Annotated in this window: 207 protein-coding genes and 3 pseudogenes (1 of these 210 cut by a window edge); 85 read left to right on the top strand and 125 right to left on the bottom strand. The window is 72.6% G+C overall.

The window, feature by feature from the left end; genetic code table 11:
• Both ACSP97_RS29220 and ACSP97_RS29215 read left to right on the top strand, forming a co-directional pair.
• On the top strand, positions 1-15 hold the final stretch of the coding sequence (locus ACSP97_RS29220; protein WP_382077003.1) for a bifunctional phosphatase PAP2/diacylglycerol kinase family protein. It extends 1,464 nt beyond the left edge of the window; 15 of the gene's 1,479 nt are visible here — the last part of the coding sequence; the start codon falls outside the window, past its left edge; it ends in the stop codon at positions 13-15.
• 90 nt (positions 16-105) lie between these two features.
• Positions 106-951, top strand: coding sequence for a class I SAM-dependent methyltransferase (locus tag ACSP97_RS29215; RefSeq protein WP_388315814.1), 846 nt, complete (start codon positions 106-108; stop codon positions 949-951).
• Positions 952-957: 6 nt separating this feature from the next.
• Here the strand turns inward: ACSP97_RS29215 and ACSP97_RS29210 are convergent, their stop codons facing one another.
• The 12 genes from ACSP97_RS29210 to ACSP97_RS29155 all read right to left on the bottom strand — a co-directional run bounded on the left by ACSP97_RS29210 (position 958) and on the right by ACSP97_RS29155 (position 8,935).
• Positions 958-1,239, bottom strand: coding sequence for a gas vesicle protein K (locus ACSP97_RS29210; RefSeq protein WP_146466255.1), 282 nt, complete (start codon positions 1,237-1,239; stop codon positions 958-960).
• Positions 1,236-1,436, bottom strand: coding sequence for a gas vesicle protein (locus ACSP97_RS29205; protein ID WP_355152536.1), 201 nt, complete (start codon positions 1,434-1,436; stop codon positions 1,236-1,238). Before ACSP97_RS29205 ends, ACSP97_RS29210 begins: the two co-directional genes overlap by 4 nt.
• Positions 1,433-2,248 (bottom strand): GvpL/GvpF family gas vesicle protein, encoded by an 816-nt coding sequence (locus ACSP97_RS29200; RefSeq protein ID WP_355152534.1) that lies wholly within the window; start codon positions 2,246-2,248, stop codon positions 1,433-1,435. The genes ACSP97_RS29205 and ACSP97_RS29200 overlap by 4 nt, the downstream gene beginning before the upstream one ends.
• Positions 2,245-2,592: a gas vesicle protein gene (locus tag ACSP97_RS29195; RefSeq protein WP_355533061.1), complete on the bottom strand. Its 348-nt coding sequence runs from the start codon at positions 2,590-2,592 to the stop codon at positions 2,245-2,247. The genes ACSP97_RS29200 and ACSP97_RS29195 overlap by 4 nt, the downstream gene beginning before the upstream one ends.
• Complete coding sequence (locus ACSP97_RS29190) at positions 2,589-3,764, bottom strand: SRPBCC family protein (RefSeq protein WP_355533059.1); 1,176 nt, start codon at positions 3,762-3,764, stop codon at positions 2,589-2,591. Before ACSP97_RS29190 ends, ACSP97_RS29195 begins: the two co-directional genes overlap by 4 nt.
• Complete coding sequence (locus ACSP97_RS29185; protein WP_355322700.1) at positions 3,761-4,387, bottom strand: DNA primase; 627 nt, start codon at positions 4,385-4,387, stop codon at positions 3,761-3,763. The genes ACSP97_RS29190 and ACSP97_RS29185 overlap by 4 nt, the downstream gene beginning before the upstream one ends.
• The gene (locus tag ACSP97_RS29180; protein WP_355152526.1) at positions 4,384-4,647 is read right to left on the bottom strand and encodes a gas vesicle protein GvpG; all 264 of its coding nucleotides are present in this window, start codon (positions 4,645-4,647) and stop codon (positions 4,384-4,386) included. Before ACSP97_RS29180 ends, ACSP97_RS29185 begins: the two co-directional genes overlap by 4 nt.
• A gap of 35 nt (positions 4,648-4,682) precedes the next feature.
• Positions 4,683-5,441 carry a GvpL/GvpF family gas vesicle protein gene (locus ACSP97_RS29175; protein WP_355152524.1) on the bottom strand — a complete coding sequence of 253 codons (759 nt, stop codon included), beginning with the start codon at positions 5,439-5,441 and terminating at the stop codon, positions 4,683-4,685.
• The gene (locus ACSP97_RS29170; RefSeq protein WP_070023517.1) at positions 5,438-5,848 is read right to left on the bottom strand and encodes a gas vesicle structural protein GvpA; all 411 of its coding nucleotides are present in this window, start codon (positions 5,846-5,848) and stop codon (positions 5,438-5,440) included. Before ACSP97_RS29170 ends, ACSP97_RS29175 begins: the two co-directional genes overlap by 4 nt.
• A 69-nt stretch (positions 5,849-5,917) precedes the next feature.
• Positions 5,918-6,307: a gas vesicle protein gene (locus tag ACSP97_RS29165; protein WP_358675109.1), complete on the bottom strand. Its 390-nt coding sequence runs from the start codon at positions 6,305-6,307 to the stop codon at positions 5,918-5,920.
• 169 nt (positions 6,308-6,476) lie between these two features.
• A complete protein-coding gene (locus tag ACSP97_RS29160; protein ID WP_355533055.1) occupies positions 6,477-8,324 on the bottom strand; it encodes a transketolase in 1,848 nt (615 codons plus the stop codon).
• A 50-nt stretch (positions 8,325-8,374) separates the two neighbouring features.
• The gene (locus ACSP97_RS29155) at positions 8,375-8,935 is read right to left on the bottom strand and encodes a hypothetical protein (protein ID WP_440555018.1); all 561 of its coding nucleotides are present in this window, start codon (positions 8,933-8,935) and stop codon (positions 8,375-8,377) included.
• A 184-nt stretch (positions 8,936-9,119) separates the two neighbouring features.
• On the opposite strand from ACSP97_RS29155, the gene ACSP97_RS29150 reads away from it, so the two are divergent.
• Entirely contained in the window at positions 9,120-10,079 is a 960-nt protein-coding gene (locus tag ACSP97_RS29150) for an LLM class F420-dependent oxidoreductase (protein WP_355152519.1), read from the top strand.
• A gap of 12 nt (positions 10,080-10,091) precedes the next feature.
• Here the strand turns inward: ACSP97_RS29150 and ACSP97_RS29145 are convergent, their stop codons facing one another.
• Entirely contained in the window at positions 10,092-10,544 is a 453-nt protein-coding gene (locus ACSP97_RS29145; RefSeq protein WP_355322694.1) for a phage holin family protein, read from the bottom strand.
• 81 nt (positions 10,545-10,625) lie between these two features.
• On the opposite strand from ACSP97_RS29145, the gene ACSP97_RS29140 reads away from it, so the two are divergent.
• On the top strand, positions 10,626-10,973 hold the full coding sequence (locus ACSP97_RS29140; protein ID WP_355152516.1) for a VOC family protein: 348 nt from the start codon (positions 10,626-10,628) through the stop codon (positions 10,971-10,973).
• A 2-nt stretch (positions 10,974-10,975) separates the two neighbouring features.
• Here ACSP97_RS29140 and ACSP97_RS29135 read toward each other — a convergent pair whose 3' ends face one another.
• The 10 genes from ACSP97_RS29135 to ACSP97_RS29090 form a co-directional block, all read right to left on the bottom strand.
• A complete protein-coding gene (locus tag ACSP97_RS29135) occupies positions 10,976-12,967 on the bottom strand; it encodes a DUF5107 domain-containing protein (RefSeq protein ID WP_440555014.1) in 1,992 nt (663 codons plus the stop codon).
• A gap of 40 nt (positions 12,968-13,007) precedes the next feature.
• The gene (locus ACSP97_RS29130; protein WP_355152512.1) at positions 13,008-13,592 is read right to left on the bottom strand and encodes a GNAT family N-acetyltransferase; all 585 of its coding nucleotides are present in this window, start codon (positions 13,590-13,592) and stop codon (positions 13,008-13,010) included.
• A gap of 60 nt (positions 13,593-13,652) precedes the next feature.
• Positions 13,653-14,576, bottom strand: a complete 924-nt coding sequence (locus ACSP97_RS29125) for a S66 peptidase family protein (RefSeq protein WP_355152511.1) — start codon at positions 14,574-14,576, stop codon at positions 13,653-13,655.
• On the bottom strand, positions 14,573-16,537 hold the full coding sequence (locus ACSP97_RS29120; protein ID WP_440555011.1) for an LpqB family beta-propeller domain-containing protein: 1,965 nt from the start codon (positions 16,535-16,537) through the stop codon (positions 14,573-14,575). Before ACSP97_RS29120 ends, ACSP97_RS29125 begins: the two co-directional genes overlap by 4 nt.
• A gap of 4 nt (positions 16,538-16,541) precedes the next feature.
• Positions 16,542-17,846 carry a M20/M25/M40 family metallo-hydrolase gene (locus ACSP97_RS29115; protein WP_358269560.1) on the bottom strand — a complete coding sequence of 435 codons (1,305 nt, stop codon included), beginning with the start codon at positions 17,844-17,846 and terminating at the stop codon, positions 16,542-16,544.
• Positions 17,839-18,672, bottom strand: coding sequence for a M55 family metallopeptidase (locus ACSP97_RS29110; protein WP_355322687.1), 834 nt, complete (start codon positions 18,670-18,672; stop codon positions 17,839-17,841). Before ACSP97_RS29110 ends, ACSP97_RS29115 begins: the two co-directional genes overlap by 8 nt.
• Positions 18,673-18,793: 121 nt before the next feature.
• Positions 18,794-19,390: a 3-isopropylmalate dehydratase small subunit gene (gene leuD, locus ACSP97_RS29105; protein WP_355152506.1), complete on the bottom strand. Its 597-nt coding sequence runs from the start codon at positions 19,388-19,390 to the stop codon at positions 18,794-18,796.
• An 11-nt stretch (positions 19,391-19,401) separates the two neighbouring features.
• On the bottom strand, positions 19,402-20,793 hold the full coding sequence (gene leuC / locus ACSP97_RS29100; RefSeq protein ID WP_382014925.1) for a 3-isopropylmalate dehydratase large subunit: 1,392 nt from the start codon (positions 20,791-20,793) through the stop codon (positions 19,402-19,404).
• Positions 20,794-20,826: 33 nt separating this feature from the next.
• Entirely contained in the window at positions 20,827-22,302 is a 1,476-nt protein-coding gene (locus tag ACSP97_RS29095) for a class I adenylate-forming enzyme family protein (protein WP_355152502.1), read from the bottom strand.
• Entirely contained in the window at positions 22,302-22,988 is a 687-nt protein-coding gene (locus ACSP97_RS29090; protein ID WP_355152501.1) for a class I SAM-dependent methyltransferase, read from the bottom strand. The genes ACSP97_RS29095 and ACSP97_RS29090 overlap by 1 nt, the downstream gene beginning before the upstream one ends.
• A gap of 196 nt (positions 22,989-23,184) precedes the next feature.
• On the opposite strand from ACSP97_RS29090, the gene ACSP97_RS29085 reads away from it, so the two are divergent.
• The 5 genes from ACSP97_RS29085 (at position 23,185) to ACSP97_RS29065 (ending at position 29,878) form a co-directional block, all read left to right on the top strand.
• A complete protein-coding gene (locus ACSP97_RS29085; RefSeq protein ID WP_440555009.1) occupies positions 23,185-24,864 on the top strand; it encodes a 2-isopropylmalate synthase in 1,680 nt (559 codons plus the stop codon).
• Between the two features lie 265 nt (positions 24,865-25,129).
• Complete coding sequence (locus ACSP97_RS29080) at positions 25,130-26,182, top strand: iron-containing redox enzyme family protein (RefSeq protein ID WP_355152497.1); 1,053 nt, start codon at positions 25,130-25,132, stop codon at positions 26,180-26,182.
• Positions 26,183-26,217: 35 nt separating this feature from the next.
• Positions 26,218-26,907 (top strand): 2OG-Fe dioxygenase family protein, encoded by a 690-nt coding sequence (locus ACSP97_RS29075; protein ID WP_355152496.1) that lies wholly within the window; start codon positions 26,218-26,220, stop codon positions 26,905-26,907.
• Entirely contained in the window at positions 26,904-27,794 is an 891-nt protein-coding gene (dapF, locus tag ACSP97_RS29070) for a diaminopimelate epimerase (protein WP_440555007.1), read from the top strand. The genes ACSP97_RS29075 and dapF overlap by 4 nt, the downstream gene beginning before the upstream one ends.
• Entirely contained in the window at positions 27,791-29,878 is a 2,088-nt protein-coding gene (locus ACSP97_RS29065) for a molybdopterin-containing oxidoreductase family protein (protein WP_358294850.1), read from the top strand. Before dapF ends, ACSP97_RS29065 begins: the two co-directional genes overlap by 4 nt.
• Positions 29,879-29,959: 81 nt before the next feature.
• On the opposite strand, the gene ACSP97_RS29060 is transcribed toward ACSP97_RS29065, so the two are convergent.
• From ACSP97_RS29060 to ACSP97_RS29050, 3 genes are all read right to left on the bottom strand, one after another.
• Positions 29,960-30,868, bottom strand: coding sequence for a LysR family transcriptional regulator (locus ACSP97_RS29060; RefSeq protein ID WP_355152490.1), 909 nt, complete (start codon positions 30,866-30,868; stop codon positions 29,960-29,962).
• A gap of 66 nt (positions 30,869-30,934) precedes the next feature.
• Positions 30,935-31,234, bottom strand: coding sequence for a helix-turn-helix transcriptional regulator (locus ACSP97_RS29055; RefSeq protein WP_355152489.1), 300 nt, complete (start codon positions 31,232-31,234; stop codon positions 30,935-30,937).
• 286 nt (positions 31,235-31,520) lie between these two features.
• Positions 31,521-32,507, bottom strand: a complete 987-nt coding sequence (locus tag ACSP97_RS29050; RefSeq protein ID WP_440555003.1) for a helix-turn-helix transcriptional regulator — start codon at positions 32,505-32,507, stop codon at positions 31,521-31,523.
• A gap of 735 nt (positions 32,508-33,242) precedes the next feature.
• Here ACSP97_RS29050 and ACSP97_RS29045 point away from each other — a divergent pair.
• The 3 genes from ACSP97_RS29045 to ACSP97_RS29035 all read left to right on the top strand — a co-directional run bounded on the left by ACSP97_RS29045 (position 33,243) and on the right by ACSP97_RS29035 (position 35,652).
• Positions 33,243-34,052 carry an alpha/beta fold hydrolase gene (locus ACSP97_RS29045; protein ID WP_440555001.1) on the top strand — a complete coding sequence of 270 codons (810 nt, stop codon included), beginning with the start codon at positions 33,243-33,245 and terminating at the stop codon, positions 34,050-34,052.
• On the top strand, positions 34,049-35,455 hold the full coding sequence (locus ACSP97_RS29040) for an MFS transporter (protein ID WP_440554999.1): 1,407 nt from the start codon (positions 34,049-34,051) through the stop codon (positions 35,453-35,455). Before ACSP97_RS29045 ends, ACSP97_RS29040 begins: the two co-directional genes overlap by 4 nt.
• A 65-nt stretch (positions 35,456-35,520) precedes the next feature.
• Positions 35,521-35,652 (top strand): hypothetical protein, encoded by a 132-nt coding sequence (locus ACSP97_RS29035; protein ID WP_358674957.1) that lies wholly within the window; start codon positions 35,521-35,523, stop codon positions 35,650-35,652.
• Here the strand turns inward: ACSP97_RS29035 and ACSP97_RS29030 are convergent.
• Entirely contained in the window at positions 35,649-36,917 is a 1,269-nt protein-coding gene (locus ACSP97_RS29030) for an ATP-grasp domain-containing protein (protein ID WP_358269550.1), read from the bottom strand. The two genes, ACSP97_RS29035 and ACSP97_RS29030, sit on opposite strands and share 4 nt — an antisense overlap.
• A gap of 184 nt (positions 36,918-37,101) precedes the next feature.
• On the opposite strand from ACSP97_RS29030, the gene ACSP97_RS29025 reads away from it, so the two are divergent.
• Positions 37,102-38,271, top strand: coding sequence for an AMP-binding protein (locus ACSP97_RS29025; protein ID WP_440554996.1), 1,170 nt, complete (start codon positions 37,102-37,104; stop codon positions 38,269-38,271).
• A gap of 65 nt (positions 38,272-38,336) precedes the next feature.
• Here the strand turns inward: ACSP97_RS29025 and ACSP97_RS29020 are convergent, their stop codons facing one another.
• The 4 genes from ACSP97_RS29020 to ACSP97_RS29005 form a co-directional block, all read right to left on the bottom strand.
• Positions 38,337-39,056, bottom strand: coding sequence for a class I SAM-dependent methyltransferase (locus ACSP97_RS29020; RefSeq protein WP_355152180.1), 720 nt, complete (start codon positions 39,054-39,056; stop codon positions 38,337-38,339).
• Positions 39,057-39,150: 94 nt separating this feature from the next.
• Positions 39,151-41,682 (bottom strand): ATP-binding SpoIIE family protein phosphatase, encoded by a 2,532-nt coding sequence (locus ACSP97_RS29015; RefSeq protein WP_388294230.1) that lies wholly within the window; start codon positions 41,680-41,682, stop codon positions 39,151-39,153.
• Between the two features lie 141 nt (positions 41,683-41,823).
• Positions 41,824-44,256 (bottom strand): MFS transporter, encoded by a 2,433-nt coding sequence (locus ACSP97_RS29010; protein ID WP_355152178.1) that lies wholly within the window; start codon positions 44,254-44,256, stop codon positions 41,824-41,826.
• A gap of 184 nt (positions 44,257-44,440) precedes the next feature.
• On the bottom strand, positions 44,441-44,884 hold the full coding sequence (locus tag ACSP97_RS29005; RefSeq protein ID WP_355322667.1) for an SRPBCC family protein: 444 nt from the start codon (positions 44,882-44,884) through the stop codon (positions 44,441-44,443).
• A gap of 185 nt (positions 44,885-45,069) precedes the next feature.
• On the opposite strand from ACSP97_RS29005, the gene ACSP97_RS29000 reads away from it, so the two are divergent.
• The 5 genes from ACSP97_RS29000 (at position 45,070) to ACSP97_RS28980 (ending at position 49,935) form a co-directional block, all read left to right on the top strand.
• Positions 45,070-46,098, top strand: coding sequence for an Rv2578c family radical SAM protein (locus ACSP97_RS29000; protein ID WP_440554992.1), 1,029 nt, complete (start codon positions 45,070-45,072; stop codon positions 46,096-46,098).
• A gap of 148 nt (positions 46,099-46,246) precedes the next feature.
• Entirely contained in the window at positions 46,247-47,800 is a 1,554-nt protein-coding gene (locus ACSP97_RS28995) for an alpha/beta hydrolase (protein WP_440554990.1), read from the top strand.
• 68 nt (positions 47,801-47,868) lie between these two features.
• Positions 47,869-48,273, top strand: coding sequence for a RidA family protein (locus tag ACSP97_RS28990; RefSeq protein WP_355152174.1), 405 nt, complete (start codon positions 47,869-47,871; stop codon positions 48,271-48,273).
• Positions 48,274-48,328: 55 nt separating this feature from the next.
• Positions 48,329-49,315: a YihY/virulence factor BrkB family protein gene (locus tag ACSP97_RS28985; protein WP_440554987.1), complete on the top strand. Its 987-nt coding sequence runs from the start codon at positions 48,329-48,331 to the stop codon at positions 49,313-49,315.
• 143 nt (positions 49,316-49,458) lie between these two features.
• On the top strand, positions 49,459-49,935 hold the full coding sequence (locus ACSP97_RS28980; protein ID WP_355152172.1) for a hypothetical protein: 477 nt from the start codon (positions 49,459-49,461) through the stop codon (positions 49,933-49,935).
• Between the two features lie 9 nt (positions 49,936-49,944).
• Here the strand turns inward: ACSP97_RS28980 and ACSP97_RS28975 are convergent, their stop codons facing one another.
• Complete coding sequence (locus ACSP97_RS28975) at positions 49,945-50,529, bottom strand: adenylosuccinate lyase (protein WP_440554985.1); 585 nt, start codon at positions 50,527-50,529, stop codon at positions 49,945-49,947.
• A gap of 395 nt (positions 50,530-50,924) precedes the next feature.
• On the opposite strand from ACSP97_RS28975, the pseudogene ACSP97_RS28970 reads away from it, so the two are divergent.
• The 9 genes and pseudogenes from ACSP97_RS28970 to pssA all read left to right on the top strand — a co-directional run bounded on the left by ACSP97_RS28970 (position 50,925) and on the right by pssA (position 61,884).
• A pseudogene (locus ACSP97_RS28970) lies at positions 50,925-52,731 on the top strand (3-hydroxyacyl-CoA dehydrogenase family protein).
• 145 nt (positions 52,732-52,876) lie between these two features.
• A complete protein-coding gene (locus ACSP97_RS28965; protein ID WP_440554983.1) occupies positions 52,877-53,695 on the top strand; it encodes a TetR family transcriptional regulator in 819 nt (272 codons plus the stop codon).
• Positions 53,696-54,115: 420 nt separating this feature from the next.
• A complete protein-coding gene (gene ccrA, locus ACSP97_RS28960) occupies positions 54,116-55,453 on the top strand; it encodes a crotonyl-CoA carboxylase/reductase (RefSeq protein WP_355152192.1) in 1,338 nt (445 codons plus the stop codon).
• 9 nt (positions 55,454-55,462) lie between these two features.
• Positions 55,463-57,517 (top strand): protein meaA, encoded by a 2,055-nt coding sequence (locus ACSP97_RS28955; RefSeq protein WP_358269547.1) that lies wholly within the window; start codon positions 55,463-55,465, stop codon positions 57,515-57,517.
• The gene (locus ACSP97_RS28950) at positions 57,514-58,479 is read left to right on the top strand and encodes an HpcH/HpaI aldolase/citrate lyase family protein (protein WP_355152167.1); all 966 of its coding nucleotides are present in this window, start codon (positions 57,514-57,516) and stop codon (positions 58,477-58,479) included. The genes ACSP97_RS28955 and ACSP97_RS28950 overlap by 4 nt, the downstream gene beginning before the upstream one ends.
• 5 nt (positions 58,480-58,484) lie before the next feature.
• On the top strand, positions 58,485-58,997 hold the full coding sequence (locus ACSP97_RS28945) for a MaoC family dehydratase (protein ID WP_355152166.1): 513 nt from the start codon (positions 58,485-58,487) through the stop codon (positions 58,995-58,997).
• Positions 58,998-58,999: 2 nt separating this feature from the next.
• Positions 59,000-60,205, top strand: a complete 1,206-nt coding sequence (locus tag ACSP97_RS28940; RefSeq protein WP_146466209.1) for an acyl-CoA dehydrogenase family protein — start codon at positions 59,000-59,002, stop codon at positions 60,203-60,205.
• Positions 60,206-60,386: 181 nt separating this feature from the next.
• Positions 60,387-61,043, top strand: coding sequence for a phosphatidylserine decarboxylase (locus ACSP97_RS28935; protein ID WP_440554980.1), 657 nt, complete (start codon positions 60,387-60,389; stop codon positions 61,041-61,043).
• Between the two features lie 22 nt (positions 61,044-61,065).
• Positions 61,066-61,884: a CDP-diacylglycerol--serine O-phosphatidyltransferase gene (pssA, locus tag ACSP97_RS28930; protein ID WP_355152191.1), complete on the top strand. Its 819-nt coding sequence runs from the start codon at positions 61,066-61,068 to the stop codon at positions 61,882-61,884.
• A gap of 92 nt (positions 61,885-61,976) precedes the next feature.
• On the opposite strand, the gene ACSP97_RS28925 is transcribed toward pssA, so the two are convergent.
• Positions 61,977-63,113 (bottom strand): glycerate kinase, encoded by a 1,137-nt coding sequence (locus ACSP97_RS28925; RefSeq protein ID WP_440558493.1) that lies wholly within the window; start codon positions 63,111-63,113, stop codon positions 61,977-61,979.
• 153 nt (positions 63,114-63,266) lie between these two features.
• Between ACSP97_RS28925 and ACSP97_RS28920 the strand changes: the two genes are divergently transcribed.
• The 3 genes from ACSP97_RS28920 to ACSP97_RS28910 all read left to right on the top strand — a co-directional run bounded on the left by ACSP97_RS28920 (position 63,267) and on the right by ACSP97_RS28910 (position 65,678).
• Entirely contained in the window at positions 63,267-64,370 is a 1,104-nt protein-coding gene (locus tag ACSP97_RS28920) for an ADP-ribosylglycohydrolase family protein (RefSeq protein WP_388294218.1), read from the top strand.
• Entirely contained in the window at positions 64,367-64,864 is a 498-nt protein-coding gene (locus ACSP97_RS28915) for an NUDIX hydrolase (protein ID WP_355152163.1), read from the top strand. Before ACSP97_RS28920 ends, ACSP97_RS28915 begins: the two co-directional genes overlap by 4 nt.
• A gap of 82 nt (positions 64,865-64,946) precedes the next feature.
• Positions 64,947-65,678 carry an SIR2 family NAD-dependent protein deacylase gene (locus ACSP97_RS28910; RefSeq protein ID WP_355152162.1) on the top strand — a complete coding sequence of 244 codons (732 nt, stop codon included), beginning with the start codon at positions 64,947-64,949 and terminating at the stop codon, positions 65,676-65,678.
• Positions 65,679-65,693: 15 nt separating this feature from the next.
• Here ACSP97_RS28910 and ACSP97_RS28905 read toward each other — a convergent pair whose 3' ends face one another.
• The 11 genes from ACSP97_RS28905 to ACSP97_RS28855 all read right to left on the bottom strand — a co-directional run bounded on the left by ACSP97_RS28905 (position 65,694) and on the right by ACSP97_RS28855 (position 76,191).
• Entirely contained in the window at positions 65,694-66,188 is a 495-nt protein-coding gene (locus tag ACSP97_RS28905) for a methylated-DNA--[protein]-cysteine S-methyltransferase (protein WP_355322651.1), read from the bottom strand.
• A gap of 12 nt (positions 66,189-66,200) precedes the next feature.
• A complete protein-coding gene (locus tag ACSP97_RS28900) occupies positions 66,201-67,688 on the bottom strand; it encodes an AlkA N-terminal domain-containing protein (RefSeq protein ID WP_355322649.1) in 1,488 nt (495 codons plus the stop codon).
• Positions 67,689-67,762: 74 nt separating this feature from the next.
• A complete protein-coding gene (locus tag ACSP97_RS28895; RefSeq protein ID WP_358674935.1) occupies positions 67,763-68,632 on the bottom strand; it encodes a methylenetetrahydrofolate reductase in 870 nt (289 codons plus the stop codon).
• A 182-nt stretch (positions 68,633-68,814) separates the two neighbouring features.
• Entirely contained in the window at positions 68,815-69,651 is an 837-nt protein-coding gene (locus ACSP97_RS28890; RefSeq protein ID WP_435642757.1) for an enoyl-CoA hydratase/isomerase family protein, read from the bottom strand.
• 5 nt (positions 69,652-69,656) lie between these two features.
• Positions 69,657-70,904, bottom strand: coding sequence for a cytochrome P450 (locus ACSP97_RS28885; protein WP_355152157.1), 1,248 nt, complete (start codon positions 70,902-70,904; stop codon positions 69,657-69,659).
• 95 nt (positions 70,905-70,999) lie between these two features.
• Entirely contained in the window at positions 71,000-72,355 is a 1,356-nt protein-coding gene (locus ACSP97_RS28880; protein WP_355152156.1) for a cytochrome P450, read from the bottom strand.
• Positions 72,356-72,368: 13 nt separating this feature from the next.
• Positions 72,369-72,929, bottom strand: coding sequence for a GTP-binding protein (locus ACSP97_RS28875; protein ID WP_355152155.1), 561 nt, complete (start codon positions 72,927-72,929; stop codon positions 72,369-72,371).
• 3 nt (positions 72,930-72,932) lie between these two features.
• A complete protein-coding gene (locus ACSP97_RS28870; RefSeq protein WP_285552516.1) occupies positions 72,933-73,316 on the bottom strand; it encodes a DUF742 domain-containing protein in 384 nt (127 codons plus the stop codon).
• A complete protein-coding gene (locus tag ACSP97_RS28865) occupies positions 73,313-74,155 on the bottom strand; it encodes a roadblock/LC7 domain-containing protein (RefSeq protein WP_440554974.1) in 843 nt (280 codons plus the stop codon). Before ACSP97_RS28865 ends, ACSP97_RS28870 begins: the two co-directional genes overlap by 4 nt.
• The gene (locus tag ACSP97_RS28860; RefSeq protein ID WP_355152153.1) at positions 74,152-75,342 is read right to left on the bottom strand and encodes an ATP-binding protein; all 1,191 of its coding nucleotides are present in this window, start codon (positions 75,340-75,342) and stop codon (positions 74,152-74,154) included. Before ACSP97_RS28860 ends, ACSP97_RS28865 begins: the two co-directional genes overlap by 4 nt.
• Before the next feature lie 396 nt (positions 75,343-75,738).
• On the bottom strand, positions 75,739-76,191 hold the full coding sequence (locus tag ACSP97_RS28855; RefSeq protein ID WP_355152152.1) for a MarR family winged helix-turn-helix transcriptional regulator: 453 nt from the start codon (positions 76,189-76,191) through the stop codon (positions 75,739-75,741).
• A 124-nt stretch (positions 76,192-76,315) separates the two neighbouring features.
• Here ACSP97_RS28855 and ACSP97_RS28850 point away from each other — a divergent pair, with 124 nt between their 5' ends.
• Positions 76,316-77,773 (top strand): MFS transporter, encoded by a 1,458-nt coding sequence (locus ACSP97_RS28850; RefSeq protein ID WP_388294211.1) that lies wholly within the window; start codon positions 76,316-76,318, stop codon positions 77,771-77,773.
• 24 nt (positions 77,774-77,797) lie between these two features.
• On the opposite strand, the gene ACSP97_RS28845 is transcribed toward ACSP97_RS28850, so the two are convergent.
• The 4 genes from ACSP97_RS28845 to ACSP97_RS28830 form a co-directional block, all read right to left on the bottom strand.
• Positions 77,798-78,322 carry an O-acetyl-ADP-ribose deacetylase gene (locus ACSP97_RS28845; RefSeq protein ID WP_440554971.1) on the bottom strand — a complete coding sequence of 175 codons (525 nt, stop codon included), beginning with the start codon at positions 78,320-78,322 and terminating at the stop codon, positions 77,798-77,800.
• The gene (locus tag ACSP97_RS28840; protein WP_355152149.1) at positions 78,319-79,737 is read right to left on the bottom strand and encodes a phytoene desaturase family protein; all 1,419 of its coding nucleotides are present in this window, start codon (positions 79,735-79,737) and stop codon (positions 78,319-78,321) included. Before ACSP97_RS28840 ends, ACSP97_RS28845 begins: the two co-directional genes overlap by 4 nt.
• A 139-nt stretch (positions 79,738-79,876) precedes the next feature.
• On the bottom strand, positions 79,877-80,725 hold the full coding sequence (locus ACSP97_RS28835; RefSeq protein ID WP_440554969.1) for an inositol monophosphatase family protein: 849 nt from the start codon (positions 80,723-80,725) through the stop codon (positions 79,877-79,879).
• Positions 80,726-80,807: 82 nt separating this feature from the next.
• Positions 80,808-82,691, bottom strand: coding sequence for a gamma-glutamyltransferase family protein (locus ACSP97_RS28830; RefSeq protein WP_440554967.1), 1,884 nt, complete (start codon positions 82,689-82,691; stop codon positions 80,808-80,810).
• A gap of 210 nt (positions 82,692-82,901) precedes the next feature.
• Between ACSP97_RS28830 and ACSP97_RS28825 the strand changes: the two genes are divergently transcribed.
• From ACSP97_RS28825 to ACSP97_RS28800, 6 genes are all read left to right on the top strand, one after another.
• A complete protein-coding gene (locus ACSP97_RS28825; RefSeq protein ID WP_388314584.1) occupies positions 82,902-83,966 on the top strand; it encodes a lipoate--protein ligase family protein in 1,065 nt (354 codons plus the stop codon).
• Between the two features lie 160 nt (positions 83,967-84,126).
• Entirely contained in the window at positions 84,127-84,669 is a 543-nt protein-coding gene (locus ACSP97_RS28820; RefSeq protein WP_355322637.1) for an SAV_915 family protein, read from the top strand.
• Positions 84,666-84,968: a DUF6317 family protein gene (locus ACSP97_RS28815; RefSeq protein ID WP_364733557.1), complete on the top strand. Its 303-nt coding sequence runs from the start codon at positions 84,666-84,668 to the stop codon at positions 84,966-84,968. Before ACSP97_RS28820 ends, ACSP97_RS28815 begins: the two co-directional genes overlap by 4 nt.
• Entirely contained in the window at positions 84,968-86,266 is a 1,299-nt protein-coding gene (locus ACSP97_RS28810; RefSeq protein ID WP_440554964.1) for a WXG100 family type VII secretion target, read from the top strand. Before ACSP97_RS28815 ends, ACSP97_RS28810 begins: the two co-directional genes overlap by 1 nt.
• Entirely contained in the window at positions 86,244-86,783 is a 540-nt protein-coding gene (locus ACSP97_RS28805) for a hypothetical protein (protein WP_440554962.1), read from the top strand. Before ACSP97_RS28810 ends, ACSP97_RS28805 begins: the two co-directional genes overlap by 23 nt.
• A 154-nt stretch (positions 86,784-86,937) precedes the next feature.
• Positions 86,938-87,612 carry a hypothetical protein gene (locus ACSP97_RS28800; protein WP_440554961.1) on the top strand — a complete coding sequence of 225 codons (675 nt, stop codon included), beginning with the start codon at positions 86,938-86,940 and terminating at the stop codon, positions 87,610-87,612.
• Positions 87,613-87,643: 31 nt separating this feature from the next.
• Here the strand turns inward: ACSP97_RS28800 and ACSP97_RS28795 are convergent, their stop codons facing one another.
• The 8 genes from ACSP97_RS28795 to ACSP97_RS28760 form a co-directional block, all read right to left on the bottom strand.
• Complete coding sequence (locus tag ACSP97_RS28795; protein ID WP_355531551.1) at positions 87,644-89,173, bottom strand: NCS1 family nucleobase:cation symporter-1; 1,530 nt, start codon at positions 89,171-89,173, stop codon at positions 87,644-87,646.
• Positions 89,174-89,325: 152 nt separating this feature from the next.
• On the bottom strand, positions 89,326-90,348 hold the full coding sequence (locus tag ACSP97_RS28790; RefSeq protein WP_355152139.1) for a TIGR03842 family LLM class F420-dependent oxidoreductase: 1,023 nt from the start codon (positions 90,346-90,348) through the stop codon (positions 89,326-89,328).
• 11 nt (positions 90,349-90,359) lie between these two features.
• Positions 90,360-91,763: a dihydropyrimidinase gene (gene hydA / locus ACSP97_RS28785; protein ID WP_440554958.1), complete on the bottom strand. Its 1,404-nt coding sequence runs from the start codon at positions 91,761-91,763 to the stop codon at positions 90,360-90,362.
• Between the two features lie 27 nt (positions 91,764-91,790).
• Positions 91,791-92,633, bottom strand: coding sequence for a nitrilase-related carbon-nitrogen hydrolase (locus ACSP97_RS28780; protein WP_355152137.1), 843 nt, complete (start codon positions 92,631-92,633; stop codon positions 91,791-91,793).
• Positions 92,634-92,788: 155 nt separating this feature from the next.
• Positions 92,789-94,366: a PucR family transcriptional regulator gene (locus ACSP97_RS28775; protein WP_358674904.1), complete on the bottom strand. Its 1,578-nt coding sequence runs from the start codon at positions 94,364-94,366 to the stop codon at positions 92,789-92,791.
• A gap of 47 nt (positions 94,367-94,413) precedes the next feature.
• Complete coding sequence (locus ACSP97_RS28770) at positions 94,414-95,697, bottom strand: aspartate aminotransferase family protein (RefSeq protein ID WP_355152135.1); 1,284 nt, start codon at positions 95,695-95,697, stop codon at positions 94,414-94,416.
• A complete protein-coding gene (locus ACSP97_RS28765) occupies positions 95,694-96,536 on the bottom strand; it encodes a nitrilase-related carbon-nitrogen hydrolase (protein ID WP_070022821.1) in 843 nt (280 codons plus the stop codon). Before ACSP97_RS28765 ends, ACSP97_RS28770 begins: the two co-directional genes overlap by 4 nt.
• A 159-nt stretch (positions 96,537-96,695) precedes the next feature.
• The gene (locus ACSP97_RS28760; RefSeq protein ID WP_146466170.1) at positions 96,696-96,947 is read right to left on the bottom strand and encodes a helix-turn-helix domain-containing protein; all 252 of its coding nucleotides are present in this window, start codon (positions 96,945-96,947) and stop codon (positions 96,696-96,698) included.
• A 407-nt stretch (positions 96,948-97,354) separates the two neighbouring features.
• Between ACSP97_RS28760 and ACSP97_RS28755 the strand changes: the two genes are divergently transcribed.
• Entirely contained in the window at positions 97,355-99,928 is a 2,574-nt protein-coding gene (locus ACSP97_RS28755) for an ATP-dependent Clp protease ATP-binding subunit (protein ID WP_440554955.1), read from the top strand.
• A gap of 49 nt (positions 99,929-99,977) precedes the next feature.
• On the opposite strand, the gene ggt is transcribed toward ACSP97_RS28755, so the two are convergent.
• Positions 99,978-101,780, bottom strand: coding sequence for a gamma-glutamyltransferase (gene ggt / locus ACSP97_RS28750; RefSeq protein WP_358294909.1), 1,803 nt, complete (start codon positions 101,778-101,780; stop codon positions 99,978-99,980).
• A gap of 142 nt (positions 101,781-101,922) precedes the next feature.
• Here ggt and ACSP97_RS28745 point away from each other — a divergent pair, with 142 nt between their 5' ends.
• A complete protein-coding gene (locus tag ACSP97_RS28745; protein ID WP_355322627.1) occupies positions 101,923-102,663 on the top strand; it encodes a hypothetical protein in 741 nt (246 codons plus the stop codon).
• A 616-nt stretch (positions 102,664-103,279) separates the two neighbouring features.
• On the opposite strand, the gene ACSP97_RS28740 is transcribed toward ACSP97_RS28745, so the two are convergent.
• The 9 genes and pseudogenes from ACSP97_RS28740 to ACSP97_RS28700 form a co-directional block, all read right to left on the bottom strand.
• Positions 103,280-103,699 (bottom strand): DUF6278 family protein, encoded by a 420-nt coding sequence (locus ACSP97_RS28740; protein WP_355531557.1) that lies wholly within the window; start codon positions 103,697-103,699, stop codon positions 103,280-103,282.
• 15 nt (positions 103,700-103,714) lie between these two features.
• A complete protein-coding gene (locus ACSP97_RS28735; RefSeq protein WP_355152129.1) occupies positions 103,715-104,494 on the bottom strand; it encodes an exodeoxyribonuclease III in 780 nt (259 codons plus the stop codon).
• 41 nt (positions 104,495-104,535) lie between these two features.
• Positions 104,536-105,171: an MBL fold metallo-hydrolase gene (locus ACSP97_RS28730; protein ID WP_422127262.1), complete on the bottom strand. Its 636-nt coding sequence runs from the start codon at positions 105,169-105,171 to the stop codon at positions 104,536-104,538.
• A gap of 69 nt (positions 105,172-105,240) precedes the next feature.
• Positions 105,241-106,536 carry a bifunctional 3-oxoadipate enol-lactonase/4-carboxymuconolactone decarboxylase PcaDC gene (pcaDC, locus tag ACSP97_RS28725; protein WP_355531559.1) on the bottom strand — a complete coding sequence of 432 codons (1,296 nt, stop codon included), beginning with the start codon at positions 106,534-106,536 and terminating at the stop codon, positions 105,241-105,243.
• Between the two features lie 29 nt (positions 106,537-106,565).
• Complete coding sequence (locus ACSP97_RS28720) at positions 106,566-106,844, bottom strand: tyrosine-type recombinase/integrase (protein WP_355531561.1); 279 nt, start codon at positions 106,842-106,844, stop codon at positions 106,566-106,568.
• A 229-nt stretch (positions 106,845-107,073) separates the two neighbouring features.
• Positions 107,074-107,880 (bottom strand): SCO6745 family protein, encoded by an 807-nt coding sequence (locus ACSP97_RS28715; RefSeq protein ID WP_355531563.1) that lies wholly within the window; start codon positions 107,878-107,880, stop codon positions 107,074-107,076.
• 237 nt (positions 107,881-108,117) lie between these two features.
• Positions 108,118-108,819, bottom strand: a complete 702-nt coding sequence (locus ACSP97_RS28710; protein WP_358674887.1) for a type 1 glutamine amidotransferase domain-containing protein — start codon at positions 108,817-108,819, stop codon at positions 108,118-108,120.
• Positions 108,820-109,145: 326 nt separating this feature from the next.
• Positions 109,146-109,692 (bottom strand): annotated as a pseudogene (locus tag ACSP97_RS28705) (ISL3 family transposase); the annotation flags it as partial.
• A 259-nt stretch (positions 109,693-109,951) separates the two neighbouring features.
• Positions 109,952-110,668, bottom strand: coding sequence for an SDR family oxidoreductase (locus ACSP97_RS28700; RefSeq protein ID WP_355531567.1), 717 nt, complete (start codon positions 110,666-110,668; stop codon positions 109,952-109,954).
• Positions 110,669-110,739: 71 nt separating this feature from the next.
• Between ACSP97_RS28700 and ACSP97_RS28695 the strand changes: the two genes are divergently transcribed.
• Entirely contained in the window at positions 110,740-111,555 is an 816-nt protein-coding gene (locus tag ACSP97_RS28695) for a helix-turn-helix transcriptional regulator (protein ID WP_355531569.1), read from the top strand.
• A 357-nt stretch (positions 111,556-111,912) separates the two neighbouring features.
• Here ACSP97_RS28695 and ACSP97_RS28690 read toward each other — a convergent pair whose 3' ends face one another.
• Entirely contained in the window at positions 111,913-112,422 is a 510-nt protein-coding gene (locus ACSP97_RS28690; protein ID WP_440554949.1) for a TetR/AcrR family transcriptional regulator C-terminal domain-containing protein, read from the bottom strand.
• On the opposite strand from ACSP97_RS28690, the gene ACSP97_RS28685 reads away from it, so the two are divergent.
• Positions 112,377-113,423 carry a GDSL-type esterase/lipase family protein gene (locus tag ACSP97_RS28685; RefSeq protein WP_440554947.1) on the top strand — a complete coding sequence of 349 codons (1,047 nt, stop codon included), beginning with the start codon at positions 112,377-112,379 and terminating at the stop codon, positions 113,421-113,423. The genes ACSP97_RS28690 and ACSP97_RS28685 overlap by 46 nt on opposite strands.
• A gap of 228 nt (positions 113,424-113,651) precedes the next feature.
• Here ACSP97_RS28685 and ACSP97_RS28680 read toward each other — a convergent pair whose 3' ends face one another.
• The gene (locus ACSP97_RS28680; protein ID WP_355531577.1) at positions 113,652-114,128 is read right to left on the bottom strand and encodes a MarR family winged helix-turn-helix transcriptional regulator; all 477 of its coding nucleotides are present in this window, start codon (positions 114,126-114,128) and stop codon (positions 113,652-113,654) included.
• Positions 114,129-114,320: 192 nt separating this feature from the next.
• On the opposite strand from ACSP97_RS28680, the gene ACSP97_RS28675 reads away from it, so the two are divergent.
• The 4 genes from ACSP97_RS28675 (at position 114,321) to ACSP97_RS28660 (ending at position 116,601) form a co-directional block, all read left to right on the top strand.
• The gene (locus ACSP97_RS28675) at positions 114,321-115,073 is read left to right on the top strand and encodes an SDR family oxidoreductase (RefSeq protein ID WP_440554945.1); all 753 of its coding nucleotides are present in this window, start codon (positions 114,321-114,323) and stop codon (positions 115,071-115,073) included.
• Positions 115,074-115,182: 109 nt separating this feature from the next.
• Positions 115,183-115,929, top strand: coding sequence for an MBL fold metallo-hydrolase (locus ACSP97_RS28670; RefSeq protein WP_440558492.1), 747 nt, complete (start codon positions 115,183-115,185; stop codon positions 115,927-115,929).
• A gap of 71 nt (positions 115,930-116,000) precedes the next feature.
• A complete protein-coding gene (locus ACSP97_RS28665) occupies positions 116,001-116,213 on the top strand; it encodes a hypothetical protein (protein WP_355531582.1) in 213 nt (70 codons plus the stop codon).
• 184 nt (positions 116,214-116,397) lie between these two features.
• Positions 116,398-116,601 (top strand): cold-shock protein, encoded by a 204-nt coding sequence (locus ACSP97_RS28660; protein ID WP_189891972.1) that lies wholly within the window; start codon positions 116,398-116,400, stop codon positions 116,599-116,601.
• Positions 116,602-117,280: 679 nt separating this feature from the next.
• Here the strand turns inward: ACSP97_RS28660 and ACSP97_RS28655 are convergent.
• Positions 117,281-118,144 carry an oxidoreductase gene (locus tag ACSP97_RS28655; protein ID WP_440554942.1) on the bottom strand — a complete coding sequence of 288 codons (864 nt, stop codon included), beginning with the start codon at positions 118,142-118,144 and terminating at the stop codon, positions 117,281-117,283.
• Between the two features lie 100 nt (positions 118,145-118,244).
• Between ACSP97_RS28655 and ACSP97_RS28650 the strand changes: the two genes are divergently transcribed.
• The gene (locus tag ACSP97_RS28650) at positions 118,245-118,904 is read left to right on the top strand and encodes a TetR family transcriptional regulator (RefSeq protein ID WP_440554940.1); all 660 of its coding nucleotides are present in this window, start codon (positions 118,245-118,247) and stop codon (positions 118,902-118,904) included.
• Positions 118,905-119,132: 228 nt separating this feature from the next.
• Here ACSP97_RS28650 and ACSP97_RS28645 read toward each other — a convergent pair whose 3' ends face one another.
• Entirely contained in the window at positions 119,133-119,630 is a 498-nt protein-coding gene (locus ACSP97_RS28645) for a DUF302 domain-containing protein (protein ID WP_440554938.1), read from the bottom strand.
• Positions 119,631-119,757: 127 nt separating this feature from the next.
• Entirely contained in the window at positions 119,758-120,624 is an 867-nt protein-coding gene (locus tag ACSP97_RS28640) for an alpha/beta fold hydrolase (RefSeq protein WP_440554936.1), read from the bottom strand.
• A gap of 105 nt (positions 120,625-120,729) precedes the next feature.
• Here ACSP97_RS28640 and ACSP97_RS28635 point away from each other — a divergent pair, with 105 nt between their 5' ends.
• Complete coding sequence (locus ACSP97_RS28635) at positions 120,730-121,209, top strand: CGNR zinc finger domain-containing protein (RefSeq protein ID WP_440554934.1); 480 nt, start codon at positions 120,730-120,732, stop codon at positions 121,207-121,209.
• A gap of 307 nt (positions 121,210-121,516) precedes the next feature.
• Here ACSP97_RS28635 and ACSP97_RS28630 read toward each other — a convergent pair whose 3' ends face one another.
• Positions 121,517-122,296: an SDR family oxidoreductase gene (locus tag ACSP97_RS28630; protein WP_440554932.1), complete on the bottom strand. Its 780-nt coding sequence runs from the start codon at positions 122,294-122,296 to the stop codon at positions 121,517-121,519.
• An 80-nt stretch (positions 122,297-122,376) separates the two neighbouring features.
• On the opposite strand from ACSP97_RS28630, the gene ACSP97_RS28625 reads away from it, so the two are divergent.
• Positions 122,377-123,198: a helix-turn-helix transcriptional regulator gene (locus ACSP97_RS28625; RefSeq protein ID WP_440554930.1), complete on the top strand. Its 822-nt coding sequence runs from the start codon at positions 122,377-122,379 to the stop codon at positions 123,196-123,198.
• Between the two features lie 51 nt (positions 123,199-123,249).
• On the opposite strand, the gene ACSP97_RS28620 is transcribed toward ACSP97_RS28625, so the two are convergent.
• The 3 genes from ACSP97_RS28620 to ACSP97_RS28610 all read right to left on the bottom strand — a co-directional run bounded on the left by ACSP97_RS28620 (position 123,250) and on the right by ACSP97_RS28610 (position 126,425).
• Positions 123,250-124,155 (bottom strand): alpha/beta hydrolase, encoded by a 906-nt coding sequence (locus ACSP97_RS28620; RefSeq protein WP_382010627.1) that lies wholly within the window; start codon positions 124,153-124,155, stop codon positions 123,250-123,252.
• Between the two features lie 511 nt (positions 124,156-124,666).
• Positions 124,667-125,245 carry a Dps family protein gene (locus ACSP97_RS28615; protein WP_070023456.1) on the bottom strand — a complete coding sequence of 193 codons (579 nt, stop codon included), beginning with the start codon at positions 125,243-125,245 and terminating at the stop codon, positions 124,667-124,669.
• A gap of 211 nt (positions 125,246-125,456) precedes the next feature.
• Entirely contained in the window at positions 125,457-126,425 is a 969-nt protein-coding gene (locus ACSP97_RS28610) for an alpha/beta hydrolase (protein ID WP_355531597.1), read from the bottom strand.
• A gap of 345 nt (positions 126,426-126,770) precedes the next feature.
• On the opposite strand from ACSP97_RS28610, the gene ACSP97_RS28605 reads away from it, so the two are divergent.
• The 5 genes from ACSP97_RS28605 to ACSP97_RS28585 all read left to right on the top strand — a co-directional run bounded on the left by ACSP97_RS28605 (position 126,771) and on the right by ACSP97_RS28585 (position 132,401).
• Positions 126,771-128,660 carry an amidohydrolase gene (locus ACSP97_RS28605; protein ID WP_440554927.1) on the top strand — a complete coding sequence of 630 codons (1,890 nt, stop codon included), beginning with the start codon at positions 126,771-126,773 and terminating at the stop codon, positions 128,658-128,660.
• Between the two features lie 113 nt (positions 128,661-128,773).
• Positions 128,774-129,436, top strand: a complete 663-nt coding sequence (locus ACSP97_RS28600; protein ID WP_355155699.1) for a hydrolase — start codon at positions 128,774-128,776, stop codon at positions 129,434-129,436.
• A 49-nt stretch (positions 129,437-129,485) separates the two neighbouring features.
• Entirely contained in the window at positions 129,486-129,998 is a 513-nt protein-coding gene (locus ACSP97_RS28595) for a DoxX family protein (protein ID WP_355155684.1), read from the top strand.
• A 4-nt stretch (positions 129,999-130,002) separates the two neighbouring features.
• Positions 130,003-130,740 (top strand): YoaK family protein, encoded by a 738-nt coding sequence (locus ACSP97_RS28590; RefSeq protein WP_358294955.1) that lies wholly within the window; start codon positions 130,003-130,005, stop codon positions 130,738-130,740.
• On the top strand, positions 130,737-132,401 hold the full coding sequence (locus ACSP97_RS28585) for an MFS transporter (RefSeq protein ID WP_440554924.1): 1,665 nt from the start codon (positions 130,737-130,739) through the stop codon (positions 132,399-132,401). The genes ACSP97_RS28590 and ACSP97_RS28585 overlap by 4 nt, the downstream gene beginning before the upstream one ends.
• A gap of 103 nt (positions 132,402-132,504) precedes the next feature.
• Here ACSP97_RS28585 and ACSP97_RS28580 read toward each other — a convergent pair whose 3' ends face one another.
• From ACSP97_RS28580 to ACSP97_RS28570, 3 genes are read right to left on the bottom strand one after another with little or no spacing between them, the layout of a single operon-like run.
• On the bottom strand, positions 132,505-132,777 hold the full coding sequence (locus ACSP97_RS28580; protein WP_355155688.1) for a WhiB family transcriptional regulator: 273 nt from the start codon (positions 132,775-132,777) through the stop codon (positions 132,505-132,507).
• A 28-nt stretch (positions 132,778-132,805) separates the two neighbouring features.
• Entirely contained in the window at positions 132,806-133,459 is a 654-nt protein-coding gene (locus ACSP97_RS28575; RefSeq protein WP_440554921.1) for an FMN reductase, read from the bottom strand.
• Complete coding sequence (locus ACSP97_RS28570) at positions 133,456-134,631, bottom strand: LLM class flavin-dependent oxidoreductase (RefSeq protein WP_440554919.1); 1,176 nt, start codon at positions 134,629-134,631, stop codon at positions 133,456-133,458. The genes ACSP97_RS28575 and ACSP97_RS28570 overlap by 4 nt, the downstream gene beginning before the upstream one ends.
• Before the next feature lie 348 nt (positions 134,632-134,979).
• On the opposite strand from ACSP97_RS28570, the gene ACSP97_RS28565 reads away from it, so the two are divergent.
• From ACSP97_RS28565 to ACSP97_RS28540, 6 genes are all read left to right on the top strand, one after another.
• Positions 134,980-135,414 (top strand): universal stress protein, encoded by a 435-nt coding sequence (locus ACSP97_RS28565; protein ID WP_355155694.1) that lies wholly within the window; start codon positions 134,980-134,982, stop codon positions 135,412-135,414.
• Between the two features lie 220 nt (positions 135,415-135,634).
• A complete protein-coding gene (locus tag ACSP97_RS28560; protein ID WP_355155696.1) occupies positions 135,635-137,377 on the top strand; it encodes a pyruvate dehydrogenase in 1,743 nt (580 codons plus the stop codon).
• Positions 137,378-137,573: 196 nt separating this feature from the next.
• On the top strand, positions 137,574-138,299 hold the full coding sequence (locus ACSP97_RS28555; RefSeq protein WP_355153923.1) for an alpha/beta fold hydrolase: 726 nt from the start codon (positions 137,574-137,576) through the stop codon (positions 138,297-138,299).
• A gap of 72 nt (positions 138,300-138,371) precedes the next feature.
• On the top strand, positions 138,372-139,226 hold the full coding sequence (locus ACSP97_RS28550) for an alpha/beta fold hydrolase (protein WP_358275377.1): 855 nt from the start codon (positions 138,372-138,374) through the stop codon (positions 139,224-139,226).
• Between the two features lie 112 nt (positions 139,227-139,338).
• Positions 139,339-139,995, top strand: coding sequence for a DUF4232 domain-containing protein (locus ACSP97_RS28545; protein WP_358674845.1), 657 nt, complete (start codon positions 139,339-139,341; stop codon positions 139,993-139,995).
• Between the two features lie 56 nt (positions 139,996-140,051).
• Positions 140,052-140,507 (top strand): DUF5709 domain-containing protein, encoded by a 456-nt coding sequence (locus tag ACSP97_RS28540; protein ID WP_355322580.1) that lies wholly within the window; start codon positions 140,052-140,054, stop codon positions 140,505-140,507.
• Positions 140,508-140,559: 52 nt separating this feature from the next.
• On the opposite strand, the gene ACSP97_RS28535 is transcribed toward ACSP97_RS28540, so the two are convergent.
• The 4 genes from ACSP97_RS28535 to ACSP97_RS28520 form a co-directional block, all read right to left on the bottom strand.
• Complete coding sequence (locus tag ACSP97_RS28535; protein WP_440554915.1) at positions 140,560-141,408, bottom strand: polysaccharide deacetylase family protein; 849 nt, start codon at positions 141,406-141,408, stop codon at positions 140,560-140,562.
• A gap of 275 nt (positions 141,409-141,683) precedes the next feature.
• On the bottom strand, positions 141,684-142,259 hold the full coding sequence (locus ACSP97_RS28530; RefSeq protein WP_355532850.1) for a rhodanese-like domain-containing protein: 576 nt from the start codon (positions 142,257-142,259) through the stop codon (positions 141,684-141,686).
• 94 nt (positions 142,260-142,353) lie between these two features.
• Complete coding sequence (locus ACSP97_RS28525) at positions 142,354-143,097, bottom strand: sulfite exporter TauE/SafE family protein (protein WP_355532848.1); 744 nt, start codon at positions 143,095-143,097, stop codon at positions 142,354-142,356.
• Positions 143,094-143,459 (bottom strand): rhodanese-like domain-containing protein, encoded by a 366-nt coding sequence (locus ACSP97_RS28520; protein ID WP_355153935.1) that lies wholly within the window; start codon positions 143,457-143,459, stop codon positions 143,094-143,096. Before ACSP97_RS28520 ends, ACSP97_RS28525 begins: the two co-directional genes overlap by 4 nt.
• A gap of 640 nt (positions 143,460-144,099) precedes the next feature.
• Between ACSP97_RS28520 and ACSP97_RS28515 the strand changes: the two genes are divergently transcribed.
• Both ACSP97_RS28515 and ACSP97_RS28510 read left to right on the top strand, forming a co-directional pair.
• On the top strand, positions 144,100-144,495 hold the full coding sequence (locus tag ACSP97_RS28515) for a DUF6234 family protein (protein WP_355532846.1): 396 nt from the start codon (positions 144,100-144,102) through the stop codon (positions 144,493-144,495).
• A 398-nt stretch (positions 144,496-144,893) separates the two neighbouring features.
• On the top strand, positions 144,894-145,400 hold the full coding sequence (locus tag ACSP97_RS28510) for a transglycosylase SLT domain-containing protein (protein WP_355153939.1): 507 nt from the start codon (positions 144,894-144,896) through the stop codon (positions 145,398-145,400).
• Between the two features lie 92 nt (positions 145,401-145,492).
• Here the strand turns inward: ACSP97_RS28510 and ACSP97_RS28505 are convergent, their stop codons facing one another.
• The 8 genes from ACSP97_RS28505 to ACSP97_RS28470 form a co-directional block, all read right to left on the bottom strand.
• Positions 145,493-147,673 carry an SWIM zinc finger family protein gene (locus ACSP97_RS28505; RefSeq protein ID WP_440554912.1) on the bottom strand — a complete coding sequence of 727 codons (2,181 nt, stop codon included), beginning with the start codon at positions 147,671-147,673 and terminating at the stop codon, positions 145,493-145,495.
• A complete protein-coding gene (locus ACSP97_RS28500) occupies positions 147,670-150,504 on the bottom strand; it encodes a DEAD/DEAH box helicase (RefSeq protein WP_355153942.1) in 2,835 nt (944 codons plus the stop codon). The genes ACSP97_RS28505 and ACSP97_RS28500 overlap by 4 nt, the downstream gene beginning before the upstream one ends.
• 82 nt (positions 150,505-150,586) lie before the next feature.
• Positions 150,587-151,168: a sugar kinase gene (locus ACSP97_RS28495; RefSeq protein WP_355153944.1), complete on the bottom strand. Its 582-nt coding sequence runs from the start codon at positions 151,166-151,168 to the stop codon at positions 150,587-150,589.
• Entirely contained in the window at positions 151,165-152,310 is a 1,146-nt protein-coding gene (locus ACSP97_RS28490; protein ID WP_355322566.1) for an ROK family glucokinase, read from the bottom strand. Before ACSP97_RS28490 ends, ACSP97_RS28495 begins: the two co-directional genes overlap by 4 nt.
• A 107-nt stretch (positions 152,311-152,417) precedes the next feature.
• Entirely contained in the window at positions 152,418-153,209 is a 792-nt protein-coding gene (locus tag ACSP97_RS28485) for an ATP-binding cassette domain-containing protein (protein ID WP_355153948.1), read from the bottom strand.
• Positions 153,206-154,261, bottom strand: a complete 1,056-nt coding sequence (locus ACSP97_RS28480) for an ABC transporter permease (protein WP_355153950.1) — start codon at positions 154,259-154,261, stop codon at positions 153,206-153,208. The genes ACSP97_RS28485 and ACSP97_RS28480 overlap by 4 nt, the downstream gene beginning before the upstream one ends.
• A complete protein-coding gene (locus ACSP97_RS28475; protein ID WP_355532839.1) occupies positions 154,258-155,262 on the bottom strand; it encodes a sugar ABC transporter substrate-binding protein in 1,005 nt (334 codons plus the stop codon). Before ACSP97_RS28475 ends, ACSP97_RS28480 begins: the two co-directional genes overlap by 4 nt.
• 213 nt (positions 155,263-155,475) lie before the next feature.
• Positions 155,476-156,225: a GntR family transcriptional regulator gene (locus ACSP97_RS28470; protein WP_355323094.1), complete on the bottom strand. Its 750-nt coding sequence runs from the start codon at positions 156,223-156,225 to the stop codon at positions 155,476-155,478.
• 118 nt (positions 156,226-156,343) lie between these two features.
• On the opposite strand from ACSP97_RS28470, the gene ACSP97_RS28465 reads away from it, so the two are divergent.
• Positions 156,344-157,348, top strand: coding sequence for a Gfo/Idh/MocA family protein (locus ACSP97_RS28465; protein ID WP_440554908.1), 1,005 nt, complete (start codon positions 156,344-156,346; stop codon positions 157,346-157,348).
• 64 nt (positions 157,349-157,412) lie between these two features.
• Here ACSP97_RS28465 and ACSP97_RS28460 read toward each other — a convergent pair whose 3' ends face one another.
• The 3 genes from ACSP97_RS28460 to ACSP97_RS28450 all read right to left on the bottom strand — a co-directional run bounded on the left by ACSP97_RS28460 (position 157,413) and on the right by ACSP97_RS28450 (position 160,203).
• Positions 157,413-158,603 carry a cytochrome P450 family protein gene (locus ACSP97_RS28460; protein WP_355153954.1) on the bottom strand — a complete coding sequence of 397 codons (1,191 nt, stop codon included), beginning with the start codon at positions 158,601-158,603 and terminating at the stop codon, positions 157,413-157,415.
• Between the two features lie 175 nt (positions 158,604-158,778).
• Positions 158,779-159,213 carry a ribonuclease gene (locus ACSP97_RS28455; protein WP_355153956.1) on the bottom strand — a complete coding sequence of 145 codons (435 nt, stop codon included), beginning with the start codon at positions 159,211-159,213 and terminating at the stop codon, positions 158,779-158,781.
• A 174-nt stretch (positions 159,214-159,387) separates the two neighbouring features.
• Positions 159,388-160,203: an AIM24 family protein gene (locus ACSP97_RS28450; protein ID WP_355153958.1), complete on the bottom strand. Its 816-nt coding sequence runs from the start codon at positions 160,201-160,203 to the stop codon at positions 159,388-159,390.
• A gap of 235 nt (positions 160,204-160,438) precedes the next feature.
• Between ACSP97_RS28450 and ACSP97_RS28445 the strand changes: the two genes are divergently transcribed.
• Positions 160,439-161,638, top strand: a complete 1,200-nt coding sequence (locus tag ACSP97_RS28445; RefSeq protein WP_440554906.1) for a hypothetical protein — start codon at positions 160,439-160,441, stop codon at positions 161,636-161,638.
• Positions 161,639-161,663: 25 nt separating this feature from the next.
• Here ACSP97_RS28445 and ACSP97_RS28440 read toward each other — a convergent pair whose 3' ends face one another.
• From ACSP97_RS28440 to allB, 3 genes are all read right to left on the bottom strand, one after another.
• A complete protein-coding gene (locus ACSP97_RS28440) occupies positions 161,664-162,992 on the bottom strand; it encodes a globin domain-containing protein (RefSeq protein ID WP_440554904.1) in 1,329 nt (442 codons plus the stop codon).
• Positions 162,993-163,396: 404 nt separating this feature from the next.
• Positions 163,397-164,512, bottom strand: coding sequence for an allantoicase (gene alc, locus ACSP97_RS28435; protein WP_435642787.1), 1,116 nt, complete (start codon positions 164,510-164,512; stop codon positions 163,397-163,399).
• A 49-nt stretch (positions 164,513-164,561) separates the two neighbouring features.
• Positions 164,562-165,902, bottom strand: coding sequence for an allantoinase AllB (gene allB, locus ACSP97_RS28430; RefSeq protein ID WP_440554902.1), 1,341 nt, complete (start codon positions 165,900-165,902; stop codon positions 164,562-164,564).
• A gap of 270 nt (positions 165,903-166,172) precedes the next feature.
• On the opposite strand from allB, the gene ACSP97_RS28425 reads away from it, so the two are divergent.
• Positions 166,173-166,967: an IclR family transcriptional regulator gene (locus ACSP97_RS28425; RefSeq protein WP_355153968.1), complete on the top strand. Its 795-nt coding sequence runs from the start codon at positions 166,173-166,175 to the stop codon at positions 166,965-166,967.
• Positions 166,968-167,089: 122 nt separating this feature from the next.
• On the opposite strand, the pseudogene ACSP97_RS28420 reads toward ACSP97_RS28425, so the two are convergent.
• Positions 167,090-167,380: pseudogene (locus ACSP97_RS28420) on the bottom strand (DUF5955 family protein); the annotation flags it as partial.
• Positions 167,381-167,526: 146 nt separating this feature from the next.
• Between ACSP97_RS28420 and ACSP97_RS28415 the strand changes: the two are divergent.
• Both ACSP97_RS28415 and aceB read left to right on the top strand, forming a co-directional pair.
• Positions 167,527-168,144: a nucleotidyltransferase family protein gene (locus ACSP97_RS28415; protein ID WP_355153972.1), complete on the top strand. Its 618-nt coding sequence runs from the start codon at positions 167,527-167,529 to the stop codon at positions 168,142-168,144.
• A 184-nt stretch (positions 168,145-168,328) separates the two neighbouring features.
• Positions 168,329-169,954 carry a malate synthase A gene (gene aceB, locus ACSP97_RS28410; RefSeq protein ID WP_355153974.1) on the top strand — a complete coding sequence of 542 codons (1,626 nt, stop codon included), beginning with the start codon at positions 168,329-168,331 and terminating at the stop codon, positions 169,952-169,954.
• A gap of 120 nt (positions 169,955-170,074) precedes the next feature.
• On the opposite strand, the gene ACSP97_RS28405 is transcribed toward aceB, so the two are convergent.
• On the bottom strand, positions 170,075-170,989 hold the full coding sequence (locus ACSP97_RS28405) for a HipA family kinase (protein ID WP_440554899.1): 915 nt from the start codon (positions 170,987-170,989) through the stop codon (positions 170,075-170,077).
• Between the two features lie 505 nt (positions 170,990-171,494).
• Here ACSP97_RS28405 and ACSP97_RS28400 point away from each other — a divergent pair.
• The gene (locus ACSP97_RS28400) at positions 171,495-172,346 is read left to right on the top strand and encodes a CAP domain-containing protein (RefSeq protein ID WP_440554897.1); all 852 of its coding nucleotides are present in this window, start codon (positions 171,495-171,497) and stop codon (positions 172,344-172,346) included.
• Between the two features lie 33 nt (positions 172,347-172,379).
• Here the strand turns inward: ACSP97_RS28400 and ACSP97_RS28395 are convergent, their stop codons facing one another.
• Positions 172,380-173,888: an IucA/IucC family protein gene (locus tag ACSP97_RS28395; protein ID WP_440554895.1), complete on the bottom strand. Its 1,509-nt coding sequence runs from the start codon at positions 173,886-173,888 to the stop codon at positions 172,380-172,382.
• A 143-nt stretch (positions 173,889-174,031) separates the two neighbouring features.
• Between ACSP97_RS28395 and ACSP97_RS28390 the strand changes: the two genes are divergently transcribed.
• The 3 genes from ACSP97_RS28390 to ACSP97_RS28380 are packed head-to-tail and all read left to right on the top strand — an operon-like array spanning position 174,032 to position 177,690.
• The gene (locus ACSP97_RS28390; RefSeq protein ID WP_440558491.1) at positions 174,032-175,624 is read left to right on the top strand and encodes an IucA/IucC family protein; all 1,593 of its coding nucleotides are present in this window, start codon (positions 174,032-174,034) and stop codon (positions 175,622-175,624) included.
• Positions 175,625-175,633: 9 nt separating this feature from the next.
• Positions 175,634-176,896 (top strand): VWA domain-containing protein, encoded by a 1,263-nt coding sequence (locus ACSP97_RS28385; RefSeq protein ID WP_382012816.1) that lies wholly within the window; start codon positions 175,634-175,636, stop codon positions 176,894-176,896.
• Positions 176,896-177,690 (top strand): hypothetical protein, encoded by a 795-nt coding sequence (locus tag ACSP97_RS28380; protein ID WP_358674810.1) that lies wholly within the window; start codon positions 176,896-176,898, stop codon positions 177,688-177,690. The genes ACSP97_RS28385 and ACSP97_RS28380 overlap by 1 nt, the downstream gene beginning before the upstream one ends.
• A gap of 137 nt (positions 177,691-177,827) precedes the next feature.
• Here the strand turns inward: ACSP97_RS28380 and ACSP97_RS28375 are convergent, their stop codons facing one another.
• Positions 177,828-178,463 (bottom strand): winged helix-turn-helix transcriptional regulator, encoded by a 636-nt coding sequence (locus tag ACSP97_RS28375; RefSeq protein ID WP_358275414.1) that lies wholly within the window; start codon positions 178,461-178,463, stop codon positions 177,828-177,830.
• A gap of 81 nt (positions 178,464-178,544) precedes the next feature.
• On the opposite strand from ACSP97_RS28375, the gene ACSP97_RS28370 reads away from it, so the two are divergent.
• Positions 178,545-179,753, top strand: coding sequence for a pyridoxal phosphate-dependent aminotransferase (locus tag ACSP97_RS28370; protein WP_382013475.1), 1,209 nt, complete (start codon positions 178,545-178,547; stop codon positions 179,751-179,753).
• Here the strand turns inward: ACSP97_RS28370 and ACSP97_RS28365 are convergent.
• Positions 179,741-180,238 carry a GNAT family N-acetyltransferase gene (locus tag ACSP97_RS28365; protein WP_440554891.1) on the bottom strand — a complete coding sequence of 166 codons (498 nt, stop codon included), beginning with the start codon at positions 180,236-180,238 and terminating at the stop codon, positions 179,741-179,743. The two genes, ACSP97_RS28370 and ACSP97_RS28365, sit on opposite strands and share 13 nt — an antisense overlap.
• A gap of 205 nt (positions 180,239-180,443) precedes the next feature.
• On the opposite strand from ACSP97_RS28365, the gene ACSP97_RS28360 reads away from it, so the two are divergent.
• The 3 genes from ACSP97_RS28360 to ACSP97_RS28350 all read left to right on the top strand — a co-directional run bounded on the left by ACSP97_RS28360 (position 180,444) and on the right by ACSP97_RS28350 (position 182,256).
• Positions 180,444-181,040: a histidine phosphatase family protein gene (locus tag ACSP97_RS28360; protein WP_440554889.1), complete on the top strand. Its 597-nt coding sequence runs from the start codon at positions 180,444-180,446 to the stop codon at positions 181,038-181,040.
• An 86-nt stretch (positions 181,041-181,126) separates the two neighbouring features.
• The gene (locus tag ACSP97_RS28355; RefSeq protein ID WP_364728207.1) at positions 181,127-181,756 is read left to right on the top strand and encodes a hypothetical protein; all 630 of its coding nucleotides are present in this window, start codon (positions 181,127-181,129) and stop codon (positions 181,754-181,756) included.
• Between the two features lie 77 nt (positions 181,757-181,833).
• Positions 181,834-182,256 (top strand): acyl-CoA thioesterase, encoded by a 423-nt coding sequence (locus tag ACSP97_RS28350; RefSeq protein WP_355153998.1) that lies wholly within the window; start codon positions 181,834-181,836, stop codon positions 182,254-182,256.
• A 60-nt stretch (positions 182,257-182,316) separates the two neighbouring features.
• On the opposite strand, the gene ACSP97_RS28345 is transcribed toward ACSP97_RS28350, so the two are convergent.
• The 7 genes from ACSP97_RS28345 to ACSP97_RS28315 form a co-directional block, all read right to left on the bottom strand.
• Positions 182,317-183,642 (bottom strand): nucleobase:cation symporter-2 family protein, encoded by a 1,326-nt coding sequence (locus tag ACSP97_RS28345; RefSeq protein ID WP_440558490.1) that lies wholly within the window; start codon positions 183,640-183,642, stop codon positions 182,317-182,319.
• Positions 183,643-183,925: 283 nt separating this feature from the next.
• Positions 183,926-185,305 carry an 8-oxoguanine deaminase gene (locus ACSP97_RS28340; protein ID WP_440554887.1) on the bottom strand — a complete coding sequence of 460 codons (1,380 nt, stop codon included), beginning with the start codon at positions 185,303-185,305 and terminating at the stop codon, positions 183,926-183,928.
• A 125-nt stretch (positions 185,306-185,430) separates the two neighbouring features.
• Positions 185,431-186,378, bottom strand: coding sequence for a factor-independent urate hydroxylase (pucL, locus tag ACSP97_RS28335; protein ID WP_355154004.1), 948 nt, complete (start codon positions 186,376-186,378; stop codon positions 185,431-185,433).
• Positions 186,379-186,382: 4 nt separating this feature from the next.
• Positions 186,383-186,790, bottom strand: coding sequence for a hydroxyisourate hydrolase (gene uraH, locus ACSP97_RS28330; RefSeq protein WP_355154006.1), 408 nt, complete (start codon positions 186,788-186,790; stop codon positions 186,383-186,385).
• Between the two features lie 3 nt (positions 186,791-186,793).
• Positions 186,794-187,306, bottom strand: a complete 513-nt coding sequence (uraD, locus tag ACSP97_RS28325; protein WP_180328785.1) for a 2-oxo-4-hydroxy-4-carboxy-5-ureidoimidazoline decarboxylase — start codon at positions 187,304-187,306, stop codon at positions 186,794-186,796.
• Positions 187,307-187,435: 129 nt separating this feature from the next.
• A complete protein-coding gene (locus ACSP97_RS28320) occupies positions 187,436-187,798 on the bottom strand; it encodes a helix-turn-helix domain-containing protein (RefSeq protein WP_355154008.1) in 363 nt (120 codons plus the stop codon).
• On the bottom strand, positions 187,795-188,058 hold the full coding sequence (locus ACSP97_RS28315) for a hypothetical protein (RefSeq protein ID WP_388314484.1): 264 nt from the start codon (positions 188,056-188,058) through the stop codon (positions 187,795-187,797). Before ACSP97_RS28315 ends, ACSP97_RS28320 begins: the two co-directional genes overlap by 4 nt.
• Positions 188,059-188,216: 158 nt before the next feature.
• Between ACSP97_RS28315 and ACSP97_RS28310 the strand changes: the two genes are divergently transcribed.
• The 3 genes from ACSP97_RS28310 (at position 188,217) to ACSP97_RS28300 (ending at position 191,701) form a co-directional block, all read left to right on the top strand.
• Positions 188,217-189,074: a TIM barrel protein gene (locus ACSP97_RS28310; RefSeq protein ID WP_440554884.1), complete on the top strand. Its 858-nt coding sequence runs from the start codon at positions 188,217-188,219 to the stop codon at positions 189,072-189,074.
• Between the two features lie 42 nt (positions 189,075-189,116).
• A complete protein-coding gene (locus ACSP97_RS28305; RefSeq protein ID WP_358302127.1) occupies positions 189,117-190,031 on the top strand; it encodes a 2-hydroxy-3-oxopropionate reductase in 915 nt (304 codons plus the stop codon).
• Positions 190,032-190,237: 206 nt separating this feature from the next.
• Positions 190,238-191,701 (top strand): catalase, encoded by a 1,464-nt coding sequence (locus ACSP97_RS28300; protein WP_440554882.1) that lies wholly within the window; start codon positions 190,238-190,240, stop codon positions 191,699-191,701.
• Between the two features lie 309 nt (positions 191,702-192,010).
• Here ACSP97_RS28300 and ACSP97_RS28295 read toward each other — a convergent pair whose 3' ends face one another.
• The gene (locus ACSP97_RS28295; protein WP_440554880.1) at positions 192,011-193,228 is read right to left on the bottom strand and encodes a Shedu anti-phage system protein SduA domain-containing protein; all 1,218 of its coding nucleotides are present in this window, start codon (positions 193,226-193,228) and stop codon (positions 192,011-192,013) included.
• Between the two features lie 78 nt (positions 193,229-193,306).
• Here ACSP97_RS28295 and ACSP97_RS28290 point away from each other — a divergent pair, with 78 nt between their 5' ends.
• Positions 193,307-193,540: a hypothetical protein gene (locus ACSP97_RS28290; RefSeq protein ID WP_355154020.1), complete on the top strand. Its 234-nt coding sequence runs from the start codon at positions 193,307-193,309 to the stop codon at positions 193,538-193,540.
• Positions 193,541-193,603: 63 nt separating this feature from the next.
• Here ACSP97_RS28290 and gcl read toward each other — a convergent pair whose 3' ends face one another.
• Positions 193,604-195,391, bottom strand: coding sequence for a glyoxylate carboligase (gene gcl / locus ACSP97_RS28285; RefSeq protein WP_355154022.1), 1,788 nt, complete (start codon positions 195,389-195,391; stop codon positions 193,604-193,606).
• A gap of 263 nt (positions 195,392-195,654) precedes the next feature.
• On the opposite strand from gcl, the gene ACSP97_RS28280 reads away from it, so the two are divergent.
• Positions 195,655-196,383 (top strand): hypothetical protein, encoded by a 729-nt coding sequence (locus ACSP97_RS28280; protein ID WP_435642795.1) that lies wholly within the window; start codon positions 195,655-195,657, stop codon positions 196,381-196,383.
• A 31-nt stretch (positions 196,384-196,414) separates the two neighbouring features.
• Here ACSP97_RS28280 and ACSP97_RS28275 read toward each other — a convergent pair whose 3' ends face one another.
• Both ACSP97_RS28275 and ACSP97_RS28270 read right to left on the bottom strand, forming a co-directional pair.
• Positions 196,415-198,028 (bottom strand): AMP-binding protein, encoded by a 1,614-nt coding sequence (locus tag ACSP97_RS28275; RefSeq protein ID WP_364728188.1) that lies wholly within the window; start codon positions 198,026-198,028, stop codon positions 196,415-196,417.
• Positions 198,025-199,698 (bottom strand): AMP-binding protein, encoded by a 1,674-nt coding sequence (locus tag ACSP97_RS28270; RefSeq protein WP_355322522.1) that lies wholly within the window; start codon positions 199,696-199,698, stop codon positions 198,025-198,027. Before ACSP97_RS28270 ends, ACSP97_RS28275 begins: the two co-directional genes overlap by 4 nt.
• A gap of 151 nt (positions 199,699-199,849) precedes the next feature.
• Between ACSP97_RS28270 and ACSP97_RS28265 the strand changes: the two genes are divergently transcribed.
• The 3 genes from ACSP97_RS28265 to ACSP97_RS28255 all read left to right on the top strand — a co-directional run bounded on the left by ACSP97_RS28265 (position 199,850) and on the right by ACSP97_RS28255 (position 204,662).
• Positions 199,850-200,695: a response regulator transcription factor gene (locus tag ACSP97_RS28265; protein ID WP_355322520.1), complete on the top strand. Its 846-nt coding sequence runs from the start codon at positions 199,850-199,852 to the stop codon at positions 200,693-200,695.
• Positions 200,696-200,848: 153 nt separating this feature from the next.
• Complete coding sequence (locus tag ACSP97_RS28260; RefSeq protein WP_355154032.1) at positions 200,849-203,668, top strand: ATP-binding protein; 2,820 nt, start codon at positions 200,849-200,851, stop codon at positions 203,666-203,668.
• Between the two features lie 202 nt (positions 203,669-203,870).
• Complete coding sequence (locus ACSP97_RS28255) at positions 203,871-204,662, top strand: S1 family peptidase (RefSeq protein WP_355154034.1); 792 nt, start codon at positions 203,871-203,873, stop codon at positions 204,660-204,662.
• A 110-nt stretch (positions 204,663-204,772) separates the two neighbouring features.
• Here the strand turns inward: ACSP97_RS28255 and dmpI are convergent, their stop codons facing one another.
• Positions 204,773-204,955: a 4-oxalocrotonate tautomerase DmpI gene (gene dmpI / locus ACSP97_RS28250; protein WP_355532242.1), complete on the bottom strand. Its 183-nt coding sequence runs from the start codon at positions 204,953-204,955 to the stop codon at positions 204,773-204,775.
• 108 nt (positions 204,956-205,063) lie between these two features.
• Positions 205,064-205,930 (bottom strand): LysR substrate-binding domain-containing protein, encoded by an 867-nt coding sequence (locus ACSP97_RS28245; protein ID WP_440554876.1) that lies wholly within the window; start codon positions 205,928-205,930, stop codon positions 205,064-205,066.
• A 91-nt stretch (positions 205,931-206,021) separates the two neighbouring features.
• On the opposite strand from ACSP97_RS28245, the gene ACSP97_RS28240 reads away from it, so the two are divergent.
• Complete coding sequence (locus ACSP97_RS28240; RefSeq protein ID WP_440554874.1) at positions 206,022-206,852, top strand: patatin-like phospholipase family protein; 831 nt, start codon at positions 206,022-206,024, stop codon at positions 206,850-206,852.
• A gap of 61 nt (positions 206,853-206,913) precedes the next feature.
• Here ACSP97_RS28240 and ACSP97_RS28235 read toward each other — a convergent pair whose 3' ends face one another.
• From ACSP97_RS28235 to ACSP97_RS28215, 5 genes are read right to left on the bottom strand one after another with little or no spacing between them, the layout of a single operon-like run.
• Positions 206,914-208,206: an extracellular solute-binding protein gene (locus ACSP97_RS28235; protein WP_440554872.1), complete on the bottom strand. Its 1,293-nt coding sequence runs from the start codon at positions 208,204-208,206 to the stop codon at positions 206,914-206,916.
• Entirely contained in the window at positions 208,203-209,405 is a 1,203-nt protein-coding gene (locus ACSP97_RS28230) for a hypothetical protein (RefSeq protein WP_358275441.1), read from the bottom strand. Before ACSP97_RS28230 ends, ACSP97_RS28235 begins: the two co-directional genes overlap by 4 nt.
• Positions 209,402-210,895 carry a vWA domain-containing protein gene (locus ACSP97_RS28225; RefSeq protein ID WP_355322512.1) on the bottom strand — a complete coding sequence of 498 codons (1,494 nt, stop codon included), beginning with the start codon at positions 210,893-210,895 and terminating at the stop codon, positions 209,402-209,404. Before ACSP97_RS28225 ends, ACSP97_RS28230 begins: the two co-directional genes overlap by 4 nt.
• A gap of 31 nt (positions 210,896-210,926) precedes the next feature.
• A complete protein-coding gene (locus ACSP97_RS28220) occupies positions 210,927-213,182 on the bottom strand; it encodes a tetratricopeptide repeat protein (RefSeq protein ID WP_355154048.1) in 2,256 nt (751 codons plus the stop codon).
• The gene (locus ACSP97_RS28215; protein WP_440554869.1) at positions 213,179-215,389 is read right to left on the bottom strand and encodes a trypsin-like serine protease; all 2,211 of its coding nucleotides are present in this window, start codon (positions 215,387-215,389) and stop codon (positions 213,179-213,181) included. The genes ACSP97_RS28220 and ACSP97_RS28215 overlap by 4 nt, the downstream gene beginning before the upstream one ends.
• A gap of 168 nt (positions 215,390-215,557) precedes the next feature.
• On the opposite strand from ACSP97_RS28215, the gene ACSP97_RS28210 reads away from it, so the two are divergent.
• Positions 215,558-216,325 (top strand): polysaccharide deacetylase family protein, encoded by a 768-nt coding sequence (locus ACSP97_RS28210; RefSeq protein ID WP_440558489.1) that lies wholly within the window; start codon positions 215,558-215,560, stop codon positions 216,323-216,325.
• A gap of 87 nt (positions 216,326-216,412) precedes the next feature.
• Positions 216,413-216,853, top strand: a complete 441-nt coding sequence (locus ACSP97_RS28205) for an SRPBCC family protein (protein ID WP_355154052.1) — start codon at positions 216,413-216,415, stop codon at positions 216,851-216,853.
• Between the two features lie 23 nt (positions 216,854-216,876).
• Here ACSP97_RS28205 and ACSP97_RS28200 read toward each other — a convergent pair whose 3' ends face one another.
• The 6 genes from ACSP97_RS28200 to ACSP97_RS28175 all read right to left on the bottom strand — a co-directional run bounded on the left by ACSP97_RS28200 (position 216,877) and on the right by ACSP97_RS28175 (position 224,283).
• Entirely contained in the window at positions 216,877-217,521 is a 645-nt protein-coding gene (locus ACSP97_RS28200; RefSeq protein ID WP_355322508.1) for a LysE family translocator, read from the bottom strand.
• A 78-nt stretch (positions 217,522-217,599) separates the two neighbouring features.
• Positions 217,600-218,742 (bottom strand): XdhC/CoxI family protein, encoded by a 1,143-nt coding sequence (locus tag ACSP97_RS28195; RefSeq protein WP_355322506.1) that lies wholly within the window; start codon positions 218,740-218,742, stop codon positions 217,600-217,602.
• 41 nt (positions 218,743-218,783) lie between these two features.
• A complete protein-coding gene (locus ACSP97_RS28190) occupies positions 218,784-220,241 on the bottom strand; it encodes an NCS2 family permease (protein WP_355154058.1) in 1,458 nt (485 codons plus the stop codon).
• Positions 220,242-220,430: 189 nt separating this feature from the next.
• Positions 220,431-222,815: a xanthine dehydrogenase family protein molybdopterin-binding subunit gene (locus ACSP97_RS28185; protein ID WP_355322502.1), complete on the bottom strand. Its 2,385-nt coding sequence runs from the start codon at positions 222,813-222,815 to the stop codon at positions 220,431-220,433.
• 2 nt (positions 222,816-222,817) lie between these two features.
• Positions 222,818-223,390 (bottom strand): (2Fe-2S)-binding protein, encoded by a 573-nt coding sequence (locus ACSP97_RS28180; protein ID WP_440554864.1) that lies wholly within the window; start codon positions 223,388-223,390, stop codon positions 222,818-222,820.
• On the bottom strand, positions 223,390-224,283 hold the full coding sequence (locus tag ACSP97_RS28175; protein ID WP_440554862.1) for an FAD binding domain-containing protein: 894 nt from the start codon (positions 224,281-224,283) through the stop codon (positions 223,390-223,392). Before ACSP97_RS28175 ends, ACSP97_RS28180 begins: the two co-directional genes overlap by 1 nt.
• Positions 224,284-224,364 lie beyond the last annotated feature (81 nt).

The raw sequence follows: 224,364 nt of genomic DNA, 5'->3' as shown, positions 1-224,364 counted from the left end.
CCGCTCACCTTCTGACATCCCGTCAGTCCATATGTCAAAACGGGGGTCTCATCATTCGGCATGCGCGCGTACCGTGATCCGCACAGCCGAAGAAGGAGAGCAGTCATGCCGAAGGCGCAGGAGACCGCCGTCTACACGCATGGGCACCACGAGTCGGTGCTCCGTTCGCACACCTGGCGGACCGCCGCCAACTCCGCGGGTTACCTGCTCGGCTCCCTCAAGCCGCACATGCGGATCCTGGACATCGGCTGCGGCCCCGGCACCATCACCGCGGACCTGGCCGAGCTGGTCCCCGACGGCCGGGTCACCGGTGTCGACCAGGCGCCGGACGTGCTGGAGCAGGCCCGGCGGACGGCCGCCGCGCGCGGCCTGGCCAACGTCGACTTCGCGGTCGCCGACGTGCACGCCCTGGACTACCCGGACGACACCTTCTGCGTGGTCCACGCCCACCAGGTGCTCCAGCACGTCGGCGACCCGGTGCAGGCGCTGCGGGAGATGCGGCGGGTGACGCGGCCGGGCGGGTTCATCGCGGTGCGCGACGCGGACTACGCGGCGATGACCTGGTACCCGGCGGTGCCGGGCCTGGACGACTGGCTGGAGCTGTACGAGCGGGTGGCCCGCGCCAACGGCGGCGAGCCGGACGCCGGGCGCCGGCTGGTCTCCTGGGCGCGGGCCGCGGGCCTGCGGGACATCACCGCCACCTCCGGCACCTGGACCTTCGCCACCGAGGAGGAGCGGGCCTGGTGGAGCGGGCTGTGGGCGGACCGCACGCTCGCCTCCGCCTACGCCGAACGGGCGGTCGAGGGCGGCCACGCCACCCCCGACCGGCTGCGGGCGGTGTCCGAGGCCTGGCGGGAGTGGGGGCGGCAGGAGGACGGCTGGTTCGCCGTCCTGCACGGGGAGATCCTGTGCCGCAAGGAGCGCGAGGGGGACGGCGCCGGCGGGAACTGAGCAGGCTCAGTCGCGGGGCAGCAGGGGTCCGAGCGGTCCGAGGTCCAGGTTCAGGTCCTCGGGCCGCAGGCCGTAGCGGTCGCGCAGCTCGGCCATCCGGTCCTCCAGCAGCATCAGCGTCAGGCCGATCCGCTCCTCCTGCTCCTCGGTCAGGTCACCGGTGTCGAAGCGCCGTACCGCCTGCCGTTCCATCAGCTGGCGCAGCAGCTCCACCACCGTGAGCACGAGTTTCACCAGGTCGCGCTCGACCGTGTCGGGTTCGAGGTCGAGCCGCTTGCGGGAGGTCATCGCGACCCCCCGCGGGGCAGTTCGAAGGGTGAGGGTACGGTCTCGTTGACCGAGCTGATCAGCGCGTTCAGGTCGATGCGGACCAGGTCCACGTCGGCGATGCGCAGCGTGACGTCACCGGTGATGACGACACCGCCCGCCAGCAGCCGGTCCAGCAGATCGACCAGCGCGATCTCCCGGCGTTCCACGACGGTCACCGCGCCTCCCCCGCCGTCACGCCGCCGCCGTCCTCGCGTGTGTCCTCCTCGCCGAGCCCGCTGAACGAGTACGCGGCCCAGGGCCCGGTCAGCTCCACCCGCAGCCCGGACGCCTCGTCCTTCGTGCGGTCCACCAGTTCCACGAACTCCTCGGAGCGGTCCCGGGGCACCAGATAGGCCGCGTTGAGCACGTTGGCGCCCCGCGCGCCGGACAGCGCCGCGTTCTGCGGAGGGTGCAGCCGGCAGTCCTCGGCGTGCGCGCACAGCCGCTCGTGCAGGGACCGCGCGAACGCCTCGGCGGCCTGGAGGCCCTCCTCGTGGGCGCGGGTGTCCGCACGGCGGCGGCGCAGGTAGTCCCGGCCGCTCATGGGCTTGTCGGCCGGCGCGGCGGCCGCCGCGGTCTCGGCCACAGCGGGCTCGGTGAACACCTTGACGCCCCACTCCACCCGGCCCGCCAGCCGGTCCAGGGCGCGCAGGAAGTCGGCCTCGCGCGCCTCGATCATCATGCGCACCGCGCTGTCGTCCCGGAAGACGGTGGCGAGGCGCAGCGGCAGCGGAGTGGTGACCGTGGTGAGCGCGTCGATCACGCCCTGGTGGGCGCGGGCGGTCGCGGCCAGCCAGTCCAGGTCCTCCAGGTGGGCCTTGAGCGCCTCCTCGGCGAAGTCCGCCTCGGGGACCGTACTGACCACCGCGATCAGCCCGTGGTGCTGCAGCAGGGCCGGCGGGGCGCCGCCGATGCCCGTCAGCTGGGCCTGCAGGGGCGCCCCGAGGGGGCGGCAGACGGCGTAGACGTAGCGCAGCCCGGTCGTCATGGCGCCTCCTTCCGCGTGCGGCCCGGCTCCAGTTCCTCCAGCCGGGCCAGCCGCTCTCTCAGCTCGGCGTTCTCCCGTGCCAGCTCGTCCCGGCGGGCCCGGGACGAGAGGGCCGGGTCGGTCTCCCACCAGTCGATCCCCATCTCCTTGGCCTTGTCCACCGAAGCGACGATGAGCCGCAGCTTCACCGTGAGCAGTTCGATGTCGAGCAGATTGATCCGGATGTCTCCGGCGATGACGATGCCCTTGTCGAGGACGCGTTCGAGGATGTCGGCGAGATTCGCCCCCGAGCTGTGCCCGTAGGGTTCGGGGAAGCCGCCGGACCTCGGTGCGGGCGTCGTCATCGACGGCCCCCGCGCTCCGCGTACTCGGGCTCCTCTTCCTCGTAGTCGTCCTCGTACTCTTCGTCCTCGTCACCCTCGCCGGCTTCGGGCTCCTCTTCCTCGTCCTCGTAGGGGCCCTCCTCCTCGTCCTCGTACTCCTCGGACTCGTCGGCGCCCTCGGGCTCCTCGGCCTCTTCGGACTCCTCGGGCTCCTCCGGTTCCTCCTCGCGGTCCTCCGGCTCGCCGGTGTCCTCCTCGGACTCGGGCTCCTCGGACCCGGATTCCTCGGACTCCTGGGACTCCTCCTCCGCGACCGCGTCCTCGTGGCTGCGGACGACCTCGCCGTCGCGTATCTCACCGCGCCAGCCGTCCTCCGCCTCCGCCTTGAGCGTGATGAAGCGGGCGAAGTGCTTCAGGTCCAGCCTGGCCCGGCGGCCCTGGGCGCGCCACAGGTTGCCCGTCTTCTCGAAGAGGCCACTGGGGTAGTACTCCATGACCAGCAGGATCCGGGTCAGGTTGTCACCGAGGGCGTGGAAGGTGACCACACCCTTGGTGCTGCCCTTGGCGCCTTCGGAGGTCCACTGGATGCGCTGGTCGGGGATCTGCTCGGTGGTGGTGGCCTTCCAGCTGCGGCTGGACAGGAAGATCTTCGCCTGCCAGTCGGTCTTGGTGTCGTCGGCGCGGGAGACGCTCTTGACGCCCTTGGCCCAGTTGGAGAAGTCCTGGTACTGGGTCCACTGGTCGTAGGCGGTGCGCAGCGGCACGCCCACGTCGATGAACTCCAAGATCACGGTGGGTTTGTTGCCGCTGCCCCGCTTGCTGCCCTTCTTGCCGCCACCGCCGAGGCTCTTGAACGCCTCGGTCACGCTGTCCTTGGCGCGGGAGGTGCCCAGTTCCAGCGCGGTGCGCAGCGGGCCCTTGCCCTCGGCGAGCTTGCGGCCGCCGTCCAGCGCGAGCTTGGCGAAGCCCGGGCTGTTGCCCTCGGCGATGTCGTTCAGCTTGCCCGTGGTCTCGCCCAGCTTGCGGCCGAGACCGCTGAGCAGCCGCTCGGCCTGGGCGGTCAGGTACTCCTGCGCCTCCGCCTTCAGCCGGTCGGCGGCCTCGCTGTGGGCGAGGTCGGTCAGCGGGTTGCCGCCCGCGGCGTCCTTGGCGCGCCCCGCGGCCGAGCTCGCGGATCCCAGGGTCTCGGTCATCGTTCATCGCCGCCCTTCGCGGACCCGGCACTCCGGGAGCCGGCCGGCTTCTTCGCCGTCGTCTCGCGGCGCGCGCCGGTCTTCTTGCCCGCCGTCTTCTTCACCGGGCCCGTCCGCTGCTCGGAGCCCGTCTTGCGTGCCGGTGCCTTCTTGGCGGCCGGCTTCCTGGCCTGGGACTTCCCGGTGTCCTTCCGCTCCTGCTCTTCGCCGTCCCGGCCCTCGTCCCCCCTGGCCCGGCGGTCCTCGCCCTCCCCGCGGTCCGCACCGTCCTCGCCGTCGCCGCGCTCCTCCTCGGAGCCGGCCGCCGACGAGGCGGATTCGCCGCGCATCTGGGCGGTGCGGTCGTGCAGGCGGTCGGCGAGGCTGCCCAGCTGGCGTTCGACCATCGCCCCGGAGGCCGCCTTGCCCACGCCGCGCAGTTCCTGGCGCAACTGGTCGCCGATCTCCTTGAACTGCGGGTTGTCGCTCAGCTGCCGGCGGGCCAGCTCGGCGAGCGCGCCCGGGCCGAGGTTGAGCTTCTTGCCCGCGACCAGCGAGCCGACCGCGAGCGCCATCTTCAGCTTCCTGGTGCGTCCCAGGAGGTATCCGGCCCCTACGGCGAGGCCCAGTGTCGTCCGGTTCATCGTCCCGTTCCGTTGCCTGTGGTGTCGCCGGGGCCCTGTGTGGCCTCCAGCCGGTCGAGCAGTTCGTCCTCGCGCCGGTCGAACTCCTCCTCGGTGATCTCGCCCGCCGTCAACTGCTCTTCCAGGCGGGCGAGTTCGGCCCGTACGGTGGCGGGGTCGTAATAGATACGTTCCGCCTCGCGGAGCACCTGGTTGATCGCCCAACCGCCGCCGCGCACCGGCGCGAAGGGCAGCAGCAGCACTTCCTTGATCAGTCCCATGGGGTCCTCCTTCCGGCCGGGCCGTCCGCCATCCGTCAGGTAGCCGCGGCGGTGGCGTCCGCCGGCTCGGCCGGTCCCGGTTCGACGAAGCTGTACGGCGGCAACGGGCCGTTGAGCCGCAGTTCCAGGTGGGGGTTGGCGGCGCGGACCTGGTCCACGGCCTCCAGGAAGTCCGCGGCGCCGTCGCGGGCCACCAGGAACGAGAGGTTGAGCAGCCAGCCGGTGGACTGCGGTCCGGCGCTGACCGCGGCGGCGGCCGGCTCCAGCAGGCGCCGCACCTCGGCCGCGTCCTCCGCCTCGCGCGCCTTGACGGCGCCCGCGACCATCTCGCCGAGGCGGATCTTGTCGTCGTAACTTCCGCCGCCCGCCTTGCGGTTGGCCTCGGCGAGGGCGCGCAGCTCGGACTGCTCGGCCATCACCAGGTGCAGTACGGCCTCCTCGACGTGATTGGCCTTGACGTTGTACTCGACCTTGCCGTCCAGGGCCGCGAGGCGTTCGCGGTAGTGGTCGGCGCGTTCGTCGAGGACCCGGGTGACCGTGTCGTCGTCGGGGGCGACGTTGCCGAAGCGCATGGGCAGCACACAGCCGGCCGCGCCGGCCTCGGCGAGCACGTTCTGGTGGGCCAGCAGGTCCCTGCGCTTGGGACGCAGCCCGTCAGGGGCGTCGCTCACCACGGCGGCCAGGTCACCCTGGGTGAGGATCCGCACGGGCCGGGCCGGCTCGCCCACGCCGGTCATCCCCTCGGGGAGTGCCGGGTGCGAACGCGCGGTGATCCCGTAGACGTACGTGCTCACTCCTGCTCCTCCTTGCGGCGGGCCGGGGCCTTGCGACGGGGCCGGGCCTCGCCCTCGTCTCGGGCCTGCTTGAAGGCGTCGGATATGGTCTCCGCGGCACCGGAGAGCGCGCCCTTGGACTTGCCGCGCGCACCGGATTCGGTGACCTGGCCGACCACGTCGGGCAGGCCGGGGCTCTTGTTGGGGCCGGATTCGAGATCGAGGCGGTTGCACGCCTCGGCGAAGCGCAGATACGTGTCGACGCTCGCCACGACGACCCTGACGTCGATCTTCAGGATCTCGATGCCGACCAGGGAGACGCGCACGAAGGCGTCGATCACCAGGCCGCGGTCGAGCACCAGCTCCAGGACGTCGTAGAGTCCGCTGCTGCCTCCGCCGCCGGTCTGCTGTGCCGGGACTACGGTCATGCCGGCCGTTCCTCCTCCTGAATAGCTGTGAGTGGCTGTTGGACGGTTCGGGTGCCGGGGCCGGGCGGCCTAGCGGCCGCCGGACCGGGGATCGGCTCTGCCACGCTCGTAGCGGCGGACCCTGCGATAGCCGGTGAGCTGCCCTTGCGGGTCGAGTTCGACCTGGTAGCCGCCCATCAGGCTCATGGTGTCCGGCACGCGGGACAGCTCCAGCACCTCCACCTCCAGCGACCAGCCGTCCTCGGTCTGCTCGAAGGAGGAGACCGACTCGGGCACCAGCCCGGTCAGCTCGGCGAGCTGCGCGCGGGCCTGGCGCAGGACCTCCATGGGCGTGGGGCTCCGGTCGCCGCCCTTACGGGATGTCCCGGAGTCCTCCCGGGAATCCCTCTTCTTCCTCTGGCGCGTTTCCTGCTCGGTCTCCTCGGATTCCTGCTCGGTCTCCTCGGGTTCGTCTTCGATTTCTGCTTCTTCCTCTTCGGGTTCCTCTTCGGGCTCTTGCGGGATTTCCTGTGAATTTCGTGTTCGTGATGTGCGATGTGTGTTCGACATAGCCACCTCTTCCTGCGGGTGGCCGCTCAATCCCAGGCCAAACCTTCACGCCCGTGCGAGCACCGCGCCCCCGCCCGGCTCACCGCACCACGGCCTCCTCCACCAGCAGCTTCGCCGCCGCGGCGATGCCCAGGGCGTCGATGCCGGCGGCGTGCAGCTGCTCGTCCGGGGCCGCCGAGCCCGGCATCGTGCGCACCCCGAGCCGGACCAGCCGGGGTACCGGCCGGCCGTCGCCGAACGCCTCCGCGACCGCGTCCCCGAGACCGCCCTCGGGGTGGTGGTCCTCGACGGTGAGCAGACAGCCGGTGTCCTCCGCGGCCCGGCGCAGCGTCTCGGCGTCGACCGGCTTGACCGAGTACAGATCGATCACCCGGACCGCGATGCCGCTTTCGGCGAGCCGGTCGGCGGCCGCCAGCGCCTCGGGCACGGTGACCCCGGCGGCGACGATCGTCAGCCGGTCCTCCTCCGAGGAGCGCAGCGTCTTGCTGCCGCCCACCGGGAACTCCTCGTCGGGGCCGTAGAGCACCGGCGTCTTGCCGCGCGAGGTGCGCAGATAGCGGATGCCGTCGAGACCGGCCATGGCGGCGACCAGCCGGGCGGTCTGGTTGGCGTCGCACGGGTAGAGCACCGTGGAGCCGTACACGGACCGGAACATCGCGAGGTCCTCCAGGCCCATCTGGGAGGGCCCGTCCTGCCCGATGGCGACCCCGGCGTGCGAGCCGACCAGGTTGATCCCGGAGCCGCTGATGGACGCCATCCGCACGAAGTCGTGGGCGCGGGTGAGGAACGCGGCGAAGGTCGCGGCGAACGGCACCCAGCCGCGGGCCGCCATCCCGACGGCGGACGCGACCAGTTGCTGCTCGGCGATGTAGCACTCGAAGAAGCGCTCGGGGTGCGCCTTGGCGAACTCCTCGGTGCGGGTGGAGTCGCCGACCTCGCCGTCCAGGGCGACGACGTCGCCGCGGGCGGTGCCGAGCGCGGCGAGGGCGGCGCCGAAGGCGTCCCGGGTGGCCACCTCGTCCCCCTCGTCATAGCGCGGGAGCCGGATCACCTCGGTGGTGCGGTCGTGCAGCGTCGCGGCGGCCGGCGGCTCGTTGACGCGGATGCGCAGGTCCCGGCGGCCGCCGAGTTCGGCGATGGCCTCGTCGGCGTCGGGCAGCGGCTTGCCGTGCTGGCCCTCCCGGTCCTCCACGGCGGCCACGCCCTTGCCCTTGAGGGTGCGGGCGAGGATCACGGTGGGCTGCCCGTCGGTGGACAGCGCCTCCCCGTACGCGCGGTCGATCGCGTCGGGGTCGTGGCCGTCGATCTCGATGGTGTGCCAGCCGAAGGCCTGGAAGCGGCGGGCGTAGGCGTCCAGGTCGTGGCCGTGCCGGGTGGGGCCGCGCTGCCCGAGCCGGTTGACGTCCACGATCACCTTGAGGTTGTCCAGCTCCTCGAACCCGGCGTGCTCGGCGGCCTCCCACACCGAGCCCTCCGCCAGTTCGCTGTCCCCGCACAGCACCCACACCCGGTAACCGGTGCGGTCCAGGCGCTTGCCGGCGAGGGCGATGCCGACGCCGACCGGCAGGCCCTGGCCGAGGGAGCCGGTGGCGGTCTCCACCCAGGGCAGCCTGCGGGGCGTCGGATGGCCTTCGAGGCGGCTGCCGAGCTTGCGGAAGGTGACCAGCTCACCGTTCTCGATGGCGCCGGCCGCCTTGTACGCGGCGTACAGCAGCGGCGAGGCGTGGCCCTTGGACAGCACGAAGCGGTCGTTGGCGGGGTGCTCGGGGCGCTCGAAGTCGTAGCGCAGATGGTTCGCGAGCAGGACGGCCACCAGGTCGGCGGCGGACATCGAGGACGTCGGATGCCCGGAGCCGGCCGCGGCGGCGGCCCGTACGCTGTCGACGCGCAACTGCTGTCCGAGTTCTGCGAGTTCGGCGGTGTCCATGGTTCTCCTAGCAAGAAGTGACGGGTAAGTCCTGACGGGCGGGCCCGGGTTCACCGGGCCGGGGCGCCGGGCGGCTCGCGCGGCGGTTCCGGCGCGGCCGCATCCGGCGGAACGGCCCGGGACCGGACGGGCCCCGACCGCACGCCCCGGCGCGGTGGTACGGCGTCCGGCCGGTGGGCGGCCGCCCGCAGGCGGTTGCCCGGCGGGGCGAGCAGGTGGCGAGCGCCGGTGACCTCGCCGGCCGCCGTCCGGACCGGCGGGACGCCGAGGTCGACGGCGAAGCCCGGTTCGCTGTGGCGGTGAGGGCGACGGTGCCGGCCGGGGCCGAGGGGACCGATGTCGCCCTCCGGGCCGGTGTGGCCGATGGTGCGCGCCTCCAGGTCGATCCGACCCACTGGCACCGGGCGCACGCGGCGCGGGGTGCCGGGCAGCGGGACAGCCACCCAGCGGGTCTCCGGTACCCCGGCGGCGACCTGGGGTGGCAGGGGCGGGTACAGGAAGTGGTCGGTGGGGTCCGGCAGGGTGGTCCCGGGCCGGCCGCGGGCCGACGTGCGGGCGGCCCGGTACCCGGCGGAACCGGCCCCGACGATCACCACGCGCGCTCGACTCACGGTTGCGCCTCCGGTGTGCGGCTCGTCCGAGGTGTTCCGCGTATCCGGGGGCATGGCAACGAAACGCTCGCGTGGCCCACCCGTGTGCGGGGCCGCGGGTCCCGGCGGGGCGTTTCGCGGCGGTGGGTCCGGTTACCCGGGGGCGAGCCAGTCACACCAGGTTTCCGCACGCGGAGGTACGTCCATGCCCGAATACGGTTATTTCCTGGCGAGCGAGGAGCACGGGCCGGCGGCTCTCGTCGAGCAGGCCCGGATGGCCGAGCAGGCCGGGTTCCGGGCACTGTGGATCTCCGACCACTACCACCCGTGGAACGCCGCGCAGGGCCAGAGCCCCTTCGTGTGGTCGGTGATCGGGGCGCTGTCGCAGGCGGTGTCGCTGCCGATCGAGACGGCGGTGACCTGCCCGACCGTGCGGATGCACCCGGCGGTGACCGCGCACGCCGCCGCGACCAGCGCGGTGATGACCGGCGGCCGTTTCCGGCTGGGCCTGGGCACCGGCGAGGCGCTCAACGAGCACATCCTCGGCGACCGCTGGCCCCCGGTGCACGTCCGCCTGGAGATGCTGGAGGAGGCGGTGCAGGTGATGCGCCGGCTGTTCACCGGCGAGGAGGTCAACCACCACGGCCCGCACTACACCGTGGAGAACGCCCGCCTCTACACCGTCCCGGACGAGCCCGTGCCGATCGACATCTCCGGGTTCGGGCCCAAGGCGATCTCTCTCGCCTCCCGGGTGGGCGACGGCTACATCACGATGATGCCGAAGGACGAGATGGTCACCGCCTACCGCAAGGGCGGCGGCGGGGCCGGGCTCGTCAGCGGCGGCACGAAGGTCTGTTACGGCGCCGACCGCGACGAGTGCGTCCGCACCGTGCACCGGCTCTGGTACAACGAGCTGCTGCCCGGCGAGATGGGCCAGGTGCTGCCCTCCCCGCGCCACTTCGAGCAGCTGCACGAGCTGGTCACCGAGGACATGGTCCGGGAGAACGTCGTCTGCGGCGACGACCCCGACGAGCACGTCGCGGCGCTGCGGGCCTTCGCCGACGCCGGTTTCGACCGGGTGTACGTCAACCAGATCGGCCCGGACCAGCGCGGCTTCTTCGACTTCTACCGCACGAAGGTGCTGCCGAGGCTGGCCGAGGGCTGACGCCCCGCGCCGTCAGTGGCCGCGCGGGACGTCCTCCTCCGCGGCCATGTCGGCCGGGGTGCGGGGCGGGTCGTGCGGCATCGGCGGGTACGGCAGGCCGAGACCGCCCGGCGGGCTGACCGGCGAAGTGCCGCCGATCACGCGGTGCGGCGTGCGCGGACCCCGGTGGGAGTGGGCGGCGGCGCGCAGCGCGTAGGCCGCCGCGGTCAGCAGCGCCGCGGTGATCAGCGCGGCCGCCCAGCCGGGCAGGCCGCCGGCCAGGGCCAGGCCGATGGCGAGGGCCACGGCGCCGCCCGCGTACAGCGCGGTCGCGCCGGAGGCGGCGTAGAGCGTCGCGGTGCGGCGCTGCTTGCGGGTCTGCTCGCGCAGTTCCTCGCGCACCGTCACGCGCGCCACCTGAGCCAGCTCCTCGACCAGCTCCTTGTCGAGATGTTCCAGATGATCCAAAGGCTGTGAACGGTTCATGCCACGCGAGTACCCTGAGCGCACGCCGGGTAACTCCAGGGGACCTGCGCGCCGGCGGCGGTCCCAACTAGGCTCGGCGGCATGGAGATTATGGGTGCTTCGCTGCGCATCTGCGTGGCCGACATCGAGACCGCGATCCCCTTCTACGAGCGTCTGGCCGGCGGCACGGCACAGCGTTTCGAACGCGGTGGGGTCCAGGTCGCCGCGATCGGCTCCTTCCTGTTGATGAGCGGCCCCGAGGCGGAGCTGGAGATCCTGAGCAAGGTGAAGGCGACCATCGCCGTCAAGGACGTGGGCGAGGCCCACCAGCTGCTCACCGGCCTCGGCGCCCGGATCCTGGTGGAGCCGGTGCCGACGCCGGCGGGCCGCAATCTGCTGGCGATGCACCCCGACGGCTCGATCTTCGAGTACGTGGACCAGCGCGGCTGACCTCAGGCCGGGCCCGGGCGCATCCTGAAGTCGTAGTGCGCGGGCAGGGGTTCGTCGGTGAGCGTGGCCCACACCCGGCCGAGCACGTCCTCGCCCTCCCTGAGGTCCGCGATCTCGAAGTCCGTGTCGAAGACGGCCCGGGCCTCGGCCCCGCGCCCCTCGGCGAGCAGCAGTTCGGCCTCCAGCAGCCGGAAGCGGCCGCGCCGGCGGACGGCGGGCGGCAGGCGCTCCCAGACGGCGCGGGCGTCCGCCGTCCGCCGGACGACGAGCAGCGCCCGGAGGCTCTCACGGCCGAGCGCCGCCCGGACCGCGGTCCAGGTCTCGCCGTCGGCGTCCGGGACGCCCGCGCCCGGGAGTTCGCGGCGCAGGTGGTCGCACAGGTCGTCGAAGGCGGCGGCGTACCGGTCGGCGGCCCGGTCGTGGTGGCCGTCCTCCTGGTCGGCGACGGCCAGGCAGCGCAGCAGCGGCCAGCGGGCGGCGACGCCCGGCAGGGCCCGTTCCCAGCTGCGGACGGCCTGGGCGCGGTCGCCCGCGTGCCACTGGGCGACGCCGAGGTGGTACTCGGTGTGCGGGTCGGCGGGCGCGGACTCCAGCAGGTCCCGCCAGTGCGGGGCGACGAGGGTCTCGCCGGGCGGTTGTGCCCGGCGCGGCGCGGGCAGCGCGCCGGTGCGCAGCAGTTCCCGCCAGGGCTCCTGGGCCTCGCCGAGGGTGGACTCGGGGAACGGGGTGCCGGGCAGCTTCCGGTTCCCGTGCAGCACTTCGAGCGCGCCCCAGCCGGAGCCGGTGGCCAGGAGTTCGCCGGGTTCGGCGTCGGCGTGCGCCCGCCAGGCCGCGTACGCCGCCTCGACGCGGGCCCGGGGCAGGGCCGTCTCCAGCCGCCGCGCCGCGCCCCGGACGGCCTCGCCCCACTCCCCCTCGGCCGGTGCGTCCAGCGGGCCGTACGCCTCCAGCCAGGACACCTCGCCTTCGGCGTCCAGCGGGACGTGTTCCAGCTGGGTGCGGGCGAGGCCGGCCTGGATCTCGCAGTAGCCGCCGGTGCCGGGTTCGGTGAGCCACCGCTGCCAGCGGCGCCCGCCGGGCCCGCTGCCCCAGACGAACAGCTTGCGACCGCGCAGCGCGTCGGTGGAGGTCTGCACCAGCCCGTGCCCGTCCGCGCCGAGGGCGGCGATCCAGCGGCGCCGGCCGTCCGGGATCTCGTAGAAGTAGTCGGCGGCGTGGGGCCCGGCGAGGGGGCGGCTGCGGTCGACGCCCTCGTACGACGGGACGGGCACCCGGCGCAGCCGGCGCTCATGACCGAAGTGCCAGGCCTCGTCGGCGGGGACGAGGATCCGCACCTCCTCGGGCACGGCGGTGTTGGACCACCAGTAGGTGGGCACCGGGCGGTCGTGCGGGTTGCGGATCCGGACGCCCACATACAGGAAGTCGGAGCCGTCCGGCAGCCACAGGTCGACCTGGAAGGGCAGGTCGCGCAGCCGCTCCCACTCCCACAGGCGCAGCATCGGACCGCCGTCCGGGGCGGGCACGGGGGCGGCGTGCAGGGGGGCGCAGGACAGGGTGGTGTGGCCGGTGGCGCCGATGTTCCATTCGATGCCGCCGGAGAACCAGGCGCCGTTGAGGGCGAAGTTCGCGGGCTGGAACACCGGGTTGCGGTAGAGGAGTTCGCGTCCGGTGGGCAGATGGAGCAGGGAGACGACACGGCCGCCGAGGCCGGGCAGGACGGTGGCGCGCAGCCGGTCGTTCTCGATCACCAGGGCGTCCAGGCGGCGGGGTGCGCGCATCCTGTCGTAGCCGTCGCGCACGCGGACCGGGAGCAGGTCGCGCAGAGGGGCGAGGCCGAGTCGGCGCGCCATGTCCGGGGGCATCCCGCTCGGTTCGGGGCCGTCGAGGCGGTGGACCTCGTCGAGGGGGCGCAGCGGGGGCAGCGGGTTGTCGGGGCCCGGCTCGGCCGCGGGCAGGGTCAGTACCGCACGTCGGATCCTCGTCACGAGGGCCATGGAACCCGGCGTGCGGCGACTCGGCCAGGGGAGCTGCCGGTCAGGATTGCGCAAAGGGCGTGGTCGGCGCGGGGCGGCCGGTGGTGGGCATCTCGGCGGTGAGCGCCCAGCGTTCGTGGTCCCGCCAGTCCCCGTCGACGTAGATCATCTTCGGGGAGAAGCCCTCCAGGCGGAACCCGGCGCCCCGGGCGAGCGCGAGGGAGGCGGTGTTCCCCGGCTGGGCGTTGATCTCCAGCCGGTGCAGCCCGAGCGGACCGAACGCGTGGCCGATCACCAGGGTCAGGCCCTCGCGCATCAGGCCGCGCCCGGCGGCGTGCGCGAACGCGCCGTAGCCGAGGGCGCCGCACTGGAAGCCGCCCCGGACGATGTTGTTGATGTTGATGAACCCGGCGATGCCGCCGCCGTCCTTCTCGCACACCAGGAACCCTGCCTTCGACGGGTCCTCGATCAGCCGGCCGGCGTACTGCGCGTACGCCTCCTCGCCGTCCGGCGGGAACAGCCACGGACGGTGCAGGTCCTTGCTCTCCCGGGCGCGGGCGGTGAACTCGGGGCCGTCTTCGAGGGTGAAGTGACGGATGCCCACGCGGGGGCCTTCGGCGAGGTGGCGGGACGTGGTGTGCGGCATCCGGTCAGCCTACGACGCGCCCGCGCCTCCTCGCGCGCACGGCCCCGCGCGGGTGTCCGGTCAGCTCAGCGCGGGTTCCTCCAGGGTCAGGGTCGCGGTGTCCGCGTCCAGTTCGGCGGGGACGCCGAGGGGCACCGTGAGCGCGCCCTCGCAGTGCCCGAACCCCATCTCCTCGACGACCGGCACCCCGAGCCCGCCGAGCCGGTCGGCGAGGACCGCGCGCACCTCCTCGTACGGGCCGCAGCCTTCCCAGGACCCGAGCCCGATCCCGGCGACGCCGTCGAGCCAGCCGGAGCGCAGCAACTGGGTGGCCAACCGGTCGATGCGGTACGGCGCCTCGGTCACGTCCTCGATCATGAGCAGTGCGCCGCGCGCGCCGCGGTGGGCGAACGGGGTGCCGAGGTCGGCGGCGAGCCCGCCGAGATAGCCGCCGAGGGTCACCCCGCGGGCCCGGCCGGGCACCAGCGCCGTGCCTGCCGTGGCGATCGTCCGCACCGTCTCCGGCGCGAACAGGGTGGCCTTCAGGTGTTCCTGCGTCCGGGCGTTCTTGATGAAGTCGATGCCGGCGGCGACCGGCCCGTACAGGGTGACCAGGCCGAGCCGGGTGGCGAACGCCTGGTGCAGGTGGGTGACGTCGCTGAACCCGACGAACACCTTCGGTCCGGCCGCGGCCATCGCGTCCCAGTCGACCAGGTCGGCCATGCGCTGGGCGCCGTAGCCGCCGCGGGCGCACAGCACCGCGGCGACGGACGGGTCGCACCAGGCGCGTTGCAGGTCCGCGGCCCGGTCGGCGTCGCTGCCCGCGAGATAGCCGAGCGTTTCGTGGCGGTCCAGCACGTGGGGCATGACGACGGGGTCGAGGTCCCAGCCGCGCAGCACGTCCAGGCCCGCCTGGAGGCGTTCCTCGGGCACCGGCCCGCTGGACGCGACGACGGCCACCCTGGCGCCGGGAGCAAGTCGCGGTGGCCGTACGAGCGCTCTCACGTGCGCAGCTCCAGTCGGGGTACGTCGGGTACGTCCAGCTTGAACACCTGGGCGTACAGGGACAGTTCGGCTTCCAGAGCGCGGGTCATGGTGTCGGCCCGGCGGAATCCGTGGCCCTCCCCCTCGAAGGTGAGGTAGGCGTGCGGGACGCCCAGGCCCTGGACGCGGGCGAGGAGTTCCTCGCACTGGGCGGGCGGGCAGATCACGTCGTCCAGCCCCTGGAGCAGCAGGAAGGGCGCGGTGAGCCGGTCGGCGTGGGTGACCGGGGAGCGCTCGGTGTAGCGGGTGGGCACCTCGGTGAACGAGCCGATCAGGTACTCCAGGTAGCGCGACTCGAAGTCGTGGGTGCCCCCGGAGGCCCAGGCGGTCAGGTCCAGGATCGGGTAGATGATGGTGCCGCAGGCGTAGACGTCGGTGGTGGCCAGCGAGGCCGCGGTGGTCCAGCCGCCGGCGCTGCCGCCGCGGATCGCGAGCCGGGCGGGGTCGGCGGTGCCCTCCTCGGCGAGGGCGCGGGCGACGGCCGCGCAGTCCTCGACGTCGACCACGCCCCACTGCTCGCGCAGCCGCTCGCGGTAGGCGCGCCCGTAGCCGGTGGAACCGCCGTAGTTGACCTCGGCGACACCGATGCCGCGGGAGGTGAAGTAGGCGATCTCCAGGTCGAGGACGAGCGGCACCCTGCTGGTGGGTCCGCCGTGCGCCCAGATGACGTAGGGCGGCAGCTCGCCGTCGGGCGCGGCGTGCCCGGGGTGGTGCGGCGGGTAGACCTGGGCGTGCACCTCGCGGCCGTCGGGGCCGGTGAAGACGCGGATCTGCGGCTCGGGGTAGTAGGCGGGGTCCACGGGGTCGCGGTGCCGCGCGCCGAGGGCGCGGGCCCGGCCGGTGGTGGTGTCCAGCTCGACCACCTCGTACGCGGTGCGCGGGCTGGCGCCGACGGCGACGATCCGGCTGCCGTGCGCGGCGAGGCTGCCGGCGAACTCGGTCCAGGGGCCGGCGGCGTCGACGATCTCGCCGGATTCGGGATCCAGGATCCCGAGTACGGTCGACCCCTTGCCGTGGACGACCGCGATCAGCCCGTTGTCGAGCGGCGCGAACCAGCGCAGGCCCAGTTGCCACAGCGGGCCGCCGAACTCCTCCTCGCGGGGGCACAGGGGGGTGCCGTCGCGGTAGAGGTTCCACCAGCCGCTGCGGTCGCTCGTGTACAGGATCCTGCCGTCCGTGGACCATTCCACCTGCGCGATGGCCTCGTCCGGGCCGCCCGCGACGGTACGCGCATCGTGCAGGGCGCCGTCCTCGCCGACCTCCGCCACCAGCAGCTCGGTGCCCTCCCACGGCATCCGCGGGTGGTCCCAGGCGAGCCAGGCGGCGCGCCGCCCGTCCGGTGACAGCCGGGGCCCGGTGACGAACCGGTGGGCGTCACCGGTGAGTTCGCGCACCGCGGCGCGGTCGTCGGCGGCCGAGCCGTCCAGCGGTACGGCGGCCAGCACGCGCCGGACGTCGCCGGGTTCCTCGCCGGTGAACTCCTCCAGCACGCACCACACTTCGCCGCGTGCGAGGTCGATGTGCGGCTCGGCCCAGCGCAGTCCCCCGCCGACCGGCGAGAGGGGGGTGAGCGGGCGGGGGGTGCCGCCGGGCTCGTACCGGTACAGCCGCTGGTCGGCGAAGTGGGCGAACACCACCAGGGGCGCGCCCTCCTCGGCGACGGCGGTCCAGGGCCGGCCGCCGTACTCGATGACGCGGGTGCGCACGTTCCACGGCGGCGGCAGCAGCGACTCCTCGAAGCCGTCCGCGCGGCGCCGTATCAGGGCGCGCCGGCCGCCCTCGCCGGGGCGTGGCTCGGTCCACCAGGTCTCCTCGCCGACGATCCCCACCCAGTCGGGCCGGCCGTCGTGGGCGGCGGCGAGCGCGGCGTCGATGGGCGACGGCCAGGTGCCGTACGGCGTCTTCATCATGTCCTCCCCCATTTCGTCAGGCCGTGCGCAGGAAGCGGTCCAGGACACGGACGCCGAAGTGCAGCGCCTCGACGGGCACGCGTTCGTCCACGCCGTGGAACAGCGCCTGGTAGTCGAGGCCTTCGGGCAGTTTCAGCGGCGCGAAGCCGTAACCGGTGATGCCGAGCCGGGAGAACTGCTTGGCGTCGGTGCCGCCGGACATGCAGTACGGCACGACATGCCCCTCGGGCGCGAACTCCCGTACCGCGTCCCGCATCAGCCCGAACAGCCGCGCGTCCACCGGGGCTTCGAGGGCGACCTCGTGGTGGGCGAACTCCCAGGCGACGTCCGGGCCGGTGAGCCGGTCGAGGGTGGCGGTGAACTCCTCCTCGCCGCCCGGCAGATAGCGCCCGTCCACATGGGCGACGGCTTCGCCGGGGATGACGTTCACCTTGTAACCGGCGTCCAGCATCGTCGGGTTGGCGCTGTTGCGGACGGTCGCCTCGACCAGCTTGGCCGCCGGGCCCAGCTTCTCCAGCAGCCGGTCGACGTCGCGGAAGTCGGGCTCGATGCCGTAGAGGGCGGCCAGTTCGGTGAGGGCCGCGCGCACGGTCGGGGTGAGCCGCAGCGGCCACTCGTGCTCGCCGATGCGGGTGACGGCGGCGGCCAGCCGGGTCACCGCGTTCTCCTTGTTGACCTTGGAGCCGTGCCCGGCGCGCCCGCGGGCGGTCAGCTTGAGCCAGCCGGTGCCGCGCTCCCCCGCCGCGATCGGGTAGATCTGCCGCCCGGCGCCGTCGTGGAAGGTGAAGGCACCGGACTCGCTGATGCCCTCGGTACAGCCCTCGAACAGCTCCGGGTGGTCGTCGGCGAGGAACCCGGAGCCGTCCTCGGCGCTGGCCTCCTCGTCGGCGGTGAACGCGATGACGAGGTCCCGGCGGGGCCGTACGCCCTGGCGGGCCCAGGAGCGGACGACGGCGAGGATCATCGCGTCCATGTTCTTCATGTCGACGGCGCCCCGCCCCCACACGACGCCGTCCCGGACCTCCCCGGAGAACGGGTGCACGCTCCAGTCCGCGGCCTCTGCGGGCACCACGTCGAGGTGACCGTGGACCAGCAGGGCGTCGGCGGACGGGTCGGTGCCCGGGATCCGGGCGACCACGTTGGTGCGGCCCGGAGTGCGTTCCAGCAGCCGCGGTTCCAGGCCGGCGCCGGCCAGCCGCTCGGCCGCGTACTCGGCGGCGGGCCGCTCCCGGCAGTCCCCGCCGCCCCGGTTGGTGGTGTCGATCCGGATCAGCCCGGAAGTGAACTCCACGACCTCGTCGAGGGCCTGCGGGTCAGCCATACTGCTCCTCCACGGCGGCGGAGGCGATCGTGGTGACCGCCTTGAACGTGCGGATGCCCTCGTACATGGTGGCGCTGGTGTAGACCACCTTGCGTTCGCCGGCGCGCGCGACGCCCGGGACGACGGTCGCGGCCATCGCCAGGTGCTCGGCGTCGAACTCCACGGCGATGGTGAACGGCCCGGCCTCGACGGGCTCGTGGCGCACGGCGAGCCGCGCGGCCTCCTTGGCGGCGGCGCGGATGTCGGCGGCGGTGCGGGCCGGGGTGCGGCAGACGGCCGCGTACCGGGACACATGGTCCTTGACGGCGACCTTCAGTGCCTCGGGCGCGTAGCCGAGCGCGTCCTCGCAGGCCACGTCGTCGCCGGTGACCAGCACCACGGGGACGCCGTACTCGGCGACGACATGCGCGTTGAGCAGGCCCTCGCTGGCGCGCACGTCGTTGATCCAGACGCCGGTGATCTGGTTGGCGAGAAAGGTGTGGGCGAGGACGCCCTCCATGCCGGCGCCGGCGTGGTAGCCGACGAAGGCGATGCCGTCGACATCGCCGTGCTGGACGCCCTCCACCATGGACAGCGCCTTGTGCCGTCCGGTGAGCATCTCGACCCGCTCGTCGAGCCGCTCGAGCAGCAGGTTGCGCATGGTCCAGTGGGCCTCGTTGACGAGCACCTGCTCGGCGCCGCCGTCGAAGAAGCCCTCGACGGCGGCGTTCACGTCCGAGGTGAACATCGTCCGGCACCGCTCCCACTGCGGCGTCCCCGGCAGCACATCGGCCGGCCAGGTCACGCCCGTGGCCCCCTCCATGTCGGCACTGATGAGGATCTTCATGCTGCGCCACGTTACGCGCCGGAGGGGAAACTTCCTACGAGGCGGGAAGAGGTCGGGGTCGATCGCCTCCCGCGCGCCGGGGGCGGGGCACCGTGCGCCCCGCCCCGCGACGGCCGCCGCCTCACACGGAGACGTCCAGCCAGGGGGCGCGGGCCCGCTCGTACGCCGCGATCCGGTCGGCGGCGCGCAGTGTCACCTCCAGCTGGGTCAGCCCGGCGACGAGCCGGTCGCGGGCGTCGTCGTCGAGCCGGAACGGCGCCGCCCGGACCCCCGCGGCCTCGCAGCCGACCGTGCGCTCGGCCACGTCGACGTCGATCTCGGCGGCCGGGTCGGCGGTGGTGGCGGCCATCAGGGCGGCGGCCACCGCCGGCTCACACCACACGGGGACCAGCCCGGCGTTCGGCATGTTGCCCCGGAAGATGTCCGCGAACCCCGGCGCGATCACCGCCCGGAAACCCCACTCGTGCAGCGCCCACGGCGCGTGCTCACGGGAGGATCCGCAGCCGAAGTTCGGACCGCTGACCAGGATCTTCGCCCCGGCGCGCTCGGGCCGGTCGAGGACGAACTCCGGGTCCTGCCGCCACTGTTCGAACAGGCCGTCGGCGTATCCGGTGCGGGTGGTGTTCTTCAGCCACGCGGCCGGGATGATCTGGTCCGTGTCGACGTTGGGCCGGTCCAGGGGCACCCCGCGGCCGGTGACGCGGATGAGCGGTTCCATACGGCTTCTCCCTACAGGTCGGCCGGCGTGGCGAAGCGCCCGGCAACGGCGGTGGCGGCGGCCGTGGCCGGGGACACCAGATGCGTCCGGGCCCCGGTGCCCTGCCGGCCTTCGAAGTTGCGGTTGGAGGTCGACGCGCAGCGCCGGCCGGGCGCGACGGTGTCGCCGTTGATGCCCACGCACATCGAGCAGCCCGGCATGCGCCATTCGAAGCCGGCCGAGGTGAAGACCCGGTCCAGTCCCTCCTGTTCCGCCTGCCGGCGCACGAGCATCGAGCCGGGGACGACCAGGCCGCGCACGCCGTCGGCCACCCGCCGCCCGCGCAGCACGTCGGCCGCGGCGCGCAGGTCCTCGATCCGGCTGTTGGTGCAGGAGCCGATGAAGACCACGTCGACGCCGATGTCCCGCATCCTGGTGCCGGGGCGCAGGTCCATGTAGGCGAGGGCGCGCTCGGCGGCGGCCCGGTCGCCGGGCTCGGCGAGGGCGGCGGGGTCGGGCACCACGCCGTCGACCGGCACGCTCTGCCCGGGGTTGGTGCCCCAGGTCACCCGTGGCGCCAACGACCCGGCGTCGAAGACCAGTTCACGGTCGAAGACCGCATCCGGATCGCTGCGCAGCGTCCGCCAATGCGCGACGGCCTGGTCCCACAGCGCACCGCGCGGGGCGCGCGGGCGGTCCTTCAGATAGGCGAAGGTGGTCTCGTCGGGAGCGACCAGGCCGCTGCGCGCGCCCATCTCGACGGCCATGTTGCACAGCGTCATCCGCCCTTCCATGGACAGCGCGCGGACGGCGGGCCCCCGGAACTCGATGAGCGTCCCGGTGCCGGCGTCGGTGCCGCCCGCGGCGAGGATGCCGAGCGCGAGGTCCTTGGCGGTGGCGCCGGGCGGGAGTTCGCCGGTGACCGTGACGGCCATGGACTGCGGCCGCCGGGCCCGCAGGGTCTGCGTGGCCAGCACGTGCTCGATCTCGCTGGTGCCGATGCCGAACGCGACGGCGCCGAACGCCCCGTGGGTGGCGGTGTGGCTGTCTCCGCAGACGATGGTCGTGCCGGGCCGGGTGAGCCCCATCTGCGGGCCGATCACGTGCACGATGCCCTGCCCCGGGCTGCCCACCGGGTGCAGCTCGATGTCGTGGTCGCGGCAGTTCTCGGCGAGCACCCGCAGCTGCTTGGCGGCGCCCGCGTCCGACGGCAGCTCGCGCCCGTCGGTCGGCACGTCGTGGTCGGAGGTGGCGACCGCGAGGGCGGGCCGGCGCACCGCGCGGCCGGCCTCGCGCAGCCCGGCGAACGCCTGGGGCGAGCTGACCTCGTGCAGCAGATGCAGGTCGATGTAGATGAGGTCGGACGCCCCGGGTTCCACGACGTGCAGGTCCCAGATCTTGTCCACCAGGGTTTTGCTGGTCATGACTCGCCCTTTCGGAACAGGTCGCCGGGTGCGTCAGGAGGAGGTCGGGGCCGGCAGGTGGCGGCGGCGCAGCAGCGCCCGGTCGGCCTTGCCGACGACGGTGCGCGGGATCCGGTCGAACGCCAGGACGGCACCGGTCAGCCCGTGCGCGTCGAGGAGTTTGTCGACGGCGCCGACGGCGTCGTCGTCGGAGGTCCCCGGCGCCGCGCGCAGCACCACGAGCACCCGGTTGCCCAGGGTGTCCGTGTCGGCGGCGAGACTGACGGACTCGGCGACCGGGCAGTGCCGGGCGATGAGTTCGTCGAGATGCGGCGCGGCCAGGGGGCCGTCCGTGGTCAGCACCAGGTCGGTGACGCGCCCGAGCAGACGGAGGCTGCCGTCGGCCAGGCGCCGGGCGACGTCGCCGGTCCGGAAGTCGGGGCCGCGGAAGGTGGCCGCGTTGGCCTCGTCGTCGTCCAGGTAGCCGTCGCTGGTGCAGTCGGAGGTGAGCACCAGGTGGCCGAGGTCGTCGCGGTCGTACCCGGCGAGCGGTTCCAGCCGGGCGCGGACGCCCGCGACCTCGTGCATACCGCCGACGGTCTGCACCTCGTCCGCCATGTTGCCCAGGGCGAGGCCGAACTCGGTCGAGCCGTAGATGTGGCGGATGTGGATGCCGAGCACATCGGCGGCGGTGGCGATGAGGGCCGGGCTCGCGTAGGCGCCGCCGCACATCGGGCGGCGCAGCCGGGAGAGGTCGGTGCCGGGCCGCTGCCGGGCGGCCGCGATCAGGTCCTCGTAGTGGTTGGGCAGCATGCTGGTGTAGGTGGCACCGGTCGCGGCGAGTTGCGCCAGCAGCGTCGCGGGCTCCGCGGCCGGGTCGGCGAGGACCAGCCGGGCGCCGGCCAGCAGCGCCGCGAAGGCGTGCAGGTCGGTCGCGTGCGCCACGTCCAGGGTGTGCCGGCAGAAGAACGCGTCACGCTCGGTGGCCTCGATGTGCGCGATCCAGCGGCGGCGCTCGCGCACGAAGGGCTCCTGGCGCCAGGTGACGAGCTTGGGCGCCTTCGTCGAGCCGGAGGTCCACAGCATCCGGAAGGTCCCCGGCGCGAGGGCCCGGCCCGCCGCCGCCGGAGCGGCCGCGGTGCCCGGGTTCTCCAGGTCGGCGAGGTCCACGCGGGGCAGGGTGACGCCCGCGCGGTGGTGGTTGTCGGGGCCGACCCACAGCACGGGTCCCGTCATCCGCAGGGCGCGGTCCACGGCGGCCGCGTCGAAGTCGGCGAGCAGCGGGACGTAGGCGGCGCCGTTCGCGCAGAGTCCGAGCAGGAAGGCGAGGTAGGAGGCGTCGTTGGCCAGGCCCGAGCAGACGACCACGCGGCCCTCGGTGACGCCGCGGGCGCGCAGGCCGGCCGCCATCCGGTCGGCCCGCGCGAGCAGTTCGGCGTACGTGGTGCGCTCGCCGGCCGTGGTCTCGACCGCGATCGCGTCCGGCCGGCGTCGCGCGATCTCGTGCACCGCCGTGTGGAGTGCGGTCATCAAGAGACCCAGCCCGCGTAGGTGGCGAAGCGGAAGTCCTTGGCGAGGCAGTCGACGCTGCGGAACCCGGCGTCGCGCAGCCACTGCAATTGGGTTTCCAGGTCGATGCAGACGTCGAATTTCATCCGCTCACGGCCCGCCGCCCATTCGTCCGCCGGCGCCTGCTCCCGGATCACGTGCAGTTCGTGCTGGCTGTCGTAGAGGGACTCCAGGTGCGGCAGCGGTCCCTGGACCTGCTCCACGTTGACGAAGACGCCGCCGGGGCGCAGCGCCTCGCGGATGCGCCGGAACAGGTCGCGCTTGCCGGTGTGGCTGAGGTGGTGGATCGCGAGGCCGGAGACGACCGCGTCGAACTGCCCCTCGGGCAGCGGGTCGGTCAGGTCGCCGGTCTGCACCGTGACCCCGTCCTGGCTGGCGAAGCGACTGCGGGCCTGGGTCAGCATCAGGTCCGAGCGGTCCACGAGGACCACCTGGGCCTCGGGCAGTTCACGCAGGATCGCCGCGCTCAGCAGACCGGTGCCGGCGCCGAGGTCGAGGACCCGCGGGGCGGCCGGCACCGTCGCCGCGACGGTACGCACCGCGGCCTCGTAAATCAGGTCGAACGACGGGATCAGCTGACGACGCAGCGCGTCGAACGTCGTCGGGTCCCACAGGTCGTTTCCCTTGATCTCAAACGTTTGCGCCACTTCTTCTCTCCGTTCGTCACTGTGCCGCCGATGCGGAACGGTGGTGAGTATTGCGACGCGAAAGAATGGGTGTCAACGCTGTTGCGGTAATGCGCAATGGCACTTCCTTTTCCCCGACTTCGCTTCTGCGCAGTTTCCTGGATGGCCGCTGTTTTGCTGGCTAGCATGCGTTGCAATTTATGCGCGAGGAGTGTCCATGACGAACGAATTCGCGGCCCGCCCGGTGTGGAATGAGCAGCGCCCGAGCCCCATGCCGGCTCACCGCTACCGCTCGTACGCCGAGGAGGTCGAACCGGTTCCGCTGGCGGACCGGACCTGGCCGGACCGGACGATCACCCGTGCCCCGCTGTGGTGCTCGGTCGACCTGCGCGACGGCAACCAGGCCCTCGCCGTGCCGATGGACCCGGCCCGTAAGCACCGCTTCTTCCAGCTGCTCGTACGGATGGGCTACAAGGAGATCGAGGTCGGCTTCCCGGCGGCCAGCGCGGCGGATCTCTCGTTCATCCGGGAGATCATCGAGGACGACGCCGTCCCGGACGACGTCCGCATCCAGGTCCTCTCGCCGTGCCGGCCCGAGCTCATCGACCGCACGGTCGAGGCCGTCGCCGGGGCGCGCAAGGTCACCCTGCACATCTACAACCCGACCTCCGAGTTGCAGCGCCGGGTGGTCTTCCGGCAGGAGCGGGCGCAGATCCGCGAGCTGGCCGTCGCGTCGGCAAGCCGGCTCGCGGCCGCCGCCGAGTCGCTGACCGGCACCGACGTACGCCTCCAGTACTCGCCGGAGTCCTTCACCGGCACCGAGCCGGGCTTCGCGGCCGAGGTCTGCAACGCGGTCCTCGACGTCTGGCGGCCCACCCCGCAGCGCCCGGCCACCATCTGCCTGCCCGCCACGGTGGAGATGACCACCCCGAACACCTACGCCGACTCGATCGAGTGGATGAGCCGCAATCTGGAGCGGCGCGACTCGGTGATCCTCTCGCTGCACCCGCACAACGACCGCGGCACCGCCGTCGCCGCCGCCGAACTCGGCCTCGCCGCGGGTGCGGACCGCATCGAGGGCTGCCTGTTCGGCAACGGCGAGCGCACCGGCAACGTCTGCCTCGTCACGCTGGGGATGAACCTCTTCAGCCGCGGTGTCGACCCCGAGATCGACTTCTCCGACCTGGGCGAGGTCCGCCGGGTCGTGGAGGAATGCACGGCGCTGCCGGTGCACGAACGCCACCCGTGGGGCGGCGAGCTGGTCTTCACCGCCTTCTCCGGCGGCCACCAGGACGCCATCAGCAAGGGCATCTCGGCGCTCGCCGACGACGCGCAGGCGACCGGCGCGGAGCACTGGCAGGTGCCCTATCTGCCGATCGACCCCGGCGACGTCGGCCGCGAGTACGAGCCGGTGGTGCGGGTCAACTCGCAGTCCGGCAAGGGCGGCGTGGCGTTCGTGCTCAGCGACTCCTACGGTCTGCGCCTGCCGCAGCAGCTGCGCACGGACTTCGCCGTCCGGGTCCAGCGGGTCACGGACCGCGAGGGCGGCGAACTGAGCCCCGAGCGGCTGCGCGAGCTCTTCGACAGCGCGTACACGCCCGCGCCCGGCCGGCTGCGGCTCCTCGACCACAGCCCGACCTCCGTGACGGTCAGCCTCGACGGCATCGACAAGGAGATACCGCTGACCGGGGCCGCGACGCTGCCCGCGTTCGCCGACGCGCTCTCCCAGCTCGGCCTGGACCTCACGCTCACCGCGGCCGCGGCGCACGAACTGCCCGACGGCCGGGCGATCGCGTATCTGAACAGCGACGAAATCTGGGCCATCGGCACCGGCGAGGACACGGCCGCGGCGGAACTCGCCGCGGCCGTCGGCGTCATCAACCGGACGCACCACTGACAAGAGCGGGCGCAGGCGCCGGCCGGCCGTACAACGGCTTGCCGGCGCCTGCGCATTCCTTTTTCCAAACACCCGCGGCCGAGCTGCCCCACGGTGAAAAAATCTGTTGATGACCGCGATAAACAACTGGACTTGGACCGCGCCCGCCACCCCTGGGTAAGCTGACGCCAATCGAAGCTGAAAACATATTCGGCGTTCCACCGGAGAGGAAATGCCGAATCCCTGTCGGCGGACCGAGGAAATGACGACCGAGAGGAATCTCGACATGCCTGATCCGCAGCGGAACGACTTCCCGCTCCTGGCCGATTTCACGGCGGCACTCACCTCGGTGGCCTTCGGGAAGTGGCAGGAACTCGTCGACGACTACGCCCACCGCGCCGAGCTGGCCGGGGAGTGCCGGCGCCTCGCGGACCTGGCCTTCCGCGACCGCGACGCCGCGGCGCGCGAGCACCTGCACGACATCCTCACGGTCGTCTACGCCTACGAGTTCAGCCAGTCCGCGGCGCGCAACCCCGACCAGGACCCCCAGCCGATCCTGCGGGACGTCACCAGCGTCCTCGAGAACGCCATGCTGGACAACGAGTTCCGGCAGGTGCCGGAGGAACTGCTCACCGGCTACCCCACCGGCGAGAAGGACTACGTGCGCTGGCTCAAGGCCCTCATCCAGGACCACCCGGCGAGCGCGCACCCGATGTACGCCGAGCACCTGACGAACGCGGCGACCGTCGAGGACATACGCTTCCTGCTGGCCCAGGAGACCTCCCTGGACCCGCGCTTCGACGACATCCTCGCCGTCATGCAGTTCGGCGCGACCGGCGCCGAGAAGATGGAGATCGCGGCCAACTACTGGGACGAGATGGGCAACGGCGAGTTCGCCGACGTCCACACGACGCTCTTCTCCCAGTGCCTCACCTCGATCGGCGTCGACCGGGGCTACATCGAGTCGAACCTGCTGCTCGCCGCCAAGGAGTGCGGCAACATCTCGGCCGGCCTCGCGCTCAGCCGCCGGCACTACCTGCGCGCCATCGGCTACTACGGGGTCACCGAGTTCCTGGCCCCCCGGCGGTTCCGCCAGCTGGTCACCGCCTGGGACCGGCTCGGGCTGCCGCCGGAGGGCAAGGTCTACCACGACATCCACATCAACGTGGACGCCCACCACGCGGCCGGCTGGTACAAGAACGTGATCGGTCCGGTCGTCGAGCGCGATCCCGCCGCCGGCCGCGAGATCGCGCTCGGCACGTTCGTGCGGCTCAACACCTCGGCGTACTACCTCGACCGCGTCCTCGAGGTGTGCCTGAAGCAGCCCCTGCCCGCCTGAACACCGTTGCCCCGCCTCCCCGAAAGGGCTCGACCGTGACTCTCAACGCGCAGCACTACCAGATCTTCGACCTCCCGGAGACGGGCGACGACATCCTGAAGAGCTTCGACGATCTCGCTTTCGACGAGTACATCGGCAACGGCAACCGCTGGCGCCGCTTCTCCCAGTACCGGCTCCAGCACAAGGACGGCGCCTGGGACTTCGAGCGGCTCCCGCACCGCCCGTACGTCACCTACTCCAAGTTCAACCCGATCGCGGGCGGCATCCGGCGGCACTACCAGCCGATCGAGATCGACCTGACCGACCACATCCGGGAGGCCTGCGCGCAGATCCCGTTGCCCGAGGACGACATCTGGCAGATCAACGTCCACCAGTACCGGGTCGTCGCCAACAAGGAGTTGCAGGGCGTCGTCGTCCCGGAGGGCGTGCACCAGGACGGCCACGAGTTCGTGGTGATCTCCGTGTACAACCGCGTCGGCATCACCGGCGCCGAGCTGACCCTGCGCGCCGCGGAGGACAAGGAGACACCGATCTTCACCGCGACCCTGCCGGCGGGGCAGGCCATCGCGTTCGACGACCGCGCGCTGTGGCACTACGTGACCGACATCGTGCCGGTCGAGGAGGAGGGCCACCGCGACATCACGGTGGTGTCGTTCTCGCGCTGGAGCGAGCGCTGGTACGGCGACGACTTCGAGGAGGACGCCATCGGTGAGGGCCGCGGATGACCACCCTGGTGAAGTACCACGCGCTCGGCAACGACTACCTCGTCGCCGACCCGGAGCTGGGCGCGCCCGCGCCGGGCGCGACCGCCACCCGGGCGCTGTGCGACCGGCGCACCGGCGTCGGCGCGGACGGGGTGCTCTACGGTCCCCTGCCGGGGCCGGGGACCGACCCGCAGGGCATGTTCCAGGTACGGGTGTTCAACGCCGACGGCACCGAGTGCGCGCGCAACGCCAACGGCCTGCGCATCTTCGCCCGGTACCTGCGCGAGCACGGCCGCACCCACCAGGACGAGCTCACCCTGCGGACCCCCGGCGGTGACGTGCGGGTGCGGCTCGGCGGGTCGGCCACCGCCGCCTGCACCATCGACCTGGGCTCGTGGACCCACCGCATCGCCACCGTGGCCGACGGCGGGCAGGTGGCCGGCGACGCCGAGATGGTCGGCGTGCCCCTCGAGATCGAGCCGGGCACCACGGTGCACGCGACGGCGGTCCACAACGGCGTGCCGCACCTGGTCGCGCTGGTCGACGACGCGACCACGGAACTCGCCGCCCGGATCGGCCCGCGGATCGTCGGGTACGCCGGCTTCGCCGAGCGGCCCAACGCCGAACTGCTCACCGTCGAGGACCGGCGCACCCTGCGGGTCCGGATCTGGGAGCGGGGCGTCGGCCACACCCCGGCCTCCGGCAGCGGTGCCTGCGCCGCCGCCTGCGCCGCCCACCGGCTGGGGCTCACCGACCCGGCGGTGAACGTGGTCATGCCCGGCGGCACCGTGGGCGTGGAGATCACCGAGGACGAGCGGGTGCTGCTCTCGGGGCCCACCTCACTGGTCGGCCGGGTGACGTTGGCCGACGAGTTCGTGCCGTTGCTGCGCGCGCGGACGCCGCGGTGAACCGGGACGGCCGGGCCCCGGCAGGACGTGCCCTGAAGATCCTCCCCGGCGGCTGCCCGCTGGACTGCCCGGACGCGTGTTCCTGGCAGGTGGAGGTGGCGGACGGGGTCGCGGTGGGGCTGCGCGGCACGCCGGAGCACCCCTACACCCGCGGAACCCTGTGCGTGAAGGTGAACCAGTACCTGGAGCACACCCGGGCCCCCGACCGGCTGCTCCACCCGCTGCGCCGGACCGGGCGCAAGGGCGAGGGGCGCTTCGAACGCATCGGCTGGGACGAGGCGCTCGACGAGATCGCCGGCCGCCTCACCGAGGTGATCGACCGGTACGGCGGGCAGGCCGTCTGGCCCTACCAGGGGACCGGCAACCTCGGCTATCTCCAGGGACTTCAGGGACGCGCGGGCAGCCGGCTGTGGAACACCCTGGGCGCGTCGCGCCACGACATGACGATCTGCTCGATCGCGGGCCTGGTGGGCACCGGCTACACGCTGGGCACCAGCCGCGGCATCGACCCGGAGGACCTGCGCCACTCCCGGCTGATCCTGCTGTGGGGCTGCAACACGCTCACCACGAGCCACCACCTGTGGAAGGTTCTGTCGCAGGCGCAGCGGTCCGGGGCGTACGTCGTGGCCATCGATCCGGTCCTGACCAGGACGGCCCGGCTCGCCGACGAGCATGTGCCGCTCAACCCCGGCACGGATGCCGCGCTCGCCCTCGGGCTGCTCAACGTGGTGCTGTCGCTCGGTGCCGAGGACCGCACGTACCTGGCGGAGCGGACGGTGGGCTGGCCGGAGTTCCGCGCGCGCATCGAGCAGTTCACACCGCGGCGCACGGCGGAGATCTGCGGGCTGCCGGTGGAGACGGTGGAGCGGCTCGGGCGGCGCCTGGCCGTCACCCGGCCCACCGGGATGAAGGCGGCGCAGGGCATCCAGCGGCACGCCGGGGGCGGGATGGCGCTGCGCACGCTGGCGGCGCTGCCCGGGGTGACGGGTGACTGGAAGCTGCCGGGCGGTGGCCTCGCCTATTCGACGGACGGCTACTTCGGCGGCGACCGCGAGGCCCTCTTCCGTGACGACCTGCTGCCCGGACCGGTGCGCAGCCTGTCGATGACCCGCATCGGCGAGGCGCTCACCACGGTCGACGACCCGCCGGTCAAGGCGTTGTTCGTCTACGGGGCCAACCCCGCGACGGCGGTGGGCGGGCAGAGCCAGGTGCGCGCGGGCCTGCTGCGCGAGGACCTGTTCACCGTGGTGATGGAGCACTTCCGCACCGACACGGTGGACTACGCCGACATCGTGCTGCCCGCCACCATGCAGACCGAGCACACCGATCTGCTCGACGGCTACGGGCACATGTACATCACGTGGAACGAGCCCGCCGTCGCCCCGCCCGGCGAGTGCCTGTCGACCACGGAGACGTTCCGCCGGCTCGCGGCGCGGCTCGGGCTGACCGATCCCGCGCTCTTCGACTCCGACGAGGACCTCGCCCGGGCGCTGCTGTCCGGCGGCCACCCGTCGCTGGACGGCATCGACCTGGACCGGCTGCGCCGGGAGGGCTACGCCCGGCTCAACTACCCCAGCCCCTTCGTGCCGTTCGCGGACGGCTTCCCCACACCGTCGGGGAAACTGGAGTTCGTGTCGGCGACGGCGGCCGCCGACGGGTACGACCCGCTCACCGGTTACACGCCTCCCCAGGAGGCCGCGGACCCGGAGCTGGCCCGCCGGCTGCCGCTGGTGCTCATCTCCTCGGCTCCGCACTTCTTCCTCAACACGACGTTCGCGAACAGGCAGTCGCTGGTGCGCCGGGCCGGCACCCCCTTCGTGGAGCTGCATCCCGACGACGCGGCGGCCCGGGGCCTGGCCGAGGGAGCACTGGTGCGGATCTTCAACGACCGGGGCGACTTCACCGCGCGGCTCCAGGTGAGCGACGCGGTGCGGCGAGGGGTGGCGCGCACCACCAAGGGGTGGTGGTCGAAGCTCACCGGGAACCGAGCCGGGGTCAACGCCACCGTGGACGAACGGGACGCGGACATGGGCGGCGGCGCCGTCTTCCACGACAACCGCGTCGAGGTGTCCGCGGCCGAGTAGCCGACGGGCCCGTACCGGCCGCCGCGACGTCCGTGGCGGCCGGTGGCGCGGGGGTCACGGCGCACCGGCCGGGCCGCGCCCTCAGGGAACCGGTTCCGGCTCCTCGACCAGCGGGAACTGGTGGAGTGCCGTCCGGGCGACGGAGAACGCGGCCTCGACCACGTCGGCCGAGGTGCCCGGCGCGTGGACGAAGGAGACCGGTACGGCCCCTGGGTGGAGCGGCAGCGTACCGTCGGGGACGGGGGTCAGGTTCCACTTCTCGCCGCCGTTGGCGAGCAGCCCGATGACGCCGAGCCCGGCCCGGGTGGCGGCGCGCAGCCCGGCCAGGTCGGGGCCCTCGTAGGCGACGTGCCACGGCACGCCCTGGCCGTCGAGGGTGCCGACGATGTGCGTGCGGGTGTTGCACGGCTCGGCGGGCAGCACCATCGGCAGGGAGGGGCCGGCGGCCAGGCGCGCTGCGTCGTGCGCGTACCAGGCCAGCCGCAGCAGGCCGAGCGAACGGCCGCGTTCGCCCCGGGGGCGGCCGATGACGACGGCGACGTCGGTCTCCTGCTCGGCCGTCCGCGCGGCGATGTGCTCGCTCGGCCCGATCCGCGCGCTCAGCGTGATCCGGGGCAGTGCGCGGGTGAGGCCGGCGAGCAGGTCCTGGAGGACGTCCTCCAGCTGCTCCGAGACGCCGATGGTGAGCCGGAGGCCGTTTCTCGGGGCGGTCAGCCGGGCCATCGCCTCGTCGTTGACGGTGAGGATTTTCCGTGCGTAGAAAAGCAGTTCCTCACCGGCATCGCTGAGTTCCAGCCGACCCCTGGTTCTGACGAATACCGGGCCGTGCAGGACCGCTTCCAGCCTGCGAATGTGATAGCTTACAGCGGGCTGGGTGAGGGCGAGCACATCCGCCGCCCGTCGAAAACTCCCTGTTTCCACGATCGTGCTCAGTGTGCGCAGCTGGTTCACGTCGAGATTTCGCGACGTGATGGTTCGTTCTGAACTCATAGGTCTTCACTTTCGCATTGGGCAAGCCGCCTCGAAGATCCCCCGGAATAACGCGAACAGAATTGCTCAGTAGCGCCCGTGGTCGTGTGCGCCGTCCGTACCGGCGGACCAGTCCGGCTCCGGACACTCCTCACAGGTACGGCTGCGGGCGCCGACGGCGATGCCCAGCTGGAAGCGGTTGTTGATGCCCAACTCGTCCATCATGGAACGGAGCATGTAGGTCACGGTGCGACGGCTGACACCGAGCTGCCGGGCCGCGCTGGCGTCGGTGTGACCGGTGGCCAGCAGGGCGATCAGCCTCTGGTGGCGGTTCTCGATCGTGCCGCTCGGACGGTACGGGGACGTGGTGACGGCGCGTGGATGCACTTGCTCACAGTTGTCGCGCATTACTCGAACCAATCTGAGATTGTCATACTGGCCGAATGATGAAGAACGCCCGGCCATGCCCCTGGGGACGGACGGCGGGACGATCGCGCATGCTTGTTCTCAGCGAAGGAGAGAACCGGGGGTGCTGGTCTCGCCCGCCTCGATGGCGGCCACTTTTTGCGTCGACCCGAAACCGGACAACGATGTCGAGTGGGACGTTCGCATGCGACGGAAAGCGAACCAGGGTGCCGTGGGCGATCTTTTCCGAGTGAGCCGGCCGGCCCTGTCAGGGTTTATCGTGCCATCCTTCCGATTCTGCGACACCAACTGCCGTGGCTGGACAACGGGTCCAGGTGCCAGGCGAAACGCTACGGTCGATCGGCGGACTCAGCCACGCACTATCGATACGTGGCTGCTTCTCGCCCCGCACGTTTAGAAGCCTCGTCAGCCGCTGTTGGGTGGGAGTGCCGGAGACCGGGTGCAGCGAGAACAGGCGCTGCCGGGAGCGCGAACTGGTCATCATCGCGTAGTCGAAGTCCAGGCGGCCGCCGCGGCCGTCGAGCACGCTCAGGGCCCCGGAGGACGCCCTGGAGACCTGGTGCTCGTCCCACATGCGCGCGAATTCCGAGCTGCCCGCGCGCAGATCGGCCACCAGCGCCGCCGCTTCCGCGTCGTAGCCGCGCTCGGCCACCATGACGCGCAGACAGGCGACGCAGTCGCGGCTGACGGCCTCCTGGTGCTCCGCCGAATTCAGCACCGCGCGCCGCCGGCGACCGGAGCAGAACCAGCGCCAGAACATGTTGCCCTCCCGGCCGGGCAGGCCCGCGACGCGCCCGAACACGGCGGTGAACAAGTCGTTCTGTGCCACGACGGTGGCGAGGTCGTCCACGACGAACGCCGGGGACGTCGACGCCATCGCCCGCATGACGGACAGCAGTTCGGCGTCGACGGCGCCGCCCGGGTGCGCCGCCGGGGGTTCGATGCGCCCGGCCAGCAGATAGAGGTAGGCGCGCTCGTCGGGGCCCAGCCGCAGCGCGGCGGCCAGCCCGGAGAGGATGGCGGCGGACGGCTGCGGGCCACGGCCCTGTTCCAGCCGTTCGTAGTAGGTCGTCGACATGTTCGCCAGGCGTGCCACCTCGTCCCGGCGCAGTCCCGGCGTCCGGCGCCGCTGGCCGGTCCGGAGCCCGACCGCCTCGGGCGACAGCGCTTCCCGCCGTCGGCGCAGGAAATCGGCCAGCGCCTCCCGCGTGATCGACTCGGTGTTCTCCCGCATCGGCTACACCGCCCCGCCCTGGCCGCAGCACGCCCGGCCGGGTAACGCGTCGTCGCTCACCACCTCGAGGGCGGGACCCGGTTTTCGGCAAAGTGCTATGCCAACGGCGTGGGGGGTGACGGCCACATTCACTCCTTTGCGCGAGGGGAGACCGAGCCTCGGGCCTGTGCGGGCGAGGCTTTCCCGTGATCTTGGGCGTTCGGTCCCCATGCTGCAAGGGTGCGCTGATGTCGCTGTCCGGTCTCGGTTGGTGGGCCGCACTCCCGGGCGCGGCGTCGCCGCCGACTCGTGCCGCGGTGCGGCCACGGACCCGGCCGAGTTGTCAACTCGTTTGTGCCACAACGGAGTTCGGTGCCTCCGGGCCACCGCGCAATGGTCGCCCCGGGCGGGGGCGGACAGGGCGAAGCCGCCACGGCGACCACGGCGGTCGATGGCTGGAATGCGCCCCTTCGCGACGGCCCCGTCACTGGCCCGGTTCCGGGCCGGCCGCCCGCCGTTCGCCCCCCGGCCGCGCCGCCGGCGGCCCCGGACCCGCCCCGTACATCCGGTTCCGGCCACCCTGTCCCCCGTGGACGGCGCTCGCGGCGGAACTTATCCGCTTTTCGCGGACCGGGTCAAGATCACCTCGTTTATAAAATATATTTATCGGCACTTCAGAATGCACTATTGAGTTTGGAGTGAATTTCCCGCGCCGGCCGTATATTTTGATGATCTCACCCCGGAGGAGCTCTCATCATGCTCGAAGCAATACATCATGTCCGGCACCCCGGTACCGGGCCGACCGTGCTGTTCGTCCCGGGCCTGGGAATGACATCGGGCTCGTTCGCGCCCGTCGTGGCCGACCTCGGTCCGGACCACGACGTCGTCACCGTGGACCTGCGTGGACACGGGGCGAGCCCGCAGCCCCCGCTCGGCTGGACCCTCCAGGACGCGGCGGCCGACCTGGCGCAGGTCATCGAGCTGCTCGACCTGCGCGACGTCACGCTCGTCGGGTGGTCGCTCGGTGCGACCGTCACCTACAACTACCTCGACCGGTACGGGACCGACCGGGTCTCCCGGCTCGTCTCCGTGGAGATGTCGCCCCACCTGCTGCGGGAGGAGGGCTGGGAGCACGCCGCGTTCGGCGGTCTGGACGCGGCCGGCGCCCTCCAGGCGACCCAGCAGCAGTGGACCGACCCGGACACGTACCTCACCGCCCTGGTGGAGAACTGCTTCGCCGCCGGGAGCGAGCCCGAACCCGCCCTGCTGCGGCAGTTGTCGACCGGGGCGACGAAGACGTCGCGGCTGGCGCTGCTGGCCCTGTGGAGCGGGGTCCTCACCCAGGACTGGCGCGAGCGGATCGGCAGCCTGACGCTGCCGACGCTGCTGGTGCACGGGGCGCGCAGCCGGATCTTCCCCACCGAGGTCGGCAAGTGGCTGCTGGGTGCGCTCCCCGACGCCCGGCTGGAGATCTTCCCGCACAGCGGCCATGCCCCGTTCCTGGAGGAGACGGACCGGTTCGTGCGTGTGCTGCGGGACTTCGTGGGTGAAACGGCCCGCCCGTGAACCGGCTGCGCGGCAACCCCTGGGCGACACTGGTCGTCCTCTCGCTCGGCTACTTCATGACCTTGCTGGACTCGACGATCGTCACCATCGCGATCCCCAGCATCATCGACTCGCTGCACGCCACGCTGCCGCAGGTGCTGTGGGCGCTGAACAGCTACCTCATCGCCATCACCGTGCTGCTGATCACCGCGGGCCGACTGGGCGACCGGTACGGCCCGCGGCAGGTGTTCGTCGTGGGCGTGCTGCTCTTCACCATCGCGAGCCTGCTGTGCGGACTCGCGACGGTGCCCGCCGTCCTGGTCGCCGCCCGGGTGCTCCAGGGAGCCGGTGCCGCGCTGCTGATGCCGCAGAGCCTGACCCTGATCGTGGCCTCCTTCCCGTGCGAGCGGCGCGGCACGGCCCTCGGGGTGTGGGGCGCGATCGGCGGGGTGGCATCGGTGCTCGGCCCCTCGCTCGGCGGCCTGCTGATCAACGTGGCCGGCTGGCGGTGGATCTTCCTCGTCAACCTGCCGATCGGCGTGCTCGTCGTGGTGCTGGGCCTGACGGTCGTACCGGACCTGCGAACGGGCCGGCGGCACTCCCTGGACCTGCCCGGTGTCGGTCTCGCCTCGCTGGCCCTCGCCTGCTTCGCCTACGCCGTGACCAATGGCCCGGATCACCACTGGGGTCCCCTCGTCTGGGCGCTGCTGGTGGCCGCCGCGCTCTTCGGCGCCGGGTTCACCGTCCGCCAGCGCCACCGCCAGGACGGTGACCCGCTGCTGCCTTTCGCGCTGCTGCGGATCCGCGGTTACACCGTGACGCTCGGGATCGCCGCGGCGATCACCGGCGCCACCTTCGCGATCACGGTGCTGGCCGCGCTGTACTTCCAGTCGGTGCTCGGCCTGAGCGCCTTCCGGGCAGGGGTGCTGCTGGCTCCGGCGTCGGCGATGTCCCTGCTGGTCGCCCTTGTCGCCGGCCGCCTCGCCGACCGGGTCGAGGGCCGGTTCATCCTGCTGACCGGCATGGTCGTACAGGGTGCCGGCATCCTGTGGACCGCGCTGCTGATGTCGGGCCCGGTGCACTGGACGGCCTTCCTGGCCCCGATGGCGGTCATCGGCATGGGCAACGGCTGCTCGATCGCGCCGCGGACGACGGTCGCCATGCGCGACGTCCCGCAGGAACTGACGGGCGCGGCCTCCGGAGTCCTCGAGACCGTGCGGCAGTTGGGCGCGATGGCCTTCACCGCGGGGGTCGTCGCGCTGGTGCAGGGCCTGCGCTCGGTGACGGACGGCAACGGTGCGGCGATGCGCGCCGCGACGGTGCTGCCGATCGCGGCGCTGGCGCTCGGTGCCGTCGCCTGCCTGGCACTGCCGCGGGAGAGGACCGAACCGGCCGTACGGGCGCGGCCGGTACCGTCCGACTGACGGCGATCAGCCCGAGGAGAGGGGTGCCGCCGGACGGCGGCACCCCTCTCGTGTGCGCACGGGCTGTGTCCGCGACCGGTACGGAACCCTTCACGCTGCCCGGCGCGGCGCGGGCCGACACGGCCATCGCCTCGAACAGCACCGGCACCGACAACGGCCACCGCGGCGCCCTCGCCGCGGTGGCCGAGAGACCCTAGGCGTGCTGTCCGGACCCGCCCTGCCCCGGCGTGTGGTCGAGGAGGAAGCCGATGTTCTCGTGTACGTGCGCGTGGTCCTTCGCCGCGAACAGGGCGTGGCCCGCGCGCCAGTATCGGATGCGCAGGCCCTCGTACGCGAAGACCTTGGGGGCCCGGCGGCGGTCGAGGTCGATCGAGACGACGGCCTCGGGGTGCGGGAAGGCGTAGGACGGCCAGGCGAAGGGGGCGTCGGTCGGGCCGTTGAAGAAGCCCACGCCGTAGTGCTCGCCGGTCGGCCGGGGCCGCTGCGGGACGCGGCCGTTCAGCATCGCGTCGAAGTACGCCTCGTACGGTCGTATGTCGTACGCGGACTGGAGCAGTTCGACCACGCGGTCGCCGGGGTAGCGGGTGTGTATCTCGACGAGTTCGATCCGGTCGTCGAGCAGTTTGATCTCGGCGTGCATCGGCGAGGTGACGAAGCCCAGTGCCGACACGACGGCCTGGAGGTACTCCTCGACCTGCGCGGTCCGCTCCCGCGTGTACACGCTGGGCACCACGTGGCCGACTTCCTCGAAGTGCGGCATGCCGGTGTTGACCTTGTCGGTCAGGGTGAACAGCGTGAGCCGGCCGTCGACGACGAGCCCCTCGGCGCTGATCTCCGGGCCCGGCACGTACTCCTCGACGATGACCTCGTGCGTGCGGTGGTCCCCGTCCAGGTGAGCCACCCGGCCGTCACGGTCGTCGAGATCGGTCTCGGCCAGGTCGTACGGCTCGAAGACACGCGCCAGTTCGGAACGGTCGGCGACGAAGGTCACGCCGTGGCTGCCGCTGAACGAGCGCGGCTTGACCACCACCGGCGGCTCCAGGCCGCCGAGCAGGTCCTCGGGGGCGAGCAGCGAAGTCCGGTGGAACCCGACCTTGGTGAGGCCGTGTTCGTGCAGCACCTCGCGGGTCTGCGCCTTGTCCAGGACACGGGCCTCGACGGCGGACGGGGTGCCGGGAATGCCGAGCAGCTCGCGCACGGCCGCCGCCAGCTCCATGGAGAACTCGGTGATGGCGAGTACGGTCGCCGGCTCGTCGTCGCGCACGCAGTCGGCGATGAGCAACGGGTCGAGCGCCTTGACGGTCCGGGTCCGCACGGCGGTCTGTTCGCCGATCTGCGCGAGGGACTCGGGTGTGTCGACGACGAGCAGCGAGGCACCGAGGGTGGCCGCGTCACGGATGGCGTCGTCCAGTTCGTGGACACTCCACGGAACTCCCACGAGCACGACGGTCTTAGTATTCATCCCGCTATTTTCCCCGTGCCGCACCGCGCCGACAATGCCGGTTGCTCACAGGGATTGTTATCGGTCGATCAAAAATCATTATTGGACCACTCCGCGGCCGGTTGCCTAGGGTTTTGTTCGACCTGGTGCCGTCCGGCGTGCGCATTATTTCATGCCCCCCTTCATTCGATTTACCGGGAGAATCATGATCGGAAAGATCGACCGCGAAACTCTGCTCGCTCACGCCCGGACGATCGCCTCGTCCGGGGGAAAGGCGGTCCCCGAAGATGCGAAAGACCTTTCCGACCTGGAAGTCTGCGGGGCCGCCGAGATAACGGCCATCACCAGGGCGGCGGCCGAACGCGACGGCGGTGTGCTCGTCTCCAGCGGCGGCACCACGGGCACCCCGAAACTGACGTACCTGCCCCACCACATGGCCTTCGACCGGCTCCTGCCGGTCTGGCGCCCCTTGGGAGTCGGCGACGTCGTGCTCAACCTGTACGACGCCGGCCGTATGTGGGGCACGCATTACTTCGTCCAGAAACTCGCCGAGCGCACCGAATCCACGGTGATTCCCTCGGGGCCGATGACGGCGGAGGAACTCGAACTACGACTGCCGATGCTCCGCGAGGTCGGCGTCACCGCCCTGGCCAGTGTTCCGTCCGTGCTCGCCGACTTCGCCGAGATGGTGCTCAAAACCGGGGTGAAACCGCCGGTCAAGACCATCATCTGGATGGGCGAGGCATGGACGGAGTCCAAGCGGGAGCTGGTCCGGCAGGCCTTTCCCGATGTGCAGTTGTGGGGCATCTACGGCTCGGTCGAGACCTGGGCGATGGGATCCAACCGGCCGGGATGCGACGAGACGACGCTCCATCTCCTCGCGGACGAGATCTTCGAGCTGGAGGACGCGGGCGCCCTGCTGACCCGGGCCGGCGAGGGATGGACCGTGCCCGTCGTCCGCTACCGCCTCGGCGACCGCATCGAGGCGACGCAGTGCCGCTGCGGACGCGGCGACGCCTTCCGGGTCCTGGGACGCGCCGACGACGGTTTCGGCCTGCTCGGCAACTACGTCAACATCGCGGACATCGTCGACTCCGCCCGGCGGTGCCCGGACGTCGTGGACGCCCAGCTCGTGCTGGTCCGCGACACCGACCTGGCCGACTCGGCACGTTCGATGACCGTCGAATACACCGGCACGGCCGCCCCGGAGGCCGTCCGGACCTGGCTGACCGGGAGCCATGTGCGGCTCGGCACCGTCGACAGCCAGCACCCCGAGGCGATCTCCGCCCGCCGGGTCGACCGGCTGCGCCGCATCGCGAGGACGAACAAGACGCCGGGCGCTGTCTGGCAGGACGCGCTGGGAAGCGGTTCGTAGCGGGATCGAGCGGCTGCGCGGGGTGCGGGACGGCGGCGGACGCCGGCCCGCACCCCGCGGCGTCGCTACCTGTTCGCGAGCACGAACCAGCGGGCCGGCAGGTCGATCCGGGTGCCGTCGGTGAGGTGCTCGGTCTGCGGGAGGACGGTGTCGCCCTCGGCGAGGACGGTCATGCCCGCCTCGGCGAGCAGCCGGGGGATCTCGGCGTCGTCGGCGTCGGCCGGCTTGAGCTGGTGGTGGAAGACCCGCTGAAGCTTGGGCGGCGGGCCGGCCGGCTCGGCCGCGGCGCGCCCCAGGACCTCGCGCGAGCCCGAGGTGAGTTCGACGACGAAGGCGCGGCCCTCGCCGCCGATGAGCGTGGCGACGGCGGCGGCGACCGCGGGACGCGCGGCGGGCTCGCTCTGGTGGATGACGGCCCGCATATAGACGTTGGTGTCGCCGAGCCGGTCGTGCAGCGCCTTGACCGCGTCGCCGTCGGTCAGGTCGAGCTGCTCGAACTCCACGGGCGCGTCCCCCGCCGCGCGGCGGGCGTGGGCCACGGCCGCGTGCGACAGGTCGACGCCCACGGCACGGGCGAACCGGGTGGCGAGATAACGGGTCTGGGTGCCGTTGCCGCAGCCGAGGTCGACTATGGTGCGCGCCGGGTCCGCGTGCGGCAGGAGCAGCGCGCTGTGCGGCTCGGCGGTCAGCGAGGGGTCCGAGTCCCAGATCGCCTCTCCGGGAGCGTCGGAGGTCTCCTTCCAGTAACTCTCCCAGTTGTCACGGTAGTTGTCCGAAACGTTCATGCGCTCTCCCACGATCGGTTGCGTGATCGGGATATCGCGGGGAGCGGGGCACGGGCAAGGGGGCGGTGGCCACCTTCACCGGACGTACCGCCGTTCAACGGCTCCCCGTGACCGCCTGTTCGAACCAGACCGTCTTGCGGTGCCCGGTGGCGCTGGCGCCCCACTCGCGGGCCAGCCTGCTGACCACGCGCAGTCCGCGGCCCGACTCGTCGAGGGGGCCCGCGGCAATCATGTCGGGCAGGTCGGGGGCGTCGTCGGTGACCTCGAACAGCAGCGCGTCGGTGCGCACCACCTTCAGCCCGACGCGATCGCCCTCCGCGTGCCGTACGGCATTGGTGACGACCTCGCTCACCAGCAGCTCGGCGGTCTCCACGGCCTCCGGCAGTCCCCAGGCGCGCAGCTGCTCGCGGACCAGGCGGCGGGCCCGGCCGACCTCGCGGGGCTCCGCGTCCAGCCGCCATTCGGCGACATGGTCGGCGGGGATGCCGTTGAGGCGGGCCATGAGCAGGGCGACGTCGTCCTTGCGGCCGCCGCGGGTGTTGAGGGCGCGGATGATGGTGTCGCAGGCGTCGTCCATGGAGGCCGCGGGGTGCGCGGCGGACTCGCAGAGCGCGGCGAGGCCCTCGCCGATGTCCGAGCCGCGTACCTCGACCAGGCCGTCGGTGCACAGCACCAGCCGGTCCCCGGGCGACACCCGTACCCGGGCGGCCTCGAAGGGGACGCCGCCGACGCCGATGGGCGCGCCGGTGGGCAGGTCGAGGAGTTCGCTGCTGCCGTCCTCGGCCCGGACCAGCACCGGCGGGATGTGTCCCGCGTTGGCGAGGGTGACCTCGCCGCGGATCGGGTCGTAGACCGCGTACAGACAGGTGGCGAGGTAGTTGTCGCCGAGTCGGCGGGCCAGGTCGTCCAGGTTGCGCAGCAGTTGGGCGGGCGGGGTCTGCATCGCGGCCATGGTCTGCACGGCGGTGCGCAACTGGCCCATCATGGCGGCCGAGTTGAGGCCGTGCCCCATGACGTCGCCGACGACGAGGGCGGTGCGGGAGCCGGGCAGTTTGATGGTGTCGAACCAGTCGCCGCCGATCCGGCCGAGCCGGGTGCCGGGCAGATAGCGGGTGGCGACGTCGCAGCCGGCCGTCCTCGGGGCGACCTGCGGGAGCATGCTGTCCTGGAGGGTGTCGGCGACGTTCTCCTGGTAGGTGTACATGCGCGCGTTGTCGAGGACGAGGCCGGCGCGGGCGGCGAGTTCGGCGCCGGTGGTGCGGTCCATGTCGTCGAAGGCGGGACGGTCGGGGCGGCGGATCAGCACCATGAAGCCGAGCACGACGTTGCGGGCCTTGAGCGGCACGATCAGCAGGGAGCGGCCGTTGATCAGCGGGCGCAGATCGCGCTTCTCGAACTGGCCGGAGATACGGTCGCCCATCTCGTCGGTGACCCGGGGGATGAGGACCGGTTCGCCGGTGACCATGCACTGGTAGAACGGGGTGTGTTCGGGGAAGGCGAAGGCCTCGCCGACGGGCACGGTGTCGTCCCAGCGGCCGGGTTCGTCGTTGTGCTCGACCCAGACGCGGAACATCACGGTGCTGGCGTCGGGCGGGCCGTCCGGGAAGCCCTCCCCGGCGAGGACGGCGGCGCGCAGATGGGTGCCGGCGAAGTCGGCGAACCGGGGCACGGCGGCGCTGGTGACCTCGCGGATGGTCTCGCCGAGGTCGAGGGAGGAGCCGATGCGGGAGCTGACCTCGTTGAGGAATTCGAGGCGTTCGCGAACGGCGGCGTATTCGAGGTCCTGCTCGGCGCCGGCCGGTACGGCGGTCACGGGGGCGGTGCGCTGCCGCGATACGACGATTCCGGCGGCGTCGGCGGGAACGCGGCCGGGGCGCCGGGGCACGCCCCAGTACGGGGTCACCGGCACCCGTTCGCACTGGCTGAACTCCAGGACCGGATAACCGAGTTCGAGGATCTGCGAGACGATGCGGCCGCTGAGTCCCGGTCCCATGTTGGGCAGGATCTCCGGCAGCCGCCGTTCGAGTTCGTCGAAGGCGGGCAGTTCGGTGTGGCGGGCGAAGCCGGGCGCGACGCGTTCGGCGCTCTCGTCGTCGTAGCCGCGCTCCTCGCGCAGCCGGGTGGCGTCGGCGGCGAGCACCAGCAGCCGGGCGGGGCCGGGGCCGATCAGCGGGTAGGCCCACCACAGCACGTCGAGCCGCTCGCCGTCCGCCCGGTCGTCGTCGTCCGGTGTCCGCCGGGGCGGGAAGAGGCGGGCGCGGCCGGCGGTGGCGTAGGAGGTCCCACCGCCGAGGGATGCCTCCAGGTCGGGGCCGAACTCGTCGTCGGGCGAACTTCCGTGCGCGTCGGCGCCGTTCGGCTCGCCGTGGTACGCCGCCGGGTCGGCGTCCGGTGTGGAGCCGCCCTGGAGATGGTCGGGCAGGGCACCGGTGACCGGCAGCAGATCCGCCGCGAGGCGGCCGACGGCGTCCTGCCGGCCCACACCGAACAACCGCCGCGCCCCACTGCTCCAGTGGGACACCAGGCCGTCACGGTCGACGACGATCACCGCAAGCGGAATCCGGCCCGCCGCGGTGTCGCCGGCGCCGCGCCCGGGAGCTGTGTCCCGCTCGCTGCCACGGTCCATGGCCCAGGCCCCTTCTCCCCACGGCTGTTCGCAAACGATCTGTGCCGCCGGCCACTACGGTACGGCGGCGGCCGGTGGCGATGTGTGGCAATCCGGGAATTGGTTTACCTGATCGCACCGGCCCCCGCCCCGGGCGTCGTCTCAGTCCTCGTGCCCGAGCTGGAGGTCCCGTTCCGTGCGGCCACCGCCCGCGACCTGCAGGACCGTGGCGACCGGCGGGTAACCCGCGGCGATCACCGTGTACTCGCCGGAGGACAGGTCCACGAACCGGAAGGCGCCGTCCGGCCCGGTGGTGAGGGTGTCCACCACATTGCCCGCGGCATCCAGAAGGGTGACCCGGGCGTCCTCCACGGGCCGTCCCCCGGTCGCCCGCACGACGCCGCGCAGCACGGCGCCGCCGGCGAGTTCGACGTCCTGCCGGGTCTCCCGGGCGGCCTGCACGCTGACCGGGAGCGCGGCCGGGCGGAAGGCGGGGGCGCTGGCGGCGAGGGTGTACTCCCCCGCGACCAACTCGGTGATGACATAGCCCCCTTCGCGGCCGCTGCGGGTGGTGGCGACCACCTCGCCGTGCACATTGGTGAGGGTGACGGTGGCGTCCCGCACGGGGCTGCCGTCGGCGGTGAGCACACTGCCGGCGAGGCGTCCGGCGCCGCCGAGGACGACGTCCAGCTCGACGGGGCGTTCGCCGACGGTGACCGAGACGGCCTGCGGCTGGTGGCCCCCGGCGGCGGCGATCAGGACGTACGACCCGGAGCCGGGCGTGCTCAGCGCGTACCGCCCGTCGTCGCCGCTCGCGCCCCGGCCGATCTGCTGTCCGGTGACGTCGATGAGGGTGAGCGCCGCGCGGGGCACCACGGTGCCGTCCGGATGCTGCACGGTGCCGCACACCGGGATTCCGGCGGCGTACGGCGAACGCGCCTGCGGGATGTGGGTGTGGGAGCCCTGGGGGTCGGTTTCGGCGGTGTGGTGGGACACCAGTGGTTTCTCCTTGAGGAAGAAGGCGGCGAGGAGGCCGAGGACGAGCGCCGGGACGAGGTACAGGAAGACCCGGGGCATGGCGTCGGCGTAGGCGCGGATGTAGGCGTCGCGCAGCGCCGGGGGCAGGGCGTGCACGAGCTGCGGGGTGAGGGACTGGGGGTCGGGCAGCCGGGCGCCGGCGCCCGGGGGCAGTTCCCTGCGCAGCGCGTCGGCGAGCCGGTTGGCGAACAGGGTGCCGAAGACGGCGGCGCCGACGCTGCCGCCGATCTGCCGGAAGTAGTTGTTGGCGCTGGTCGCGGTGCCGAGGTCGGCGGGCCGCACCGAGTTCTGCACGGCGAGGACGAGCACGGGCATCACCAGGCCGATGCCCGCGCCGAGTACGGCCATCCAGAGGCTGTAGTGCAGCCGGGGCGTCCCGGCGTCGAGGCGGGACAGCAGCCACATCCCGGCGACCGAGACGGCGCCGCCGAGCACCGGGTAGACCCGGTAGCGGCCGGTGTGGCTGATGAGCTGCCCGGAGAGCAGTGACGTGGCGACGATGCCCGCGGTCATGGGCAGCATCAGCAGTCCGGAGCCGGTGGCGCTGGCGCCGTCGACCATCTGGAGGAAGGTGGGCAGATAGCTGGCGGCGCCGAACAGGGCCACACCGATGACCGCGCCGACCAGGCCGGTGACGTTGAAGACGGAGTCGCGGAACAGCCGGAGCGGGATGAGGGGTTCGACGGCGAAGTGCTCGACGACGAGGAAGAGCACGACGGCGGCGAGCGCGCCCGCGCCGAGGCCGAGGATCTGCCGCGAGCCCCACGCGTACTCGGTGCCGCCCCAACTGGTCAGCAGCACCAGGCAGGTGGAGGCGGCGGCCAGCAGCAGGGCGCCCAGCACGTCGAATCGGCCGCGGACCTCGGGTTTGGGGAGTTTGAGCACGACGGCGACGACGGCGAGGGTGACCAGGCCGAAGGGCACGTTGACGTAGAAGCACCAGCGCCAGGAGAGGTGGTCGGTGAAGTAGCCGCCGAGCAGGGGTCCGGCGACCGAGGCGAGGCCGAAGGCGGCGCCGATCAGGCCCATGTAGCGGCCGCGCTGCCGGGGCGGGACGATGTCGGCGATGATCGCCTGGACGCCGATCATCAGGCCGCCCGCGCCGACGCCCTGGATCGCGCGGAAGGCGATCAGCTGGTCCATGCTCTGCGCGCGTCCGGCGAGCGCGGAGCCGAGGACGAAGACGGCGATGGCGAACTGGAAGACGCTTTTGCGGCCGACGAGGTCGCCGAGCTTGCCGTACAGCGGCAGGCCGATGGTGGAGGTGAGCAGATAGGCGGTGATCGCCCAGGACATCCGGTCCAGGCCGTGGAGTTCGCCGACCACCTTGGGCAGGGCGGTGGCCACGATCATCTGGTCGAGGGCGGCCAGCAGCATCGCCAGCATCAGCCCGAGGACGACCAGCCGCACCCGGCGCGGGCCGAGCGGACCGGCCGTCGGCGGCGGGGCCGCGGGGCCGGATGCCGTCGGCTCCTCCCGGGTCTCCTCGGCCGGTTCCTGCCGGGCAGCCGGGAGCAGCACGAGCGTGTCGTGATCCACCAGAGTCGTCCCGCCCACGTTCCGCTCCCCTCGCGCCACCTTCGCGGCTGTCGTACCCGTGCAATTTCTCGCGCGAGGCGACAACTACGAACAACCGTGGTGGGTTACGGGGCGGTTCCCGGTGGGCGCCAGTTCCACTCGAACCGGTGAAGGGAAACCCCGCGAAGGCGCACAACTTCCCTTCGCGGGGCGGAGGTTGGGGCTACTTCTCGACCTCGGCGGCGAGCCGGGCGAGCACGGCGTCGTAGATGCGGCCGAGCCCCTTGGGGGCGAAGGTCCGCTCGAAGAAGCCGCCGATGCCACCGGCGCCCTGCCAGGTGCTGGTGACGACGACGCGGGCCCTGCCCTCGCCGGCGGGGGTGACGCGCCAGGTGGTGACCATGGAGGAGTTGCGGTCCTTCTCGACCAGCTCGCCGTCGGTGGGCTCGGTGACCTCCAGCAGGCAGTCGCGCACCCGCTTGCTGGTGGCCTGGAGCTTCCAGTGGACGAGGGTGCCCTCGCCCTCGCCGCCCTCGCGCACCTCGTACTCGCTGAACTGCTCGGGCAGCAGCTTGCGCCGGGTGCCGCGGTAGTCGGCGAGGGCGTCGAGCACCTTCTCCGCGTCCGCCGCGACGACCCGCTCCGTAGTGGCCTCGACCTGCGCCATTGCGTTCCTCCAGGACCTGATTGCTCGGGGTTGGGAAAAGCCAACCACTCCGGCGCCCGGCCCCCCAAATCGGGGGTCGCGTTCGGGGCCGCGCCCCGCCCCCGCGACCCGCCCCCACGCCCCGCTCCGCACGATCATGGGAACAGATGTTCTATTGTGTGGGCGAGTACCACCGAGGAGGCGTCATGCGCTGGGACAACCTCAACGTCGAGCACGGCCGGGCCGCCGACACCGCGCTGTTCGGCGCGGACGCCGTCACCACCCGGACGTTCGACACACCCGAGTTCCGCGGGATCACCTTCCACGAGGTCCGGGCGCGCTCGGTGCTCAACCGGGTGCCGGGCGCCTCGCGGATGCCGTTCGAATGGACGGTGAACCCCTACCGGGGCTGCTCCCACGCGTGCGTGTACTGCTTCGCCCGCAAGACGCACGGCTATCTGGACCTGGACACCGGCATCGGGTTCGACACGCAGATCGTGGTCAAGGTGAACGCCCCGGAGGTGCTGCGCCGCCAGCTGGGCTCCACACGCTGGCACGGCGACCACGTGGCGATGGGCACGAACGTCGACTGCTACCAGCGCGCCGAGGGCCGCTACCGTCTGATGCCGGGCATCATCTTCGCCCTCACCGAGCACGCGAACCCCTTCTCGATCCTGACCAAGGGCACGCTCATCCTGCGCGACCTGGATCTGCTGGTGCGGGCGGCGCGGGTGACGGACGTGGGCATCTCGGTCTCCGTCGGCTTCCTGGACCCCGCCCTGTGGCGCACGGTGGAGCCGGGCACACCGGCGCCCGAGCGGCGGCTGGACGTCGTGCGCACCCTCGGCGAGCACGGCATCGGCTGCGGGGTGCTGATGGCGCCGGTGATCCCGTTCCTCGGCGACCACCCGGAGCAGCTGCGCACCACGGTGAAGGCCATCGCGGATGCCGGGGCCACCTCGGTGACCCCGCTGGTGCTGCATCTGCGGCCGGGCGCGCGCGAGTGGTTCATGGCGTGGCTGGGCGAGCACCACCCGCATCTGGTGCGCCGCTACGAGCGGATGTACGCGGGCGGGTCCTACGCGCCCACCTGGTACCAGCGCCGGATCACTCGTCAGGTGCACGAGCTGGCGCGGGAGTACGGCATCGGGCCCACCCGCGCGGGCGCGGCCCGCCGGGTCGGTCCGGCCGGGCCCGCGCCGCAGCCCGAGCCGACCCAGCTGACCCTCATGTGAGCGCCCCCGCGGGAGCGTTCGAGGGCTTCGCGCGGGCAATAGGGTCAACTATCGGCGCGGGACGTTCTCCAGGGTCCCCGCTTCGGGACGATGCGGCCAGAGCCGCGAACCTCGCGGTTCGCCCGACCTCTCCGTCCCGGGAGGACCCATGAGAAGACGCGCAGCCGTGCTGTGCGCGGCCGCCGCCGTGCTGGCGGGCTCCGTCACCGGCGTGCCCGCGCGGGCCGCCGCCCCCGCGCAGCTCGCCTGGAAGAAATGCGGCACCGGCGACTACCCGACGCTCCAGTGCGCCTCGCTGGAGGTGCCGCTGGACCACGCGGACCCGGACGGGCGGCGGATCACGCTCGCCCTGTCCCGCGTGCCGCACACCGCCAAGACCTCCCAGGGCCCGCTGCTGGTCAACCCCGGCGGCCCCGGCGGCAGCGGACTCACCCTCGCCGGGTTCGTGGCCTCGGCGCTGCCCAAGGACGTGGCCGCGCGGTACGACGTCGTCGGCTTCGACCCGCGCGGCGTCGGCCACAGCAGCCCGGCCCTCGACTGCGCGCCCGGCCACTTCGATCCGGTGCGCCCCGACAGCGTGCCCGCCACGCCCGCGCTGGAGCAGGCGAACCTGGAGCGCGCCCGGTCCTTCGCCGCCGACTGCTCCCGGCGGTACGCCGATGTGCTGCCGTACATGGACACGGTCAGCGCCGCGCAGGACATGGACACCATCCGCGCGGCCCTCGGCGCGCCCCGCCTCAGCTACCTCGGCTACTCGTACGGCACCTACCTGGGCGCGGTCTACGCCAAGCTGCACCCCGAGCGGATCCGCAGACTGGTGCTGGACTCGGTCGTGGATCCGACCGGCGTCTGGTACGACGACAACATCGGCCAGGAGCGCGCCTTCGACGACCGGCACCGGGCGCTGATGGCCTGGATCGCCAAGTACGACGCGACGTACCGGCTCGGCAAGGACCCCGCGAAGGTCGAGGCACGGTGGTACGCGATGCGGGCGGCCCTGGCGAAGCGGCCGGCCGGCGGCCGGGTGGGCGCCGCCGAACTGGAGGACACGTTCATCCCGGGCGGCTACTACGACGGCTACTGGCCCTACCTCGCCGAGGCGTTCGCGGCCTATGTGCACGACAAGGACACCGGGCCGCTGGTGGAGGCGTACCACGAGTTCGCCGGTGTGGACGGCTCCGGCGACAACGGCTACAGCGTCTACACGGCCGTGCAGTGCGGGGACACCGCCTGGCCGCACGACTGGGCGCGCTGGCACCGGGACGCCTGGGCGGTGTACGCGAAGTCCCCCTTCATGGCGTGGAACAACGCCTGGTACAACGCGCCATGCGCGTTCTGGCCCACCGGCCGGACGGGGCACCCGGACGTCGCCAACACCCGACTGCCGTCCTCGCTGCTGTTCCAGGCGACGGACGACGCGGCCACCCCGTACGCCGGGGGCGTCGCGGCCCACCGGCTGCTGGCGGGTTCCAGCCTGGTGGTCGAGCAGGGCGGCGGCAACCACGGCATCACGCTGAGCGGCAACGCGTGCCTGGACCGCTATCTGGCGGCGTACCTGGCCGACGGCACGGTGCCGCGCGGCAGCGGCACGGCCGACGCGGTGTGCGCCAGGTCCCCGGAGCCCAAGCCGCCGGCGGCGAAGGCGGCCTCGACGTCCTCGCGCGGCTCGACCCTGCACGGCCTGCTGGGCTTCCGCCGCTGACCGCCGCCGTCCGCCCCCGGTCCTTTCGGGCCCGGGGCGCTGTCGGTGGCGTGGTCCATCATGGGCGCATGACCGAACGGATCACCGCCCCCGCCGGCGTCGCGCCCGCCGCGCAGTACAGCCACGTCGTCTCGGCGAGGGGCCGGCTCGTCGCCGTCTCCGGCCAGTTGGCCCTGGACGAGGACGGCGCCCTGGTGGGACCCGGCGACCCCGGGGCCCAGGCCCGCCAGGTGTTCGAGAACCTCCGGCGCTGCCTGGCCGCGGCGGGGGCCGGGTTCGAGCACGTGGTGAAGCTGACCTACTTCGTCACCGACATGGCCCACATGCCGCAGATCCGTGCGGCCCGCGGCGCGCACATACCCGACGACCGGCTGCCGGCCGCCTCGGCCGTGCGGGTGGCGGGGCTGGTGGCCCCGGAGTTCCTGATGGAGATCGAGGCCCTGGCGGTGGTGCCGGAACCCGCCGACGGGTGACCCGGCCGCCCGGGGCCCGCTCTTGGCCCCCGGTGCCGCGGGGTACCCGGCGCCCATGAACGAACCTCACCTTCCGGGGCGGACGAATCAGCACGGCGGCGCGCCGCGGGCGCCGAAGCCCGCGTGGGGGGCGGTGTTCAAGGGCAGTCTGCGCGAGTTCCAGAAGGACCAGCTGACCGACCGGGCCGCGGCACTGACGTACTACGGCATGCTCGCCCTGTTCCCGGCGCTGCTGGTGCTGGTGTCCCTGCTGGGGATCACCGGCCGCTCGACCACCGACCGGCTGCTGGCCGACGTCAGGCAGCTGGCGCCCGGCCCGGCGCGGGACGTGCTGACCCGGTCCGTGGAGCAGTTGCAGAACAGCGCCGGTACGGGCTCGGTCCTGGCCGTGGTGGGCATCGTCGTGGCGCTGTGGTCGGCGTCCGGGTACGTGGCGGCCTTCATCCGCGCCGCGAACGCCGTCTACGACATGCCGGAGGGGCGCCCGGTGTGGCGGCTGCTGCCGGTGCGGGTCGGGGTCACGGCGGTGCTGCTGGTGCTGGCCGTGCTCAGCGCGGTCATCGTCGTCTTCAGCGGCCCGCTGGCCCGGCGCACCGGACAGGCGCTCGGCCTCGGGGACACGGCGCTGACCGCGTGGTCGATCGCCAAGTGGCCGGTGCTGGTGATCCTGGTCGTCGTGATGATCGCGATCCTGTACTGGGCGTGCCCCAACGCCAAGGTCAGGGGCTTTCGGTGGATCACTCCGGGCAGTGTGCTCGCCCTGGTGATCTGGATGGCCGCCTCCGCCGGATTCGCGGTCTACGTGGCGAACTTCGCGTCGTACAACAAGACGTACGGCACCATGGCGGGCATCGTCGTCTTCCTGGTGTGGCTGTGGATCAGCAATCTGGCGCTCCTGCTGGGCCTGGAGTTCGACGCGGAGACCGTGCGGCAGCGGGCCGTCGCCGGCGGCGGCCACCCCGTCCGCGGCAGGCCCGTCGTCGAGCCGCGCTCCACCACCACATGGGACGAGCAGGACGTACGCCGGACGAGGGAGAGCTGACCGCTCCGGTGCGCCGGGCCCGTGCGCCCACGTGCCCCTTGCCCGTTCCCCCGCGTGCCTGTCAGCCTCGGCTCGGGCGACTGCGGCGACTGTGTGTCAGCGATCGGTGACAACCCGCAGTCGTCGGCAAGAGGGGCACAGGCATGACCAACAGGTACGGGAGCGTCATGGCCGCGATGGCCGGCGTGGCGGTGCTGGCCACCGCGTCGGTCGCGACCGCGACGGCCGCCCAGGAGGCACGGCCGGCGCGGGCAGCGGCCTCGTGCGGGGCCGGCATCGACCCCAACACCCACATCCCGAGCGGACGCAGGCACACCGGGCCCGCGGTGCGCATCGGCGGCGCCACGGTCCAGGTCCGCTACGGCAACGCGAGGACCGGGGCGCCGTACTACGTCTGGGCGGTGATCTCCGGGGCGCGCCGCGGGGACACGGTCTCGCTGGAGTGGGACGTCGACCACGGGTCCTGGGCGGACTTCGGCGTGTGCTCGGGGACCGTGCACACGGGGGGCAAGCAGAACACCCGCGCGGTCAAGTACGTGCACGGCAGGGGCTGGCACCTGGAGGCGCAGGCCTGCGGTCGGCACGCGGGGCGCCGACTGTGCACCGCGTACTGGCCCTGACGGCGCCGGTCAGCCGGCCGGCTCCTGCTGCGGGAGCCGGGCCAGTGCGTGCACCGCCGCCTCCGCGAGGGCGGGGTGGGCGAGGGCCTCGGTCAGGACGCGCCGGGCGCGGCCGTCGCCGAGGGCGCCGAGGCCCTCCACGCAGGCGAGGGCGACCCGCCGGTAGGGGTCGTGCGGGCGCAGCCGCCGCTCCAGGGTGGTGATCAGGGCGGGCACGGACTCGGGGGCGCGCAGGGCGACGAGGAGCCGTACCGGGTGCAGGGCGTAGGCGACGCGGAGTTCGTTGGTGGCGAGGGCGGCGGCCGCGCGGGCCGTGCGCGGGTCGCCGAGCCGGGCCAGGGCGTGCGCGGCGGCGGCGCAGCGCGGCGGGTCGCGGTGGTTGAGCAGGAGCACCAGGGACTCGAAGGCGCGCCGGTCGCCGGCCCGGCCGAGCCGGAACGCGGCCAACTCCCGCGCCCACAGCGGCTGTCCGGGTGCGGTGAGGACCTCCACCAGCTCGTCCGGGTCGCCGGTGGCGAGCAGCCGGTCGAAGGCGGCCGTGCCGCCCGACTCCTGCCGTAAGCGTTCCGTGAGCGATCGCAACTCTTCGTCCACGCCATCAGCGTAGGCGTCTCGACCGGGCCGCGGGAGGCACCTGGCACAAAGTCCCCCGCAGGGGGTGGCGCGCTCGTTACCCACCGGTTAAGCTCATACGAGCGAGCAACCCTCTCGCACCCGCTGGCGACGGTCTGGTGACGCGGCCGTCGCGGGCATCGGTCGGTTCGGTACCCGTGTGCGCTCTGTGCGCCAAGTACCGCCCGTACGACCCGGCTTCGGGACAGAGCCGGTCGGAACCACCGCCGCCGCCGGGCGTCTCGAACGCCCGCCGGACGGCACCGGGCGTGTGCGCTCGATGGCCCGGCAACACCCGCACTCCTTTCCGCACCGTGGTGCGCCCCCGGCGCACCCGGCGCGTTCCTCGTCGTCACCCTCATTTCTGGAGTCCCGCGATGGCCACTCCCCTGTCCCACACCCCTCCGTCCACGCTCGCGAAGATCGCCGTCGTCGGCCTCGGCACCATGGGCACCGGCATCACCGAGGTCCTGGTGAAGGCCGGCCGCCAGGTGGTCGGCATCGACGTCGGCGAGGCCCAGGCCGCGCGGGCGCTGGCCGCCCTGGAGGCCTCCACCGCCCGCGCGGTGGAGCGCGGCCGGATCACCGGGGCCGAGCGCGCCGAGGCCCTGTCCCGGGTGCGCGTCACCACCGACCTGACCGCCGCGGCCGACGCCGACCTGGTGATCGAGGTGGCCCCGGAGTCGTACGAGGTCAAGCACCAGATCTTCCGCGAACTGGACGGCATCGTCCGCCCGGACACCATCCTCGCCACCGGCACCAACGCGCTGTCCGTGACCCGGCTGGCCGCCGACTCGGCCCGTCCCGAGCGCGTGCTCGGGCTGCACTTCTTCAACCCGGCCCCGGCGATGAAGCTGGTGGAGATCGTCTCCTCGGTGCTGACCGCGCCGCAGGTCGTCGCCGCCGTCACGGACCTCGCCCTCGAACTCGGCAAGGAACCGGTCGCGGTCGGCGACCGGCCCGGCTTCGTCGCGGACGGACTGCTGTTCGGCTACCTCAACCAGGCGGCCGCGATGTACGAGGCCCGCTACGCCTCCCGGGAGGACATCGACGCGGCGATGCGGCTGGGCTGCGGCCTGCCGATGGGCCCGCTCGCGCTGCTCGACCTGATCGGCGTGGACACCGCGCGGACGGTCCTGGAGGCCATGTACGCCGAGTCCCACGACCGGCTGCACGCCCCGGCCCCGATTCTCAAGCAGCTCAGCGAGGCGGGCCTGACCGGCCGCAAGTCCGGGCGCGGCTTCTACACCTACGCGGCGCCGGGCAGCGCCACCGTGGTGCCGGACGCGCTGAACCCCGGCGGCCGACGGCGCCCGCGCCGCGGGCCGCGAGGTCCGCTCGGTCGGCGTCGCCGGCTCCGGCACCATGGCCTCCGGCATCGCCGAGGTCTTCGCCAAGGCGGGCTACGGCGTCGTCCTGGCCGCGCGCAGCGAGGAGAAGGCCCGGGCGGCCAAGGCCCGGATCGGCACGTCGCTGGCCCGGTCCGTGGACAAGGGCCGGCTGACCGCCGAGGCCGCCGCCGAGACCCTGGACCGGATCACCCCGGCCGGCTCCTACGACGCCTTCGCGGACGTCGACCTGGCCGTCGAGGCCATCGCCGAGGACCTGGAGGTCAAGCGGCAGCTGTTCCAGACCCTGGACAAGGTCTGCAAGCCCGGCGCGGTGCTCGCCACCACCACCTCCTCGCTGCCGGTCGTCGCCTGCGCCCGCGCCACCTCGCGCCCGCAGGACGTGATCGGCATGCACTTCTTCAACCCGGCCCCGGCCATGAAGCTGGTCGAGGTGGTGCGCACGGTGCTGACCGCCGACGACGTGCACGCCACCGTCCGCGAGGTCTGCGCGAGGATCCGCAAGCACCCGGTGGACTGCGGCGACCGGGCCGGGTTCATCGTCAACGCGCTGCTGTTCCCGTATCTCAACAACGCGATCAAGATGGTGCAGGAGCACTACGCGTCGCTGGACGACATCGACGCGGCCATGCGGCTGGGCGGCGGCTACCCGATGGGTCCGTTCGAACTGCTCGACGTGGTCGGCCTGGACGTCTCGCTGGCCATCGAGAAGGTGCTGCACCGCGAGTTCCGCGAGCCCGGGCTCGCCCCGGCCCCGCTCCTGGAGCACCTGGTGGCCGCCGGCTGCCTGGGCCGCAAGACCGGCCGCGGCTTCCGCGAGTATGCCCGCCGCTGACGGCGCCGGCGACGGGTCCCGCGCGCGGACGGACTGGGGCGGGCTGCTCGATCCCCGCGCGGGGTGCCCGCCCGGTCCGCCGGGGCCGCGGGTGGGATACGGGACCGCGGCGCACCACACCGGGTCCATGCAGTACGTTCGGGTCATGTCCCAGCCCGCCAAGTCCTCACGTACACCAGCTACGCCCGATGTGCCGGAGAGTGCCGCAGGCAGCCGCGCCGCCGCCCAGCGGCTCAAGATGCGCCGGGAACTGGCGGCCGCAGCGATGGAGCTGTTCGCGACCAAGGGGTACGAGGCCACCACCGTCGACGAGATCGCGGCCGCGGCCGGCGTCGCCCGCCGTACCTTCTTCCGCCACTTCCGCTCCAAGGAGGAGGCGATCTTCCCGGACCACGACGACACCCTGGTCCGCGCCGAGGCGGTGCTCAACGCCGCTCCGGCGCACGAGCACCCGCTCGACACGGTGTGCCGTGGCATCAAGGAAGTCATGCGGATGTACGCGGCGCAGCCGGAGATCTCGGTGGCCCGCTACCGGCTCACCCGCGAGGTGCCCACCCTGCGCGAGGCCGAGATCGCCTCGGTGGCCCGTTACGAGCGGCTGTTCACCCGTTATCTGCTCGGCCACTTCGACGAGCGCGCGCACGCCGACGACGCCAACGACGACCCGCTGCTGGCCGAGGTCGCCGCCTCCGCGGTCGTCACCGCCCACAACCACGTGCTGCGGCGCTGGCTGCGGGCGGACGGCCAGGGCGATGTGGAGGCACAACTGGACCACGCCTTCGCGATCGTCCGCCGGACCTTCGGCACCGGCATCGGCGCGGGGCGGGGCACGACCGCCCGGCCGGCCGCGAGCGCCCCGGCGGCCGTCTCGGCGCACGGCGAGGTGCTCGTCACCGTCGCCCGCACCGACGCCCCGCTGGACGAGGTCATGCGCACCATCGAGGAGGCGCTGAAGGAGCGCTGAGCACGCTCCCCCGCTGTGATGACGGCCACCCTTCGGGGTGGCCGTTTTGGCATGTCAGAGCCCGTTTTCCGGCGGATTTCCGAGGCCGTTCGATCGATCATCGCTCATTTGTTACGTAAAGATTTCATCTGAGAGGAAGTTCTGGCACTCAGTGCCTTGTCACCTGACACGCGGTGTCATACGTTGAAGAGGTCCGGGCGGCCGGCGAGCGAGGACCGATCGCTCTTCGGCTGTCCCAGCGGGCCTTCGGTCCGCGCGCCCGGACGCCTGCGTCACAGGCAACCTCCCGCGCCACAAAGCGCTGCCGAAGCACCATCCGCCGAACCGACGGCACCCCGAAAACCCTCAGCAGCACAGCACCGACGATCCCTCAAGCGCCCCTCCCTCAGGGCGCTCACCGCCGGAGGCAACACCGTGACCGTGAAGGACATCCTGGACGCGATCCAGTCGAAGGACGCGACGTCCGCGGACTTCGCCGCCCTGCCGCTCCCCGAGTCGTACCGGGCGATCACCGTCCACAAGGACGAGACGGAGATGTTCGCGGGGCTCGAGACCCGCGACAAGGACCCGCGCAAGTCGATCCACCTGGACGACGTTCCCGTGCCCGAACTCGGGCCGGGCGAGGCCCTGGTGGCCGTCATGGCCTCCTCGGTCAACTACAACTCGGTGTGGACCTCGATCTTCGAGCCGCTGTCCACGTTCGGGTTCCTGGAGCGCTACGGCCGCACCAACGAGCTGGCCAAGCGGCACGACCTGCCGTACCACATCATCGGCTCCGACCTCGCGGGCGTCGTCCTGCGCACCGGCCCCGGGGTCAACGCCTGGAAGCCCGGTGACGAGGTCGTCGCCCACTGCCTCTCGGTGGAGCTGGAGTCCTCCGACGGGCACAACGACACGATGCTCGACCCCGAGCAGCGCATCTGGGGCTTCGAGACCAACTTCGGCGGCCTCGCCGAGATCGCGCTCGTCAAGTCCAACCAGCTGATGCCGAAGCCGGGTCACCTCAGCTGGGAGGAGGCCGCCGCCCCCGGACTGGTCAACTCCACCGCGTACCGGCAGCTGGTGTCCCGCAACGGCGCCGGCATGAAGCAGGGCGACAACGTCCTCATCTGGGGCGCGAGCGGCGGACTCGGCTCCTACGCCACGCAGTTCGCGCTGGCCGGCGGCGCCAACCCGATCTGTGTCGTCTCCAGCGAGCAGAAGGCGGACATCTGCCGGTCGATGGGCGCCGAGTCGATCATCGACCGCAGCGCCGAGGGCTACAGGTTCTGGAAGGACGAGCGGACCCAGGACCCCAAGGAGTGGAAGCGCTTCGGCAAGCGCATCCGCGAACTCACCGGCGGCGAGGACATCGACATCGTCTTCGAGCACCCCGGCCGCGAGACCTTCGGCGCCAGCGTCTACGTCACCCGCAAGGGCGGCACCATCACCACCTGTGCCTCGACCTCGGGCTACATGCACGAGTACGACAACCGCTACCTGTGGATGTCCCTGAAGCGGATCATCGGCTCGCACTTCGCCAACTACCGCGAGGCGTGGGAGGCCAACCGCCTCATCGCCAAGGGCAAGATCCACCCGACTCTGTCGAAGGTGTACTCCCTGGAGGACACCGGCCAGGCCGCCTACGACGTCCACCGCAATCTGCACCAGGGCAAGGTCGGGGTGCTCTGCCTCGCCCCCGAGGAAGGCCTCGGCGTGCGCGACGAGGAGATGCGCGCGCGGCACATCGACGCCATCAACCGCTTCCGGAACAGCTGAGAGCCGCAGATGTCAGAGCGTCAGGCCGCGCCTGGGACACAGGCGAAGAAGAAGGACCGTCCGTGGCTCATGCGGACGTACGCCGGCCACTCCACGGCCGAGGCGTCCAACGAGCTGTACCGGCGCAACCTCGCCAAGGGCCAGACCGGTCTGTCGGTGGCGTTCGACCTGCCGACGCAGACCGGCTACGACCCCGACCACATCCTCGCCCGCGGCGAGGTGGGCCGGGTCGGCGTGCCGGTCTCGCACCTCGGTGACATGCGCCGGCTGTTCCAGGACATCCCCCTGGAGCAGATGAACACCTCGATGACGATCAACGCCACCGCCATGTGGCTGCTGGCGCTCTACCAGGTCGTCGCCGAGGAGCAGGGCGCGGACATCACCAAGCTCCAGGGCACCACCCAGAACGACATCGTCAAGGAGTACCTGTCCCGCGGCACCCACGTCTTCCCGCCGGGACCCTCGCTCCGCCTGACGACGGACATGATCGCGTACACGGTCTCCCACATCCCGAAGTGGAACCCGATCAACATCTGCAGCTACCACCTGCAGGAGGCCGGGGCCACGCCGGTGCAGGAGATCGCGTACGCGATGTCCACCGCGATCGCCGTGCTGGACGCCGTGCGCGACGGCGGCCAGGTGCCGCAGGAGCGGATGGGCGACGTGGTCGCCCGGATCTCCTTCTTCGTCAACGCGGGCGTGCGCTTCGTCGAGGAGATGTGCAAGATGCGGGCGTTCGGCCGCATCTGGGACAAGCTCACCCGCGAGCGCTACGGCATCGAGGACCCCAAGCAGCGTCGGTTCCGCTACGGCGTCCAGGTCAACTCCCTGGGGCTGACCGAGGCGCAGCCGGAGAACAACGTCCAGCGGATCGTGCTGGAGATGCTGGCGGTGACGCTGTCCAAGGACGCCCGCGCGCGGGCCGTCCAGCTGCCGGCCTGGAACGAGGCGCTGGGCCTGCCCCGCCCCTGGGACCAGCAGTGGTCGCTGCGCATCCAGCAGGTGCTCGCCTACGAGAGCGACCTGCTGGAGTACGAGGACATCTTCGAGGGCTCGAAGGTGATCGAGGCCAAGGTGGACCAGCTGGTCTCCGACGCCCTCGCGGAGATGGACCGGATCCAGGAGATGGGCGGCGCGATGGCCGCCGTCGAGTCCGGCTATCTGAAGTCGCAGCTGGTCGCCTCGCATGCCGAGCGGCGGGCCCGGATCGAGTCCGGCGAGGAGAAGATCGTCGGCGTCAACGCCTTCGAGGGCACCGAGCCCAACCCGCTCACGGCCGATCTGGACACCGCGATCCAGACGGTGGACCCGGCGGTCGAGGCCCGCGTCGTCGCCTCGCTGCGGCACTGGCGGGACACCCGCTACCAGCCGCCCTTCAACCACCCCCGCCCCTGCAAGGCGCTGGAGCGGCTGAAGGAGGCGGCCCGCGGCACCGAGAACCTGATGGAGGCCACCCTGGAGTGCGCCCGCGCCGGGGTGACCACCGGCGAGTGGGCGGGGGCGCTGCGCGAGGTGTTCGGCGAGTACCGGGCCCCCACCGGGGTCTCCTCCGCGCCGGTCGCCGTCCCCGCGGAAGCCGGGTCGGCGCTCGCCGAGGTCCGCGCCAAGGTGGACGCCACCGCCCGCGACCTGGGCGTCGGCAAGCTGCGTTTCCTGGTCGGCAAGCCGGGCCTGGACGGGCACTCCAACGGCGCCGAGCAGATCGCCGTCCGGGCCCGCGACGCCGGCTTCGAGGTGGTGTACCAGGGCATCCGGCTCACCCCCGAGCAGATCGTGGACGCGGCCCTCGCGGAGGACGTGCACGCGGTCGGCCTGTCGATCCTGTCCGGCTCGCACGCCCGGCTGGTCCCGGACGTGCTGCGGCGCCTGCGTGTGGCCGGTGCCACAGATATACCGGTGATCGCAGGTGGCATCATCCCGAACGGTGACGCCGAGCAGCTGAAGGAAGCCGGAGTGGCCGCCGTCTTCACCCCGAAGGACTTCGACATCACCGGGATCATCGGCCGCATCGTCGACGAGATCCGCACCGCGAACAAGCTCGACCCCCTGGAGGTCCCCGCATGACCACCCCCGTGAACCGCCTTCGCCCGCGGCGTTCGTGCCTGGCCGTTCCCGGCTCGAACCCGCGCTTCCTGGAGAAGGCGCAGGGCCTCCCCGCGGACCAGGTCTTCCTGGACCTGGAGGACGCGTGCGCCCCGCTCGCCAAGCCCGAGGCGCGGCACACCATCGTCAAGTTCCTCAACGAGGGCGACTGGACGGGCAAGACGCGGGTGGTCCGCGTCAACGACTGGACGACCGAGTGGACGTACCGCGACGTCGTCACGGTGGTCGAGGGCGCCGGACCGAACCTCGACTGCATCATGCTGCCGAAGGTGCAGAACGCCGAGCAGATCGTGGCGCTCGACCTGCTGCTGACCCAGATCGAGAAGACGATGGGCTTCGAGGTCGGCCGGATCGGCATCGAGGCGCAGATCGAGAACGCGCAGGGCCTGAACAACGTCAACGCGATCGCGCAGGCCTCCCCGCGCATCGAGACCATCATCTTCGGCCCCGCCGACTTCATGGCCTCCATCAACATGAAGTCCCTCGTCGTGGGCGAGCAGCCGCCCGGCTACCCGGCCGACGCCTACCACTACATCCTGATGAAGATCCTGATGGCCGCCCGCGCCAACGACCTCCAGGCGATCGACGGCCCCTACCTCCAGATCCGCAACGTCGACGGCTTCCGCGAGGTCGCCGGCCGCGCCGCCGCCCTCGGCTTCGACGGCAAATGGGTGCTGCACCCGGGCCAGGTCGACGCCGCCAACGAGGTGTTCTCGCCCTCCCAGGAGGACTACGACCACGCCGAGCTGATCCTGGACGCGTACGACTACTACACGTCCGAGGCGGGCGGCAAGAAGGGCTCCGCGATGCTCGGCGACGAGATGATCGACGAGGCCAGCCGCAAGATGGCCCTGGTCATCTCCGGCAAGGGACGCGCCGCCGGCATGCGGCGCACCACCAAGTTCGAGATCCCGGAGGGCTGAGCGCCATGCAGTTCGGACGCACCTACGAGGAGTTCGAGATCGGGGCGACGTACAAGCACTGGCCGGGCAAGACGGTCACGGAGTACGACGACCACCTGTTCTGCCTCCTCACCATGAACCACCACCCGCTCCACATGGACGCGAACTATGCGGAGAGGACGACGGACTTCGGCAGGAACGTCGTCGTCGGGAACTACGTCTACTCCCTCCTGCTCGGCATGTCCGTGCCGGACGTCTCCGGCAAGGCGATCGCCAACCTGGAGATCGAGTCCCTCAGGCACGTGGCGCCGACCTTCCACGGCGACACGATCTACGGCGAGACGACCGTGCTGGACAAGTGGCCGTCGAAGTCGAAGGACGACCGCGGCATCGTCCACGTCGAGACCAAGGGCTACAAGCAGGACGGCACCCTGGTGTGCGTCTTCCGCCGCAAGGTCATGGTGCCCACCGAGACGTACATCAAGGAGCGCGGCGGCGAGCAGCCGGGCCGCCCGGAGCTGAAGCAGCAGGAGAAGTAGAGATGGCCCGTCTCGCCCAGACCGCCGGTCTGACCGACGTCCAGCAGGAGATCGTCTCCACGGTCCGTGACTTTGTCGACAAGGAGATCATCCCGGTCGCCACGGAGCTGGAGCACCGCGACGAGTACCCCCAGCAGATCGTGGACGGCCTCAAGGAACTGGGCCTGTTCGGTCTGATGATCCCCGAGGAGTACGGGGGCCTGGGCGAGTCGCTGCTCACCTACGCGCTGTGCGTGGAGGAGATCGCCCGCGGCTGGATGTCGGTGTCCGGCATCATCAACACCCACTTCATCGTGGCGTACATGCTCAAGCAGCACGGCACGCAGGAGCAGAAGGACCACTTCCTGCCGCGGATGGCGGCCGGTGACATCCGGGGCGCCTTCTCGATGTCGGAGCCGGCGCTGGGCTCCGACGTGTCGGCGATCAGCTCCAAGGCGGTCAGGGACGGCGACGAGTACGTCCTGACCGGCCAGAAGATGTGGCTCACCAACGGCGGCACGTCGTCCCTCGTGGCCGTGCTGGTGCGCAGCGACGAGGGCCACCCGGAGGGCACGGCCCCGCACAAGTCCATGACGACCTTCCTGGTGGAGAAGGAGCCGGGCTTCGGCGAGGTCCGCCCGGGGCTGACCATCCCCGGCAAGATCGAGAAGATGGGCTACAAGGGCGTCGACACCACCGAGCTGATCATGGACGGGCTGCGGGTACCGGCCGATCGGGTGCTCGGCGGTGTCACCGGCCGAGGTTTTTACCAAATGATGGACGGCGTGGAGGTCGGCCGGGTCAATGTCGCGGCCCGCGGCTGCGGCGTCGCCCAGCGCGCCTTCGAGCTGGGGGTGAGCTACGCCCAGCAGCGGCACACCTTCGGCAAGCCGATCGCCCAGCACCAGGCCATCCAGTTCAAGCTGGCCGAGATGGCGACCAAGGTCGAGGCCGCCCATGCGATGATGGTCAACGCGGCACGCAAAAAGGACTCCGGGCAGCGTAACGACCTGGAGGCCGGGATGGCGAAGTACCTCGCCTCCGAGTACTGCAAGGAGGTCGTCGAGGACGCCTTCCGGATCCACGGCGGCTACGGCTTCTCCAAGGAGTACGAGATCGAGCGCCTGTACCGCGAGGCGCCGATGCTGCTCATCGGTGAAGGTACCGCCGAGATCCAGAAAATGATCATCGGCCGCAGGTTGCTCGAAGAGTATCGATTCCAGGGCTGATTGTCCGGGTACGGGGTGTTTTCTTCGAGGGGAAGATCACACCCCGTAGACGTTGTTCAGCCGCTCTTCGGCCGCCGACTCGGCTTCCTGGCTTGCCCAGTTGCGGCCCGCGACCGGTACGATCCCCGGAAAAGCCGCCGTCCCCCGTCTTGCGCGGCATCATCCGCTACGAAGGTCATCCATGCCCCACAGCCAAACCTCTGCATCTCGCGACAGCCGGGCCGGCGTACGCCTCGCGCGCGGAGCATCGCCGTGGCTTCTTCCGACCGTCGCCACCGCAGCCCTCAGCCTGGCCCGCGCCCGCCGCTCCGGCGCCGCCCGCGCCGTCGCCGTGCCCGCCACCGCGCTCGCGGCGGGCATGCTGTGGTTCTTCCGCGACCCCGAGCGCGAGATCACCCAGGGCCGGGTCATCTCCCCCGCCGACGGCGTGGTGCAGAGCATCATGCCGTGGAAGGACGGCCGCACCCGCGTCGCCATCTTCATGAGCCCGCTCAATGTTCATGTCAATCGCGCGCCGCTCGCGGGCACGGTGACATCGGTCGAGCACATCCCCGGCGGCTTCGTTCCGGCGTTCAACAAGGAGAGCGAGAACAACGAGCGCGTAGTCTGGCATTTCGACACCGAACTCGGCGACATCGAGATGATCCAGATCGCCGGCGCGGTGGCCCGCCGCATCGTGCCCTACATCCCCGAGGGCACGAAGGTCGAGCAGGGCGACCGAATCGGTCTGATCCGCTTCGGCTCGCGTGTCGACCTCTACCTGCCCGAGGGCGTGGAGGTCGCGGTCGAGGTCGGACAGAAGACCGTGGCTGGGGTGACTCGCATTGACCGTGATTGATCCAGAGACCCAGGCGAACTGGGTGCCCGAGGCCGACGAGGTGGACGAAGAGGAGGAGATGCCCCTCTCGCTCCGCCTGTCAATAGCGGACACCCTCACGCTCGGCAACGCCACGTGCGGGTTCATGGCGGTGTACTTCACCACCACCGGCATCCTCATCCCGCACCTCACCGGAGGCCAGGAGTCCGGCATGGCCCGCCACAGCGCGGCCACGGCGGTCATCCTGATGCTCTGCGCGGCGGTGTTCGACCTCTTCGACGGGCTGGTGGCGCGCAAGCTGCGCTCCTCCCCCATGGGCGCGGAGCTGGACAACCTCTCCGACCTGATCAGCTTCGGGCTGGCGCCCGCGTACTTCGTGCTCGTCTACGGCATGGTCGCGGACGACGCGCACCAGCGGGTGGCGGCGCTCGGGGCGATCGTGGTGCTGCTGGCCGTGGTGCTGCGGCTCGCGCGCTTCTCGTGCGTGACGATGAAGGACGGCGTGTTCCAGGGCATGCCCTCGCCGTTCGGCGCGCTGACGGTCGTCTCGATCGTGCTGCTGGAGCTGCCGTTCGTGGCGACGCTGCTGGCGATCGTGGGCACCGCGTGGCTGATGGTGAGCCGGGTGGAGTACCCGAAGCCGCGGGGCCGCCTCGCCGGGGCGATGCTGTCCTGGATCGTGCTGTCGATGGGGCTGCTGGCCGCCTGGGCCTTCGACGCCCCGTCCGGGCAGCTGCTGCTCCAGACGGGCTGTGCGCTCCAGCTGGTCATGGGCGCGGTGATCCCGCTGTTCGCCACGGCGCGCCGGGTGAACAACTTCCGCGACAACCGGCGGGAGGCGCGCGCCGCGCAGCTGCCGTGAGGGCGTCGTGACCGAGGGCCCCGAACCCAGGGTTGGCTGGGTTCGGGGCCCTTTCCCTGTGCCCGGCGCCCGGGCGCGGCGCCCTCGGGCGGTCAGCGCAGGAAGTCCTCGGCGATACGGGAGGCGACGCGTTCCAGGATCGGGCCCGCGTCCGCGACGCACCGGGCGACATCGGGCTCGACGGACGTCAGGGGGTAGGCCCGGCCGATCCCGGCCCCCCGCAGCAGCGGCTCGGACAGGGCGAGCCGGCCGCACACCGCCACGACCTCCTTGCCGGCGGCCCGCGCCGCCGCCGCCACCCCCGCGGGCGCCTTGCCGTGCAGGGTCTGCTCGTCCAGCGACCCCTCACCGGTGATCACCAGCGACGCCCGCTCCAGCGCCGGCGCGAAGCCGAGGACATCCAGCATGACCTCGATCCCGGGCCGGAACCGCGCGCCGAGCAGCAGCGCGCCGTACCCGATCCCGCCCGCGGCCCCCGCGCCCGGCGCCGCCGCGTACGTCGCCGCCCGCGCCCCGACCTCGGCCTCCAGCACCTTCGCGTAGTGCCCGAGAGCCGCGTCCAGGGCCCGCACCTGCGCCGGTGAGGCCCCCTTCTGCGGGCCGTACACCGCGGGCGCGCCCTTCGGCCCGGTCAGCGGATTGTCGACATCGCTGGCCAGCACCAGCTCCACCGAGGACAGCCGGGGGTCGAGGCCGGACAGGTCGGCGCGGGCCAGCCCGGCGAGGCCACCGCCCCCGGGCGGCACCGGAACGCCGTCCCCGTCCAGGAACCGCGCCCCCAGCGCCGCGAGCATCCCGGCGCCGCCGTCGGTGGTGGCGCTGCCGCCGACGCCGAACACGATCGTCCGGGCGCCCGCGTCCAGCGCGGCCCGCAGCAGCTCGCCGGAGCCGTACGTGGAGGCGGTCAGCGGCGCGAAGACGCCGGCCGGCAGCCGCTGGAGGCCGCTGGCCTCGGCCATCTCCACCACCGCGGTGCCGTCGCGCAGCGCGAACGCGGCCGTCACCGACTCGCCCAGCGGCCCGGCGACCCGCACCTCACGGCGTTCGAAACCGGCCGCGACCGCTGCGGCCACGGTACCGTCGCCGCCGTCGGCCACGGGCAGCGCCTCCACCGGCAGATCCGGCACGACCCGGCGCAGCCCGGCCGTCACCCGCTCGGCGACCTGCACGGCCGTCAGCGAGCCCTTGAACTTGTCAGCGGCGACGAGGACCCGCCGGGTCCCGTCCACTGCAGCGTCCGCCACTTGCCATCCCCTTGCTCTCCGGGCCCCGCGCACGTCGGGGCCAGTCGCGCCGCTGTGACCTTAACCTCGCCGGGCCGCCGCCGTCATGCCCCTGCCCACGGGCCGAACAGGGCCGGGAAAAACGGGTAGGCGCCAGCCATGAGCTGCGACCACCGCGCACCCACCGGTCTCGCCGACCGGATCCACGGCGGCTGGCTGGGCCGGATCGCGGGCAACATGCTCGGCAAACCGGTCGAACAGGGCGAGGTGTGGACCCGCGAGCGCATCGACGGATATCTGCGCCGGGCCGGCGCGCTGCCGCTGACCGACTACCTGCCCGAGCCCGCCGACGAGGCCGACGCCGCCGCGCTGCGCCCGGAGTGGCGCGCCTGCGTGCGCGGCCGGATCCACGGCAGCTGCCGCGACGACGACGTGGACTACACCGTCCTCGGACTGCACCTGCTGGAGACGCGCGGCTTCGGCTTCAGCACCGAGGACGTCGGCGAGCTGTGGCTGCTGCGGCTCCCCTACCTCCAGACCTTCACGGCGGAGCGGGCGGCGTACCGCAATCTCGCGAGCGGACTGCGGCCGCCGCTGACGGCGACGTACGACAACCCGTACCAGGAGTGGATCGGCGCCCTCATCCGCGCCGACGTCTTCGGCTGGACCTGCCCCGGCGATCCCGTCCGCGCCGCCGGTCTGGCCCGCCGTGACGCCGTGCTGTCCCACACCGGCAACGGGGTCTACGGCGCCATGTGGGCGGCGGCGCTGATCGCGGCCGCGTTCACCGCGCCGACCGTGCGGGCCGCGCTGGACACCGCGCTCGGTGTGATCCCGGGGAGCAGCCGCCTAGCCCGTGCCGTGCGGCGCGTCATGTCGCTGCACGAGACCGGTCTCGGATGGGCGGACACCGTCGCGACCGCGACCGGGGAGAGTGCCGGGGGCTGGATCCACACCGTGCCGAACGCGGCCGTGCTCACCGCCGGGCTGCTGTACGGCGACGACGACTTCACCCGTACCCTCGCGCTCACCGTGCGCGGCGGTCTGGACACCGACTCCAACGGGGCGACGGCGGGCTCGGTGGCCGGGGTGCGCACCGGGGCCGCCGCCCTGCCGGGCCGGTGGAAGGACCCCCTCGAAGACACGGTCCGCAGCGCGGTCTTCGGTTTCGACGGGGCGCGGATCAGTGCGCTGGCCGAACGCACCGTGCGCCTGGCGACGGCCGGTTCACCGGGGCCGCCGCTGGTTACCCTTCCCTCATGACGACCACGACTGCCGACTACGCCGCGTACATCGCCGGTCTGCCCCGGGTGCTCGCCGGGGCCGCCGCGCTCTTCCGGGACGCTGAGGGGCGCGTGCTGCTGGTCGAGCCCAACTACCGTGCGGGCTGGGCACTTCCCGGCGGCACCGTCGAGTCCGACGACGGGGAGACGCCCCGTCAGGGCGCGCGCCGGGAGACCCTGGAGGAGATCGGTCTGGACCGGCCGCTCGGGCGGCTGCTGGCCGTGGACTGGGTGCCGGGCACGCACCGGCCGCCGCTGGTGGCGTACGTATACGACGGCGGGGTCCTCACGGAGGACGAGCTGAAGTCGATCCGGTTGCAGGAGGAGGAGCTGCTGTCCTGGCGGCTGGTGCCGCGCGAGGAGCTGACCGCCCATCTGCCCGGCGCGCTCGGCCGCCGGGTCCTGGCCGCCCTCGACGTCCTCGCCGACGGCTCGGGCCCGGCGGAGCTGGAGGACGGCCACCGCGCCGCCTAGACGGGCCGTCCACCGCCCGCTCCGGTACCGCCCGTCGGATATCCGTTCGCCCCGGTGAGCCCGGCGATCTACTCTCGGCCCCATGGGCAAGCCTCTCGTGGCCATTCTCAGTGGCGCAGGTGTCTCCACCGATTCCGGCATCCCCGACTACCGCGGTCCGGCCGGGCTGTGGCGGCGGGACCCGGAGGCGGAGAAGCTCGTCACGTACGAGTACTACATGGGCGATCCGGAGATCCGGCGCCGGTCCTGGCGGATGCGGCTCGACAACCAGGCGCTGCGGGCCGAACCCAACGCCGCCCACCGGGCCGTCGTGGAGCTGGAGCGGTCCGGTGTGCCGGTGCGGGTGATCACCCAGAACGTGGACGGGCTGCACCAGGCGGCCGGGCTGCCCGCCCGCAAGGTGCTCGAACTGCACGGCACGGCACGCGAGTTCGTCTGTACCCGATGCCATGCGCGGGGTCCGATGGCGGACGCCCTCGCCCGGGTCGAGGCCGGCGAGGACGATCCGCGGTGCCTGGAGTGCGGCGGCATCCTGAAGTCCGCCACCGTGATGTTCGGCGAGCGCCTCGACCCCGTGGTGCTGGGCCAGGCGGTGGCCGTCACCAAGGCCTGTCAGCTGTTCATCGCGGTCGGCTCCAGCCTCCAGGTGCAGCCCGCCGCCGGTCTCGCGGGGGTCGCCGCGGACCACGGCGCCCGGCTGGTCATCGTCAACGCGGAGCCGACGCCGTACGACGAGCGGGCCGACGAGCTGGTGCGCGAACCCATCGGGACCGCGCTGCCCCGGCTGCTGGCCGGCCTGGCCCGGCAGGAGTAGGCCGGCCGGAGCAGGTCAGAACAGGGCGGCGCCGCGCTCGAAGTCCAGCAGCCGGCGCTTGCGCTCCAGGCCGCCGCCGTAGCCGGTGAGGCTGCCGTCGGTGCCGACGACACGGTGGCAGGGGACGATGATGCCGACGGGATTGCGGCCGTTGGCGAGGCCGACCGCGCGGGAGGCGCCGGGCTTGCCGAGGGCGTCGGCGAGCTGGCCGTAACTGCGGGTCTCCCCGTAGGGGATGCGGGTCAGCTGCTCCCAGACGCTGCGCTGGAACGGGGTGCCGCGCAGCGCGAGCGGAACGGTGAACTCCCGCAGCTCGCCGGAGAAGTAGGCGGTCAGCTGCTCCCGCGTGGCGCCGAAGCAGGACGGGGAGTCGTCGCGCGGGCCGAAGCTCTCCTCGGCCGGGCGGTGCCGCTGGGCGGTCATGTACAGACCGCACAGGGCGTCGTCGTCCTCGTCGGCGACCAGGGTGAGCGGGCCGTACGGGCTGTCGATCACGGTGTGACACGTCACGGTGGAACCTTCTCACACGGGCAGGAAGTTGATGGGGTGGCTGTCGGTCGCCCACAGATACTGCACCGCGTACGCGCGCCAGGGGCGCCAGGCCTCGGCGCGGGCGGTGAGCGCGGCGGGGGTGGACGGCAGACCGAGCGCGCCGGCCGCACGCCGGATGCCGAGGTCGGTGGGGAGGAAGGCGTCGGGGTCGCCGAGGGCGCGCATGGCGATGACGTCGACCGTCCAGGGCCCGAAGCCGGGCAGGGCGAGCAACCGGGCGCGGGCCTCGGCCCAGTCCGATTCCACCCCCAAGTGCAAGGTGCCGTCGGCGAGTTGACGCACCAGGGTGGTGAAGGTGGTGCGCCGGGTGCGGGGCATCGCCAGGGCCTCGGGGTCGACGGCGGCCAGCGCCTCGGGGGACGGGAAGAGATGGGTGAGCCCGCCCTCGGGGTCGTCCAGGGGTTTGCCGTGGGCGGTGACCAGGCGGGCCGCGTGGGTGCGGGCGGCGGCCGTGGAGACCTGCTGTCCGAGCACGGCCCGGACGGCGAACTCGGCCTCGTCCACGGTGCGCGGCACCCGGCGGCCCGGCGCCTCGTCGACCAGCGGGGCGAGCAGCGGGTCGGTGCGCAGCCGGTCGTCCACGGCGACCGGGTCGGCGTCCAGATCGAGCAGCCGGCGGCAGCGGCTGATCGCCACGGCGAGGTCGCGCAGGTCGCCGAGGGTGAGGCGGCAGGCGATGTGGTCGGGGCGGGGGGTGAGGGCGACGATCCCGTGGCCGTACGGCAGCCGCAGGGTGCGGCGGTAGGCGCCGTCGCGCCACTCCTCGACGCCGGGTACGGCGGTGGCGGCGAGGTGGCCGAAGAGGTTGGCCGGGTTGAGCGGGGCGCGGAACGGCAGGCGCAGGCAGAGGGTGCCGGGGGTGCCGTCGCCGGGCGTCCGGCGGGCGGGGGCGCGGCCCCGCAGTTCGCTCGGGGAGAGGGCGAAGACCTCGCGGACGGTGTCGTTGAAGGTGCGGATGGAGGAGAACCCGGCCGCGAAGGCGATCTCCGCCATGGGCAGCGCGGTGGTCTCGATCAGCAGCCGCGCGGTCTGGGCGCGCTGGGCGCGGGCCAGTGCGAGGGGGCCCGCGCCCAGCTCGGCGAGGAGCTGCCGCTCCACCTGGCGGGTGCTGTAGCCGAGCCTGGCGGCGAGGCCGGGCACGCCCTCGCGGTCCACGACGCCGTCGGCGATCAGCCGCATGGCGCGCGCCACCAGGTCGGCGCGCAGGTTCCACTCCGGGGAGCCGGGGCTGGTGTCCGGGCGGCACCGCTTGCAGGCCCGGAACCCGGCCTGCTGGCAGGCGGCCGCGCTCGGGTAGAACGTCATGTTCTCGGGCCTCGGCGGAACGACGGGGCAGCTGGGCCGGCAGTAGATGCCGGTGGTCAGCACGGCCGTGTAGAACCATCCGTCGAACCGGGCGTCCTTGGACCGCACGGCGCGCACGCAGTGTTCCCGGTCGAGGTGCGTCGCTGTCTGCATGTCTCCAGGATGGCGAGCGCGCGGGCCGGCCGCTGGCGGAATTCCGACATGTGCGTGGGCGGCCCGCGCGGGTCCTAACGGGTCCGGCGGTGGAAGTCGGTGATCCATTCCGCCGTGGTCCGCAGGCCGCCGAAGGTGTAGAAGTGGACCTTGACCGTGCCGTGGCGGGCCGGGTCGTACCGGTCGGACAGGGCCCGCAGGAAGCGGTCCGGGCCGGTGGTGCCCATCAGGTTGGTGAGCGAGAAGCCGTACTTGCGGGCCACGGAGGCGCTGGTGGAGATGCCGAAGCGGGTGGCGTAGCCGAGCAGCCGGCGCACGCCCGCCGGGCCGGGTACGCCGATGCGCACCGGCAGGTCGACGCCCCGGGCGCGGACGTCTGCCAGCCAGTCGAGCACGGGCTGTGCGTCGAAGCCGAACTGGGTGATCACATCGCCGGTGAAGGGTCCCGCGCCGATGGCCGCCGCCTTGTCGGCGAGCGCCGACCACAGCGCGGGCCCGGTTATCGCGGGGTGCCCCTCCGGGTAGCCGCTGATGCCGATGTGCCGGACGCCGTAGCGCTCCAGCAGCCCGGTGCGGATGACGGCGAGGGCGTCCTCGTACGGCCCCTCGGGGCGGGCGGGGTCGCCGCCGACCACGAAGACGTTGTCGGCGGTGCCGTCGGCCGCCAGGCCCGCGAGGAACTCCTCCAGGGCGGCGCGGGAGGGCAGCCGGCGGGCCGAGATGTGGGGTACGGGCACGAAGCCGCAGCGCCGTACGGCGCGGGCCGCGGCGAGCCGGGCGGCGTGGTCCTCGCCGGCCAGGAAGGTGACGTTGATCCGGGTGCCCCGCGGGATGCTGTCGCGCGCCTCCTCCAGCGCGGGCACGTCCTTGCCCGTCATCTCCAGCGAGAAGTCGTCCAGGAGGGCGGTGCCCACCGCGGCGGGGGCGGTGACGGCGGGGTTCATCGTGCTCCTTGCGGCTCGGTGCGCTGCGGCGTCTGCCGGCCGGGGGTCCGGCCCCGGCCGATGATGCCACGCGCCCCGGGCGCGTCGCGCACGGCCCCGAGCGGGGGCTGCCGCGGCACGGCTGGGCACGGATGATCAACGGCCCCGTCACGGTGGGGGAGGCGAGGACGGGGCCGGGCCGGTCAGGGGTGGGAGGGAACCGGCAGGGAGGGCTGGGCCGGCTGTCCGGCGCGGGCCAGGCCCAGATGGGCGCTGAGCAGATGGGCGTCGAGCAGGCCCACCTCGGAGGTGCGGGCGGCCCGGGCGTATCCGGTCAGCATGCGCTTGGTGAGGACGAGCGCCTCGGGCGAGCGCCGCAGCAGCGGCCTGATCCAGGCGTCGACCGCCGCGTCCAGGGAGTCCGGGGACGCGACTTTGTGCAGCAGGCCGATCCGCCGGGCGGTGGCGGCGTCGAAGTTCTCGCCGGTGAGCATGAGTTCGCGGATTCGGGCGGCACCGGCCTCGGCGATCAGCCGGCCCATGGCGCCGCCCCACGCGGGCGGCAGGCCGAGGGCGACCTCGGGCATGCGGAACCGGCAGTCGTCGGCGCCCGCGCGCAGGTCGCAGTAGGCGGCGAGGGCGAGCCCCGCGCCGATCACCCTGCCGTGCAGCCTGGCGACGGTGACCGCGTGGGTGGACTCCAGGGCCTCGCAGACGCGGTGCGCCTTGTCGTTCATGCGGCGCAGGGCGGTGCCGGTGGGGTCGTGCGCCAGCGCCGACTCGAACTCGCCGCGCTCGGCGCCCAGGCTGAAGTCCGCGCCCGCCCCGGTCAGCAGCAGGACCCGGATGTCCGGCCGCTCGTGGAGGCCGTCGAGGACGGTGAGGAGGTCGTCGAGGGCGGCGACCGTGAGGGTGTTGTCGCTCGGTGCGGCGCCGAGCCGGACCCGCAGCACGGGGCCGTCGAGGTCCGCCTGGATCGCCGTGCAGGCGAACGGGCGGTGGGGGCCGGTCGGATGGGCCGTCGCGGGTATGTCGTTCATGTCGGTCATACGAGGGTGACGTCCAGGTTCAGCAGTCGTCTGAAGGCCACGCGCGGGGCCCAGGTCGGCCTGCGGACGAGGGTGAGCCCGGGGAAGCGCGTGACCAGCTGGTGGAGGAGGGTCGTGGCTTCGAGGCGGGCCAGGGGCGCGCCGAGGCAGTAGTGGATGCCGCCGCTGAAGGCGAGGTGGCCGGGCTTGCGGTGCAGGTTGAACAGCTCCGGGTCCTCGTGCTTGGCCGGGTCGCGGTGGGCCGCGCCGATCAGCAGGTGGACCATCTCGTCCCTGCGGATCTCGACGCCGCCCAGTTCGCAGTCGCGCGAGGCGACACGGCTGATCACATGGGTGGGCGGGTCGTAGCGCAGCGTCTCCTCGACGGCGGCGGGCACCAGGTCGGGCTGGACGGTGAGCCGGTCCCACTGCCTGGTGTGCTCCAGGAGCAGCAGGGTGGTGGTGGACAGCAGGGTGGTGGTGGTCTCCAGGGCGGCCAGCAGGACGAACAGGGAGAGGAAGTAGACGGCCTCGTCGGCCTTGTCGCGGTCGCTCTCCATGCCGTCCCACACCGTGATCCAGCGGGAGACGGGGTCGTCGCCGGGGCGGGCGCGGCGTTCGCGGACCAGCTCGGTGAAGTAGCCGCGCAGTTCGGCGGTGGCCGCGTCCGACAGCGCCAACTGGCTGGCGGAGGGCAGCAGTTCCTGGGTGAACACCTGGTCGTGGGTCAGCTCGCGCAGCCGGGGGTGGTCGGCGGTGGGCAGTCCGAGCCAGTGTCCGATGACGGCGACCGGCAGTTCCTCGGCGACCAGGGCGTTGAAATCGGCCTCGCCGTCGTGCAGCCGCTCGGCCAGGTTGTCGAGCAGCCTGGTGGTGAACCGCCCTATTATCTCGCGCATCTCGTCGAGCGAGCTGCGGTCGAACATGCCGGCCGAGCGGCGCACCCAGGTGTGCTCCGGCGGGTTGAGCGCGGGCAGGGTCCGGCTCATCTCCCGGGAGGACGGCGCCGTCCAGCGGGTGCCGTCGCCCTGCCGGGCACGCCAGCGGGCGTCCGGCTCCAGCCAGTCCCGGCAGCGGAGGACCTGGTCGCAGACGTCGAAACCGGTCACGAGATGGCCACCCCAGGGTGCGGGTGCGACCGCACCCCGGGACCGGAGTTCAGCGTAGACCGGGAACGGGTTGGACTGGCCCTTGGCCGTGCGCAGCCGGGAGAAGAGCGATACGGCGAAGCGTCTGTCGGCGGGCGGCGTGGTGAGTGTCTCCACAATGACCCTTTCTAGATCTGGACATCAGCCCGCATGCATACCCTCCGCTTCCTACGCACATACAAGGTGACTATGCACGGAGCGAGTTGCCTTGGTCACTCGCCCCTGGTCCAGGCCAGGAAGCGGCTGAACAGGCCCGCTTTGGGCTTCGGCGCACCGTTCACCGGGGGCCGGGGGGTGGCCCCGACCGGAGAAGCGGAGGACGCCGCCGGGGCTTCCGCCTTCTGGGCCGCCGTCGGCACCACGATGCGCGGGGTGAAGCGCACCGGCAGTGCCACCAGGGAGCGGCTCCAGGGGGCCGGGATCCAGCTCAGGTCCTTGAAGGGCATCCGGGTCTCGATGTCCGGCAACCGGTTCAGCAGGGACTCCACGGCGGTCACCGCGATCACGAACGCCGGGTCCTTGGCGGGACAGGCGTGCGGGCCCGCACCGAAGGCCAAGTGGGCCTTGGCGCTGAGCTGTTCGCGGTGCTCGGCCAGGCGCGGGTCGGTGTTGGCCGCCGCGAAGGAGATCAGCACCGGGTCGTTGGCCTTGATCACCCGGTTGCCCAACTCCACGTCGTGCGTGGGGTAGTGGGCGGCGTAGTTGGCGATCGGCGCGTAGTTCCACAGCACCTGGGTGACGGCGTCCTCGACCGGCAGCCCCGACTGCCACTCCTCGCCGAGCATCAGCGCACTGGCGGTGCCGATCACGGCGGACAGCGGCGTGGTGCCCCCGGAGAGCAGGGTGACGAGCTGGTGCAGCACCTCCTCGTCGGTGAGCTGCGCCGAGTGCTGCATCAGCCGCGTCGTCAGGTCCTCGCCCGGATTGCGGCGCTTCTGGGCAATCAGCTCGCTCAGCGCCTCGGCCAGCAGCTGGTCGGCGCCGCTGCTTCCGGAGAAGATGCCGGTGATGCCGGCGACGACCCGGTCGCCGATCTCCGGCGGGCAGCCGAACAGCTCGCTGAAGACCAGCAGCGGCAGCGGCTGGGCGTACTCGGCCATCAGCTCGGCCTGGCCCAGCCGTTCGGAGCTGAAGCGGCTGATCAGGTAGTCGGCCGAGGCCTGCGTCTGGCGCACCAGCTGGAGCTCGTTGACGCTGGCCAGACTGTCGGTGACGGCCTGCCGCAGCCGGGCGTGCGCCGCGCCGTCGCTGAACAGCGCGTTGGGCCGGTACGCCAGCATGGGCAGCGCGGGGCTGTCCTCGGGCACGCGGCCCTCGTTCAGCGCGTTCCAGCGCCGTGAGTCGCGGACGAACGAGGCGGGGTTCTGGAGGATGTAGAGCGCGGCGTCGTAACTGGTGACCAGCTCGACCTCCACGCCCGGCGCGATGTCCACCGGCGCGCTCGGGCCGAGGGACCGCAGATGGGCGTAGTGGCCGTCGGGGTCGGAGCCGAAATGGGGGCCGTAGAGCTGGACGTTTGCGTGTGCGGGGCAGCCGGGGGGCGGCTCTATGCCGGGTCGCTGCTGCATGAGCGGGGGGCTCCTAGTCGATGAGGGAGAGGAGGTGATGCACGAGGGTGATCAGCGCGTGCGCCGACGACTGCTGGTCGCGGACGTCGCAGGGGACGACGGGGGTGTCCGCGGGCAGGTTCAGGGCCTCGCGCACCTCTTCGAGCGGATAGCCGGGGGTGCCGTCGAAGTGGTTGACGCCGATGGCATAGGTCAGGCCGAACCGCTCGACCAGGTCGAGGATGGGGAACGAGTCGGACAGCCGCTCCGGGTCGACGAGGACGAGCGCGCCCAGGGCACCCCTGGACAGCTCCTCCCACATCTCCTTGAAGCGTTCCTGGCCGGGGGTGCCGAAGAGGTAGAGCACCACCTCGTCGTTGATGGTCAGACGGCCGAAGTCCATGGCGACCGTCGTGGTGGTCTTGTCGGGGGTGCCCGACAGGTCGTCGAAGCCCTCGCTGGCCTCGGTGATCTCTTCTTCGGTCCGCAGCGGCTCGATCTCGGAGATGCTGGCGATGCATGTGGTCTTGCCGACCCCGAAGTGCCCCACCACGAGCACCTTCACCGCCGTACGGACACCTGAATCCAGGTACACGAATCACGCTCCGAATCGGGCTCTGAGGCCGTCGAGCACGGCGTTCAGTACTTCTCGGTCGACACGTTCCGCGCGGGGCACCGGCTTCCGCGCGATGATCAGGCCGCTCTCCTCCATCTCGGCGAGCAGGATCCGGACGACCCCCAGCGGCAGACGGGTGTGGGCGGCCACCTCGGCCACGGACAGGAATCCGTCCATGACCAGGTCCAGAACCTGACGGGCCTCCGGGGTGAGCGTGCGCACCGTGGTGGCGGCGTGCTCGCTCGCGGACACCAGCGTGGTGTGCCCGTAGGCGTGTTCCGGGGGCAGCGACCGCCCGTTCGTGATCACGAAGAACGGGACTAACGCGGAGGTGAGTTCCAGATCCTCGTCCGGCTCGTCGCTCACGTGCGGCTCGCCTCCCCGCGGGGGGACAGATACCCGCCGAGCCGGGGCACGACCTGGTGCAGCCGGGTCGTGAAGTCCTCGATGTCGGCGTCGTGTTCGGCCGCGGCGGCGAGGAAGGCGCCCCGGCCGGCCGCGATCAGGAAGATCCAGCCGTGCTGGAACTCGATGACCGTCTGCCGCCAGAGCGCGTCCGGCTGGACGCCGGCGAACTGGGCGGTGGCCCGGCTGTAGGCGTGGATGCCGGTCATCGCCGCGGAGATGGTGTCCGCGAGGTCCTGGCTCATGCCGGTGGTGGCGCCGCGGGGCAGACCGTCGGCGCCGAGCAGTACCGCGTGCCGGGCGCCGTGCACCTTGCCGATCACCTCGTCCAGATCGGCGATCCGGATCCCGGTGCCGGTCTCCTGGCCGGTGTGGGCGTGCGGGGCACGCGCCGTCCCGGCCTCCTCCGCGTGCACCCGGGGCGGCGAGGTGAGGTTGTTGCCGAGCCGGGCGACGAGCCGGTGCATGCGGAAGGAGATCTGCTGCATGTCGACGTCGGGCGCGGCGGCCGCGGCCAGATAGGCGCCCTGCCCGGCCCCGATCAGGAAGATCCAGCCGTGCGAGAACTCGATGATCGTCTGGTTCCACTGCCGGTCCGGGGCGTCCCCGGCGAAGTGGGCGGTGGCCCGGCTCAGCGACTGCATGCCCGCCATGGCGGCGGAGATGGTTCGCACGTCCTTCTGCGCCATGCCGTCGGTCGCCCCGCGGGGCAGGCCGTCCGCGGACAGCAGGACTGCGTGGCGTGCCTTGGGCACGTTGGCCACGATGTCCTCAAGCATCCACGACAGGTCTGTGATCATGTGTCATCGGACCCTTCGGACGGTGCCGCGGAGAGGTTGCGGCCCGAGAGCGTGCCGCGCTGGAAGGCGCCCAGGCTGCGCCCGGCAGCCCGGCCGGCGTCCTCCGCCGCCGGCGGGATGTGCGGCAGGCCGACGGTGTCATGGTCGGGGACGCTGGCGATGGGCACCTGGCGGGCGCCACGCCGGGGCAGGCCGTTGGCGGTGCGCGCCACCGGCTCGGGCCGGGCGACGCCGCCGGGCTCGGTTACGGGGGGCTGGACGTCTTCCACCGGTGCCGTCTCCTCCTCGGTCCACAGCTCCTCGGGCAGCAGCACGACCGCGCGCACGCCGCCGTAGCGGGAGACACCGGTCACGTCGACCCGGAAGCCGTACTGCTGGGAGAGCAGGCCGATCACCGGAAAGCCGAACTTGGGCTGGTTGCCCAGCTGGGACAGCCGGGGACGGTACTGACCGGAGAGCAGGGCGGTGGCCTTCTGCCGCTCCTCGTCGTTCATGCCGACGCCCGCGTCGTCGATGACGATGCACAGGTTCTTCTGCACCCGCTGGAACGTGACCTCGATCGGGGAGCCCTGCTGGGAGAAGCTGGCAGCGTTGTCAAGCAGCTCCGCCACGGCGAGGGCGACGGGCGAGACCGCCGACGCCTTCAGCGCGAAGCCGGTCTGCTGCATGATCTCCACGCGCCGGAAGTTGCGGATCTGCCCCTGGGCGCTGCGCACCACGTCGTACACGCTCGCGGCGCGGCTGCGGCGGCCCAGCGGCGCACCGCACATGACGGCGATGCCCTGTGCCTTGCGCGCCATCTGCGCGTTGGCGTGGCCGACCTCCAGCAGGTCGGCGAGGACCGAGTGACCGCCGTACTTGCGCTGGATGTCCTCCAGCAGGGCCAGTTGCTCGGCGGCGAGGCTCTGCAGGAAGCGCGCGGAGCCCTTGAGTACGGCCTTGGTGCTGTCCTCCGCCGCCTCCTCGGCTTCCTGGATGGTCTTGGCGTGATCGGTCCGGTGCTGGTGGAGCTCTGCTCGTAAGGCGGCGAGCCGGCCGTCGGCCTCGCTGAGCCGCTGGGTGAGGGCGGCCTCGGACCTGTCCTTGTTCGCCGCTATGGCCTTGGCGCGACGACTGAGGACCAGTGCCGCGGCGACGCCGAGCGCCGCCACGACGACCAGGCACCAGACAAGTGCGTCTCGAATCATGGAAACCTTTCCTGGCGTTTAGCCTGCGGCCGTTGGCGGAAGTGCACCGCGCACACCGATGGGACGACCGGTCGCGTACGGGTCGGGACAGGTCAGGGGGACGACCGGACCGAAACCGTTTTCTGCGGTGCCTGAGCCGAGGGGACCAAGGTCACAGACGCGGGGATGCTATCACCCGCTTAGCGGAACCTTTGCCACCGCGAGGCCGCCCAACGGCCCTGCTCACCGCGTGGGTTGCGCCGGATACGTGCCGCTCGTCCAGCAATTCCGGATACGGCATCGGGTAGTTGCCCGAGAGGCAAAAGGCGACGGCTCCGACAGGGCCGCGTAGCAGTGGAACTGACGGTGGAACACGTACGGCTCGGTGCGGGGCGGGAAAGGCGGGAGGGCCGGGTTTCAGGAGCGGGGCCAGGGCCGGCCGGTGATGCGTTCCACGCTGGTGTTGAAGCGCTGGAGGTAGCGGGCGAAGGTCTCCACGTCCTCGGCCGACCAGTCCTCGAAGACCCGGTCCAGATCCTTGACGTGGGTGTCGCGCTCCTCGCGCAGCCGCCGCTCGCCCTCCTCGGTCAGCCGGAACTTGCGGGCCATGCCGCCCTCGGGGTCGGGGATCCGCTCCAGGAGCCCGGCCCGCATCGCGTGCGCGGTCTGCCGGTTGACGGTGGAGGCGTCGAGCTGGAAGGCGTCGCTGAGCTGCCCGATCGACATGGGTCCCTGCATCTCGATCCGGCTGAGCATGATGTAGGCGCTCCGCTCCAGCCGGCCCTCCTGGTGCCGGCGGGTGGTACTGCTCAGCTGGTGCCGCCCGAGGACCATGTGCTCGAACTCGACCAGGTGCGACGGCTTCCCCATGTACGTGCCTCCTTCTGCATCGACCGTATCTCAGCGCCCCTCGGCGCAGACGCCCGCTGAGATGTGGTCGATACACAGGGTATGTACGATGCACATCCTTGCCCGCACAAGTCGAGGAGCACTCATGAATGCCCCGCAGCCGAGCGGCCGGACGGGCGGCGTCGTCACCGTCCTGGCGCTCGCCGGAACCGTCGCCGCGATCATGCAGACGCTGGTGACCCCGTTGATCGCGGAACTTCCACAGATCCTGCACACTTCCTCGTCGAACGCCGCCTGGGTGATCACGGTCACCCTGCTCGTCGGCGGCGTCTGCGTGCCGGTGTCCGGACGGCTCGGCGACCTCGTGGGCAAGCGGCGCATGATGCTGATCTGCGTGGTGCCGCTGGTGGCCGGCTCGGTGGTGTGCGCCCTGTCCACGTCCGTCGTGCCGATGATCGTCGGACGCGGCCTTCAGGGCATGGGCATGGGCATGATCCCGCTGGGCATCGCGCTGCTGCGCGATGTCGTCCCCGTCGAGAAGCTCAGCGGCTCCATCGCCCTGGTCAGCGCCTCCATGGGCATCGGCGGTGCGATCGGCCTGCCCATCGCCGCCGCCGTCGCGCAGTACGCCGACTGGCAGGAGCTGTTCTGGGGGGCGGCCGTCCTCTCCCTGATCATCGGGGCGCTGATCTTCGTCGTGGTGCCGGACGTGCCCGCCGCCGCCAGGGGCCAGCGCTTCGACGCGCCCGGTGCGATCGGTCTGGCGATCGGCCTGGTCGCGCTGCTGCTGGCGATCTCCAAGGGGGCCGACTGGGGCTGGGCCTCGGGCACCACGCTCGGCCTGTTCGCCGTCGCCGTCGTCGCACTGCCGGTCTGGGGCCGGTGGGAGCTGCGCACCCGCGACCCGCTGATCGACCTGCGCACCACGGCCCGCCCGCGGGTGCTGATCACCAACGCCGCGTCGATCCTCGTCGGTGTCGGCATGTACTCGTTCATGCTGATCGCGCCGCAGCTGCTGCAGTTCCCGAGGGCCACCGGCTTCGGTCTCGGCCAGTCGATGCTCGCGGCGGGCCTGTGGATCGCGCCCGGCGGCATCATGATGATGCTCGTCTCCCCGCTCGGCGGCATGCTGATCAACTCCCGGGGCCCGAAGCTCACGCTCCTGGCCGGCGCCCTGGTGATCGCCGTCGGCTACGCGGTCGCGCTGCCGCTCATGGGCACGGCCGCGGGCATCATGATCGCCGGCATCGTGATCAACAGCGGTGTCGCGCTCGCCTACGGCGCCATGCCCGCGCTCATCATGAGCTCGGTGCCGCTGTCCGAGACGGCCGCCGCCAACGGTTTCAACAGCCTGATGCGCTCACTCGGCACCACCATCGGCTCGGCCGTGATCGGCGTCGTCCTGGCCCACATGACCATCAACCTGGGCGGCTACACGATCGCCTCGAAGGACGGTTTCCGCACCGGCCTGCTGATCGGCTGCGGTGTCGCGCTGCTCTCCGCGGCGGTCGCCGCGTTCATTCCGTCGCCGCGCCCGGCGGGCGGCGAGGAGACGGCGGACCAGTCGGCGGCCGGCGCCGACCAGGCTCCGGCGCGCGGCTGACCAGGCGCCCGTGGGCGGCCGGTCTCACTCCGCTCCCCACGGCCCGAGGCACCGGGAGAACGCCTCGTACGCCTGCTCGTCGAGGAGGGCGAACCGCACCTCTTCGACGGCGGTCGGCGTGCTCCGCACCGTCTCCACCGCTATCCGCGCCGCGTCGTCCATCGGCCACCGGTACACGCCGGTGGAGATCGCCGGGAACACGACGGTCCGGGCGCCCAGCTCGTCGGCCACTCGCAGCGACTCCCGGTAGCAGGAGGCGAGCCGCGCGGGATCGCTGTCCGGGCCGTCGTACACCGGGCCGACGGTGTGGATCACCCATCGCGCGTCGAGCTTTCCCGCCGTGGTGGCCACGGCCTGGCCGGTGGGCAGGCCCCGGCCGTAGCGGGAGGCGCGCAGCGCCCGGCACTCGGCGAGGATCTCGGGGCCGCCGCGGCGGTGGATGGCGCCGTCCACGCCTCCCCCGCCGAGCAGCGAGGAGTTCGCCGCGTTGACGATCACGTCGGCGCGCTGCCGGGTGATGTCGCCCCGCACCAGGAGGATGGCGGTCACGTCTGCCGCAGCCTCCGCCAGACGGCCCGGGCCGCGTTGTGCCCGGACATGCCGTGCACCCCGGGTCCCGGCGGGGTGGCGGACGAGCAGATGAAGACGGCCGGGTGGGGGGTCTGGTACGGAAAGAGGGTCGGCCGGGGCCGCAGCAGCAGCTGGAGTCCGGAGGTCGCGCCGCAGGCGATGTCGCCGCCGATGTAGTTGGCGTTGTGGGCGGCCAGTTCGGCGGGCCCGGCGACGGCGCGGGCGAGCACGCGGTCGCGGAAGCCGGGGGCGAAGCGCTCCAGCTGGCGCTCCATGGCGTCGGTGAGGTCCCCCGACCAGCCGTTGGGCACATGGCCGTACGCCCAGAAGACCTGCTTGCCCTCGGGGGCGCGGGTGGGGTCGACCACGCCCGGCTGCACGGTGATCATGAACGGTCGCTCGGGGGCGCGGCCCTCGCGGGAGGCGGCGCGCAGCGCGGTGCCGATCTCGGCCTGGCTCGCGCCGATCTGCACGGTGCCGGCGACGCGGGCCTCCGGCGCGGTCCAGGGCACCGGGCCGTCCAGCGCGTAGTCGATCTTGAAGACGCCGGGGCCGTAGCGGTAGCGGTCGTAGTAGCCGCCGAAGCCGGCGATGCGGGCGAGGGCGGCGGGTGAGGTGTCGAAGACGTAGGCGCGGGCGGGCGGCAGGTCGTCCAGCCGCTTGACCTCGTAGTCGGTGTGCACCGCGCCGCCGAGGTCCGCGAGGTGGGCGGTGAGGGCGTCGGAGATCGCCTGGGAGCCGCCGCGGGCCACCGGCCAGCCGTGGGCGTGCGCGGCCAGCGCGAAGACCAGGCCGACGGCGCCGGTGGCGAACCCGTCCAGCGGGGCCATCACATGGGCGACCAGCCCGGCGAACAGGGCCTTGACCCGCTCGTCCTTGAACCGGCGCATCAGCCAGGTGGAGGGCGGCAGCCCGGCGAGGCCGAAGCGGGCCAGGGTGAGGGGGTCGCGGGGCAGCGCGGTCGACGGCAGCGACATGAAGTCCCGCACGAGGGTGTCCCAGCGGGCGACCAGCGGCTCGACCAGCCGGCGGTACGCCCCCGCGTCCCGGGGTCCGAAGGAGGCGGCGGTCTTGGCGATCGAGCGGGCCAGCACGGCGGCGGTGCCGTCCGGGAAGGGGTGGGCCATGGGCAGCTCGGGGTGCAGCCATTCGAGGCCGTAGCGCTCCAGGGGCAGGGCGCGGAAGGCGGGCGAGCTGATGCCGAGCGGGTGGGCGGCCGAGCACGGGTCGTGCCGGAACCCGGGCAGGGTCAGCTCCTCGGTGCGGGCGCCGCCGCCCACGGTGGACCGCGCCTCGAACACGGCCACGGTGAAGCCGCGGCGGGCCAGCTCCACGGCAGCGGTCAGCCCGTTCGGCCCCGCCCCCACCACGACCGCATCGAGCATCGCCGGCACCTTCGGACCCCTTCGTCAGCCGATGGCCACTCGGGGCCAGGATATGCCGGACGGCGGGGGGCGGTGGGGGCGAGTACGTTTTGTGCGGGTGGGACGCGGTCGAGGACGGGACGGGCCCGGGACGCCGGGTCGCGGGGGTTCAGACCGCCGCCGTGCGCAGCAGCTCCGTGAGGCGGTGGGCCGTGGCCGTGTCGCGGGCGGCGGTGAAGGGCAGTGCGTTCCCGCCGGCGATGCGGAAGGGTTCGCCGGAGCGGGTGAGGTGGGTGCCTCCCGCCTCCTCGACCAGGAGCAGTCCGGCCGCGTGGTCCCAGGCCGCCTCCCAGGAGAACGCCACGGCGTCCAACTCGCCCCGGGCGACGGCCAGATACTCCAGGCCCGCCGATCCGCACGGGCGCGGGGCGACGCCGTCCGTCCACAGGGGGCGCAGCGCGCGCTTCTGCGCGTCGGTGGTGTAGTCGGGGTGGGACGTGGCGACGGCCAGGTCCCGGCCGCTTGCCGGTGCGCCCGCGGACAGCCGCTCGCCGTCCAGGAAGGCGCCCTGGCCGCGGACCGCGGTGGCGAGTCGGCCGCGCGCCGCGGCGTACGTCCAGGAGGCCAGCACGACCCCCCGGTGGGCGAGCGCGACCAGGGTGCAGAACCCGTCGTCGCCGTGCACGAACTGGCGGGTGCCGTCGACCGGGTCGACGATCCAGACCGGGAGGTCGCCCTGTATCGCCCGGTATGTCGCCGGGTCCGCGTGCACCGCCTCCTCGCCGACCACGACCGAGCCGGGCAGCAGCGCGCCGAGCGCCTCGGTGAGCCGCTTCTCGGCCAGCCGGTCGGCGTCGGTCACCAGGTCGTGCGGGCCGCTCTTCTGGTCCACGTCGGCCGCCGTGAGGCAGCGGAAGCGGGGCAGGATCTCGGCGGCGGCCGCCGCGCGGATCGCGTCTTCCACGTCGGCCGCGCGGCGGGTGAGAAACTCGTCGATGGTTTCCGTCTCTTCGTTCATGTCCCCTATGGGACCACGCCCCACTGACAATCCCCGCCCGCCCGGTGCACACCGGGTGGAATCGGGTTGAAGAACAGGGGTGTCACCGGCCCACCGCATACCCCTGCATGCCCCGCGGGTTGGCCGCCGCCGACAGCACACCGGTCTCCGGGTCGCGGGCGACGGCGCACAGCCGGCCCTCGGACCAGGCGGGCCCGAGCGTGATGTCGTGGCCGCGGCGGCGCAGTTCGGCGACGACCCCGGCGGGCATCCGGGACTCCACGGTCACGGCGCCGGGTTGGTGACCGCGCGGGTAGAAGGAGCTGGGGAAGCCGTCGTTGTGCCAGTTCGGGGCGTCGATGGCGCCCTGGAGGTCGAGGCCGCCGCGGACGGGGGCGCGCAGCGCGACGGCGAGGAAGAAGTGCGGCTGCCACTGGTCCTGCTGGTCGCCGCCGGGCGTGCCGAACGCCATCACCGGCACGCCGTCGCGCAGCGCGAGGGACGGGGTGAGGGTGGTACGGGGGCGGCGGCCGGGGGTGAGGGTGTTCGGCAGGCCCTCCTCCAGCCAGGCCATCTGCAACCGGGTGCCGAGCGGGAAGCCCAGTTCCGGCACGACCGGGTTGGACTGGAGCCAGCCGCCGCTGGGGGTGGCCGCGATCATGTTGCCCCAGCGGTCGACGACGTCGAGGTGGCAGGTGTCGCCGCGGGTGGCGCCGTCGGGACCGGTCGCGATGTCGCCGGGAGCGGTGCCCGCGCGGCCGGGAGCGGTGCCGCCAAGGGCGCCGTCGCCGCTCCCCCGGGGCCCGGCGGAGACCTCCGCGACGGTCGGCTCCCCCGCCCCCATCGGGTCGACGCCCCGGGTGCCGCCCGGGACGGGCGCGTGCGCCCACGCGGGCAGCCGCGGGGCGCGCCCGCCGGGACTGCCGGGACGCAGCTCGTACGACGCCTCGGCCCCGATCAGGCCCCGCCGCCCGGCGTTGTAGGCGTCCGACAGCAGCGCGGCGACGGGCACCTCGGCGGCGTCGCCGTACCAGGCCTCCCGGTCGGCCATGGCGAGTTTGCAGCCCTCGATGAGCAGGTGCACGTAATCGGCGGAGCCGTACGCGGGCAGTTCCGGCGGGAGCAGGGCGAGTTGCTGGAGAAAGGCGGGGCCCTGGCTCCAGGGGCCGGCCTTGCACACGGTCCAGCCGTGCCAGTCGTACGTCACCGGGTCCTCGTACGACGCCGACCAGCCGGCCAGGTCGTCCTCGGTGAGCGTGCCGGTGTGCCGCTTGCCGCTGGTGTCCAGGGTGGGCCGCCGGGACTGCCGGACCAGGGCCTCGGCGATGAATCCCGAGCGCCACACCTCGCGCGCGGCGTCGATGCGGGCCTCCCGGTCGCCGGCCCGCGCGGTCTCGGCGAGCAGCCGGCGCCAGGTGGCGGCGAGGGCGGGGTTGCGCAGCCGTTCACCGGGGCGGGGCGGGCGCCCGCCGGGCAGGTACACGGCGGCGGACGAGGTCCACTCGGTCTCGAAGAGGGTCCGTACGGTGTCGACGGCCGCGGCGACGTTGTCGACCGGCGGGTGTCCGTGTTCGGCGTATCCGATCGCGTACTTCAGCACGTCTTCCAGGGACTTGGTGCCGTGGTCGCGCAGGAGCAGCAGCCAGGCGTCGAAGGCCCCGGGCACGGCGGCCGCGAGGGGGCCGGTGCCGGGTACGAGGTCCAGCCCGAGGTCGCGGTACCGGGCGGCCAAGGCGCCCGCCGGGGCCACACCCTGGCCGCACAGCACCCGCACCCGGCCCCCGGCCGGCGCCAGCAGGATCGGCACCTCGCCCGCGGGCCCGTTCAGATGCGGCTCCACGACATGGAGCACGAACGCCCCGGCCACCGCCGCGTCGAACGCGTTCCCCCCGTCCTCCAGCACGGCCATCGCCGACTGGGAGGCCAGCCAGTGCGTCGAGGACACCATGCCGAAGGTGCCCTGAAGGGTGGGACGGGTGGTGAACATGCTTCCCCTCACTGTCCGGACCCGGCGACGAGGCCGTTTCGGCGCCCAAGATAGATCCTCGTGACCGCGCCCGGGAGACCGCCCGCACCGCCCGCCGCGCGCTTCCCCCGGGTACGCCGCGCGGGTGATCCGCCGAGGCGGGCCCGGCCGGGGGAACACCGCGCGGCGGTGCGGCGTTGATCGCGTGGAAGGTATGGGAGGGTCCAGGCGGTGCACGGAGAGTACAAGGTGCCCGGCGGCAAGCTCGTCGTCGTGGATGTGGAGACGGACGGCGGCGTGCTGCGCGACGTCCGCGTGGCGGGCGACTTCTTCCTGGAGCCGGACGAGGCGCTGGACGCCGTGAACGGCGCGCTGGAGGGTGCCCCCGCGGCCACGGACGCGGCGGGGCTCGCCGCCCGGATCGAGGCGGCGCTGCCCGCGGGCACGGTGATGTTCGGGCTGACGGCGGAGGGCGTCGCCATCGCGGTGCGCCGCGCCCTGGCGCACGCCACGGACTGGACCGACTACGACTGGCAACTGGTCCACGAGGGCCCGCAGTCCCCGGCCCTGCACATGGCGCTGGACGAGGTGCTGACCGCCGAGGTGGCCGCGGGCCGGCGCCCGCCGACCCTGCGGGTGTGGGAGTGGGGCGCGCCCGCGGTGATCATCGGCAGCTTCCAGTCGCTGCGCAACGAGGTGGACCCGGACGGCGCCGCCCGGCACGGCATCGAGGTGGTGCGGCGGATCTCCGGCGGCGGCGCGATGTTCGTGGAACCCGGCAACACCATCACCTACTCGCTGTCGGTGCCCGAGTCCCTGGTGCACGGCCTGTCCTTCCAGGACAGCTACGCCTACCTGGACGACTGGGTGCTCACCGCCCTCGGTGACATGGGCATCCGGGCCTGGTACCAGCCGCTGAACGACATCGCGACGGACCAGGGCAAGATCGCGGGCGCGGCGCAGAAGCGGGTCGTGGGCCCCGGCGGCGGCCCTGGCGCCGTGCTGCACCACGTGACCATGTCGTACGACATCGACGCGGACAAGATGACCGAGGTGCTGCGCATCGGCCGGGAGAAGCTCTCCGACAAGGGGACGAAGAGCGCGAAGAAGCGGGTCGACCCGCTGCGCCGGCAGACCGGACTGCCGCGTGAGACCGTCATCGACCGCATGATCGACTCCTTCCGCGCGCGCTACGGACTCGCCTCGGGCAAGATCTCGGACGAGGAGCTGGCCCGCGCCCGGGACCTGGTGCGGACGAAGTTCGACACCGAGGAGTGGACCGCCCGGGTGCCGTGACCCGCGCCCTGTCGTGTCCCTGGTTCAGGGCCAGGTCAAGCCAGGCCCATGCCCCGATCAAACGCGTGTATGGGTTCCGTGCACGTAGGGCTCACCGGCACTGACATAACAGGATTTGCCCCACCGCCCGCTGGCTACCGTGGTCGGGCCTGAATCGGCCATGCACGACCACGGGGAAGAGGTGACGGCGGTGGCGGCGCGGATACATTCACGCCTGCTCGATTTCGTGGGGACGGAACCGGCACCACCGGGAGCCGCCCCCTCGCCGCAGGCTCCGCAACCGCGCCGCTCCCGGCTGCTGGACCTTGCCGAGTCCGCCCCTCCCCCGCCCCCGGCCGGCGACGACCGGCCCGGCCCCAAGCCGGGCGTGCCGCCGTACCAGACGCCGGTGTGCGTGCCGGCGCACCCGCGCTCCGTCCTCGGGACGGGCACCAAGGGCCGCGCCGCGCGCGTCCCGTTCATCATGATCGAGCTGTTCGAGCACCCGTCCCACGGCACGGTCGCCTTCGCCTTCACCACCCCGGCGAAGCTGGCGGAGGCACTGGGCGAGGCGCAGCCGTGGGTGGCCGGTTCGCTCGGCCCGCTGGCCGAGAGCATGGACGAGCAGGGCGTCACCGTCCTCCTCGACCCGCGGATCGCACCCGAAGAGCCCAACTGGCGGCCCGAGGACCTGGCCGCCCTCGCGCGGGAGGTGCGCCGGTGACGGCCGACTTCAAGGTCGTCTACGACGACCTCTCCACCCTGGCGAAGACCTTCCACGACCAGGCCGGCGACTACCGGAAGCTGGCCCCGGACGTGTCACCTCCCATCGTCAGCGGCGGCGACCCGGCGCTGGACGCCGCGATCAAGGAGGTCGCGAACCTCATCATCGCCCTGCACATCGGGCTCGCCGACCACCTGGACGACCGCGGTGACAAGGCCGGGTACGCGCGCGACTCCTTCCACCGGCACGACGTGGACGTCCACGGTGTCTTCGAGGACCTGACGGAGGGCCTGGACTGATGGGCGACAGCTGGGTCGGCGGCGACATCGGTGGCCTGCACACGATGGCGAGCACCTACAAGAACGCCAAGGACAAGCTCGACGGCGTGGTGAAGGTGCTGAGCAGGGCCGTCGACAAACTGGCGGACGACGCCAGTTGGAAGGGCGAGGCGGCGAAGACGTTCCGCGGCGTGTGGTCCGAGGACGAGTTCACGGCCGGCGCCTTCGCCGAACTGGTCTCCGAGGTCGGCGGCATTCTGGGCGACCTCGCCGACGCGTTGTCGACCTGCGAGACGTCGCTGCAGAACGCGGAGCACGTCGCCGCCGGCAAGGGCGTGTCGACGGACTCCAAGGGCGCGCCGGTGCCGATCATGACGGCGAATCCGCCGAGCGCGGACGACCAGAAGGCCATCTCGGCGATGAACGAGTACGCCAAGGTGCGCGACGGGATCCTGCACACCGCGCAGCACGCGCGTCTGGACGCGGCGCAGAAGCTGTCAGACCTCTACGACAAGGTGACGGCCAAGGACGGCTCGGTGTCCACCGGGGACAAGACCACCATCGCGGACTACCTGCGCGGCCTGTACGCGTACGACGCCGAGGACGCCCGGGCCGGCGGCGCGCAGGCGCGGGAGAAGCTCGACGACGCCAAGCAGGCGGCGCAGGACGCCAAGAAGGAGCTGCGCGCGGAGCGCAAGGCCTACCAGAAGGCGGGCAAGGCGCTGCCCAAGGACCTGCCCGCCAAGAGCGCGTACAAGGACGCGCTGACCAAGGTGGACGACCTGGAGGACGCGATTGCGCGCGCCGAGAACGGCAGCACCAAGCTGCCCTACGACCGCGCGCTCAACGTGAAGCTGGCCGACGCGGCGGATCTGCTGCGCGCGGGCAAGAGCCTGGAGGCGGTGCCGGACTTCCTGAAGGAGATCCCGGTGCTGGACGTCGCCGCGGCCGGCGCGTGCGGTCTGCTGGAGGCCTCCGACGACCACGACAAGGGCTGGTCGTGGCAGAAGTCGATCGCCGTGGACGGCGGCGCCAACGTCGGCGGCCTGGTGGCGGGCACGGCCATCACCGCGGGCCTGGTGGCGGCCGCACCCGTCGAGGTCCCCACCGCCGTGGTGGCCGGGGTCGGCGGTGTCGTGGTCATCGGCGCGACCGGCCTCATCGACCACTCCCTCCACGAGCACTGGAGCGAGGACATCCACGACCACGGTGTGGTCGGTGGTGTGCTGACAGGCACGGGACACGTGCTGTCCAAGACCGGCGGCGACTTCGTACGACTGAAAGACGATGTGTGGCATGGCATCAAGAGCATCTTCTGAGGCCGCGGCCTCCTCGGCATCCGTCCGGATCCCCTCGCTGCCAGGGCTCGGCACCACCTGGTACGCACGCGGGCCGCGCTACTGGCTGCGCCGTACGGCCAATGCCCTGTTGTGGCTCGTCGTCATGGCGTTCTTCTGCTCCTTCGCGCTCGCGATGTACTCGGGTGTCCCGCGCACCTATCTTCCGCCCCGTGCGCGCCATATCTGGGACATCGTGCAGATCGCCGCTTCGTGCGTGACCGTCGTCTGGGGCTGGGTCAGCCAACGCCGGAGACTGCGCCGCCTGTTTCAGGACCCGCCGGCACCCGACGAGGTCCGCGTGGGCCGGCGTGCGGAGTCCCGTCGTGCCGTGTACTGGTCCCGGGCCGGTCTCATTCCACTCCTCATCGCCGCGCCGGTGTTGCCTCCGATCGTCGCGTGGTGCGTCGGCGCGGTGGCCGCGCTCTTCGCCGTCCGTGAATCGCCCAGCGAGGTCGGCGCCCGCCGCTGGGTGGAGACGCACTCCACGGGCCGCTGATCCAGGCGCTCACGACACTGCGAACCGGGCGGAGCGGTACGTCGTGAGCGCGCTGCTGTGATCGCGTGAACACCCAGCGAGTTCGCGCTTCCGCCACACGGACAGCCGTGTGACACTGTCGTCCTCGTCCCCCCTTCTCAACGAGATGTGCGCCGTGCGTTCTCTGCCTCTGCCGCTCGCCCTCGCCGCCCGGTTGACGCCGGTCGTGGTCCTCGCCTGTGCCGGGTGGGCGCTGTCCTCCGCTCCGGCCGCGCCGTCCACCGCCGCGGGGCGCCCGGCGGATCCGAAGGCGTCCGGAGGGTCGTCCGCGCCCGCGGCCTCGGCCAGTGCGCAGGCGAAGGCGTACTCCACCTCGCCCGCCCCCTGCTCCGCCGTGCCCGCGTCGACGGTCAAGTCCTTGGTGCCGGGGGCGAAGACGGGCGGCAAGGAGATCCCCTCGACCGATCCCACGCTGCGCCGCACCTGTTCCTGGAACGCCCTGCACGGCTACGACTACCGCTGGCTCGACGTGTCGTACGAGATCGGCGAGTCGGTGCAGGAGGCCACCCGGCAGTACCAGCAGCAGATGGGCAAGAAGAGCGGCGGCGGCACCGTGCCGGGGCTCGGGGACAGCGCGTACTCGGTCGTGAACCTCAGCACCGAGGACAAGCAGCAGACCCGCGAGGGCGTGGTGATGGTGCGCGTCTCCAACGCGGTGGTGGTGGTGACGTACAGCGGCAGCGACTTCGACACCAAGAAGGCGCCGGGGACGGACGAGATCAACACCGGCGCCATCAAGGCCGCGCGGGCCGCCGTGGCGGCGCTCGGGGGCGGGGGCGGGACGTCCTAGCCCGCACGGACCAGGACGTCCCCCGGCGGGGTCAGGCCGTGGTGCGCCGCCTGCCGCCGGTCGTCAGGGACAGGGCCAGGTACAGCACCAGCGAGGTGCCCAGGCCGACCGCCCAGCCGTAGTCGGCGAGCGGGGAGAGGGCGGGGATCGGACGGCCGTCGAACAGCGGCTCGAGGCGGGCGCCGCCGATCGCGAGGACGCCGCCGGCCAGGAAGGCGACGACCGCCCGCCAGTTCCAGCCGCCCGCGTACCAGTAGCGGCCGCCGGTGCGGTACAGGTCGGCGAGGTCCAGCCGGGTGCGGCGCAGGAACCAGTAGTCGGCGACGAGGATGCCGGCGACGGTGCCGAGCAGCCCGCCGACCAGGCCGAGCCAGGTGAAGATGTAGCCCTGCGGGTCGGAGTACAGCTTCCAGGGGAAGATCAGCACCGCGAGGACCGCGGTGATCAGCGCCCCGGCGCGGAAACTCACCTTGCGCGGCGCCACGTTGGAGAAGTCGAAGGCCGGCGAGACCAGGTTGGCCGCGATGTTCACCGAGAGGGTCGCCACCAGGACGGTGACCAGGGCGTAGAGCAGGCCGACCGGGTTGTCGGTCTTCGCGGCCAGCTGCACCGGGTCCCACACCGGCTTTCCGTAGACCGCCTGGGAGCCGGAGGTGACCAGGACGGAGAGGAAGGCGAAGAGGGTCATGGTGGTGGGCAGGCCGAGCGCCTGGCCCCAGGTCTGGGCGCGCTGGCTGCGGCCGTAGCGGGTGAAGTCCGGGATGTTCAGGGACAGGGTGGACCAGAACCCGATCATGCCCATCAGGGACGGCCAGAACAGCTTCCAGAACGACCCGCCCCAGCTCAGCCTGGAGGGCTGGTCGAACAGCGGGCCGACACCGCCCGCCCTGCTCGCCATCCACCACAGCATCACGAACGCGCCGACCAGCACGAACGGCGCGGCCCAGTTCTCGAAACGGCGGATGGTCTCCATCCCCCGGTGGATGATGGCCACTTGCAGCGCCCAGAAGATCGCGAATGACAGCCACATGGTCCAGGCGTAACCGCCGATGTGCGCCGCGTTCGACCAGCTGCCGCCGATCAGTTTCCCGGCGAGGAAGTAGATGGCCTCACCGCCGATCCACGTCTGGATGCCGAACCAGCCGCAGGCCACCAACGCCCGCACGACGGCGGGCAGGTTGGCGCCGCGCACCCCGAAGGAGGCGCGGGCGAAGACGGGGAAGGGGATGCCGTACTTGGGTCCCGCGTGCCCGGTCAGCAGCATCGGGACCAGCACGACCAGATTGGCGACGGCGATGGTGAACACCGCCTGCTTCCAGTCCATGCCGACGGCGATCAGACCGGAGGCCAGCGTCCAGGAGGCGGTGTTGTGGGCCATGCCGACCCACAGCGCCGTGAAGTTGTACGTCGTCCACGTGCGCCCGCCGACCGGGACCGGCAGCAGGTCCTCGTTGGCGTAGCGGCCGCTGGGCTGCGGAGCGCCGGGGGCGATCTCCACCCGGCCGTCGGGAAGGGTGACTTGGGCCGTCGGTGGTATGCCGGCGGGAGCGGTGTCGGTCATGGGCAGGCCCCAATCGGAAACGAGGTGGGTCGGCGGAGGCCGTGCGGGCACCAGCCCCTCCCCGCGGGGAGGCGGGGAGGGGTGACCAGGGGTGGGGGGTTGGGGTGGACCCCCGAGGGGATCGGCGGGAGAGACGAACGGAGACCGTACGGTCAGGAGTTGACGGCCGGGATCACCTTCGTGCCGTAGGCGTCGATGGTGGCCTCCTGGGCGTCGTGCATGTCGTACAGCGCGAACTGGTCGACGCCCAGGGCGCGCAGGGCGTTCAGTTTCTCGATGTGCCGCTCGGCCGGGCCGATCAGACAGAACCGGTCCACGATCTCGTCGGGCACGAACTCGGTGTCCGGGTTGCCGCTGCGCCCGTGGTGGGCGTAGTCGTAGCCCTGCCGGGCCTTGATGTAGTCGGTGAGTTCGCCGGGCACCTGGGCGGAGTGCTCGCCGTACTTGCCGACCAGGTCGGCCACGTGGTTGCCGACCATGCCGCCGAACCAGCGGCACTGCGCGCGGGCGTGGGCGAGGGCCTCGGGCGAGTCGTCGGCGGTGACGTACGCGGGGGCCGCCACGCAGACGGTCACCTCGGCGGGGTCGCGCCCGGCCGCCCGGGCCGCGTCCTTGACGGCCTTCACCATGTACTCGGTGAGGTAGACGTCGGCCAGCTGGAGGATGAACCCGTCGGCCTCCTCGCCGGTCATCTTCAGCGCCTTGGGGCCGTACGCGGCCATCCAGACGGGGAGCCGGGCGCCCGGCCGGACCCAGGGGAACTTCACGGTCGTGCCGCCGCCGAGGTCGGCGGGGTCGCCGCGGCCGAGGGCGCGGATCACCTTCATGGCCTCGCTGATCCGTGCGAGGGTGTTGGGCCTGCGGCCCGCCACCCGCATCGCGGAGTCGCCGCGGCCGATGCCGCAGACGGTGCGGTTGCCGAACATGTCGTTGAGGGTGGCGAAGGTGGAGGCGGTGACCTCCGGGGTGCGGGTGGACGGGTTGGTGACCATCGGCCCGACCGTCAGGTTGCGTGTCTGGGCGAGGATCTGGCTGTAGATCACGAACGGCTCCTGCCAGAGCACGGCGGAGTCGAAGGTCCAGCCGTGGGTGAAGCCGTTCCGCTCGGCCCGTCGCATGAGGTCGATGACGCGGGAGGCCGGCGGGTCGGTCTGCAGGACGAGTCCGAAGTCCATGGGCGCCACTCCTAGTTGAGGTACTGACAGGTGGAGCGCGGGGTGTAGACGCCGTGTCCGGCGTGCCCGGTGTACGCGCGCCGGTCGATGACCGGTTCGCCGCGCGAGAGGACGGTCTCCACCCGGCCGGTGGTCCGCTTGCCCTCGTACGCCGAGTAGTCGACGTTCATGTGGTGGGTCTCGGCGGACATGATCTGCTCGGCGTGCGGGTCGTAGATCACCACGTCGGCGTCGGCGCCCGGGGCGATGGTGCCCTTCTTCGGGTAGAGGCCGAACATCCGCGCCGGGGTGGCGCAGGCGATCTCGATCCAGCGGCGGCGGGAGATGCGGCCCTCGACGACGGCCTGGTGGAGCAGGTCCATGCGGTTCTCCACGCCCGGCAGGCCGTTGGGGATCTTGGAGAAGTCGCCGCGGCCCAGCTCCTTCTGGCCGGTGAAGCAGAACGGGCAGTGGTCGGTGGAGACCACCTGGAGGTCGTTGGTGCGCAGGCCCCGCCACAGGGCCGCCTGGTGCTCCCTGGGCCGCAACGGCGTCGAGCACACGTACTTGGCGCCCTCGAAGTCCGGCTCGGCGAGGTTGTCGGTGGACAGGAACAGGTACTGCGGGCAGGTCTCGCCGAACACGTTCAGGCCGTCGTCCCGGGCCCGCGCCAGCTCGGCGAGCGCCTCCGCCGCAGAGACGTGGACGACGTACAGCGGCGCGCCGGCGACCTGGGCGAGCCGAATGGCGCGGTGGGTGGCCTCGGCCTCCAGCAGTGCCTTGCGGACCTCGCCGTGGTGGCGCGGGTCGGTCTCGCCGCGGGCGAGTGCCTGTTCCACGAGGACGTCGATGGCGATGCCGTTCTCGGCGTGCATCATGATCAGTCCGCCGTTGCCGGCGGCCCGCTGCATGGCGCGCAGGATCTGGCCGTCGTCGGAGTAGAAGACCCCCGGGTAGGCCATGAACTGCTTGAAGGAGGTCACCCCCTCCTCCACCAGCAGGTCCATCTCCTTCAGCGTCTCGTCGCGGACGTCGGAGACGATCATGTGGAAGGCGTAGTCGATCGCGCAGTTGCCCTCCGCCTTTGCGTGCCAGGCGTCCAGTCCCTCGCGCAGGGAGTGGCCGACGCTCTGGATGGCGAAGTCCACGATCGTGGTCGTACCGCCCCAGGCGGCGGCGCGGGTGCCGGTCTCGAAGGTGTCGGAGGCGTAGGTGCCGCCGAACGGCATCTCCATGTGGGTGTGGCCGTCGACGCCGCCGGGGATGACGTATTTCCCGGTGGCGTCGATGGTGCGGTCGGCGGTGAACGCGGCGGCAGCGGGGGTGCCGGACGCCGCCAGCGCGGCGATGCGGCCGTCCTCGATGAGGACGTCGGCGTGGATCTCGTCCGACGCGGTGACGACGAGGCCACCGCGGATGACGGTACGGCTGCTCATGCTGCTCCTTGGATCACTCGGCTTCGGTCACGGCGCGGTCAGCGGCGTGTACGCGCCCGGGGCCCGGTCCCGGTAGAACTGCCAGCGGTCGCGGACCTCGCGGAGTTTGGCGAGGTCCAGGTCGCGTACGACGAGTTCGTTCTCCTTGTCGCTCGCGACCTCGCCGACGTACTGGGCCTCGGGGTCCACGAAGTACGTGGTGCCGTAGAAGTCGTTGTCGCCGAGGTCCTCCACGCCGACCCGGTTGATGGCGCCGACGAAGTACTCGTTGGCGACGGCCGCCGCGGGCTGCTCCAGCTGCCACAGGTAGCGGGACAGGCCCCGGGAGGTGGCCGAGGGGTTGAAGACGATCTCGGCGCCGGCGAGGCCGAGGGCCCGCCAGCCCTCGGGGAAGTGGCGGTCGTAGCAGATGTAGACGCCGATCCGGCCGACGGCGGTGTCGAAGACGGGCCAGCCGCTGTTGCCCGGGCGGAAGTAGAACTTCTCCCAGAACCCGCGCACCTGGGGGATGTGGGTCTTGCGGTACTTGCCGAGGTACGTGCCGTCCGCGTCGATCACGGCGGCGGTGTTGTAGAGGACACCCGGCTGCTCCTCCTCGTACATCGGCAGGATGAGCACGATGCCGAGGGCGCGGGCGAGGGACTGGAAGCGCCGCACGGTCGGGCCGTCGGGGATCCGCTCGGCGTAGTCGTAGAACGCCTTGTCCTGCACCTGGCAGAAGTAGGGGCCGTAGAACAGCTCCTGGAAACAGAGGACTTGGGCGCCCTGGGCGGCCGCGTCGCGGACGGCCTGCTCGTGCACCTGGATCATGGATTCCTTGTCGCCGGTCCAGGCGGCCTGGAAGAGGGCGGCTCGGATCACTCGGCTCATCGAAGCCTCCGTTCGGTGGGTGTCCGGTGAGCCTAGGAAGCGGTCGGGCGCGGTTCGACGGGCAGCGTGTCACGTCCGCGGACGGTCGGCGTGCCACCGTGTCATGTCTTCGTGGGCCCATGTTTCACCGCCGTTTTCCCAGGTGGTCTCAGGTGTCAGCGTTGTTGCGCGTCATGCGCGAGAAGCGCGATGTGCACCGAGGCGGCCTGCTCGAAGTCGTCCAGGTCGACGCCGAGGCGGTCCTGTATGGCCTCCAGGCGGCGGTAGAGCGCGGGCCGGGAGACATGGTGGAGCAGGGCGGTGCGGGACTTGTTGCGGCCGGTGGCCAGATAGGTGCGCAGCACGCCGAGCAGTTCGGGTTCGGCCGTGCACAGCAGCCCGTCCAGCTCCCGTTCGGCGAAGGACTGCACATGCGGGTCGTCGCGCAACAGCCGGACCAGGCCCCGCAGATGGACGTCCTTGAGTCGGACGACGGCGGGCAGGCCGAGGGCGGCGGCGGAACCGGCGACGGCCTCGGCCACGTGCCGGGCCTCGCGCAGTCCGGCGGGCACCTCGTCCCAGAGGGTGCGCGGGTCCGCGGCGGCGACCACGGCGTCCGGCCGCCCGGTGCCCTCGCGCAGCCGGGCCGCGAAGTGTGTGAGGAGGGTCTCGGCGGGCCGGTCGCGGGGCAGGCTGAGCAGTACGGCGGTGACCCCGTCGGACAGTTCGCCGGCCAGTCCGGACAGGCCCAGCACCCGCAGCATCCGGTCGAGCACGGCGGGTTCGGCGTCGGGGACGACGAGCGGCACGAAGGTGCGCAGATTGACCGGCAGTCCGGCCGCGCGGGCCCGCGGCAGCAGTTGCCGGGCCGGTACGACGCCGGAGACGAGGTCGGTGAGCAGGCTCTGCGCGGACTGTTCCTCCCAGCTGTGCGCGGAGCCGCCGCCGAGCATGCGGTGCAGGACCAGGGCCTCGGCGGCGCGGTCGGCGAGCAGCCGCCCGGTCGCGGCGTCGCCCCGGTAGCCGCACAGCAGCAGCCGGCCCCAGCGCTCGCCGCGCCCGCCGAGTTCGGCGCGGATCCACTCGTCGCCGGCGCCGCCGGTCTGCCGGGCGATGCGCTCCCAGTCGCGCAGCACGTCGTCCACCGCGGACCGCTCCCCCGCCGTGGCGAGGACGCGGTGGGCGAGGTTGGTGACGACGACGGGGCAGCCGCCGTGCCGGGCGACCTCGTCCAGCAGCCGTTGCAGCGGGGCGCCGGCCGTGATCAGCGCGGTGAGGTCGGTGCGGACCGCCTCGGAGAGGCTGACGGCGGCGAACTTGCGCCGCAGTAGCCGGGACTGGACCTCCTCGGTCAGCTCGGCGAAGGGGAAGGGGCGGTGCAGGACGACCAGGGGCAGCCCGCAGCGTTCGGCGGCGCGGCGCATCACCTCGGGCGGCGTGGGAAAGGCCCGGCCGAGGCCGAGGACCACGGCGGCGGCCTCGGCGCGGTGCAGGGACCGGATGTACTCGGCCTGTTTGGCCTCGTCGCCGGCGAGCAGCACCCCCGTGGTGAGCACCATCTCGCCGCCGCTGAGCATCACGCCCACGTCGGCGGCCTCGGCGACGTGCACCCAGCGCACCGGCCGGTCCAGGCCGCCGGCGCCCGCCACCACCTCGGGCCGGCCGGCCAGGACCCGCTCCAGGGTCAGCACCTGGCGCACGGAGAGGGCGGGTTCCGGCGGGGCGGCGGGTCCGGTTCCTGAGGTCGTGGTCATGGCCGTATCCCCTCGGTGCTCGGCGGTGCCGGGTGTTCCCCTCGGTGTCAGTACGCGCTCCGCAGCGCGTTTTCGAGGATGGCGGCGCCCTCCTCGGCCTCGGCGACGGTCAGCGACAGCGGCGGCGCGATGCGCAGGGCGCTGGTGTCGTGGCCGCCGCCCTTGCCGATGAGCAGGCCCTGGGCGCGGGCCGCCTCCAGGACGGCGGCGGCCGCCTGCGGGTCGGCGTCGTCGGTGCCCGGCTTCACCAGCTCGATGCCGATCATCAGTCCGCGTCCGCGGACCTCGCGCACCCCGGGCAGCTGGGCGGCGACGGCCCGCAGCCGCTCGATGAGCAGGCCGCCGACCCGGCGGGCGTTGCCCTGGAGGTCGTGTTCGAGGAGGTAGGTGAGGTTGGCGAGGCCGGCGGCCATGGTGATCTGGGTGCCGCCGAAGGTGGAGATGCTGTTGGCGTCGAGGCAGTTCATGATCTCGGAGCGGGCGATGACACCGCCGATGGACATGCCGTTGCCGATGCCCTTGGCGAAGGTGACGATGTCGGGCGGGCCGCTGCGGCCGTGCGCCTGCCAGCCCCAGAAGTGGTCTCCGGTGCGGCCCCAGCCGGTCTGCACCTCGTCGGAGATCCACAGGATGCCGTGTGCGGTCAGCAGTTCACGGAATTCCGCATACAGTCCGTCGGGCGGCGAGGTGAATCCGCCGACGCCCTGGACGGGTTCCGCGATCAGCGCGGCGGGCGGGCGGGTGTGCCCGAGGACGTCCTTCAGGTCGGCCACGCACGCGTCGATGAAGGCGCGGTCGTCCAGATGGGCGAAGGGGCCCCGGGTGCGGACGCCGCCGTGCACGTACAGGGTCTGCAACGGTGACAGGGAGGTCGGGGACCAACTGCGGTTGCCGGTGATGCCGACGGTGGAGAAGGAACGGCCGTGGTAGCTGTTGCGCATGGCGAGGACGGTGTTGCTGCGCCGGTACGTCGTGGCGAGCAGCAGGGCGGCGTCGTTGGCCTCGGTGCCGGAGGTGGTGAAGAAGACGCGGGCGTCCGGGATGCCGCTCACCTGGGCGACGCGCTCGGCGAGTTCGACCATCGGCCGGTTGAGGTAGAGGGTCGAGGAGTGCAGGATGCGCCCGGCCTGCTCGCTGACCGCCTTGGTCACCTCGGGCAGCGCGTGTGCGGTCATGGTGGTGAGGATGCCGCCGAAGAAGTCCAGGTAGCGGCGGCCGTCGGAGTCCCAGACGTGGCGGCCCTCGCCGTGCGTGATCTCGATGGGGTCGTCGTAGTAGAGGGCGAGCCAGTCGGGCATGACCCTGCGGTGACGGGAGTAGAGGTCGCTCACGGCTGCACCAGCCCTTCGTAGGCGTCGGGACGGCGGTCGCGGTAGAAGGCCCACTGCTGCCGCACGTCGTCGATCAGGCCGAAGTCGAGGTCGCGGACGAGGAGTTCGTCGGCCTTGTCGCCCGCGGTGTCGCCGACGAACCGGCCGCGCGGGTCCACGAAGTAGGAGGTCCCGTAGAAGTCGTTGTCGCCGTACTCCTCCCGCCCGACCCGGTTGATGGCGGCGATGAAGTACTCGTTGGCGACGGCCGCCGCCGGCTGCTCCAGCTGCCACAGGTGGCTGGACAGGCTCCGGTGGGTGGCCGACGGGTTGTACACCAACTGGGCTCCGGCCAGGCCCAGTTGCCGCCAGCCCTCCGGGAAGTGACGGTCGTAGCAGATGTAGACGCCGACCTTGCCGACGGCGGTGTCGAAGACCGGCCAGCCCAGGTTGCCGGGTTTGAAGTAGTACTTCTCCCAGAAGCCCTTGAGCTGGGGGATGTGGTGCTTGCGGTACTTGCCGAGGTAGGTGCCGTCCGCGTCGATCACGGCGGCGGTGTTGTAGTAGAAGCCGGACTGCTCGACCTCGAACACCGGGGCGACGATCACCATGCCGGTCTCGCGCGCGAGCTGCGCCATCCGGGTGACGGTCGGGCCGTCCGGCACCGGCTCGGCCCAGCGGTAGTGCTCCGGTTCCTGGACCTGGCAGAAGTAGGGGGCGTTGAAGACCTCCTGGAACCCGATGATCCCCGCGCCCCGGCGGGCCGCCTCGCGGGCGTGCTCCTCGTGTTTCGCCACCATGGACTCGGTGTCGCCGGTCCAGGTGGCCTGGACCAGAGCGGCGCGGACGACGTTGGCCATGAGCTGCTCCTTCGACACGACGTCAGAGCCTCTACGCCCGTAGAGCAGGCCGTAGAGGCACGAACGTAAGCCTCTTGGCGCCCCTTGCCAAGACCATTGCCGTCAAGCCGCGGAGTCGATCCTGTTTCGCACTCCTGTGGGTGAGCGGGCGCGCGCCCCTCAGGCGGCGGCCAGGGTGCAGTGTGCGGCCAGGTCGTCCATGGACAGGCCGAGCACCGCGGCCACGGCGGCCACGGTGAAGAACGCGGGGGTCGGCGCCCGCCCCGTCTCGATCTTCCGCAGCGTCTCGGCCGAGACGCCCGCCGCGGCGGCGACCTCGACCATGCTCCGGTCGCCACGGGCCGCACGCAGCAGCCGCCCGAGCCGCTCGCCGCGGTCGCGTTCTTCGGGGGTGAGAGGGGTGCGCACCATGGGCCCATTGTGCCCGCCCCGGTCTGTAAACCGTATACCGGATGCCCTATTAAAATACCGGCAGGGCGGAGCGGCGCCGCCTGCGAAGCCCCCCGGCCACGACACGCACCAAAGGTCCGGCCCGGAAACGGCGCCCCCTGCCTTCGGAACGGCGGCCCAGGCGATCAGCGCGCGGAGCGGCCCTCGGGGCTCACCGCACCGCCGGTCAGGCGCCCGCACACCAGCCCACGCCCTCTCCGCCGGCCTGCGGGACCCCCGTACGCGCGCGGGGCCGCGGTGGCGTGCGGGAGCCGCTTCGGGGCGCCCGGGCGAACATGCCCGCCCCAAGACTTCATGCCATCGTGGGCATGAGCACCCCCCACCCCGGTTACCCGGCGGAGCCACCGTCAGCGAAGGAAAGCATCGCCATGACCAACGGCTACCCTCCTGACCCCTTCGGCGAATTCCTCGCCCGCTTCTTCAGCGGCGCCGCCGGCGGAGCCCCCGGCCCCCGCCACATCGACATCGGCCGGCTGCTCAGCCAGCCGGCGCGGGAGCTGGTCAGAGGAGCCGCCCAGTACGCCGCCGAGCACGGCAGCCGGGACCTGGACACCCAGCATCTGCTGCGCGCCGCCGTGGCCACCGAGCCCACCCGCAGCCTGCTGAGCCGGGCCGGTGCCGACCCCGACTCGCTCGCCACCGAGATCGACGACCGGGCGGGCCCGGTGCAGCACCCGCCGGGCGAGGTGCCGCCGCCGACCTCCCTGTCCCTGACCCCGGCGGTGAAGCGGGCCCTGCTGGACGCGCACGACATGGCGCGCTCCAGCGGCGCCGGGTACATCGGCCCCGAGCACGTGCTCAGCGCGCTGGCCTCGAACCCAGACTCGGCCGCCGGGCACATCCTGCACGCGGCCCGGTTCCCGGCGGGCGCGCTGCCCCCGGAGCCGCCGGAGAGCACCGGCCAGGTCCGTACGGAGCGGCAGCGGCCCACCAACACGCCCACCCTGGACAAGTACGGCCGTGATCTGACCGACCTCGCCCGGCAGGGCCGGGTCGACCCGGTGATCGGCCGGGACACCGAGATCGAGCAGACCATCGAGGTGCTGTCCCGGCGCGGCAAGAACAACCCGGTGCTGATCGGCGACGCGGGCGTCGGCAAGACGGCCATCGTGGAGGGACTCGCGCAGCGGATCGCCGACGGCGACGTGCCGGACGTGCTCGCCGGGCGGCGGGTCGTCGCGCTCGACCTCACCGGGGTGGTGGCCGGCACCCGCTACCGCGGCGACTTCGAGGAGCGCCTGAACAACATCGTGGAGGAGATCCGCGCCAACTCCGACCGGCTGATCGTGTTCATCGACGAACTGCACACCGTCGTCGGGGCGGGCTCCGGCGGCGAGGGCGGCGCGCTGGACGCGGGCAACATCCTCAAGCCCGCGCTCGCCCGGGGCGAGCTGCACATCGTGGGCGCCACCACCCTGGAGGAGTTCCGGCGGATCGAGAAGGACGCGGCGCTGGCCCGCCGCTTCCAGCCGGTGCTGGTGCCCGAGCCGACGGTGCAGGACACCATCGAGATCCTGCGCGGACTGCGCGACCGCTACGAGGCCCACCACCAGGTCCGCTACACCGACGAGGCGCTGCTCGCCGCCGTGGAGCTGTCCGACCGGTACCTCACCGACCGGCGGCTGCCGGACAAGGCGATCGACCTGATCGACCAGGCCGGTGCCCGGGTCCGGCTCGGCGCCCGCACCAAGGGCACCGATGTGCGGGCGATGGAGCGCGAGGTGGACCAGCTGGTCCGGGACAAGGACCAGGCGGTCGCCGACGAGGACTACGAGGAGGCCAAGCGGCTGCGCGACCGGATCGCGGAGCTGAAGCAGCGCATCACCGAGACCAGCGGTGACGGGCAGGCCGACGAGGGTCAGCTGGAGGTGACGGCCGAGTCCATCGCCGAGGTGGTGTCCCGGCAGACCGGCATCCCGGTCAGCCGCCTCACCCAGGAGGAGAAGGAACGGCTGCTCGGCCTGGAGGAGCATCTGCATCAGCGGGTGGTCGGCCAGGAGGAGGCCGTCGCCGTGGTCGCCGAGGCGGTGCTGCGCTCGCGCGCCGGGCTCGCCAGCCCCCGCCGGCCCATCGGCAGCTTCCTCTTCCTCGGCCCGACCGGCGTCGGCAAGACGGAGTTGGCCCGCGCGCTCGCCGAGGCCCTGTTCGGCAGCGAGGACCGCATGGTCCGGCTGGACATGAGCGAGTACCAGGAGCGGCACACCGTCTCCCGGCTGGTCGGCGCCCCGCCCGGGTACGTCGGGCACGAGGAGGCCGGCCAGCTCACCGAGGTGGTGCGCCGGCACCCGTACTCGCTGCTGCTGCTCGACGAGGTGGAGAAGGCGCACCCGGACGTCTTCAACATCCTGCTCCAGGTGCTGGACGACGGCCGGCTGACCGACTCCCAGGGCCGCACGGTGGACTTCACCAACACGGTCGTCGTGATGACCAGCAATCTGGGCTCGGAGGCGATCACCCGGCGCGGCGCGGGGATCGGGTTCGGTCCGGGCGGCGCGGACGCGGACGAGGAGGCGCGGCGCGAGCAGATCCTGCGGCCGCTGCGCGAGCACTTCCGGCCGGAGTTCCTCAACCGGATCGACGAGATCGTGGTCTTCCGCCAGCTGACCGGCGAGCAGCTGCGGCAGATCACCGACCTGCTGCTGGAAAGCACCCGGCGGCTGCTGGACGGCCAGGGCGTCTCGGTGGAGTTCACGGACGCGGCCGTCGACTGGCTCGCCGAACGTGGCTACCAGCCGGAGTACGGCGCCCGGCCGTTGCGCCGCACCATCCAGCGGGAGGTGGACAACCGGCTGTCCCGGCTGCTGCTGGACGGCACGATCTCCGAGGGCGGCCGGGTCACCGTGGACGTCGCGGACGGGCGGCTGGACTTCCACACGTCCGAGCCGCCGGCGCCCGCCGCGCCCGAGGCCCGGTCGGCGCCGCCTCGCGACCCGATGGGCTGAGGGTTCCGCGGTGCCGTGGGCGGTTCGCCCCCGGCACCGCGGGCGCGTGTCACGGCGCCGGTTTCACCACCATCGCCGAACCCCCGCCGCGTCGAACCTTCTCGGCGGCGGCCAGCCATCTGCCGTCCGGCAGCCGCTGGACGCCGGTCGCGGCGCCGATCTCCGGGTTGCGGCTGAACTGGTGGCCGAGGGCCTCCAGCTGTCCTCGCAACGGGCTGTCGTACAGGGCGGGTTCGAGTTCGGTCCGGGCCGCGTTGCGCTGGCTGGCGCGGGGTGCGGCGATGGCGTCGACCAGCGGCAGTCGCCGGTCGAGGAACTCGGTCAGGGTCTGCAGGACGGTGGTGATGATGGTCGCGCCGCCGGGCGAACCGAGTGCGACCACGGGCCGGTTGTGCCCGTCGAGGACGATGGTCGGCGAGATGGACGAGCGCGGCCGCTTGCCCGGGCCCGGCAGGTTCGGGTCGGGCACGTTCGGGCTCGCCGGGGCAAAGGAGAAGTCCGTCAGCTCGTTGTTGAGCAGGAAGCCCCGGCCGGGCACGGTCATCGCGCTGCCGCCGGTCTGCTCGATGGTGAGGGTGTACGAGACGACGTTGCCCCACTTGTCGGCCACCGTCAGATGGGTGGTGTTCTGGCCCTCGTACGTCGTCGGGGCCGCCTTGCCGCCCTTGTCGCACGGCGCGGGGTGGTACGGGTCGCCGGGGGCGAGCGGGCTGGTGAGGACCGCGTCGTCCTTGATGAGGCAGGCCCGCGAGTCGGCGAACCGCTGCGACAGCAGCTGCCTGGTGGGGACCTTCTCGAAGGCGGGGTCGCCGACCCAGCGTCCGCGGTCGGCGAAGGCGATCCGGCTGGCCTCGATGAAGTGGTGCAGGTACTGCGCCTCGCTCATCCTGGACAGGTCGGAGCCTTCCAGGATGTTGAGCGCCTCGCCGACCGTGGTGCCGCCCGAGGAGGACGGAGCGATGGAGTAGACGTTCAGGCCGCGGTACGACGTCCTGGTGGGCGCCTGTTCCTTGGCCCGGTAGACGGCGAGGTCCTTCTCGGCGAGCTTGCCGGGGCGGGCCTTCCAGCCGGAGGCGGGGTCCACGCGCGGGTGTTCGACCGTCTTGACGATGTCGTCGCCTATGTCGCCGTGGTAGATCGCCCCCATGCCCTTCTTCGCCAGCTCCGCGTAGGTGCGGGCCAGCTCCGGGTTCTTGAAGGTGGAACCGACGGCGGGCGGTTCACCGCCCGGCAGGAACAGCTTGGCGGTGTCCGGGAAGTAGCGGAACCGGGTCTCGTTGGCGGCGGTCTGGGAGCGGAAGGTGTCGTCCACGGTGAACCCGTCGCGGGCGAGCCGCTCGGCGGGCCGGAGGACCGTCGCGAGGTTCCTGCTGCCCCACCGGTCCAGGGCCGTCTGCCAGGTGGCGGGCGTGCCCGGGGTGCCGACGCTGAGGCCGCTGCTGACGGCGTCGTCGAAGGAGAGGGGTTTGCCGTTCTCCAGGAACAGGTCGGAGCCGGCGGACAGCGGGGCGGTCTCCCGGCCGTCGAGGGTGTGGACCGTGCGCGTTCCGGCGTCGTAGTAGACGAAGTAGCCGCCCCCGCCGACACCGGCCGAGTAGGGCTCGGTGACGCCGAGCGCGGCGGCGGTGGCGACGGCCGCGTCGACGGCGTTGCCGCCGTGCTTGAGGACCTCGATGCCGGCGGCCGTGGCGTCCTGGTCGACGCTGGCCACGGCACCGCCGTAGCCCACGGCCACGGGGGTCTTGCCGGCCGGTCCGCTCGTCTTCGGGGCGGGCGGCGCCGCGGCCCCCACCGTCACCATGGCGGCCGAAACCGCCAGAACCGCCAGTCTCCGCGTGCCTGGACGACCCATCCGTACCTCCCGTCGGGACAGTTCGCGCAGCGTAACCAGATTGTCGCATCATCGACAGTACGCCTCGGTCACCCGCCACACGACCGTCACAGTTCGAACGCCGGTACGCCTCCGTTCCCCCGGGCCGTTAGCATGCGCGGCCATGAACGACGACGTGCGCAACATCGTCCTTGGGTTGGTGGCGACCGGCATCTCGGCGTCGCTGGGCTGGCTCGCCCGCACCTGCCTGTGGCGCCGCAAACTCCGGCGCAAGCGGGCCTTCTTCGGACTGCCGGAGAACGCGGAGGCGCTGCTCGTCGTGAACCGTGACCCGGCCGCCGCCGAACCCGCGGTCCACCGCTTCGACGTGTTCGCGCTGCTGGAGCTGTCCGCGCTCGTCAAGGAGTGCGGGGCGCACGCCGACGTGGTCACCCAGGACGAGGTCCGTCAGGGCTTCGGCGAGCGCGCCGAGTTCTGTGTCGGCGGCCCGGCGTCCAACCGCCGTACCGCCGCGCACATGTCGGCGCTGCTGCCGGGGCTGCGGATCACCGTCGAACCCGAACCGGTCGCCGAGCGGGGCACGTTCCACATCGGCGGCGAGCGCTACCGCAGGGAGCGGGGGGTCGCGGAGTACGTACTGCTCGCCCGGATCACCGCCGAGGACCAGGCCCGTCCGGTGTTCCTGTTCTGCGGACAGAGCGCGATCACCAACCAGGCCGCGACGCGCTATCTCGCCCGCCACCACGAGCGGTTGGCCCGCCGGTACGGCGACGGCACCTTCGTGCTGCTGCTGAAGGTGCTCAACTCGCAGGCGTACGGCCCGGACGTGGTGGAGCGGGTGGCGGATGTGACCCGGGCGGCCCGGACGCCGTCGCCGGACCCCGAGCCGGCCGGGGCGCAGTGACGCCCTGTCGGGGTGACGGTGTGACCGTCTTTCGGGGGTGGACCGGCCACGGGAGGCCGCGGGGCCGCCGGCCCGCCGTACGGCGAGCGCAACTCGTCCGGCGCGCAGCTGACCTTCTCCTCGCCCGCGCGAGCAGTGATCTCCGGCTGCCGCCGGACGAGCCTGGCCCGTGTGAACTGCCGCCCCTCTCACGGTGCGGGGACCATGGGGACCCCGCCCGGCGGCAGTGCCTTCCTCCCGGTGCGGTGCGGCGGGATTGCCTCACCACGGGGCGGAACGCACCATCGTAGTCGAGGCCTCGGGGACCGGAAGTCCCGGCATGGGAGAACGACCCTCGGGCCGTCCCCGGGGCCGCGTGGCGGATGGTCAGGGAATCCCCGGTAACGGGCGGGAATCCACGGGGCGCCGGGTGAACCGGCCGGTGCGCGTTGCCTCGTACGCCTTCTTCCAGTCGCCGTTCCTCGGTTCGATCAACGGATCGACGGCCATACGCAGCCCTACTCCACTCTCCGCTGTGTGGTGGTGGTCGCCGCAAACTATCCAGACCGCCGGGGCACCGGGGGACGACACGCACCTTTCCGGCATTAGCCGTATTTAAGCCCCTGTTGGGGCGGGCTCAGTTCTCGGCGATCTCGCCGTAGAGCTGGGAGAGTTCGGGCACCCCGGTCACGGCCCACTGCCGCCCGGCCTCCACCACCTCCACCTCGCGGCCGGAGGCGAGGCACAGGACGGGCTCGCCGTCGGCGCGGATCCGCCAGGCGGCGCCGGGCACGGTGCGGACCAGCACCGTGCCCAGGTACAGCCCCGCGTCGTTGCCCAGCCAGGGCAGCGTCTCGGCGTCGTCGCGCCAGCGCGGGACCATCTGGTCCAGGGCCTCCAGGGAGGCCGGGGTGTCGTCCAGGCGCACCCCCGCCCGGGCCGCCTGGGCGCGCAGCAGCTCGCACTCGGACAGCAGCGCGGCGACCGACTCGGGGTCGGCGGGGAGCGCCGCGGTGACGTGCTTCTTGTGCCGGGGGCCCAGGAACGGAAGGTTCATGGACCCAGCGTGGCATCAGAGGTCGAGGTCGACCACCACGGGCGCGTGATCGGACGCGCCCTTGCCCTTGCGCTCCTCGCGGTCCACGTAGGCGTCCTTGACGGCCTTGGCGAAGGGCGCGTTGCCGTACACCAGGTCGATGCGCATGCCGCGGTTCTTCGGGAAGCAGAGCTGGCGGTAGTCCCAGTAGGTGAAGGGCTGGTCGTACTTGAGCGGGCGCGGGACGACGTCGCTCAGGCCGGCCTCGCGCAGGGAGGCGAGGGCGGCGCGCTCGGCGGGGGTGACATGGGTGGCGCCCTCGAAGGCGGTGGTGTCGTACACGTCGTCGTCGGTCGGCGCCACGTTGTAGTCGCCGAGGACCGCGAAGGGGCGGCTGCCCTGCGCGTCGCCGAGCACGGCCGCGCGCAGGGCCTCGAACCACTGGAGCTTGTAGGCGTAGTGCGGGTGGCCGACCTCGCGGCCGTTGGGCACGTACACCGACCAGACGCGGACCGGGCCGCAGGTGGCGGAGACGGCGCGGGGCTCGGTCGCGCCGTCGTACCCGGGGTCGCCGGGCAGTCCCTTGACCACGTCCTCCAGGCCCACGCGGGAGAGCACCGCCACGCCGTTCCACCGGCCGGTGGCGTGCACCGCGCTCTCGTAGCCCAGCTCCCGCAACTGCTCGACGGGGAACTGTTCCTCGGCGACCTTGGCCTCCTGGAGGCAGAGCACGTCGGTGCCGCTGCTCTCCAGCCAGGCCAGCAGGCGCGGGAGGCGGGCGGTGATCGAGTTCACGTTCCAGGTGGCGATGCGCATGTCTCACAACCTACCCGGCGGCTACGACAACCCGGTGCCGCTCACAGCTCGGCCGACGCCCCGGGGCTGAGCCGCTGGTGGTCGGCGCCGCCCAGGGCGCCGATCTGGTGGTCGTAGATCGGCCGGGCCAGGTCGGTGAGGAGGGCGTCGTGGATGTCGTAGGCGCGCCGCGGGCGCACCTCGCGGACGTAGTCGATCACCTCGGCGATCTTGCTCCAGGGCGCCATCACCGGCAGCATCAGCGTCTCCACGGCCTGGTCCGGCACGGTGAGGGCGTCGCCGGGGTGGAAGACCTTGCCGCCGTCGATCAGATAGCCGACGTTGGTGATCCGCGGGATGTCCGGGTGGATCACGGCGTGCAGTTCGCCGTGCACCTGTACGTCGAAGCCGGCGGCGCTGAAAGCGTCGCCGTGCCCGACGGTGTGCACGCGCCCCGGGAACGCCGCCGCGATCCGCTCCGCGACCGACTTCAGCGTGTAGATCTCCGCCGCCGGGTTGTTCTCCATGGCGGCCCGCAGCCGGAACTCGTCGAAGTGGTCGGCGTGCTCGTGCGTGACGAGAATGACGTCCGCCCCGAGCGCCGCGTCCTGCTCGCTGAACCCGCCGGGGTCGATGACGAGCGTCCGCCCGTCCTTCTCGATCCGCACACACGCATGGGACTTCTTGGTGAGCTTCATGTCACCCCATCCTGCCGGACGGGGCGCGCGCTCGCGTGCGGGGAGGCGGTGCCCGGGGCGCCGGGCGGCTCACTCGGTGGGGGTCGTCTCCTCCTGGATGACCCGCTGGGCGACCCGGAACGCGCCGGCGGCGGCGGGCAGGCCGCAGTACAGGGAGGTCTGGAGGAGGACCTCGCGGATCTCGTCGGGCGTTAGGCCGTTGCGGAGGGCGGCGCGGGTGTGGGCGGCCAGGTCCTCCAGGTGGCCGCCGGCGGCCAGCGCGGTGAGCGCGATGCAGCTGCGGGTACGGCGGTCCAGGCCTGGCCGGTCCCAGACCTCGCCCCAGGCGTAGCGGGTGACGAACTCCTGGAAGTCCCCGGAGAACCGGTCGGCCGCGGCCAGCTCCTGGTCCACGTGCGCGTCCCCCAGCACCTCCCGCCGGATCTTCAGTCCGGTCTCGTACCGGTCGGGGCGGTCCTCGGACGGCGCCGTGGCGGCGGCCGGGGCGATCTCGGCGACCGGCGCGGGAACCTTGGGCGGCACGGCCTGCGCCGGCAGCGCGGCCGACGTCCCCGGCAGCGCGATCTGACCGGTGTCGAAGGGCTGCTGCCAGGCCGTGGTGAAGTGGTGGACCAGCAGATCCGTGACGGCGGCCGGCTGCTCGACGGGAACCAGGTGGGAGGCGCCGGGCACGACCGCGAGCCGGGCGTCCGGGATGCCCGCGACCAGCGTGCGGGCCTCGGCCGGGCCGGTGACCTGGTCCTCCGAACCGACCAGCACCATGGTCGGCACGCCCACCCGCCCCAGCTCGGCCCGCACGTCGAACGCGGCGAGGATCTCGCAGGCGGCGATGTAGCAGCCGGGGTCCGTGGTGCGCACCATCTGCACCGCCCACTCGGTGATCGCGGGCTGCGCCGCGGCGAACCCGCCGGTGAACCAGCGCTCGGGCGAGGTCCGCGCGATCGGGTCGAGCCCGTTGGTGCGGACGATCACCCCGCGCTGACGGAACTCGTCGGCCGTGCCGAACCGCGGCGAGGCCGCGACCAGCGCGAGCGACGCCAGCCGCTCCGGGTGGCGCAGGGCCAGCTCGATGCCGATGGCGCCGCCCAGCGCGCAGCCCGCGTATCCGAACCGCTGCACGCCGAGCGCGTCCAGGGTCGCCAGCAACCGCGCGGCCAGCTCGCCCGCCGAACCGGCCGGATGGGCGGGCGCCCCGCCGTGCCCGGGCAGGTCGAACCGGAAGACCCGCCACTGCTTGGCCAGTTCCGGAACCTGGCGGTCCCACATGTGCCATGTGGTACCGAGGGACGGTCCCAAGATCAGGACAGGGGCGTCTTCTGGCCCGTCAAAGCGGTATTGCAGCGTTTCGATCTTGGCTTCGCTCACGGGTTTACACCTTCGTCTGTCACGATCTGTCACACGCCCCCTGCGAGACCTCCCCATGCCTCCGCCGCTGGAAGCAGGTCCGCCACGTCCGGCTTCACGTACCACTTCTTCGTCGTCTTCACGTTCGTGTGCCCGGCCCACATGGCGAGCAGGTGATCCGGCACCCCGTTGTCGGCGAGGTACGTGAGGCAAGACGCCCGAGCATCGTACAGACGGACTCTGCGAAGGCCGTTTGCGTCCATGATCTTGTATGCTCGCACCCGCAACGGCCGCCCGTTCAGCGCGGCGCCAAGTTCCTTCGCGAGCACGTAGCCGGCGCCTTCCCCGCCATGCTCCTCGTGTCCTTCTCCACCTCCGTGCGGTTCCCCATCATGGTCCGCGTGTCAGCGATGCTGAGCGTGCCGGCGTTCGTCGACGCGGAGACTCTCGCAAACGCCCCGGACGAGCGCTGCTGAAGCGCTTCGGGCTGCTTGATCACGGCCTTGTGCAACACCCAGGGCGTTTCTGATCACGAAGATCCGTAGCAACTTGTGCGTGTCACCGCGAGCCTGTGGCCACCAGGGTCGCGGTGATGGGTTCGAGGTTGGTGATCAGTTCGTCGAGTTCGGCTGGGGACAGGGCGTCGTAGGGCGGGGTGGCGAGTTCGTCGGTGAGGGTTTCGATGCGTTGTTTGGTCGCGCGCCCCGCGTCGGTGAAGTGGCCGTCGATGTCGATGAGTCCGCGCTCGCGCATGCCGTCCATGACCGCGGCCAGGCGCTCTTTCGGCAGGTGATGGATGCGTCCGAACGACTCCGGGGGGTGGATTCCCTGCTCCAGAGCGGAGAGCACGTGGGCCTCCGTGCCGCCGATGCCCGCGCCGACGAGAGCGGCGATGTGCCCGTCGCCGCGGTGCTCGCGCAGCATGGTCGCGGAATGCCACAGTCGGGCGACGGGGTCGCTGGGTACCTCGAGGGTGCGCATGCCGGCGTACATCACCCGGCCTTCAGTGGGGGCGCTCGTCGCGGCCATGGTGGTCAGGTCCGCGGCGCGCACCAAGCCCGGGGACTCGGCCAGTTCGTCGCCGAGGATACGCCGTAGGGAGGCCGCGCTGCCCCGCTCCCGCGCGGCGACCGAGGCCTCGGGCGAGATCGTCTCCCAGACGCTCGGGATGTGCCGTGCGGCTTCCCCGTCGGCGAAGTTGTAGAAGGCTGCGTGCACGACGTGGGCCGGCACCCGCCCCAGTGGTGCGGCGCGGCTGGCGAAGTAGCCGTCCCAGTAGGTGCGGTGGCCGAGTGCCGCCAGTTCCTCGTTGCACTCGTCCGCGAGGAACGTGACCAGGCAGATCGGCTCCAGGAGCTCGGACATGCGACGGGCGATGTGAGCCGTCGGATGCAAGCGCGTCTTCCCCATCGGGTTTTCCCTTTGTTCGGTGTGCGGACTTGGACCGTCCGGCACACCGAAACTCATCGGCGACCGAAGGGAAGCGGTGCGCAGGGGTTGGCGTCTGCGTGGCTGTGTATGCGCCCAGTCAGCGTGTCGACCCCTCTCCTTCGCCGGCGCAGGTGCTCGCGGGTGAGCGGGACTTCGAAGACCCCACCAAGATCATGACAGCCATCTGCCCACGACGGCCTTTCCGACCGCTTCGGCGCTGCCTGGGTTCTGTCCGGTGATCAGTCGGCCGTCCTCGACGACATAGGAGTCGAAGGGCTTGTCCGCGGTGGTGTAGGACGCTCCGAGCTTCTGCAGCTCGTCCTGAAGGCTGTAGGGGACGGCGTCCGCGCGCTGGGCCAACTCCTCCTCGGGCCAGGAGAAGCCGGTGACGTTCTTGCCCTTGATCAGCGGTTCTCCGCTGCTCAGGGTCACGTCGAGCAGGCCGCAGGGACCGTGGCAGACTGCCGAGACGATCCGGTCGGTCTCGTAGAAGCGGGCGATGAGGGTTTCCAGTGCCTGGCTCTGGTGAAAGTCGAACATCACGCCGTGCCCGCCGGTGAGGTAGATCGCGTCGTAGTCCTCGACGTCGGCCTCGGCCACGGAGATGGTGTTCTCCAGTTTGTTCATGAACTCCCGGTCGGCGTAGCGCTTGGCGGTGCCCAGCTCGTCGAGGACCTCGTGGGCGAGGCTCTCCGGGTCGAGCGGGACGTACCCGCCCTCGATGCTGGCGACCGTGCATTCAAAACCGGCCTGCTCGGCGACGTCGTAGAAGTGGGTCAGCTCACCCAGCCACAGACCTGTTCGGTAGCCGACCTTCTCGTACTCGCCGACGCTGGTGACGATGATCAGGATGCGATTGGTCGGGGCGGCCATGAGGGGTCTCCTCTGTCATATTTTGTCGACGGACACAGTCCGGCCCCCGCGGTCGACGTCTTCCCTGACCTGGCGGGCCTGGCGGGCCTGGCGGGCCTGGCGGGCCTGGCGGGCCGGCAGCGACCGGAACTGCTTCTGCTCGGCAGGCCCCAAGGCTGCCGGCACCGATTCCCTCGGCCGAGTGTGATCTTGTTCTGCAGCGCACGGAGGGTCTCGATGCCCGGTTGGGTGGCCACGACCTTCCGCGCCCGCCGGTCGGCCGGATCCGGCTGCCACTCGGCCAGACCGGTCATGGTTCCAGCATGCTCCCATTCGCGTGTATCGCGACTGAGGTCCTCGGGGTTCTTCCACAGGGCGTGCCGGGAGTGCTTCGGTTTCCGGGGCCAGTTCGGGGTCGGCGGCTTGGCGGCGGGCGCGGTTCCATGCCGCGCGGCGCTCGGCGTCCAGCGCCTCGGTGGACCAGGCCACGACGTGGAACGGGTCCATCGCCCGCAGGGCGTTCGGGGCGCCGGTGGCGACGGTTTCGGCGATCCACTCCGCTTCGTCGGCCGAGACGTGGGTGAGCTTCGCGGCCCGCTCGGTGCCAAGAGCATCGAAGAAGGCTTGCAGCACCTGCTTGCCGTGGCCGTCCGCCATCCACACCACCCGCCGCGTGTCGTGGTCGACCACCACCGTCATGTACCGCTGCCCCTTGCGGTAGCTGATCTCATCGATCCCGATCCGGCGCAGGCCCACCGGCCGGTCCACCCCGGCGTCCCGGTCGGCCACGAACCGCTGGACGATCGCTCCGACCGTCCGCCACGAGATGCACATCGACTGCGCGACCGCCGACTTGGAACACTCGGCGGCCATCCAGGCAGCCTGCTGGTCGAAGACTGACCAGAGCGTCCGCCTCCGGGTCGGCCTCGACCTGCTCGACCACGGTCCGTCCGACCGTCAGCAGTCGCTTCCATCTGCTGTTCGCAGACACGCCGTCTTCCTGCTTGCGGATCTTGAGCCTCGAGAACTCGAAATCCTGGGCAGGGGACGGCGTGTCTCATACATCAGGGCTGGTCAGGCACCCGCACATGCGGCAGAAGAGCCCTTTTCGGGGCGTGCGAGTCAGTGCCGTCGCCTGGGATCTCAGCGCCGCTCACCAGGGCACGGGCGTTCCGTCCCAGGAGAAGAAGCCACCGGTGGGGCCGTCGTCTGGCAGCAGGGCCAGGCGGGCGGCTCCCTGGGCGGCCTCGGCCGGGTCGTCGCCGGCAGTGGCGGCCAGGGGGTTGAGGTCGGTGGCCCGCAGGCCGGGGGCGAGCGCGTTGACCTTGAAGCCGTCCTCGGCCAGCGTCTGGGCGTAAAGGACGGTGAGGGCGTTGAGGGCGGCCTTGGACGACCGGTAGGCGGCGGCGCCACCGCTTCCCGGGGTGAACTGGGGGTTGGGGTTCGTGCTCCAGGTCAGCGATGCGGTGCCGCTGGAGATGTTGACGATGCGCGGATGCGGGGACCGGCGCAGGGCGGGCAGGAAGGCGTTGGTCACCGCCACCACCCCGAAGACGTTGGTCTCGTATGTGCGCCGGAACTCCTCGACGCTCGTGTCGGCCGGCGGGGCGAGTGACGGTGAGATCCCGGCGTTGTTGACCAGCACGTCCAGACGGTCCACCTGGGTCGCGGCCCGTGCGATGCCGTCAGGATCTGTCACGTCGAGGACCAGCAGGCGGGCGCCTGCGCCGATCTCCTCGACGGCTCGCTGCCCGAGCCCGCGGTCGCGAGAGCCCACGTACACGGTGAGGCCCTCGGCGGCGAGGAGCCGGGCGATGTGCTTGCCGATGCCCTTGTTGGCACCGGTGACCAATGCTGTGCGATCGTTCATGGCAACTACCGTTCCCTGGCTGTGGGCGCCCTGCCAGGGACAACCTGTACCAGGCAGTGGGAGGGAGTGGCATGGCACGGCAGGAGCTGGCCCGCTTCCTGCGGGACCGCCGGGCGGGTCTGCGTCCACACGAGATCGGCCTGACGGCGACGGGCACCGATCGCCGGACACCGGGCCTGCGCCGCGAAGAGGTGGCCGAGCTCGCCCACATGTCGGTCGACTACTACACGCGGCTGGAGCAGGCCCGGGGCCCGCGGCCGTCCACTCGGATCCTGGACGCGTTGTCCCAGGCACTACGGCTCACGCCGGCCGAGCGCAGCCACCTGTTCCGCCTGGCGGGATCGAGCGCGCCGCCCGGTATCAGCGCCGTGCGGCGGGTACGCCCGCATGTGGCCCGGATGCTGGAGCGGTTGCCGGAGACCGGTGCCATCGTCACTGACGCGGCGTACGGCGTCGTCGCCTGGAACCCCCTGGCCCAGGCACTGCTCGGCGGCGATCTCGGAGGCCGGAGGGCGAACCTGGCCCGGCGCCGCTTCCTTGGCCAGGGGCGGATGTACGAGAGCTCCAGCGCTGAGGAGTTCGGGCACATTGTGGTGGCGCGGCTGCGACGGGCCGCCGACCGCTACCCGCATGACCCGCAGCTGACCGCTCTGCTGGCCGAACTGCACACCGGCAGCGAGGAGTTCCGACAGATATGGCAAACGCGTCCGGTCCACGCCCCCGGGCACCGCACCAAGATCCTCGATCACCCGGAGACCGGCACGCTGCGGTTGAACTGTGACGTCCTGCTCGTGCCCGAGGATGACCAGGAAGTCGTCCTGATCACGGCCGACCCCGGATCACCTGCCGCGCGGACCCTGCACAGGCTGGCCGGGCAGGCGACCTGAAACATAGGACTGGCACAGGTCTCGCCAGTGGTTACAGAGCGTCGCAACTACATGATCGCTGGGGCCTGTGCCCACGTACTTTCCACGCCGCCTATCTGCGCGGGCTCTTAGCCCTCCGGATGCCGGACGGCCCGCTTCAACGCCATCTCCACCCCCTACAAGTCAAGCCTGCGCTCGGCCTCGGTGACGTGTGCTTGCACGACGGCGGCCTGGCCGACAGTGAGGGCCCCGGCCTGACGTCCGGCCCTCGGCGCTGCTGTGGTCCGGATGCGTCGCCGAAGCCCACTGCCTCGCCAACGGGGTGCGGGGCAGCGCGGACGGCCGAGCGATCGACTGCGCACTGCCCGGACCGCGGAGTCATGCGGGTGGTCGCGGGTCCGCGGTCGCGTTCAGGCCGCCCAGGAGCATGTCGAGGCCGGTGATGAACTGGTCACGATCGGCATGGTCGCGCAGGTGCTGGGTGGTGCGTGTCAGGAACGGGTAGTCGGCCGGGTCGAGTTCTTCCCAGCGTTGAGCGGTCCGGGCGAGGAAGACGTCGCGGCCGACGGTCGTGTCGTGCGTGGTGCGCGGGGCGATGATCTGAGCGCTGACGCCGGTGATGTAGTAGGAGATCGCGGTGGAGACCGCGAAATGCCGGTCGGCCGGCAGTCCGGTACGTGCGACCAGGGTGCCGATGCGGTCGAGCAGGCGCAGCGCGTTCGCCAGCGTGGGCGGTGCGGAGACGTGGGCGGTTGGACGCCGACGTGGACCCAGGCCATGACCGACTTCCGCAGTGAGGACGCATGACCGTGCCCGCGAGCGTCGGCGGCAGCCACGTCCGGGTGGAGCTGTCCAATCTCTTCTGGGAAGACCCCGTTCGGATCGCACGAAGCGCCATCGGAGTCCGCGGACGGTTCGTCGAGGTCTCCATCGACGGGCAGTCATCGATCGAGCTCCCCGCCGGCACATCGCGGTGGACCGACCCGGTCGACCTGACCGTCAGCCACGGCGACGAGATCGTCATCGATCTGTATCTGCCCGAGTCCACGCCTTACACGACAGCGAACGGATTCACGTTCGACCGGTCCTTGCCGGGTGACTTCGTAGGATCACGCGCGTTCCCGCTCGGAGGATCGACGCCGGTGGAGACCGACGAATCGCGCGAATTCCCTGCCACCGACACCGGCACCGGGCCCGAGCCCGACGGGAACGGCTGGTCCCTGCCTCCGGGAGGTCCTTTCCTGCGTACCATCGAGGTGGCCGGAGCCGGAGCGAAGGCGGTGGTCGTATGCCTCGGGGCATCCAGCACGGCGATGGGGTGGCCGCAGTACACCGCGGCCCTGCTCCCCGCTGATGCCGGGATCGCCGTCGTCAATCGAGGAATCGCAGGAAACCGGATCCGACTCGACGCGCCCTCGGCGACTCCGTCATGGGGCCGGGCCGGTTTGTCCCGGTTCGATGAGGACGTGCTCGGAACCCATGGCGTGACGCACCTGGTGATCGCCTACAACAGCAACGACTGGAGCCTGCCCGGCAGAGTGACGCCGCTGGACGAGATGCCGACCCTCGCCCAGCTGATCGATGGTTACCGGGAGCTCATCGATCGGGCCCGGACGGCAGGACTCGCCGCGCTGCTCACCACCGTCACACCGCTCGCCCCGGACCTCGCGGACGACCCTGGCCGAGAAGGCTTCCGCCTTGCGGTCAACGAGTGGATCCGCACATCTGGGCATGAATTCGTTGACTTCGACGTAGCGATCCGCTCCGTAGCCCACCCTTCCCTCCTCGAAGACAGATACGCCGCCCCCGACCACACCCATCCCAATGTCAACGGGTCGAAGCGCCTCGCACAGGTGATGGCTGAAGCTCTGGCCCGGTTGCAGCTGTAACCTGCAGATCCTTCAGGGCGAGACCGGCAGGATCACCGACTGATGAACGAGTGCGGGCGGCTGGAGCGGTCCTGTCGCCAACGCCCCGGGACGGCACGCCTAGACGGCTTCCTCGCCGGAACCGAACTCGACCCCGACCTCGACCCACCACCGTCCCCCTGAAACGCTGATCTCAGGTAACCCCGTGTCCAACATCCGGGGTCAGGCCCCTCCGGACCGCTCGGGCTGTCAGGCGGGCTCATGCCGGTGTGCCTCCAGGGTTTTCGCCAGGAGGGTGTGGAGCTGCCGGCGCTCGTCGGCGTCCAGTCCTGCCAGCAGTTCGGCCTGGGCCTGGTCGGCGTGGGACTGGATCTCGTCGAGGTAGTGCAGGCCCGCCCGGTTCACAGTGACGACATTGCGGCGTCGATCCTCCGGGTCGGCGCGACGGTCGACATGGCCCCCGGACTGCAGCCGCTTCACGATGCCGCTGACGTCGTTGCGGTCCAGGCCGAGCCGCCTGCCGAGATCGGCCTGGCTGAGCGGGCCGTACTCCTCCAGGGCTGCCAGGACGGCGAAGTCGGCGCGTGCGGTCAGCGGCATGTACCGCGCCGTCATGCGTGCTCCGACCGTGGACACCTTGTTGGCCTGCCAGCTGGTGAGTGCCCGCAGCCGTGCCGGCGCCTGGAAGTCGTCCTCCGCCTCGCCCGTCCCTCCACTGCTGCTCATGTCCTCACTATAACCGTTGGGGTGGCCCACAAATCCATGCTACGTTGGCTTGGTCAACGTTGGCCCCCCCAACGCAAATAGCGGTCCGCTGTCGGCCCAGCCCTGCCGATCCGGCCTCACCGAGTCCGAAGCCCCCACGTCCAGGCCCATAGGCCCGGTCCACAAGCTCAGCCCTGCCAAGGAGGCAGTTCCATGTACGACCACACTTCGCTCCCCGACCTCTCCGAACGGCGGGTCCTGATCCCCGGCGGTACCGGAGGAGTGGGGGAGGGTGCGGTGCGCGCCTACCTCACCGCCGGCGCCCAAGTCGTAGTGCCCACACGCAGCCAGGAGCGCGCGGAGGAGTTCCGTGCCCTGCTCGGCAAGGCGGCGACCGAGCGTCTGCACCTGTTCGAGTTCGACTACACGACCTTCGCGGGCGCTGAGACGCTCGTCACGACCATGGTCGAACGCCTCGGCGGCGTGGACGACGTCGTCGCTCCGATCGGCGGCTGGTGGCACGGCAAGCAGTTGTGGGAGATCGACGAGGCGGACTGGAAGGCCGCCTTCGTGGACCTGGCGACCGCGCACATGGCCGTGCTGCGTGCCGCCCTGCCCCGGATGACGGACCAGGGCGCGTACTCGGTGGTCGTGGGCCAGTCCGCCCACTTCCCGATCCCCGGCAGCGGTCTGGTGAGCATGGAACAGGCCGCGCTCCTGATGATGCAGCAGGTGCTCGCCGCCGAACTGCAGGGCGCCAAGCGGGTGTTCCTGATCGAACTCGGCCCCGTGGCCACCCGCTTCACCGAGACCCCCGACCCCGCCCAGGTGACGTCCGCGCAGATCGGCGCGGTCGCCGTCGCGGCCTCCGCCTCGGCCCAGCCCGGCCGCCGGGTGCAGCTGCACGACTCGGCCCAGGCCGAGGCCGCCCTCGTCTCCTTCGGAACTCTCGGAGCCGCCCTGTGAAAGCCATCGGTCCGACCTACGAGGTCCTGGTCTCCAAGACCATCCTGCTCGCCCTTCCGGATCCCACGCCGGACGGGGGGCCCGCACCTGGGCGCCGGTCTCCACGACGCTGATCCTCGGCCGCGACGAGGCGGTTCTCGTCGACCCGCCGCTCACCGCCGCCCAGGCGGACGTCGTCGCGGAGCGGGTGCGGGCCGGCGGCAGGAAGCCGACCTACATCTTCTCCACTCACGCGCACGGCGACCACTGGTTCAGCGCTGCGAGCATCGCCGACCGGTTCCCCGAAGCCCAGGTGGTGGCCACGGCATCGACCATCGAGCAGATGCACCGCGCCGCCCAGACGCGCGCGGGATTCTGGGACCGCATCCTGCCCGGACAGATCCCGGACTCGCCCGTCACCGCAACCGCCGTCGAGGAGCTCGGCAACCGGCTCCTCCTCGAAGGGCACGAGCTGCGTGTCATCGAGGTCGGGCACAGTGACACCGACGACACCAGCGTGCTGCACGTCCCCGATCTCGACCTCGTCGTCGCCGGCGACGTCGTCTACGACGGGGTCCACCAGTACCTCGTCGAATCCCGTGGCGGAGGTCTCGCCGCATGGCGCCACGCCATCGACGTGGTCGAGGCCCTGGGCGCGCGCAACCTCGTCGCAGGCCACAAGAACCGGAACCACGACGACGACGCCGAGCGGCAGATCTTCGGGACCCGTCGCTACCTCGACGACGCCGAGGAACTGCTCAAGGTGGAGCCGACGGCGCAGGGCTTCTACGAGGCCATGGCCCAGCGGTATCCGGACCACCTCAACCGCAGCAGCCTCTGGGGCAGCGCCCAGGCCCTCTACGCAGGCCACAGCTGAGACTCCGCGCGGCTGGACCGGCCGCGGCGCGCGCCTGGAACGACTCCGCTGTTCCGTTGTGCCTCAAGGCCGTGACCTACGACGGGCTGCGGGCCGCCGAGGCCAAGGGCGCGAAGGGCGGGCGTCACCCCGCCGTGGCGGCCGCAAAGACCACCGAGGTGCGCACGGCGCACCTGGAAGGCCGCTCCATCGCCGCCCTCGCCCCCGACCACCGGGTCAGCCGCGGTGCGTCCGGTCCGCCGTCGCCGACTCCGGCCCGAACACACCGCCGAGGGCCAGGGTGACGTCCGGGTGTCAGCTGTTCGTACACCGTGGCGCAGTGGGTGGGCCTTGGTCTCCCCGGCCGTGTCGTCGGCCGTATGAGGATGCCATTGCGGGGTACAACGGCTGTTGGTTCGTGCGGTTGCGCGAACCGGAGCTTGCCCGGGTGAACGGCTGTTCCCCGGCGTGAATGAAGGATCAACAGGTATGGCCAGCGGCACCGTGAAGTGGTTCAACGCAGAGAAGGGCTTCGGCTTCATCCAGCAGGACGGCGGAGGCCCGGACGTCTTCGCGCACTACTCCGAGATCCAGGGCAGCGGGTACCGCGAGCTGACCGAAGGTGAGCACGTCACCTTCGACATCGGCCAGGGCCAGAAGGGCCCGCAGGCGCAGAACATCGTCCGCGGCTGAGCGGACCGGAGACAGCGTGGAGCGAGGCGGCTGTCCGGTCCGGCAGCCGCCTCCCTCATGCACGGTCCGTACGAAGGCGGCGGGACGGCCCGGTCCCGCGTGCGCGCTGCCCGACACGAGGCGGTCATGCAGCCGCCGCACGGCAGATCCGGCAGCCGTCGGGAAACGGCCTCATGAGCGGCCGGTCTCCCCAGCCTCCGTCGACCTGCTCGGCGACTCGACGGTGCGGCTGCTGCCGTACGAGTGACCGCAGCCGGGGCTCCGCGCGGCTGAGCCGTGAGCAGTCGACCGCCTCGAAGTCCGGGACGTCTGAGGAAGAGATGTCGGGGCGGGACCGGTGCCACCGGGCAGGGTGCCGCCGGCGTCCGGCACGGTCCCGGGCGACGGCCACACCCGGTGTTCGGAGAAGAGGTGCTCCAGCGCTTCCCTGCGCCCCGTGTACGGCCAGCTCATGGTGCTGGTGCCCGCCAGCCGCAGCAGGTCGAAGGCCACGAAGTGGGCGGGCCGCGCTTCGGCGAGCCGGGCCGCGCCGGCACCGCGCCGTTTCGCCTGTTCCTGGAGCCGCTCGAACGCGAGCCGCCCGGGTCTCCCACACCACCAGCTCCCCGTCCAGCGCGGTGGTGTCCGGCAGCTGGGCTCTGGCGTGGCGCACCCCCGGTGTGTGATTCGGGCAGGTGGGTTACTTGCCGATGGCGTCGAGTTCGGCGACCGCGTCGGCGGGGAGGGTCAGCTGGGCGGCGGCGATGTTCTCTCGGAGGTGCGTCACTGAGGAGGTGCCGGGAATGAGGACCATGGAGGCGGAGCGCTGCAGCAGCCACGCCAGGGCGATCTGCTGCTGGGACGCGCCCAGACGCTCGGCGATGGTGGCGAGTTCCTGTGACTGCAGGGGGTTGAAGCCGCCGAGGGGGAAGAAGGCGGCGTAGGCGATGTTCTCTGCGGCGCAGCGGTCGACCAGGGCGTCGTCGGCGCGGTTGGCCAGGTTGTAGAGGTTTTGCACGGTGACGACCGGGGCGATGCTCTGGGCTTCGGTGAGCTGGGCGTCGGTCACGCCGCTCAGGCCGAGGTGGCGGATCAGTCCCTGGTCGCGAAGTTCGGCCAGGGCGCCGAACTGTTCGGCCAGGGAGTCGGTGGAGCCGGCCTCGAGTGCGGCGGTGCGGAGGTTCACCACGTCCAGGGTCTCCAGGCCCAGGTGCTGGAGGTTTTCGTGGACCTGTGCCTTGAGGTCGGCGGGGTCGAGGGACGGGGTCCAGGCGCCCTTGTCGTCGCGGCGGGCCCCGACCTTGGTCACGATGTGCAGGTCGGCCGGGTAGGGGTGCAGGGCTTCCTTGATCAGTTCGTTGACGACCGCGGGGCCGTAGAAGTCGCTGGTGTCGATGTGGGTCAGGCCCGCGTCGACCGCCGCGCGCAGAACGGCGATGGCCTGGCTCTTGTCCTTGGGCGGGCCGAAGACGCCGGGGCCGGCCAGTTGCATGGCGCCGTAGCCCATCCGGGTGATGGTCAGGTCGTCGGCCAGGTGAAGTTTCTGGAGCTTGGGGGTGGTCATGGGGCGGTCCTCTCAACGATAGGTAACTAACTGGTTAGATACAACCTAGCGGCAACGACCAAGTAAGTCAAAAGTTAGTTACATCGCTTAGGGTGGGCTCATGGGCACGAACGAGAAGGCCGCGCCGGCCCGTAGGCCGAGGGACTCCGCCGCGACCAAGGAACTACTGCTTGACGCCGCCACCACCGAGTTCGCGGACTTCGGTCTGGCAGGGGCCCGGATCGACCGCATCGCGGAACGGGCCGGCGCCAACAAGCGACTGCTCTATGTCTACTTCGGGGACAAGGACCAGTTGTTCGAGGCCGTCCTGCAACGGCAGATCAGCAAGCTGGCCCGGGAGACACCACTGGTGGAAGGCGACCTGGTCGCCTACGCCGCAGCACGTTTCGATTTCATGCTCGCCCACCCGGAAACCGCGCGCCTGGCGGCCTGGATCCGCTTCGAACGTCGCGACCACTGGAGCCAGAAAGAGGTCGACAGCTACCAGACCAAGGTCGAGACCGTCGCCGCCGCCCAGCGAGACGGCCGTCTCTGCGACGACATCCCCGCAGTAGACCTCTTCGCGATGGTGCTGCGCCTCACCGAAAGCTGGCTGGACGCGCCCCCTGCCCTGGCCGCCACCACCGGGACCGACCCGTTCTCCGCCCGGCGGCTCGCCGAACACCGCGCCGCTCTCCTGGACGCGGTACGCCGCATCGCCGCCCCCGCACCACCGGCCAGCCGAACAACACAGACGTGTCATGAAGGGCACAAGGCGTGACCCTCACAGCCGGGGACTTGACAGGACACGCTTGGCATCGGAGCCCGGCAGCAGCGGCGGGACCGTGTCATAGAGAACAAAACAGCCCCGAACGAACGGTGCAGCCCGGGTAGTCGGGGTTGCCGAGCGCACCCGACGTCATCGGCCCGGTCCCGCCCGGCGACCTCGGCCGCAGGGCTCAGCGCTTCTACAGCACCCGCGATAACGTCCTGTGGAGTTGCCCCGTACTCAGGCGGGCACACCGGTGAGCTTCTCGACGAAGCTGATGAGCTTGGCGTCCAGTGCGGCCGCAGCCTGGTGCAGTTTCGGGTTTTCGGTGAATCCCATCGTCGAGGAGGGCAGGTCGTAAGTGACGCAGCCGTGTCCGTCGGCGTCTTCGTAGACGAGGATCGAGAGCGGGACCTGGAGGCCGGCACGCGTGTCGTGCCGCAAGATCGTCTCGGCGACGACCGGGTTCCCGTAAACGTATTTCTTGGCCTTGACGGGAGTTCCGTAGAATCCCAGCCAACGGCCGTGGTCCATGGAGAAAGCACGCCCGAAACCGCTCGGCCCCATCAGGTCTTCCAGTGACTCTTCCCACTCCTGCGCCGTGCCGGCGGCGCTGAGAGCCTGGGCCACCAGACCCATCTCACCTTCGCCCGTGAGGTTCTCGAACTCGGCTACCAGCTCTTCATAGGTTTTTTCGCTGACGTGCTGGCGATTCTCGACGGAATACGTGGTTTTCACGACCCTCTCCTCGGCGCGATCGGTGAAGCCATCCACACGGCCATGCGGCCGCCGACGGAATTCGAGAACTTTTTCTGGAACTGGGCGTTTCGCCCTGTCCCGAACGATTTCAATAATCTGCGCTTCCTTATCCCAGCACCCGTCCGAGGAAGCCGCGCAGGTAACCCGCGACGACGTCCAGGTGGCTCTCCAGCAGGAAGTGACCGCCGTTGATCAGGTGCACCTCCGCGTCCTTGGCGTCGCGGGCGAAGGCCAGCGCTCCGGCCGGGCCGAAGATCTCGTCGTTGCGGCCCCATACGGCGAGCACCGGCACCTCGCTGGTGCGCAGGAATTCGTGCAGCTGCGGGTAGAGCGGGCGGTTGTTCTGGTAGTCGCGGAACAGCGCCAGCTGGACCTCGTCGTTGCCCTCGCGGGAGACCCGGGCGAAGTCGTGCTCCCAGGTGTCCGGGCTGACCAGGCTCGGGTCGGGCACGCCATGCACGTACTGCCAGCGGATGGCGTCGAGGCTCAGCGCGGCGCGGACGGCGGGTTCGGTGTCGGGGCCGGGGTTCGCCCCGTAGGCCCAGACGTCGGTCCAGAACGACTCGACGAAACCGTCCTCGTAGCCGTTGCCGTTCTGGGTGACGACGGCGGAGATCCGCTCGGGGTGCTTGAGGGCGAGGCGCCATCCGATGGGGGCGCCGTAGTCCTGGACGTAGAGGGCGTAGCGGTCCAGGCCGAGCTGGTCGAGGAGGTGGGAGGTGAGTTCGGCGAGGGCGTCGAAGGTGTAGGTGAACTCTTCCAGTAGAGGGGCGGCCGAGTGACCGAAGCCGAGGTGGTCCGGTGCGATGACGTGGTAGCGGTCGGCCAGCAGCGGGATGAGCTCGCGGAACATGAAGGAGCTGGTGGGGAAACCGTGCAGCAGGACGATCACGGGGGCGTCGGTGGGGCCGGCTTCGCGGTAGAAGATCTCATGACCGTCGACGGTGGCGGTCCGGTGGTGCACCGAGTTCATTTCTAACTCCTTTGGCCGCGTTATCTGGTTAGGTACGTGCCATGCAAGCACCCTTGGGCTAACCTGTCAAACGGCTCGATTTGGTTAGAAGGGGAGTGGTATCCGATGGACGCGCTACTGGACCTGCTCAACAGCAGGCCACTGGTCAACGGCGAGGAACGGGACGCGCTGGGTGACCCGGCCGAAGGCAGGCGCTGGGCGCGGGAGCACGGCGGTGAGGGCAGCCTCGCGGAACTCGAGCTGCTGCGCGAGGCGCGGGACACCCTGCAGGACATAGTGCGCGGAGAAAGCTCGCTCGTCGCGTTGAGCCCGCTGCTCGAAGGGGTCCACCAGACTCCGGAGATCACTTCGGACGGCCTCCAGTGGACCGTCAGGACTCCCCCGCACGCCCGGCTGGCCGTGGAGATGGTCCTCGCCTGGGCCGCCACCGAAAAGCAACTCCCCGGCCGGCTGCGCCCCTGCGCCAACAGCGAGTGCCGGCTGTTCCTGCTCGACCGTAGCCGTGCCAACCGCGCCCGCTGGTGCTCGATGGCTGTCTGCGGCAACCGCGCAAAAGCACGCCGCCACTACGAACGCACCCGCTGACCCGCGCCCCACGGGGCCGGCGGTCTCGTGAACGGTGCCTGCGCGTGAGCACGCGGGGCCGCTGATGAGGCCGTTCTCGACGGCCTCGTGTGCGAGGACGGGTTACCTGCTGGACGCAGTGTGCGGCGGCTCGCTCATCAGCACCAACGATCTACGGGGCGAGGGCACCCTGCCCCGTACCTGCCTATGCGACCAAGGAACCGAAACCTCTCGGACTGACTCACACCCGTCCGGCCTGAGTGTCTGACGCCCGCGACATCAACGGAACATTCGCACGACGACGCCCAGACCGGCAGGCGTGAATACCTCACCAGGGCAGCCGACCGTCCTCGTTGAAGAAGCCGCCGCTGGGGCCGTCCGCGGGCAGCGTGGCCAGAGTCACCACCACGCGCGCTCCCTCCGCCGCGGTACGGGGTCCGGAGTGGCCGTTGAGGTCGGTGGCGATGTATCCCGGGGTGGCGGCGTTGACCTTCAGGTGCTGCCACTCCGGGTGCCGGGCGAAGGCCAGCGCGTATTGGAGTGTGACCATGTTGACGGCCGTCTTCGACGACGCGTACGCCAGGGTGTAGTCGGCGGCCAGGGACGAGCCCGGCTCCTCGACGAGACCCAGCGAGGAGGTGGTGGAGGTCACGTTCACGATGCGCGGCGCCGACGCCTCACGCAGGAGCGGCAGCAGCGCCGCGGTCACCGAGACCAGCCCGAACACGTTGGTCTCGTAGACGCGGCGCAGGGTGTCGGCGTCGTGCGCGAAGGGGTCGTAGCGCAGCATGATGCCCGCGTTGTTCACCAGTACGTCGAGTCCTCCGGTCTGCCGCCGGATCCGCTCGGCGAGCGTCGTCACCTGCTCGGGGCAGGTGACGTCCAGCTCCACCGGCCGCACGTCCAGCCCCTCGCCACGCAAATCGCCGGCCGCCCGCTCCCCGCGCCCGGAGTCCCGGGAGGCCAGCAACACGGTCGCACCTGTTCGAGCCAGTGCCCGGCATGTCTCCAGCCCGAGGCCCTTGTTGCCTCCGGTGACGAGGGCGATCCGGCGGGCCGCTGCACGGTCGCCGGTCTTGGCAGCGGTCTCGGCGGTGAGGTCGTTCACAGTTCGGTCTTCTCTCTCGTGCGGAATGCCTCCCCCAACCGTCTCCTAGCCTGGGTACATGAGCGTGATGCACCCCATCGGTGACTTCCTGCGGGCCCGTCGCGCGCGGGGTGCAGCCCGAGGACGTGGGCCTGCCGCGGACGTCCCACCGGCGTGTGGCCGGGCTGCGGCGCGAGGAACTCGCCCTGCTGGCGGGTGTCAGCGTCGACTACTACGAGCGGCTGGAGCGTGGCCGGGACCGGCACCCCTCGGAACAGGTGCTGCGGGCACTGGCACGGGTGCTGATGCTCGACGACGACGAACACGAGCACCTGATGTCCCTGGCCGGCCACCGCCCGGCCGCACCCTCCGGGCCCGGTGCCGAGGAGCGGACAGCACCGGGCGTCGCCGCGCTGATCTCATCCTGGCCGCTCACCCCCGCGTTCGTCTGGGGGCGCAGGATGGACGTCCTCGCCGCGAACCATCTGGCGGTCGCGCTCTCCCCCATGTTCCGGCCGGGCAGCAACCTCGCCCGCGCCTTCTTCCTCGACCCTGAGGCCCGCGGCCTCTACCCGCAGTGGCCGGACATGGCGCCTCGGGTGGCGGCGCTGCTGCGAAGGCTGACCACGGTCTCGGCCCCGGACACCGTGCTGGACGAGCTCGTCGGCGAACTCCTCCTCGACAGTGCGGAGTTCGCCCGGCTGTGGGCACGGCACGAGGTACGGCGCAAGGTCGGAGGCCCCAAGCTGTTCCGTCATCCCGCGGTGGGTGACCTCCGTCTGCACCGTGAGGCTCTCGAGGTACCGGGCAGTGGCCAAACCCTGATCGCCTATCACGCTTCTCCCGGCAGCGAGGCGGAACGAAGCCTGACTCTGCTTGCCTCGGCGGGCACTCGCGATGCGTCGGATCTCCCCGACGCATGACCGGACCAACGAGCGATCAATCAGAAGGTCGCACAATCCACCGGAGAGAACCTACCCCCCTGCCCCCGCGAGCGTGTGCAGGACATCCGCGACCGGAGTGGGATCCAGCGGGCCGACGTGTGACGCCCCGGGGAAATCGTGCACGCGGAAGCGGTTGCCGGGTGTGGACGCGTCGGCTTCCGCGATCATTCTGTCCTGGAGCGCGGTGGCGATCGTACGGTCCCTGCCGAAACGCAGGTACGTGCGGGGAATGCGCCCCCAGGTGCCGGCCCGGCCGACCGCTCGGCCCGCATAGGCGGCGACGGGCTCGTCGGTCTGCATGCCGGCCAGTATCCGGCGGAAGTCGGCGTCGGGGTAGTCCGCGCAGATCATCTCCTTCAGGAGGGCCAACTCACCGCTGACACCCGTACGGAAGTTCAGCCGCAACACCCCGAGCCGGTCCGGGTCCCCCACCGTCAGCTCCACCGGGCTGACGGCGTTCGCGTTCTCGGGTGCCGCCGTGCAGGCGTCCGCCGTGGGCAGGACGCGGCTGGGGCAGAAGGCCGCCATGTAGCAGATGTGGTGAAGCAGGTGCGGGACGGCGTCGGCGACACGGCTGACCGACACGCCACCCAGGCTGTGCCCGACCAGCACCACCGGGCCGTTCCGCGCGGCCTGCCGCACGATGCCGGTGACGCGCGCCTCGTAGTCGTCCAGCCCGAGGCCCTTCAGCGGGGAGGGCTCGACCGCCATCGCCGCGAGGTCCTGCCGCTGGTACGACTCCGCCACGAAAGCCTCCGCGCCGTGCCGCGGCTGGTCCACCATGACGACGCGGTGGCCGCGCAGCACCAGTTGCCGCGCGATCGGCATCCAGAACGCGCCGGCGCTGTGGGTTCCGTGCACCAGCACATACGTTGCGAGCCCGCGACGCGGCGCCGCCTGGGCCGGCGAGGTTCCGGGCCCGGTGGCCAGCGCCATGCCGCCCACCGCGAGTCCCAGCCCACGCAGCGCCGTCCGCCGGGTGGCACCTTTTCGTGCTTCGTCCGTGTCATCCATCATGAACACAACGCTATGAACGGCCCGTTCGGCCCACCAGCGGTCCAGCACCCCCTTCGGGGTGGACCCAGAACCACCCTGCCGTGCCGCCCGCGGGTCGGCTCGACGATCATCGCGGATCCGGCGCTGTCCCGCCCGGCCCGGTCGGCCCGGTCGGCCGCGGAGTGTTCCGTGTTCATGCCGCGGCTCCGTCGGTGTGGACCGGCTGCTCCATGGCTTCCCGGCGGCCCCGGCCGGGGTGATCGCGTGGGCCCGCTCCGTGCCACACAGTCGCCGGCGCGTCGAAGAGCGGCGGGGGGCGTGCCTGCGCGCCCAGCGGATATGCGGCTGTGAACGCAGTGAGACCGGCGCTGGACCGAAGCCGCACCGGAGTACTCCGGTGCGGCTCACGCCGGGTGCAGGCCCCTCCGACAGGGCCCGCCTCGCGCAGGGTTCAGGAGCGCACGAGGGGCGTGTCCACCAGGTGTTCGGCCAGGAACCAGGACTGGAGCTCGCCGGTCCTGATCACCTGGGAGACGAGGAGGTCGTTGGTGCCGTCGTCGCCCAGCTCGGCGGTGCGCGCGGCGGCGTCGTGGGCCTCGATGAGGATGGCCTCGTGGGCCTCCAGCAGCCGCGACAGCATCGCCGGGACCTCCTCCACGCCGTCCGGGGGCCGCGGGATCGAGGTGATCTCCGCGACGTGCCGGGGGTCGCCCACGGCGACGCCGCCGAGCGACTGGACGCGTTCGGCGAGGGTGTCGATCAGCTCCAGCTGCTCACCCGCGTGCTTGTCCAGCACCAGGTGCAGCTGGTAGAAGGTCGCGCCCCGCATCAGCCAGTGGTGCTTCTTGTAGAGGCCGTACAGGATCTGCGTGTCCGCCAGGACCTTGTTCAGACGCTGGCAGGAGTACATCCGGGCCTCGTAGGAAAGCCCGAGCGGAAACTGCTTGACGGTCCCGAAGTCCTGGATCACCTCGCCCTTCTGGTGCAGCCACGGCTGGCTGCCGCTCACGTGATGAGAGCTGGTGGTCATGTCTTCCGCCTCCTGCGGTGCCGTGCTGTGCGTACCCTGCTGACGCTATGCGGCCCCACGGCCCCGGCTTGCCCGGCAGCGCACACGCCGGTGCCCGTCAGCGCACGGCGCTCCCCCGGTACGCCGCCGGCACACGCGCGAAGGCCGCGCGAGCCCCCGAGGGGGTCCGCGCGGCCTTCCGGGGCGACCGGGTGGGGCGCCGCGTCGCGGATCAGGCGTGCAGGGCGGAGTGGAGGACGAAGGCCGCCTGCTTGATGGCCGCGTCGGCGGCGTTGGTCTCGCGCAGGGCGTTGAGCATCACGAAGTCGTGGATCACGCCGGAGTAGCGCACGGCGGTGACGGGCACCCCGGCCCGGCGGAGCTTGCCCGCGTAGGCCTCGCCCTCGTCGCGCAGCACGTCGGCCTCGGCGGTGATGACCAGGGCCGGGGGCAGACCGGTGAGCTGCTCGGTGGTGGCGCGCAGCGGGGAGGCGGTGATCTGCGCCCGCTCCGCCTCGTCCGTCGTGTACTGGTCCCAGAACCACTGCATGCCGTCGCGGCGCAGGAAGTAGCCGGTCGCGAACTGGTGGTAGGAGCCGGTGTCGAAGCTCGCGTCGGTGACCGGGTAGAACAGCACCTGCTGCACCAGGGCGACATCCCCGCGCTCCTTGGCCATGAGCGTCAGTGCCGCGCTCATGTTGCCGCCGACGGAGTCACCGGCCACGGCCAGCCGGGCACCGTCCAGGCCCTTGGTCCCGCCCTGCCGGACGATCCACTGGGCGACCGCGTAGTTCTGCTCGATGGCGACGGGGTAGCGGGCCTCGGGAGACAGGTCGTACTCCGGGAAGACGACGGCCGCGTTCGCGCCCACGGCGAGTTCCCGGACCAGGCGGTCGTGGGTGTGGGCGTTGCCGAAGACCCAGCCGGCGCCGTGGATGTACAGCACCACCGGCAGGGTGCCCTCGGCGCCGGCCGGCTTGACGATCCGGGCGCGGACGCTGCCGGTCGGACCGCCCTCGACGGTGATCCACTCCTCGTCCACCGCGGGCTTGGCGATGTCGCCGGACTGCACCTCGTCGACGGCCTTGCGGCCCTCGGCCGGGGCCAGGTCGAACAGGTAGGGCGGGTTGGCGGTCGCCTCGGCGAACGCGGCCGCGGCCGGCTCCAGGACCGGCTCGACCGGCTCGTAGACGTAGGACATGGGGAACTCCTGATTCAGGTGTGCGCCGGTGTCTCCGGCGACGCGGGCCGCCCCGGTGCGCAGATCCGCCGGGCCGTGCTCCCCCCACGCTAGGACCGCGAAACGGGCCGCCGTTGCCCCTGCGCGCACCGGTCCTGATCCCACCGCGCACGGTCCCGATCCGCCGTGCGCTCACGGGCAAACGCCGGTGCGCTGACCAGAAACCGGGCCGGTGCGGCCGGTCTTAGCGTGCTCGGCGAAGCAGCCGCGGCACGGCCCCTCGTGCACCTTGCCGGTTCCCAGGCGGACTCGGACGCGGCCCGGTCCCCATCCCACGCTGTGCGCCCCGCAGGAGGTTGTCGAAAGGTGTCCACGATGCCGGTCGGCGGGCTGATCCCCCGCGCCACCGACGACGCGGCGGACCTGATCGTCCGCAACGCCAAGATCCATACCGGTGATCCCCGCCTCCCGCAGGCCGAGGCGATCGCCATCCGCGACGGTGTCGTCACCACCGTCGGCGGCGACAAGGACGTGGCCGACCAGGTCGGGCCCGCCACGAGGGTGATCGACGCGCTCGGGCGCAGGGTGATCCCCGGTCTCAACGACGCCCATCTGCACGTGATCCGCGGCGGCCTCAACTACGTGCTGGAGCTGCGCTGGGACGGCGTCCGCTCCCTGCGCCAGGGCCTGGCCATGCTGCGCGAGCAGGCGGCCCGCACGCCCAAGGGCCAGTGGGTGCGCGTGGTCGGCGGCTGGTCGGCCGAGCAGTTCGCCGAACGGCGGCTGCCCACCGTCGCCGAGCTGAACGCCGCCGCACCGGACACCCCGGTCTTCGTCCTGCATCTGTACCAGGCCGCGATCCTCAACCGCGCGGCCCTCAAGGCGGTGGGCTACGGCAAGGACACCCCCGACCCGCGCGGCGGGCAGATCGTGCGCGGCCGCACCGGTGAACCCACGGGCATGCTGCTGGCGGCGCCCAGCGCCCTGATCCTCTACTCGACGCTGGCCAAGGCGCCGGTGCTGGACGATGAGCACCGCAAGGCGTCGACCCGTCACTTCCTGCGGGAGCTGAACCGGTTCGGGCTCACCTCGGCGATCGACGCGGCCGGCGGGTTCCAGAACTTCCCGGAGAACTACGAGACGGTCACGGAACTCGCCCGGGACGGCGAGCTGTCGCTGCGCATCGCCTACCACCTGTTCCCGCAGACCGCGGGCCAGGAGATCGACGACCTCACCCGCTGGATCGCCATGGTCCGCCCCGAGGACGGCGACGAGTGGCTCCGGCTCAACGGCGCCGGCGAGAACCTCACCTGGGCGGCGGCGGACTTCGAGAACTTCGCCGAGCCGCGCCCCGAGCACGCCCCGGACTACGAGGTGGAGTTCGAGAAGGCCGTGCGTCTCCTCATGGAGAACGACTGGGGCTTTCGTCTGCACGCCACCTACGACGAGACGATCCGCCGCGACCTCGCGGTGTTCGAGAAGCTCGCCGCGGAGGGGCTCTTCCCCGGCCCGAACCGCTGGCTGTTCGACCACGCGGAGACCGTGTCGGCCGACAGCCTCGACCGCGTCGTCGCCCTCGGCGGCGCCATGTCGGTGCAGAACCGGCTGTCGTTCCAGGGCGAGGCGTTCGTCCGCAGGTACGGCATCGGGGCCGCCGCGGACGCCCCGCCGATCCGTGCGATGCTCGGCCGGGGCCTGACCGTGGCCGCCGGGACCGACGCCACCCGCGTCTCCTCGTACAACCCGTGGATCGCGCTGCACTGGCTGGTCACCGGCCGCACCGTCGGCGACCTGACCATCCACCCGCCGCACAACCGGGTCGACCGGGAGACGGCGCTGGAGATGTTCACCACGGCCGGTGCCGCGCTCACCGGCGAGCAGGACCGCAAGGGCGTGCTGCGTCCCGGCTTCCTCGGTGACCTCAGCGTGCTGTCGGAGGACTACTTCGCGGTCACGGACCCGGAGATCCCGCACATCGAAGCCCTGTTGACGGTCGTCGGCGGCCGGGTCGTCTACGGCGCCCGCGAGTACGAGGGCATGGACGAGGAGATGCCTCCGGTGACACCCGAGTGGAGCCCGGTGGCGCACTTCGGCGGCTACCAGGCGGGCCCGCCCGCGGGCAGGTCGGGTGTGCGCCAGGCCGAACTGCTCGGCGAGGCCGCCGCCGAGTCGGAGCTGCACCGCCAGTGGCGTGCCCGCCGCGGCCTCGCGCCCGAGCAGGACACCCCGGTCTTCGACCCCTGCTTCTCCCTCTGAGCCGGTCGCGCCGAGCCGGTCGCGTCCGCCGCGATCCGACCCCAGGACTTTCCCTCCCCCGGTCCCGGACGACCGTCCGCGACCGCTGCAACCCAGCTATGAAAGGCATACTCATGGTCAACATCGCCGACGTCACCGCCGCTCCCGGCCCGGACCTGCTGACTCCCGACAACTGCGCGGTGCTGTTCGTGGACCACCAGCCGCAGATGTTCTTCGGCACGGGCAGCGGCGACCGCACCGCCATCATCAACGCGACCGTGGGCCTGGCCAAGGCCGCCAAGGTCTTCGACGTGCCGGTCGTCCTGAGCACGGTGGCCGCCGAGTCCTTCTCCGGCCCGCTCATGCCGCAGCTCGCGGACGTCTACCCCGACCAGAAGATCGTCGACCGCACCACGATGAACGCCTGGGAGGACCCCGCCTTCGTCGAGGCCGTCAAGGCGACCGGTCGCAAGAAGCTGGTCATCGCCGGTCTGTGGACCGAGGTCTGCGTGGTGCTGCCCGCCCTGTCGGCGCTCGCCCAGGGCTACGAGGTCTACGTCGTCACCGACGCCTCGGGCGGTGTCAGCCCGCAGGCGCACGAGCACGCCGTCCAGCGGATGGTCCAGGCCGGGGTGGTGCCGGTGACCTGGGTGCAGGTGCTGCTCGAACTCCAGCGCGACTGGGCGCGCGCGGAGACGTACCTGCCGGTCATGGACGTCGTGAAGGAGCACGGCGGCACCTACGGCCTGGGCGTCGTCTACGCGCAGGCCGTCATCGGCGAGCACGCCGCCGGCTGACACCCATCCCACGGTTGACGACGGACGTCAGGAACAGGCAGAGAACGCAATGGACAGCGGACTGTTGGTGCTCCGGCTGGTGGTGGGAATCCTCATCGCCGGACACGGGGTGCAGAAGGTCAGTTTCCGGCTGGGCGGCAACGGGCTGGCCGGGGGAACCGAGGAGTTCCGCCGCGACGGCTTCCGCGGCGGGCGGCTCACCGCCCTCGTGGCGGGCGGCAGCCAGATCGGTGCCGGCCTGTTCCTGGCGGCCGGCCTCCTCACCCCCCTGGCGGCGATGGCCGCCATGGGCGTGATGACGGTGGCCGGCACCGTCAAGTGGCACAAGGGACTGTGGGTGCAGAACGACGGTTACGAGTACCCGCTGGTCCTCGTCACCGTCGCCGCGGTCCTCGCGCTCACCGGGGCGGGCCGCTGGTCGCTGGACCGCCTCCTCGGGGCGGCTTCCTGGCCGCTGTGGACCTCCCTGGCGGCGATCGTCGTCGGCCCGGCCAGCGGGCTGCTCACCCGCGCCGTGCTGGGTCACGCGCCCGCCGCCGCCCCCGTCGCGGACGGGAGGTGACGGCATGCGCGGACTGCTGACCGACGCCGCCCGCACCCTGGTCCCGCCGAAGGGCGACCGGCACGGGCCGCTGCCCCCGCTGATGCTGGGACTGACCGTGGTGACCGGTCTGATCGACGCCGTCACCTATCTGGCGCTCGGGCACGTCTTCGTCGCCAACATGACCGGCAACGTCGTCTTCCTGGGCTTCGCCCTGGCGGGCGCGCCGGGCCTGTCCGCGCCCGCGTCCCTGGTGTCGATGGCCTCGTTCCTCGCCGGAGCGCTGGCGGGAGGGCGCTTCGCCACCCGCTACGCGGCGCACCGCGGGCGGATGCTGACCGCGGCCACCGCGGTCCAGACGGTCCTGGTCGCCGGCGCGGTGCTCGCCGTCGCGCTCGGCCACGACGAGGTCACCGGGCCGGTGAAGTACGCCCTCGTCGTGCTGCTGGGCATCGCCATGGGGCTCCAGAACGCCGTCGCGCGGCGCCTGGGCGTCCCGGACCTGACCACGACCGTGCTGACGCTGACCCTGACCGGGCTGGCCGCCGACTCCGTCCCGGCCGGCGGGGCGGCCCCCCGGCCCGGCCGGCGGATCCTGTCCGTCCTGGCCATGTTCCTGGGGGCCCTGGTGGGCGCCCTGCTCCTGCGGCACGCCTCGCTGCTGCTCGTGGTGGCGCTCGCCTTGGTGCTGCTCGCGGCGGCGCTGGTCGCCGTCCGCCGCCACTGGTCCTCGGACGCCGACTGGACGAGGCCGCAGTCGTGAAGCGGGCAGCGGACTCGGCCTGGGCGCCGCTCGCGGCGCGCGTCTTCCGCGCGCTGTGGATCGCGCAGTTGGTGTCCAACACCGGCAGCTGGATGCAGACGGTCGGCGCCCAGTGGCTGCTCGTCGGGCACGGCGCCGCCCTGGTGACGCTGGTGCAGACCGCGTCCAGCCTGCCGGTCGTCCTGCTCGCGCTGCCGTCCGGTGTGCTGGCCGACCGCCACGACCGCCGGAAGGTGCTGCTCGCGGCCCAGTTCGCCATGCTCGCCGTCTCCGCCGTGCTCACGGTGCTCGCCTTCCGGGGGGCGCTCGCGCCCGGCCCGCTGCTCGCCCTCACCTTCCTGCTGGGCTGCGGTACGGCGCTGATGGGTCCGGCCTGGCAGGCGATCCAGCCGGAACTCGTGGCGCGCGAGCAGCTGGGGCAGGCGGCCGCGCTGGGCGCCGTGAACATGAACCTCGCCCGTGCCGTCGGCCCGGCCCTCGGCGGCGCGGTGGTCGCCGCCGCGGGCGCGGGCTGGGTCTTCGCCTTCAACGCCCTGTCGTACCTGGGCATCGCGGGAGTGCTGCTGCTGTGGCGGCGGCCGGCGGCGCACCGGCCCACCGGGCAGGGCGAAGGGGTCTTCGCGGCCGTGCAGGCCGGCCGCCGCTACGTCCGGCACGCTCCCGGTGTGCGCCGGGTCCTGCTGCGCACGGCCCTGTTCATTCCGGGCGGGGCCGCCCTGTGGTCGCTGCTGCCCCTCGTCGCGAGCCGTTCGCTGGGGCTCGGCTCGGGCGGGTACGGGCTGCTGCTCGGGGTCGTCGGGGCGGGCGCGGTCGGCGGTGCCTTCGCGCTTCCCGTGCTCCGGCGCCGGCTGGGTGCCAACGGCACGCTGGCCGCCGGGGCGGTGGTCTTCGCCGCGACGCTGGTGGTGCTGGCCACGACCCGTCTTCCCTGGCTCGCGGCGGCGGCCCTGCTGCCCGCCGGGCTGGCCTGGATCGGCGTGCTGTCCACCCTGAACGCCGCCGTCCAGCAGCGGCTGCCCGGCTGGGTGAGGGGCCGGGGGCTCGCCATCTATCTGGTGGTGTTCCAGGGCGGGCAGGCGTTGACCGCGCCCGCCTGGGGCGCGCTGGCCGACGGGCTGGGACTGACCGTCGCCCTGCTGGCGGGGGCCGGGCTGCTGGTGGCCGGTGCGCTGAGTGTGCGCCGCTGGCCGCTGCACAGCGTGGACGGGATCGATCCGAGCCTCTCCGACCACTGGCCGGTGCCGCCCATGGTGTTCGAACCCGGCCCGGCCGACGGCCCGGTGCTCGTGTCCGTGACGTACCGGGTGGCCCGCGAGAACCGGGCCGCCTTCAGCGACCGCATGCGGCACGTGGCCCGCTCCCGGCGCCGCACCGGCGCCCTGTCCTGGGGTCTCTACCAGGACGGCCGTGATCCGGAGCGGTTCGTCGAGAACTATCTGGTGGCCTCCTGGTCCGAGCACCTGGCCCAGCACCACAGCCGGCTCACGGCCAACGACCGCCGTTTCGAGGAGCGGGCCCGGGCTCTGCTCGTGGCAGGCAGCGTGCCCGAGGTGACCCATGCCTTCGACGCCACGGCCGGTCCCGTGGTCACCGCCGAGGAGCGGGACGCGGGCGAGGCGGGGGTCCCCGGGACGGGGCGTCCAAGCGGTCCCCCGGCCTGAGCCCGGGGGCTGACCGGGAAGCCACGGAAGCCGGGCGGGTGGGGTCCGCCCGGCTTCGAAGGGGCGCGGCGCAACGGCTTGTCCGGGCGCCCGCCCCGTTCGGCTACTCCGTGTTCACCGGGACCGTGGAACGGCGTTCGGCCTCGGTGTACCCGCCCCACACACCGTAGGTCTGCCGGGACGTCAGGGCGAAGCGACCGCAGGGGCCGCTCACCGGGCAGCTGCCGCAGATCTCCCGCGCCGCCTCCTCGCGGCGCCGGCGGGCCCGGCCGCGTTCGCCGGCGGGCGAGAAGAAGACGGCGCTGTCCATGCCCCGGCACGCGGCCTCGGCCTGCCATTCCCATACCCGCAGCAGCGGCTTCGTCCGAGTCCTCATCGACCTCTCCTTCCGTGGGCCCGAGGTGTCACAGCTCCGTGGCGGGGTGCGACGGGGCAGGGCCGGGACGCCGGTCCAGCGCGGCGAGCCGCTGCTCGAACGGCACCGGTTCCAGACTCTGTCCGGCGGGCCGCGGGACCGTGGCGAAACCGCCCATCAGGGCCGCCAGTTCGCCCGCGGCCCGTGCGATCCGGCGGTCGAGTCCCTCGGCTCCCCAGTCCTCGGAGGCGGCGTAGACCCCGGTGGGGACGACGACGGCCTTCAGGTAGGAGAAGAGCGGGCGCAGCGCGTGGTCCAGGACCAGGGAGTGCCGCGCGGTGCCGCCGGTCGCGGCGAGCAGCACTGGCTTCCCGGCCAGGGCGCCCTCGTCGTGCACGCTCAGCGCGTCGAAGAAGGACTTGAACAGCCCGCTGTACGACGCGGAGAACACCGGGGTGACGACGATCAGCCCGTCGGCCTCGGCCACCGCGTCGAAGGCACCGGCCAGGTGCTTCTCGGGGAACCCGTTGGTGAGGTTGTGCGCGATCTCCACCGCGAGGTCGCGCACCTCGATCACCCGGACACCGGCCGGCTGGGGTTCGGGGGCGGTGGCCGCGGGGGCGGCGACCGCGGCCAGCCGGTCGGCGAGCAGCCGGGTGGAGGACGGGACGCTCAGTCCCGCCGACACGACGACGAGCTTCATACGGTGCTCTCCTCCTTCGCGCCCTCGACGCCGTTCGCGTCCTGCGTGTCCTTGGCGTCCTGCGTGTCCTTGGCGTCCTTCGCGGCGAGCAGGGACCGGTGGGTGGGGGCGTCCGGCACGCCGGCCGGGCGGTTCTTCGCGAACTCCGCGCGCAGCACCGGCACGACCTCCTCGCCGAGCATGTCCAGCTGCTCCAGGACGGTCTTCAGCGGCAGCCCCGCGTGGTCCATCAGGAACAGCTGGCGCTGGTAGTCGCCGGCGTACTCCCGGAAGGACAGGGTCCGCTCGATCACCTGCTGCGGGGAACCCACCGTCAGCGGGGTCTGCTCGGTGAACTCCTCCAGCGACGGACCGTGCCCGTACACCGGGGCGTTGTCGAAGTACGGCCGGAACTCGCGCACCGCGTCCTGCGAGTTCCGGCGCATGAACACCTGACCGCCCAGCCCGACGATCGCCTGCTCCGGCGTGCCGTGCCCGTAGTGGGCGTACCGGTTGCGGTACAGCTCGATCATCCGCCGGGTGTGCCCCATGGGCCAGAAGATGTTGTTGTGGAAGAAGCCGTCGCCGTAGTAGGCCGCCTGCTCGGCGATCTCCGGCGAACGGATCGAACCGTGCCACACGAACGGCGCCACCCCGTCCAGCGGGCGCGGCGTCGAGGTGAAGCCCTGCAACGGCGTGCGGAACCTCCCCTCCCAGTCCACGACGTCCTCACGCCACAGCCGGCGCAGCAGCGCGTAGTTCTCCACCGCCAGGTTGATGCCCTCGCGGATGTCCTTGCCGAACCACGGATACACCGGACCGGTGTTGCCCCGGCCCATCATCAGGTCCACCCGCCCGTCCGCCAGATGCTGGAGCATCGCGAAATCCTCCGCGATCTTCACCGGGTCGTTCGTCGTGATCAGCGTGGTCGACGTGGACAGGACCAGCCTCTCGGTGCGCGCGGCTATGTAACCGAGCATCGTGGTCGGCGACGACGGCACGAACGGCGGATTGTGGTGCTCCCCCGTCGCGAACACGTCCAGACCAACCTCCTCCGCCTTCAACGCGATCGCGACCATCGCCTTGATCCGCTCACGCTCGGACGGCACCCGCCCCGTGGTCGGGTCCGGCGTGACATCACCGACCGTGAAGACGCCGAATTGTGTGCTCGGCGTTGTATTTTCCGGGGGCATGGGGATTCCTTTCACCAGGGGAGGAAGGCGGGCGGCACAGGATTCGGCGATACGGAATGGGGCGCCGCCGGCCATGAGAATCGCGGCCCTCTCAGGGCGGTGTCGCGATTCCTTCCCGCGACCCTAAAAAGCGGTGACCAGGGGTCTTGTCGCACAACGCACGGAGTTTTGCCCGGCAAGGCACTTCCGCCCGGCGCGCGGCACACAACCGGCGTCGTACGGGATTCACTGTCCCGGGAGAAACGCCGGACACCGGAGCGCGCGGAACATAACGGCACCCACAGTTTGTTCAGCAGGATGCTCGATGCCCGCAGTACTTGATACACACTCAGAAAAAGGACATAAGCAATGTTCCAGCGCATTCTAGTCGCTGTCGACCCCAGCCCCGCCCGCCACTCCGTCATACGCCTCGCCGGTGACATGGCCCGGCTGACCGGGGCCAAGGTCAGCGTTCTGCACGTCGCCCCGTCCTCGGCCACGCTTGCCGCCGTGGTGCCCCTGGAGGACGACGCGGAGGCCAAGGCCATCCTCGACGAGGCACTCGCCGCGCTGCGTGACGCGGGCGTCGAGGCGGAGGGCACCGTCGCCTTTGGGCTGACGACCCAGATCGCCACCTCCATCTCCGCCGCCGCCGAGGAGTGGCAGGCCGACCTCCTGATCCTCAGCCCCCACCACCGCGGTTCGCTCGAAGCGCTCGTCAACCCCCGCGTCAGCGACAGCGTCGCCCACCACAGCCGTGTCGCCGTGCTCCTGGCGCCCGCGGACGACTCCGCCGAGGCCTGATCCGCGGGTGGCCGCCCGAGCCACCGGACCCGCGACCCGTCGCGAACCGGGCGCGCCCACGACAGCGGGCGCGCCCGGTTCGCGCACGGCCGTCCGCGGGCCACGGCCGGGGCGCGGGCGGTGCGCTACGGGTCGCTGAGCGGTGCACGCAGGGGCAACCGGCTCCCCCGGCGTCTCCTTAGCCTGGCGCGGCCCCGTGAGCGACCATCCGAGGAGCACCATGGCCCGACAGTCCGTAGCCGAGCAGTACGTCGACCTCCTTGCCCGTGCCGGCGTGCGCCGGATGTACGGGGTGGTCGGGGACAGCCTGAACCCCGTCGTCGACGCGGTCAGACGGCACGACCGCCTGGAGTGGATCCAGGTCCGGCACGAGGAGGTCGCGGCCTTCGCCGCCGGTGCCGAAGCCCAGCTGACCGGACGGCTCGCGGCGTGCGCGGGGTCGTGCGGGCCGGGCAACCTGCATCTGATCAACGGTCTGTTCGACGCCCACCGCTCGATGGCACCCGTCCTCGCGCTGGCGGCGCAGATCCCGAGCGGCCAGATCGGCACCGGCTACTTCCAGGAGACCCATCCCGACCGGCTGTTCCAGGAGTGCAGCCACTACTCGGAACTGGTCTCCTCGCCCCGGCAGATGCCCCGGGTGGTGCAGACGGCGATCCAGCACGCGGTCGGCCGGCGCGGTGTGTCGGTGGTGTCGATGCCCGGGGACGTGGCCGGCGAGCACGCCCCGGCCGGCGGGGCGGAACTCCACCTGCCGCTGGACCGGCCGACGGTCCGGCCCGCGGACGGCGAACTGGCCCGGCTGACCGAACTGGTGGACGCCGCCGAGAAGGTGATGGTGTTCTGCGGCCGGGGCGTCGAAGGCGCCCACGCGGAGGTGATGGCGTTCGCCGGGAAGGTGAAGGCCCCCGTGGGCCACGCCCTGCGCGGCAAGGAGCACATCCAGTACGACAACCCGTACGACGTCGGCATGTCCGGCCTGCTGGGCTACGGCGCCGCCCACGAGGCGATGCACGAGTGCGATCTGCTGCTGCTCCTCGGCACGGACTTCCCGTACACGGAGTTCCTGCCGCGCCACGTGCGGACCGTGCAGGTCGACATCCAGCCCGAACGGCTCGGGCGCCGCACGCAGTTGGACTTCGCCGTATGGGGGGACGTGCGCGAGACGCTGCGCTGCCTGACCCCCGCCGTACGGGAGAAGCCGTCGCGCCGGTTCCTCGACCGGATGCTGCGTCACCACGTCCGCGAACTCGAGGGCGCCGTCGGGGCGTACACCCACGACGTCGGCGGACACACCCCGATCCACCCCGAGTACGTGGCGTCCGTGCTGGACGAGGAGGCCGCCGCCGACGCGGTGTTCACCGTGGACACCGGCATGTGCTGTGTGTGGGCGGCCCGTTACCTGACCCCGAACGGCCGGCGCCGCGTCCTCGGCTCCTTCGTGCACGGCTCCATGGCCAACGCGCTGCCCCAGGCGATCGGCGCCCAGTTCCTCGACCGCTCACGGCAGGTCGTGTCCCTCTCGGGCGACGGCGGATTCTCCATGCTGATGGGCGATTTCCTCACGCTCGTGCAGTACGGCCTGCCGGTGAAGGTGGTCGTCTTCAACAACTCCTCGCTGGGCATGGTCGACCTGGAGATGATGGTCGACGGCCTGCCGCCGCACGGCACCGGCTACCCGCACACCGACTTCGCGGCCATCGCCACCGCCGCCGGCGCGCGCGGCATCCGGGTCGAAAAGCCCGCGCAGGTGCGCGAGGCCCTGCGGGAGGCGTTCGCCCACGACGGGCCGGCGCTGGTCGACGTGGTCACCGATCCCAACGCCCTCGCGCTGCCGCCCAGGATCACCACCGAACAGGTCACCGGCTTCGCGCTGTCCGCCGGCCGCACCGTCCTCACGGGCGGCGTCGGACGCATGATCGACCTGGCCCGGGCGAACCTCCGCAACGTCCCACGGCCGTGAGCCGACGACCGCGCGACGGCGTACCCGGGCGGTGCGCACGGACAGTGCGGCACCAGGGCACTGAGCGGCAAAAACCCCTCATCGTTCGCCACTAGGTTTCCCCGCATACCAGCGGCATCTCGCTCGACACCCTCCAGCGCCCCGGCCGGCAGGCCGTTCGGGGCGCCGACCACGACACCAGAAAGCGAGTCCTCCCATGTCTCCTTCGCCCAAGCCGACCGTCGTCCTCGTCCACGGCGCGTTCGCCGACGCCTCCAGCTACGCGCAGGTGATCCCCCGGCTGATCGCCCGCGGCCTGGACGTGGTCGCCCCCGCCGTCCCCAACCGCAGCCTGATCGGCGACGCCGCCTACATCGCCTCGGTCGTCCGCCAGATCCCCGGCCCCGTCGTGCTGGTCGGCCACTCCTACGGCGGCGCCGTCATCACCGTCGCGGGCACCGAGGACAACGTCAAGGCGCTGGTGTACCTGGCCGGTTACGCCCTGGAGAAGGGTGAGAGCCTCGGCGAACTGCAGGGCCGTTTCCCGGACTCCGACCTCGCCGCCGCGCTCGTCTACACGCCGTTCCCCATCGAGGGCTCGACCGAGACCGGCACCGACGTGTCGGTACGGCCCGACAAGTTCCCGGCCATCTTCGCCGCCGACGTCGACCACCGCCTCGCCGAGGTCCTCGCCGTCTCCCAGCGCCCGCTCGCGGCCCAGGCGTTCGCCGACGCGGCCCCGGCCGCCGCCTGGAAGACCAAGCCCTCCTGGGGCCTGGTCGCCTCCTCGGACCACACCATCAACCCGGACGTGGAGCGCTACGGCTACCAGCGGGCCGGCATGACCACCGTCGAGGTCGACTCCTCCCACCTGGTGATGCTCTCCCACCCCGAGCGCGTCGTCGAGCTGATCGAGGAAGCCGTCCGGGCCACCTCCGCCTGAGGCGCCCGCCGCGCCCACGCCCGACCGTCCGGCCGTGCCGAAACGGCCGTCCCCCTCCGCAGAGAGCGAACCATGAACTCACCCGTCTCACGCCGTACCGTGACCGCGTCCCTCCTGGCCGGCGCCGCCGCGCTGGGCACCGCGGGCGCCGCGTTCTCCGTGCCGGCGGCGGCCGCCGACCGGCCGCGCCGACCGCACCGGCGCCCGGACGCACCCACGGTCGTCCTGATCCACGGCGCGTTCGCCGACGCCTCCAGTTGGAGCGGTGTCGTCGAGCGCCTGCTCCGGCAGGGCCACCGCGTCCTGGCACCGGCCCTGCCGCTGCGCGGGCTGGCGAGCGACGCCGCCTACATCCGCAGCGTCCTGGACAGCGTCACCGGCCCGATCGTGCTGGTCGGGCACTCCTACGGCGGCGCGGTCATCAGTCAGGCCGCGGCCGGCGCCCGACAGGTCGAGGCCCTGGTGTACATCGCCGCCTTCGTGCCCGAGGTCGGGGAGAGCGCGCTCCAGCTCACCGACAGGTTCCCCGGCAGCACCCTGGGCCAGGCCACCGTCACCCGGTACTACCCGCTGCCGGACGGCGGACAAGGGGCCGAACTGGTCATCAGGAAGGACCTGTTCCGCGAGCAGTTCGCGGCCGGTGTGCCGGTCGAAACCGCGCACGTCATGGCCGCGGGGCAACGCCCGATCACCCTCGCCGCGCTCCAGGAGCCGGCCACCGCCGCCGCGTGGCGGGACATCCCCAGCTGGTACCTCGTCGCGAGCGAGGACCGCAACATCCCGCCGGCCGCCGAGCGGTGGATGGCCGAGCGCGCCCGCGCCCGCACCGTCACCGTCCGCGCCCCGCACGCCGTGTCGGTGACCGATCCCGGCCCGGTCACCGACCTGATCCTGAGGGCCGTCCGTTCCGTTCGCCCCGGTCACTGAGCCGCTCGGCCCCCGGTCCCGCGGGGCCGGGCGTGGCACCACACCCCTACGAGAGGACAGCTCGATGACACAGCCCGACACGGGCCCGGCGCCGCCGATCCCGGGAAGCGGCATGACGCTGCGACTCCTCGTGCCCGGCCTCTTCCTCGGGTGCGCCGTGCTGAGCGGCTGCACGAGCCGGAGCGACGACGGCGCCGCGGGCGGCAGTCCGCCCGTGGCCGGCTCCGCCTCGCCGACCGGCGGCCCCACCGCCACGGGGCCCGCCGGCGACGGCGCCTCGGGCCCGTCCCCGACCACCTCCCCCGGCACCGGTACGGCGTCGTCGGAGCCCGCCAGGCCGGCGACGGGGCGCCGCTGCCACACCTCCGAGCTGAGGGCCTCCGTCGGCGCCGACCACCCCGGAGCCGGTCAGTCGAACTTCGCCCTCGTCCTGACCAACGCGTCCGACCACGCCTGTACGGTCCGCGGCTTCCCGGGAGTGGCGTTCGTCAACGGCCGGGGCGAGGCGGTCACCCCGGATCCGGAGCGGGCCACCGGCGAGGCGAGGCGGACCGTGACGCTGGCCCCGGGAGCCTCGGCCTGGTCGGCGATGACGTACACCAACCCGGCGCTCACCGGTGTCACCACCGTGACACCGGCGGTCCTGCGCCTCACACCGCCGGACGAGACGGCCTGGATCCCGGTCCGCTGGACCGGTGGCGAGGTCTCCGACACGGGCAAGGCGTCGGTGCCCCGGCTGAGCCCCCTCAGAGCGGGCGACGGCACCTGATCCCGCGATCGGCGCGGCACACACAAGCGGATACGGAAGGGAAGGCGGAGGCACGGATGACTGCCGAGGCGATGGGTGACGACGTGTACCAGCCGGACGGGTCGGAGGTGCGCGACGACGCCGGTCTGCTGGACGCGTCGGACACCTTGGACTACCGGGGCGGCGACGAGGCACTGGACGCTGGCTACTCGCCGCCGGACAGACCGTGGGGCGTGGAGCACACCGGGGTCACCGCGTCGGAGCGGTGGCGCGGGGAGAGCCTGGACGAGCGCCTCGCGGAGGAGGTGCCCGACATCGGGGTCCCGGAGGGCGACGGGATCGGTGACACCTGGGACACGGACGGCGAGCCGATCGACGACGAGGTCGGTGCCGAGCGCGCGGGCCGCCTCCTCGCGCCGGACGAAGGCAGTCACGAGAACACCGAGTCCGACCTGTTCGCGTCCGACGTGGGACTCGACGGCGCCGGCGCGTCGGCGGAGGAGGCCGCGATGCATGTGATCCCCGACGCCTGAGGCCGCTCCCGCCCGATCAGGTCGGCTCGGGCGGCGGAGCGCACCCGTCGGCTCAGCGCACGGGGAACCCGAAGGTGTAGCCCTGGGCCTTCAGCCGGGGCAGCAGCGCGGCGAGCGCCGCCACGGTCTCGGAGCGGTCGCCACCGCCGTCGTGGAAGAGGATGGTGGGGCCGCCCGGCAGTTCACGCTCGACCGTGTTCACGATCGTCTGCGTACCGGGCCGCTTGTAGTCGTCCGAGTCGACGTTCCAGCCGAGCGGGCGCATCCCCGCCGAGGCGGCTATCTGCCGGCTGTAGGGGGTGAAGGCACCGCCCGGCGCCCGGTAGTACTGCGGCTTCACACCGCCGGATGCCTGTTCGATCATCCGTGCCGCCTGGGCGACCTCGGCGTACTGGAAGGAGCGGGACTTGTGGTCCATCGTCGTGTCGTGGTGGACGCTGTGGTCGCACAGCCGGTGTCCCGCCGCGACGACCTGCCGCACCACGTCGGGGTGTTCGGCCGCCTTCGACCCGATCATGCAGAAGACGGCCTTGACCCCGTTGTCCTTGAGCACCTTCAGGACGCGCGGGGTCCACACCGGGTCGGGGCCGTCGTCGATGGTGATGTCCACGGCGTGCGGTCCCTTGTCCGAGGCGTGGGCGATGTCCATGTTGACCACCGGGGCGGGCAGCCCCGGGTCGGGCACGGAGGTCTGGCCGGGGATCGGCTTGGGTGAGCCGGGGTGCGCCGGCGCGGTGGGCGAGGCGGTCACCGGCGTACGGCCGCCGGAGCGGCTCGCGGTCGCGCCACCCGCGCTGGTACCGGCGAGGGGGCCCAGCACGGAGGCCCCCACCACGGTGGCGACGGCCGCCGCGACCGCCGCCCAGCCTGCCCCACCCCGCCTCGTACCGCGCCCCATCATGCCCTGACCCTCTCGTTCACTGTCCGCCCCCGCACAAGGCAAGACGCACGGAACGGCCTACCGGATGCATCTGCCGCCAGGTCAGGACGCTGTGACCTGCGCCGCATGACGGAGCGTTGGGTACTGGCACACGGTACGGATACGTGAACCGGGGTGCCCGGGCGGGGAGTTGCGCCGGGGCCCGCGGGGCGGGTCCCGCTTCGCGGTGCGCGGCGGGGGCCGTCGGGACGGCGACGGGTGTCCCGTACGCCGGGGCGCCCGGCACACCGTGCGGGTCAGCGGCCGCGCAGGCGGGCCAGCGTGGCGTCCAGGTCGGCCTTGCCGGGCCGGTTGTAGGGCAGTTTGCCGAGCATGGCGGCCATGCCGCAGGTGTCGGTCACGGCGGAGAACACCAGGCCGCCCGCGACACCGGCGGACAGCAGCCGGAAGGCCGGGTGGACGAACTCGCCGAGGGCCAGGCCGAGCAGGACGAGCGATCCGGCGGTGAGGCGGACCTGGCGGTCCATGCTCCAGGCCGTCTTGACGTCGCAGGCCAGGGGGCGGTCCAGCGCGTGGCCCTGGGCGGCCCAGGCGCCGGTGCCGCCCGCGAGGGTCGCGGCACGGATGCCCTGCGCGGCGAGCTGCGCGCAGGCCTTCTCGGAACGGGCGCCGGAGGCGCAGACCACGAGGAGCTCGCCGCGCCCGGCGGCATGGCGGATGTCGGGCAGCGCGCGGTCGAGCTGGTCCAGCGGGATGTTCAGGGCGCCGGGGACGTGACCGCCGGCGTACTCGCCGGGGGTGCGGACGTCGATGACGGTGAACTCGTGCAGACGGCTCTGGGCCTGGCGGGGATCCATGGCGGTGACGGTCATGGCAGAGGTGATCCTTGCGTGTCGGTGTTGTCCGGAGCGGGGGGTGGGGGTGTCCCGCGCGGTGACGGTTGGGGGCCGGACCGCGGCGAGGCGGTCAGAGGAGCGCGTCGACGAGCATGAACACGGCGACTGCGAGCAGGACGTACGCGAAGACGCGTTGCAGCGTCCCGCCCTTGAGCTTGTGCGACAGGCGTTTGCCGTCCCAGGCGCCGAGCACGGCCGCCGCGGTGAACGGCGCGATGACCGCCCAGTCCAGGTGCGTCCCGGTGCCGGCGCGGGCGCCGAGCGCGGCCAGCGAGTTGATGGTGATGACCAGCAGGCTGGTCCCGACCGCCCGGCGCATGGGCAGTTTGACCACGCCCACCAGCGCGGGAACGGCGAGGAAGCCGCCGCCCACGCCCAGGAACCCGGTCACGGCGCCCAGACCGGCGCCCGCGGCCCCCGCCCTGCCCGCGCTCACCGGTCCGGTGGGCCCGGTGCGGGCGGGGCGCAGCATGCGCACGGCGGCGAGTGCGGCGATGACCGAGAAGGCGATGGTCAGCACCGCCTGGGGCAGATGGCCGGCGGCGGCCCCGGCGAGCATCGCGGGCAGGACGCCGGCCGCGGCGAACAGCAGTCCGGTGCGCCAGACGACGTTCCCGTCCCGGGCGTGCCCGGTCAGCGCGGTGACCGAGGTGAGGGTGACGATGACCAGGCTGGCCGTCGTCGCCTCGGCCGGGGTGAAGCCGAGGAGGTAGACGAGGGCCGGTACGGCGAGGACGCTGCCGCCCCCGCCGAGGCCGCCCAGGGCCAGGCCGATGACGGCGCCGGCGACGAGCGCGAGTACCAGGGTCGTCATGCTATCGAGCCGCTGTTCCCGTGCTCGTCCACGACCGGGTACCCGGCGGCGGCCCACGCCCGCATGCCGCCTTGGACGTCCACCACCCGCGCGCCCCGCGCGGCCGGCAGTTCGGCGGTCCGCCGCGAGCGCTGCCCGCTGCGGCAGATCACCACCAGCGGCCGGGCCTGTGCCGCCTCCGGCAGCGCCGCCCCGGCGGCCAGGGCGGACAGTGGCGCGTGCACGGCGCCGGGCGCGTGGCCGGCGTCCCACTCGTCCTGCTCACGCACATCGAGCAGAACGGCCGGGGCGTCGGCGCCCCGGGTGTACCGGGCGGCCTCGTCGACGGTGACCCGGCCCTCGCCGGCGGGGAACAGGGACATCACACAACCTCTCGGAACTGGGGAAGGGCGGACGGGAGGGGCGTTCAGCCGGTCATGACGGCCGCCCCTCGCGGCGGCGCCGTCGCAGCCGTCGTCCACGGCCATCGCGCCGCACCCGAGGCGGGCGGCTGCGAGACCGGTTCAGGGTTACCCCCGGGGGTATATGCACACGATAGCACGAGTACCCCTGGGGGTATTCTGCGGCGTGCGCGGCGGGCGGCGAGATCGGCCACCCGAGAAGCCGAGTCCGCCATGTGCCGGCGAGTCACCTGCGCGAAGTGCGGCAAGGCCACGCACGCGGGCCGCGGGAACCACGCCGGCCGGGCCCTCGTCACCGTGCCCGCAGCACGGCGGTGTGCCCACCCACCCCGCACCCAAGCGCTCCCGGTGGCCCTTCGGCCGCCGCCGAGCCCGCCGCGCACCGCCCGTCCAAGGCCGGTGCCGCCCGTCACCGCGACGGCACCGGTCTCGCCGTGGGCGCCCGCGGCGCCCCGGCCGGCCGTGCGGCACCCTCTCCGGCACCCACGCGGGCCGGCCCCTCCCCGCTCTCCCCTTCCGGTCACCACCCCCAGCCCCCGCCGCCCCCTCTTGAGTACCGGTACTCATGTGCGGCGCCGTCGGGCCACGACACCCTGCACCCATGACCGACACCCTTCCGGCCCCGAGGCGCCGGCGCCCCTGGTCGCGCCGGACCCGCCCGGGCGCGGACCTCGCCCTCGCGATCCCGCTGTTCCTGCTGGAGACCGGGTGGCTCGTACTGGACTGGATCTACGGCTACGGCCTGGACGTATGGGCGGCCCAGGGCGACCGGGCGGACATCGACGCGGCCGCCCTCGCACACATGGGGCGACTGCGGGCCCTGCTGATCGCCGTCCTCGTCCTCGCGGTGCTCGCGGCCGTCTTCCGCGCCCGCTGGACCGTCATCGCGCATCTGCTGGTGGCCCTCCTGGCGGGCGGCTCACTCATGGCCGCGCAGCACGACTGGGACCGCAGCCACACCCCGCCGGGGTGCGTCCGCTACAGCGCGAACTGCTGAGCCCACGAGCCGCGGACCGCACCCCGGAGCCCGGTTCCCCCTCGCTCGAAAACAGGCGCTTTCCGGCCCGTTTCGGGGCCCTTTCCTGTGACGCCACCCATAGGAGCCAGATCACGTCCTAAGCAGGGCCGTAGCACGAGACCGGCCTGAGCTGCACAGAAATCGCCATATAGGTTGATTTCGGACATTGCTCCGAAGTTGGGTAGTACGTCACATCCTTGCCAGCCGCGCCGACCGCAGCTAACCATTGCTGTCGTTGCCGGGAAGCAACGGGCCGGACCGAGCGGAACTCCGCCGGAACCGCCCGGTCCACCCGCAGCACGGGGCTCCCGCCCCACCGCCACCGCGATCATCGCGGCCGGCACGACCATGTCCCCCAGGGAAAGAGTTCTTTTCGTATGACCATGGCCAACCGCACCCGCATCGCCCGCCTGCGCACCCTCGCCATCACCGGTATCGCCACCACCGGCGCCGCGGCCGCGGCGCTGACCCTGATGCCGACGAACGCCCAGGCCGCCGAGATGCCTCAGGTGCACGCCGCCGCCGTGGCCAAGGCCTCGAACGGCAGCGCGGCCAAGTCCGGTTCCGGCAACCTCGACGGCTGGATCAAGCAGTCGCTGGCCATCATGAAGGCCAAGGGCATCCCCGGCAGCTACGAGGGCCTCAAGCGCAACATCATGCGCGAGTCCGGCGGCAACCCGACCGCGCAGAACAACTGGGACGTCAACGCCAAGAAGGGCACGCCGTCCAAGGGCCTGCTCCAGGTGATCGACCCGACGTTCAACGCCTACCACGTGGCCGGCACCGCCCACAGCGTCACCGACCCGGTGGCCAACATCACCGCGGCCGCCAACTACGCCGCCCACCGCTACGGTTCGATCGACAAGGTGAACTCCGCGTACTGATCCGTCGCGGCCCCCGCACCGAAGGCCGGTGCCGGCAGCTCCACGCTGCCGGCACCGGCCTTTTCAACGTCCTTGCGCGGATGCGGCGTCGGTCACAACTCGTCCGTCGTTGTGAGGCCGGTGAGCGCGCCGACCGGATCCGGGTCGGGGGTGCCCCGGGGCCACCAGTCGTCCTGGCCGGGCTCCGACTCGTAGCCGTACCACAGGCCGTCGCGGCCGAGGCGGAGTTGGACATGGCCGTGCGGGTGCGTGAGCCGGTTGCGCCAGGGCCGGAACGCGGGCAGGTCGGCGGCGAGCAGCAGCGGGCGCGCCCGGTCGAACCGGCCGGCCGGCGGGTCCCACGGCTCCTCCAGCACGGCCAGCCCCTCCACCCCGCCCTGCCGCCAGGCGGCGACGGCCCGCGCGAGTTCGCCGGGGGTACGGCCGGTCGCCGCCGCCAGCGTCGCGTACAGCGCACGGGTGGTGACGGTCAGGCCGGAACCGGGGCGGGCCGCGGCCAGCCGGACCGCGTCCTGCCAGGGGCTCAGCTCGCCGACCGGATCGCGCCCGGTGGCGAGCAGCGCGTGCGCGCGGGCGGCGGCGTCGGTCGCCAGCTGGTCCAGCGCGAACGGGTCGGGGCCACCGGGCGCCGCGGGGTACGCCGGGGGCTGCTCGGGGTGCGCCGGCACCGGCAGCGGCGGGGGCAGCGGCGCGGGCGTATGCGCGGCCAGGACCTCGCTCGCCCGTATACCGGGCAGCGACGCGGGCTGCCGCTCCCGGGCGGCGCGGGCCGCGCGGGCGGCGTTGCGCCGGGAGAGCGCGTCCAGCAGCTCCCGCTCGCCCCGGCCGCGGAGCAGCAGCAGGACGAAGGGGTCGGCGTCGAGCAGCCGTGCCGTCTGGTAGCACAGGGCGGCCGCGTGCTTGCAGGGGTGACCCGAGTCGGGGCAGCTGCACCGCGGGACGAGGTCGCCGGGGCCGGGCAGCAGCGGGACGCCGCAGTCCGCGAGGGACTGGGGCAGTTCCTTGTCCAGCAGGGCGGCGATATGGCCCGGCCGGTCGGCGGCCGCGTCCAGGAACCGCTCCCACTCCTCGTCCGCCAGCGGGCGCACCCGCACCTGGACCCGGTACGGGCGGGGCCTGCTGCCCCGCACATAGGCGAGGACCAGCCCCGGGGTCACGGTGATCGCGTCCACGTGCCCCTGGTCGGCGTATCCGCGTCCGCGCGCCACCCGCTTGGCGTCCAGCGCGCCCCGCTCCAGCGCCGCCGTCCACGCGTTGCCCCACCAGGTCGCCGCGAACGCCGCGTCCCCTCCCCCGGCCGCCCGGGGCGCGAACGCCGGGAAGGTGCGCCGGAGTTCACCGTCCCGGTGGGGGGTCCCCATGGTCGGTGGCACGTGCGGGACGGCACCCGCGGCCGACGCACCGGGATCGGGCGGGGCGGGAACCGGCTCAGCGGGGGTGGTTTCGGCGGCGTCCTCCTCCGGTGCGGCATCGGCCTCCGGGGGCAGCCGGAAGGCGTTCCGCAGGAAGTGCCGCATCTCGCCCGCGGCCTTGAGCCGGGCGGCCCGCGCGGTCTCGTCGGCGGCGCCGGAAGGAGCTGGGGAAGGGGAGGCGGTACGGGCCGTGACGGCGCCCGGCGGACGCCGGGCGCCCCGGTGTCCCGCGCGCCCGGCCCCGGCCTCCGCCTCCGCGCGCGACGCCTCGCGCCGCGCGGCCCGCAGCGCCTCCCGGGCGGCGTCGCCCGGCCGCGGGCCGGATCCGGCGGCAGGGCCCGGGGCGGGCTTCCGGTCGGGGCTCGGGCCGGGGTCCGGCGCGCGGTCCTCGCCCTGCGGCTCCGGGCGCTCCAGGCTGTTGTCGGTGGCGGCGCGCAGGGCCGCCCGAGCGGCATCGGCGGGCCGGCGCGCGGCAGGCGCACCGGAGCCCGCGCCGTCCGGACGGCCGCCGCCTCCGAGGCGCACGGCCTCCTCGGTTCCGGCCTCGCCACCGGGACCGGCGTCGCCGGGGTCCGCGGAGTCGTCGTCCGGGTCACCGGCACGGCCCGCCGCGTCCCACGGGCCCGCGCCGGTGCCGTGCGCCGGGTCGCCTGCGGTGCTCGGCTCCTCGCCGGGGCCCTCGCCCCGGCCTTCCGTGTCCGGCTCGGCAGGCTCGTACGACTCCTGCGGTTCCGCGGCGGAGGCGGGGCGGTCCCCCGCGCCCCCGCTCGCCCGCTCCTCGGGACCCGTCCGCGCCCGTCGCCGTGCCTCGCGGAGGGCCTGGCGGGCGAGGTCGGCCGGATGGGCGCCGGTGGGGGTCATGGGGTGCTCCGCAGGGAGACGAGGTCGGACAGCTCGCGGTCGGTCAGTTCGGTGAGGGCACTCTCGCCGGAGCCGAGAATGGCGTCGGCCAGCGCCCGCTTCGCGGCGAGCATCTCGGCGATGCGGTCCTCGACCGTGCCCTCGGTGACCAGGCGGTGGACCTGGACGGGCTGGGTCTGGCCGATCCGGTAGGCGCGGTCGGTGGCCTGTTCCTCGACGGCCGGGTTCCACCAGCGGTCGAAGTGCACGACATGACCGGCGCGGGTGAGGTTGAGGCCGGTGCCCGCGGCCTTCAGGGAGAGGACGAGGACCGGGGTCTCGCCGCTCTGGAAGCGGTCGACCATGCGCTCGCGCTCCGGCACCGGGGTGCCGCCGTGCAGCAGGTCCACGGGGATCGCGCGGGCGGACAGATGGCGGGTGATGAGGCGGGCCATGCCCACGTACTGGGTGAAGACCAGCGCGGAGCCGTCCTCGGCGAGGACCGTGTCCAACAGCTCGTCCAGCAGGGCGAGTTTGCCGGAGCGGTGGAGCAGGCGGTCGGTGCCCGGCTCCTCCTTGAGGTAGAGCGCCGGGTGGTCGCAGATCTGCTTGAGGGCGCCCAGCAGCTTGAGGACCAGTCCCCGGCGGGCGATCCCCTCGGCGGTCTCGATGGCCAGCATCGACTCGCGCACCACCGCCTCGTACAGCGCGGCCTGTTCACGGGTGAGCGGGACCGGGTGGTCGGTCTCGGTCTTGGGCGGCAGTTCGGGGACGATGCCGGGGTCGGACTTCTTGCGGCGCAGCAGGAAGGGGCGGACCAGGCGGGCGAGCCGGTCCACGGCCTCCGGGTCCTCGCCGTTCTCCACCGCGCGGGCGTGCCGGGCGCGGAAGGACTTCAGGGGGCCGAGCAGTCCGGGGGTGGTCCAGTCGAGCAGGGCCCACAGCTCGGAGAGGTTGTTCTCGACCGGGGTGCCGGTGAGCGCCACGCGCGCGGGGGCCGGGATGGTGCGCAGCGCCTTCGCGGTGGCCGAGAAGGGGTTCTTGACGTGCTGGGCCTCGTCGGCGACGACCATCCCCCAGGCCTGGTCGGCGAGTTGGGCGGCGGCGGAGCGCATGGTGCCGTACGTGGTGAGGACGAAGCCGCCGTCGAGTCCGTCCAGGGTGCGGTCCGCGCCGTGGAAGCGGCGGACGGGGACGCAGGGGGCGAACCGGTTGATCTCCCGCTGCCAGTTGCCGAGCAGCGAGGCGGGGCAGACCACGAGGGTGGGTTCGGGGCGGGCCCGTTTCAGGTGCAGCGCGATCAGGGTGACGGTCTTGCCGAGGCCCATGTCGTCGGCGAGGCAGCCGCCGAGACCGAGGGAGGTCATCAGGTCGAGCCAGGCGAGGCCGCGCAGCTGGTAGTCACGCAGGGTGGCGGCGAGCGCGGCGGGCGGTGCGGCCGGGGCGAGGCCCGCGGTGAGGCGGTCGCGGAGGGTCGCGAGGGCGCCGACGGGGACGGCCGGCACGGTCTCGCCGTCGACCTCGGCGGTGCCGGTGAGCGCCACGGACAGCGCGTCGACCGGGTCGAGCAGGCCGAGCTCGCGGTTGCGGGCCTTGCGGACGAGGGCCGGGTCGACCAGGACCCAGCGGTCCCGGAGCCGTACGACCGGGCGGTGCGCCTCGGCGAGGGCGTCCATCTCGGCCTCGTCCAGCGGGTCGCCGCCGAGCGCGAGCTGCCAGCGGAAGCGCAGCAGGTCCTCGCTCTCGAAGAAGCCGGTGCCGTCGGTCGCGGAGCCGGGGGCGGGGCGTACCACCGCGGTGGAGGTGAGGTCGCGGGCGAGATCCCGGGGCCAGTGCACGGCGACCCCGGCGGCGCCGAGCCGGCCGGCCGCGACACCGAGCAGATCGGCCAGCTCCTCCTCGGACAGCGCGAGTACGTCGGGCACGTCCTGCTCGGCCAGCCGGTCCAGGGGCGGCCACACACGGGCGGCGCGGCGCACGGCGAGGGCCGCGTCCACCCGGGCGCGGGGTCCGAAGGCCGCGTCGGCCTCGCCCGCCCACAGGGCGGCGGCGTCGGCCACCAGGGTGGGGTCGGCGAGGCTGTGGACCTGGACGATCGCCGCTCCGGCGGCGCGGGCGCCCGCGCTCGCGCCGGTGTCGAAGGTGTCGTACGCGGACAGGTCGAGGCGCAGCGAGATCCGTACGCCCGCGTCCATGCCGGCGGCGACCTCGGCGGCCCACTCCCGCGCGTGCGGCAGTGCCTGGGGTTCGCGGGCGGCGAAGGGGCGGCCGGCGGCGTGCGGGGCCGCCGGGGTGCGGGGCAGGGTGTCGGCGACCGCGTCCAGGAAGGAGCGGACCAGGGCCTCCGGCTCGGGCAGCCGCAGCGGCCCGGGGCCGGGCAGGGGCACGGCGTGGCCCTCCGGGGGCAGGGCGGCGGCGATCGCGCGCAGATGGGCGATGTCGTCGGGTTCGAGCGGGCCGGCGCGCCAGGCGTCGTGACCGCTCGGGGTGAGGCCGGGCAGCAGGCGGCCGCGGGCGACGAGCCGCAGTGCGTGCAGGGCGGCGGCGCCCCAGCAGGCGGTGGCCGGGTGGGCGGCGCGGTCGCGGCGAGCGTGGACCAGCAGGGGCAGGGCCCGGTCGAGCGGGAGGGTCAGCGCGGGTACCCGCCTGCGGCGCACCCCGGTTCCGTGGGATCGTACGACCGTCAGCTCGCCGGGGTCGCCGGCCGTGGCGGGCAGGGGGTCGCCCGCGGGGTCCCAGAAGGCGAGGCGGCCCTCGCGCGGGAGGGGCGCGGGCAGGTAGACGCAGGCGAGGTGCGCCGGGATGTCCCGGGAACCCTCCGTGCGCTCGGCCACCGCCGCCGTGCCGCTCATATGTTCTGCCACCTCCCGTCCGTGCGTCGGATCAGACGTCTCCGACTCTACGGGCGGGGTCTGACAATCGGCCCCGGCCCGGCTACGGGACCGTCCGGGAGACCACGTACACCATCGGATAGGTCGGGTCGGCCAGGTTCACGACGACGTCCTGGGTGGGGGCCGGGTTCTTCTGGGTGCGGGTGAGGCCCCACCAGGAGCCGGGGCCGGTGAAGTTCCAGCCGCTGACCTTGCGGTCGCGGGCGCCGACGGCGATGTCGCCCTTCTTCAGCTCGTCCCTGCGGGAGCCGATGGACTGCAGGAAGCTGTCGAGACCGGCCTGGTTGGTGCGGAACTGCACGTAGAGGCGGCTGGTCTTCCAGTTGTTCGTCTCGTAGGAGGCGACGCGGTCGGCGGGGTGCGGGACATTCACCTGATAGAGGCGGCGCTGCACCTTCGACGGCCAGCCCTCGGTGAGGCCGGTCGCGGAGTACTTGGCCTCCTTGTCCTTGCCGCTGTTGCGGCTCTGGTTGGCCGAGATCACCAGGTAGCCGGCCGGCACCCCGATCAGCAGCACGATGATCAGCAGGGTGAGCGCCCGGCGTTTCGCCTTGTGGCGGGGGTTCTCCGGGGGCCGCCGGGCGGGGCCGGGCGGCGCGGCCTGGCGGGGCAGGGAGGTGGTCATGCGGTGTCCCGTTCTCGACGGGCCTGGGCGTAGCGCTCGTAGCGCTCGTACCGCTCCACCCGGCGCCGCTTGGCGCGGCGGAAGCGGCGGGCGACCAGGCGGGCCAGGTCGGCGGCGCCCACCATGCCGGCCTCGGGGCCGAGCTGGGCGCGGGTGATGCGGGCCTCGGGGCGGTAGCCGCGGCCGGTGAGATGGCGCTTGAACGCGTCCCGGGCGGGGCCGATGAGCAGGTCGTCGGCGGCCGAGACGCCGCCGCCGATGACGAAGCAGGAGGGGTCGAGGGCGGCGGCCAGGTTGGCGATGCCGACGCCGAGCCACTGGCCGATGTCCTGGAGCAGTTCCACGCACATCGCGTCGCCCTCGCGGGCCAGCTCGGTGATCATCGGGCCGGTGATGTCGCCGATGTTGCCCTTGACGTGCTCGATGATCCCGTAGGCGACCGGCGAGTCGGCGGCGGCCAGCTCGCGCGCCTCGCGGACCAGGGCGTTGCCGGAGCTGTACTGCTCCCAGCAGCCGCGGTTGCCGCACGGGCAGCGGTGGCCGCCGGGCACGACCTGCATATGGCCGAACTCGCCGGCCACGCCGAACTTGCCGCGCTTGACCTGGCCGTCCTCCAGGATGGCGCCGCCGATGCCGGTGCCGAGCGTGATCATCACCAGGTGGTCCTCGCCGCGCCCGGCGCCGAAGCGCCACTCGGCCCAGGCGGCCGTGTTGGCGTCGTTGTCCACGAGGACCGGGACGGACAGACGGCCGCTGAGGCGGTCGCGCAGCGGTTCGTTGCGCCAGGACAGGTGGGGGGCGAACAGGACGCGGTTGCGGTCGGCGTCGACCCAGCCGGCGGCGCCGATGCCCACCGCGTGCACGTCGTGCCGGTCGGAGAGGTCCAGGACCAGCTCGACGATGGTGTCCTCGACGACCTTGGGGCTCTTGGACTTGTCCGGGGTCTCCGTGCGGAGCTTCTCCAGGATGTTGCCGTCGGCGTCCACGACGCCCGCCATGACCTTGGTGCCGCCGATGTCGATGCCGACGGTGGGCACCCGGGGTGCGGTCAGGTGGGATCGGCGTTCCCTGGTCCCGACCGTGCGGAGCACAGGGGCCCGGCGGGATCCGATGGGGGCGGTGAGGTCGCGGTAGGTGCTCATCGTTGGACGATTCTGCCTCACCCGCGGTAAGGGTGCGGTACAGGGCCGGGCCGAGGGGCGGGCGATCCCGGGGGTCTCCGGGTTGACCGCGTCGCCCCTCGGGGGCCTCAACTGCGTTGCAGTTCGTGGCGGAGGGCCTCCAGGTCGGAGCCGCCCGCCATCTGCCGCGTCAGTTCGTCGAGGGTGATCTCGTCGCGTGTGTGATTGCCCACCATGGTGCCCCGGCGCAGCAGCACGAACCGGTCCCCGACCAGGTACGCGTGGTGCGGGTTGTGGGTGATCAGGACCACGCCCAGGCCCTCGTCGCGGGCCGCGGCCACGTACTTGAGGACGACACCGGACTGCTTCACGCCCAGGGCGGCGGTCGGCTCGTCCAGGACGAGGACCTTGGCACCGAAGTGGACCGCGCGGGCGATGGCGACGCACTGGCGTTCGCCGCCCGAGAGGGTGCCGATGGGCTGGTCGACGTCCCGCAGGTCGATGCCCATGCGCAGCAGCGCCTCGCGGGTGGTGCGGCGCATCAGGCCGGTGTCGAGGCGCTTGAAGGGGCCGCTGCCCTTGCGGGGCTCGGAGCCGAGGAAGAAGTTGCGCCAGACCGGCATCAGGGGCACCACGGCCAGGTCCTGGTAGACGGTGGCGATGCCCCGGTCCAGCGCGTCGCGCGGGGAGGCGAGGCGGGTCTCCTCGCCGTCGACGGTCAGCGTGCCGCCGTCGTGCTGGTGCAGTCCGGCGATCATCTTGATCAGGGTGGACTTGCCGGCGCCGTTGTCGCCGAGGACACAGGTGATCTCGCCCGCGTGCACCTGGAGGGACACGCCCTCCAGGGCGCGGACGTTGCCGTAGTGCTTGCTGACGTCGGTCAGCTCGACCAGGGCCGCGGGTGTCGTGGTCTGCGTCATGCCGTCGCCTCCGCGCGCTTGCGGACCCAGGCGTTGAGCAGGGTCGCGAGGAGCAGCATCGCTCCGAGGAAGAACTTGAACCAGTCGGGGTTCCACTCGGCGAAGACGATGCCCTTGCTGGTCATGCCGAACAGCAGGGCGCCCACGGCGGAGCCGATCGCGCTGCCGTAGCCGCCGGTGATCAGGCAGCCGCCGATGACGGCCGCGATGATGTAGATCAGCTCGTTGCCGACGCCCTCGCCGGACTGGACGGCGTCGAAGGAGAAGAGCAGGTGCTGGCCGGAGATCCAGGCACCGAACGCGACGCCCATGTAGAGGCCGATCTTGGTCTTGGCCACCGGGACGCCGACCGCGCGGGCCGCGTCCTCGTTGCCGCCGACCGCGAAGATCCAGTTGCCGACGCGGGTGCGCAGCAGGATCCAGGAGCCGAGGGCGACCAGGGCGAGCCACCACAGGATGGTGATCTTGAAGTCGACGCCGCCGACGGTGACCGTGGAGGCGAAGACGGCGCGGGCGCTGGAGAAGCCTTCCATGTCGGCGATGGTCTTGGTGGAGACCGTGCCGTCGATCAGCTTGGTGAAGCCCAGGTTCATGCCGCACAGCATCAGGAAGGTGCCCAGGGTGATGATGAAGCTGGGCAGCTTGGTGCGGGTGAGCATGAAGCCGTTGAAGGCGCCGACGGCCAGCGTGACGAGGAGCGACACACCGACGCCGACCCAGGTGTTCGCCGTCATCTGGTAGCTGAACATGGAGGAGATCAGCGCCGCGGAGGTCACCATGACGCCCGCCGACAGGTCGAACTCGCCGCCGATCATCAGCAGGGCCACCGGTACGGCCATGATCCCGATGGTCGAGGAGGCGTACAGGACGGTGCTGAGGCTGGAGGCGCGCAGGAAGCCGTCGGCGACGAAGGCGAAGAACACGAAGACGGCGAGGGCGCCGACGACCGAGCCCAGTTCGGGGCGGGCGAGGAGCTTCTTCAGCGGAGAGGTCCTAAGAAGCCTCTCGTCGACCACCTGTTCGTCGGTCTTGCGTTCGGCGGTCGCGCTCATCGGGTGCCCCGCTCGGTGTACGCCGCCAGCGTGGCCGCCTGGTCCTTGGTGATGATCTGCGGGCCGGTCAGCACCGGCTTGCCGCCGCCGAGGACGTCGCCGTTGTACTTGTAGGCCCACAGCAGGTCGACCGCCTCGTAGCCCTGGAGGTACGGCTGCTGGTCCACGGCGAAGCCCAGGGTGCCGTTCTTCAGGGAGGCCGCGACCTGGGCGTTGAGGTCGAAGGTGTCCACCTCGGCCTTGCTGCCCGCGTCGTCCTTGGCCTTCACGGCGGTGTCCGCGTACGGCGCGCCGAGGGTGACGACGGCGTCCACGGACTTGTCGGCCTGGAGCTTGGCCTCGATGGCGGACTGCACGTCCGGCATGTTGGTGCCGTTGACGTAGAGCTTCTGCGTGGTGCCGTGGAAGGTCTTGGCGACGCCGTCGCAGCGCTGTTCGTGGCCGACGTTGCCCTGCTCGTGCAGCACGCACAGGGCCTTCTTCTTGCCCCGCTTGTTCAGCTCGTCGCCCACCGCCTCGCCGGCGATGGTCTCGTCCTGGCCGATGTGGGTCAGGGCGCCGAAGGCCTTGGACTGCTCCGAGCCGGAGTTGACCGTGATCACCGGGATGCCGGCCTTCTCGGCACGGGCGACCGACGCCTTCATGGCGTCCGGCTTGGCGAGGGTGACGATGATCCCGTCGACCTTCTTGTCGACGGCCGCGTCCACCAGCTGGGCCTGCTGCTGCGCGTCGTCGTCGTGCGAGTAGAGGAAGTTGATGTTGTCCTTGACGGCGGCCTGCTTGGCGCCGCTCTGCACGATGTCCCAGAAGGTGTCGCCGTCCCCCGAGTGCGTGATCATCGCGAAGGTCCAGCGGGGCGTGTTCACCGCCGCCCTGCCCTGGGCCACGGCGGCCTTGCGGGCGTCCTCGGCCCGCTTCCCGCCGGTGCTGCTGCAACCCGCCAGGGACACCGAGAGTGCCCCCGCGACCGCCATGACTGCCCAGGTCCGAAACCGTGCCACGAGGCCGTGCCCTTCTCCCTGTCGCCAGCTGTGTGTCAGCTGTCCTTGCTCCGACGTGCGTAAGGGGCGGGCGACCTCACCGTCGGTGTGTCCCGGCGGCGACCTCACCAGCCCCAAACACTTCAGTATCGGTCATCGGGCGGAGTGGGGGTGCGGCCGGGGAGGAGATCCCGGTCACCTTGTCCGGACAATGCGACGAACCCCGGGGTGTCGTCAGGGGCGCACGAGCAGCTGGAACTCGAAGGAGTAGCGGGCCGGGCGGTAGGTGTGGTCGCCGAACTCGACCGCGCGACCGGTGTCGTCGAAGGTGGTCCGCCGCATGGTGAGCAGCGGGGCGCCCTCGGCCTCGCCGAGCCGGTCCGCCTCCATGGCGGTGGCACCCCGGGCGCCGATCGACTGGCGGGCGCTGTGCAGGGTGATCCCGGCGGCGCGCATCAGCCGGTACAGGCCGGTCGCCTCCAGCTGGGCCGTGTCCAGGTCGAACAGGCCCGGCGGCAGGTGGTTGACCAGATAGGCCATCGGCTCGTCGTGCGCCAGCCGGAGCCGCTCGACGCGGTGCACGTCGCCGCCCTCGGCGACACCGAGCGCCGCGGCGATCTCCGCGGAGGCCGGGACGACCGTGTTGACCAGGACCTTGGTCGCCGGACGCTGTCCGGCCGCCTCCAGGTCGTCGTAGAGGCTGCTCAGCTCCAGGGGGCGCTTGACCTGGCTGTGCACGACCTGGGTGCCGACGCCCCGGCGGCGCACGAGGAGGCCCTTGTCCACGAGGGACTGGATGGCCTGGCGGACGGTGGGCCGGGACAGTCCGAGCCGCGCGGCCAGCTCGATCTCGTTGCCCAGGAGGCTGCCGGGGGTCAGGCCACCGCGCTCGATGGCCGACTCCAGTTGCTGGGAGAGCTGGAAGTACAACGGCACCGGCGAGCTACGGTCCACACGGAGGTCGAGCGCGACGGTCGGGTCCACAACAGATTTCGGCACGGGCCCGAGCGTAGCCGCGTGACGGGTTGACGGGAAGTCGTGAAGTCCGGTTGTCCTGACATGGGAATTGACAGGGCACCGGCTCCACCCCCACTTTGTTTCCATGCGCATCGGCGTCATCGGCACGGGCCGCATCGGCACCCTTCACGCGAACACGCTCAGCCGTCATCGCGAGGTCGGATCGCTGATCCTCACGGACGCCGATCCGGCGCGGGCCCAGCGGCTGGCACAGCGGCTGGGCGAGACGGCGGCACCGGGGGTGGACGAGATCTTCCGGTGGGGCGTGGACGCGGTGGTGATCACCACGGCGACCGCGGCGCACGCCGAGCTGATCGGCCGCGCGGCCCGCTCGGGCCTGCCGGTCTTGTGCGAGAAGCCGATCGCCCTGGACGTCCTGGGCACGCTCCAGGCGCTCGCCGAGGTGGCGGCGGCCGGGACGGTGCTCCAGATGGGCTTCCAGCGGCGCTTCGACGCGGGATACGCGGGCGCCCGCGAGGCGGTACGCTCCGGGCGGCTCGGCCGGCTGCACACCATCCGCGCCCTGACCTGCGACCAGTCGCCTCCCCCGGCCGACTGGCTGCCGCTGTCCGGCGGCCTGTTCCGGGACACGCTCATCCATGACTTCGACATCCTGCGCTGGGTGACCGGCCGCGAGGTGACCGACGTCTACGCCACCGGCTCGGACGCCGGTCCCGCGATGTTCCGGGAGGCCGGCGACGTCGGCACGGGGGCGGCGCTGCTCACCCTGGACGACGGCACCCTGGCCACCGCGAGCGCGACCCGGGTGAACGGCGCCGGCTACGACGTCCGCATGGAACTGGCCGGCGAGCGCGACACGGTCGTGGTCGGCCTGGACGACCGTACGCCGCTCGCCTCCACCGAACCGAGCGGTCCACCGCCCGCGGACAAGCCCTGGACCGGCTTCCTGGAGCGGTTCGGCCCCGCCTACGAGGCCGAACTGTGCGCCTTCGTGGACGTGCTGCGCGGCGAGCGGCCCAATCCCTGTGACGGCCGGCAGGCCCTGGAGGCGCTGCGGATCGCCGAGGCCTGCGAGATCTCGCGCCGGGAGCGGCGGGCGGTGGCGCTCGGGGAGGTCCCGGGGGCGTAGGCGGGCACCGGGGCCGGCGTGCGGGGCTGCCGCACGGCGGCGGTTTCCGGTGGTGGACGCCTCGCTACCAGCGCACCGGCAGGGTGCGCAGGCCGCGCATGAGCATGCCCGGCAGCCACTCGCCATGGGGGCCGTCCAGGGCGAGCCCGGGGGCGCGTTCCAGCAGGGTGGCGATGGCGGTCCGGCCCTCCAGACGGGCCAGGGGCGCGCCGAGGCAGTAGTGGATGCCGTGGCCGAAGGCGAGGTGGCCGCGGGTGTCGCGGCGGATGTCGAAGCGGTCGGGGGCGGGGAACCGGGCGCCGTCGCGCTGGGCCGCGGTGAGCCCGATCATCACGTGGTCGCCCTGTTCGATCCGCACGCCCCCGATCCTGAGCGGCTCGGCCGCGTACCGGAACGTCGCGTTCTCCACCGGGCCCTCCCAGCGCAGCGTCTCCTCCACCACGCCGTCGACCAGGCTCATGTCGGCGCGCAGCGCGGCGAGTTGGTCGGGGTGGGTGAGCAGGGCGAGGACGCCGTTTCCGATGAGGTTGACCGTGGTCTCGTGGCCGGCGATGAGCAACAGGAAGGCCATGCCACGCAGTTCCTCGGGCGAGAGCCGGTCGCCGTCCTCGGCGGTGGTGCGGACCAGGTCGCCGAGCAGGTCGCCGGTGGGCCCGGCACAGCGTTTGTCCTCGATCAGTTCGGTGAGGTACTCGCCGAGGCGGACGACCGCCTCGTGCTCCGCCTCGGGGTCGGTCGGGGCGACCACCTGCGAGGAGACCTTGCGGAACTCGGTGCGGTCCATCTCGGGGACGCCGAGCAGTTCGCAGATGACGGTGAGGGGCAGCGGGTAGGCGAGGGAGGCGATGAGGTCGGCCCTGTCGTGCGCCAGCATCTCGTCCAGCAGGTCGTCGGTGATCCGCTGGACGCGCGGGCGCAGTTGTTCGACCCGGCGCATGGTGAAGGCGCGGGCGACGAGACCGCGCAGCCGGGTATGCTGCGGCGGGTCGGTGCTCAGCAGGTGCGTGCCGATCAGATGCTGGTCGATGAAGGTGAACCCGATCTTCGCGCCGTCCTTGGCGAGCCGGGGGTCGGCCAGCGCGGCGCGCGCCTCCTCGTACCCCACGACCAGCCAGGTCTCGTAGCTCGCGTCCGCGCCCGGCGGCCGGACGCGGTGCACGGGCCCGGCCTCGCGCAGCCGGGCGTACACCGGATGCGGGTCCCGGCGGAACGCCTCCCCGTACTCCCCCAGATCGACGGTCTGTCGCCTGTCCATGGCTCCCCTTCCGGACGCCCCCCGAGGCCGACCGGGCGCGTCCCGGTACCAGGAGAACGCGCCCGGCGCCGGATAGGTGCCCGTCCTCCGGGAAATTCCGTACCGGGCCCGGACACGACTCGCCCCGCGGCCGATGGGTGGGGGTGGGTGGCCGCGGGGCGAGGCTCTGTGTCGGTCAGCAGCCGAAGTCGATCAGGTCGAACGTGGCGTAGTGGTCGGAGGTGTAGTAGTCCTCCTGGCGCTGCTCGCCGGTGACGATGCGGCGGGCACCGCGGGTCGAGGAGCCGGGCGTCTTGACGGTGTACTCGTGGTAGTACCCGGACGGCTGGTCGGGCAGGACGCCCTCGCGGTTGGAGAAGACGGTGCCGTCCTGCGAGTACGGGTAGGGACCGCCCTTGGCGATGAGGCCGAGGGTGTCGTCGGCCTCCGGGGGCAGGGCGCTGTGGCAGATGCTGCCGACGGAGGCGGCGGAGGCGGGTGCGGCGTGGGCCGTCGCGGTGGGGACGGGCACCGCGTTCGCCGTGGTGGCGGAGACGGTGCCGCCCACGAGGAGGGCGGACAGGACTGCGGCTGCGGCGCCGATCCGAGCGGCGCGTGGGGGGATTCGCATGCCGTCATGATGACGCGCGTAGACAAGAACATGTCAACGACGCCGTCGAAGAATTCGCCGTCGATCAACCCTGTTTTTCAGCGAGTTCACCTTCCTCCTCCGGACGGCCACACGAGGCGCACAGAGTGGTCACGGAAGGCGCGTCCGAAGGGCCCCGGGCGGGGGCGGTGGGGCTCAGCCGGCGTGGGTGGAGAACAGCCCGCCGGTCGGGCCCTGCTTGTCGCCGCCCTGAGCCTTCTTCAGGGCGTTGGCCAGGCTCTCGATGGTCAGGGACTGGAGGATCACCCGGCCGTTGCCCTCCAGGGTGGCCAGGGACAGGCCCTCGCCGCCGAAGACGGCGTTCATCAGGCCCTGCCGGTTGAGGCCGCCCACCCGCTGCACGCCGTACTGGATGCCCTCCTCGAAGGCGACCACACAGCCGGTGTCCACCTCGATGCGGCCGCCGAAGTCCGCCGGGTTGAGGTCGATGAAGTTGCCCGCGCCGGCGATGATCACCGTGCCGTACCCGGTGAACTTCTCCAGGACGAAGCCCTCGCCGCCGCTCATGCCGGTACGGCCGCCCGCGAAGGCGATGCCGAACTCGACCGTGGACTCAGCGGCCACGAAGGCGTCCTTCTCGGCGAACCAGGCGCGGTTGCCGTCGAGTTCCAGCGCGCGCATCTCGCCCGGGAGCACCCCGGCGAAGCCGACCGTGCCCTGACCGCCCTGGGCGGTGAAGTACTGGAAGGCCAGCGACTCGCCGGCCAGCATCCGCTGCCCCACCTGCATCGCGGTGCCCATGGCCTGGCGCAGCAGCCCGCCCATGCCGCCGCCCGAGCCACCCTGCTGCTGCCCACCGCCCCCGGACGGCCCGGACAGCCGGGTCTCCATGGTCACGTTCGTGGTCTTGAACAGGAACTTCCCCGCCTCGCAGTACACGGTCTGCCCGGGGTGCAGGTTGACGACCGCCATCTGCATGGCGTTGCCGACGATCTCTTGCTGAAGGGTCACGCCCGGAAGAACGCGGGAAGGGGGGCGGAGAGTTCCGGCCGGGGCCTACCGGGCCGCGCGTTCGCCGTCGGCGGACGGGGAGCGGACGGGCGGCAGGGGCGGGGCGCCACCGTCGCCGGGGCCGTTGTCAGTGCCCTGCGTCATGATGCAGGGCAGGTGACGGCGCGTCGTCCGGCGCGGGTGCTCCGGAGGCCGTCGACGGGGTGAGGAGGGGTGCCGGGTGAGGAGGGGTGCCGTGCGCAGGCCGGTCACAGGAGAGGTGCACGTCCACTACGGCCAGATGTACGTGGAGAGCGATCCGGGCATCGTGCGCTCGGATCTCCACGCGGCGTTCGCGGGCCAGTGCGGGGGGCTGTGCGGGGCCGCGGTCCCGGGTGCGCTCTGGCTGACCACCGGGCTGCACACGGGAGACGTCGGCCTCGACGTGGAGGTCCACGACGAAGCCCCGCCGGTGGACCCCTCCTGGGAGGACGTGGTGGAGGTGTCCTTCCGGCCCGTGTCGCAACGCACCAGGCTGGTGCTGTGGGCGGGCGAGTCCGCGTGGGACCTCGGTCTCGCCCGGACCGACTACCGGGTGCGGTACTCCGCCCGGGGCATGGACAAGGGCGACGCGATGGACACCAGAGGGGACAAGGAGCCGCGCGCGGACAGCTATCTCCTCCAGTTCTGGCCAGGGCCGCCGCGCCCGGACCGCGTGGTCCGCCAGACCTCCCGGATCGCCGCGTACTGGCACCGCTTCGCGCGCGAACTCCCGCCGCCGCCCACCCCGGAGGAGCGCGCCGAGGCCGAACGCCTGGCCCGCGAGGCGGAGGAACGGGCCGCGGAGGAACGGCGAGTGCACCGCCAGCGGTGGGAGTGGGGCGGGCGGCTGCCGAGCGAGCGGCTGCGCGCTGTCGGCGGCAACGTCCGCGGTCTGCTCGAGTTCGACAGCGACCTGGTGCACGCGCTGGACGCGGCGGACCCGGACGTCCAGCGCACGACGGCGGTGCTGGCCGCCCACCGGGCCTGCGAGGCGGCGGGCCTGGCCGAGGTGCCGTGGGTCGCGCGGGCGCTCACCGCGTTGTCGCTGGGCCGGCCGCTGCCGCCGCCGTTCGACGACCCCGCCCGGATGCGCGAAACCCTGCGCTCCGACCCGCGGGTGCCGGATCGTTCCGCGCTGGAGGCGATACCACCCGAGCGGCCGCCCTACCGTCCGCCGGCCCAGGGCGAGTACGACACGGCGGTCGTCGTGCACGGCTCCACCGAGCCGCGCCGGCCGGGGCGGATCTCGCAGCCGCACTTCGCCCTCCCCGCCGTGCTCGCCGCCGCCGACCCGGCCCCGCTCAGAGCGGCACTGGACGCGGTGTGGCACGCGGTGAACACGTACGGCGAGCACTACCCGCGGTTGCTCGCGGAGGTCCGGTCGGGATGCGGCTCGTCCCGAGGGGACGGCTGACCGCCTGCCGCCGACCCTCGCTCCCTCACCCCTGCGCGATGGCCTCCGGGGCACCCGGGCGCGGGGTGCGGACCGGCGAGGGGAGGGTGCCGTCGACCGGGTCGTGGTGGATCCGCTCCGGGGGGAGGTTCAGGGCGGTCAGGTGGTAGGCCGTGGCGGTGACCATCGGGGGCGGGCCGCTCAGATAGGCGATGTGGCCGGACCAGTCGCCGTGCCGGGCGACCGCGTCGGCCACCGAGGACTCGTCGGCGGCGCCGGGGCCCTCGCCGATCACCGGGACGACGCGCAGCCAGGGGCAGTTCTTCTCCAGCCGGGACAGGGTGGCCGTGTCGTAGAGGCCGTCCAGGGTGCGGGCGCCGACGAACAGGTGGGCGCTGCGGCGCAGGGAGCGCCGGGACAGTTCTTCGACCAGCGCGCGGGCGGTGGCCCAGCCGGTGCCGCCGGCCACGATCAGGACGTCGCGCGAGGGGTCGTTGTCCAGGGTCATGGTTCCCTGGGCGGGCCCGAGACGGAGCGGGTCGCCGACGCGGGTGCGGCCCACCAGCGCGTCGCTGACCCCGCCGGGGCCGGTGCGGCGGATGTGGAACTCCAGTTCGCCGTCCTGGCGGGGCGCGCAGGCGATGGAGTACGGCCGCCAGGTGAGGGGCAGCAGCGGGCTCTGGACGCGGGTGTACTGCCCGGCCTGGTAAGGAAACGGTTCCGCGGTGTGGACGCGGAGCACCGCGAGGTCGGGGCCGCGCAGTTCGTGGGCGGTCACCGTGGCGTTCCAGTACGGCGGTTCGGCCAGTGCCCCGGCCGCGCCGTCGACCATGGCGGCGACCGCGAAGCGGAGCATGCGCAGCCACGCCTGCTCCATCTCCTCCGTCCAGCGCTCGCCCGCGCTGCGGCGCAGGCCCTCGGCGAGGGCGTGCTCGAACACCTCGAAGTGCACGGGCCGGACGCCCAGTTTGCGGTGGTCGCGGCCCAGCCGGGAGCAGAACGCGGTCACTTCCGCCGGCCGGTCGAGGTGTTCGATCAGGTACCAGAGGGCCCGCTCCAGGTGGACCCGCTGGAACCCCATGGAGTCCGGGAAGAGCGACCGCAGATATGGGTGCCGCTCGAACATGGCGTCGTAGAGGTGCCCGATGAGGCCGGCGAACGGGGTGACCAGCGGCAGGTGGCGGGTGATGATCTCCTGGTCGGCCGCGCCGTCGTACGGCCGCGCGAACTCCTGGTGCCCGCCGGCCCGCGCACGTCCCGGGCCCGGGTCGGGCCGGCCGGTCGGGGACAGGAGCCGCCGGCGCAGGCGCATCGCGTCCCGCCGGGCGAGGAGCGCGTGGTACTCGTCGTGCGCGTCGCTTCTGGTGGTGTTCACGGGCCTGCTCTCTCCCTGCGGTACGTCGCGCGCCGCCGTCCCGTTCCCGGCCCCCGTCGCCCGGCGGTTGGGGGCGCGCTCTTTCGGCGCCGTCTTCGCGTGGATCGCGCGGGCCGCCGTGGTCACGGCCGCCGCGCGACGCCCCACGGGCGCGGGCGAGTCCGCCGCCGGCCGGGCCGATGGCGGTGGGCCGTGTCCCACGGCGCCGGTGGTCCGGCCGGAAGACGCGTCAGTATTGCACCGCGGGCCGGGTGCCGTCCGGCCCTGGCCGACAGGGCCGTTCGGCCCTGTTCACCCCCTGCCACCAGCTGGTTTCCTGCGGGTACGGCACGCACCGTGGACAGCGCGAGGGGCGGGCCTCCGCCTCCCCGCGGTGCCCGCCCCTCGGTCCGGGTGACGGTCGTTCAGCCACCCAGTTCCTGGTGGCGCGCGGCCAGTCGGGCCGCGCCGGCCTCCGTCGGCGAGCCGTACAGGCGCAGCCGGGAGATGCCGCCGTCGGGGTATATGTCGATGCGGGCGTGGGTGCCCACCGCCGGCTCCGGCAGGACGAACCGGTGGTTGGTGTCGGGCTGGAGGCGGGTGCGGGGCAGGATCTCGCGCCACTCGCCGTCCTCGCCGTCGCGCACCGAGACCGACGCCCAGCCGGCGCTGTTGCCCTTGAGGTACGCGGTGTCGATCTCCAGGGCGCGGATCTGCGACTGGGTGACGAGTCGGTAGCGGATCCAGTCGTTGCCCCGGTCGCGGCGGCGCCGGGTCTCCCAGCCGTCGTCCATCTTGCGGGAGCGGCCGGGCTGGATGGTGTTGGTGGCCGGGGAGTAGAAGAGGTCGGAGGCGTCCTCGACCCGGCCGCCGTTCTCCAGCGCGACGACGTCGAAGGTGCCGAGCGCCGCCAGCCATTCGGGGTCCGGGGCGACGTCGCCGTACACCCGCAGGCGGGCGATGCCGCCGTCGGGGTGCTGGTTGACGCGCACGTGGGTGAAGCGCTGTTCCACGGACACGGCGAAGCCGTTCGCGGCGTGGCCGCCGACGGGCGTGCGCGGCACCAGGGTCGTCCATTTGACGTCCTCGCAGAGCAGCTCCTCGGGCGCGGGCGAGCCCGGGACCGAGGCGGCCTGGACGGAGACGGCCTGCGGGTAGTTGCCGCGGAAGTGCGCGGTGTCCACGATGATGCCGCGGATCACTCCGGGGGCGCCGAGGCGGACGAGGGCCCAGTCGTGGTCCTCGTCGGTGGGCCAGGGGTCCTGCGGGCCGGTGCCGCGGCGGCGGCGGGTCTCCCAGCCGTCCATGATCTTGCCCTTGTGGCCGAAGTGCTCGGGGTCGAACTCGGCGCGCTCGGGCACCAGCAGGTTCTCCCGCTGGGCGAAGAACTCGTCGTTGGCGGCGACGACACCGGCGCCGAGGCGCCGGTCGGCGAGGTTGGCGTGCCGGGTGAAGGGGAAGTCGGCGGTGCGGTAGTCCGCGTACGGGTCACCGCCTCCGTAGGGGTTCGCGTCGCCGGTGAAGCCTGAAGTCGCCGTCACGGTGATCAGTGGTTCCTTTCGGGAGTCGGCCGGGCGGATGCGGTGGTGCTCACCGGGGGCGGTCGAGCAGCGTGCCCTGTGGCGGGGTGAACTCGCCGTCGGCGAAGACGCGCCGTCCGCGCAGCCACGTGGATTTGACCACGCCGTGCAGGGTCCTGCCGGCGTAGGCGGTGACCCGGTTGCGGTGCTGGAGGCCGGCCGGGTCGACGGTGAAGGTCTCGTCGGGCGCGAGGACCGCGAAGTCGGCGTCGCGGCCCGGGGCGATGGCTCCCTTGCGGCCGTCGAGGCCGACGAGGGCGGCGGTGCGCGCGGACATCCAGGTGACCACGTCTTCGAGGGTGTGGCCGCGCCTGCGCGCCTGCGTCCAGACGGCGGAGAGGCTGAGCTGGAGTCCGGAGATGCCGCCCCACGCGGTGGCGAAGTCAGCGGTCTTCAGGTCGGCGGTGGAGGGCGAGTGGTCGGTGACGACGCAGTCGATGGTGCCGTCGGCCAGCGCCTCCCACAGCAGGTCCTGGTTGGCGGCCTCGCGGATGGGCGGGCAGCACTTGAACTCGCTGGCGCCGTCGGGGACCTCCTCGGCGGTGAGGGTGAGGTAGTGCGGGCAGGTCTCCACGGTCAGCCGGACGCCCTCGGCGCGCGCGGCGCGGATCAGCGGCAGGGCGTCGCCGGAGGACAGGTGCAGCACGTGCACCCGGGCGTCGAGCCGGCGGGCCTGTGCGACCAGGGCGGCGATGGCGGTGTCCTCGGCGTCGCGTGGGCGGGAGGCGAGGAAGTCGGCGTAGCGCGGGCCGCCGTGCTGCGGGGCGGCGGCGAGGTGGTGCGGGTCCTCGGCGTGCACGATGAGCAGGCCGTCGAAGCCGGCGATCTCCGCGAGGGAGACGGCGAGTCGCTCCTGGTCGAGGTGCGGGAACTCGTCCACGCCGGACGGGGAGAGGAAGGCCTTGAAGCCGAACACGCCGGCCTCGTGCAGGGGCCGCAGGTCCTTGACGTTGTCCGGCAGGGCGCCGCCCCAGAAGCCGACGTCGATGTGCGCCTTGTCCCGGGCCACGTCCCGCTTGATCCGCAGGTGTTCCACGGTAGTGGTCGGCGGGAGGGAGTTGAGCGGCATGTCGATCAGGGTGGTGATGCCGCCGGCCGCCGCGGCCCGGGTGGCGGTCCAGAAGCCCTCCCACTCGGTGCGGCCCGGGTCGTTGACGTGTACGTGGGTGTCGATCAGGCCGGGCAGCAGCACGTGGTCGCCGACGTCCTCGACGCGCGCGCCGGCCGGGACCTCGGCGTCGTACGGCAGTACGGCCGTGATCGTCCCCGCGGAGACAGTGACCGTGGCGGCCCGCGTCCCTTCCGGGGTGATGACGCGCGTCGAGCGCAGCGCCAGTTCAGCGTCGGACACCCGAACCCCTCTCTGTACCGCCGTCTCGCACCAGGAAACAGGATGTACAGCCATGAAACGGATTTCAACGTTCTGTTGAAGGAGTCTTCACTCCCCCTCTCGAGCCGTCAAGAGGCACATGGACGACAGCGGGCAGGAGCAGGCCGTACTAGACGTTTCCACAACGCGGAATTACAATTCCAGTAAGCAGAATGTAGCTACGCACAAGCGGGGAGTCAATCGTCCGCCGGGTAGGCTGCTGCCCTCCGTCCGCCCCGAAAGGAACGCGCCGTGCCGACGTCCAGCGCCAGCACCCCCGACTCCGCCAAGTCCGCCGGCGGTGGCGGGGTCCAGTCCCTCGAGCGCGCCTTCGACCTGCTGGAACGGATGGCGGACGCGGGTGGCGAGGTCGGCCTCAGCGAACTGTCCGCGACCAGCGGACTGCCGCTGCCCACCATTCACCGGCTGATGCGCACACTGGTGGCCTGCGGCTATGTGCGCCAGCAGCCCAACCGGCGCTATGCGCTCGGCCCCCGGCTGATCCGCCTGGGCGAGTCCGCCTCCCGGCTGCTCGGCACCTGGGCCCGGCCGTACCTGGCCCGTCTGGTGGAGGAGACCGGCGAGACGGCGAACATGGCACTGCTGGACGGCGACGAGGTCGTGTACGTGGCCCAGGTGCCGTCCAAGCACTCGATGCGGATGTTCACCGAGGTGGGCCGGCGGGTGCTGCCGCACTCGACCGGGGTGGGCAAGGCGCTGCTGTCCGCGGTGCCGGACGACGAGGTGCGGGCGCTGCTGACCCGGACGGGGATGCCCGCGGCGACGGACAAGACCATCACCACACCGGAGGAGTACCTCAGCGCACTGGCGGAGGTGCGCCGGCAGGGATACGCCGTGGACGACAACGAGCAGGAGATCGGCGTGCGGTGCCTCGCGGTCTGCGTGCCGGAGTCCCCGACGGCCGCGGCGATCTCCATCTCCGGGCCGGCCGGGCGGGTCACCGAGGCGGCGACGGAGAAGATCGTGCCGGTGTTGCAGCAGGTGGCCGTGGAGCTGTCCCAGGCCCTGGCGAGTTCGGGCGCGTGAGGCCCGCGGTTCCGGGGGCGCTACCGGGGGACGTCGGAGGACCGGCCGGCGGCCGCGGGCCCGTGACGATCGTCCGGGCGGCTCGCCGCACCCCCGGGCGGGGATCCCTCTCCCGGGTACGCCGGCTGCCCGAACAGATCCACCGCGTCCCTGACCTCCCGTAAGGGGCGGGCCAGGGCGCTCATCGACCCGATGGCACCCGCCACGAGCAGCAGGGAGCCGCGCAGGCGGGGTATCTCCGGGGAACCGTCCGCGGCCATCGCGGCGAGCGCGGCCAGTTCCTCCTCGGCTATCGCCCGGTCGGGGAAGTCCGCGCGCAGCGCGGCCAGTTCGCGGCGCAGGCGGGCCACCGCCCCCCGCAGTCCGATCACTCTCGGATCCTCGTCGCTGCCGGTCACCGGCCTCTGCCCCAAGCTCCGCAAAGCAGCCCTCCCCAGGCATGCCACGCCGTCGTGCGCGGGCCAGTAAACGCCACCAGACCTGGAGAGCGCCACAGGGCGTACCGAAATTCAGCCCCCGGACACCGGCCGGCCGGTCCGCCGTCGGGTATGCAGGACCCATGACGGACATCCAGGACCACAGGGAGCGGGCCGGGGAGGTCGCCGGGCTGCTGCTGGCCGCGGGGGGCGGCCGGCGGCTCGGCGGACGGCCCAAGGCACTGCTGGAGCACCGGGGTCGCCCGCTGGTCGAGCACGCGGCGGGGTTGCTGCGGGCGGCCGGACTGGGGCGGATCCACATCGTGCTGGGCGCGCGGGCGCCGGAGGTCCGCGAGCGGGCCGCCCTCGACGGCTGCGTGCTGGTGGACAACCCGGACTGGGCCGAGGGCATGGGCTCCTCGCTGCGCGCGGGACTGGCCTCGCTCGCCCGGACGGACGCACGGGCGGCCCTGGTCTGCCTGGTCGACCAGCCGGGCATCACCCCGGCCGCGGTGGCGCGGGTGCTGGGGGCGTACGAGGACGGGAACTCGCTGGTCTCCGCCGCCTACGACGGGGTGCGCGGGCACCCGGTGCTGTTCGGCGCGGCGCACTGGGCGGGGATCGCCGCGGCCGCCACCGGGGACCAGGGGGCCCGCGCCTATCTGAAGACCCGCGCGGACGCCGTCCGGCTGGTGGAGTGCGCGGACGTGGCGGAGCCGTACGACATCGACACCGAGGCCGATCTGAGCCACCTTGAGTGAGCGGGGTGGCACCGAGCGCCACCTTGCCTCGACCCAGAGATTCTCGACATCAACAGACCATTGAAGTTCCACGATGAGGAAACTAGTATCCACTGCTCAGAAGCACTCGGCCGCACAACGGGTGCGATTCGTCCTGTTCGTGCCCTTGGGCACGTGGTGCCACCGCTGAAGGAAGTGACAGCTCATGTCCGCACCAGCGCCGTCCCCGCTGGCCATCGTCGACGCCGAGCCCCTGCCCCGGCAGGAAGAGGTCCTCACGGACGCGGCGCTCGCCTTCGTGGCGGAGCTGCACCGGCGGTTCACCCCGCGCCGTGACGAACTCCTGGCCCGCCGGGCCGAGCGCCGCGCCGAGATCGCCCGCACCTCCACGCTCGACTTCCTGCCCGAGACGGCCGCGATCCGCGCGGACGACTCCTGGAAGGTCGCCCCGGCCCCGGCCGCGCTGAACGACCGGCGCGTCGAGATCACCGGCCCCACCGACCGCAAGATGACCATCAACGCGCTCAACTCGGGCGCGAAGGTCTGGCTCGCCGACTTCGAGGACGCCTCGGCGCCCACCTGGGAGAACGTCGTCCTCGGCCAGCTGAACCTGATCGACGCCTACACCCGCTCCATCGACTTCACCGACCCCCGGTCCGGGAAGTCGTACGCGCTGCGGCCGGCCGAGGAGCTGGCGACCGTGGTCGTGCGCCCGCGCGGCTGGCACCTGGACGAGCGGCACCTCGCCGACGCCGACGGCCGCCAGGTCCCCGGCGCCCTCGTGGACTTCGGCCTGTACTTCTTCCACAACGCGCAACGGCTGTTGGACCTCGGCAAGGGCCCGTACTTCTACCTGCCGAAGACGGAGTCGCACCTGGAGGCGCGGCTGTGGAACGACGTGTTCGTGTTCGCGCAGGACTACCTGGGCGTCCCGCAGGGCACCGTCCGCGCCACCGTGCTGATCGAGACCATCACGGCCGCGTACGAGATGGAGGAGATCCTCTACGAACTGCGCGACCACGCCTCCGGGTTGAACGCGGGACGCTGGGACTACCTGTTCTCCATCGTGAAGAACTTCCGTGACGGCGGCGCCAGGTTCGTGCTGCCGGACCGCAACGCCGTCACGATGACGGCCCCGTTCATGCGGGCGTACACCGAACTCCTCGTGCGCACCTGCCACAAGCGCGGCGCGCACGCGATCGGCGGCATGGCGGCGTTCATCCCCTCCCGCCGGGACGCGGAGGTCAACAAGGTCGCCTTCGAGAAGGTCCGCGCCGACAAGGACCGTGAGGCGAACGACGGTTTCGACGGCTCCTGGGTCGCCCACCCCGACCTGGTGCCGATCGCCATGGAGTCCTTCGACCGGGTCCTCGGCGACAAGCCCCACCAGAAGGACCGGCTGCGCGAGGACGTGCACGTCGAGGCCGCGGACCTGATCGCCATCGACTCGCTGGACGCGAAGCCGACGTACGCGGGGCTGGTCAACGCCGTGCAGGTCGGCATCCGTTACATCGAGGCATGGCTGCGCGGGCTGGGCGCGGTCGCCATCTTCAACCTGATGGAGGACGCGGCCACCGCCGAGATCTCCCGCTCCCAGATCTGGCAGTGGATCAACGCGGGCGTCGAGTTCGAGAACGGCGAGAAGGCGACGCCCGAGCTGGCCCGCAAGGTCGCCGCCGAGGAACTCGACCACATCCGCGAGGAGGTCGGCGAGGAGGCCTTCCGCGCCGGGCACTGGCAGGAGGCGCACGACCTGCTGCTGAAGGTGTCCCTGGACGAGGACTACGCCGACTTCCTCACGCTGCCGGCGTACGAGCAGCTCAAGGGCTGACCCGTAGGGGTGCCCCCGGGGATCGTCCCGGGGGTACCCCGCCCGTCTTCCCCATGGGGATCCCCCCGGGGCGCCCCCGCGTTCACCGGGCATCCGCGCGTCTCCCCCAGGGGCTTTCCCTTAGCGCAGGTGGACCGCGCCGTCGTGTTCCACGGCAGGTTTGCCGTGCAGATCGGGGACCTGCTTCAGCCAGTCCGGGCGGCCCGCCTGGGTCCGCGCCGCTCGGGCCGCCTCCTCGGCCGCCAGCTGCTCGCGGCTCGGGAAGTCGGTGGGCAGCCACTCGGCCGACAGCCGGACCCGGGCCAGGAGGTAGTCCGCATAGGCGTCCCGGACGTCGTCGGGGCCGGCGAACCCGGCGTCCTCGGCCAGCCAGGCGTCCGGCACCTGCGCGACGATCGACCGCAGCAGTTCCCCGGTGACGCGCGGGGCGAGTTCGGCGTCGGCGGCGCGGACGTCGGGGCCGTAGTGGCCGAGGGCGTGGTGGCGGAAGTCGTACCGCTTGCCCGGGGTCGTGGTGTCCCAGCGGTGGTGGAAGACCAGGGCGGCGCCGTGGTCGATGAGCCACAGCCGCGGCGGCACGGTGCCGAGCGTGGGCCAGACCATCAGGTTGGAGCTGTGCACGGTGCGGTCGACGTTGACGGTCAGCGCGTCCAGCCACACGATGCGGCCGGCCTCCAGCGGGTCCACCGGGAAGGTGCGGGCGACCTCCGGGGTGAAGTCGCGGGCGCCGGGCAGGTAGTCCATGCCGAGGTTGACGCCCGCGCTCGCGCTGTGCAGATTGCGCACCTCCTGGTGCGGCTCGGAGTCGGCGACGGCCGGGTCGAAGTGCACGAGCACCAGCTCCGGGAAGCGCAGTCCGAGTGCCCGCGCGAGCTCGCCGACGATCACCTCCGCGACCAGCGCCTTGTGTCCCTGCGCGGACGCGGTGAACTTCACGACGTACGTCCCGAGATCGTCTCCCTCGACGATCCCGGGGACCGAACCACCGGAATGCAGGGGCTCGATGTAGCGGGTCGCGGTGACCTCTCTCAGCATTTCCCAAGGCCCCACGGCTTGTTTGCTTTGTATTCCACGGCTCGCTCCCACGGGCTGCAATCCAGGGCAACCAAGTGAGCATAGTAACCAGGGCGGCTTCGCCGCACTCCAGGGGCGCCGTGGAGCGCCACCGGCCCCGGTCGGCGAAGGACGAGGAGGGGCCCGGAGTGACATCCGTCACGGATCCTGCGACCACTAATCGGGCCGCTTAGTAGACGGCCCGTCGGCGACATATGGGATTTGTCCGTCTTGACCATGGGGCGGTGCGCCTCCCGGAGCATGGATCTCCCGGAGCCGGGTGCCGTCTCCTCCTCGCTTGCTGAACCGCTGTTCTGACGGTGCGCCGGGTGCCAGGCGAACATCGCGTTCGCGAAGTCAGCACTTCCCGGTCCGCCTGGCAAGAGCCCCTCGCCGCTACGAGTCGGGGTAGTAGCGGCGCCCTTTGCGGTCCTTGTGAGGCCGTGTCGAGACTGGGCGCTCGGCGATCACCGAGCGAGGTTCTTCTATGGGCAAGCACCGTAAGACGCAGTATTTCCGGCGAATGGTCATCGGCGCCGTCGCGGTCGGCGCGGTGGGTGTGCCGTCCGTCGCCCTGGCCTGTTCCGACTGGCCGTCCGGCACGGCGGACCCGGCCACCACCGCCGCCCCCGCGGCCCTGGCGAACACGCCGGTGCAAACAGGCACCCCCACGCCGACGGCCACGCCCGCTCCGGCAGGCATACCGGAGGGGGCGGGCATACCCCGGCAGCGGGCACACCACGCCCACCACCGGAGCGGCGCCGCCGCGGCGCCCGCGTCCCGCACCGCCGCCGTGCACCCCGGGTCCGCGCACCGGACCGCGGCCGCCCAGCCGGTACAGACGGCCGTCGCCACCGCCGCCGCGGTCACCCCGACGCCCGCCGACCCCGCCACGACCACCCCGGCGCCCGCCGCCCCCACCGCGTCCGCGACCGCCCCTTCGGGTGCCGCCGACACCGCGTCCGGTGTGACCGCGCGCATCGTGCAGCTGGTCAACTCCGAACGCGCGCAGGCCGGTTGCCAGCCGCTGACGCTCAACCCGCAGCTGACCGAGGCCGCGCAGCAGCACAGCGCGGACATGGCGGCCCACCAGAACATGTCGCACACCGGCTCCGACGGCTCCGACCCGGGCACCCGCATCACGCGGGCCGGGTACAGCTGGAGCGCGTACGGCGAGAACGTCGCCTACGGCTACGCCACCGCCGACGAGGTCATGGCGGGCTGGATGAACAGCCCCGGCCACCGGGCGAACATCCTCAACTGCGGCTTCCGGGAGATCGGCGTCGGGCTCGCACAGCCCGGCAGCTACTGGACCCAGGACTTCGGCACCGGCCGCTGACCACCGGCGCCGCCCACCGGCGGCGGCCGTCGCTCAGCGGCCGTCGGCCAGCGGGTTCGGCAGCGGCAGGTACCGCGCGTCCGCGCCGTCCGCGCCGGTCCACCGCAGCAGCAGATTGGTCTTGCCGGGCAGAGCGGGCGAGGCGAGCAGGGCGGGGATCTCGGGCAGGTCGTGCCGGGCGAATTCGCGGCGGGCGGCGGGCCAGGGGTCGTAGCCGGGCCGGTGCTCGGCCAGGGCACCGGCGATCTCCATGAGGTGGTTGACGACCAGGCAGTAGACCAGCCGCTGCCAGCCGGCGGCGCGGGTCACGTCCGGGAGCAGCTTGACCCCCTCGGCGTCGCGGAACAGCGCCTGCACGGGCGTACCGGAGGCGTCCACGGCGACGAGGGTGTTCTGCAGGTGCGCCTCCAGGACGACCCCGTGTTCGCCGAACGCGGTCAGGGCGGGCGGCACGACCTGCCGCAGATACGCCTCCCACCAGGCCGCCGGGTCGGCAGCGGCGGCGAGCGGGCTGCCGTCGAAGCCCTCGGCCAGCCCCGCGGCGAGCAACGGCACGGCGCCCGGCAGCAGATGGCCGCGCACCCCGTCGCGGACCACCACGGCCAGTTCCTCGTACGCGAAGGACGCCGTGCGGTGACCGCGGTCGGCGAGCCACGCGGCGGGCCCGCCCATCGCGGCGAAGGCGTGCCCGACGGCGGTGTCGCTGCGGCGCAGCCGGTGCAGGTCATGGCGCCACAGGCGGCGGATGTCGTTGGTGATGCGGACGTCCAGGCTGAACTTCAGGAACAGGTCGCGCCGGGGCTCGTAGACCGTGCGGACCGCCGCCGTCGGCCAGGCGGTGAAGGCGGTGGGGCCGAGCCGGAGCAGCCGGCCGTCGGCGAAGGCGGGGGCGAGGGTGTCGGCGACCAGGTCGAGCTGCCAGGGGTGGGCGGGCAGCAGCCGGTAGCCGGGCGGGGCGGCGCCGAGGGCGTCCAGGGCGCTGGTGTCGCCCTCCTCGGCGATCTGGTCCTCGCGGACGGCCAGCAGCACCAGCGGGAACCGGGCGTGCGCCTCGGGGGCGTACGGCAGCCAGGAGGTGACCGGGCCGCCGCCGCGCGCCTTGGGCGCCGGGTGGTACGGATGGCCGGTGACGAGGGACTGCTCGGAGCGCAGATAGGGGTCCGCCGGCGGGGTCGCGCCGGCGCGGGCGGCGAGCAGGGCCGCGACCGCTTCCCGGCTGTCGATCATCTCGGCCGGCAGGTCGCCGCCCGCCGACCCAGTGTGCCGGCGCAGTTCCTCGGCGACGAGCTTCACCAGCTCGGGATGGCCGATGCGGTGCCAGCCGCCCGAAGTCCGCACCTCCGGATCGGCGGGGCGCCGGCCGGGGCGCACCCGCAGCAGCCGCCCGGTGCCGGGCAGCCGGTACGTCGGCGGCTCACCGGAGCGGCCGGGCAGCGGCTCGGCCACTTCCCGGATCAGGCAGTTGAGCAGGGGGGCGGCCGCGTACGCGTCGGCGCGCCGGCCGACGGCGGCTGCGGGGGGATTGGGGTCCACGCGGTCCATTCGTTCTTCGGTGGGGGGTGGTCTCGGGCGTCCCGGGCGGGTGCCGGGGCGTTTTCGGGGGGCCGGGGGCGATCAGTATGGCTTCGTCCCCGACCATGGTGTCGTGGTCCGTCCTGACCATGGTGCCGTTGTCCGTACCGACCATGGTGCCCTGTGCCGCCGCGACCGAGGAGCCGACCGTGTCCCACTCCCCCACCGCCGAGGCCGAGGTCGCGGCGGAGCTGGCCGCACTGCGGCCCGGGCTGCTGCCCCGGTACGAGGCGGAGCTGCCGGGTGCCCGCGCGGCCGTGCTGACCCGGCTGTGGCGGGGGTTCGCGCACGAACCGCTGCCCTGGATCACGGGCCGGACGCACGGGAGGCACGGCCTGGCCCTGCGGCTGGCCGACGGCCGGAGGCTGCACGGTCCGCACGCGGACCCGTACGCCACCGGTGCCCACGTCACGGCCGTACGGCTGGGCACGCGGCGGTACGACGACCCGGCTCGCCTCATGGGCGCCCTCGCGGCCGGCGGCGGCTGGGGGCCCGGGGCCGCCGGTTTCGCGGCGGAGCTGGGGCACAGCGTGGCCTCGCTGGCGCTGTCCCGGGCCGGTGCGGATCACCCGAAGGAGTGGCCGGTGGGGGACTTCCCGGCCGAGGGCCCCGAGCGGGACTGGGAGTGGGAGCAGCGGGTGGTCGACGGGCATCCGTTCCATCCCAACTGCCGTTCCCGGCCCGGGTTCTCGGTGGCGGAGCAGCTGGCCTACGGCCCGGAGCACCGCCCGGTGGTGCGGCTCGGCACGGTGTCCGTGCCCGCCGACGAGGCCCTGCTGACCGGCCGGTGGCCGGACGAACTGCGCGATGGCCGACGGCTGTTGGTGCCGGTGCACCCGTGGCAGGCGGCGCATGTGCTGGAGCGGCCGTACGAGCAGTGGCGGCCCGCGCATCCGCTGATGTCCCTGCGGACGCTGGCCCTCGACGACGGCCCGCATGTGAAGACGGCGTTGAGCGCCCGGCTGACCTCCTCGGTGCGGGACATCTCCCCGTACTCGGTCGAGGCGGCGGCCACGCTGTCCGCGTTCGCGGAGGAACTGGCGGGCCGCACCGGCGGATCGCTGCACATCACCCGCACCCTGGGCGCCGTCGCCGCCGGGTCCGCCGAACTGGCCGCGCTGCTGCGGGAGTCGCCCGAGCGGTACGCGCTGCCCGGTGAGCGGGTCCTGCCGGTGGCCGCGCTGGCCACCACCGCGCTGCCACGGGACCCCGCCTGGCTGGCCGGGTTCGTCCGGCTGGCGCTCACCGTCGGACTGCGCCTGCTGGACCTCGGGGTGGCCCTGGAGGCGCACGGCCAGAACCTCCTGGTGGTGCTGGCGGCCGACGGCAGCCCGCGGCGGCTGGTCTACCGCGATCTGGCCGACATCCGGATCAGCCCCGCCCGGCTCGCCCGGCACGGCATCGCGCCGCCCGCCCTCTCCGGCCGGCTGATCGACGACGACGAAACCGCCCTGCGGCGCAAGCTGTTCGGCTCCCTGGTGGCGGGCTCCCTGGCCGCCGTGGCGGGTTCGGGCCCGGCACTCGGGGCGGCGCTGGCGGCCGTCGTACCGGACCTTCCGGACACGTCCGATCTCGCGGCCCTGCGCCACGGACCGGTACCCGCCAAGGCGTTGACGCTGATGCGGCTGTCCCCGCACACGCCCGGCGACCAGTGGACCGCCCTGCCCCACCCGCTCGTTTTGGAGCCCGGCACGGTTGATCAATAGGATCCGTCGATGATCAGAAGACAACGGCTGGCGGCGGGAGTGTGCGCTCTGCTCGCCGCCCTGACGGCCGGGCTCGCGTTCCCGACCGCGGCGGCCGCCGACGAGACGGAGCAGGCCGCTCCGAAGGTCGAACTGGTGCTGGACGTCAGCGGATCCATGCGGACCCGGGACATCGACGGCGGTACCCGGATGGCGGCGGCGAAGCAGGCGTTCGACGACGTCCTCGACGCGACCCCGCAGGACGTCGAGCTCGGCATCCGCACCCTCGGCGCCAACTACCACGGAAACGACCGCCAGGAGGGCTGCAAGGACACCGCGCAGCTGTACCCGGTCGGCCCGCTGAACCGGACCGACGCCAAGACGGCGGTGGCGACGCTGGTGCCGACCGGCTGGACGCCGATCGGGCCCGCGCTGCTGAAGGCCGCGGGCGACCTCGACGGGGGCGACGGCACCCGCCGTATCGTGCTGATCAGCGATGGCGAGGACACCTGTCAGCCGCTGGACCCGTGCGAGGTGGCCCGGGAGATAGCCGCCAAGGGCATCGGCCTGACCATCGACACCCTCGGCCTGGTGCCGGACGCCAAGACCCGGGACCAGCTCAGCTGCATCGCCGACGCGACCGGCGGCACGTACACCTCCGTGCAGCACAAGGAGGAACTGACCGACCGCGTGGGGCAGTTGGTGCACCGGGCGGCCGATCCGGTGGTGACGCCGGTGGCCACCTCGGGCGCGGCGCGGTGCGAGCAGGCGCCGACGCTGAAGTCCGGTCTGTACACGGACCGTGTGGAGTTCGGGCAGCAGCGCTGGTACCGGGTCGACGTCGACCCGGGCAAGGAGCTGCGCGCCTCGGTGAGCGTGGCGGACGACCGGGCCGTGAACCCCTCCTACGGGGTGCTGCTGCGGGCGGTGACCCTGAAGGGCCGGGAGATCGTCCGCGGCGAGGCGGCCGGTACCGGGCGCACCGATGTGATCTCCACCGGTCTGCGCTACCCGAAGGCCGCGAGCGACGACGACAACGCGCCCGCGGAGACGGTGTGCCTGGAGGTCACCCACTCCTTCTCGGCGCCCGTGGGCGTGAAGAGCACGCCGGGTCTGCCGCTGGAGCTGACCGTGGACGTGGTGGACGGCCCGGCCAAGGCCCATGACGTGGCCGCGTTCGGTCTCGGGCGCGGCTGGTGGCTGCTGGGCACGCTCGTGGTGATCGGCTTCGTCGCGGGTCTGCTGTGGGGCTGGCTGTCGCGCTGGCGGGTCGCGATCTGGAGGACGAACTGATGCGCATCGGACATGTGCTGGGCGCCGCGCTGCTGGCGCTCGGGCTGGCCGCGGGGCCGGCCGCCGCGGACTCCTCGCCCTCCCCCAGCGCCTCCGACGGCTCCGGCGGCGGTGCGCCCACGCAGGCGGGCACGTCGTTCCGTACGGCGACGGAGATCCAGCAGGGGCAGCAGGCCACGGCGTCCGGGTCCACCGGTGACTACCTGTACTGGTCGTTCCCGGCCGACACCGGGCAGCGGCCCACGGTCAGGGCGAGCGTGAAGCTGCCGCAGTCGCACGGGTCGCAGACCTGGCAGCTCGATGTGTACGACGGGCTGCGGCGCCGGCAGTCCTGCCAGTACGGCGCGTCTTCCCGGACCGCCGAACCGGGCACTTCCTCGGTCGAGTTGGCCTGTGTGATGCGGACCGTGCGCGGCTGGGCCGAGCCGTGGGCCAACGACCCGCTGCCGGGCACGTACTACGTCCGGCTGACGGTTGTGGACCTCGGTGCCGCGGATCTCGGGCAGCCGGTGAACGCCGAGGTGCGCGTGGACTCCAAGGACATCGGGGGCGCGGCGGCGGTCGACGGCTCTCTCGGCAAGCCGCTCGTGCCCGGTATCGCCGTCAAGTCCGAAGCGCAGGACGACGGTTCGCGGCACCCGGTGCTGTCCAGCTTCGGCTCCAAGGACGGCTGGTCCTCGGGCTGGTGGTCCGACCGCTGGGTCTGGACGGCGATCGGCGGGGTGCTCGCCGCGCTGGCCGGCGTCGGCGGGTACGCGCTGACGCGGGGCTCGGGACGACCGCGCAACCTGTGACACGCCGTTGAGAAGGCCCGCCACGTCATCGTGGCGGGCCTTCTCCCGTTCGGCCGGCACCTCCCCCCCTTCGCCGGCGCGTCTTTCTCTTTCACCGCGCGCGGCGTGCCCGGCCCGCTCGCCCCGCTCGCCCCGCTTCACGCCTCGCGCAGCGCCTTGGCGATGGCCCCCTCCCCCGTCACCGTGACCCGTCCCGCGCGCACGGCGTCCGCGAGCGACAGGCGCCCCTGTGCGACGGCCTCGCAGGTCGCCGTGTCGAAGGTGAGGCGGGCGTCCGGATCGCGGGGCGCGGGGCCGTCGCCGTACACCGGGCCGTCCGCCCCGGCCTCCGCGCCCGCCCGCACATGGAAGTCGCCCGCCTCCAGGTGGACTTCGACCAGGCCCTCGCCCTCCAGTGCGCGGAGCAGGGGCAGGGCGAACCAGTGGGCGCGGACCGCGTCGGTGGGGCGGCGGGCGCCGAGTTCGGGTTCGCCCCAGGCGCCCAGTGCCTGGAGGACGGGGAGCAACGCGCTTCCCCGCGCGGTCAGTTCGTAGACCGTGGCCGCGCCGGGCGGGGGCAGTCGGCGGCGCGTGGCGAGGCCGTCGCGCTCCATGTCCTTGAGGCGGGAGGCGAGGACGTCCGTGCTCACGCCGGGCAGATCCGCGTGCAGGTCCGTGTAGCGGCGGGGGCCGGCGAGCAACTCCCGGACGATCAGCAGGGTCCAGCGGTCGCCGACGAGGTCGAGCGCGCGGGCTGCGGAGCAGTACTGGTCGTAGCTTCGGCGAGGTGGCATGCGATGCAGTCTAGACACGTTGTTGGACTTTCCAAGCTCCCACTTGGTAAAACCAAGTAACACGAGTTCCCGGAGGGACGCATGGAGTTCCGGCAGTCGAACAAGCTCAGCGAGGTCTGTTACGAGATCCGCGGCCCGGTGATCGAGCACGCCAACGCGCTGGAGGAGGCGGGGCACAGCGTGCTGCGCCTGAACACCGGCAACCCCGCGGCCTTCGGCTTCGAGGCGCCGGACGAGATCCTCCAGGACATGATCCGGATGCTGCCGCAGGCGCACGGCTACACGGACTCCCGCGGCATCCTCTCCGCCCGCCGCGCGGTCGCCCAGCGCTACCAGAACCTGGGCCTCGACGTCGACGTCGACGACGTCTACCTGGGCAACGGGGTCTCGGAGCTGGTCTCCATGGCGGTACAGGCCCTGGTGGAGGACGGCGACGAGATCCTCGTCCCCGCACCGGACTTCCCGCTGTGGACCGCCGTCACCACCCTGGCCGGCGGCAAGGCGGTGCACTACCTCTGCGACGAGCAGGCGGAATGGAACCCCGATCTCGCCGACATGGCGTCGAAGATCACCGACCGCACCAAGGCCGTCGTCATCATCAACCCCAACAACCCGACGGGCGCGGTGTATCCGAAGGAGGTCGTCGAGGGCATCCTCGACCTCGCCCGCCGCCACGGCCTCATGGTGTTCGCCGACGAGATCTACGACCAGATCCTGTACGACGACGCCGTGCACCACTCGGCCGCCGCGCTCGCCCCCGACCTGGTCGTCCTCACCTTCTGCGGACTGTCCAAGACCTACCGGGTCGCGGGCTTCCGCTCCGGCTGGCTGGTCGTCACCGGGCCCCGGCAGCACGCGAAGGACTACCTGGAGGGCCTGACCATGCTGGCCTCCATGCGGCTGTGCGCCAACGCGCCCGCGCAGTACGCCATCCAGGCCGCGCTGGGCGGCCGCCAGTCCATCCGCGAACTGGCCGCGCCCGGCGGGCGGTTGTACGAGCAGCGCACCGTCGCCTGGGAGAAGCTCAACGAGATCCCCGGGGTGTCCTGCGTCAAGCCCAAGGGCGCCCTGTACGCGTTCCCCCGCCTCGACCCCAAGGTGCACCGCATCCACGACGACGAGAAGTTCGTCCTGGACCTGCTGCTGCGCGAGAAGATCCAGGTCGTCCAGGGCACCGGCTTCAACTGGCCCTCGCCCGACCACTTCCGCATCCTCACCCTCCCCCAGGCCGACGACCTGGAGGCGGCGATCGGCCGGATCGGGCGCTTCCTCGGGAGCTACCGGCAGTAGCGGACCTCCCGCACGGCCACCCCGTCGTAGTCCTCGGTGCGGACCGCGCCGTCGGCGGCGGTGTACCCGGCGCGCTCGTAGAAGCGCCGGGCCCGCGTGTTCCCGGCCAGGACCCACAGCGCGAGCGGGTCCAGACCGTGGGCGTGCGCGTGGGCGTGCGCCGCGTCGAGCAGGGCCCGGCCGACGCCGGTCCCGATGCGGGAGGGCCGCACGTAGAGGGCGTGCACCTCGCCTCCCTCCCGGTGGGCGGGGCCCACGCAGACCCAGCCCGCCGGCGTGCCGCGGGCGTCGACGGCGACCAGGTCGGCCCCGCTTCCGCCGGGCCGCGCCAGGCGTTCCCGCAACCGTCCGGCGTTCTCCTCGACCGACATCCGGTCCAGGTAGGACGCGGGCAGCAGCCCGGCGTAGGCGGCCCGCCAGCCGGCCACCCGTATCTCCGCCACGGCCGTGACATCGGCCGCCGTCATCGTTCGTACCGTCACCATCCGCGCCACCGTACGGGCCCGGTCCCCGTCGCGCCCGCGATTAACGGGCCGCCCCCGAGCGGCGACGCGGCGCGCCACCGCCCGCGCCCGCGGACGGCTCCCCGTCGCGCCCGCGATGAAAGGCCGGCCGTGGGCGGGTAGGGGGAGCGGCCGTCTGGCGCAGTCCGTCCTGCGGGCCGCCGTGCCCCTGTGGCACCGTGCCCGCATGGGTGACCTCCTTCTCGTCCGGCACGGTGAGACCGAGTGGTCGCGGTCCGGCCGGCACACCGGCCGCACCGACGTGCCCCTCACCGAGCACGGCCGCGAGGAGGCGCGCCGGCTGGTGCCGCTGATCGGCTCGTACCGGATCGGCGCGGCGTTCGTCAGCCCGCTGCGGCGGGCACGGGAGACCGCCGAGCTGATCGGCGTGCGCGACGCCCGGGTGGACGCCGATCTGTGCGAGTGGGACTACGGCGGCTACGAGGGCGTCACCACCGCGGAGATCCAGCGCACCCGGCCCGGCTGGTTCCTGTTCACCGACGGGGTCGCGCCCGGGCCGCCGGAGCGTCCGGGCGAGAGCCCGCGGCAGGTCGAGGAGCGCGCCGACCGGATGCTGGCCAAGGTCGACGACGCCCTGGCCCGCACCGAGGGCGCCGTCGTGCTGGTCGCCCACGGCCACTTCCTGCGGGTGCTGACCGCCCGCCGGCTGGGTCTGGCGGCCGAGCACGGCGCGCTCTTCCAGCTGGCCACCGGCACGCTGTGCCGCCTCGGCACCGAGCACGGCCGGCCGGTGGTGGCGGGCTGGAACCTGCTGCCCGGCTGAGCGGCCCCGGCCCGCTGTCGGACCCCGGTCGTACGCTTCGAGGAAAGCCGCCGTACGCCCCCGGCGGCTCCGGGAAGGAGCGCATCGTGACCCGACCACCGACCGCCGCCCAGCGCCGGCTGATCGACGCCGCCGACCCGGTCACCGGGCGGCTGCGCGGCACGGACGCGCAGCTCACCGCGCTGGTCCGGCAGGGGCTCGCGTTCCGCCACCCGCGCCCGCCGCACGACCACTTCCTCACCCCGGCCGGGCAGCGGATCCGGGAGGCGGAGCCCGGGGCGCCCGCGCGAACGGACCCGGCCCCCGCGAACGAGGTGTTCGCCGCGCGCGTCGGCGGGGCGCACGAGCCGGTCCCGTCCTCCGCGGCCGCCCGGCTGCGCGAGGTGCGCGGCGCCTGGCAGGGGCTGCTGGAGCTGCGCCGGATGACCAATCCCGACGGCGCGGTAGACCGGCCGTGCGGCTGGGAGCGCGGCCATCTGGTGCGGGCCGCGGCCCTCGCCCTGGAGGCGGCCGGGCACCGGCCGGCGACGGCGGACGCGGACGGGTACCAGGTCCGGGCCACCCCGCAGCCGGACGCGGTCGCCGTGTACGCGCCGGACGCGGCGGCCCTCGCGGCCTGCGCGCACACGCTGGAGCGGGCGGGCTGGCAGCCGGGCGAGTACACCGAGCCGCGCACCCGCAGGCGCTATCTGCTGGCCTCGCCCCGCCGGGTGTGAGCCGCCGCCGTGCGTGCGAGGATCACCGGTGCGCTGTCCCGGGGCAGTGCGCCGTACCTGAGCAAGAGGGGAAAGCCGTGAGCGAACCGTTTTCCGTCCGCGTCACCGTCCGCGGTTACGAGACCGATGTGCAGGGCCACCTCAACCAGGCCGTGTACCTCAACTACGCGGAGCACGCCCGCTGGTCGCTGCTCCAGGCCGCCGGGGTGTCGCAGACCGGCCTGGTGGGCACCGGGGTGGGGCCCGTGGTCCTGGAGACGACGATCCGCTATCTGCGCGAGCTTCTCGCCGGCGACGAGGTCGAGGTGAGCTGCGCGTTCCACTGGTCCACCGGCAAGACCTTCACCATCCGCCAGGAGATGCGCAAGCCGGACGGCACCCTCGCCGCCGAACTGACCGGTGTCGGTGGCCTGTTGGACCTGAAGGAGCGCAGACTGATCGCCGACCCGGCCAAGGTCTTCAAGGAACTTGCCACGGATCCCTCGCTGTTCGGCCTGTGAGCGGGCCGCACGGAGCACGGGGTACGGCGCCACGCCGAACCCCGTGCCGGTGACGCCCCCTCAGTGCGCCGACGCCAGCTCCTCCCCCGCCTCCATCGGATGCGTGACGTCCTGCGCGTCCCGCCCCCCGCCCAGGTGGTTGAAGACCAGGTTGAGCAGGACGGCCGTGACGCAGCCCGTGGAGATGCCCGAGTCCAGGACGATCCGCACGGTGTCCGGGAAGGCGTGGTAGAAGCCGGGCACCGTGATCGGGATGATGCCGACGGCGAGGGAGACGGCGACGATCAGCACGTTGTTGTCCTTGTCCAGGCCGGCCCGGACCAGGGTCTGGATGCCGCTCGCGGCGACCGAGCCGAAGAGGACGACGCCGGCGCCGCCGAGGACCGGGCGCGGCACGACGGCGATCAGCGAGGCGGCCGCCGGGCACAGGCCCATCAGGACCAGGAAGCCGCCGCCGACCGCCACCACGAAGCGGCTGCGGATCCGGGTCATGGCCACCAGACCGATGTTCTGCGCGAAGGCGCTGCACATGAAGCCGTTGAACACGGGGCTGAGGGCGGAGCCCAGGGTGTCGGCGCGCAGCCCGGCCGCGATGGTCCGCTCGTCGGAGGGCCGTTCGACGATCTCGCCGAGGGCCAGCATGTCGGCGGTGGACTCGGTCATCGAGACCACCATCACCACGCACATCGACAGGATCGCGGCGATGTGGAACTGCGGGGCGCCGAAGTGGAAGGGCGTCGGGAAGCCGACCACGGCGGCCTGGGCGACCGGGGAGAAGTCGGTGGCCCCGAACGGGATCGCGATCAGGGTGCCGACGACCAGCCCCAGCAGGACCGCGATCTGCTTGACGAAGCCGCGGGTGAAGCGGCGCAGCAGCAGGACGATCAGCAGGGTGAGGCCGGCCAGGGTGAGGTTGGTCGCCGAGCCGTAGTCGTGGGCGGACGCGTCGGGCCCCTGGGCCCAGCCGAAGGCGACCGGCAGCAGCGAGACACCGATGAGGGTGATGACCGAGCCGGTGACGACCGGTGGGAAGAAGCGGACGGCCTTGCAGAACATCGGGGCGGCGAGGAAGCCGAGGACACCGGCGACCATGACCGCCCCGAAGATCACCGGCAGGGCGTCGGACTTGTCCTTGGCGGAGGCGATGATCGCCGTCATGGGGGCGACGCCGGCGAAGGTGACGCCGTTGACGAAGGGCAGCCGGGCGCCGATCTTCCAGAAGCCGAGGGTCTGGAGGAAGGTGGCGAGGCCGGCCGTGAACAGACAGGCACCGGTGAGGAAGGTGAGGTCGGTGCCGGACAGGCCCGCGGCGGCACCGACGATCAGGGGCGGGGCGACGACCCCCGCGTACATGGCGGCCACGTGCTGGAGGCCGCTGGTCGTCATCTTCAGGGCGGGGAGTTTCTCGTCCACTGGGTGGACTGCTGGCACGTCGACGGTTGGGGCGGACACGGCGGACCTCCGGTCGGTTAGGACACGTCGGCTGTGGACGTGGGTTTCAGGGAGGTGGTGCGCGGTCGTGCGGGACCGGTAGGACCCGGGCGGGTCGCGAACGGAGACCGTTCCGGGGCGCGCGCTTGCACGCGCGCCCCGGAGCCGGCCGCCATGGACCCCGCTCGGGTCCACGGCTGCCGGCCGGGAGCCGTCCCTCCCGGCCGGAGTCGGGGGGTCAGCGCTGGGCGGCGATCCGCGCCAGCCGGCGCGCCTGGTCGCGGGTGGTGCGGGCGATGGCGTCCTCGTCGACCGTCAGCAGCCGTCCGTCCTGGACGATCTGCCGGCCGTTCACGAAGGAGGCGGTGACCGGGGCGGCGGCGCCGAAGACCAGCGCGGTCACCGGGTCGGCGATGGAGGAGTGGGCGAGGGTGTCCATCCGCCACAGCACCAGGTCGGCCAGCTTCCCGGCCTCCAGCGAGCCGGTCTCGGCGGCGCGGCCGAGCACCCGGGCGCCGCCGTGGGTGCCGAGCCGCAGGGCCTGCCGGGCGGTCAGCGCGGCCTCCTTGTGCGCGCCGAGCCGGTTGATGAGCAGGGCGTTGCGCAGTTCGGTGTGCAGCTCGCCGGACTCGTTGGAGGCGGTGCCGTCGACGCCGAGGCCGACCGGGACGCCGGCGGCGAGCATGTCGGGGACCCGCGCGATGCCCGCGGCCAGCCGGGCGTTGGACGAGGGGCAGTGGGCGACACCGGTCTTCGTGCGGGCGAAGGCGGTGATGTCGGAGTCGTTCATGTGGACGCAGTGCGCCATCCACACGTCCTCGCCGAGCCAGCCGGTGGACTCGAAGTAGTCGGTGGGGCCCATGCCGAACAGCTCGTGGCAGAACTTCTCCTCCTCCACGGTCTCCGAGCCGTGGGTGTGCAGCCGTACGCCGAGCCGGCGCGCCGATTCGGCGGCTTCACGCATGAGTTCGGTGGAGACGGAGAAGGGGGAGCAGGGTGCGACGGCGACCTGGGTCATGGCGTCGGGGGAGGCGTCGTGGTGCTCCCGCACGGTGGCCTCGGTCGCGGCGAGCGCGTCCTCCAGGGTCTCGACGGCGAAGTCCGGGGGCAGGCCGCCGTCCTTCTCGCCGCGGTCCATGGAGCCGCGGGCGAGGGTGAAGCGGACGCCCGTCTCCCGGGCGGCGCGGATGATCGCGCCGGACAGGTCGCCGGCGCCCCGGGGGTAGACGTAGTGGTGGTCCATGGCGGTGGTGACGCCGCCGCGGGCCATCATCGCGAGCGAGCCCTGGGCCGCCGCGTAGGCCATCGGCTCGTCGATGCGCGCCCAGACCGGGTAGAGCGCGACGAGCCAGTCGAACAGGTTGTGGTCGGTGGCCAGGCCCCGGGTGATCCACTGGTAGAAGTGGTGGTGGGTGTTGACCAGGCCGGGGGTGGCGAGGTGCCCGGTGGCGTCGATCCGGCGGACGACGTTCTCCAGGCCCTCGGGTGCCGTGCCCGCGCCGAGCGCCTCGATGCGGTTGCCGGCGAGGACCAGGTACCCGGAGGCGTACTCGGTGTCGTCGGCGTCGACGGTCGCGATCGAACAGTTCTCGATGACGGTGCGCTGGGCTGCTGCCATGTTTCGTCCTTTTCGCTCAGCGGACTTCTGTGGGGAGGGCACGGCAGGACCCTGGGAGATTTGAGTGCCGCGGCCGGAGCCCGGTGGGGTGGTACCCCGGCCGCGGGTGCCGAAAAGGAGGGGGATCAGAGGTTGGTGAGGTCCACCGGGATCCTCGGCTCGCAGCCGTCCCGGAGGATGGTCGCCTCGATCAGCCCGTAGGGCCGGTCGGCGGCGAAGTAGACCTCGTTGTCGTTCTTCAGGCCGAACGGCTCCAGGTCGACCAGGAAGTGGTGCTTGTTGGGCAGCGAGAAGCGGACCTCGTCGATCTCGCTGCGGTTGTTGATGATGCGCGAGCCCATCTGGAACATCGTCTGCTGGAGGGAGAGGGAGTAGGTCTCGGCGAAGGCGTGCAGCATGTGCTTCTTGACCTGCTCGTAGGACTTCTCCCAGTTGGGCATCTTCTGCTCGTCGGTGGTCCAGTTGAACCGCCAGCGGCCGGCGACCGAGGTGGCCAGGATGCGGTCGTGGGCCTCCTGGAGGGTGGTGTACTTGTCCTTGACGTAGCCCCAGAACTCGGAGTTGGTGGAGTTCATGACGGTCAGGTCCTTGAGGCCGGAGATGACCTCCCAGGTCGAGCCGTCGTAGGTGATCTGCGTCAGCCGGGTCTCCTGGCCCTTGCGGACGAAGGAGTGCTTGACCTCGTCGGCACCGATGAACCTGGAGTTGGCGTCGGAGGTCTCGATCCGCTCCCAGGCGTACTCCTCGATCCGGATCCGGGCGCGGTGGATCGGCTCCTGCGAGGTCACGAAGTGGCGGGCGAGGTGGATGCCGAACTGCTCGGCGGACTCGATGCCGTACTCCTTGGCGAACGCGAACACCGTGTTCTTGGTGGTGTCGGTCGGCAGCACGTTGGCGTTGGAGCCGGAGTAGTGGACCTCCTCCATGTCGCCGCTCAGCGACACCGAGACGTTGAGGTCCTTGATGTGATGGGTGGCGCCGTCCCGCGTGATCTTGACGACTCGGTTCTCGGCCTTGCCGTACTGGTTCTGTCCCAGCATCACAGGGCCGGCAGGGCGGGAATTGACGGTCATGTAGCTAGCTCCCTCGGTAAACGGAGTAGCCGAACGGGTTGAGCAGCAGCGGTACGTGGTAGTGCTCGCCCGGTACGACGGCGAAGGTGATCGCCACTTCCGGGAAGAACACCGCCGGTCCGCTGTCCCGAGTCGCGGGGGCGTCCTGCTGCGCATCGGCTTGCTGGTTCGCGGCTTGCTCTTCGAAGTACGGCTCCACGGCGAAGTCGAGCCGCACGTGAGTGGTCCCCTCCGGCAGGGCCGGCAGGTCCTTGCACCGGCCGTCGGCATCGGTCGCGGAGCCGCCGAGCGCCCGCCAGTCCGCCGTGTGCCCCGAGCGGGCGCCGAGGCGGACGGCGACGCCGGCGGCGGGGCGGCCGATCGAGGTGTCCAGGATGTGCGTGGACACGGAGGCGGTGGTGCTGGTGCTCATGGGTCAGGCGTCCTCTTCGACGAGTCGGGCCAGTCGGATGCGGTTGATCTTCCCCAGTTCGGTGCGGACGATCTCCCGCTCCCGCTCGGGTGTGTTACCGATCCGCTCCTTGACCGCGTCCCGCATCTGCTCGCCGGTCCGGCCGGTGGCGCAGATGAGGAAGACATGGCCGAACTTCTCCTGGTAGGCCAGGTTGAGTTCGAGCATCTCGGCCTTGAGCCGGTCCGAGGCGCCGGCCATGCCGCGCTGTTCGCGGGCGGAGGCCGGGTCGCCCGGCCGGGGCCGCCCGATCGGCGGGTGCCCGGCCATCGCCTCGTCGAGGTCGGCGGCGGTCAGCTCGGCCGTGGCGGCGTCGCTTTCGGCGTAGAGCTCGTCGGCGGTGGCGTAGGGGCGGGCGGCGGTCAGCCGCCGCACCCATGCGGAGGAGGCGCACGCCTCGTGGAGGACGGCGGAGGCCGCCCGCTCCTCCAGATCGTTGAACCGGGCCAGGCCCGGGGGCGTGAAAGTCGACGTCACGGGAGCCTCCGTGGCCGGTTTCGGCCTTCGTGCTGAACGGGCTGCCGATAGCTAACGCTCCCGAAAAGGCCACGTCAACACTTTGTTGAAAAATCTGCGTAACAAGCCGGGCAGGCCCCCCGGAGGCCCTCAGGCGCCCTTCTCCCGGTTGAGGTAGTTGTAGACCGTGAAGCGGCTGACGCCCAGCGCGCTCGCCACGATCTCCACACCGTGGCGCACGGAGAAGGCGCCCCGCGCCTCCAGTATCCGCACGACCTCCTGCTTGGCCTTGCGGTCCAGTTCGGACAGCGGCCGCCCCTCCTTGCGCTCCATCGCGGCGAGGATGTGATCGAGGGAGTCGGCGAGCTGGGGCAGGCGTACGGCGACGGCGTCGACACCCTCCCAGGCCAGCACGACGTCCTCCGACCCGGCCTCGTCGGGCGGGATCATGACCCCGCCCATCGCGTCGACCAGCGGTTTCACGGCCGCGATGAACGACTCGCCCCCGGTCATCCGGCACCCTCCCCGCTGTCGTCGGGCAGCACGTTGACCTGGAGCGAGATCCGGGTGGCCCCGGCCTCGAGGCTCTTGCGCAGCAGCGCGTCCACCGAGGCGAGCACCCGCTCGGCGGCGCCTTCGGCGGTGTTGCCGAACGGGCCGACGTCCACCGCGTCCAGCCCCGCCGTCTCTATGACCTCCCGCGCCGCCAGGGCGTGGGCGGGGGCCTCCTCCAGGTCGAAGGGTTCGGTCGTGAACTCAACTTTCAATCGCACGCGCACAAGGTAGCGCGCGGCGCGGGGACCGGGATCCCCCGTCGACGGCCGCCCCGCGGACCCCCTTGACAAGCATCGGCACCCGACGGCAGTCTTCCATTACGCAGAAACAAACTTCCGTAATACGGAATATGACCACGGAAGGGAGCGCGTCCCGAATGCCAGGTTTCGACTTGAGCACCGCCGCAGACCAGCGCTTCGACGTCAACCTGTCGATCCTCTTCACGGAACTCCCGCTCCTGGAGCGCCCCGCGGCCGCCGCCGCGGCCGGCTTCACCGCGGTCGAGCTGTGGTGGCCCTGGGCCGACACCCCCACCCCGGAACGCGCCGAACTGGACGCCCTGAAGCGGGCGATCGAGGACGCGGGCGTCCGGCTGACCGGGCTGAACCTCTACGCGGGCCGGCTGCCGGGCCCGGACCGCGGCGCCCTGTCGGTCCCCGGCGAGGAGTCCGAGCGCTTTCGCGCCAACATCGAGGTGACCGCCGACTTCGCGCACTCCCTGGGCTGCACGGCGCTGAACGCGCTCTACGGCAACCGGATCGAGGGCGTGGACCCGGCCGAGCAGGACGCGCTCGCCCTGGAGAACCTGGTCCTCGCGGCCCGGGCCGCCGACCGGATCGGCGCCACCCTGCTGATCGAGGCGCTGAACGAGCCCGAGTCGCCGGCCTACCCGCTGGTGTCGGCGCCGGCCGCGGTGGAGGTCGTGGAGAAGGTCAACGCGGCGACCGGTCTCGGCAACGCGCGGTTCCTGATGGACCTGTACCACCTGGCCATGAACGGCGAGGACCTGCCGGCGGTGATCGACCGGTACACGGCGCACACCGGCCATGTGCAGATCGCTGACAACCCCGGCCGCGGCGCCCCGGGCACCGGCTCGCTGCCGCTCGCGGAGCTGCTCGGCCGGCTGCGGAAGGCCGGTTACGACGGCTGGGTGGGCCTGGAGTACAAGCCAGGCGACCGGCCGAGCGCCGAGGCCTTCGACTGGCTCCCCCGCGAGGCGCGCGCGGCGCGCTGACCACCCTGATTCGGCACGGCAGTTGAGAGAGGCCCTTTGAGCATGAGCACTGTTGCGGATTCCTCCCGCCCCGCCCGTCCGGCGATCGCCTGGATCGGTCTCGGCATCATGGGCTCCCCCATGTCCGAGAACCTGATCAAGGCGGGTTACGACGTCACCGGCTACACCCTGGAGCAGGCCAAGCTGGACCGGCTGGCCGCCGCCGGCGGCCGGGCCGCCGGCTCGATCGCCGAGGCCGTGCGCGACGCCGATGTGGTGATCACGATGGTGCCCGCGTCGCCCCAGGTCGAGGCCATCGCCTACGGCCCGGACGGCATTCTGGAGAACGCGCGGCCCGGTTCACTGCTGATCGACATGTCCTCGATCACCCCCCAGACCTCCGTCGACCTGGCCGCCGCAGCGAAGGACAAGGGCATCCGGGTGCTGGACGCCCCGGTGTCCGGCGGCGAGGCCGGGGCCGTCGAGGCCGTGCTGTCCATCATGGTCGGCGGCGAGCAGGCCGACTTCGAGCAGGCGCGGCCGGTCTTCGAGGCGCTGGGCAAGACCATCGTGCGGTGCGGCCCGCACGGCTCGGGGCAGACCGTGAAGGCCGCCAACCAGCTGATCGTCGCCGTGAACATCCAGGCGTGCGCCGAGGCCGTGGTCTTCCTGGAGAAGTCCGGCGTGGACCTCGAGGCCGCGCTCGACGTGCTCAACGGCGGCCTCGCGGGCTCCACCGTGCTCACGCGGAAGAAGGCCAACTTCCTGGACCGCGACTTCAAGCCGGGCTTCCGGATCGACCTGCACCACAAGGACATGGGCATCGTCACCGACGCGGCCCGCACCGTGGGCGCGGCCCTGCCGGTCGGCGCGGTGGTCGCCCAGCTGGTCGCGTCGCTGCGCGCCCAGGGCGACGGCGGCCTGGACCACTCGGCGCTGCTGCGGGCCGTGGAGCGGCTGTCCGGCGCGCAGGTCTGACGGCCCTTCGGGGGCCCGCCCTCAAGACGTCCGGGCCGCGGCGCCGTCGACACCTGTCCCGTCGCGCCCACGCGGTGCCGCGGCCCGGATCCGAACTCAACAAACTGTTGACGCCCTGTTCACCCCACTCCTAGGCTCCACGCAGACTTCTAGGCTCCACAACGCGGAATACCTTTTCCGCCGCCCACCCGCATGGAAGGTCCACGATGTCGCAGCGCGTGCTCACGACAGAGTCCGGCGCCCCGGTCGCCGACAACCAGAACTCCGCCACCGCCGGCGTCGGCGGCCCGCTCCTGCTCCAGGACCAGCACCTCCTGGAGAAGCTCGCGCGCTTCAACCGGGAGCGGATCCCGGAGCGGGTGGTGCACGCCCGCGGCTCCGGCGCGTACGGCCACTTCGAGGTGACCGACGACGTCACCGGCTACACCCACGCCGGCTTCCTGGGTGAGGTCGGCAAGCGCACCGAGGTGTTCGTGCGGTTCTCCACGGTCGCCGACAACCTCGGCGGCGCGGACGCGGTGCGCGACCCGCGCGGTTTCGCGGTGAAGTTCTACACCGAGGAGGGCAACTACGACCTCGTCGGCAACAACACCCCGGTGTTCTTCATCAAGGACCCGCTGAAGTTCCCCGACTTCATCCACTCGCAGAAGCGGGACCCGTTCACCGGCAAGCAGGAGCCGGACAACGTCTGGGACTTCTGGGCGCACGCCCCGGAGGCCACGCACCAGGTGACCTGGCTGATGGGCGACCGCGGCATCCCGGCGTCGTACCGGCACATGAACGGCTACGGCTCGCACACCTACCAGTGGACGAACGCCGAGGGCGAGGCCTTCTTCGTCAAGTACCACTTCAAGACCAACCAGGGTGTCCGGTCCCTGTCCACCGAGCAGGCGCAGGAGCTGGCGGGCAAGGACCCCAACTCGCACCAGACGGACCTGCTCCAGGCGATCGAGCGGGGCGTGCACCCGTCCTGGACCCTCTACGTCCAGTTCATGCCGGCGGCCGAGGCGGCCGACTACCGCTTCAACCCGTTCGACCTGACCAAGGTGTGGCCGCACCGGGACTACCCGCTGCGGCGGGTGGGCCGGCTGGTCCTGGACCGCAACCCGGACAACGTGTTCGCCGAGGTCGAGCAGGCCGCGTTCTCGCCGAACAACTTCGTGCCGGGCATCGGGCCCTCGCCGGACAAGATGCTCCAGGGCCGGCTGTTCGCCTACGCGGACGCCCACCGCTACCGGCTCGGCGTCAACCACACGCTGCTGCCGGTCAACTCGCCGAAGGCGGTCCCGGGCGGCGCCCGCAACTACGGCCGCGACGGCTTCATGGCCTCCAACTCCCAGGGCCGGTACGCCAAGAACTACGAGCCGAACTCCTACGACGGCCCGGTGGAGACCGGCCGCCCGCTGTCCGCGCCGCTCGCGGTCTCCGGCCACACGGGCACCCACGAGGCGCCGCCGCACACCAAGGACGACGACTTCTTCCAGGCGGGCGAGCTGTACCGGCTGATGTCCGAGGAGGAGAGGTCCCGGCTGGTCGCGAACATCGCCGGCGGTCTCGCGCAGGTCTCCCGCGACGACGTGATCGAGAAGAACCTGGCGCACTTCCACGCCGCCGACCGCGAGTACGGCAAGCGCGTGGCGGAGGCGGTCCACGCGCTGCGCGAGGACTGAGCGGCAGGCGATCCGCAAGCGGCGTGCGGAGACCGGCTGGCGTCGGTCCTCCGCACGCGGCCCGCGCGGTGCCGTACGGCCCGGATGAGGGGTCGTCGTACGGCGCGGGCGCGGGCAGGGCGAGGACCGCGGTGGTGTGCGAGCCAGTGCGGTGGTCAAGGAGCGGGGCACCCGTCTCGACCTGAGGGAAGGGCCTCCCGTCTCCGTCGCACCCCCGCGGTCCCACTCGCCCGACCGACCCCGTCCGGCGGCGCGAAAGCCCTGTCGCGCCCGGTCTCGCGCCGTCGGACGGCACCACGCCCCCGCTCCCTACGCCGGTTCCCCACCCGCGGCGAGGGAGCGTTCGGCGTGGTCGAGGAGTTCCTTGTAGGTGAGGACCTCGACGCGGGTGACGTGCGCGTTGTACGTCCGCAGAGTCTCGGCGACCTCCTCCTCGGGCACGTCCGGGTGCAGACCGGGGTGCCCGACGAGCACGAGCGCGCCGGCCCTGCGGGTCTCGATGCCGAACTCCGCGCGGATGCGCGTGCGGTGCTCGTCCAGCCCGACGAGATAGTTGACGGCCTGCCCGACGGCCTCGTGCACCGCGTCGGCCGGCACCCAGGCGTTGCGGTGCCGCTTGATCAGGGGCCTCTTGAGCCCCATGGCCCGCTTCAGCTCGACGATGTGCAGGGCGCCGTCGGCGCGTATCAGCGGCAGGTCCACCTCGTCACCCGGCACCAGCCGGCGCCGGGCGGCCTCACCGACGTACCGCCCGCCGAAGATCCAGTGATTGCCTTGCAGGGCACGCTGCAGGTCCGCTTCCGTGGCATTGCCGTCGTCCACGACGGCCCGCAGGGCCCGGAGGCCGGCGGTACGGCGCTGGAGTTCGGCGGCCTGGAGGATCAGCCGGCCGTCCTGGTCGGCGGCGAGCAGCGCGAGCGCCTGCGGCGAGCCGGCGATGCGCCGGGCCTCCGCCGCGGGGTCCTCGACGTCGATCCGGTCGCTCTTGAGCAGACGCTCCAGCCACAGTGAGATCTCCGCCATGCCGCGCGGGACGACATAGCGCCCCGGCCGGTCGTCCGGGGCCCGGAGGAAGCCGGTGTCGGCGCGTTGCGCCCTGAAGTGGCCGAGCACCTCTTCCGCGCTCGCGCCGGGGTGGTCCCTCAGATACGCCTCGCTCGCCGCGACCAGCCACTCGTGCACGGCGCGCAGGGAGGACGCCACGAAGTCGCGGTTGCCCTCGCTGCGCGCCCCGTCCTGGAAGAGCCGGTAGCGCTCGGCGAAGTCCGGCCGGAGGATGCGGCCCTCCGCGTAGTCCAGCGAGTACTGGAGCAGGCGGACGACGTGCCACTCCCCCGCGCCCGCCGCGGCCGCCCGGGCCGCTTCCAGGAGCCGTACCAGCTCCTTGCCCTCCCTGCGGCGGCCCGGGCTGCCGCTGTGCATGTACGCGAGGACCGCCGCCAGCGCCGAGTGCACGGTGTCGGCGGTCGCCTCCTTGCCCACCTCGCGCAGCTGCCACTCCAGTGTCATGTCGCTTCGCACACCCATGGCGGAAGTGTGGCGGCCCCCACTGACAACGGCGCGGTCCGATGTGCGTTCTTGGGCGGGGCGCCGCACGCTGAAGGCATGGGACATCCGGCGCAGCACCCGCACATCGTGGTCCACCCGCCCGCCCTGGACGGATCCCGGCGGGTCACCGAGGGAGAGGTGACACTGGGGCTCGCCTCGCACCTGGACGACGTGGTGGAGATCCTGCGGCTGGCCGACCTGGACCGGGTCGAGGTCGAGGAGGACGACCTGATCGAGTGGCAGGGCGGCGGCCCCGAGGACTGGCCGGGGCTGTCGGAGCACGAGGTGTAGCGGTGGACGGCGCGAAGGGGCGGCCCCCTGTGACGGGGCCGCCCCTTCGCGCTGCCGGGAGCGTCAGGCCTTCAGCGGGCTGATGGCCGTCGGGGCGTGGGAGCGCTCCGTGGCCAGGGGCTCGAACTCGGTGATGTCGCTGATGTCCATGGTGCGGCTCATCGAGATGTTGGTGACCCGCTCCAGGATCGCCTCCACCACCACCGGCACCCGGTACTCCTCGGCCAGCTTCTTCGCCTCTTCGAACGCCGCGCCCAGCCGGTCCGGCTCGGTGACCCGGATGGCCTTGCAGCCGAGGCCCTCGGCGACCTTGACGTGGTCCACGCCGTAGACGCCGATCTCGGGGGTGTTGATGTTCTCGAACTCCAGGTTGACCTGGAAGTCGATGTCCAGGCCGAGCTGCGCCTGGCGGATGAGGCCGAGGTAGGCGTTGTTCACCAGGACGTGCACGTACGGGATCCGGTGCTGGGCGGCGGCCGCCAGTTCCTCGATCAGGAACTGGAAGTCGTAGTCGCCGGACAGGGCGACCACCGGCGCCTGAGGGTCCGCCTTGGCGACGCCGATCGCGGCCGGGATCGTCCAGCCGAGCGGTCCCGCCTGGCCGCAGTTGATCCAGTGCCGGGGCTTGTAGACGTGCAGCATCTGGGCGCCGGCGATCTGGGAGAGGCCGATCGTGGTGACGTACCGCGTCTCGGGGCCGAACGCCCTGTTCATCTCCTCGTAGACGCGCTGCGGCTTCATCGGCACGTCGTCGAAGTGGGTGCGGCGCAGCAGCGTGGCCTTGCGCTCCCGGGTGGCGGCGACCCACTCCGTGCGGTCGGGGAGCCGGCCCGCCGCCTTCAGTTCCCGGGCCACCCGCACGAACAGCTCCAGCGCCGCCTTGGCGTCGGAGACGACCCCGTAGTCCGGCGGGAAGATCCTGCCGATCTGGGTGGGCTCGATGTCGACGTGCACGAAGGTGCGGCCCTGCCGGTAGACGTCCAGCTTGTAGCCGGTGTGCCGGTTGGCCCACCGGTTGCCGATGCCGAGGACGAAGTCCGACTCCAGGAACGTGGCGTTGCCGTACCGGTGCGAGGTCTGCACGCCGACCATGCCCGCGTTCAGCTCGTGGTCGTCGGGCAGCGCGCCCCAGCCCATCAGGGTCGGGATGACCGGGGTCCGGGTCAGCTCGGCGAACTCGGTGAGCAGGTCGCAGGCGTCGGCGCCGATGACGCCGCCGCCCGCCACGATCACCGGGCGCTCGGAGGCGAGCAGGTAGGAGAGCGCCTTCTCGATCTGGGCGCGGGTCGCGGCGGGCTTGTACACCGGCAGCGGCTCGTACGTGTCCGGGTCGAACTCGATCTCGGTGAGCTGGACGTCGATCGGCAGGTCGATCAGCACCGGTCCCGGCCGGCCGGAGCGCATCAGGTGGAACGCCTGCTGGAAGACGCCGGGCACCTGCGCGGCCTCCAGCACGGTCACCGCCATCTTCGTCACCGGGCCCGCGATGGCGGCGATGTCGACGGCCTGGAAGTCCTCCTTGTGGATGACGTTCGTGGGCGCCTGGCCGGTGATGCACAGGATCGGGATCGAGTCGCCGACGGCCGAGTACAGGCCGGTGATCATGTCGGTGCCGGCCGGTCCCGACGTGCCGATGCACACGCCGATGTTGCCCGGCCTGGCCCGGGTGTAGCCCTCGGCCATGTGCGAGGCGCCCTCCACGTGGCGGGCGAGGGTGTGGTGGATGCCGCCGCCCTCCTTGAGGGCCTTGTAGAACGGGTTGATCGCGGCGCCCGGCACACCGAAGGCGTCGGTGACGCCCTCGCGCTTGAGGATCTCAACTGCCGCGCGGGCAGCGGTCATACGAGCCATCGAGTACTCCTGCCTCGGTGTCGGATGCGTACTCCCGTCGCGCCCCGCGGTGAGCACGGTGTCCAGAAGGTCGAGCTCCGCCCCACTTCCGTGGCGCGAATTTCGTAATGCGGAATAGAACTTCTACTATCTGGAAGCAATGTAGGGGTGAGTGTTGACCTCGTCAAGAGACACCAAGACACCGGGCAAGCGCCGGACAAACGCCGTACGAGGGGGCACCATGGGGTCGCTGTCCCGAGGTTCCGTGCGAGAGTGAGTGGGCCATGCCCGAGAGCGTGCCGGTGCGCTGTCCGGCCTGTCGGCGTGAGCACGTCTACACCGCCCCGGCGTATCCCTGCGTGTGCGGGGCGCCCACCGCGCCGCGGCTGGACCCGCTCGCCGTGCCGGTGGTGGCCGAGCACCGGTCCTGGGACGACGAGTGGATCGCCGTGCCGTGCGCCGGCTGCGGGCACCTCGGCCACTGGCCGCGGCCGGAACTGGGCTGCCCCTGCGGCACGGTGCTGCGGATCCCGGTGGCGGGCGCCGCCGCGGAGACGGCCGCCGGGGACCCGTCGCCGTCCGATCCCGCCCCGACACGCCGCGCCTTCCAGCCGTACGCCGTGCGCACCGCCCGGGACGCGGTCACCGCGACGGCGCTGTATCTGCGCCGGCTCGGCTACGAGGACGTCCGCCGCGCCGACCAGCGGCCGGTCAACGGCATCGGGCTCGCCGCGCGCGGGCTGCTGGCGCAGGTGGACCCGACCGTGCGGCCGGCCGCGCCGCGGGACGTCGAGTGCCTGTGGCTGACGGCGATGACGGAGTCCGCCGACTGCGTCTACTTCTCCCTCGCCGGGTACACCGACGCCGCCCGTGGCTGCGCGGACGCCCTGGGCGTGCCGCTGTTCGTACTGGACCTCGCGGGCGTCCCACAGCCGGTGAACGACCGCGCCGACGCCCTGAACGCGGACGGCGCCCCGCAACCGGGGCGCCGGGCGCGGGGCCGACGGAGCTGACGGCGGGCGGGACGGGCGTCCCGCCCCCGGTTCAGTCCCGGTACCGCTCGCGCAGTTCTATCTTCCGCACCTTCCCGGAGACCGTCATCGGGAAGGAGTCGAGGATCGTCAGCCTGCTGGGGACCTTGTAGTGGGCGAGCCGGTCCCGGCAGAAGGCCCGCAGCTCCTCCAGGGTGGGCGGGTCCGCCGCGTCGTGCGGGATCACGCAGGCCAGCACCTCCTCGCCGTACTTCTCGTGCGGCACCCCGACGACCTGGACGTCCCGGATCTTCGGGTGGGCGTAGAGGAACTCCTCGATCTCCCGCGGGTAGATGTTCTCGCCGCCCCGGATGATCATGTCCTTGATGCGGCCGACGATCTCCACATAGCCGTCCTCGCGCATCACCGCGAGGTCCCCGGTGTGCATCCAGCGGCCCGCGTCGATGACCTCGGCGGTGCGCTCGGGTTCGTCCCAGTAGCCGAGCATCACGCTGTAGCCCCGGGTGCACAGCTCGCCCGCCTCGCCCCGCGGCCGGGTGACACCGGTGGCGGGGTCGACGATCTTGACCTCCAGGTGCGGCAGCACCCGGCCCACGGTGGCGGTGCGGTGCTCCAGGTCGTCGTCGGTCCGGGTCTGGAGGGAGACCGGCGAGGTCTCGGTCATGCCGTAGCAGATGGCGACCTCGGCCATGTGCATCTCGGCGACCACCCGCTTCATCACCTCCACCGGGCAGGGCGAGCCCGCCATGATGCCGGTGCGCAGGGTGGAGAGGTCGTAGGAGGCGAAGTCCGGGAGGTTCAACTCCGCGATGAACATGGTCGGTACGCCGTACAGGGACGTGCACCTCTCCCGCTGCACCGCCTCCAGGGTGGCCCTCGGCTCGAAGGACGGGGCCGGGATCACCAGGCAGGCGCCGTGCGAGGTGGCCGCCAGATTGGCCATCACCATGCCGAAGCAGTGGTAGAAGGGCACCGGCACACAGATGCGGTCCCGCTCGGTGTACTTGACCAACTCACCCACGAAGTAACCGTTGTTGAGGATGTTGTGGTGGGAGAGGGTCGCGCCCTTCGGGAAGCCGGTGGTGCCCGAGGTGTACTGGATGTTGATCGGGTCGTCGCAGGACAACTCCGCCTCACGGGCGGCGAGTTCGGCCCGGTCGGCGGTGGCGCCGCGCGCGGCGAACGCCTCCCAGGACGGGTCCCCGAGGTAGACGACCTCGCGCAGTTCACGGCACCGCCCGCGGACCTCCTCGACCATGGCGCGGTAGTCGCTGGACTTGTGGGCGACGGAGGCGAACAGCAGCCGGACACCGGACTGATTGAGGACGAACTCCACCTCGTGGGTGCGGTAGGCCGGGTTGATGTTGACCATGACGGCGCCGACGCGCGCGGTGGCGTACTGCACGAGCACCCACTCGGCGCGGTTGACCGCCCAGATGCCCACCCGGTCGCCCTTGGCGACGCCGCTCGCCAGCAGGGCGCACGCGAGCCGGTCCACGTCGGCGTCGAAGGCGGCGTAGGTCCAGCGCCGCCCGGCGGCCACGTCGACGAGCACCTCGCGGTCCGGCCAGGCCGCCGCCGTACGGGCGAGGTTGGCGCCGATGGTGTCACCGAGCAGCGGGGTGGTGCCCGTGCCGTGGGCGTACGACAACTCCCGTGCGGTCACCGGAAGTCCTCCTCGCGGTACTCGTCCGCCGAACCCTGGGCGGTGGCCTCGCGCAGTTCGATGCGGCGGATCTTGCCGGAGACGGTCTTGGGCAGCGCGCCGAACTCCAGGCGGCGGATGCGCTTGTAGGGGGCGAGCACCTGGCGGGAGTGCTCGAAGACGACCTTGGCGGTGTCGGGTCCGGGCTCATAGCCCTCGGCGAGCACGACGTACGCCTTGGGCACGGCGAGCCGCAGTTCGTCCGGGGCGGGCACGACGGCCGCCTCGGCCACCGCCGGGTGCTCCAGCAGCGCGCTCTCCAGCTCGAACGGGCTGATCTTGTAGTCGGACGCCTTGAAGACGTCGTCGGCACGGCCGATGTAGGTGAGGTAGCCGTCCTCGTCGCGGGCGGCGATGTCGCCGGTGCGGTAGTAGCCGCCCGCCATGGCCTCGGCGGTGCGGTCCGGGTCGCCGTGGTAGCCGGCCATCAGACCGACCGGGCGCGCGGCGAGGTCCAGCGCGATCTCGCCCTCGGTGGCGCCGGGCGCACCGGTGACCGGGTCGAGGAGTTCCACACGGTAGCCGGGGCTGGGGCGGCCCATGGATCCGGTCTTCAGCCGCTGGCCGGGGCTGTTGGAGACCTGGACGGCGGTCTCGGTCTGGCCGAAGCCGTCCCGGACCGTCAGCCCCCAGGCCCGCCGCACCTGCTCGATGACCTCGGGGTTGAGCGGCTCGCCCGCGGCCACCACCTCGCGCGGCGGGGTGCGCAGCTGCCCCAGGTCGGCCTGGATGAGCATGCGCCACACGGTCGGCGGAGCGCAGAAGGTGGTCACCCCGGCGCGGTCCATCTCGGCCATCAGCCGGGCCGCGTCGAACCGGCCGTAGTTGAAGATGAAGACGGTCGCCTCGGCGTTCCACGGGGCGAACAGGTTCGACCAGGCGTGCTTGGCCCAGCCGGGCGAGGAGATGTTCAGATGGACGTCCCCGGGCTTGAGCCCGATCCAGTACATGGTGGCCAAATGGCCGATGGGGTACGAGACATGGGTGTGCTCGACCAGCTTGGGGCGGGCGGTGGTACCCGAGGTGAAGTACAGCATCAGGGGGTCGTCGGCGCGGGTCGGGCCGTCGGGGGTGAAGCCCGCGGGGGCGTCGTACGCCTCCTCGTACCGCGCCCAGCCCTCCCGGGGGTCGCCGCCGACGTGGACGCGGGTGTAGGAGCCGGGCACCTCGTCGAACTTGGCCGCGTCCTCGGCGCGCACGATCACGTGCCTGATCCGGCCGCGCTCGACGCGGTCGCGCAGGTCGGCGGGGCCGAGCAGCGGGGTGGCCGGGATGACGACGGCGCGCAGCTTCATCGCGGCCAGCGCGGTCTCCCACAGCTCGGCCTGGTTGCCGAGCATGACCAGCACGCGGTCCTCGGCGGCGACGCCCCGCGCGCGCAGCCAGTTCGCGACCCGGTCCGAGCGCTCGGACAGCTCGGCGAAGGACAGCTTCGTCTCGCGGCCGTCCTCCTCCACGATGTGCAGCGCGGTGCGGTCGTTGCCGGCGGCGATCACGTCGAACCAGTCCAGTGCCCAGTTGAAGCGCTCAGGCCGGGGCCACTCGAACCCGTCGTGGGCGGTGGCATAGTCCTCGCGGTGCGCCAGCAGGAAGTCCCGTGCGTTCCTGAAGGCCTCGGTCGCCGTCGTCATCCGTCGTCCTCCTATGTTCCCGACCATTGCCGGGCGGCTCCCCCGCATCGTCTAATCCGTGATGCAGGTCTCACTACCCCCGAACGGGGGTGTGGTCCGCGCGTGCACGGGGGGTGTGGTCCGCACATCAGCCGCACCGAGGGAGCGACGAGTGACAGCACAGGCCGTGACGGTGGTGGAGATCCGCGGGGCGCTGCTCAGCCTGCGGCGGGCGACCGGGCTGCCGGTCGCGTTCGGCGGGCTGGTCGAGTCCGGCCGGCCGCAGGTACGCATCAGCGAGCTGAGCGGCACGGCCACGGCCGCGCTGCGCTGCCTCGCGGTGTCCTCCGGCAGCGGTCTGGGCGGCAAGGCGGTGGCGCTGGCCCGGCCGTGCGCGGTGACGGACTACTCCAGCTCCCGGCAGATCAGCCACGAGTACGACGTGCCGGTGGCCGCGGAGGGCATCCGCTCGGTGCTCGCGGTGCCGGTGGTGGTGCGGCGCCGGGTGCGCGGGGTGCTCTACGGCGCGCTGCGCTCGGCCGAGCCGCTCGGCGACCGGGCGCTGGGCGCGGCGGTGGCGGTGGCGCGGGACGTGGAGCAGTCGCTGGTGGTGCGGGACCAGGCGCGGGAGCTGCTGGCGGCGGTCCGGCCGGAGCCGGCCGGCGAGGCGCGGGCGGCGGCCGGGACGGCGGCGGCCTGGGAGCAGGTGCGCGAGGCGCACGCGGCGCTGCGGGCGCTGGCGCCCCGGATCACCGATCCGGACCTGCGGGCCGAACTGCTCGCGGCCTGCGGGTTGCTGACCGCGCCGCGCCCGGCCGACGGGCCCGCACTGGCGCCGCGCGAGCTGGACGTGCTGTCCTGGGTGGCAGCCGGTGCGACCAACGCCGCGGTGGCCGAGCGGCTGGGGTTGCGCCCGGAGACGGTCAAGGGTTATCTGCGTTCGGCCATGCGGAAGTTGGGCGCCCACACCCGGGGGGAGGCGGTGACCGCGGCACGCCGGGCGGGGCTGCTGCCGTAGCCCCCGGAGAGGAAGGAAGCCTTCCCATTCATGCGCAGACGCTTTGAATTTCCTCATGCTTGACCGTTTGTTATTTCCCTCACCACGGCTTCCGTCCGAATTTCCAGGATCGTTGCCTAGAATTTGGCCCGGACACGACATACGAGGGGAGCGGTGACCGTGCGACGGGACTTCCAGGAGCCTGCGAGATGCCGCTCCGACCTGGTCATAGGCCGCGAGGAGCGGTGCGCCGCCGCCCGCGCCCAACTCGCCTCCGGCGGCAGTGTGCTGCTCCACGGATCGGCCGGAATTGGGAAATCGACCATCCTGCGGGCATTGGCAGAGGAATACGCGTCCCCCGCGCACACCGTGCTGCGCTGCTCGGCGACCGAGTCGGAATCCCACCTTCCCTTCCTCGCCCTCGCCGACCTCCTCGGCCTGGTCCTCGACGACGTCTGCCCGCGGCTGCCCGCCGCCCAGCGCACCGCCCTGGAGTCGGCGCTCACCGGGCGCGGCGAGTCCAGCCTCCAGCGCGACGGCCTCGCCCTGCGTCTCGCGGTGCTGTCCGCGCTGCGCGCGCTCGCCGCCCGCGGCCCGGTGCTGATCGTCGCCGACGATCTGCAGTGGCTGGATCCGGCCAGCGCCGAACTGCTCGGCTTCGCCGCCCGCCGCCTCGGCGGCACCCCGGTCCAACTGCTGTGCGCGGTAAGGACCGAGGGGCAGGAGAGTCAGGAGTACGACCGCCATCTGCGGTCCTGCCCACCGGACACGCTCGCCGTCCGGCTCGGCCCGCTCTCGCACCCGCAGGTCGCCGAACTGCTCGGTCACCGCGGCCACGGGGGCCTGCCCCGCTCCACGGTCCGGGACATCCACCGCACCAGCGACGGCAACCCGCTGTTCGCGCTCGAACTCGGCCGCGCCCTCGCGCAAAGCCCCACCCCGCCCCGGCCCGGCGAGCCGCTGCCGGTGCCCACCTCGCTGCGCGCCCTGGTGCTCAGCCGTCTGGACATGCTGTCGGTCGAGGCCCGCCGCACCCTGCTGGTGGCCAGCGCCGGCGCCCGCCCCACCCTGGCCCTGCTGCACGCGGCGGGGCGGGAGAACGCCGAGGCCGAGTGCGCCCAGGCCGCCGAACTCGGGCTGCTGGCCACCGAGTCGGACGCGCCCGCCGTACGCTTCGCGCACCCCCTCATCTCCGCCGCGCTGTACGCGGAGGCTCCCGCACAGGAGCGGCGCGCCGCGCACGCGGCCCTGTCCACGGCCGCCTCCGACCCCATCGAGCGCGCCCGCCACCTCGCCCTCGCCACCACCGGGGCCGACCCGGAGGTCGCCGCCCGGCTCGCCGAGGCCGCCGCCCTCGCCCGGGACCGCGGCGCACCCTCGGTCGCCGCCCAGCTGGGGCTGCTGGCCGCCCGGCGCACCCCCGCCGACGGCTCCCCGAGTCCGCAGGAGCGGCGCCTGACGGCCGCCGAGGACGCCATCACGGCGGGCGAGGTGGACCTGGCCCGGGACATCGCCCGGGAGGTGCTGACCCGGGCGAGCGTGCCCGCCGAACGGGTGCGGGCCTGGATCATCGTCATCGACACCGCGGGCCACACCATGGCCGAGGTCGACGCGTTCTTCCCGCAGGCCCTCGCCGACGCCGGGGACGACCCGCGGCTGCTCGCCCTGGTCCACTACCAGCTGGGCTGGCGGGCGCTGATCGTGGAGGGCGACTTCACCGCGGCCCGCGACGCCGCCGCGCACGCCGCCGAGCTGGCCGCGCGCGGCAAGGACCGGCGCACCGAGCTGCTGGCCCTCGCCTTCCAGGCGCAGACCGAGACCCTGATGGGCCATCCGGAGGCACCGCGCACCATCAAACGTGCCCTGCGCGAGCCCCAGGACCCCCGGGTGGCCTGGCACCACAACGGGGCGGGCAGCGCCCGGTTCCGCTGGCTGGTCATGGGCGACCAGCTGGCCGAGGCACGGGCCACGGTCACCGGGCTGCTGCGCGAGGTGCGCCGGCGCGGCTCGGTGGAGAGCGAGGTGCACTTCCTGCGCGGCCTGGCCGAGACCGAACTGCGGGCGGGGCACTGCGGGCGCGCCCTGGACCTGGCCCGCGAGAGTCTGCGGCTCGCCCGGGACTCCGGGATCGGCGAGACCGCCTCGGCGATGCTGACCTCGCTCGCGGAGGCCTCCGGCGGGGACGTGGAGCGGGCGCTCACCCTCGCCCGGGAGGCGGTGGAGCACGCCGAGGGGGACGGCGACCAGATGTATCTGTCCCGGGCCCTGGGCGCCCTCGGGTACGCCCAGTTGGTGGCCGGCGACCCGGCCGGCACCGTGCGCTCGCTGCGCCGGGTGCGCACCCTGGAGCTGGGCCTCGGCATCACCGATCCGGCGCGCGGCCGCTGGCAGGGCGATCTCGCCGAGGCGCTGGTGCGCACCGGTGAGCCGGCCGAGGCGCAGGACGTCATCGACACCGCCCGGGAGCACGCCCTGCGGCTCGGCCGGGAGAGCGTGCTCGCCGTCCTGGACCGCTCCGAGGCGCTGGTGCGCGCCGCCCAGGGCGCCACCGAGGCCGCGCAAGCCCAGCTGAGGTCCGCTCAGGACCGGCTCGGCAAACTGGGTTACGGGCTGGAGGAGGCGCGGGCCGCGTTCGCGCTGGCCCGGCTGCGCGGCCGGCGCCCCGGGGCCGCGGCCTACGACGAGGCCACCCGGCTGTTCCGCCGCTGCCGGGCGCTGCCCTGGCTGCGCCAGGTGGAGGCGGCCCTCGCCACCCTCGACAGGGAACCGGCCCGGGCGGTGCGCGACACCCTGGACGCGCTGGACGTGCTGGCCGCGATGGAGCGTCAGGTCGCCGCGCTGGTCATGGAGGGCGCCACCAACAGGGAGATCGCCGCCCGGCTGTTCATCAGCGTCAAGACCGTCGAGGCCACCCTGACCCGGGTCTACCGGAAGCTGGGGATCCGGTCGCGGGTCGACATCGTCCGATTGGCGGCAGGTCGGCGCGCGCACTGAGCACGGCTCTTGTTAACTGAACCGGACCGAGGGTTTTCCCTCACCCAACCCCCTAGGGGGTTCCCTCATTGGGAGCCGAGGGTTCCGGGACCTAGCGTAATGGGCGTGCCGCTCGCCCGGGCACAGGGGGTCGGTCCCGCGACCTGCGTGCACAACCCCCGCCCGTGCGAACCCCCACCGGTGCAACCCACTGAGGAGACTCATGTTCGGGCCCAGACGTGCCAGACAGACCGCCGCGACCGTGCTGGCCGGCGCCGCCGCGGCGGCGACCGCGCTGCTCGCCGCCCCCACGGCGAGCGCGGCTCCCCAGCCCATCGTCGGCGGTACGGCGACCACCACGGCCGCCTACCCGTTCGTCGTGCAGATCACGGACGCGGCCGGCAGCCAGTTCTGCGGCGGCACCCTGGTGGCCGCCAAGAAGGTGGTGACGGCCGCGCACTGCATGGCCGGCGAGACCACCGGCAGCGTCCGCGTCGTCGGCGGCCGTACCAAGCTCGACGGCACCGACGGCACGGTGAGCCGGGTCGGCAGGATCTGGGTGAACCCGGACTACCGGGACGCCACCCAGGGCGACGACGTGGCCGTGCTGACCCTCTCGACGGCGATGCCGTACAAGCCGGTGTCGTACGTCTCCTCCACCCAGACGAACGTGTACGCGGCCGGCACCACGGCCCGGATCCTCGGCTGGGGCACGACCTCGGAGAACGGCAGCTCCGCCAACCAGCTGCGGACCGCGACCGTGCCGGTCGTGTCCGACGCGGACTGCCGTTCCTCCTACGGATCGGACTACGTGCAGTCCGACATGGTGTGCGCCGGATACAGCTCCGGCGGCGTAGACACCTGCCAGGGCGACAGCGGCGGTCCCCTGCTCATCGGGGGCGTCCTGGCAGGGATCACTTCTTGGGGCGAGGGGTGCGCGGAGGCGGGTTACCCGGGTGTCTACACCCGGCTGACCACCTTCTCGGACCAGGTGACCGCACAGGTCGACTCGTGACCCGGAAGGACCCCCGAGCACCCCTCGGGTAAGGCCAGGGGGGCGTTGCGAGCGACCACGAGCAGCCCGCAACGCCCCCCTCTCCACGTCCACCCCCGTGGGACGCGGGACTACTTGTCGGCGGTCAGCCGTCCCGCCGCGCCCCAGCTGTCCGCGGGCACCTCGTGGATCCACACCTGCACGCTCTCGGCGGGGATGCGGTACGCGTCCACGAAGGCGTCGGTGACGCGCCTGACCAGGTCCCGCTTCAGCTCGGCGTCCCGCGGGCCCTGCTGGACGGTGACGATCGGCATGACTGAACTCCCTTGTCGTGGGCGGCCCTTGCCGCCCTTTCGTGTGTGCGGGGTCCAGTCCACCGCGCGGGACGCCGCCGACCAAGGAGCAGTCCGCGACCGCGGCGATCAGCTTTCGTGATCGGTGCAGGCCAGCAGCAGACTCTCCAGGTGTCCGGTGGGGTCCGCGGCCGGTACCGCGAGTCCCGTGGACAGGGCGAGGCCGGGGGCGCGGAAGGGGACGTAGGCCACCCGCGGGGTGCGCAGCACACGCGCGTGGGAGGCGAAGACGACGGTCCACAGGGGCCGGGCGCCGATGGTGGCGAGAGTGTCCTGGAGCGAGCCGTTCGCCGGCCCCGGCACCGGCTCGAACCCGGCCGCGTGGCAGGCGCCGACGACCAGGTCCACGAGGGCGGGGTTGTTGCGGCGCGGGGTGAGCGCGAGGGGCAGCGCGGCCAGGTCGACGAGGTCGATCTCCGGGGCGCGGGCGAGCGGGTGCGTGGCGGGTACGGCGGCCACGAGCGGGTCGGGCCACAGCGGCAGCACCCGCACGCCGGGCGGGGGTTCGGCGCCGCGCACGAAGGCCGCGTCGAGCCGGCCGGCGGCGACGCGGGCCAGCCGTTCCCCGACCGGCAGCGAGCACAGCTCCACCGGGACGCCGGGGGCCCGCTCGGCGAACGCGGCGAGCACCCGGTCCAGGTGGGTGCCGAGGCCGGTGCTGGTGCCGAGCCGCAGCCCCTCGGGCGGTGCCACGGCGGCACGGGCCCGTTCGGCCGCCGTGAGCACGGCGCGGGCCTTCGGCAGCAGCCGTTCCCCGGCCGCAGTCAGCCGCACCCGGCGCGGCGAGCGGTCGAACAGCTCGGCGCCCAGTTCCCGTTCCAGCCGCCGTATCTGCTGGCTCACCGCGGACTGCACGATGTGCAGCCGGTCGGCCGCCCGCCCGAAGTGCAACTCCTCGGCGACCGCGACGAAATAACCGAGCTGCCGCAGTTCCATGGGCCGACTGTAGCCGGTGGTGCCGACGGGAATGACCATGGCGCCGACGGTCGTTGGCGTGGTGGAGATCGATTCCGTCCAAGGAGCGGGGATGACCGAGGCATTGGTGCTGGGTGGCGGCGGAGTGGGCGGGATCGCCTGGATGACCGGGCTGCTCGCGGGGCTCGCGGACACGGGACAGGACGTCACGGGGGCCGGTCTGCTGGTGGGGACCTCGGCCGGGGCGGCCGTCGCGGCCCAACTGGGCGGCGGGCTCGGCCTGGAGGAGCTGTACGCGCGGCAGGTGGACCCCGCGCGGCAGGCCGCCGAGATCATGGCGGAGCTGGACCTGGAGAAATTCACCGCGGAGATCGGCGCGGCGATGGCCACGGCCGCATCCCCGGCCGATCTGCGGCGCGCGGTCGGGCGGATGGCGCTCGGCGCGCGGACGGTCGGCGAGCCGGAGCGGCGGGCGGTGATCGCGTCCCGGCTGCCGGTCCACGCGTGGCCGGATCGCGCGTTGAAGATCGTCGCGGTGGACGCGGAGAGCGGCGCGTCGCGGATCCTCGACCGGGACTCGGGGGTGCCCCTGGTGGACGCGGTCGCGGCGAGCTGCGCGGTGCCCGGGGTGTGGCCGCCGGTGACGATCGGCGACCGCCGCTACGTCGACGGCGGTGTCCGCTCCGTCGCCAACGTCGACCTGGCCGCCGGTGCGGACCGTGTCCTGGTCCTGCTGCCGCTGGGCGCAGCCGAGCCCTTCCCGAGCGACCGCCCCCTGGACCGGGCCGTCGCCGACCTGCGGGACCGGGGCGCCGAGGTCACCCTGGTCGTCCCGGACGAGGCGTCCACCGCCGCGATCGGCCCGAACCCCCTGGACCCCGCGACCCGCCGCCCGGCGGCGGAGGCTGGCCGGGCGCAGGGGCGGACGCTGGAACTCGGCTGAGGGGCCGGGTGACCGGGCGGCTCCCTCGCCGCGGCCGCCCCGGTGGCCCCGCCCGCTCCGGTCAGGGCGCCTGGTCGCACACCGACGGCAGCCATGTCTGGTCCGGGGCCCGGGTGAGGGTGTCCAGGTTGGTGAGGAGGGTGTCGAGGTGGCCGGGGTGGGCCAGGTAGTCGATGGTGGCCTCGGCGAAGGCGTCGCGGACGGTGGGCGGCATGGCGTCCGAGGCGTCGAAGCAGTGGGCCGCCTGCCGGTCGAGGAGCGTCGCGGCGAGGTCCCGGTGCCAGGCGGGTCCGGCCGCGCCCGGGGCGGGCTGGGCGTCGGCGTGCACCGAGAAGCCCGACTCCGCGGTGTTCCAGGCGCGTTGGGCGCCCGCGGAGGCGAGGTAGCGGATCAGCTGCTTCGCCTGCGGGGTGGCGTGCAGCAGGGCGACCAGGTCGCCGGAGACCTCCCAGGCGTTGCGCGCGGTGGCGCCGGGGATGAGCCGGGCCGAGGGTTCGTAGCGGCCGTCGACCCGTTTCCACGCGTCGGACTGGGTGCGGATGAAGGACGCCTGGTGTTCGAGCGTGCAGCCGCGCGGGTTCGCGGCGACCGGCGCCGACGCCTTCCCGTAGTCGGTCCGCAGGGTGCGGCGCAGCAGGGTGTCGGAGGTGCCCGCGCCCATCAGCCGGCCCCAGGTCGTCCACGCCTGCCGCACCTCGGGTGAGCGCCAGGACAGCCGGCCGCCCGCCCATGACTGGTAGGTGCGCGGGCCGTGCTGCTGGAGCAGGATGTCCTCGATCCAGTCCGTGCCGGGCCATCCGCTGGTCGCCCCGGAGCCCATGCCGACGCACCACTGCCCGGGATGATCGCCGGCCTGCCTGCGCTGCCGCTCGCTGGTGCCGGCCGGGTACCACACGATGCTCTTGAGGTCGGCCTTGAGCGGGAACCAGTAGACGTGTCCGTCCGCGAGCGGCGTGGCCCAGGACGCGCTGAAGTCCTCCCGGGGGATGAGGCCGTCGAGCGGCTGGAGCTGCTTCTGCCCGGCGTAGTCGGCGAGTTCGCCGGGCCCGGTCAGCACCACCACATCCGGTGGTGTGCCGGCCTCCACATCGGCGCCGAGCACCTGGCTCTCGGCCGAACTGCCCTGGTAGTCCACGCGCACGTGGTACTTCCGCTCGAACGGCTCGATCACCGTCCGCCGCAGGTTGCGCTCGTCGCGCCCGGTCCAGTTGGCCAGCAGGGTGACGGTCGGCTCCCGGCCCGCGGCGCGGACGCCGAGGACGACGGCCGCCGCCAGCAGGGCGAGGCAGCTCGCCACCACGGTGACGGTACGGGTGCGGCGGCGCGCGGGCCCGCCGCCCGGCTGCGCGCTCACCGCGGCCTGAACCGGTACTCGTCGATGTGCCGCCGCAGTCCCGTCTCGGCCAGTGCCATGACCAGGACGCCTCCTATCAGGATTCCCCCGGCCGCCGAGGCACGGAAGCCGGTGTGTGCCAGGTGCGCGGCGGTCTCCCGCCCCGCGTCGGTGATGGCCGGCCCGGTGAGCCGGCGGTCGAGCAGCCGCCGGGTGTCCGTCATGCCCTGGTGCGTCCACACCGTGAACAGCAGGGTGACGGCGAGCCCGGCCGCGAGCAGGGCGCCGGCCGCGAGCAGCCCGCGGTTGTAGCGGCGCCGGAAGCGGCGGCGCAGGAACAGCTGGGTCTCCAGCAGGCAGCCGGCCAGCGCGAGCGCGATCACCAGGGTCACGGCCCAGCACAGCCACAGCAGCGGGCCGAAGGACGTCTGCCGGTGCACGGCGGCGCGCTGCTGTGTCTGGAGGACCTTCAGCCTGGCCAGTATCCCGGAGCCCTTGTCGGTCAGGATGCTGGTGGCGTAGCTGAGGTACGCCTGCCGCAGGGCGCTGCCGTCGGGCTGGAGCTGGGCCTGCTGGACCTTGACGGCGTACACGGTGATCAGCGCGGCGACGGTCTGCAGGGCCTGGCGGCCCGACGGTCCGCCGACGTTGTCACCGGCGGCGGCCGCGAGGCTCTGCGCGGCGACCGAGATCTGCTTCTGGAAGTCGCTGGTCGGGGTCGCGGCCCCGGCGTCCCGCTCCGCCTCGCCGAGGGCGTACAGCGCGGTGTCGATGGACAGCACCGCCGGGGCGCTGGAGGTACGCAGCGGGTCGGCGTCGCCGTGCACGCCCTCGTACGACACGAACAGCGACAGCGTGAGCAGCGCGGAAAGGGCGAGCAGCAGCCGGTGGCGCACGGCGAGTTCGTGGGCGGTCGTGCTGCCGCCCGGGACCGGCCGGGGGTGTCGATGCCCGCCGAGCAGGCCCGCCAGCGCGCCGAGGCCGCCGTCGGCCGGTGCCCGCCGGTCGGCCCGGGGCGCGGGTCCGGGCCCGGGCGTGCCCGCCGGCGCGCCGGAGCGGGCGCCGGTTCGTGCGTCCGGGGGCACGCCGGTGGCCGGGTCGGGGCGCACGCCGGTGGCCGGGGCCGGGGGCGCACCGGCTCCCGTTCCGGAACCGCTCGCGCGGGCCTCGTACCCGCGCTCCCCCGTCCCGCGCCCCGCCGGGTCCCTGTCGGTGCTCATGCGGAGGGTCCCCTCAGCGGGCGGCCGCAGTCGCCGCCGCAGTACACCGAGTCGGCCGGGCCGAGCCAGCCGCAGTCCGGGCACTCGACGAGGCCGTCGGCGGCGGGCGGCGCCTGCGGGGCGGGCGGTGACGGGTCGCCGGCCGGGTGGCGGGGTGGGGTGGTCATGGCGCTGGAGAGGATGAGGTGCTGCCAGTCGACGTCCTTCAGGCCGGTGCGGATACGGCCGCTGCCGGGGCCGTCCTCGATCCGGCGCAGCGCGTCGAGCAGTTGGGTGTCGCCGAGTTCGCCCGCCAGGTGCACGGCGCGCGCGAACTCCCGGTCGGCGGCCGGGCGACCCTCGCCGCCGCGCAGCCAGGCCCGGTAGGCGAGGGCCACGGCGGCGCTGGCCTGCTGGTACAGCTCGTGCCTGCGCACCCCGGGGTGCCGCCGGGAGGCGTCGAGCGGGTTGTCGGTCCAGCGCACCAGGATGGGCCGGGGCCGGGGCAGCCGTACCGGGTGGCCGAAGTCGGGCACGGCGACCTCGACGGCGGCCAGTTGCAGGTACTCGCCCCGCTCGCGGCCGGTCGGGTCGGCGGCCAGCACCACCTGGAAGTGGCGTACCTCCTCGCCCCAGGCGCGGGTGACGTACTCGGTGGCGCGGCCGGCCGCGCCGGCGGGCAGGAGTTCCTGTTCGCCGGGGACCACCTGGGTGACCCGGCGGATGACCGTACCGGGGGTGGGGGTGAGCCGGATGCGCAGCTCGGGCACCGCCGTGCCGAGCAGCCCGTTCACCAACTCCTCGTAAGCGGCGGGCAGTTCGTGGTCCTCGCGGACGGCCCTGGCGCGGCCGTGCAGCCGTCGGGTGATGCTCAGCAGCAGGTCGGCGTCCCAGTCGTCGCCGATGCCCCAGGCGTCGCAGACGAAGCGGCCCTCGCAGGCGTCGAGGGCGGTGTCCAGGGTCATGGTGGCCCGGTGGTCGTGCTCGTTGCGCCCGTCGGTGAGCAGCAGGACGTGTTTGACGGGCGCGGGATGGTCCTTGAGCAGGCGGCGGGCGAGGTCGAGCCAGGTGCCGATGGCGGTGCCGCCGTCCGCGTCGAGGATGCGTACGGCCCGTTCGGCGGCGGCGCGTTCGGCGGGCCCGGCGACGGCGAGCGCCGCGCGGTCCGGGCCGGGGTGGACGACGCCCGCGTGGAAGCGGCCGGAGAGCACGGCGAAGGCGGTGCCCTCGGGCAGCAGCCGGACGGCGGCGACGGTGGCGTCCTTGGCCGCGTGGAGCTTGGTGGCGGGGTGGAGCATGGAGCGGGAGGTGTCCACGATCAGCACCTCGGCCAGTGCGGGCGCGCCGCTGTGCGCCCGGCCGCCGATCAGCCCGGCGCCGCCGCGGACGCCGATCTCCAGGATGGCGTGCATCTCCCGTTCGGCGCCCCGCCCCGGGCCGGCCGGCTCGGCGGGCAGGTCCGTCTCCTGGCCGACCGTGAGCGTCACCTCGGTCTCCTCGGCCGCGGTCATCGGTGTCTGTCTCCAGGGGTCATGGGTGTCCTCAGAAGGTGGTCAGGGGCCGCACCTCGTGGGCCAGGTCCAGCAGCCGGCCGTGTTCCCCGGCCGTGCGGGCCTGGGCGGCCAGCTGGCGGAAGGAGTGTTCGAGCAGCGTGCGCAGGCCGTACTCGTCGCCGGGCCCGAGGAGACCTCCGGCCGGCCAGCCGAGCGCGCGTCCGTGCAGGGCGTTCTCGCGGACCTCGGCGACCAGCCGGGCCCGCGACTCGCCGTCCTCCGCGCCGCCGTCCAGGCGCAGTTCGGGCAGTCTGCGGGCCGCGTCGGCCAGGTCGGCGGGGGTGGGCGGGCGGCCGTGCAGCAGTCCCGCGCGGATCCGGACGGCGGCGACGCGGGCGGCGTCGTGGTGGCGGGAGGTGGCGGGTACGTCGTCCAGGACGCGGACGGCGGCGTCCCGGTCGCCGCCGGCCAGGTGGCCGCGGGCCAGGCCGAAGGCGGCGGCGGTGTGCGCGAAGTCCCGTTTCCACACGGCCTCGTAGAAGCGCATGGCGCGGGCGGTGCGTCCGCCGTGCTCGGCGCAGTGGCCGAGGGCGAGCTTGGGCACGTACTCGCCGGGCAGCGCCCGGTACACGGCGTCGAACCGGGCGCCGGCCGGCTCCACTTCCCCCCTGCTGAGGTGCAGCACGCCGCGGTGCCAGGCGATCCGCCAGTCGTGGGCGGCGGCACGCTCGCCGAGCTGGGTCTCGGCCTCGGCGAGCCAGCCGGCCGCCTCGTCCTGCTCGCCGCGCCTGAGGTAGGCGCGGCACAGCCACAGCGCGGTCTCCGGGGTGCCGTAGCGGGACTCCCGGGGCCACTGCCGGGCCACCCGGTCGGGGGTGTCGGGCGAGAAGGTGTCCAGCAGCAGGGCGGCGCCGTCGGCGGGGTCGGGGACCGGTTCGGGCAGGGCGCCCGCGACCTCGGCGGGCGAGGGCGGGGAGACGTCCAGCTCGGCGGGGTGCCCGGCGGGGCGGGCGGTCCAGTGGTCCAGGGCGGGGATCGCGCCGAGTCCGGCGTCGAGGCTGGCGCCGGTGGCGCGGAACCGGGTGGAACTCTCCGGCAGCTGCTCGCCGAACTGGAGCGACCTGAACTCCCGGAGTACTTCCCACAGTTGGCGGGACATCTCGGCGGCGGAGCGGAACCGGGCGCGGGGCTCGGGGTGGGTGGCGCGGGCGATGAGCCGGCGGAAGGAGTCGGGGGCGAGGCCCCGGGCCGGTTCGGTGGCGCGGGCCAGGGCCTGGAGGGTCATGCCGACGGTGTAGAGGTCGCTGTCGATGTGCCAGCCGCGCCGGTCGATCTCCTCCTTCGGCGGTGCGAACGTCGCGGTGTACATGTACGCGGAGGCGCGGTCGCCGATCGCGCGGACCGCGCCGAGGTCGATGACCTTCACGGCCCGGCCGAAGTGGATGACGTTGGCGGGCTTCATGTCGCAGTAGAGCAGGCCGCGTTCGTGCATGTACTCCAGGGCGCCGAGGATCTTGCAGCCGTAGGTGAGGACGTGGTCCAGGCGGGGGCGGCCGTGGAAGACGCGCTCGATGTCGTCGGCGTCGAAGAGCTGTTGCAGGGAGCGGCCGCCGATGTAGTCCATCACCAGGTATCCGGTGGGCGGTTCGGCGCCCGCGGCGCGGTGTTCGGCGTACGTGATGATCCGCACGATGTCCGGGTGGTGCAGGTCGGTGAGGGAGCGGCGCTCCTCGACGGCGGTGCGGCGGGCGAGCGCCCCGCCCGCGTTGATCTGGCTCTTGAGGACGACGCGGTGGCCCTCGGCGCGGGTGTCCTCGGCGAGGTGGATCCAGCCGAGACCGCCGTGGGCGAGACAGCCGAGCACCCGGTAGTGGTCGGCGACCAGTTCGCCGCGGGTCAGCTGGGGCAGGAAGGAGTACGGCGTGCCGCAGCGGGGGCAGCGGCCGGTGGCGCGGGCGGGCTGGCCGCCGTAGCCGACCCCGACGATCATGCTGCAGTCGCCGCCGTCGCAGCGGCGGCCACCGGTGGGCGGGCTGGGGTCGGCCACCAGGACGTCGTCGGGCTCGGGCACCTCGGGCAGCACGACCAGTCCGTGCTGGTCGAGTTCGCCGACCCCGGCCACGGCGTGCACGGTCGCCGGGCCCGGACTCTCCTCGGTCACGACCGGCGCGGTCACGGCCTGCCCGGCGCGGGCCCCGGCCCGGGGCGGCCCGCTGTGCGGCTCGATGTGCCGGTGCCCGCAGGTGTCGCAGTAGCCGGTGCCCATGATGTGCCCGGCGCATCCGGGCCGTACGCAGGAGGTCATGAGCCACGCTCCTTTCGGGGTCCGGAGCCGGGCCGCCCCGGCAGCGGGGGAGGATCGGCCGCGCCGTCGCCGCCGGGCCGGGGCGGAGCGGCACCGGGTGGCCGTGCGGGTCCGGCCACCCCTTCGTGGTACGGCCGGACACGTCCGCCCGCTGCCCCGGCGAGGGGCGGCTCCTGCCAGGGGGGCGGGTCGAGGGCGGGAGAGACGTGGCCGGGGTCGGCGGCCCCGGGGGGCGACGGCCGGTCCGGCACCGCCTCGGCACGATCGCCCGCCCGCGGGTCCGGTGACCGGGCCCGGCCGTTCTCCGCCGCCCCGGGCAGCGGTGGACGGTCACCCTCCTCCCCCGGGGGGCGTGCGTGGTCCGCCGTGCCACCGCCGCCGAGCGGCCGCGGACGACCGGGCGCTCCCTCGCCGCCGGACGCCCCGGGACGATCGCCCGCCCGTGGGGCACCGCCCGCCTCCCGCCCCCACCCCGAACCCGAGGCAGCCCCTGAACGCCCTTGTGCGCCAGGGGAGTCGGCGTCGTCTCCGGGCTCGGGTACGGTCCCCGAGCAGAACCCGATGAACCGCTCCACCGCGGTCTGTGCCGCCTCGATGTCGCACGGGGTCCGGCGCAGGAGCAACAGGGCGGCCTCGTAGAGGCGGTACGCGGCGATCACCCGGTCGCCGTCCTGCGTGGTGCGGGCGCGGCACAGGGGCCACTCGGCGGTGACCCGGCCGCGGAGTTCCTCCCAGCGGCGCAGGCGGGCGTCGAGGACGGCGAGGGCCTGGTCGAGGCGCTGGCGGCGGCGTTCGGCGGCGTCCTCGAAGGTGAACAGCAGGTCGGCGCGCCGGGGTTCGCGGTCCGCGGCGGAGCTGTGGGCGATCCACGCGCGCAGCATCCGGCTGCGGCCGACGGCGGCCTCGGCCGCGTCCAGCAGCGCTCCGGTTCCGGGCCCCGCGGTCACCCGGTCCCGGCGGGTGTCCAGCGCGGGACCCAACTCGTCGACGATGCGGTCGAGTTCCGCGCCGAGCCGGGACCAGCGTTCGCGCAGCGGCCGGTGCACCAGCGACTCGGCGGCCTGCGCCGCGCGTCCGCCCTGGCGACGGTGGACCAGCAGCAGCCGGGCCCCGTGCCGGGCGAGCCGGTCCAGCAGGGCGAGCAGGGCGTCCGGTTCGGCGGACTCGTCGACGCCGACCAGGACCGCGGCGAGCGGGACCCGCAGGGTGGCGAGCCGTTCCGGGCGGGGGTCGTCGCGGATGCCGAGGCGTTCGGCGATGCGGTCCATGACCTGGGCGGCCGTCAGCCCCTTGACGTCGAGCGCGAGGTCGTGCGCGCCGGCCGGGGGCACGGTCTCGGGCGGGTCGCCGCTGAAGGCGCTGGTGTTGCGGTGGGTGCGCAGCTCCCGGTCGGCGAGGGTGACGGCCCGCTCCAGCGTGAAGGCGCGGTCGCCCTGGTCCGGTACGACGGTGACCAGTACCGGCCAGCCTTCGCCCCGGAACCAGCCGGCGAGTTCGGTGGCGAAGGGCACGTCGAGCCGCCCGCCGCCGCCCGGTGCACGGCTGCGCAGCCGGGGGTCGACGGCCTCGGCGCCGTCGGTCCAGGCGGCGACCTGCGGCAGATGGCTGAGGATGGTCTCGGTGGGGCTCATCTGGCTGAAGGCGGAGACCTGCCCCTCGTCCACGCTGAGCACGATGCCGATGACCTGGTCGGTGGCGTGGTCGACCACTCCGCCGCCGCTGAAGCCGGGCGCGGCCAGCTCGTCCGGGGTGATGGGGCGCAGCTGCACCCGACTGTCCCGACCGCGCGCGGCGACCAGGGTGGCGCCGTGCCAGCGGCCGCCGTCGTCACCGGCCGGGAAGCCGTACATGCTCACGGGTCCGTGCGGTGAGGCGAGCCGGTAGAGGCGGGTGGCGTGTTCGGCGGGCAGCGGTTCGGCGAGGCGCAGCAGGGCGAGGTCGCCGCTGCGGTCGCCGAACGCGTCCTCGCGCTCCGGTACGTGCTCGTCCGGGCGGACGCGGGCGGCGACGGCGCCCTGCCCCGGCACGCCGACGAGTCGTACGACGTACGGCGCGCCCGGTGTGACGACATGGCCGGCGGTGAGCACCCGGTCCGCCGCGAGCAGCACCCCGGCGCCGAGCACCACACCGTCCGGATCCTCGATGCGGGCGATCCAGGTCGGCGTGCGTAAGCGGGACTTGACGGCTCGTTCCCCCGTGCGCGTCATGCCGCCGAGGTTACTCCCCGTACCGGCCCGGAACTACCGGTGTGCACGAGGTGGTGACAGGTGAAGGTTCGGACACACTCGAACGCCTTTTCTATACACTGTGTGTATAGTCCACGCATGCCTCTTTCGATCGACACGACCCCGACGCCCGCTTCCGCGACCGGGAAGATGCGCGAACGGCGCCGCGGGTTCCGCGCGGCCGCACTCGTCTCGGCCGCGGTCGGCCTGGCGCTGGCCCTGACCGGCTGCGCCCAGGTCGACACCACCTCGCCGAGCACCGCGCGCAAGCAGGCGGCGCAGGGATCGCCGGCGACGTTCGGCGACGTCGACTGCCGCAAGGCGAAGTGCATCGCGCTCACCTTCGACGCGGGGCCCAGCGAGAACTCCCCCAAGCTGCTGGACATCCTGAAGGAGAAGAAGGTCCACGCGACGTTCTTCCTGCTGGGCAAGCGGCACATCGAGAAGTACCCGCAGCTCGTCAAGCGGATGTCGGCCGAGGGGCACGAGGTGGCGAGCCACACCTGGGACCACAAGATACTCACCGACATATCCGACGCCCAGGTGCGCGACGAACTCGTGCGGCCCAACGAGGCGATCGAACGCCTCACCGGGCACAAGCCCACCCTGATGCGCCCGCCGCAGGGGCGCACCGACGCCAACATCCACAAGATCTGCAAGGAGTTGGGGCTCGCGGAGGTGCTGTGGAGCGTCACGGCCAAGGACTACGCGACCAACGACTCGGCGCTCATCAAGAAGCGCGTCCTCGAACAGGCCGACCGGGACGGGATCATCCTGCTGCACGACATCTACCCCGGTACCGTGCCCGCCGTCCCCGGCATCATCGACGCCCTGAAGGAACGCGGCTACCACTTCGTGACGGTCCCCCAGCTCCTCGCCCCCGGCAGGGCGGAGCCGGGCAAGGTCTACCGTCCCTGAGCCGCCCGGGGCAGTACCGCTCGGCCGACCGGGTGAGCGGGCGGCGAACGCACGGCGGCCCGACGAGCGCTGCCTACGATCGGTGCCGTGCCGACCTTCACCCTCACCCGTGCCGTCCCGCTCCCCCCACACGAGGCATGGCGCCGGCTCACCGAGTGGCCCCGCCACGCCGGTGCGGTGCCGCTGACCCGGATCAGGGTGCTCACCCCCGGTCCGACCCGGGTCGGCACCCGCTTCACCGCCCGCTCGGGCGTCGCGCCGCTGACCCTGGACGACACCATGGAGGTGACCGTCTGGCGCCCGCCCCTGGGCGAGGAGGGCGGGCTGTGCCGGCTGGAGAAGCGGGGGCGGGTGATCCTCGGCTGGGCGGAGATCGAGGTGCGGCCGGGGCCCGGGGGCGGCAGCCGGGTGCGGTGGCGGGAGGAACTGCGGGTGCGCTCCCTGCCCCGCGCCCTCGACGGCGTCGTCAGAAGCACGTCCCGCACGGTGTTCGGGCGCGCGCTGGACCGGCTGCTCAAGCGCCCCTGAACGGGCCTCCCGGCGGCGGGACTTCAGTTCTTGCGGCCGGTCGCCGCCACCGTCACGCCCAGCCCGATCAAGGTCAGGCCGCCGATGCCGCCGACGGCGGACAGCCGCCGGGGCGAGCGGGCGAACCAGCCGCGGGCGGCGGAGGCGACCAGACCCCAGGCGCTGTCCGAGACCAGCGCGATGACGTTGAAGACCAGGCCGAGCAGCAGCATCTGGAGCGGCACCCGCCCCTGGGCGCGATCCACGAACTGGGGCAGTACGGCGGCGAAGAACACCATGGTCTTGGGGTTGGCCACGCCGACCGCGAAGCCCTCCCCCAGCGTGCGCAGGCCCCCGCCCCGGCCGGGACGCTCCGCCCCCTCGAACGCGGCTCGCAGTGAGCCGCGGCGGCGCCATGTCCGCACCCCGAGGTGGACGAGGTAGGCGGCGCCCACGAGCTTGAGCGCGGTGAAGAGCGGCACGGAGCGCTCCACCACCGGGCCGATGCCGAGGGCCACGGCGGCGACGAGGACGTACGCCCCGAGGGTGTTGCCGGCCACGGAGGTCAGCGCGGTGCGGCGGCCGTGCGCCAGCGCCCGTCCGATGACGAAGAGCACGCTCGGGCCGGGTACCACGATCAGCAGGAGGGACAGCGCCGCGAAGGCGAGCAGCCGGTCGGTGGAGACCATGTCCCCATGCAACACAGGGGCCGGGGCGCGCGGCAATCCGTTTTCCGGCGCCCGCTCACGCCCCTTTCCCGCGCCCGCTCACGCCACCGAGTCGATCCGCGCCTGGCCCGCGTCGTGGTGGATCGGGGTGTGCCCGCCGGTCAGCGCGCGGCCGCTGCCGCCGCGCCGTTCGGCGACGATCTGCGCGGCGATCGACAGGGCGGTCTCCTCCGGCGTGCGGGCGCCGAGGTCGAGGCCGATCGGGGAGCGCAGCCGGGCCAGTTCCGGCTCGGTGACGCCCGCCTCGCGCAGCCGCCGCGCGCGGTCGAGATGGGTGCGCCGGGAGCCCATCGCGCCGACGTAAGCAACCGGCAGCCGCAGCGCCACCCGCAGCAGCGGGATGTCGAACTTGGCGTCGTGGGTGAGGACGCACAGCACGGTTCGGCCGTCGGTCGCGGTGCGCTCCAGGTAGGTGTGGGGCCACTCGACCACGATCTCGTCGGCCTCCGGGAAGCGGGCGCGGGTGGCGAAGACCGGTCGGGCGTCGCACACCGTGACGTGGTAGCCGAGGAACTTCCCGGCGCGCACGAGGGCGGCGGCGAAGTCGATCGCGCCGAAGACGATCATCCGGGGCGGGGGCACGGAGGACTCGACCAGGACGGTGACCGGCGCGCCGCAGCGCGAGCCGCGGGCGCCGATCTCCAGGGTGCCGGTGCGCCCGGCGTCCAGCAGGGCACGGGCCTCGGCGGCGACGGTGCGGTCCAGTTCGGGGTGGGCGCCGAAGCCGCCGTACGAGGAGCCGTCGGGGCGCACCAGCAGGGCCCGGCCCCGCAGCCCGGCCGGGCCCCGGGTGATCCGGGCGAGCGCCGCCGCCTCGCCGTGTGCGGCGGCGGCCAGCGCGGTCGCGGCCACCGGCCGGGCGGGATCGTCCGCCCGGACCGGGGTGACCAGGATGTCCAGGACGCCGCCGCAGGTCAGTCCGACCGCGAAGGCGTCCTCGTCGCTGTAGCCGAAGCGTTCGAGGACGGTCTCGCCGTCCTGGAGGGCCTGCCGGCACAGCTCGTACACCGCGCCCTCCACACAGCCGCCGGAGACCGACCCGATGGCCGTGCCGTCGGCGTCCACCGCGAGGGCGGCGCCGGGCTGCCGGGGCGCGCTGCCGCCGACGGCCACCACGGTGGCGACGGCGAAGTCACGGCCCTGCGCGATCCACCGGTTCAGCTCCTCGGCGATGTCCAGCATCTGTCGTTCTCCTCAACGAGCTTGCGGGAAAAGGAGGTCGGCTAGTGGACGCCGAGCCAGCCCTCGACGGGGTGGAGGGCGAAGTAGACCAGGAAGACGGCCGTCAGGCCCCACATGAAGGGGCCGACCTCGCGGAACCGGCCCTGGGCCGCCTTGATGGCCGTCCAGGAGACGACGCCCGCGGCGACACCGGTGGTGATGGTGTACGTGAACGGCATCAGGACGACGGTCAGGAAGACCGGGATGGCGGTGGCGCGGTCGCCCCAGTCCACGTGCCGGGCGTTCATCAGCATCATCGCGCCGATGACCACCAGGGCGGCGGAGGCGACCTCCTGCGGGACGATCGCGGTGACCGGGGTGAAGAACAGACAGGCGGCGAAGAACAGGCCGGTGACCGCGGAGGCCAGGCCGGTGCGCGCGCCCTCGCCGACACCGGTCGCCGACTCGACGAAGACGGTCTGTCCGGAGCCGCCGGTCACCCCGCCGATCGCGCCGCCCGCACCGTCGATGAACAGCGCCTTGGACAGGCCGGGCATCCGGCCCCGGCCGTCGGCGAGCCCGGCCTCGGTGCCGACCCCGATGATGGTTGCCATCGCGTCGAAGAAGCCGGCCAGGACCAGGGTGAAGACGATCACCGCGATGGTCATTCCGCCGACCTGGCCCCAGCCGCCGAAGGCCACGTGGCCGAAGAGCGAGAAGTCCGGCATGGAGACCGCGCCGCCGTGCAGTTCGGGCGCGCCGCCCGCCCACTGGCGGGGGTCGATGACGCCGAGGCCGTTGAGGACGGCGGCGACGACGGTGCCGGAGACGATGCCGATGAGGATGGCGCCGGGGACGCCCCGGGCCTGGAGCATGAAGATCAGCAGCAGGGTGCCGGCGAAGAGCAGCACCGGCCAGCCGGTGAGCTGGCCCGCGGGTCCGAGGGCGAGCGGGGTGCCCTTGCCCTGGTGCACGAAGCCGGACTTGTAGAAGCCGATCAGGGCGATGAACAGGCCGATGCCCATGGTGATGCCGTGTTTGAGCGCGAGCGGGATCGCATTCATGATCATCTCGCGCAGGCCGGTGACGACCAGCAGCATGATGACGGCGCCGTACAGCACGCACATGCCCATCGCCTGCGGCCAGGTCATGTTCGGGACCACCTGCGCGGACAGCACGCCGGAGACCGACAGGCCCGCGGCGAGCGCGAGCGGCACCTTGCCGACGAAGCCCATCAGCAGGGTGGTGAGGGCCGCGGCGAAGGCGGTCGCGGTGATCAGGGCCTTCTGCCCGAGCGTGTCCCCGTGCACGTCCTTGCCGGACAGGATCAGGGGGTTGAGCAGGAGGATGTAGGCCATCGCCATGAAGGTGGTGATGCCGCCGCGCACCTCGCGCGCGACCGTGGATCCTCTGCCGGATATGTGGAAGTACCGGTCGAGCCAGGACCGGCCGGCCGGGACGCGGCTGCCGTCTCCGGCGTCCTCGGCGGTGGTCCTGGGCTCCACTGATGGGTGGGTCATGGTGCCGTCTCCCAAGGTTCACAGGGGCACCCACGACTCCGCTGGGGAGCGCGGGATTTGGGATGTGCACGTAAACCCGGGGGACGGCCCGGCGCTGCACGTGTGGGGGTGGGCCGGGGACGAGCGGTCCCGGCGCCGGGGTGCCGCGGGCGGGCACCCGGCATCGGGGTGCCCGCGGCGGCGGGTGGGTTACGCGGTGCCCGTGAGGTGTTCCGGGCGCACCGGCGTGCGGTTCAGTTCCAGGCCGGTCGCATCGCGGATCGCGGCCAGCACGGCCGGGGTCGAGGACAGCGTCGGGGCCTCGCCGATGCCGCGCAGGCCGTAGGGGGCGTGCTCGTCGGCGAGTTCGAGGACGTCGACCGGGATGGTCGGGGTGTCGAGGATGGTCGGGATCAGGTAGTCCGTGAAGGAGGGGTTGCGCACCTTCGCGGTCTTCGGGTCCACGATGATCTCCTCCATCACCGCGACGCCCAGGCCCTGCGTGGTGCCGCCCTGGATCTGGCCGATGACGGACAGCGGGTTGAGCGCCTTGCCGACGTCCTGGGCGCAGGCCAGCTCGACGACCTTGACGAGGCCCAGCTCGGTGTCCACCTCGACCACGGCGCGGTGCGCGGCGAAGGAGTACTGGACGTGTCCGTTGCCCTGCCCGGTGCGCAGGTCGAACGGCTCGGTCGGCCGGTGCCGCCACTCCTCCTCGACCTCCACGGCCTCGCCCTCCAGGACGTCGACCAGGTCGGCGAGCGCCTCGCCGCCGTCGGTGACGACCTTGCCGCCCTCCAGCAGCAACTCCGCGGTGGCCCAGGCCGGATGGTAGGAGCCGAACTTGCGCCGGCCGATCTCCAGGACCCGTTCGCGGACGAGTTCGCAGGCGTTCTTGACGGCGCCGCCGGTGACGTACGTCTGGCGGGAGGCGGAGGTGGAGCCCGCCGAGCCCACCTGGGTGTCGGCGGGATGGATGGTCACCCGGGAGACGCCGAGTTCGCTGCGGGCGATCTGGGCGTGCACGGTGACCCCGCCCTGGCCGACCTCCGCCATCGCGGTGTGCACGGTGGCGACCGGCTCGCCCGCGATCACCTCCATGCGCACCTTCGCGGTGGAGTAGTCGTCGAACCCCTCGGAGAAACCGACGTTCTTGATGCCGACGGCGTAGCCGATGCCGCGGACGACGCCCTCGCCGTGCGTGGTGTTGGACAGTCCGCCGGGCAGCTGCCGTACGTCGGCGCCCTCGCTGGACTCCCACTGGCGCTCGGGCGGCAGCGGCATCGCCTTGACCCGGCGCAGCAGTTCGGCGACCGGGGCCGGGGAGTCGACGGGCTGTCCGGTGGGCATGAGGGTGCCCTGTTCCATGGCGTTGCGCTGCCGGAACTCCACGGGGTCCAGGCCGAGTCGGTGCGCCAGCTTGTCCATCTGCGCCTCGTAGGCGAAGCACGCCTGGACCGCGCCGAAGCCGCGCATGGCGCCGCAGGGCGGGTTGTTGGTGTACAGGGCGATGGCCTCGATGTCGACGTCGTCCACGACGTACGGTCCGACGCCGAGCGAGGAGGCGTTGCCGACGACCGCCGGGGAGGCGGAGGCGTAGGCGCCGCCGTCCAGCACGATCCGGCACTTGACGTGGGTGAGCTTGCCGTCGCGGGTGGCCCCGTGCTCGTAGTACAGCTTGGCCGGGTGGCGGTGGACGTGCCCGAAGAAGGACTCGAACCGGTTGTAGACGATCTTCACGGGCTTGCCGGTGCGCAGCGCGAGCAGACAGGCGTGGATCTGCATGGACAGGTCCTCGCGGCCGCCGAACGCGCCGCCGACGCCAGCCAGGGTCATCCGCACCTTCTTCTCGGGCAGGCCGAGCACGGGCGCGATCTGGCGCAGGTCGGAGTGGAGCCACTGGGTGGCGATGTAGAGGTGGACGCCGCCGTCCTCCTCGGGCACGGCGAGACCGGACTCGGGGCCGAGGAAGGCCTGGTCCTGCATGCCGAAGGTGTACTCGCCCCGCACGATCACGTCGGCGCGGGCGGCGGCCGCGGCCGCGTCGCCCCGGACGATCGGCTGGCGGTGCACGATGTTGGGGTGCGGGACGTGCCCGATGTGGTGGTCGTCGCGGTGTTCGTGGACGAGTACCGCGTCCGGCGCGAGGGCCGTCTTCTCGTCGGTGATCACCGGGAGTTCGCGGTAGTCGACCTTGATCTTGGCGGCGGCGCGGCGGGCGGTCTCCGGGTGGTCGGCGGCGACGATGGCGACCGGCTCGCCGTGGTGGCGCACCTTGCCGTGGGCGAGCACCGGGGTGTCCCGGATCTCCAGGCCGTAGTGCTTCACCTCGGTGGGCAGGTCGTCGTACGTCATCACGGCGTACACGCCCGGCAGGGCCAGGGCCTCGGAGGTGTCGATGGAGACGATCTCGGCGTGCGCGACGGTGGAGCGCAGGATCTGGCCCCAGAGCATGTCCTCGTGCCACATGTCGGACGAGTAGGCGAACTCGCCGGTGACCTTGAGGGTGCCGTCCGGCCGCAGGGTCGACTCGCCGATGCCGCCCTTGGTGTGGGAGCCCTGTGTGATCTTCGTGGGTGCGCCGTTGGCGGGCATGGTCAGACCCCCTCGGACTGGCGGGCGGCCGCGAGGCGGACCGCGTCCATGATCTTCTCGTAGCCCGTGCAGCGGCACAGGTTGCCCGACAGCGCCTCGCGGATGTCGGCGTCGGACGGGTTGGGGTTGCGCTCCAGCAGTTCGTCGGAGGCGACGAGCAGACCAGGGGTGCAGAACCCGCACTGGACGGCGCCCGCGTCGATGAACGCCTGCTGGATCGGGGCGAGTTCGGTGCCCTCGCCGGTCTGCGAGTCGGTGCCGCCCGCGGCCCGCCAGCCCTTGGCTGCGTCCAGGGAGGTGCCCTCGCTCTCGCCGTGGGAGCGCTGCCTGGCGTAGTCGGCCAGCCCCTCGACGGTCACCACGTCCCGGCCCTCGGCCTGTCCGGCCGCGACCAGACAGGAACAGACCGGCACGCCGTCGAGCCGGACCGTGCAGGAGCCGCACTCGCCCTGCTCGCAGGCGTTCTTGGAGCCGGGCAGGCCGAGCCGCTCGCGCAGCACGTAGAGCAGGGACTCGCCCTCCCAGACGTCGTCGGCCTGCTGGGGGCGTCCGTTGACGGTGAAGTTGACGCGCATCACGCAGCTCCCTCGGTGGTGCGGCGGGCGCCGCGGTACGACTCCCAGGTCCAGGTCAGCGTCCGGCGGGCCAGCACGCCGATCGCGTGTCGGCGGTAGCTCGCGGTGCCGCGGACGTCGTCGATCGGGTTGCAGGCGGCTGCGCACAGGTCGGCGAACCGCTTGACGGCCGACGGGGTGACGACCTTCCCGTTGTCCCAGAAGCCGCCTTCCTCCAGGGCCGCGTTGAGGAACTCCTCCGCGGCCGTGGCGCGCACCGGCGTGGGCGCGGCGGAGCCGATGCCGGTGCGCACGGTGCGGGTGGCCGGGTGCAGGGCGAGACCGAAGGCGCACACGGCGATGACCATGGCGTTGCGGGTGCCGACCTTGGAGTACTGCTGCGGCCCGTCGGCCTTGGCGATGTGCACGGCGCGGATCAGCTCGTCGGGCTGGAGCGCGTTGCGCTTGACGCCGGTGTAGAAGTCGTCGATCGGGATCATGCGGGTGCCGCGCGCGGCCGACGCCACCTCCACCTCGGCGCCGGCCGCGAGGAGCGCGGGGTGGGCGTCGCCGGCGGGCGAGGCCGTGCCGAGGTTGCCGCCGACGCCGCCGCGGTTGCGGATCTGCGGGGAGGCGACCGTGTGCGCGGCGAGCGCGAGGCCCGGCAGCTCGGCACGGAGCTGCTCCATGATCGCGGTGTACGGCACGGAGGCGCCCAGCCGTACGGTGTCCTCGCCGACCTGCCATTCGTACAGTTCGCCGACGCGGTTGAGGTCCAGCAGGTACTCGGGCCTGCGGTGGTCGAAGTTGATCTCGACCATCACATCGGTGCCACCCGCAATCGGCACAGCGGTGGGATGCTCGGCCTTCGCGGCGAGCGCCTCCTCCCAGCTGGCGGGGCGAAGGAAGTCCATGACCGGCTCTCTTCTTCGTCTCGTGGGTTGTGCGAGGTGAGCCAATCCGTGTGCGGCGGGCGCGGCTCGTTCCTGTCCTGT

Origin of the sequence: Streptomyces sp. SCPE 10, assembly GCF_051980735.1 — a bacterium.
GTDB lineage: Bacteria > Actinomycetota > Actinomycetes > Streptomycetales > Streptomycetaceae > Streptomyces > Streptomyces misionensis.
This window is presented reverse-complemented; position numbering and strand designations above follow the sequence as displayed.

Coding starts and splice junctions, on each gene's coding strand:
- ACSP97_RS29215 (WP_388315814.1), top strand. CDS start 106: ATGCCGAAGGCGCAGGAGACCGCCGTCTACACGCATGGGCACCACGAG.
- ACSP97_RS29210 (WP_146466255.1), bottom strand. CDS start 1,239: ATGACCTCCCGCAAGCGGCTCGACCTCGAACCCGACACGGTCGAGCGC.
- ACSP97_RS29200 (WP_355152534.1), bottom strand. CDS start 2,248: ATGACGACCGGGCTGCGCTACGTCTACGCCGTCTGCCGCCCCCTCGGG.
- ACSP97_RS29195 (WP_355533061.1), bottom strand. CDS start 2,592: ATGACGACGCCCGCACCGAGGTCCGGCGGCTTCCCCGAACCCTACGGG.
- ACSP97_RS29190 (WP_355533059.1), bottom strand. CDS start 3,764: ATGACCGAGACCCTGGGATCCGCGAGCTCGGCCGCGGGGCGCGCCAAG.
- ACSP97_RS29185 (WP_355322700.1), bottom strand. CDS start 4,387: ATGAACCGGACGACACTGGGCCTCGCCGTAGGGGCCGGATACCTCCTG.
- ACSP97_RS29180 (WP_355152526.1), bottom strand. CDS start 4,647: ATGGGACTGATCAAGGAAGTGCTGCTGCTGCCCTTCGCGCCGGTGCGC.
- ACSP97_RS29170 (WP_070023517.1), bottom strand. CDS start 5,848: ATGACCGTAGTCCCGGCACAGCAGACCGGCGGCGGAGGCAGCAGCGGA.
- ACSP97_RS29160 (WP_355533055.1), bottom strand. CDS start 8,324: ATGGACACCGCCGAACTCGCAGAACTCGGACAGCAGTTGCGCGTCGAC.
- ACSP97_RS29150 (WP_355152519.1), top strand. CDS start 9,120: ATGCCCGAATACGGTTATTTCCTGGCGAGCGAGGAGCACGGGCCGGCG.
- ACSP97_RS29145 (WP_355322694.1), bottom strand. CDS start 10,544: ATGAACCGTTCACAGCCTTTGGATCATCTGGAACATCTCGACAAGGAG.
- ACSP97_RS29140 (WP_355152516.1), top strand. CDS start 10,626: ATGGAGATTATGGGTGCTTCGCTGCGCATCTGCGTGGCCGACATCGAG.
- ACSP97_RS29135 (WP_440555014.1), bottom strand. CDS start 12,967: ATGGCCCTCGTGACGAGGATCCGACGTGCGGTACTGACCCTGCCCGCG.
- ACSP97_RS29130 (WP_355152512.1), bottom strand. CDS start 13,592: ATGCCGCACACCACGTCCCGCCACCTCGCCGAAGGCCCCCGCGTGGGC.
- ACSP97_RS29120 (WP_440555011.1), bottom strand. CDS start 16,537: ATGGGGGAGGACATGATGAAGACGCCGTACGGCACCTGGCCGTCGCCC.
- ACSP97_RS29115 (WP_358269560.1), bottom strand. CDS start 17,846: ATGGCTGACCCGCAGGCCCTCGACGAGGTCGTGGAGTTCACTTCCGGG.
- ACSP97_RS29110 (WP_355322687.1), bottom strand. CDS start 18,672: ATGAAGATCCTCATCAGTGCCGACATGGAGGGGGCCACGGGCGTGACC.
- leuD (WP_355152506.1), bottom strand. CDS start 19,390: ATGGAACCGCTCATCCGCGTCACCGGCCGCGGGGTGCCCCTGGACCGG.
- leuC (WP_382014925.1), bottom strand. CDS start 20,793: ATGACCAGCAAAACCCTGGTGGACAAGATCTGGGACCTGCACGTCGTG.
- ACSP97_RS29095 (WP_355152502.1), bottom strand. CDS start 22,302: ATGACCGCACTCCACACGGCGGTGCACGAGATCGCGCGACGCCGGCCG.
- ACSP97_RS29085 (WP_440555009.1), top strand. CDS start 23,185: ATGACGAACGAATTCGCGGCCCGCCCGGTGTGGAATGAGCAGCGCCCG.
- ACSP97_RS29080 (WP_355152497.1), top strand. CDS start 25,130: ATGCCTGATCCGCAGCGGAACGACTTCCCGCTCCTGGCCGATTTCACG.
- dapF (WP_440555007.1), top strand. CDS start 26,904: ATGACCACCCTGGTGAAGTACCACGCGCTCGGCAACGACTACCTCGTC.
- ACSP97_RS29060 (WP_355152490.1), bottom strand. CDS start 30,868: ATGAGTTCAGAACGAACCATCACGTCGCGAAATCTCGACGTGAACCAG.
- ACSP97_RS29050 (WP_440555003.1), bottom strand. CDS start 32,507: ATGCGGGAGAACACCGAGTCGATCACGCGGGAGGCGCTGGCCGATTTC.
- ACSP97_RS29045 (WP_440555001.1), top strand. CDS start 33,243: ATGCTCGAAGCAATACATCATGTCCGGCACCCCGGTACCGGGCCGACC.
- ACSP97_RS29030 (WP_358269550.1), bottom strand. CDS start 36,917: ATGAATACTAAGACCGTCGTGCTCGTGGGAGTTCCGTGGAGTGTCCAC.
- ACSP97_RS29025 (WP_440554996.1), top strand. CDS start 37,102: ATGATCGGAAAGATCGACCGCGAAACTCTGCTCGCTCACGCCCGGACG.
- ACSP97_RS29020 (WP_355152180.1), bottom strand. CDS start 39,056: ATGAACGTTTCGGACAACTACCGTGACAACTGGGAGAGTTACTGGAAG.
- ACSP97_RS29015 (WP_388294230.1), bottom strand. CDS start 41,682: ATGGACCGTGGCAGCGAGCGGGACACAGCTCCCGGGCGCGGCGCCGGC.
- ACSP97_RS29005 (WP_355322667.1), bottom strand. CDS start 44,884: ATGGCGCAGGTCGAGGCCACTACGGAGCGGGTCGTCGCGGCGGACGCG.
- ACSP97_RS29000 (WP_440554992.1), top strand. CDS start 45,070: ATGCGCTGGGACAACCTCAACGTCGAGCACGGCCGGGCCGCCGACACC.
- ACSP97_RS28995 (WP_440554990.1), top strand. CDS start 46,247: ATGAGAAGACGCGCAGCCGTGCTGTGCGCGGCCGCCGCCGTGCTGGCG.
- ACSP97_RS28990 (WP_355152174.1), top strand. CDS start 47,869: ATGACCGAACGGATCACCGCCCCCGCCGGCGTCGCGCCCGCCGCGCAG.
- ACSP97_RS28985 (WP_440554987.1), top strand. CDS start 48,329: ATGAACGAACCTCACCTTCCGGGGCGGACGAATCAGCACGGCGGCGCG.
- ACSP97_RS28980 (WP_355152172.1), top strand. CDS start 49,459: ATGACCAACAGGTACGGGAGCGTCATGGCCGCGATGGCCGGCGTGGCG.
- ACSP97_RS28965 (WP_440554983.1), top strand. CDS start 52,877: ATGTCCCAGCCCGCCAAGTCCTCACGTACACCAGCTACGCCCGATGTG.
- ACSP97_RS28955 (WP_358269547.1), top strand. CDS start 55,463: ATGTCAGAGCGTCAGGCCGCGCCTGGGACACAGGCGAAGAAGAAGGAC.
- ACSP97_RS28950 (WP_355152167.1), top strand. CDS start 57,514: ATGACCACCCCCGTGAACCGCCTTCGCCCGCGGCGTTCGTGCCTGGCC.
- ACSP97_RS28945 (WP_355152166.1), top strand. CDS start 58,485: ATGCAGTTCGGACGCACCTACGAGGAGTTCGAGATCGGGGCGACGTAC.
- ACSP97_RS28940 (WP_146466209.1), top strand. CDS start 59,000: ATGGCCCGTCTCGCCCAGACCGCCGGTCTGACCGACGTCCAGCAGGAG.
- ACSP97_RS28935 (WP_440554980.1), top strand. CDS start 60,387: ATGCCCCACAGCCAAACCTCTGCATCTCGCGACAGCCGGGCCGGCGTA.
- ACSP97_RS28920 (WP_388294218.1), top strand. CDS start 63,267: ATGAGCTGCGACCACCGCGCACCCACCGGTCTCGCCGACCGGATCCAC.
- ACSP97_RS28915 (WP_355152163.1), top strand. CDS start 64,367: ATGACGACCACGACTGCCGACTACGCCGCGTACATCGCCGGTCTGCCC.
- ACSP97_RS28910 (WP_355152162.1), top strand. CDS start 64,947: ATGGGCAAGCCTCTCGTGGCCATTCTCAGTGGCGCAGGTGTCTCCACC.
- ACSP97_RS28900 (WP_355322649.1), bottom strand. CDS start 67,688: ATGCAGACAGCGACGCACCTCGACCGGGAACACTGCGTGCGCGCCGTG.
- ACSP97_RS28895 (WP_358674935.1), bottom strand. CDS start 68,632: ATGAACCCCGCCGTCACCGCCCCCGCCGCGGTGGGCACCGCCCTCCTG.
- ACSP97_RS28890 (WP_435642757.1), bottom strand. CDS start 69,651: ATGAACGACATACCCGCGACGGCCCATCCGACCGGCCCCCACCGCCCG.
- ACSP97_RS28880 (WP_355152156.1), bottom strand. CDS start 72,355: ATGCAGCAGCGACCCGGCATAGAGCCGCCCCCCGGCTGCCCCGCACAC.
- ACSP97_RS28865 (WP_440554974.1), bottom strand. CDS start 74,155: ATGATCACAGACCTGTCGTGGATGCTTGAGGACATCGTGGCCAACGTG.
- ACSP97_RS28860 (WP_355152153.1), bottom strand. CDS start 75,342: ATGATTCGAGACGCACTTGTCTGGTGCCTGGTCGTCGTGGCGGCGCTC.
- ACSP97_RS28855 (WP_355152152.1), bottom strand. CDS start 76,191: ATGGGGAAGCCGTCGCACCTGGTCGAGTTCGAGCACATGGTCCTCGGG.
- ACSP97_RS28850 (WP_388294211.1), top strand. CDS start 76,316: ATGAATGCCCCGCAGCCGAGCGGCCGGACGGGCGGCGTCGTCACCGTC.
- ACSP97_RS28835 (WP_440554969.1), bottom strand. CDS start 80,725: ATGAACGAAGAGACGGAAACCATCGACGAGTTTCTCACCCGCCGCGCG.
- ACSP97_RS28830 (WP_440554967.1), bottom strand. CDS start 82,691: ATGTTCACCACCCGTCCCACCCTTCAGGGCACCTTCGGCATGGTGTCC.
- ACSP97_RS28820 (WP_355322637.1), top strand. CDS start 84,127: ATGCACGACCACGGGGAAGAGGTGACGGCGGTGGCGGCGCGGATACAT.
- ACSP97_RS28810 (WP_440554964.1), top strand. CDS start 84,968: ATGGGCGACAGCTGGGTCGGCGGCGACATCGGTGGCCTGCACACGATG.
- ACSP97_RS28805 (WP_440554962.1), top strand. CDS start 86,244: ATGGCATCAAGAGCATCTTCTGAGGCCGCGGCCTCCTCGGCATCCGTC.
- ACSP97_RS28795 (WP_355531551.1), bottom strand. CDS start 89,173: ATGACCGACACCGCTCCCGCCGGCATACCACCGACGGCCCAAGTCACC.
- ACSP97_RS28790 (WP_355152139.1), bottom strand. CDS start 90,348: ATGGACTTCGGACTCGTCCTGCAGACCGACCCGCCGGCCTCCCGCGTC.
- hydA (WP_440554958.1), bottom strand. CDS start 91,763: ATGAGCAGCCGTACCGTCATCCGCGGTGGCCTCGTCGTCACCGCGTCG.
- ACSP97_RS28780 (WP_355152137.1), bottom strand. CDS start 92,633: ATGAGCCGAGTGATCCGAGCCGCCCTCTTCCAGGCCGCCTGGACCGGC.
- ACSP97_RS28775 (WP_358674904.1), bottom strand. CDS start 94,366: ATGACCACGACCTCAGGAACCGGACCCGCCGCCCCGCCGGAACCCGCC.
- ACSP97_RS28765 (WP_070022821.1), bottom strand. CDS start 96,536: ATGGCCAACGTCGTCCGCGCCGCTCTGGTCCAGGCCACCTGGACCGGC.
- ACSP97_RS28760 (WP_146466170.1), bottom strand. CDS start 96,947: ATGGTGCGCACCCCTCTCACCCCCGAAGAACGCGACCGCGGCGAGCGG.
- ACSP97_RS28755 (WP_440554955.1), top strand. CDS start 97,355: ATGACCAACGGCTACCCTCCTGACCCCTTCGGCGAATTCCTCGCCCGC.
- ggt (WP_358294909.1), bottom strand. CDS start 101,780: ATGGGTCGTCCAGGCACGCGGAGACTGGCGGTTCTGGCGGTTTCGGCC.
- ACSP97_RS28745 (WP_355322627.1), top strand. CDS start 101,923: ATGAACGACGACGTGCGCAACATCGTCCTTGGGTTGGTGGCGACCGGC.
- ACSP97_RS28740 (WP_355531557.1), bottom strand. CDS start 103,699: ATGAACCTTCCGTTCCTGGGCCCCCGGCACAAGAAGCACGTCACCGCG.
- ACSP97_RS28735 (WP_355152129.1), bottom strand. CDS start 104,494: ATGCGCATCGCCACCTGGAACGTGAACTCGATCACCGCCCGCCTCCCG.
- ACSP97_RS28730 (WP_422127262.1), bottom strand. CDS start 105,171: ATGAAGCTCACCAAGAAGTCCCATGCGTGTGTGCGGATCGAGAAGGAC.
- ACSP97_RS28715 (WP_355531563.1), bottom strand. CDS start 107,880: ATGTCCGAGCTCCTGGAGCCGATCTGCCTGGTCACGTTCCTCGCGGAC.
- ACSP97_RS28710 (WP_358674887.1), bottom strand. CDS start 108,819: ATGGCCGCCCCGACCAATCGCATCCTGATCATCGTCACCAGCGTCGGC.
- ACSP97_RS28700 (WP_355531567.1), bottom strand. CDS start 110,668: ATGAACGATCGCACAGCATTGGTCACCGGTGCCAACAAGGGCATCGGC.
- ACSP97_RS28695 (WP_355531569.1), top strand. CDS start 110,740: ATGGCACGGCAGGAGCTGGCCCGCTTCCTGCGGGACCGCCGGGCGGGT.
- ACSP97_RS28680 (WP_355531577.1), bottom strand. CDS start 114,128: ATGAGCAGCAGTGGAGGGACGGGCGAGGCGGAGGACGACTTCCAGGCG.
- ACSP97_RS28675 (WP_440554945.1), top strand. CDS start 114,321: ATGTACGACCACACTTCGCTCCCCGACCTCTCCGAACGGCGGGTCCTG.
- ACSP97_RS28660 (WP_189891972.1), top strand. CDS start 116,398: ATGGCCAGCGGCACCGTGAAGTGGTTCAACGCAGAGAAGGGCTTCGGC.
- ACSP97_RS28655 (WP_440554942.1), bottom strand. CDS start 118,144: ATGACCACCCCCAAGCTCCAGAAACTTCACCTGGCCGACGACCTGACC.
- ACSP97_RS28650 (WP_440554940.1), top strand. CDS start 118,245: ATGGGCACGAACGAGAAGGCCGCGCCGGCCCGTAGGCCGAGGGACTCC.
- ACSP97_RS28640 (WP_440554936.1), bottom strand. CDS start 120,624: ATGAACTCGGTGCACCACCGGACCGCCACCGTCGACGGTCATGAGATC.
- ACSP97_RS28635 (WP_440554934.1), top strand. CDS start 120,730: ATGGACGCGCTACTGGACCTGCTCAACAGCAGGCCACTGGTCAACGGC.
- ACSP97_RS28620 (WP_382010627.1), bottom strand. CDS start 124,155: ATGGCGCTGGCCACCGGGCCCGGAACCTCGCCGGCCCAGGCGGCGCCG.
- ACSP97_RS28615 (WP_070023456.1), bottom strand. CDS start 125,245: ATGACCACCAGCTCTCATCACGTGAGCGGCAGCCAGCCGTGGCTGCAC.
- ACSP97_RS28610 (WP_355531597.1), bottom strand. CDS start 126,425: ATGTCCTACGTCTACGAGCCGGTCGAGCCGGTCCTGGAGCCGGCCGCG.
- ACSP97_RS28600 (WP_355155699.1), top strand. CDS start 128,774: ATGGTCAACATCGCCGACGTCACCGCCGCTCCCGGCCCGGACCTGCTG.
- ACSP97_RS28595 (WP_355155684.1), top strand. CDS start 129,486: ATGGACAGCGGACTGTTGGTGCTCCGGCTGGTGGTGGGAATCCTCATC.
- ACSP97_RS28590 (WP_358294955.1), top strand. CDS start 130,003: ATGCGCGGACTGCTGACCGACGCCGCCCGCACCCTGGTCCCGCCGAAG.
- ACSP97_RS28580 (WP_355155688.1), bottom strand. CDS start 132,777: ATGAGGACTCGGACGAAGCCGCTGCTGCGGGTATGGGAATGGCAGGCC.
- ACSP97_RS28575 (WP_440554921.1), bottom strand. CDS start 133,459: ATGAAGCTCGTCGTCGTGTCGGCGGGACTGAGCGTCCCGTCCTCCACC.
- ACSP97_RS28570 (WP_440554919.1), bottom strand. CDS start 134,631: ATGCCCCCGGAAAATACAACGCCGAGCACACAATTCGGCGTCTTCACG.
- ACSP97_RS28565 (WP_355155694.1), top strand. CDS start 134,980: ATGTTCCAGCGCATTCTAGTCGCTGTCGACCCCAGCCCCGCCCGCCAC.
- ACSP97_RS28560 (WP_355155696.1), top strand. CDS start 135,635: ATGGCCCGACAGTCCGTAGCCGAGCAGTACGTCGACCTCCTTGCCCGT.
- ACSP97_RS28555 (WP_355153923.1), top strand. CDS start 137,574: ATGTCTCCTTCGCCCAAGCCGACCGTCGTCCTCGTCCACGGCGCGTTC.
- ACSP97_RS28550 (WP_358275377.1), top strand. CDS start 138,372: ATGAACTCACCCGTCTCACGCCGTACCGTGACCGCGTCCCTCCTGGCC.
- ACSP97_RS28545 (WP_358674845.1), top strand. CDS start 139,339: ATGACGCTGCGACTCCTCGTGCCCGGCCTCTTCCTCGGGTGCGCCGTG.
- ACSP97_RS28540 (WP_355322580.1), top strand. CDS start 140,052: ATGACTGCCGAGGCGATGGGTGACGACGTGTACCAGCCGGACGGGTCG.
- ACSP97_RS28535 (WP_440554915.1), bottom strand. CDS start 141,408: ATGATGGGGCGCGGTACGAGGCGGGGTGGGGCAGGCTGGGCGGCGGTC.
- ACSP97_RS28530 (WP_355532850.1), bottom strand. CDS start 142,259: ATGACCGTCACCGCCATGGATCCCCGCCAGGCCCAGAGCCGTCTGCAC.
- ACSP97_RS28525 (WP_355532848.1), bottom strand. CDS start 143,097: ATGACGACCCTGGTACTCGCGCTCGTCGCCGGCGCCGTCATCGGCCTG.
- ACSP97_RS28520 (WP_355153935.1), bottom strand. CDS start 143,459: ATGTCCCTGTTCCCCGCCGGCGAGGGCCGGGTCACCGTCGACGAGGCC.
- ACSP97_RS28515 (WP_355532846.1), top strand. CDS start 144,100: ATGACCGACACCCTTCCGGCCCCGAGGCGCCGGCGCCCCTGGTCGCGC.
- ACSP97_RS28510 (WP_355153939.1), top strand. CDS start 144,894: ATGACCATGGCCAACCGCACCCGCATCGCCCGCCTGCGCACCCTCGCC.
- ACSP97_RS28505 (WP_440554912.1), bottom strand. CDS start 147,673: ATGACCCCCACCGGCGCCCATCCGGCCGACCTCGCCCGCCAGGCCCTC.
- ACSP97_RS28500 (WP_355153942.1), bottom strand. CDS start 150,504: ATGAGCGGCACGGCGGCGGTGGCCGAGCGCACGGAGGGTTCCCGGGAC.
- ACSP97_RS28495 (WP_355153944.1), bottom strand. CDS start 151,168: ATGACCACCTCCCTGCCCCGCCAGGCCGCGCCGCCCGGCCCCGCCCGG.
- ACSP97_RS28490 (WP_355322566.1), bottom strand. CDS start 152,310: ATGAGCACCTACCGCGACCTCACCGCCCCCATCGGATCCCGCCGGGCC.
- ACSP97_RS28485 (WP_355153948.1), bottom strand. CDS start 153,209: ATGACGCAGACCACGACACCCGCGGCCCTGGTCGAGCTGACCGACGTC.
- ACSP97_RS28480 (WP_355153950.1), bottom strand. CDS start 154,261: ATGAGCGCGACCGCCGAACGCAAGACCGACGAACAGGTGGTCGACGAG.
- ACSP97_RS28465 (WP_440554908.1), top strand. CDS start 156,344: ATGCGCATCGGCGTCATCGGCACGGGCCGCATCGGCACCCTTCACGCG.
- ACSP97_RS28460 (WP_355153954.1), bottom strand. CDS start 158,603: ATGGACAGGCGACAGACCGTCGATCTGGGGGAGTACGGGGAGGCGTTC.
- ACSP97_RS28455 (WP_355153956.1), bottom strand. CDS start 159,213: ATGCGAATCCCCCCACGCGCCGCTCGGATCGGCGCCGCAGCCGCAGTC.
- ACSP97_RS28415 (WP_355153972.1), top strand. CDS start 167,527: ATGACGGACATCCAGGACCACAGGGAGCGGGCCGGGGAGGTCGCCGGG.
- aceB (WP_355153974.1), top strand. CDS start 168,329: ATGTCCGCACCAGCGCCGTCCCCGCTGGCCATCGTCGACGCCGAGCCC.
- ACSP97_RS28405 (WP_440554899.1), bottom strand. CDS start 170,989: ATGCTGAGAGAGGTCACCGCGACCCGCTACATCGAGCCCCTGCATTCC.
- ACSP97_RS28400 (WP_440554897.1), top strand. CDS start 171,495: ATGGGCAAGCACCGTAAGACGCAGTATTTCCGGCGAATGGTCATCGGC.
- ACSP97_RS28395 (WP_440554895.1), bottom strand. CDS start 173,888: ATGGACCGCGTGGACCCCAATCCCCCCGCAGCCGCCGTCGGCCGGCGC.
- ACSP97_RS28390 (WP_440558491.1), top strand. CDS start 174,032: ATGGTGCCCTGTGCCGCCGCGACCGAGGAGCCGACCGTGTCCCACTCC.
- ACSP97_RS28385 (WP_382012816.1), top strand. CDS start 175,634: ATGATCAGAAGACAACGGCTGGCGGCGGGAGTGTGCGCTCTGCTCGCC.
- ACSP97_RS28380 (WP_358674810.1), top strand. CDS start 176,896: ATGCGCATCGGACATGTGCTGGGCGCCGCGCTGCTGGCGCTCGGGCTG.
- ACSP97_RS28375 (WP_358275414.1), bottom strand. CDS start 178,463: ATGCCACCTCGCCGAAGCTACGACCAGTACTGCTCCGCAGCCCGCGCG.
- ACSP97_RS28370 (WP_382013475.1), top strand. CDS start 178,545: ATGGAGTTCCGGCAGTCGAACAAGCTCAGCGAGGTCTGTTACGAGATC.
- ACSP97_RS28365 (WP_440554891.1), bottom strand. CDS start 180,238: ATGGTGACGGTACGAACGATGACGGCGGCCGATGTCACGGCCGTGGCG.
- ACSP97_RS28360 (WP_440554889.1), top strand. CDS start 180,444: ATGGGTGACCTCCTTCTCGTCCGGCACGGTGAGACCGAGTGGTCGCGG.
- ACSP97_RS28345 (WP_440558490.1), bottom strand. CDS start 183,642: ATGACGACCAGCGGCCTCCAGCACGTGGCCGCCATGTACGCGGGGGTC.
- ACSP97_RS28340 (WP_440554887.1), bottom strand. CDS start 185,305: ATGGCAGCAGCCCAGCGCACCGTCATCGAGAACTGTTCGATCGCGACC.
- pucL (WP_355154004.1), bottom strand. CDS start 186,378: ATGACCGTCAATTCCCGCCCTGCCGGCCCTGTGATGCTGGGACAGAAC.
- uraH (WP_355154006.1), bottom strand. CDS start 186,790: ATGAGCACCAGCACCACCGCCTCCGTGTCCACGCACATCCTGGACACC.
- ACSP97_RS28320 (WP_355154008.1), bottom strand. CDS start 187,798: ATGACCGGGGGCGAGTCGTTCATCGCGGCCGTGAAACCGCTGGTCGAC.
- ACSP97_RS28310 (WP_440554884.1), top strand. CDS start 188,217: ATGCCAGGTTTCGACTTGAGCACCGCCGCAGACCAGCGCTTCGACGTC.
- ACSP97_RS28305 (WP_358302127.1), top strand. CDS start 189,117: ATGAGCACTGTTGCGGATTCCTCCCGCCCCGCCCGTCCGGCGATCGCC.
- ACSP97_RS28300 (WP_440554882.1), top strand. CDS start 190,238: ATGTCGCAGCGCGTGCTCACGACAGAGTCCGGCGCCCCGGTCGCCGAC.
- ACSP97_RS28295 (WP_440554880.1), bottom strand. CDS start 193,228: ATGGGTGTGCGAAGCGACATGACACTGGAGTGGCAGCTGCGCGAGGTG.
- ACSP97_RS28290 (WP_355154020.1), top strand. CDS start 193,307: ATGGGACATCCGGCGCAGCACCCGCACATCGTGGTCCACCCGCCCGCC.
- gcl (WP_355154022.1), bottom strand. CDS start 195,391: ATGGCTCGTATGACCGCTGCCCGCGCGGCAGTTGAGATCCTCAAGCGC.
- ACSP97_RS28280 (WP_435642795.1), top strand. CDS start 195,655: ATGCCCGAGAGCGTGCCGGTGCGCTGTCCGGCCTGTCGGCGTGAGCAC.
- ACSP97_RS28270 (WP_355322522.1), bottom strand. CDS start 199,698: ATGACGACGGCGACCGAGGCCTTCAGGAACGCACGGGACTTCCTGCTG.
- ACSP97_RS28255 (WP_355154034.1), top strand. CDS start 203,871: ATGTTCGGGCCCAGACGTGCCAGACAGACCGCCGCGACCGTGCTGGCC.
- dmpI (WP_355532242.1), bottom strand. CDS start 204,955: ATGCCGATCGTCACCGTCCAGCAGGGCCCGCGGGACGCCGAGCTGAAG.
- ACSP97_RS28245 (WP_440554876.1), bottom strand. CDS start 205,930: ATGGAACTGCGGCAGCTCGGTTATTTCGTCGCGGTCGCCGAGGAGTTG.
- ACSP97_RS28240 (WP_440554874.1), top strand. CDS start 206,022: ATGACCGAGGCATTGGTGCTGGGTGGCGGCGGAGTGGGCGGGATCGCC.
- ACSP97_RS28230 (WP_358275441.1), bottom strand. CDS start 209,405: ATGAGCACCGACAGGGACCCGGCGGGGCGCGGGACGGGGGAGCGCGGG.
- ACSP97_RS28225 (WP_355322512.1), bottom strand. CDS start 210,895: ATGACCGCGGCCGAGGAGACCGAGGTGACGCTCACGGTCGGCCAGGAG.
- ACSP97_RS28220 (WP_355154048.1), bottom strand. CDS start 213,182: ATGACCTCCTGCGTACGGCCCGGATGCGCCGGGCACATCATGGGCACC.
- ACSP97_RS28215 (WP_440554869.1), bottom strand. CDS start 215,389: ATGACGCGCACGGGGGAACGAGCCGTCAAGTCCCGCTTACGCACGCCG.
- ACSP97_RS28210 (WP_440558489.1), top strand. CDS start 215,558: ATGCGCGAACGGCGCCGCGGGTTCCGCGCGGCCGCACTCGTCTCGGCC.
- ACSP97_RS28200 (WP_355322508.1), bottom strand. CDS start 217,521: ATGGTCTCCACCGACCGGCTGCTCGCCTTCGCGGCGCTGTCCCTCCTG.
- ACSP97_RS28195 (WP_355322506.1), bottom strand. CDS start 218,742: ATGCTGGACATCGCCGAGGAGCTGAACCGGTGGATCGCGCAGGGCCGT.
- ACSP97_RS28190 (WP_355154058.1), bottom strand. CDS start 220,241: ATGACCCACCCATCAGTGGAGCCCAGGACCACCGCCGAGGACGCCGGA.
- ACSP97_RS28185 (WP_355322502.1), bottom strand. CDS start 222,815: ATGCCCGCCAACGGCGCACCCACGAAGATCACACAGGGCTCCCACACC.
- ACSP97_RS28180 (WP_440554864.1), bottom strand. CDS start 223,390: ATGCGCGTCAACTTCACCGTCAACGGACGCCCCCAGCAGGCCGACGAC.
- ACSP97_RS28175 (WP_440554862.1), bottom strand. CDS start 224,283: ATGGACTTCCTTCGCCCCGCCAGCTGGGAGGAGGCGCTCGCCGCGAAG.